Annotated in this window: 176 protein-coding genes, 2 tRNA genes, 1 other RNA gene, 1 pseudogene and 1 riboswitch; of the genes and pseudogenes, 112 read left to right on the top strand and 68 right to left on the bottom strand. The window is 65.1% G+C overall.

Going from position 1 to position 181,791, the window contains the following annotated elements; genetic code table 11:
- Positions 1-167: 167 nt before the first annotated feature.
- Positions 168-1,226: a polysaccharide deacetylase family protein gene (locus BM190_RS02600; protein ID WP_092251696.1), complete on the bottom strand. Its 1,059-nt coding sequence runs from the start codon at positions 1,224-1,226 to the stop codon at positions 168-170.
- Between the two features lie 164 nt (positions 1,227-1,390).
- On the opposite strand from BM190_RS02600, the gene BM190_RS02605 reads away from it, so the two are divergent.
- The 14 genes from BM190_RS02605 to phoB all read left to right on the top strand — a co-directional run bounded on the left by BM190_RS02605 (position 1,391) and on the right by phoB (position 13,676).
- Positions 1,391-2,785 carry an OmpA family protein gene (locus BM190_RS02605; protein ID WP_018316901.1) on the top strand — a complete coding sequence of 465 codons (1,395 nt, stop codon included), beginning with the start codon at positions 1,391-1,393 and terminating at the stop codon, positions 2,783-2,785.
- Positions 2,786-2,787: 2 nt separating this feature from the next.
- Positions 2,788-3,084 (top strand): hypothetical protein, encoded by a 297-nt coding sequence (locus BM190_RS02610; RefSeq protein WP_177236865.1) that lies wholly within the window; start codon positions 2,788-2,790, stop codon positions 3,082-3,084.
- Positions 3,085-3,183: 99 nt separating this feature from the next.
- Positions 3,184-3,774, top strand: coding sequence for a TetR/AcrR family transcriptional regulator (locus tag BM190_RS02615; RefSeq protein ID WP_092251698.1), 591 nt, complete (start codon positions 3,184-3,186; stop codon positions 3,772-3,774).
- Positions 3,771-4,676, top strand: a complete 906-nt coding sequence (locus BM190_RS02620) for a haloalkane dehalogenase (RefSeq protein ID WP_092251699.1) — start codon at positions 3,771-3,773, stop codon at positions 4,674-4,676. The genes BM190_RS02615 and BM190_RS02620 overlap by 4 nt, the downstream gene beginning before the upstream one ends.
- 11 nt (positions 4,677-4,687) lie before the next feature.
- Positions 4,688-4,915: a SelT/SelW/SelH family protein gene (locus BM190_RS02625; protein ID WP_018316904.1), complete on the top strand. Its 228-nt coding sequence runs from the start codon at positions 4,688-4,690 to the stop codon at positions 4,913-4,915.
- 18 nt (positions 4,916-4,933) lie between these two features.
- Complete coding sequence (locus BM190_RS02630) at positions 4,934-5,365, top strand: GNAT family N-acetyltransferase (RefSeq protein WP_092251700.1); 432 nt, start codon at positions 4,934-4,936, stop codon at positions 5,363-5,365.
- Between the two features lie 430 nt (positions 5,366-5,795).
- Positions 5,796-6,851 (top strand): putative bifunctional lysylphosphatidylglycerol flippase/synthetase, encoded by a 1,056-nt coding sequence (locus BM190_RS02635; protein ID WP_018316906.1) that lies wholly within the window; start codon positions 5,796-5,798, stop codon positions 6,849-6,851.
- A 57-nt stretch (positions 6,852-6,908) separates the two neighbouring features.
- Positions 6,909-8,201 carry an ATP-binding protein gene (locus tag BM190_RS02640; RefSeq protein ID WP_018316907.1) on the top strand — a complete coding sequence of 431 codons (1,293 nt, stop codon included), beginning with the start codon at positions 6,909-6,911 and terminating at the stop codon, positions 8,199-8,201.
- A 150-nt stretch (positions 8,202-8,351) separates the two neighbouring features.
- Complete coding sequence (pstS, locus tag BM190_RS02645; RefSeq protein WP_092251973.1) at positions 8,352-9,365, top strand: phosphate ABC transporter substrate-binding protein PstS; 1,014 nt, start codon at positions 8,352-8,354, stop codon at positions 9,363-9,365.
- A gap of 191 nt (positions 9,366-9,556) precedes the next feature.
- Positions 9,557-10,546 carry a phosphate ABC transporter permease subunit PstC gene (gene pstC, locus BM190_RS02650; RefSeq protein ID WP_177236888.1) on the top strand — a complete coding sequence of 330 codons (990 nt, stop codon included), beginning with the start codon at positions 9,557-9,559 and terminating at the stop codon, positions 10,544-10,546.
- A 4-nt stretch (positions 10,547-10,550) separates the two neighbouring features.
- Positions 10,551-11,402, top strand: a complete 852-nt coding sequence (gene pstA, locus BM190_RS02655; RefSeq protein WP_018316910.1) for a phosphate ABC transporter permease PstA — start codon at positions 10,551-10,553, stop codon at positions 11,400-11,402.
- Entirely contained in the window at positions 11,399-12,217 is an 819-nt protein-coding gene (gene pstB / locus BM190_RS02660; protein WP_018316911.1) for a phosphate ABC transporter ATP-binding protein PstB, read from the top strand. Before pstA ends, pstB begins: the two co-directional genes overlap by 4 nt.
- An 11-nt stretch (positions 12,218-12,228) precedes the next feature.
- Complete coding sequence (gene phoU / locus BM190_RS02665; protein ID WP_038946908.1) at positions 12,229-12,945, top strand: phosphate signaling complex protein PhoU; 717 nt, start codon at positions 12,229-12,231, stop codon at positions 12,943-12,945.
- A 23-nt stretch (positions 12,946-12,968) separates the two neighbouring features.
- Positions 12,969-13,676, top strand: a complete 708-nt coding sequence (phoB, locus tag BM190_RS02670) for a phosphate regulon transcriptional regulator PhoB (protein ID WP_018316913.1) — start codon at positions 12,969-12,971, stop codon at positions 13,674-13,676.
- Between the two features lie 228 nt (positions 13,677-13,904).
- Here phoB and BM190_RS02675 read toward each other — a convergent pair whose 3' ends face one another.
- Positions 13,905-14,417, bottom strand: coding sequence for a GcrA family cell cycle regulator (locus BM190_RS02675; protein ID WP_014491301.1), 513 nt, complete (start codon positions 14,415-14,417; stop codon positions 13,905-13,907).
- A 456-nt stretch (positions 14,418-14,873) separates the two neighbouring features.
- On the opposite strand from BM190_RS02675, the gene BM190_RS02680 reads away from it, so the two are divergent.
- From BM190_RS02680 to BM190_RS02690, 3 genes are all read left to right on the top strand, one after another.
- On the top strand, positions 14,874-16,082 hold the full coding sequence (locus tag BM190_RS02680) for an aspartate aminotransferase family protein (protein ID WP_092251702.1): 1,209 nt from the start codon (positions 14,874-14,876) through the stop codon (positions 16,080-16,082).
- Positions 16,082-17,005, top strand: coding sequence for an ornithine carbamoyltransferase (argF, locus tag BM190_RS02685; protein WP_091965841.1), 924 nt, complete (start codon positions 16,082-16,084; stop codon positions 17,003-17,005). The genes BM190_RS02680 and argF overlap by 1 nt, the downstream gene beginning before the upstream one ends.
- 267 nt (positions 17,006-17,272) lie before the next feature.
- Positions 17,273-18,280 carry an Hsp33 family molecular chaperone gene (locus BM190_RS02690; RefSeq protein WP_092251703.1) on the top strand — a complete coding sequence of 336 codons (1,008 nt, stop codon included), beginning with the start codon at positions 17,273-17,275 and terminating at the stop codon, positions 18,278-18,280.
- 1,007 nt (positions 18,281-19,287) lie between these two features.
- On the opposite strand, the gene apaG is transcribed toward BM190_RS02690, so the two are convergent.
- A complete protein-coding gene (gene apaG / locus BM190_RS02700; protein WP_026202434.1) occupies positions 19,288-19,680 on the bottom strand; it encodes a Co2+/Mg2+ efflux facilitator ApaG/CorD in 393 nt (130 codons plus the stop codon).
- Between the two features lie 179 nt (positions 19,681-19,859).
- Between apaG and BM190_RS02705 the strand changes: the two genes are divergently transcribed.
- Genes BM190_RS02705 through BM190_RS02715 form a run of 3 tightly spaced genes read left to right on the top strand, consistent with a single transcriptional unit; the run spans position 19,860 to position 22,954 of the window.
- On the top strand, positions 19,860-21,170 hold the full coding sequence (locus BM190_RS02705; protein WP_092251704.1) for an OpgC domain-containing protein: 1,311 nt from the start codon (positions 19,860-19,862) through the stop codon (positions 21,168-21,170).
- Positions 21,170-21,949: an SGNH/GDSL hydrolase family protein gene (locus BM190_RS02710; RefSeq protein WP_092251705.1), complete on the top strand. Its 780-nt coding sequence runs from the start codon at positions 21,170-21,172 to the stop codon at positions 21,947-21,949. The genes BM190_RS02705 and BM190_RS02710 overlap by 1 nt, the downstream gene beginning before the upstream one ends.
- A 12-nt stretch (positions 21,950-21,961) precedes the next feature.
- Positions 21,962-22,954 carry an SGNH/GDSL hydrolase family protein gene (locus tag BM190_RS02715; RefSeq protein WP_092251706.1) on the top strand — a complete coding sequence of 331 codons (993 nt, stop codon included), beginning with the start codon at positions 21,962-21,964 and terminating at the stop codon, positions 22,952-22,954.
- Between the two features lie 120 nt (positions 22,955-23,074).
- Here the strand turns inward: BM190_RS02715 and BM190_RS02720 are convergent, their stop codons facing one another.
- The gene (locus BM190_RS02720; RefSeq protein ID WP_143108999.1) at positions 23,075-24,262 is read right to left on the bottom strand and encodes an O-succinylhomoserine sulfhydrylase; all 1,188 of its coding nucleotides are present in this window, start codon (positions 24,260-24,262) and stop codon (positions 23,075-23,077) included.
- Between the two features lie 74 nt (positions 24,263-24,336).
- Positions 24,337-24,416: riboswitch (SAM riboswitch) on the bottom strand.
- A 108-nt stretch (positions 24,417-24,524) separates the two neighbouring features.
- On the opposite strand from BM190_RS02720, the gene BM190_RS02725 reads away from it, so the two are divergent.
- The 4 genes from BM190_RS02725 to BM190_RS02740 all read left to right on the top strand — a co-directional run bounded on the left by BM190_RS02725 (position 24,525) and on the right by BM190_RS02740 (position 28,998).
- The gene (locus BM190_RS02725; RefSeq protein ID WP_092251707.1) at positions 24,525-25,631 is read left to right on the top strand and encodes a 2'-deoxycytidine 5'-triphosphate deaminase; all 1,107 of its coding nucleotides are present in this window, start codon (positions 24,525-24,527) and stop codon (positions 25,629-25,631) included.
- A gap of 108 nt (positions 25,632-25,739) precedes the next feature.
- On the top strand, positions 25,740-26,159 hold the full coding sequence (locus BM190_RS02730; protein WP_092251708.1) for a PAS domain S-box protein: 420 nt from the start codon (positions 25,740-25,742) through the stop codon (positions 26,157-26,159).
- A gap of 107 nt (positions 26,160-26,266) precedes the next feature.
- Entirely contained in the window at positions 26,267-27,319 is a 1,053-nt protein-coding gene (locus tag BM190_RS02735) for a hypothetical protein (protein ID WP_092251709.1), read from the top strand.
- Positions 27,320-27,552: 233 nt separating this feature from the next.
- Complete coding sequence (locus BM190_RS02740) at positions 27,553-28,998, top strand: MATE family efflux transporter (RefSeq protein WP_092251710.1); 1,446 nt, start codon at positions 27,553-27,555, stop codon at positions 28,996-28,998.
- Here BM190_RS02740 and BM190_RS02745 read toward each other — a convergent pair.
- The 6 genes from BM190_RS02745 to BM190_RS02770 all read right to left on the bottom strand — a co-directional run bounded on the left by BM190_RS02745 (position 28,995) and on the right by BM190_RS02770 (position 32,753).
- Entirely contained in the window at positions 28,995-29,498 is a 504-nt protein-coding gene (locus BM190_RS02745) for a hypothetical protein (RefSeq protein ID WP_092251711.1), read from the bottom strand. The genes BM190_RS02740 and BM190_RS02745 overlap by 4 nt on opposite strands.
- 124 nt (positions 29,499-29,622) lie before the next feature.
- A complete protein-coding gene (locus tag BM190_RS02750) occupies positions 29,623-30,024 on the bottom strand; it encodes an SRPBCC family protein (RefSeq protein ID WP_092251712.1) in 402 nt (133 codons plus the stop codon).
- A gap of 165 nt (positions 30,025-30,189) precedes the next feature.
- On the bottom strand, positions 30,190-30,549 hold the full coding sequence (locus BM190_RS02755; RefSeq protein WP_026202432.1) for a VOC family protein: 360 nt from the start codon (positions 30,547-30,549) through the stop codon (positions 30,190-30,192).
- 204 nt (positions 30,550-30,753) lie between these two features.
- Positions 30,754-31,113 carry a hypothetical protein gene (locus BM190_RS02760; protein WP_018320847.1) on the bottom strand — a complete coding sequence of 120 codons (360 nt, stop codon included), beginning with the start codon at positions 31,111-31,113 and terminating at the stop codon, positions 30,754-30,756.
- 130 nt (positions 31,114-31,243) lie between these two features.
- Entirely contained in the window at positions 31,244-32,083 is an 840-nt protein-coding gene (locus BM190_RS02765) for a helix-turn-helix transcriptional regulator (RefSeq protein ID WP_092251713.1), read from the bottom strand.
- A 91-nt stretch (positions 32,084-32,174) separates the two neighbouring features.
- Positions 32,175-32,753, bottom strand: coding sequence for a methylated-DNA--[protein]-cysteine S-methyltransferase (locus BM190_RS02770; protein ID WP_092251977.1), 579 nt, complete (start codon positions 32,751-32,753; stop codon positions 32,175-32,177).
- Positions 32,754-32,928: 175 nt separating this feature from the next.
- Between BM190_RS02770 and BM190_RS02775 the strand changes: the two genes are divergently transcribed.
- The 10 genes from BM190_RS02775 to BM190_RS02820 all read left to right on the top strand — a co-directional run bounded on the left by BM190_RS02775 (position 32,929) and on the right by BM190_RS02820 (position 42,644).
- Positions 32,929-33,002: transfer RNA gene (locus tag BM190_RS02775), tRNA-Gly, on the top strand.
- 184 nt (positions 33,003-33,186) lie between these two features.
- Entirely contained in the window at positions 33,187-33,768 is a 582-nt protein-coding gene (locus BM190_RS02780; protein ID WP_092251714.1) for a helix-turn-helix domain-containing protein, read from the top strand.
- 146 nt (positions 33,769-33,914) lie between these two features.
- The gene (locus BM190_RS02785; protein ID WP_092251715.1) at positions 33,915-34,970 is read left to right on the top strand and encodes a LacI family DNA-binding transcriptional regulator; all 1,056 of its coding nucleotides are present in this window, start codon (positions 33,915-33,917) and stop codon (positions 34,968-34,970) included.
- 80 nt (positions 34,971-35,050) lie between these two features.
- Positions 35,051-36,505: a xylulokinase gene (gene xylB, locus BM190_RS02790; protein ID WP_092251716.1), complete on the top strand. Its 1,455-nt coding sequence runs from the start codon at positions 35,051-35,053 to the stop codon at positions 36,503-36,505.
- Positions 36,506-37,828 (top strand): xylose isomerase, encoded by a 1,323-nt coding sequence (gene xylA / locus BM190_RS02795; protein ID WP_092251717.1) that lies wholly within the window; start codon positions 36,506-36,508, stop codon positions 37,826-37,828.
- Positions 37,829-37,840: 12 nt separating this feature from the next.
- Positions 37,841-38,599: an ATP-binding cassette domain-containing protein gene (locus BM190_RS02800; protein ID WP_092251718.1), complete on the top strand. Its 759-nt coding sequence runs from the start codon at positions 37,841-37,843 to the stop codon at positions 38,597-38,599.
- Complete coding sequence (locus BM190_RS02805; protein ID WP_018320839.1) at positions 38,599-39,681, top strand: ABC transporter permease; 1,083 nt, start codon at positions 38,599-38,601, stop codon at positions 39,679-39,681. Before BM190_RS02800 ends, BM190_RS02805 begins: the two co-directional genes overlap by 1 nt.
- A 95-nt stretch (positions 39,682-39,776) precedes the next feature.
- Complete coding sequence (locus BM190_RS02810) at positions 39,777-40,709, top strand: sugar-binding protein (protein ID WP_038973213.1); 933 nt, start codon at positions 39,777-39,779, stop codon at positions 40,707-40,709.
- Between the two features lie 102 nt (positions 40,710-40,811).
- The gene (locus BM190_RS02815) at positions 40,812-41,789 is read left to right on the top strand and encodes an aldo/keto reductase (protein ID WP_092251719.1); all 978 of its coding nucleotides are present in this window, start codon (positions 40,812-40,814) and stop codon (positions 41,787-41,789) included.
- 3 nt (positions 41,790-41,792) lie between these two features.
- Positions 41,793-42,644 carry an amidohydrolase family protein gene (locus BM190_RS02820; protein ID WP_092251720.1) on the top strand — a complete coding sequence of 284 codons (852 nt, stop codon included), beginning with the start codon at positions 41,793-41,795 and terminating at the stop codon, positions 42,642-42,644.
- A gap of 73 nt (positions 42,645-42,717) precedes the next feature.
- Here BM190_RS02820 and BM190_RS02825 read toward each other — a convergent pair whose 3' ends face one another.
- Both BM190_RS02825 and BM190_RS02830 read right to left on the bottom strand, forming a co-directional pair.
- Positions 42,718-43,947: an ABC transporter substrate-binding protein gene (locus tag BM190_RS02825; protein WP_092251721.1), complete on the bottom strand. Its 1,230-nt coding sequence runs from the start codon at positions 43,945-43,947 to the stop codon at positions 42,718-42,720.
- Positions 43,948-44,062: 115 nt separating this feature from the next.
- Positions 44,063-44,989: a class I SAM-dependent DNA methyltransferase gene (locus BM190_RS02830; protein WP_092251722.1), complete on the bottom strand. Its 927-nt coding sequence runs from the start codon at positions 44,987-44,989 to the stop codon at positions 44,063-44,065.
- Positions 44,990-45,120: 131 nt separating this feature from the next.
- On the opposite strand from BM190_RS02830, the gene BM190_RS02835 reads away from it, so the two are divergent.
- From BM190_RS02835 to BM190_RS02855, 5 genes are all read left to right on the top strand, one after another.
- Positions 45,121-46,158: a ligase-associated DNA damage response exonuclease gene (locus BM190_RS02835; RefSeq protein ID WP_092251979.1), complete on the top strand. Its 1,038-nt coding sequence runs from the start codon at positions 45,121-45,123 to the stop codon at positions 46,156-46,158.
- A complete protein-coding gene (locus BM190_RS02840) occupies positions 46,155-48,029 on the top strand; it encodes an ATP-dependent DNA ligase (protein WP_092251723.1) in 1,875 nt (624 codons plus the stop codon). Before BM190_RS02835 ends, BM190_RS02840 begins: the two co-directional genes overlap by 4 nt.
- 306 nt (positions 48,030-48,335) lie before the next feature.
- Positions 48,336-48,641: a DUF6460 domain-containing protein gene (locus tag BM190_RS02845; RefSeq protein WP_018320831.1), complete on the top strand. Its 306-nt coding sequence runs from the start codon at positions 48,336-48,338 to the stop codon at positions 48,639-48,641.
- A 21-nt stretch (positions 48,642-48,662) separates the two neighbouring features.
- The gene (locus BM190_RS02850; protein ID WP_092251725.1) at positions 48,663-49,397 is read left to right on the top strand and encodes an MBL fold metallo-hydrolase; all 735 of its coding nucleotides are present in this window, start codon (positions 48,663-48,665) and stop codon (positions 49,395-49,397) included.
- Positions 49,398-49,400: 3 nt separating this feature from the next.
- Positions 49,401-50,726 (top strand): MATE family efflux transporter, encoded by a 1,326-nt coding sequence (locus BM190_RS02855; RefSeq protein ID WP_092251727.1) that lies wholly within the window; start codon positions 49,401-49,403, stop codon positions 50,724-50,726.
- Between the two features lie 47 nt (positions 50,727-50,773).
- Here BM190_RS02855 and BM190_RS02860 read toward each other — a convergent pair whose 3' ends face one another.
- Together BM190_RS02860 and BM190_RS02865 are read right to left on the bottom strand one after the other, a co-directional pair.
- Positions 50,774-51,871 (bottom strand): quinone-dependent dihydroorotate dehydrogenase, encoded by a 1,098-nt coding sequence (locus BM190_RS02860; RefSeq protein ID WP_092251729.1) that lies wholly within the window; start codon positions 51,869-51,871, stop codon positions 50,774-50,776.
- Complete coding sequence (locus BM190_RS02865) at positions 51,868-52,212, bottom strand: DUF952 domain-containing protein (RefSeq protein WP_018320827.1); 345 nt, start codon at positions 52,210-52,212, stop codon at positions 51,868-51,870. The genes BM190_RS02860 and BM190_RS02865 overlap by 4 nt, the downstream gene beginning before the upstream one ends.
- Before the next feature lie 319 nt (positions 52,213-52,531).
- Here BM190_RS02865 and BM190_RS02870 point away from each other — a divergent pair, with 319 nt between their 5' ends.
- Positions 52,532-53,182, top strand: coding sequence for a S24 family peptidase (locus tag BM190_RS02870; protein WP_018320826.1), 651 nt, complete (start codon positions 52,532-52,534; stop codon positions 53,180-53,182).
- A 51-nt stretch (positions 53,183-53,233) separates the two neighbouring features.
- Here the strand turns inward: BM190_RS02870 and BM190_RS02875 are convergent, their stop codons facing one another.
- On the bottom strand, positions 53,234-53,725 hold the full coding sequence (locus BM190_RS02875; RefSeq protein WP_092251731.1) for a DUF3237 domain-containing protein: 492 nt from the start codon (positions 53,723-53,725) through the stop codon (positions 53,234-53,236).
- A 29-nt stretch (positions 53,726-53,754) separates the two neighbouring features.
- The gene (locus tag BM190_RS02880) at positions 53,755-54,213 is read right to left on the bottom strand and encodes an ester cyclase (RefSeq protein WP_092251733.1); all 459 of its coding nucleotides are present in this window, start codon (positions 54,211-54,213) and stop codon (positions 53,755-53,757) included.
- Positions 54,214-54,312: 99 nt separating this feature from the next.
- Here BM190_RS02880 and BM190_RS02885 point away from each other — a divergent pair, with 99 nt between their 5' ends.
- Positions 54,313-54,924, top strand: coding sequence for a TetR/AcrR family transcriptional regulator (locus tag BM190_RS02885; protein WP_177236866.1), 612 nt, complete (start codon positions 54,313-54,315; stop codon positions 54,922-54,924).
- Positions 54,925-55,030: 106 nt separating this feature from the next.
- A complete protein-coding gene (locus BM190_RS02890) occupies positions 55,031-55,783 on the top strand; it encodes a carbonic anhydrase (RefSeq protein WP_092251737.1) in 753 nt (250 codons plus the stop codon).
- 111 nt (positions 55,784-55,894) lie between these two features.
- Here the strand turns inward: BM190_RS02890 and BM190_RS02895 are convergent, their stop codons facing one another.
- From BM190_RS02895 to BM190_RS02920, 5 genes are all read right to left on the bottom strand, one after another.
- On the bottom strand, positions 55,895-57,538 hold the full coding sequence (locus BM190_RS02895; protein ID WP_092251739.1) for a lysine--tRNA ligase: 1,644 nt from the start codon (positions 57,536-57,538) through the stop codon (positions 55,895-55,897).
- Between the two features lie 183 nt (positions 57,539-57,721).
- Entirely contained in the window at positions 57,722-58,657 is a 936-nt protein-coding gene (locus BM190_RS02900) for an ABC transporter substrate-binding protein (protein WP_092251981.1), read from the bottom strand.
- A 249-nt stretch (positions 58,658-58,906) separates the two neighbouring features.
- Positions 58,907-59,497 carry an SCO family protein gene (locus BM190_RS02910; protein ID WP_018320819.1) on the bottom strand — a complete coding sequence of 197 codons (591 nt, stop codon included), beginning with the start codon at positions 59,495-59,497 and terminating at the stop codon, positions 58,907-58,909.
- 24 nt (positions 59,498-59,521) lie between these two features.
- Entirely contained in the window at positions 59,522-59,716 is a 195-nt protein-coding gene (locus BM190_RS02915) for a hypothetical protein (RefSeq protein ID WP_026202427.1), read from the bottom strand.
- Positions 59,717-59,990: 274 nt separating this feature from the next.
- Positions 59,991-60,461: a hypothetical protein gene (locus BM190_RS02920; protein ID WP_177236867.1), complete on the bottom strand. Its 471-nt coding sequence runs from the start codon at positions 60,459-60,461 to the stop codon at positions 59,991-59,993.
- A 279-nt stretch (positions 60,462-60,740) separates the two neighbouring features.
- Here BM190_RS02920 and BM190_RS02925 point away from each other — a divergent pair, with 279 nt between their 5' ends.
- The 7 genes from BM190_RS02925 (at position 60,741) to BM190_RS02955 (ending at position 68,501) form a co-directional block, all read left to right on the top strand.
- Positions 60,741-62,399 (top strand): FAD-binding dehydrogenase, encoded by a 1,659-nt coding sequence (locus BM190_RS02925; RefSeq protein ID WP_092251743.1) that lies wholly within the window; start codon positions 60,741-60,743, stop codon positions 62,397-62,399.
- Positions 62,400-62,402: 3 nt separating this feature from the next.
- Entirely contained in the window at positions 62,403-63,323 is a 921-nt protein-coding gene (locus tag BM190_RS02930; protein ID WP_092251745.1) for a CE1 family esterase, read from the top strand.
- A 134-nt stretch (positions 63,324-63,457) separates the two neighbouring features.
- Positions 63,458-63,808: a RidA family protein gene (locus BM190_RS02935; protein ID WP_018320814.1), complete on the top strand. Its 351-nt coding sequence runs from the start codon at positions 63,458-63,460 to the stop codon at positions 63,806-63,808.
- Positions 63,809-64,024: 216 nt separating this feature from the next.
- A complete protein-coding gene (locus BM190_RS02940; protein ID WP_092251985.1) occupies positions 64,025-64,390 on the top strand; it encodes a nuclear transport factor 2 family protein in 366 nt (121 codons plus the stop codon).
- Positions 64,391-64,468: 78 nt separating this feature from the next.
- Positions 64,469-67,054, top strand: coding sequence for a ligase-associated DNA damage response DEXH box helicase (locus tag BM190_RS02945; protein WP_092251747.1), 2,586 nt, complete (start codon positions 64,469-64,471; stop codon positions 67,052-67,054).
- Between the two features lie 42 nt (positions 67,055-67,096).
- Positions 67,097-67,768, top strand: a complete 672-nt coding sequence (gene pdeM, locus BM190_RS02950) for a ligase-associated DNA damage response endonuclease PdeM (RefSeq protein WP_049815010.1) — start codon at positions 67,097-67,099, stop codon at positions 67,766-67,768.
- A gap of 301 nt (positions 67,769-68,069) precedes the next feature.
- Positions 68,070-68,501 (top strand): hypothetical protein, encoded by a 432-nt coding sequence (locus BM190_RS02955; RefSeq protein ID WP_092251749.1) that lies wholly within the window; start codon positions 68,070-68,072, stop codon positions 68,499-68,501.
- Between the two features lie 163 nt (positions 68,502-68,664).
- On the opposite strand, the gene BM190_RS02960 is transcribed toward BM190_RS02955, so the two are convergent.
- Complete coding sequence (locus BM190_RS02960) at positions 68,665-69,438, bottom strand: DUF2865 domain-containing protein (RefSeq protein ID WP_177236868.1); 774 nt, start codon at positions 69,436-69,438, stop codon at positions 68,665-68,667.
- Positions 69,439-69,688: 250 nt separating this feature from the next.
- Complete coding sequence (gene pyrE, locus BM190_RS02965; protein WP_018320808.1) at positions 69,689-70,252, bottom strand: orotate phosphoribosyltransferase; 564 nt, start codon at positions 70,250-70,252, stop codon at positions 69,689-69,691.
- Positions 70,253-70,423: 171 nt separating this feature from the next.
- Here pyrE and BM190_RS02970 point away from each other — a divergent pair, with 171 nt between their 5' ends.
- Positions 70,424-71,050 (top strand): glutathione S-transferase family protein, encoded by a 627-nt coding sequence (locus BM190_RS02970; RefSeq protein WP_092251751.1) that lies wholly within the window; start codon positions 70,424-70,426, stop codon positions 71,048-71,050.
- A gap of 180 nt (positions 71,051-71,230) precedes the next feature.
- Here BM190_RS02970 and BM190_RS02975 read toward each other — a convergent pair whose 3' ends face one another.
- From BM190_RS02975 to BM190_RS02985, 3 genes are all read right to left on the bottom strand, one after another.
- On the bottom strand, positions 71,231-71,866 hold the full coding sequence (locus BM190_RS02975) for a LysE family translocator (protein WP_092251753.1): 636 nt from the start codon (positions 71,864-71,866) through the stop codon (positions 71,231-71,233).
- A gap of 181 nt (positions 71,867-72,047) precedes the next feature.
- Positions 72,048-75,128 (bottom strand): DNA polymerase I, encoded by a 3,081-nt coding sequence (gene polA, locus BM190_RS02980; RefSeq protein WP_092251755.1) that lies wholly within the window; start codon positions 75,126-75,128, stop codon positions 72,048-72,050.
- Between the two features lie 195 nt (positions 75,129-75,323).
- The gene (locus BM190_RS02985) at positions 75,324-76,391 is read right to left on the bottom strand and encodes an acyltransferase family protein (protein ID WP_092251757.1); all 1,068 of its coding nucleotides are present in this window, start codon (positions 76,389-76,391) and stop codon (positions 75,324-75,326) included.
- Positions 76,392-76,585: 194 nt separating this feature from the next.
- On the opposite strand from BM190_RS02985, the gene BM190_RS02990 reads away from it, so the two are divergent.
- The 4 genes from BM190_RS02990 to BM190_RS03005 all read left to right on the top strand — a co-directional run bounded on the left by BM190_RS02990 (position 76,586) and on the right by BM190_RS03005 (position 82,829).
- Entirely contained in the window at positions 76,586-77,902 is a 1,317-nt protein-coding gene (locus BM190_RS02990) for a UDP-glucose dehydrogenase family protein (RefSeq protein WP_018320803.1), read from the top strand.
- Between the two features lie 130 nt (positions 77,903-78,032).
- Complete coding sequence (gene hrpB, locus BM190_RS02995) at positions 78,033-80,507, top strand: ATP-dependent helicase HrpB (RefSeq protein WP_177236869.1); 2,475 nt, start codon at positions 78,033-78,035, stop codon at positions 80,505-80,507.
- 119 nt (positions 80,508-80,626) lie between these two features.
- Complete coding sequence (locus BM190_RS03000) at positions 80,627-81,139, top strand: TIGR02281 family clan AA aspartic protease (protein WP_177236870.1); 513 nt, start codon at positions 80,627-80,629, stop codon at positions 81,137-81,139.
- 190 nt (positions 81,140-81,329) lie between these two features.
- The gene (locus BM190_RS03005; protein WP_092251761.1) at positions 81,330-82,829 is read left to right on the top strand and encodes a phosphomannomutase/phosphoglucomutase; all 1,500 of its coding nucleotides are present in this window, start codon (positions 81,330-81,332) and stop codon (positions 82,827-82,829) included.
- A 162-nt stretch (positions 82,830-82,991) separates the two neighbouring features.
- Here the strand turns inward: BM190_RS03005 and BM190_RS03010 are convergent, their stop codons facing one another.
- The 9 genes from BM190_RS03010 to BM190_RS03050 form a co-directional block, all read right to left on the bottom strand.
- Complete coding sequence (locus tag BM190_RS03010; protein WP_018320799.1) at positions 82,992-83,501, bottom strand: Lrp/AsnC family transcriptional regulator; 510 nt, start codon at positions 83,499-83,501, stop codon at positions 82,992-82,994.
- A gap of 97 nt (positions 83,502-83,598) precedes the next feature.
- Positions 83,599-84,522, bottom strand: a complete 924-nt coding sequence (locus BM190_RS03015; RefSeq protein ID WP_092251763.1) for a sugar kinase — start codon at positions 84,520-84,522, stop codon at positions 83,599-83,601.
- 6 nt (positions 84,523-84,528) lie between these two features.
- Entirely contained in the window at positions 84,529-85,467 is a 939-nt protein-coding gene (nudC, locus tag BM190_RS03020; RefSeq protein ID WP_092251765.1) for an NAD(+) diphosphatase, read from the bottom strand.
- A 10-nt stretch (positions 85,468-85,477) separates the two neighbouring features.
- Positions 85,478-85,897, bottom strand: a complete 420-nt coding sequence (locus BM190_RS03025) for an HIT domain-containing protein (RefSeq protein WP_177236871.1) — start codon at positions 85,895-85,897, stop codon at positions 85,478-85,480.
- Between the two features lie 220 nt (positions 85,898-86,117).
- Positions 86,118-87,245 (bottom strand): muconate cycloisomerase family protein, encoded by a 1,128-nt coding sequence (locus BM190_RS03030; protein WP_092251767.1) that lies wholly within the window; start codon positions 87,243-87,245, stop codon positions 86,118-86,120.
- Complete coding sequence (locus BM190_RS03035) at positions 87,242-87,997, bottom strand: SDR family NAD(P)-dependent oxidoreductase (protein ID WP_092251769.1); 756 nt, start codon at positions 87,995-87,997, stop codon at positions 87,242-87,244. Before BM190_RS03035 ends, BM190_RS03030 begins: the two co-directional genes overlap by 4 nt.
- The gene (locus tag BM190_RS03040) at positions 87,997-88,791 is read right to left on the bottom strand and encodes an amino acid ABC transporter ATP-binding protein (protein ID WP_092251771.1); all 795 of its coding nucleotides are present in this window, start codon (positions 88,789-88,791) and stop codon (positions 87,997-87,999) included. Before BM190_RS03040 ends, BM190_RS03035 begins: the two co-directional genes overlap by 1 nt.
- Positions 88,788-89,450: an amino acid ABC transporter permease gene (locus BM190_RS03045; protein WP_028140846.1), complete on the bottom strand. Its 663-nt coding sequence runs from the start codon at positions 89,448-89,450 to the stop codon at positions 88,788-88,790. The genes BM190_RS03040 and BM190_RS03045 overlap by 4 nt, the downstream gene beginning before the upstream one ends.
- A gap of 265 nt (positions 89,451-89,715) precedes the next feature.
- Entirely contained in the window at positions 89,716-90,561 is an 846-nt protein-coding gene (locus BM190_RS03050) for a transporter substrate-binding domain-containing protein (RefSeq protein WP_028140845.1), read from the bottom strand.
- Positions 90,562-90,743: 182 nt separating this feature from the next.
- Between BM190_RS03050 and ffs the strand changes: the two genes are divergently transcribed.
- The 5 genes from ffs to BM190_RS03075 all read left to right on the top strand — a co-directional run bounded on the left by ffs (position 90,744) and on the right by BM190_RS03075 (position 94,168).
- An RNA gene (gene ffs, locus BM190_RS03055) (signal recognition particle sRNA small type) lies at positions 90,744-90,840 on the top strand.
- A gap of 95 nt (positions 90,841-90,935) precedes the next feature.
- On the top strand, positions 90,936-92,750 hold the full coding sequence (locus BM190_RS03060) for a DNA polymerase III subunit gamma/tau (protein ID WP_092251773.1): 1,815 nt from the start codon (positions 90,936-90,938) through the stop codon (positions 92,748-92,750).
- A gap of 28 nt (positions 92,751-92,778) precedes the next feature.
- Positions 92,779-93,099, top strand: a complete 321-nt coding sequence (locus tag BM190_RS03065; RefSeq protein WP_018320789.1) for a YbaB/EbfC family nucleoid-associated protein — start codon at positions 92,779-92,781, stop codon at positions 93,097-93,099.
- A gap of 1 nt (position 93,100) precedes the next feature.
- Entirely contained in the window at positions 93,101-93,703 is a 603-nt protein-coding gene (recR, locus tag BM190_RS03070) for a recombination mediator RecR (protein ID WP_018320788.1), read from the top strand.
- 27 nt (positions 93,704-93,730) lie between these two features.
- Complete coding sequence (locus tag BM190_RS03075) at positions 93,731-94,168, top strand: hypothetical protein (RefSeq protein WP_018320787.1); 438 nt, start codon at positions 93,731-93,733, stop codon at positions 94,166-94,168.
- Positions 94,169-94,302: 134 nt separating this feature from the next.
- Here BM190_RS03075 and BM190_RS03080 read toward each other — a convergent pair whose 3' ends face one another.
- The 3 genes from BM190_RS03080 to BM190_RS03090 form a co-directional block, all read right to left on the bottom strand.
- Positions 94,303-95,667, bottom strand: coding sequence for an AmpG family muropeptide MFS transporter (locus BM190_RS03080; RefSeq protein ID WP_018320786.1), 1,365 nt, complete (start codon positions 95,665-95,667; stop codon positions 94,303-94,305).
- Positions 95,668-95,753: 86 nt separating this feature from the next.
- Positions 95,754-96,056 carry a GIY-YIG nuclease family protein gene (locus tag BM190_RS03085; protein ID WP_018320785.1) on the bottom strand — a complete coding sequence of 101 codons (303 nt, stop codon included), beginning with the start codon at positions 96,054-96,056 and terminating at the stop codon, positions 95,754-95,756.
- Positions 96,057-96,144: 88 nt separating this feature from the next.
- Positions 96,145-97,341 (bottom strand): DNA recombination protein RmuC, encoded by a 1,197-nt coding sequence (locus tag BM190_RS03090; RefSeq protein ID WP_092251775.1) that lies wholly within the window; start codon positions 97,339-97,341, stop codon positions 96,145-96,147.
- 170 nt (positions 97,342-97,511) lie between these two features.
- Here BM190_RS03090 and def point away from each other — a divergent pair, with 170 nt between their 5' ends.
- The 3 genes from def to truA all read left to right on the top strand — a co-directional run bounded on the left by def (position 97,512) and on the right by truA (position 99,917).
- A complete protein-coding gene (def, locus tag BM190_RS03095) occupies positions 97,512-98,036 on the top strand; it encodes a peptide deformylase (protein WP_092251777.1) in 525 nt (174 codons plus the stop codon).
- 201 nt (positions 98,037-98,237) lie between these two features.
- The gene (fmt, locus tag BM190_RS03100) at positions 98,238-99,173 is read left to right on the top strand and encodes a methionyl-tRNA formyltransferase (RefSeq protein ID WP_092251779.1); all 936 of its coding nucleotides are present in this window, start codon (positions 98,238-98,240) and stop codon (positions 99,171-99,173) included.
- Positions 99,174-99,179: 6 nt separating this feature from the next.
- Positions 99,180-99,917: a tRNA pseudouridine(38-40) synthase TruA gene (truA, locus tag BM190_RS03105; protein ID WP_092251780.1), complete on the top strand. Its 738-nt coding sequence runs from the start codon at positions 99,180-99,182 to the stop codon at positions 99,915-99,917.
- Between the two features lie 176 nt (positions 99,918-100,093).
- Here the strand turns inward: truA and dapE are convergent, their stop codons facing one another.
- From dapE to rpmH, 11 genes are all read right to left on the bottom strand, one after another.
- On the bottom strand, positions 100,094-101,260 hold the full coding sequence (gene dapE, locus BM190_RS03110; RefSeq protein ID WP_092251782.1) for a succinyl-diaminopimelate desuccinylase: 1,167 nt from the start codon (positions 101,258-101,260) through the stop codon (positions 100,094-100,096).
- The gene (locus tag BM190_RS03115) at positions 101,257-101,907 is read right to left on the bottom strand and encodes a DUF805 domain-containing protein (RefSeq protein WP_092251783.1); all 651 of its coding nucleotides are present in this window, start codon (positions 101,905-101,907) and stop codon (positions 101,257-101,259) included. The genes dapE and BM190_RS03115 overlap by 4 nt, the downstream gene beginning before the upstream one ends.
- 272 nt (positions 101,908-102,179) lie before the next feature.
- A complete protein-coding gene (gene dapD / locus BM190_RS03120) occupies positions 102,180-103,025 on the bottom strand; it encodes a 2,3,4,5-tetrahydropyridine-2,6-dicarboxylate N-succinyltransferase (protein ID WP_092251785.1) in 846 nt (281 codons plus the stop codon).
- 128 nt (positions 103,026-103,153) lie between these two features.
- Positions 103,154-103,846: a pyrimidine 5'-nucleotidase gene (locus BM190_RS03125; protein WP_092251787.1), complete on the bottom strand. Its 693-nt coding sequence runs from the start codon at positions 103,844-103,846 to the stop codon at positions 103,154-103,156.
- Positions 103,847-104,034: 188 nt separating this feature from the next.
- The gene (locus BM190_RS03130; protein WP_092251993.1) at positions 104,035-105,021 is read right to left on the bottom strand and encodes a DUF1036 domain-containing protein; all 987 of its coding nucleotides are present in this window, start codon (positions 105,019-105,021) and stop codon (positions 104,035-104,037) included.
- A gap of 155 nt (positions 105,022-105,176) precedes the next feature.
- Positions 105,177-106,064 carry an acetylglutamate kinase gene (gene argB, locus BM190_RS03135; protein ID WP_018320775.1) on the bottom strand — a complete coding sequence of 296 codons (888 nt, stop codon included), beginning with the start codon at positions 106,062-106,064 and terminating at the stop codon, positions 105,177-105,179.
- 243 nt (positions 106,065-106,307) lie between these two features.
- Positions 106,308-106,673 carry a DUF423 domain-containing protein gene (locus BM190_RS03140; RefSeq protein WP_177236889.1) on the bottom strand — a complete coding sequence of 122 codons (366 nt, stop codon included), beginning with the start codon at positions 106,671-106,673 and terminating at the stop codon, positions 106,308-106,310.
- Complete coding sequence (yihA, locus tag BM190_RS03145) at positions 106,673-107,326, bottom strand: ribosome biogenesis GTP-binding protein YihA/YsxC (protein WP_092251791.1); 654 nt, start codon at positions 107,324-107,326, stop codon at positions 106,673-106,675. Before yihA ends, BM190_RS03140 begins: the two co-directional genes overlap by 1 nt.
- Before the next feature lie 132 nt (positions 107,327-107,458).
- Positions 107,459-109,312, bottom strand: coding sequence for a membrane protein insertase YidC (yidC, locus tag BM190_RS03150; RefSeq protein WP_018321164.1), 1,854 nt, complete (start codon positions 109,310-109,312; stop codon positions 107,459-107,461).
- A gap of 16 nt (positions 109,313-109,328) precedes the next feature.
- Complete coding sequence (gene rnpA, locus BM190_RS03155; protein ID WP_092251793.1) at positions 109,329-109,742, bottom strand: ribonuclease P protein component; 414 nt, start codon at positions 109,740-109,742, stop codon at positions 109,329-109,331.
- A 28-nt stretch (positions 109,743-109,770) separates the two neighbouring features.
- A complete protein-coding gene (gene rpmH, locus BM190_RS03160) occupies positions 109,771-109,905 on the bottom strand; it encodes a 50S ribosomal protein L34 (RefSeq protein WP_008542748.1) in 135 nt (44 codons plus the stop codon).
- 364 nt (positions 109,906-110,269) lie between these two features.
- Between rpmH and BM190_RS03165 the strand changes: the two genes are divergently transcribed.
- From BM190_RS03165 to BM190_RS03180, 4 genes are all read left to right on the top strand, one after another.
- Positions 110,270-111,769 (top strand): sensor histidine kinase, encoded by a 1,500-nt coding sequence (locus BM190_RS03165; RefSeq protein WP_092251795.1) that lies wholly within the window; start codon positions 110,270-110,272, stop codon positions 111,767-111,769.
- Between the two features lie 260 nt (positions 111,770-112,029).
- Positions 112,030-112,106 (top strand) — tRNA-Arg (locus tag BM190_RS03170).
- Positions 112,107-112,190: 84 nt separating this feature from the next.
- Positions 112,191-112,547 carry a 6-carboxytetrahydropterin synthase QueD gene (gene queD / locus BM190_RS03175; protein ID WP_018321167.1) on the top strand — a complete coding sequence of 119 codons (357 nt, stop codon included), beginning with the start codon at positions 112,191-112,193 and terminating at the stop codon, positions 112,545-112,547.
- A gap of 124 nt (positions 112,548-112,671) precedes the next feature.
- Positions 112,672-113,574, top strand: coding sequence for a hypothetical protein (locus BM190_RS03180; RefSeq protein WP_092251797.1), 903 nt, complete (start codon positions 112,672-112,674; stop codon positions 113,572-113,574).
- Positions 113,575-113,653: 79 nt separating this feature from the next.
- Here the strand turns inward: BM190_RS03180 and BM190_RS03185 are convergent, their stop codons facing one another.
- Positions 113,654-114,085, bottom strand: a complete 432-nt coding sequence (locus tag BM190_RS03185; protein ID WP_092251995.1) for a DUF6841 family protein — start codon at positions 114,083-114,085, stop codon at positions 113,654-113,656.
- A 307-nt stretch (positions 114,086-114,392) separates the two neighbouring features.
- A complete protein-coding gene (locus BM190_RS03190) occupies positions 114,393-115,169 on the bottom strand; it encodes an IclR family transcriptional regulator (RefSeq protein ID WP_092251799.1) in 777 nt (258 codons plus the stop codon).
- 193 nt (positions 115,170-115,362) lie between these two features.
- On the opposite strand from BM190_RS03190, the gene BM190_RS03195 reads away from it, so the two are divergent.
- The 3 genes and pseudogenes from BM190_RS03195 to BM190_RS41830 form a co-directional block, all read left to right on the top strand.
- Positions 115,363-116,154, top strand: a complete 792-nt coding sequence (locus tag BM190_RS03195) for an enoyl-CoA hydratase/isomerase family protein (RefSeq protein ID WP_092251997.1) — start codon at positions 115,363-115,365, stop codon at positions 116,152-116,154.
- A 3-nt stretch (positions 116,155-116,157) separates the two neighbouring features.
- Positions 116,158-118,245, top strand: coding sequence for an acetate--CoA ligase family protein (locus BM190_RS03200; protein WP_092251801.1), 2,088 nt, complete (start codon positions 116,158-116,160; stop codon positions 118,243-118,245).
- 214 nt (positions 118,246-118,459) lie between these two features.
- A pseudogene (locus BM190_RS41830) lies at positions 118,460-119,119 on the top strand (tripartite tricarboxylate transporter substrate-binding protein); the annotation flags it as partial.
- Positions 119,120-119,388: 269 nt separating this feature from the next.
- Here the strand turns inward: BM190_RS41830 and rnk are convergent.
- From rnk to BM190_RS03220, 3 genes are all read right to left on the bottom strand, one after another.
- Positions 119,389-119,802 (bottom strand): nucleoside diphosphate kinase regulator, encoded by a 414-nt coding sequence (gene rnk, locus BM190_RS03210; protein ID WP_018321175.1) that lies wholly within the window; start codon positions 119,800-119,802, stop codon positions 119,389-119,391.
- Positions 119,803-119,812: 10 nt separating this feature from the next.
- A complete protein-coding gene (locus tag BM190_RS03215) occupies positions 119,813-120,295 on the bottom strand; it encodes a GreA/GreB family elongation factor (RefSeq protein WP_092251803.1) in 483 nt (160 codons plus the stop codon).
- 271 nt (positions 120,296-120,566) lie between these two features.
- The gene (locus tag BM190_RS03220; protein ID WP_092251804.1) at positions 120,567-120,893 is read right to left on the bottom strand and encodes a hypothetical protein; all 327 of its coding nucleotides are present in this window, start codon (positions 120,891-120,893) and stop codon (positions 120,567-120,569) included.
- A 236-nt stretch (positions 120,894-121,129) separates the two neighbouring features.
- On the opposite strand from BM190_RS03220, the gene BM190_RS03225 reads away from it, so the two are divergent.
- Together BM190_RS03225 and BM190_RS03230 are read left to right on the top strand one after the other, a co-directional pair.
- Positions 121,130-121,795, top strand: a complete 666-nt coding sequence (locus BM190_RS03225; RefSeq protein WP_177236872.1) for a class I SAM-dependent methyltransferase — start codon at positions 121,130-121,132, stop codon at positions 121,793-121,795.
- Positions 121,796-121,808: 13 nt separating this feature from the next.
- Complete coding sequence (locus BM190_RS03230; RefSeq protein ID WP_092251808.1) at positions 121,809-122,852, top strand: zinc-binding dehydrogenase; 1,044 nt, start codon at positions 121,809-121,811, stop codon at positions 122,850-122,852.
- On the opposite strand, the gene BM190_RS03235 is transcribed toward BM190_RS03230, so the two are convergent.
- Positions 122,849-124,075, bottom strand: coding sequence for an MFS transporter (locus BM190_RS03235; protein WP_092251810.1), 1,227 nt, complete (start codon positions 124,073-124,075; stop codon positions 122,849-122,851). The genes BM190_RS03230 and BM190_RS03235 overlap by 4 nt on opposite strands.
- A 142-nt stretch (positions 124,076-124,217) precedes the next feature.
- On the opposite strand from BM190_RS03235, the gene BM190_RS41580 reads away from it, so the two are divergent.
- The 7 genes from BM190_RS41580 to BM190_RS03270 all read left to right on the top strand — a co-directional run bounded on the left by BM190_RS41580 (position 124,218) and on the right by BM190_RS03270 (position 132,311).
- Positions 124,218-124,874 carry a LysR family transcriptional regulator gene (locus tag BM190_RS41580; protein ID WP_092251812.1) on the top strand — a complete coding sequence of 219 codons (657 nt, stop codon included), beginning with the start codon at positions 124,218-124,220 and terminating at the stop codon, positions 124,872-124,874.
- A 127-nt stretch (positions 124,875-125,001) separates the two neighbouring features.
- Positions 125,002-127,173: an exopolysaccharide transport family protein gene (locus BM190_RS03245; protein ID WP_092251814.1), complete on the top strand. Its 2,172-nt coding sequence runs from the start codon at positions 125,002-125,004 to the stop codon at positions 127,171-127,173.
- 38 nt (positions 127,174-127,211) lie between these two features.
- Positions 127,212-128,318, top strand: coding sequence for a glycoside hydrolase family 5 protein (locus tag BM190_RS03250; protein WP_092251999.1), 1,107 nt, complete (start codon positions 127,212-127,214; stop codon positions 128,316-128,318).
- A 98-nt stretch (positions 128,319-128,416) separates the two neighbouring features.
- Positions 128,417-129,961: a hypothetical protein gene (locus BM190_RS03255; RefSeq protein WP_244550572.1), complete on the top strand. Its 1,545-nt coding sequence runs from the start codon at positions 128,417-128,419 to the stop codon at positions 129,959-129,961.
- A gap of 146 nt (positions 129,962-130,107) precedes the next feature.
- Positions 130,108-130,278 carry a hypothetical protein gene (locus BM190_RS03260; RefSeq protein WP_409362465.1) on the top strand — a complete coding sequence of 57 codons (171 nt, stop codon included), beginning with the start codon at positions 130,108-130,110 and terminating at the stop codon, positions 130,276-130,278.
- A 10-nt stretch (positions 130,279-130,288) separates the two neighbouring features.
- A complete protein-coding gene (locus BM190_RS03265; RefSeq protein ID WP_092251816.1) occupies positions 130,289-130,747 on the top strand; it encodes a hypothetical protein in 459 nt (152 codons plus the stop codon).
- 244 nt (positions 130,748-130,991) lie between these two features.
- The gene (locus tag BM190_RS03270; RefSeq protein WP_092251818.1) at positions 130,992-132,311 is read left to right on the top strand and encodes an aminotransferase class V-fold PLP-dependent enzyme; all 1,320 of its coding nucleotides are present in this window, start codon (positions 130,992-130,994) and stop codon (positions 132,309-132,311) included.
- A 28-nt stretch (positions 132,312-132,339) separates the two neighbouring features.
- Here BM190_RS03270 and BM190_RS03275 read toward each other — a convergent pair whose 3' ends face one another.
- The gene (locus BM190_RS03275) at positions 132,340-132,738 is read right to left on the bottom strand and encodes a VOC family protein (RefSeq protein ID WP_092251820.1); all 399 of its coding nucleotides are present in this window, start codon (positions 132,736-132,738) and stop codon (positions 132,340-132,342) included.
- Between the two features lie 158 nt (positions 132,739-132,896).
- Here BM190_RS03275 and BM190_RS03280 point away from each other — a divergent pair, with 158 nt between their 5' ends.
- On the top strand, positions 132,897-134,660 hold the full coding sequence (locus tag BM190_RS03280; RefSeq protein ID WP_092251822.1) for a phospholipase D-like domain-containing protein: 1,764 nt from the start codon (positions 132,897-132,899) through the stop codon (positions 134,658-134,660).
- A 145-nt stretch (positions 134,661-134,805) separates the two neighbouring features.
- Here BM190_RS03280 and BM190_RS03285 read toward each other — a convergent pair whose 3' ends face one another.
- Positions 134,806-135,828, bottom strand: coding sequence for an LLM class flavin-dependent oxidoreductase (locus tag BM190_RS03285; RefSeq protein WP_092251824.1), 1,023 nt, complete (start codon positions 135,826-135,828; stop codon positions 134,806-134,808).
- 162 nt (positions 135,829-135,990) lie between these two features.
- Entirely contained in the window at positions 135,991-136,455 is a 465-nt protein-coding gene (locus tag BM190_RS03290) for a hypothetical protein (RefSeq protein WP_092251826.1), read from the bottom strand.
- Positions 136,456-137,111: 656 nt separating this feature from the next.
- Between BM190_RS03290 and BM190_RS03295 the strand changes: the two genes are divergently transcribed.
- Entirely contained in the window at positions 137,112-137,672 is a 561-nt protein-coding gene (locus BM190_RS03295; RefSeq protein WP_092251828.1) for a group I truncated hemoglobin, read from the top strand.
- A gap of 34 nt (positions 137,673-137,706) precedes the next feature.
- Here BM190_RS03295 and BM190_RS03300 read toward each other — a convergent pair whose 3' ends face one another.
- Both BM190_RS03300 and BM190_RS03305 read right to left on the bottom strand, forming a co-directional pair.
- Positions 137,707-138,390, bottom strand: a complete 684-nt coding sequence (locus BM190_RS03300; RefSeq protein ID WP_177236874.1) for a class I SAM-dependent methyltransferase — start codon at positions 138,388-138,390, stop codon at positions 137,707-137,709.
- Positions 138,391-138,416: 26 nt separating this feature from the next.
- A complete protein-coding gene (locus BM190_RS03305) occupies positions 138,417-138,875 on the bottom strand; it encodes an Rrf2 family transcriptional regulator (protein ID WP_018321192.1) in 459 nt (152 codons plus the stop codon).
- 142 nt (positions 138,876-139,017) lie between these two features.
- Here BM190_RS03305 and BM190_RS03310 point away from each other — a divergent pair, with 142 nt between their 5' ends.
- Together BM190_RS03310 and BM190_RS03315 are read left to right on the top strand one after the other, a co-directional pair.
- The gene (locus BM190_RS03310; protein ID WP_092252005.1) at positions 139,018-140,256 is read left to right on the top strand and encodes an MFS transporter; all 1,239 of its coding nucleotides are present in this window, start codon (positions 139,018-139,020) and stop codon (positions 140,254-140,256) included.
- Between the two features lie 362 nt (positions 140,257-140,618).
- Positions 140,619-140,912 (top strand): DUF718 domain-containing protein, encoded by a 294-nt coding sequence (locus BM190_RS03315; RefSeq protein WP_092251832.1) that lies wholly within the window; start codon positions 140,619-140,621, stop codon positions 140,910-140,912.
- A gap of 18 nt (positions 140,913-140,930) precedes the next feature.
- Here BM190_RS03315 and BM190_RS03320 read toward each other — a convergent pair whose 3' ends face one another.
- A complete protein-coding gene (locus BM190_RS03320; RefSeq protein WP_092251834.1) occupies positions 140,931-142,952 on the bottom strand; it encodes a YgiQ family radical SAM protein in 2,022 nt (673 codons plus the stop codon).
- Between the two features lie 129 nt (positions 142,953-143,081).
- Here BM190_RS03320 and BM190_RS03325 point away from each other — a divergent pair, with 129 nt between their 5' ends.
- Positions 143,082-144,026, top strand: a complete 945-nt coding sequence (locus BM190_RS03325; protein ID WP_092251837.1) for a DMT family transporter — start codon at positions 143,082-143,084, stop codon at positions 144,024-144,026.
- Between the two features lie 125 nt (positions 144,027-144,151).
- Positions 144,152-144,316 carry a hypothetical protein gene (locus tag BM190_RS40200; RefSeq protein WP_177236875.1) on the top strand — a complete coding sequence of 55 codons (165 nt, stop codon included), beginning with the start codon at positions 144,152-144,154 and terminating at the stop codon, positions 144,314-144,316.
- 6 nt (positions 144,317-144,322) lie between these two features.
- Here the strand turns inward: BM190_RS40200 and BM190_RS03335 are convergent, their stop codons facing one another.
- Positions 144,323-145,003, bottom strand: a complete 681-nt coding sequence (locus BM190_RS03335; protein ID WP_092251841.1) for a GntR family transcriptional regulator — start codon at positions 145,001-145,003, stop codon at positions 144,323-144,325.
- 9 nt (positions 145,004-145,012) lie between these two features.
- Positions 145,013-146,425, bottom strand: coding sequence for an FAD-binding oxidoreductase (locus tag BM190_RS03340; RefSeq protein WP_092251843.1), 1,413 nt, complete (start codon positions 146,423-146,425; stop codon positions 145,013-145,015).
- Positions 146,426-146,605: 180 nt separating this feature from the next.
- On the opposite strand from BM190_RS03340, the gene BM190_RS03345 reads away from it, so the two are divergent.
- The 8 genes from BM190_RS03345 to BM190_RS03380 all read left to right on the top strand — a co-directional run bounded on the left by BM190_RS03345 (position 146,606) and on the right by BM190_RS03380 (position 158,492).
- On the top strand, positions 146,606-147,490 hold the full coding sequence (locus BM190_RS03345) for a dihydrodipicolinate synthase family protein (protein ID WP_026202508.1): 885 nt from the start codon (positions 146,606-146,608) through the stop codon (positions 147,488-147,490).
- 208 nt (positions 147,491-147,698) lie between these two features.
- Complete coding sequence (locus tag BM190_RS03350; protein WP_092251845.1) at positions 147,699-150,023, top strand: TonB-dependent siderophore receptor; 2,325 nt, start codon at positions 147,699-147,701, stop codon at positions 150,021-150,023.
- A 2-nt stretch (positions 150,024-150,025) separates the two neighbouring features.
- Entirely contained in the window at positions 150,026-151,204 is a 1,179-nt protein-coding gene (locus BM190_RS03355; protein WP_092251847.1) for a PepSY-associated TM helix domain-containing protein, read from the top strand.
- 69 nt (positions 151,205-151,273) lie between these two features.
- The gene (locus BM190_RS03360) at positions 151,274-152,506 is read left to right on the top strand and encodes a rhodanese-like domain-containing protein (RefSeq protein WP_092251849.1); all 1,233 of its coding nucleotides are present in this window, start codon (positions 151,274-151,276) and stop codon (positions 152,504-152,506) included.
- Between the two features lie 283 nt (positions 152,507-152,789).
- Entirely contained in the window at positions 152,790-154,034 is a 1,245-nt protein-coding gene (gene serA, locus BM190_RS03365) for a phosphoglycerate dehydrogenase (protein WP_092251851.1), read from the top strand.
- Between the two features lie 223 nt (positions 154,035-154,257).
- Entirely contained in the window at positions 154,258-155,277 is a 1,020-nt protein-coding gene (locus BM190_RS03370; RefSeq protein WP_026202509.1) for a patatin-like phospholipase family protein, read from the top strand.
- Positions 155,278-155,280: 3 nt separating this feature from the next.
- Positions 155,281-156,735 (top strand): GntP family permease, encoded by a 1,455-nt coding sequence (locus BM190_RS03375; RefSeq protein ID WP_092251853.1) that lies wholly within the window; start codon positions 155,281-155,283, stop codon positions 156,733-156,735.
- Positions 156,736-156,830: 95 nt separating this feature from the next.
- Positions 156,831-158,492: a tannase/feruloyl esterase family alpha/beta hydrolase gene (locus BM190_RS03380; protein WP_177236876.1), complete on the top strand. Its 1,662-nt coding sequence runs from the start codon at positions 156,831-156,833 to the stop codon at positions 158,490-158,492.
- 31 nt (positions 158,493-158,523) lie between these two features.
- On the opposite strand, the gene BM190_RS03385 is transcribed toward BM190_RS03380, so the two are convergent.
- Positions 158,524-159,903, bottom strand: a complete 1,380-nt coding sequence (locus BM190_RS03385; protein ID WP_244550573.1) for an AAA family ATPase — start codon at positions 159,901-159,903, stop codon at positions 158,524-158,526.
- A gap of 110 nt (positions 159,904-160,013) precedes the next feature.
- On the opposite strand from BM190_RS03385, the gene BM190_RS03390 reads away from it, so the two are divergent.
- The 6 genes from BM190_RS03390 to BM190_RS03415 all read left to right on the top strand — a co-directional run bounded on the left by BM190_RS03390 (position 160,014) and on the right by BM190_RS03415 (position 167,012).
- Positions 160,014-160,493, top strand: coding sequence for a MarR family winged helix-turn-helix transcriptional regulator (locus BM190_RS03390; RefSeq protein WP_092251857.1), 480 nt, complete (start codon positions 160,014-160,016; stop codon positions 160,491-160,493).
- 12 nt (positions 160,494-160,505) lie between these two features.
- The gene (locus tag BM190_RS03395) at positions 160,506-161,276 is read left to right on the top strand and encodes an enoyl-CoA hydratase (protein WP_092251859.1); all 771 of its coding nucleotides are present in this window, start codon (positions 160,506-160,508) and stop codon (positions 161,274-161,276) included.
- A gap of 119 nt (positions 161,277-161,395) precedes the next feature.
- Positions 161,396-163,477, top strand: coding sequence for a methyl-accepting chemotaxis protein (locus tag BM190_RS03400; protein ID WP_092251861.1), 2,082 nt, complete (start codon positions 161,396-161,398; stop codon positions 163,475-163,477).
- Between the two features lie 129 nt (positions 163,478-163,606).
- Positions 163,607-164,545: a dihydrodipicolinate synthase family protein gene (locus BM190_RS03405; protein ID WP_092252009.1), complete on the top strand. Its 939-nt coding sequence runs from the start codon at positions 163,607-163,609 to the stop codon at positions 164,543-164,545.
- Positions 164,546-164,919: 374 nt separating this feature from the next.
- Positions 164,920-166,320, top strand: coding sequence for a selenium-binding protein SBP56-related protein (locus tag BM190_RS03410; protein WP_092251863.1), 1,401 nt, complete (start codon positions 164,920-164,922; stop codon positions 166,318-166,320).
- 83 nt (positions 166,321-166,403) lie between these two features.
- The gene (locus BM190_RS03415) at positions 166,404-167,012 is read left to right on the top strand and encodes a hypothetical protein (RefSeq protein ID WP_092251865.1); all 609 of its coding nucleotides are present in this window, start codon (positions 166,404-166,406) and stop codon (positions 167,010-167,012) included.
- Between the two features lie 3 nt (positions 167,013-167,015).
- Here the strand turns inward: BM190_RS03415 and BM190_RS03420 are convergent, their stop codons facing one another.
- From BM190_RS03420 to BM190_RS03430, 3 genes are read right to left on the bottom strand one after another with little or no spacing between them, the layout of a single operon-like run.
- Entirely contained in the window at positions 167,016-167,714 is a 699-nt protein-coding gene (locus BM190_RS03420) for a DUF1045 domain-containing protein (protein ID WP_092251866.1), read from the bottom strand.
- A gap of 18 nt (positions 167,715-167,732) precedes the next feature.
- A complete protein-coding gene (locus BM190_RS03425) occupies positions 167,733-168,926 on the bottom strand; it encodes an alpha-D-ribose 1-methylphosphonate 5-triphosphate diphosphatase (protein ID WP_092251868.1) in 1,194 nt (397 codons plus the stop codon).
- The gene (locus BM190_RS03430) at positions 168,923-169,594 is read right to left on the bottom strand and encodes a transferase hexapeptide repeat family protein (RefSeq protein ID WP_177236878.1); all 672 of its coding nucleotides are present in this window, start codon (positions 169,592-169,594) and stop codon (positions 168,923-168,925) included. The genes BM190_RS03425 and BM190_RS03430 overlap by 4 nt, the downstream gene beginning before the upstream one ends.
- Before the next feature lie 173 nt (positions 169,595-169,767).
- On the opposite strand from BM190_RS03430, the gene phnC reads away from it, so the two are divergent.
- The 4 genes from phnC (at position 169,768) to phnE (BM190_RS03450) (ending at position 173,377) form a co-directional block, all read left to right on the top strand.
- Complete coding sequence (gene phnC, locus BM190_RS03435) at positions 169,768-170,577, top strand: phosphonate ABC transporter ATP-binding protein (protein ID WP_018321219.1); 810 nt, start codon at positions 169,768-169,770, stop codon at positions 170,575-170,577.
- Positions 170,578-170,640: 63 nt separating this feature from the next.
- The gene (phnD, locus tag BM190_RS03440) at positions 170,641-171,576 is read left to right on the top strand and encodes a phosphonate ABC transporter substrate-binding protein (RefSeq protein WP_092251872.1); all 936 of its coding nucleotides are present in this window, start codon (positions 170,641-170,643) and stop codon (positions 171,574-171,576) included.
- A gap of 71 nt (positions 171,577-171,647) precedes the next feature.
- Positions 171,648-172,532 carry a phosphonate ABC transporter, permease protein PhnE gene (gene phnE, locus BM190_RS03445; protein WP_092251874.1) on the top strand — a complete coding sequence of 295 codons (885 nt, stop codon included), beginning with the start codon at positions 171,648-171,650 and terminating at the stop codon, positions 172,530-172,532.
- Positions 172,529-173,377, top strand: coding sequence for a phosphonate ABC transporter, permease protein PhnE (phnE, locus tag BM190_RS03450; RefSeq protein WP_092251876.1), 849 nt, complete (start codon positions 172,529-172,531; stop codon positions 173,375-173,377). The genes phnE (BM190_RS03445) and phnE (BM190_RS03450) overlap by 4 nt, the downstream gene beginning before the upstream one ends.
- A 127-nt stretch (positions 173,378-173,504) precedes the next feature.
- Here the strand turns inward: phnE (BM190_RS03450) and phnF are convergent, their stop codons facing one another.
- A complete protein-coding gene (gene phnF / locus BM190_RS03455) occupies positions 173,505-174,233 on the bottom strand; it encodes a phosphonate metabolism transcriptional regulator PhnF (protein ID WP_018321223.1) in 729 nt (242 codons plus the stop codon).
- A 119-nt stretch (positions 174,234-174,352) separates the two neighbouring features.
- On the opposite strand from phnF, the gene phnG reads away from it, so the two are divergent.
- The 10 genes from phnG to BM190_RS03505 form a co-directional block, all read left to right on the top strand.
- Entirely contained in the window at positions 174,353-174,817 is a 465-nt protein-coding gene (phnG, locus tag BM190_RS03460; RefSeq protein WP_177236891.1) for a phosphonate C-P lyase system protein PhnG, read from the top strand.
- Between the two features lie 4 nt (positions 174,818-174,821).
- On the top strand, positions 174,822-175,430 hold the full coding sequence (gene phnH, locus BM190_RS03465; RefSeq protein ID WP_177236879.1) for a phosphonate C-P lyase system protein PhnH: 609 nt from the start codon (positions 174,822-174,824) through the stop codon (positions 175,428-175,430).
- 4 nt (positions 175,431-175,434) lie between these two features.
- The gene (locus BM190_RS03470) at positions 175,435-176,538 is read left to right on the top strand and encodes a carbon-phosphorus lyase complex subunit (protein ID WP_092251882.1); all 1,104 of its coding nucleotides are present in this window, start codon (positions 175,435-175,437) and stop codon (positions 176,536-176,538) included.
- Positions 176,535-177,431 (top strand): alpha-D-ribose 1-methylphosphonate 5-phosphate C-P-lyase PhnJ, encoded by an 897-nt coding sequence (locus BM190_RS03475; RefSeq protein ID WP_018321227.1) that lies wholly within the window; start codon positions 176,535-176,537, stop codon positions 177,429-177,431. The genes BM190_RS03470 and BM190_RS03475 overlap by 4 nt, the downstream gene beginning before the upstream one ends.
- Positions 177,424-178,221, top strand: coding sequence for a phosphonate C-P lyase system protein PhnK (phnK, locus tag BM190_RS03480; RefSeq protein ID WP_092251884.1), 798 nt, complete (start codon positions 177,424-177,426; stop codon positions 178,219-178,221). Before BM190_RS03475 ends, phnK begins: the two co-directional genes overlap by 8 nt.
- A gap of 22 nt (positions 178,222-178,243) precedes the next feature.
- The gene (gene phnL / locus BM190_RS03485; protein ID WP_177236880.1) at positions 178,244-178,942 is read left to right on the top strand and encodes a phosphonate C-P lyase system protein PhnL; all 699 of its coding nucleotides are present in this window, start codon (positions 178,244-178,246) and stop codon (positions 178,940-178,942) included.
- Positions 178,943-178,953: 11 nt separating this feature from the next.
- Positions 178,954-180,111, top strand: coding sequence for an alpha-D-ribose 1-methylphosphonate 5-triphosphate diphosphatase (locus tag BM190_RS03490; protein ID WP_092252011.1), 1,158 nt, complete (start codon positions 178,954-178,956; stop codon positions 180,109-180,111).
- A complete protein-coding gene (phnN, locus tag BM190_RS03495; RefSeq protein WP_092251888.1) occupies positions 180,108-180,704 on the top strand; it encodes a phosphonate metabolism protein/1,5-bisphosphokinase (PRPP-forming) PhnN in 597 nt (198 codons plus the stop codon). The genes BM190_RS03490 and phnN overlap by 4 nt, the downstream gene beginning before the upstream one ends.
- 22 nt (positions 180,705-180,726) lie before the next feature.
- Positions 180,727-181,338 carry a pyridoxamine 5'-phosphate oxidase family protein gene (locus BM190_RS03500; RefSeq protein WP_092251890.1) on the top strand — a complete coding sequence of 204 codons (612 nt, stop codon included), beginning with the start codon at positions 180,727-180,729 and terminating at the stop codon, positions 181,336-181,338.
- Between the two features lie 208 nt (positions 181,339-181,546).
- The coding region (locus tag BM190_RS03505; RefSeq protein ID WP_143108996.1) for a transposase at positions 181,547-181,791 on the top strand (245 nt) is incomplete at its 3' end.

Consider the following 181,791-nt stretch of genomic DNA (forward strand, 5'->3'; position numbering starts at 1 on the left):
AGCGCTCCATCCAAGGCGGTGTCGTCCCCGCGAACGCGGGGACCCATACCCACAGGGAGTAGTTTGGCGAAGGCTGGTCGTTCGGTAGGTCTACCGATCGCAATCGATAGATCACGCGGTATGGGTCCCTGCTTTCGCAGGGACGACGGCGGAGATTGGAGCAGCAGCTACGCCGCCGCGATCCGGCGGAAGCCGTTCCACATCGCGGTCGCGGCGCCCGAGGTCAGAACGGGGAGGATTCTTGCGTCCTGGTAATTGCCGTTGAGCGAGACGCGCGGCAGCGCTGTCATGTGGGTGGCATTGTCGGCGAACAGCATGCCGGGCCGCGTCGTCACCGCGGTCTTGAAGCCCGCGGTTGCAGCAAGGCCGAATTCGCGCATCCCCGCGGCCTCGCGGTCGCCATAGGGATAGGCGAGATGCAGCACCGGGCGCTGCAGCGCCTGCTCGATCCGCGCGCGGCTCGTGGCGATCTCCCGCGCGACGACGTCTTCGGCCACCTTGGCGAGATTGCAATGGCTGACGCTATGCGCGCCGATCGTGACCAGCGGGTCGGCGGCAAAGCTCTTCACCTCGGCCCAGGACAGGCAGAGGCTGCGGCACAGCGCTGCCATGTCGACGTCGTATGTCGCGCAGAGCGCCTCGATTTCTCGCGCCAGATCGTGTTCGCCCGGTAGCGCGCGCAGCCAGTCGTGCAGGCGGTCGAAGGTTGCCTGCTTGGCGGCGGGGCTCGTCGCATCGAGCCGCAGCGCGGAATTGCCTATTCTGACGTCGACTTGCTCGGCCTTGGCGATCACGGCCTCCAGCGCCACCCACCACAACCGTCCAGTGCCCTCGGCAAAATCGCTCGCGACATAGACCGCCAGAGGCGCGTCAAATTCCCGCAGCACGGGCAGCGCGTAGTCCAGATTATCGCGATAGCCGTCATCGAAGGTGAAGGCGGCGAAGCGGCGGTCGAACCGGCCCTGCACCAGCCGCTCATGCAGATCGTCCATGCTGACGATGTCGATGTCGCGCGAGCGCAGATGGCACAGCGTGGCGCGCAGGAATTCGGGGGTGACTTCGAGATGCCGGTTCGGCTGGAACACGGCCTCGCGGGCCGGTCGCACGTGGTGCAGCATGAAAATGGCGCCGACGCCCGACAAAAGCGGGCGCAGCAGGTGGTGCGCCCCGCTGAAATAGAGTGCTCCCAGCCCGGCGCGGATGACGTTGTTACGCAGTTGTTTCATGACCCGCTGGCGGACTCTGGCATTCCGCTTTCAACTTACGGAAGAACCCTTGAAGAAAAAGTTATTCCGATTGTCCGGGTGAGGCCTTCGCAAGGGCAACATTTCCGGTTTGACAGCCTGCCAAGGGTTTGTTTTGTCTCCGGTTCCAGAGTTCGGGTCGTCGAATGAAGAAGCTTTTTAGGTGGGCCAGCAAATGGTGGCCGGGGCTGATCCCCTTGGCCGTCATGTGGGGATTTGCGGCTTGGAATAATACCTTACCGGTCGAAGCCGACCTGTCGGCGCGCAGCTCGGCTGCGCTGAAGGACACCGTCCTGGACAAGACCCGAATCGCGGTCGATGGCCGCGATGTCAGCCTGGCCGCGGACGCCTTCTCCGAGGAGGGGCGGCGGGATGCCGTGATGGCGGTGGAGACCGTCCCCGGCGTCCGCCTGGTCGACGACCGGACCCGCCTTGTTCCCGAGGCCAAACCCTTCGTCTGGAACGCCGAGCGCGACGTGGTGCGGGTGACGCTGTCAGGCTCCGCGCCCTTGCCATCGATGAAGGGCCGGCTGACCGAGGCGGCCCGCAAGGAGGTCGGCGGCGTCGAGGTGGCCGACCAGATGGGGCTGGCGCGCGGTGCGCCGCCGCGGTTCGAGGCCGCAGCGACGCTGTTGCTGGACCAGATCGGCAAGCTGAAGGACGGCAAGATCACGATCACGGACACCAAGGTCAATCTGTCGGGCATGGCGCGCGATCTCGGTGGCCGCGAGGCCATCGTGGCAGCTTTGAAGAACCTGCCCGAGGGCTTTTCGATCGCCGCCAACGACGTCAAGGCGCCGCCCTATATCTTCCAGGCCTACAAGGATCCGGTCGCCGCGACCGTGACGCTGACCGGCTACGTTCCCGACAACACCATCCACGCCGCGATCGCCACCAGCGCCGCGCGAAAATTCTTCACCGAGAAGGTCGTCGACAATCTCAAGGCCAGCATCGGCGCGCCCGGCTCCTTCAACACCGCCGTGATTGCCGCACTCGGCGCGCTGTCGCGGCTGTCGACCGGCACGCTCGTCGTCTCCGACCGCGAGGTGAAGCTGTCGGGCGATGCGCTCTACGAGGGCGCGGCCAACGACATCCGCGCAGGCCTCGGCAAGGACTTCCCGAAAAACTGGCAGTACAAGCCGGAGATCACCGTGAAGCCCGCGGCAGGCCCGGTCGATGGCACCGTGTGCCAGCAATTGTTCACGGACCTTCTGGCCAAGGGCAAGATCCGCTTCGCAGCCAAGCGCGCCGACATCGATCCGGATTCCGCCGCCATTCTCGACCATCTGATCGAGACGGCGCTGCGCTGCCCCACCACCAATGTCGAGGTCGCCGGGCATACCGATGCCGACGGCGAGGACGGCTTCAACCGCGCTCTCTCGGAGAAGCGCGCACAGGCGGTGATCGACTATCTGGTCAAGGCCGGCCTGCCCGCCAGCCGCTTCACCGCGGTCGGCCATGGCAGCACGCAGCCGCTCGCCGGCAACGACACCGACGAAGGCAAGGCGCAAAACCGCCGTATCGAATTCCTGGTGAGGTGACGATGCCCTATCTCGTCTCGTTCCATCTGGGCTGGCTGATCGGCTCGCTGCTGCTGGGCTTTTGCATGGGCTGGATCTCGGTGGTCCAGCGCGGCAACGGCACCTCGAAGGTGACGGCGCGCTGGCTCGCCGCGCTTGCCGCCGCCCTGGTCGCGGCCTCGTTCGCACACATTGTCCCCGGCCGCCTCGGCTACTGGCTCGATCTCGGCCTGATCATGTTCGCCTGCTACCTGGTCGGCTGCACCATCGGCGCCTGGCTGCGCGACCGCGTGGTCTCGCGCAGCATGCGGACCGGCTGAAGCTCCGCCGCCAACCCCCTTTTTCTGTTTGGACACGTCGTTGAGAGAGACGTCAAACGCTCCGCTTGACAATAATACGCACGTACGTATTATTCCTCCATGCCCAAGCCCTCGCTCAAAGACGCCATCCTCGACGCCGGTCTCAAGGTCATGTTCCGGACCGGCTATCACGGCACCAGTGTGCGCGATGTCACCACTGCGGCAGGCGCCCCGCAGGGGTCCTTCACCAATCATTTTCGCTCCAAGGAAGCGTTCGCCTCGGAGGTGCTCGATCGCTATTTCGAGATCACGAAGGGATTGGTCGCGGAGGCCCTTGAAGACGCCTCTCTGACCCCGCGGGCGCGGCTCAAACGCTATCTCGACATCATCACTGGCCGGCTCGAAGCCGACGGCTATGGACGCGGCTGCCTGATCGGCGATCTCAGCCTGGAAGCGGCCGGCAGCAGCGAGATGCTGCGCGCCCGCCTTGCCGAAATTTTCGCCGAATGGCGCATGCCCTTCGCCGCCTGCATCAGCGAGGCGCAGAGAAGCGGCGAGATCGATTCCGAATTCGAGCCCGAGGAGCTTGCCGATTTCCTGCTCGCGTCCTGGCAGGGCGCGATCCTGCGCATGAAGGTCGACCGCACGCCCAAGGCGCTCGAGCGCTTCAAGACCATCGCATTCAAGACCGTCTTCAAGGAGCCGACATGAGCCAGCATTCCGAGATCCAGATCCGCAGCGCCGCCGTGCTGGGAAGCACGATGGCCTATCGCGACACGGGCACGCAGGATGCGCCGGTCGCGCTCTTCCTTCACGGCAATCCGACGTCGTCGCATATCTGGCGGAACATCCTGCCGCTGGTGGCGCCTGTGGCGCGTTGCATCGCGCCCGATCTCATCGGTTTCGGCCGGTCCGGCAAGCCCGACATCGCCTACCGCTTCTTCGACCATGTCCGCTATCTCGACGCGTTGATCGACGAGCTCGGCCTCACCTCGGCCTATCTCGTTGCGCAGGATTGGGGCACGGCGCTCGCATTTCATCTCGCGGCGCGCCGGCCGGCCTTCGTGCGCGGGCTCGCCTTCATGGAGTTCATCCGGCCGATGCCGACGTGGCAGGATTTCCACCAGGCCGAACCCGCGCGCCAGGCTTTCCGCAAATTCAGGACGCAAGGCGAGGGAGAGGCCATGATCCTGGAGGCGAACGCCTTCGTCGAACGCGTGCTGCCCGGCGGCATCATGCGCACCCTGAGCGACGACGAGATGGAGCCGTATCGCGCGCCCTTTCCGACGCCGGACAGCCGCCGTCCCGTTCTTGCATTCCCTCGGGAATTGCCGATCGCCGGCGAACCCGCCGATGTCTATGAAGCGCTGCAATCGGCTCATGCGTCGCTCAAGGCGTCTGCATATCCGAAGCTGCTGTTCGCAGGGGAGCCGGGGGCCGTCGTCGCTCCCGAATTTGCCGAGACCTTCGCGGCCTCGCTGCAGCACTGCGCGCTCGTCCGCCTCGGGCCCGGTCTGCACTATCTCCAGGAGGATCACCCCGACGCGATCGGCCGTTCCGTTGCCGGCTGGATCGCCGGCATTGAAGCGGTGCGTCCCCAGCTTGCGGCCTGAAGGAGGACGAGATGTCCGAGGTAACCATCATCTATTGCCGGCCGTGCGGATACGAGAAGCGTGCCAAGGAGGCGGCCGCGGCTTTGCGCCGGCAGCTAGGGCTGGAAGCGGATCTCGTCCCCGGCAAGGGCGGCGTTTTCCAGGTCAAGCTCGGCGACCGGATCGTCGCCAGCCGCAGCAAAGGACATTTTCCGGACGGCGACGAAATCGTCGCTGCCGTCACCGCCGCGCGGCACTGAGCCGGGGAGGCCTTCGCGATGTCGATTGTCTGGGCCGACGATCTCGCCGGGATCGACTGGGATGAGCTATCCGAGCTCTATCGCATCGCGCCGCTCGGCAACAAGGCGCCGGCCGATCTCGCGCTGGTGTTCGGCAACAGCATGTTTCGCGCCTTCGCCAATGAGGATGGTCGCATCGTGGCTGCGGGACGCGTCCTGGCCGACGGCCGTGACTGCGCCTATCTCTGTGATATCGCCGTGCACCCGGACCGCCAGGGGCGAGGTCTCGGCCGCGACATTATCGAGCGTTTGCTTGTGCGTTGCCGCGGCCATCGCAAGATCATCCTCTACGCCGTCCCGGGCAAGGAAGGGTTTTATGAACGCCTGGGTTTCAGGCGGATGGCCACGGCCATGGCGATCTTCGAAGATCAGGCCGCAGCCTATGGCCGCGGCTATTTGACCGCGCCTTGAGGCTGCGCCCCGGGGCCCGCGACCTTCCGGCGCATCGAATAACCCGTCGGACGGACGCCGGGATTGCCCCCTCTTTCAACAGGCGGGCGCGGTCCATAGATTGACGTCGGCTTAAGGCGTGAAGGAACATTGTGCGGCCGAAATCATCAAAACTTCATGGCGCCTGCGCAGGATCGCCATGGAGATTCGCCTCAAGTCCTGCCGCCGAAGGCGTCAAACCGTGCATCAGGAGCCCGCAACCCTGCCTAAAATATTGAATGCACGTGTTTTTGTTCGAATTGGCGAATTCCACTCCGCGCCAAAACGCGCTAGTGGAGGGGCAGGGGGCATGCGCGATACCGGAGCCGGCGGCGAGGGTTCGTTGAGTGCCAGTGCGTCGTCCGCCTGTTCGCCGGCCACCCTGGCCGCTGAAGCGTTGTTCGAGGTCTAGATGCTGGAAGCCATACGCAGGGCGACGTCGTTTCTGCGCCAGAAGCAAGTCCTGCATAAGCTTGGCGTTGTGATCAGCGTCGCGGTCATCGGCATCGCTTGCTATGTGCTCTACCACATGTTGCGAGGCATCGATTTCAACGAAGTCCTCGAAGCGATCAAGAGCACCGAGCCGACCCAGATCGCGATGGCGGCGCTGTTCGTCACCGCGGGCTATTTCACCCTGACCTTCTACGACCTGTTCGCCGTGCGCGCGATCGGCCATGCCCATGTGCCCTATCGCATCAACGCGCTCGCGGCCTTCACCAGCTATTCGATCGGCCACAATGTCGGCGCATCCGTCTTCACCGGCGGCGCGGTGCGCTATCGCATCTATTCGGCCTACGGGCTGAACGCGATCGACGTCGCGAAGATTTGCTTCCTCGCCGGCCTGACCTTCTGGCTCGGCAATGCCGCCGTGCTCGGCCTCGGCATCTCCTATCATCCGGAGGCCGCCGCCTCGATCGACCAGCTGCCTCCATGGCTGAACCGGACGCTGGCGCTGATGATCATCGTCGGGCTGGTCGGCTACGTGGTCTGGGTCTGGACCCAGCCGCGCGTGGTCGGCCGCGGGCCCTGGACCGTGGTGCTGCCGGGCGGCCCGCTGACGCTGCTCCAGATCGCGATCGGCATCGTCGATCTCGGCTTCTGCGCGCTCGCGATGTACGTGCTGGTCCCGGACGAGCCCAATCTCGGCTTCGTGGTGGTCGCGGTGATCTTCGTCTCGGCCACCCTGCTCGGCTTCGCCAGCCACTCGCCCGGCGGGCTCGGGGTGTTCGACGCCGCCATGCTGGTCGGTCTCTGGCAGATGGATCGCGAGGAACTTCTGGGCGGCATGCTGCTGTTCCGCGTCCTCTATTATCTGTCGCCCTTCGTCATATCTGTAATCTTGCTGACGTTTCGCGAAGTTATCATCGGCGCACGATCGAAGCGCTTGCAGCAGGCGGCGCTCAAGCTCGACCCCGGCCCGGCGCGTGAAGCCGCTTATGTGAGAGAGCGCAGCGACAGCGGTGCCTGACGGCGCCAAGCCTTATTTGACAGGCCTTCAGACAAGCCCCAGGAGAAGTCCGCCCCGATGGCGATCGACGCCCCATCTTCTCCCTCCGCGCAGCCCTGGTCCGACCGGCTGCGGCATTCGACCGTGATCCTGATCGCCGCGGCGCTGGCGCTGTCCGTCGTCGTCTCGCTCGGCGACTTGTCGGCGCTGCACGCCGCCATCGTGTTCCTCTGTATCGCGGCGGCCGCGCTGATCCCGTGGCGGCTGCACGATCCCGCCGCCTCGCGCGACGACGTCAGGCGCATCAACCCGGTCGAGAGCGCGGCGGTGGCCGCCGTCGTCGCCGGCATGCCGGATCCGGCGGTGCTGCTCGACCGCGCCGGCCGCGTCATCCATCTCAATGCCGCCGCCGCCCAGCTCGCACCGGCGCTGCGCCGGAACGAGCTGGCCCAGTTCGCGCTGCGCTCGCCCGAGATCATCACCGCGCTGCGCGAGGCGATCGCGACCACCGAGCCGCGGCGCGCGACCTATCTCGACCACGTCCCGGTCGACCGCTGGCTGGAGCTCATGATCACGCCGGTGCCGGTGCCGACCAGCTTCGGCGGCGCCGACAAATGCATGCTGATGACCTTCCACGACCAGACGCCGCTGCGCCGGGTCGAGGAGATGCGGGCCGACTTCGTCGCCAATGCCAGCCACGAGCTGCGCACGCCGCTGGCCGCGCTGTCGGGCTTCATCGACACGCTGCAGGGCCAGGCCAAGGACGATCCCAAGGCGCGCGAGCGCTTCCTCGGCATCATGCACAACCAGGCCACCCGCATGGCGCGCCTGATCGACGATCTGTTGTCGCTGTCGCGGGTCGAGCTGTCGGCCCATGTCCGGCCCGACACCCTGGTCGACCTGCTGCCGATCATCCGCCAGGTCGCCGACGGGCTCGAGCCGCTGGCGCGCGAGCGTCAGGTCGAGGTCGAGATCCATCTACCCGAGGGACCGGTGATGATCGCGGGCGACCGCGAGGAGCTGCTCCGCCTGTTCGAGAATTTGATCGAGAACGCGCTCAAATACGGTGCCTCCGGCGGACGCGTCATCGTGTCGCTGACCTCAGCCGCAGCCACTGATGGAACTCAGGAAATCCGGATCATGGTCCGCGATTTCGGTCCCGGCATCGCGCCCGAGCACCTGCCGCGGCTGACCGAGCGGTTCTACCGCGTCGACGTCGGCGACAGTCGCTCGCAGGGCGGCACCGGGCTCGGATTATCGCTGGTGAAACATATTCTTAACCGCCATCGCGGCCGGCTTTTGATCGAAAGCGTGCCCCGTCAGGGGGCCACTTTCACCGCCTGTTTTCCCCAGGCTAAGACTTTAGTTTAAGCCTGAAACTCCAGCGATTTCAATCGCTTGAGTGTGTCATCCGACTGTCACGAAACCTTCGTAAAAGCACAGCCGACCGCTCCTAAAGGGGCGGCGCGGGGAGCGCGATCGGGCGCGGTTGGCGCTTCGCTCCCCTGTATGGAGACCAGCATGAATTTCATCAAAACCATGGTCGCTGCCGGCTTGCTCGCCGCATCGACGACAGTGGCCTTCGCTGCCGACATCACGGGTGCCGGTGCCACCTTCCCGTTCCCGATCTATTCCAAATGGGCTGACGCCTACAAGAAGGAGACCGGCAACGGTCTGAACTACCAGTCGATCGGCTCCGGCGGCGGCATCAAGCAGATCCAGGCCAAGACCGTGACCTTCGGCGCCAGCGACGCGCCGCTCAAGGCCGAGCAGCTCGAGAAGGACGGCCTCGTCCAGTGGCCGATGGTGATGGGCGCCATCGTCCCCGTCGTCAACCTCGAGGGCGTGAAGCCCGGCGAGATGGTGTTCGACGGCGAGACGCTCGCCAGCATCTATCTCGGCAAGATCACCAAGTGGGACGACGCCGCGATCAAGAAGCTCAATCCGAACGTGAAGCTGCCCTCGGACGCCATCACCGTGGTCCGCCGCTCGGACGGTTCGGGCACCACCTTCAACTTCACCAACTACCTCTCCAAGGCCAGCGCGGACTGGAAGAGCAAGGTCGGTGAGGGCACCGCGGTCGAGTGGCCGGTCGGCGTCGGCGCCAAGGGCAATGAAGGCGTGTCGGGCAACATCAGCCAGACCAAGAACTCGATCGGCTATGTCGAGTACGCCTATGCCAAGCAGAACAAGCTGACCTACACCGGTCTCGTCAACAAGGCCGGCAAGCCGGTGCAGCCGACCGTCGAAGCCTTCCAGGCGGCCGCCTCCAACGCCGACTGGGCCAAGGCGCCCGGCTACTACGTCATCCTGACCGACCAGCCCGGCGAGAAGTCCTGGCCGATCACCGCGGCGACCTTCATCCTCATGCACAAGGACGCCACCGACAAGGCGGCCTCGCAGGAAGCCATCAAGTTCTTCCGCTGGGCCTTCAAGAGCGGCGGCAAGGCGGCTGAACAGCTCGACTACATCCCGATGCCCGAAGGCGTCGTGACCCTGATCGAGAAGACCTGGGCTGCCGAGATCAAGAGCTAAGTAGGGCTCTCGCGTCCCGGACGCGGCGCGGCCCTGGCGATACGAAGCATCGTCCAGCGTGCCGCTCCGCGAGAGCCGGGACCCGCAAGACTTCCGCTCCGGATCGGTCACGCCGTGTCCGGAGCGCGAGACCGACAAAAAGACTGACAACAAGCGTATATTATCGGGCACAGGGGATCGGCGTGGCAGAAATGGCCGTTCAGAGCGATGTAATCGACGACGCCGGACCGTATGACCGCGCCAAGGCCTTGAGCGCGTTCAAGCTCGGCGACGTTGCCTTCTACTGGATCACGCGGCTGTCCGCGATCTCGGTGCTCCTCATTCTCGGTGGCATCATCGTCTCGCTGATCGTCGGCGCGTTCCCGGCGATGAAGGAATACGGCTTCTCCTTCCTGTGGACGCAGCGCTGGGCGCCGTCGGCCGATCCGCCCGTGCTCGGCGCGCTCGGGCCGATGTATGGCACGCTCGTCACCTCCTTCATCGCGATGCTGATCGCCATTCCCGTCGGTCTCGGCATCGCGATCTTCCTCACCGAGCTCTGCCCGCAATGGCTGCGTCGCCCGATCGGCATGGCGATCGAGCTGCTCGCCGGCATTCCCTCGATCATCTACGGCATGTGGGGCTTCTTCGTGCTGGGCCCGTTCCTGGCCAATACCTTCCAGCCCTTCATGATCAGGATCTTCGACGGCGTGCCCGTGCTGGGCGCGATCTTCGCAGGTCCGCCGTCCTATCTCAGCACGTTCAACGCCGCGCTGATCCTCGCCATCATGGTGCTGCCCTTCATCACCTCGATCTCGGTCGACGTGTTCAAGACGGTGCCGCCGGTGCTGAAGGAGGCCGCCTACGGCGTCGGCTGCACCACCTGGGAAGTCGTCCGCAGCGTGGTGATCCCCTACACCCGCGTCGGCATCATCGGCGGCGTCATGCTGGCGCTGGGCCGCGCGCTCGGCGAGACCATGGCGGTGACCTTCATCATCGGCAATTCGTTCCGCATCTCCTCATCGATCTTCGCGCCGGGCACCACGATCTCGGCGGCGATCGCATCCGAGTTCGCCGAGAGCGACGGCCTGCACCAGTCCGGCCTGATCCTGCTCGGCCTCTTGCTGTTCGTGCTGACGTTCTTCGTGCTGGCCGCAGCGCGGCTGATGCTGATGCGGCTGGACAAGAAGGCGGGGAAGTAACGTCATGGCGCTCAATCCGATCTATTCGCGTCGTCGCCGCAAGGATATCGTCATCCGCGGCCTCTGCTTCGCCGCGGCTGCCTTCGGCGTCACCTGGCTCGCGCTGATCCTGGTCACGCTGCTCTTCAACGGCCTGGCCGGCCTCAATCTTCAGATCTTCGTCGCGGATACGCCGCCGCCCGGTTCGACCGAAGGCGGCCTGCGCAACGCGATCGTCGGTTCGATCATCATGACGTTGATCGGCGTCGGCATCGGCGCGCCGCTCGGCCTGTTCGCCGGTACCTACCTTGCCGAATACGGCCGCAACGACAAGCTGACCTCGGTGATCCGCTTCATCAACGACATCCTGCTCTCGGCGCCCTCGATCATCATCGGCCTGTTCATCTATGGCGCGGTGGTGGTGCCGATGCGTGGCTTCTCCGCGATCGCGGGCGCGCTCGCGCTCGCCGTCATCGTGATCCCGGTCGTGCTGCGCACCACCGAGGACATGCTGCTGCTGGTGCCGAATCCCCTGCGCGAGGCGGCCTCGGCGCTCGGCCTGCCGCGCTCGCTGGTGATCAAGCGTATCGCCTATCGTGCGGCCCGGTCGGGCCTCATCACCGGCGTGCTGCTCGCCACCGCCCGCGTCGCCGGCGAGACCGCGCCGCTGCTCTTCACCGCGCTGTCGAACCAGTTCTTCAGCCTCGGCCTGAACAAGACGATGGCCAACCTGCCGGTTACCATCAACAACTTCGTCCAGAGCCCCTATGCCTATTGGAAGCAGCTCGCCTGGAGCGGCGCGCTGCTGATCACGCTCACCGTGCTTGCCCTGAACATTGGCGCGCGCATCCTCGGCGCCGAGAGGACTGCAAAATGACCGACCTGTCCGTATCCATGAGTTCCAACGCTCATCTGGCCTCGCAGCCGCTGCCGGAAGCTCCGGCCAAGGTGACGGTGCGCAATCTCAATTTCTATTACGGCGAGCACCACGCGCTGAAGAACATCAACCTGACGCTGGGCGCCAACCGCGTCACGGCGTTCATCGGCCCGTCGGGCTGCGGCAAGTCGACCCTGCTGCGCATCTTCAACCGGATGTACGATCTCTATCCGGGCCAGCGCGCCACCGGTCAGCTCATGCTGGACCAGACCAACGTCCTCGACCCCAGGCTCGACCTCAATCTGCTGCGCGCCCGGGTCGGCATGGTGTTCCAGAAGCCGACGCCGTTCCCGATGACGATCTACGAGAACATCGCCTTCGGCATCCGCCTCTACGAGAAGATCTCGAAGTCCGAGATGGACGACCGCGTCGAGAAGGCGCTGCGCGGCGGCGCGCTGTGGAACGAGGTCAAGGACAAGCTCAACGCCTCCGGCCTGTCGCTCTCCGGCGGCCAGCAGCAGCGCCTGTGCATCGCCCGCACCGTCGCGGTGCGCCCTGAAGTGATTTTGTTCGACGAGCCCTGCTCGGCGCTCGATCCGATCTCGACCGCCAAGGTCGAGGAGCTGATCCAGGAGCTGTCCGAGAACTACACGATCGCGATCGTCACCCACAACATGCAGCAGGCGGCGCGCGTCTCCGACAAGACCGCCTTCATGTATCTCGGCGAGCTGATCGAATTCGACGACACCAGCAAGATCTTCACGTCGCCGAGCGACCGGCGCACGCAGGATTACATCACCGGCCGGTTCGGCTGAGGAGACGCGACATGGGTACTGAACATACCGCAAAAGCTTTCGACACCGACCTCCAGGAGCTCACCCGCCTGGTCGCCGAGATGGGCGGCATCGCCGAGCGCATGATCGTCGATTCCGTCGGCGCGCTGATCCGCCGCGACGTCGCGCTCGGCCAGCGCGTCGTCACCATCGACGCCGAGCTCGACGCGCTGCAGAAGCGCATCGAGGAACGCGCGGTGCTCACCATCGCCCGCCGCCAGCCGATGGCGGTGGATTTGCGCGAGATCGTCGGCGCCATGCGCGTTGCGACCGACCTCGAGCGCATCGGCGACCTCGCCAAGAACATGGGCAAGCGCGTCGCCGCGCTGGAGACCGACTTCCATCCGCTGAAGCTGTTCCGCGGCCTGGAGCACATGACCGACCTCGTGCAGCAGCAGGTCAAGTCGGTGCTGGACGCCTATGCCGCGCATGATCTGCCGGCGGCGATGGCGGTGTGGAAGGGCGACGAGGAGGTCGACGCGATCTGCACCTCGCTGTTCCGCGAGCTCCTCACCTACATGATGGAGGATCCGCGCAACATCTCGTTCTGCATCCATCTGATGTTCTGCGCCAAGAACATCGAGCGGATCGGCGACCACGCCACCAACATCGCCGAGACCGTGTTCTACATGATCGAGGGCCAGGCGATCACCGACAAGCGGCCGAAGGGCGACATGACCACCTTCGCCACGACGGTCCCGAATACCTGAAGACTTGAAGGAGCGACGACCCGATGGGCGCACGCATTATGGTGGTTGAGGACGAGGAAGCTCTCACCGAGCTGCTTCGCTACAACCTCGAAGGCGACGGCTATGACGTCGAGACGGTCATGCGCGGCGACGACGCCGACACCCGCCTCAAGGAGCACATCCCGGACCTGATCGTGCTCGACTGGATGCTGCCGGGCCTGTCGGGCATCGAGCTGTGCCGGCGCCTGCGCACCCGGCCCGACACCAAGCAGCTGCCGATCATCATGCTCACCGCGCGCGGCGAGGAGAGCGAGCGGGTGCGGGGACTTGCGACCGGCGCCGACGACTACATCGTCAAGCCGTTCTCGGTGCCGGAGCTTTTGGCGCGCGTGAAGGGCCTGCTGCGGCGCGCCAGTCCTGAGCGGCTCGCGACAGTGCTGGCCTATGGCGACATCGAGCTCGACCGCGACAAGCGCCGCGTGGCGCGCTCGGGCCGGCCGATCGATCTCGGCCCGACCGAATATCGCCTGCTGGAGTTCTTCCTGGAGCATCCCGGCCGCGTGTTCTCGCGCGAGCAGCTGCTCGACAGCGTCTGGGGTCGCGACATCTACATCGATGAGCGCACCGTCGACGTCCATATCGGCCGCCTGCGCAAGCTGCTCAATCTCGGCCGCGAGCAGGACCCGATCCGCACCGTCCGCGGCGCCGGCTACGCGCTCGACGATCGCTTCGCGAAGGCGGAGCAGACGTAAGGTTTGCAGGCGTTGGGTTTGGTGGGCTGCCGCCGCGTTCTCCGGTGTCGTCCCTGCGAAAGCAGGAACCCATAACCACAGGCAGTGGTTTGGCGAAGACTCGGAGTGACCATCTCGCGCAACAACTGCGCCCTGTGGTTATGGATCCCCGCGTTCGCGGGGATGAGACCGAGTTGGTTGAGCCGTCATCGTATGACGGCTGCCGTCGTTGCGATCAGTTAGATCCGCTCAGCGCGGGCCCGGCTTTGCCGGGGCGCGACGGCGATCCGCCGCCGGCTGATACGCCACGCGCGAGTGCTGGGCGCAGTAGGGCAGGCCGGAGAGTGCCTTGCCGCCGCAGAAGAAGAAATCCGGGCTCGAGGGATCGCCGACCGGCCAGTGGCAGGTCGCCTCGTTCAGCTCGAGCAGCGACAGCCGCTGGCTCATCGGCACCACGTTGTCGTAGGTGACGGGTTCAGCCTCCACCTCGACCTCGAAGGCCTGCGCCAGCGCGGTGTTGCCGCGCGCGATGGGACGGGTCACCCGCATCATGTGCTGTGCGGGGCGCGCCTTGCGCGGCCGGGGCGCTGCCGATGAAGGGCTCTTGGCGCGGCCGGACAGACCGAGCCTGTGCACTTTGCCGATCACGGCATTGCGGGTCACATTGCCGAGCTCAGCTGCGATCTGGCTGGCCGAAAGTCCGGCCTCCCAGAGCTTTTTCAGCTGCTCGACGCGATCGTCGGACCAGGTCAAAACCGTCATTGCACCCTTTCCCTCGCTACGCGCCAGCCATCCTGGGGCCTCGCAGCGATTGCCTAAGCCTTCAAAAACCCGTGCCGTCAGAATCCCTTAAGGCTCGCCGGGCGCGTGACTGACGCCCGAACGTTTACGCCGGTACAAGAGGACTCTTGGGATCAGAACCGCTGCACGAGATGTCGTATCTGACAATCCAAACGCTACAATATGGCGTGACTCCCGCGCAAGAGTCCGCCGACTCGCTTCCACATGTTCCGTGGTGAAAACCCGCAAAATCGGCACCGCAAGACTACGGATTCAGCGTTTCCTGAGGCTTTCCGGGCGGCATTGACACCCGTCTTGCCAAGCATAAGATAGTCCCGCGTGCCGCCCTTAAAAGGCGGCACGTTTCGTTTTCCGGGCCGGTCGATGGTGCGTTGCGCAATGCACGCGTCACACCGTCCTCAACATTCAAGTGACATCATGACTAACAGCGCAGCGCCGCATTTGCTCCCCGTTTTCGCCAGAGCCGACCTCGGCTTCGAGCGCGGCGAAGGCTGCTGGCTGATCGCGACCAATGGCGATCGCTATCTCGATTTCACCTCGGGCGTGGCTGTGAATGCGCTCGGCCATTGCCACCCGCATCTGATCAAGGCGCTGCAGGAGCAGGCGACGAAGCTCTGGCACATGTCGAACCTGTTCCAGAGCCCGGACGGCGAGAAGCTCGCGGACCGGCTTTGCAACGAGAGCTTTGCCGACTTTGTGTTCTTCTGCAATTCGGGCGCCGAAGCGCTGGAGGGCGTGATCAAGCTGGTCCGCCATCATCACTTCTCCAAGGGCCATCCGGAACGTTATCGCATCGTCACCTTCGAAGGCGCCTTCCACGGCCGTACGCTGGCAACGCTCGCCGCGACCGGCTCTGCAAAATATCTCGAAGGCTTCGGTCCGCCCATGGAAGGCTTCGACCAGGTGCCGCATGGCGATATCGAGGCCGTCAAGAAGGCGATCGGCCCGCACACTGCCGGCATCCTGATCGAGCCGATCCAGGGCGAGGGCGGCGTGCGCTCGGCAACGCCGACCTTCCTCAAGGCGTTGCGCCAGCTTTGCGACGAGAAGGGCCTGCTGCTCGCCTTCGACGAAGTGCAGACCGGCATGGGCCGCGCCGGCGATCTGTTCGCTTATCGGCGCACCGGCGTCACCCCTGACGTGATGTCGCTGGCGAAGGCGCTCGGCGGCGGCTTCCCGATCGGCGCAGTGCTGGCGACTGCGGATGCGGCAGCCGGCATGGGACCCGGCTCGCACGGCTCGACCTTCGGCGGCAATCCGCTGGCGATCTCCGCGGCCAATGCGGTGCTCGACGTCATGCTCAAGCCCGGCTTCTTCGACCACGTGAAGAAGATGTCGCTGCTGCTGAAGCAGAAGCTTGCTTCCGTGATCGACCGTCATGGCGATGTCGTCAGCGAAGTGCGCGGCGAGGGCCTCCTGATCGGCATCAAGGCCGTGGTGCCCTCCGGCGATCTCGTCGCGGCACTGCGTAACGAAAAACTGCTCACGGTCGGGGCCGGCGACAATGTCGTGCGTTTCCTGCCGCCGCTGATCGTGACCGAAGCCGAGATCGAGGACAGCGTCGGGCGGCTCGAGCGCGCCTGCGTCGCAATCTCGTCCAGCCAGACCAAGCGGGCGGCAAGCTGATGAGCAAGTCCCCGAAGCACTTCCTCGATATCAACGAGCTGCCGCTGTCGGAGCTCAAGACCATGCTCGCGGCGTCCTCCGCCATGAAGGCGAAGCAGAAGGCGCAGCAGCCGGTCAGGCCGCTCGAAGGCAAGACGCTGGCGATGATTTTCGAGCGCCCGTCGACCCGGACACGCGTGTCGTTCGACGTCGCGATGCGTCAGCTCGGCGGCGAGCCCATCATGCTCACCGGTGCCGAGATGCAGCTCGGCCGCGGCGAGACCATCGCCGACACCGCGCGCGTGCTGTCGCGCTATGTCGATGCCATCATGATCCGTATTCTCAACCATGACGCGCTGCTGGAGCTTGCGGCCAACGCCACCGTGCCCGTCATCAACGGCCTGACACGGCGCTCGCATCCCTGCCAGGTGATGGCCGACCTCATGACCTATGAGGAGCATCGCGGCCCGATCGAGGGCAAGACGGTGGCCTGGACCGGCGACGACAACAACGTGCTGGCGTCCTGGGCTCACGCCGCCGAGCGCTTCAAGTTCCAGCTCAATGTCGCAACGCCGCCGGAGCTCGCGCCGAAAAAAGCGATGCGCGACTTCATCAAGGCGACCGGCGCGCCGATCATGCTCGGCACCGATCCGGAAGCCGCCGTGCGCGGCGCCGACTGTGTCGTCACCGACACCTGGGTGTCGATGGGCGACAAGGAAGGCGAGCACCGCCACAACGTGCTCAAGCCCTATCAGGTCAACGGCAAGCTGATGTCGCTGGCCAAGCCCGATGCGCTGTTCATGCACTGCCTGCCCGCCCATCGCGGCGAGGAGGTCACCGATGACGTGATCGACGGTCCGCAATCGGTCGTGTTCGACGAGGCCGAAAACCGCCTGCACGCGCAGAAGGGCATCCTGGCCTGGTGCTTCGATGCGGTGAAGTAAGGGCGCTGCAAGCCCGACGGCCGCCTCACACACAACTGTCGTCCCTGCGAACGCAGGGACCCATACCGCGGAATCTCTCTTGTGGCGGGCTGGCGGAGGCGAGCGGTCTTCGCCAAACCGCATCCTGTGGTTATGGGCCCCGGAGCTGCGCTTACGCTTGTCGGGGACGACATCGAATTTGCCGCAACGTTGTGCAACCTTATCGCCCCCGAACCCACCACCCCGCGCCCCTTCCATTTCCCACCCTCCGACCCCAGATAACGCCCCATGGTTTCCCAATCCCCTCAGATGAAAGCCGGCCCCGAAGGCCCGGTTCGCGCGCCATCAGCGGTTCCGATCGATGACGCGGTGTTGCCCTACGAGGTCGACGCGCTCGACGTGCGCGGGCGCCTGGTGCGGCTTGGCCCGGCGCTCGACGAGATCCTGACCAAGCACGATTACCCGGCGCCGGTCGGCAAGCTGCTTGGCGAGGCCATCGTGCTGACGACCCTGCTCGGCTCGGCGCTGAAATTCGAGGGGCGCTTCATCCTGCAGGCCCAGACCGACGGCCCGGTGTCGTTTTTGGTCGTCGACTACATGGCGCCGGATCGCCTGCGCGCCTATGCGCGCTTCGATGCCGCGCGTCTCGGCGATATCAGGGATTCCGGCACGCTGCTCGGCCGCGGTCATCTCGCCATGACCATCGACCAGGGCCCCGACATGAGCCGCTATCAGGGTCTGGTCGCGCTCGACGGTGGCAGCCTGGAAGATGCCGCCCACGAATATTTCCTGCGCTCCGAGCAGATCCCGACGCGCGTGCGCCTCGCGGTCGGCGAGGAGTGGCGCTCCAACGACGGCGGCAAGCATCGCTGGCGCGCCGGCGGCATGCTGATGCAGTTTCTGCCCAAGGCGGCGGAGCGCGCGCGGCAGGCCGATCTGCATCCCGGCGATGCCCCCGATGGCGTCGAGGTGCACAGCGTTGCCGAAGACGACGCCTGGGTCGAGGCGCGTTCGCTGATCGAGACCGTCGAGGACGTCGAGCTGATTGATCCCGAGCTCTCCGGCGAGCGGCTGCTGTTCCGCCTGTTTCACGAGCGCGGCGTGCGCGTGTTCAATCCGATGGTCCTCAAGGCGCAATGCTCCTGCTCGCGCGATGCGGTCGCCGCGATGCTGAAGAGCTTCTCGCCCGACGACCGCGCCGCCATGGTCAAGGACGACAAGGTCGTCGTCACCTGCGAGTTCTGCAGCTCGGTGTATGATTTCACGCCGGACGAGGCGGGCGTCGAAGGCGCGTAGCGAGCTCTCGTAGGGTGGGCAAAGGCCTACTTGCGCCGTGCCCACGAGCGCTCGACGGCGGCGAAAGACGTGGGCACGCTTCGCTTTGCCCACCCTACGGCGCCTGCCCTGTGTCGCGCTCTGTCAATCCGCTTCGCTAAAAATATTCCACTTTACCGAAATTCGGTTTCGGCGTATGTGTCGTCCATCCCGGCTCACCCAAGAGGGGCGACTATGTGGTCGTCACTGTCGCGAGCCGGGCTTGCGGTGGACGCGGCAGCGTCGGCACGAGAGGTGCGGGCAGGGCGGGTAGTCCCTGTGAGCCCGAGGCTTCGTGCGGATGAGCGGCGCTGTTAGCTTCGTCTCGTCTGTAAGTTTCCGGCTTCGTCGACAGGGCTGGAAAAACTGCGGCGAAATGGCGGGCCGCGCGTACGGCAAAACCGTGTGGTCCTGGCCGTCGTTGCTACGGTCAAGTCCTCGCGAAGGTGCGAGCGAGCCCAACCGGGCAGACTGCATCATCCAAATTCGCGGGGCGAGGGAGGGCCAGAAGGAATGGTCGGCTCCCGGGAGATCACGGCATAAGCCGTCCAGCCATCGCGCAGGGAAGGCCGAGTGATCGGCACCACCTGTATGCTGCTGTGCGGTTCTTCCTGCGTGTGCATTTCGCGCAGCGGACCGCGGGTGCGAGCCGGCACCCGGCCTTCCCTGCGCCCTCTTGGATTAGAGGGCAGCGAGACCAAGCAAAGCTCGGGCGAATGAAGCCGCGAGGCCGAAGAGGCATGTCCGTGAGCTGAGCTGCGTGCCACAAACTCGATATCGTAGGGTGGGCAAAGCGCAGCGTGCCCACGCCTTGTCGCTTATGAAGAGAGATCGTGGGCACGGCGCTATGCGCCTTTGCCCACCCTACGGCAGCGCCGCTGGGATCTGCATCGGAGCATCGCAATGCGTGCGCCCCTCCGATCTCGTGCCCCGGACGCTGCGCAGCGTCACTACGTGCCGCAGCGCGTCCGGGACACGAGAGCGAGGCCCTAATTCAACACCCTCTTATTGTCCGGGCTATCCAGCGAAAACGCCGGCACGTCGATCTCGAAGCGCTCGCCGCTTTCGGTGACCATCTGGTAGCGGCCGGTCATGAAGCCGGAGGCGGTCGAGAGCGGGACGCCGGAGGTGTATTCGAAGCGCTCGCCGGGGGCCAGGATCGGCTGCTCGCCGACCACGCCCTCGCCCTTCACCTCCTGCTGGCGCCCGGAGGCATCGGTGATGATCCAGTGCCGCGTCTTGAGCTGCACGGTCTCCTCGCCCGAATTGACGATGACGATGGTGTAGGACCAGAAGTAGCGGGAGCGGTCGGCCGACGACTGCTCCGGAACAAAGTTCGGCTCGACTGTCACTTCGATCTGGCGGGTCACGGCGCGGTACATGGTTGCTATCATACCGAAATCCGGCGCTGGAACCAAACGCCCGAGTCGGCTTTGGCGACATCGTCCCGCCAGAATTCGAGGGGAATGACACCTGGACGTGATCCGGCCGCTTTGCGAGATGACGACCGGACCGATACACTCCTCAACGTCGCGATTTGCGGAAGGGTTTCTAGGCCCCGATGACCATTGCCGACCATGTGACGGGATCGACGATCGCGGGAACCGCCAAGCCTGCAGATGCCAAGCCTGTAGACAGCAAGTCTGTAGACAGCACTCCTGGGGACAGCAAGCCCGCGGGGGCGAAGCCGCGCGCGACCGTGCCGGCCATCACGCTGCCTGCCATCGGCGAGCGCGAGCTCCGGCTCGACCTGTTTCGCGGGCTGGCGCTGTGGCTGATCTTCATCGACCATCTGCCGCCGAGCCTGCTGACCTGGTTCACGATCCGCAATTACGGCTTCAGCGACGCCACCGAGATCTTCATCTTCATCTCCGGCTACACCGCCGCCTTCGTCTACGGAAGGGCGATGCTGGAGAGCGGCGTCGTCATCGCCACCGCGCGCATTCTGCGCCGGGTCTGGCAGATCTACGTCGCCCACGTCTTCCTGTTCACGATCTTCCTCGCCGAAATCTCCTATGTCGCGACCAGGTTCGAGAACCCGCTCTACACCGAAGAGATGGGCATCATGGACTTCCTCAAGCAGCCCGACGTCACCATCGTGCAGGCGCTGCTGCTGCGTTTCCGCCCCGTCAATATGGACGTGCTGCCGCTCTACATCGTGCTGATGCTGGCGCTGCCGCTGATCCTGTGGTCGATGAAATGGCGCCCCGACGTCACGCTCGGCCTCTCGGTCGCGCTCTACGCGGTCACCTGGGAATACGATCTTTACCTGTCGGCCTATCCTAACGGCTTCTGGGCCTTCAATCCCTTCGCCTGGCAATTGCTGTTCGTCTTCGGTGCATGGTGCGCGCTCGGAGGTGCGCGACGGATGTCGCGTATCCTGGCTTCGCCCGTGACAATGTGGATCGCGATCGCATACCTCGCCGCGGCGTTCTACGTGACGCTGACCTGGTACGTGCCGCAGCTCTCCCAATTCATGCCGAAGCGGGTCGAGAAGTGGATGTATCCGATCGACAAGACCGATCTCGACGTGCTGCGCTTCACGCATTTCCTGGCGCTGGCCGCGCTCACCGTACGCTTCCTACCCCGGGATTGGCCGGGCTTGAAATCGCGCTGGCTACGACCATTGATTCTATGTGGCCAGCATTCTCTCGAGATCTTCTGCCTCGGCGTCTTCCTGGCCTTCGCCGGGCATTTCATTCTCGCCGAAGTCTCCGGCGGCGCGGCCATGCATGCGCTGATTAGTCTCTCCGGGGTCCTGATCATGTGGGGCGTGGCCTGGGTGATTTCGTGGTACAAGCGCGTGGCTGACAAGAGCGGTGCGAAAACCAAAAACGCCGTCGGCAACGCCGATCTGGCGGGAGGGGGCTGATGAAGGCGAAGGTTCTCCTGAGCCTGGTCCTGCTATGCGGTAGCCTCGCCGCGCCTGTGGCGCGCGCGGGCGATGCTGCGCCTGGCGCTGCCACCGCGCCCGCGGCGTGCGAATTGCCGTCTTATCTGCTTACCAGCGAAAGCCAGCTTCCCAAGGTCGCCGAGGCCGTCAAGGCCGGCAAGCCGCTCGAAATCCTGGTCGTCGGCAGCCGCTCGACCACGATTCCGTCCTCGGAGGGCAGCTCCTATCCGGCGCGTATGGAAGCGATTCTGAAGGAAAAGCTGCCGCCGTCGGAAGCGGTGCACGTCTCCGTAGAAATACAGAGCAAGCGAACGGCGGAGGAGGCCGCCTCGACCTTCGTTAAGTTGATGGAAGCAAAAACCCCTACTTTGGTCGTCTGGCAGACCGGGACCGTGGATGCCATCCGATCCATCGATCCCGACGAATTTCGCAGCGCCGTCACCGAGGGGGTTGTTGCGTTGCAAAAGGCAGGGGCCGACGTCGTCTTGATGAATTTGCAGTACAGCCCGCGTACCGAAACGATGATCTCGGCCCAACCGTTTCTCGATAATATGCGCGTCGTGGCGCAGGAGCATGATATTCCGCTGTTCGATCGTTTCACGATCATGCGGCAGTGGAATGATCAGGGTCAGTTCGACCTGTTCAGCCCGTCCCGCGGGCCCGAACTGGCGAAGCAGGTTCATGATTGCCTTGGCCGGGCGTTGGCACAGTTCGTGATCGACGCAGCCCATCTGGAGCCGGCCCAGCAGCAAAATTGAGGTCTAGCGTTAATGAGTTCTCTCCGCCCTTTTTGCCTGACGGCATGGCTGACCGCGCCTGCAGCAGCAGTGCTTTTGTTGCTGGCGCCGGCCCCGCAGTCCCATGCGCAGACCCAAGCCGCGCAGGCGACACAAGCACCGGCGCAGTCGGCTGATCCCGCTCCCGCTTCGCCGTCCCAGACCACCGTTGCCGTGACCTCGCCCGAGCAGCGCGGCATCACCGCGCGCGCCATCGACAAGGTGAAGCAGGTCGCCAAATCCGCCGGCGACGTCTTCAACCGCGTGCCCTGCCTGCCGCCGAAGGGCGGCTCGAAGGCGATGGGCTCGCTGCCACATGTCGCGGGCAAGCTCGTCGCCGGCCAGCCCGTCCTCATCGTCGCGTTCGGCTCGTCGTCGACCGCAGGATTCGGCGCGAGCTCGCCGGAGTTCAACTATCCGAACCGTCTCGCCGCCCAGCTGCGCCGACACTATCCGACCGCCGACATCACCGTCGTCAATGCCGGCGTCGGCGGCGAGGATGCGCCCGAGATGATGAAGCGCCTCCAGACCCAGGTGATCGACGTGCATCCGGATCTCGTGATCTGGCAGGTCGGCACCAACGCGGTGCTGCGCAATCTCGATCCCGGCGACACCGCCAAACTGGTCGAGGACGGCATCAGCCGCATCCAGGCCGCCGGCGGCGCCGACATCGTGCTGGTCGATCCGCAATATTCGCCGGCCGTCAACCAGCGCGGCGAAAGCGCCGGCAAGATGGTGAAGCTGCTCGGCAAGGTCGCCGAGCTCCGTCACGTCGGCATCTTCCCGCGCTTCGAGGTGATGCGCGACTGGCACGAGAACCAGTCGATTCCGGTCGAGAGCTTCGTCATCGCCGACGGCCTGCACATGAACGATTGGGGCTATGCCTGCTTCGCCCAGCTGCTCGGCGACGACATCATCCGCTCGGTGGGGCAGATCAAGCTGGGCGTGAACGTGCCCGCGGACGTAAGAACGTATCGGCCGATGTAGGCACGCTGCCGTAGGGTGGGCAAAGGCGCAAAGCGCCGTGCCCACCATCGTTCAGTGATACGAAGGAAGAAGACGTGGGCACGCTTTCGCTTTGCCCACCCTACGAGATCTCGCTTCGCCTCACGCCTTCTCCAGCGCCGCAGTCAGATCCTCGATCAGGTCGTCGGCATGCTCCAGCCCTGCCGAGAAGCGGATGAACCCTTCGCTGATGCCGAGCGCGGCGCGGTCCTCCGGCTTCAGACGCTGATGCGTCGTGGTCGCCGGATGCGTGACGAGGCTCTTGGCGTCGCCGAGATTGTTGGAGATCTTCGCCAGCTTCAATTCATTGAGCACGCGGAACGCCGCGGCCTTGCCGCCCTTCACCTCGAAGCCGACCAGCGTCGAGCCGCCGCGCATCTGCTTTTTCACCAATGCTGCCTGCGGATGATCGGCGCGGCCCGGGAAAACCAGTCGCGAGATCTTCGGATGGCTCGCCAGCACGTCGGCGATGCGCGCGGCGGTATCGGTCTGCGCGCGCACGCGCACGCCCAGCGTCTCCAGGCCCTTGAGCAGGACCCAGGCGTTGAACGGCGAGATCGACGGACCGGTCTGGCGCATGAAATTGTGGATGTGCTCGGCGATGAAGGCTTCCGACGACAGGATGATGCCGCCGAGGCAGCGCCCCTGGCCGTCGATATGCTTGGTCGCGGAATAGACCACGACGTCGGCCCCGAGCGCGAGCGGGCTCTGCCAGATCGGGGTCGCGAACACGTTGTCGACGACGAGTCGCGCGCCGCCCTTGTGCGCGATCTCGGCAATCCCGGGAATGTCGAGCACGTCCAGCGTCGGGTTGGTCGGGCTCTCCAGGAAGAACGTCTTGGTGTTGGGCTTCACCGCGCGTTGCCATTCATCGAGATTGGCTCCGTCGACCAGCGTGGTCTCGATGCCGTAGCGCGGCAGCAGGTCCTGGACGACGTAGAGGCACGAGCCGAACAGGGCGCGCGAGGCCACCACGTGGTCGCCGGCCTTGAGTGGCGCCAGGATCGCCGTCGTCACCGCGGCCATGCCGGTCGCCGCCGAGCGTGCGGCTTCGGCGCCTTCGAGCTCGATCATGCGGCGCTCGAACATCGCGATGGTGGGATTGGAGTAGCGCGAATAGATGAAGCCGGGATCCTCGCCCTTGAACCGCGCCTCGCACTCCTCGGCGCTGTCGTAGACGTAGCCCTGGGTCAGGAACAGCGCCTCCGACGTCTCGCCATATTGCGAGCGCAGGGTGCCGGAATGGACCAGGCGGGTTTCGGGACGGTAGTTGGTGGTCGACTTCGACATAGGTACCTCCGACATGACCGTCTCGTCGAAAACGGTCACAAAAAAACCGGCCTGGATATATCCACGGGCCGGGATCACAGAGGTCCCCGGCCTGTTTAGCGACTTATTTAACGTGGCTGCAAGCCGGCCGGCTCAAATCACCACGGGATAAGTGATGCTCATATTCCGCAATGCCCTTTCCGTCAAGGCGTCCATCGGATAGCCGTAAAAGACTTGTATTTCCGGCATGTCCGGATGCATCTGACCCCATGAGGACCCCCGGTTGACGTTCACGGTTGCGCCCGACGCCAATGGTATCCTGCCCGACCGCATGATCGCGGCGATGGCGGCGGCGGGGCTCATCCTGCCCGCCTATGACTTCGTCGAGAGCCAGATCCAGCCGGCGAGCCTTGATCTGCGTCTCGGCGACATTGCCTATCGCGTCCGCGCCAGCTTCCTGCCCGGTCCCGGCGCCACCGTCGCCGAGCGCATCGACGAATTGAAGCTGCACGAGTTCAGCCTCGCCGACGGCGCCGTGCTGGAGACCAACTGCGTCTACATCGTGCCGCTGCTGGAGAGCCTCGCGCTGCCGCCGGAGATCGTCGCGGCGGCGAACCCGAAGAGCTCGACCGGCCGGCTCGACGTCTTCACCCGCGTCATCGCCGACGGCACCCGCCGCTTCGACATGATCGGCGCCGGCTATCACGGCCCGCTCTATGCCGAGATCAGCCCGAAGACGTTTCCGGTGCTGGTCAGCGAGGGCTCGCGTCTGTCGCAGGTGCGCTTCCGCACCGGTGACGCCATCCTCAACGCCGACGAGCTCGATGGCCTGCATGCGACCGAGCGCCTCGTCGACATCGACGATGCTGATCTCTCGGGCGGCGTCGCCGTCTCCGTCGATCTCTCCGGCGAGAAGGCAAACGGCTTCGTCGGCTACCGCGCCAAGCGCCACACCGGCGTCGTCGACGTCGATCGTCGCTCCGGCTACGCGGTGGAAGATTTCTGGGAGCCGATCTCGGCCCGCCCCGACGGCAGCCTGATCCTCGATCCCGGCGAGTTCTACATCCTGGCGTCCAAGGAAGCCGTGCAGGTGCCGCCCGATTACGCCGCAGAGATGGTGCCGTTCGATCCGCTGGTCGGCGAATTCCGCGTGCACTATGCCGGATTCTTCGATCCCGGCTTCGGCTATGCCGGCGCGGGCGGGCAAGGCGCGCGCGCCGTGCTGGAAGTGCGCTCGCGCGAAGTGCCGTTCATCCTCGAGCACGGCCAGATCGTCGGCCGCCTCGTCTACGAGAAGATGCTGGCCCGTCCCGACGCGATGTACGGCCAGCGCATCGGCTCGAACTACCAGGCCCAGGGCCTGAAGCTGAGCAAGCATTTTCGGGTGTAATTCCGTAGCCCGGATGGAGCGAAGCGCAATCCGGGACACCCTCGCTTGTGGCACGATCCCGGATTACGCTTCGCTCCATCCGGGCTACAGTCCACACGAGGTGGTGACATGACCGATCAATCCGAGGTCGACGCAAACATCCTCAACGACGTCGCGGATGCGCTGATCTATTCGGATCGCTCCGGCACGATCATGCGGTGGAACCGTGCAGCGGCGGCGCTGTTCGGCTTCTCCGCGACGGAAGCGCTCGGCCAGAATCTCGACCTGATCATTCCCGAGCATCTGCGCGCCGCGCACTGGAAGGGCTTTGAAGCTGCGCTGGCCAGCGGCAGCATGAAGCTTGCGGGCAGGCCGACCCTGACCCGCGCGCTGCACAAGAGCGGGCGCAAGCTCTACATCGAGATGACGTTCGCACTGGTGCGGGATTTCGGCGGCACCGTCCTGGGATCGGTCGCGATGGCGCGCGATGTCACCGAACGGGTCGAGCGAGAGCGCGCGGCCAAGACGCCACCGCAGCAAACTTCGTGATGCGGAATTGACGGGTGGCCGCGCAGGGCGCTCTGCACGGGCGTCATGTTGCCTGCCGGAAGGCGCGGTGACACACTCGATCGCAACAACGATCGGGAGCGAAACGAATGACCGCCGCAGCTGACGCAGCGCAGGAAGCCCAATGGAAGCGCTGGCGGGCGGTCGCCGACCTCTACCACGCCTATTTCACCGGCCTCATCCTCACCGTCGTCACGCGGCGCGGCACTGCGGATGCAGCGGAGTTCGTCTTCCGCGTATTCCGCCGCCAGCAGCAGGAGCGCTTCCTGCCGGGGCTTAGGAAGCTCGGGATCGATCATCTGCCGCCGGCGGTGGCGGCCGCGCAATATCACTATCTCTCCAACTGGATCGGCGGCGTGCACGTCGAATACATGTATGAGAGCGACGCCAAGGCCTGGATCCGCTATCCGCCGCCGCGCTGGATCTGGAAAGGCACGGCGATCTGCGGCGTGCCGGGCGAGGTCTCCCGCGCGATGCTGCGGGGATGGCACGCCAATAATGGCGTTGCGCTCGGCGATCTCAGGCTCGGCTTCGTCTGCACCAAGCAGAGCGTCGACGGCCAGGATGGGCTGGAAGGCTATTATTGCCAATACGATCATCCGCTAGAACTTGATCAGCGCCTGGTGTTCGCGCGCCACCTCGAAGCGCCGCTGTTCGATGCGAAGACTGCGCCGGCTTTGCCGGTTGCGAGCTGGCCGAAACCGCGCCTCGAAAAAGCCTATCGCAATTACGCGATGGAATATGTGCGCACGGCGGCGCCCGTGATGGTGCAGCTGTTTGGCCCGGAAGACGCCGGCTATCTGCTGCACCTCACCGGCAAGCTGATCGGCATGCAATATTTCGACGAAGTCGCCGCCGCGCTGGCGATGAGCCGCGGCGGGGCAAACGAATTCGCGTCGTTCCTGAACGCGCTGTTCGCGGCGCAGGATGACACGGCCGAGACCTCGCAATCCGAAGGCACGTTCGAAATCCGCCAGCAGAGCTGGAAGCTGATGGACGACGTTGCCGACTATCACGGCGCCTGCGCCAAGGTCCTGGAGGGATTGTTCGAAGGCCTGGCTGCGGGATGCGGGCGGCACATCGGCGTCCACATGCGCACTGCTGCTGGCGGCCGTCCGCCGCTGGTCTGGACCGTGGAATAGGCGATGGCGCCGCCGCGCGCTTCGCCTCTCCCCGCGTGCGGGGAGAGGGAGAACAACAGGCGCAATTTCACGGGCTGAAATGCGCTGCCGCAGGGCACGCCTGCAGCTGGCGCAGGAGAAATCGCGGCGGGCCGTGCTAACAAGCCTCTCGCCGCGCCTTCTGCGCGAAGAAAATAATTGGCACAGCTACGCATTGCCGCGCCGCAAATGGCGCCCCGTGCCCCGGAGAGGACATGTCCGACATCGCCGAAATCCCGGTCGATGAGCAAGAGCGTCCGCTGCCGCCGCCCCCGCGGCCGGTGCGAAGCGCGCTTGTAGACGGGCCGATTCTGCGCACGCTGCTCTCCCTCGCATGGCCCAACGTGATCGCGCTCTCTGCCGGCACCTGTACGGTGATCGCGGAGACCTCCTATATCGGCCGGCTCGGCGTCGAGGCGCTGGCGGCGATGGCGCTGGTGTTTCCGACAATCATTCTGACCATGACGATGTCGGGCGGCGCCATGGGCGGTGCGGTCGCGTCCGCCATTGCACGCGCGCTCGGTGCCGGCGATCGCGAGCGTGCCGGCACGCTTGCCATGCATGCGATCCTGATCGGCATCAGCTTCGGTCTCGTCTTCATGCTGGGCATGCTGATCTTCGGGCCGCGGGTGCTGGAAATGCTTGGTGGCCGCGGCGATGTGCTGACTCATGCGGTCGCCTACACGCAGGTATTTTTCGGCGGCGCCGTGCTGCCCTGGCTGCTCAACACCATGGCGGGCGTGCTGCGTGGCACCGGCAACATGAAGCTGCCGTCGTTCCTGATCCTCAATTCGGCGGCCTGGCAGATCGTGCTCGGCGGCACGCTGGGCCTTGGGCTCGGGCCGGTGCCGCAGTTCGGCATGCGCGGCGTCGCGGCCGGCGCGCTGATCGCCTATTCCATGAATATCTGCATCATGGGCTGGTACCTGTTCTCCGGCCGCGCCCGGGTTACACCAAAGCTGCGTGGCCTGCGCATTCAGTGGGCGATGTTTTTCGACATCCTGAAGGTCGGCGCGATCGCCTGCTTCTCGCCGCTGCAATCGGTGCTGACGATCTCGATCTTCACCCACATGCTGGCGAAGTTCGGCACCACGATCCTCGCCGGCTACGGCATCGGCGCGCGGCTGGAATTCCTGCTGACCTCGATCGCGTTCTCGTTCGGCATCGCCTGCGTGCCGATGGTAGGCATGGCAATCGGCGCAGGCAACATCGCGCGCGCACGGCGCGTCGCCTGGATCGCCAGTGCTGCCGCCTTCGTGGCCGTCGGCGCGCCGGCATGCGTCGTTGCGATGTTCCCCGATCTCTGGATCAACATCTTCACCGATAGCGCGGCCGTGCGCGCGGCGAGCCATCAATATCTCTCGACGGTCGGACCGTTCTACGCCTTTTTCGGCATTGCCACGACGATGTATTTCTCATCGCAAGGCGCGGCCAAGGTGATCGGGCCGGTGCTGGCGCAGACGGCGCGGCTGATCTACATCTCGGCGGCCGGCTGGTGGCTGTCGACGCACGAAGCCACCGCACAGAGCTTTTTCTGGCTGGCCGCGAGCTCGATGGTCGTGCTCGGCCTGCTCTCATTCTCCAGCGTGGTGCTGACGCGTTGGGACCCGCGCGCGAGCAAGGCTGCGATCAGGCCGGCTCTCTCGGGCGCTGCCGACTAGCGATGTTTGTGGCGGCGATAGCCGCCACCGCCGACATTGGCGAGCCGCATCAATTGCGGGATCATCGCCATCATGTCGCCGCCTCCGGCACCACCGAGCATGCCCATGACGTCGCCGCCACCAACGCCGCCATAACCGGCCGGCATGGTGCCGCCAGCCATCGGGGTGTAGCCGCCGTAATTGGTTGCGCCGAAGCCGCCGCCGAGATTGCCGCCGCCGAGGCCACCGAGGCCGCCGCCGCCCATCATGCCACCAAGCCCTCCGCCGCCATTCTCCATCATGCGGCCCATCATTGGGCCCATGGTCTGCATCATCATGGCGAAGCGGCGCTTGCCCATCTTCGCCTTCATCATCTCCAGCATCGGGGCCATCTGGGTCATCATGTCCTCGCCGCCGGCACCTCCGCCGCCGAAGAACTGCGCCTTCGCCGGCGAGCTCGCGACTGAAAACAGCAGCAGCACGGCGGCCGCCTGGCAAATCACCTTGTCCGCACCTCGCATGGTATGCTCCTCGCGTCTCGCGGCGCCGCCGGGAGAGCGGAGCCAACCGGACGCACGCCGCGATGGTTACGGCTGACGAGGGCGGAGCTCTGTGAAAAAACTCACAGAGCCGCGTGGGCCGCCGCTAGGCTGCAGCGGGCGGGAACGCTTTATGTATCGCAACGACGGCGTCCTTGGTCTGGTCCTGGACGTAGGCTGCAAGCTCGTTCGGCAGCATGTCGATGATCCACAGCAGGCGGCTTCTCCGCTCGCCGTCGGCGATCACCTGCACCGAGGCGCTGTAATGCTTCAGCCGCTCGTTGTTGATGGCATAGACGAGGCGCCGCCGCGCGTCGTCGCAATCGACCAGCACTTCGCGCGCCACCGAACCGTTGGCGAAGGTGACGATACGCGCATCGCCGTCGAGCGTGCAGGCGGTGACGAAGCCGGGCGCCAGCCGTTCATGCAGCGCGCCGAAATCGCGCACCGCATCCCAGACGTCGCGCGCCGGGGCATTGATGGAGATGTCGTTGTGGATGGAGGCCATGGAGTTTCCTCAAAAGCAGTTTTGTAGGGCGGGCAAAGGCGCGTAGCGCAGTGCCCACCATTTGGATTGACGGGGACAGTTGGTGGGCACGCTTCCGCCTTCGCTCTTCGAACTACGTCGCACAAGTCGTTTTGCCCACCTACGAGTGCTCGTGCGCGGCGGCTTCTACACACAGACCGCCTCGACATTGTTGCCATCAGGGTCGATCAGGAACGCCGCGTAATAGGTCGGGCTGTAATCCTTGCGCGGCCCGGCGCCGCCATTGTCGCGGCCGCCGCTCTTCAGGCCTTCGCTGTGGAACGCCTTGACCGCGTCATGATTCCCGGCGCGGAACGCAATGTGTGCGCCGTCAGCCTTGCGGCCCTTGTTCAGGTGCAGCCACAGCGCCGGCTCGCCCTTCGGCCCGAAGCCGGCATAGCCGTCGCCGCTGGAGCACAGGACGTAACCGAGCGGCGCCAGCACCGCGGTATAGAAGCGCGTGGCGGCGTCGAGATCGGCAACGCGAAGTCCGATGTGGTCGTACATGATCGTCTCCATTTGCAAAGCGCGCCGAAAATGGCGCGCGCCGGAGACAACCCTAGTCGGGGTGAGGCGGGCGACTCTTGGAGAATCTTGCGCTCGGTAGCCGGCTAAAGCATGATCCGGAAAAGTGCGCAGCGGTTTCCGAAAAGATCATGCTCAAACAATAGACTAAAGCGCGATGACGATTCATCCTCATCGCATCGCGCTTTAGCTCGCCGGCACCTCCGACTGCCACCGGATCACCCGTTTCAGGTGATAGACGTGAACCCACATGTTCGTTCCGATCACGCTGACCGTTGCGACGATCAGGGCCGTGAGCTTCTGCGGGTCATGAAGGGCGAGGACGAGCAGGAACGCGGAGAGGGCGGCCGTGACGCCGAAGCTGAACCAGAGCCCGATGAGGCGTGGTGCAAACCAGGCCGGCTGACCGTCGGTGCCCCATTGCATCGGAATCCTGCGCGAGGTGATCTGGCGGCCATAATAGACGGCACAGCCGGCGATGAAAGCGAGGCCGACGGCAAGCGCGATCAGTGTGGCCGCAATCACGTCACTCGGGGCACTGTTCATCTGCCGGGTCGCCGCACTCAAAGAGCGTTGATTCGCTCTTTGGTTGTAATATCGCGCGGCGTGCCGTAAGCCCAGTACGACGCGCCCGTCTGGTCAACAGACTATTACCCCGCCATTCCGCCGACCTGTCTCAGTTGAGGACGAGGCGTTCAGCGAAGACGCTGCGCTCCCCGCGCGAGGCCTGGCGAAACTTGGTCGGCGATACGCCGGCAGCGCGGTGGAAGGTGCGGACGAAGTTGGAGAGATCGCCGAAGCCGACGTCATAGGCGACGTCGGTGACCGCGATGTCGTCATCGGTGAGCAGCCGCGCGGCGTGCCGCAGCCGCGAGCGCACCAGATATTGATGCGGGGTGACTCCGAGCACGCTCGAGAACAGCCGCAGGAAATGGAACGGGCTGAGGCCCGCCTGCTTGGCGGCCTGTTCGAGATCGACCTCGGCATGCGAGTTGTCGTCGATCCACAGCGCTGCCTCGACCGCGCGGCGGCGGTCGCGGGCGGTGGGGGTGGCCGGCTTGCGCGCCCTGCCCGAAACGACGTCGATAAAACGGCCGGCCAGGATCTGGCCGACTTCGTCGAGGCCGATATCGCTGTTGCCATCTGCCGCCGTCTGGGCGAGCTCGCCCAGCACCATCAATTCGGGCAGCGGCGGCGTGGCACCGACCTGCCAGATCTCGCGCCTCCCGCCGAGGGCATCGACCATGTCCGCGCTGAGGAAGAACGACAGGCAGACATCGCCGCTGACATGCTCATGCGTGCAGGTGTATTCCTCGCCGGGCGCGCCGACCAGCATCGAGCCCGCCACCAGATCGAAGAAGCCGGCGCGGCAATGGCAGCCGAAGCTGCCCGAGCGGACATAGGCAATGGAATGCCCGGTGCGGCATTCGGCAAATGGCGTGTCGTCCGGTCCCGCGTCGCAGCGAAACTCGGAAACGATCATCGATTGTGACGTCAGCAGTGTGGTCGCGTCCATCCCGCCTATCTAGGCATGATCCGGACAAGTGTGTAGCGGTTGTCCGACAAGATCATGCCCAAAAAAGCTAGGGTGCGACCATGATCGCGCCCTAGCTGGGCGCGCGCGGCGGAGCAACGGGGAGCAGCACCTCGAACAGCGTCTTGCTGGCGACCGGTTGGGCGCCCTCGAGCGCCAGCAGCCGCCGCTTGGAGATAACCCCGCCATACGGCGAGAGCCGGTCGGTGTAATTGCCGGCCTCCAGTACCCGGTGGCAGGGCACGATCAGCATGTAGGGATTTTTGGCGATGGCCTGTGCCACCGAATGTGCCGCGCCTGAAGCCCCCAGCGCCTTGGCGACCTCGTGATAGGTACGCGTCTCCCCGCGCGGAATGGAGCAGGCGAACTCATAGACGCGGCGGTTGAAGCCGGGCACCCCGCCGGCATCCAGGCTGACCTCGGAAAAATCGGGATCATTGCCCTGCAGCAGGCTCACGATGCCCTCGATCGCAAGCTCGGCATTGTTGGAAGGGCGCTGCTCGCGCGCCTCGGGATGGATCGCAAAAATGCGGCGGCGGGTGTCGATCTCCCGCGCCTCCGGCAACTGCACGGCCACCACGCCGGTGTCGCTCCAGATGATGCCGCAGCGTCCGATCGCCGTGTCGAATATCGCGTAGCCACGCCCCACCATGCACACGCCCCACTCAGTGCACGTCTCTCCCCAGACACGCGATCATAACACCGCCACAATCCGACGCACCCAAAATCTTGCCAAGACGTTAATAACCGGCCGGCTGGCTGCGCCAAACCGCTTGGCGGGAGGCGCCGTCTCGGCTAATCAGGATGGGCGCGCAAGCCGCGCATAAGCGGGCGTAGTTCAATGGTAGAACGGCAGCTTCCCAAGCTGCATACGAGGGTTCGATTCCCTTCGCCCGCTCCAAGTTTCCCCGATTGAAATGCCCGTTCGACAACCTGACAATGCGTGCATTCGCGGTGCATGAGATTCCAATATCTTAGCTCCTCGCTCCCGGCGTTGACTGCTTACTCGCCCTAAGCTGCTCTCGCCTGGCGGCTTGTGGTCCTTGTACCGGGCCATGTTCGGATGAGGGCCAAGACCGGAAAAAATGGACCAGCAGAAACTCGACCGCGCGATAGGTCGCCGCTTGAAGACGCTGAGGACGCAGGCCGGCATGACCTTGAACGAGCTCGCCGCGCGCTCCGGCGTCAGCCGCGCCATGATCGGGCGGGTGGAGCGGGCGCAGAGCAGCGCGACGGCTGCGCTGCTGGGACGACTCTGCGCGGCGCTCGACGTGTCGCTCAGCGATGTCGTCGCGCTCGCCGAGAAGCCGCCGGAGCGGCTGGTGCGGCTTGCCGACCAGCCGCACTGGCGCGATCCCGACAGCGGCTATCGAAGGCGGCACGCCTCGCCGACGGATGCGGCGAGCGGCATCGAGATCATCGTCGTCGATCTGCCGGCCGGCGCGCGGGTGCCGTACAGCCCCTGGGGCCGCAACGCCTTTACCCAGCAACTGCTGATGCTGGAGGGTGCGATCGCCGTGCACATCGATGCCAAGGCGGTGCGGCTGCGCGAAGGCGATTGCCTGGATTTCGACGTGATGCGCGCGGTGATCTTCGAGAACGAAACCAGGCAGGACGCGCGCTACGTCATCATCACGCGGCGCGGCGCCTCCTACGGGAAGATGTGAGATCAGAGCAGGCCTGTCAGGCCTGTCGACAGGTCCGTCAATGCTCAGGCCGGTTGCGGGAGCGCTTGGACCTGTTTGCCGACCCAGGAGCTCACGGCCCTCAAAATGAGTTGCGTACCTCAAAACACCTCTGCTAACCTTCAGCGATGGCCGAGACCCTCACCGCGACCGCGCTGACGCTGAAGGACATCGCCCGCGAGGCGGGCGTTAGCCTGGCGACGGTCGATCGCGTGCTGCACAACCGCCCGGGGGTGCGGCCGGACACGGTGCGGCGCGTCCAGGCGGCCATTGAGCGCAACGCGTTCCAGCCCCATGTCGCCGCCGCCGAGCTTGCCCGTGGCCGCGCCCGCCGCTTTGCCTTCATGATGCCCTCGGGGCCTAACCCATTCATGCAGCAGATCGAGGCCTATCTCGGCGAGATGTCCGCCTGGCTGTCGGCCCGCCGGCTCAGCGTCGAGATGGTCGCGACCGACGTGTTTGACCCCTCCGTGCTCGCGGCCTCATTGGAGACGCTGTCGGGCGATTACGACGGCGTCGCCGTGGTGGCGCTGGATCATCCGGGCGTCCGCGCCGCGATCAACGATCTCGTCGATGCCGGCACCAAGGTGGTGACGCTGGTTTCGGACGTGCCGTCGTCGCGCCGCCACCATTATGTCGGCATCGACAACATTGCCGCGGGCCGCACCGCCGGCGCGCTGGTCGGGCGGCTGGCCGGCCAAAGGTCCGGCAAGGTCGCGATCGTCGCGGGCTCGCAGGGCCTGCGCGACCATGCCGAGCGCATCTTCGGCTTCAACCAGGTGATGGCGTCGGAATTCCCTGCTCTCAGCGTGCTGCCGGTGCTGGAAGGGCGCGACGAGGACGATCGGTCGGAACAGGTGCTGGCGCGGCTGCTCGGCAAGCATACCGACATTGTCGGCCTCTATAACGTCGGCGCCGGCACCCAGGGCGTCGCCAAGGCCTTGAGTGACAAGGCGTTGAGCGATGCCGGCCGCGACAAGGTCGTGTTTGTCGGTCATGACGTCACCGTGCTGACCCGCCGGCTGCTGCTGCAGGGCGTGATGGATGCCGCGATCTCGCAAAACCCCGGACACGAAGCGCGCGCCGCCGTGCGCGTGCTGCTCGCACTCGCCCGCGGCGAGCCGATCTTGCGCGAGCAGGAGAAGATCAGGATCGACATCGTGATGCGGGACAATCTGCCTTAGCGGCAGGTGGATATCGAACGGCCGTGGCGGAGAGCGTGACGTCAAGATCGCGCCTCGCAAAAGGGTAAGAGGAGGACGATTTGTATCTCGGACTGGACATCGGCACGTCCGGCGTGAAAGCGGTGCTCGTGAGCGAAGCCGGCGCGATCCTCGCGACGGCGGCGCGCGAGCTCGCGCTGTCGCATCCGGCGCCGCTGTGGTCCGAGCAGGATCCCGATTCCTGGCTCGATGCTGCCATCGGTGCGGTCGACGATCTCGCCGCCCGCCATCAGCGCGAGGTGGCGCGGGTCCGCGGCATCGGCCTGTCGGGCCAGATGCATGGCGCGACGTTGCTCGACGAGGATGGACGGCCGCTGCGTCCGGCGATCCTCTGGAACGACGGCCGCTCGCAGGCCGAATGCGCCGTGCTAGAGCAGCGGTGCCCCTCGCTGCATGCGATTGCCGGCAATCTCGCTATGCCCGGTTTCACCGCCCCGAAGCTGTTGTGGGTCGCGCGGCATGAGCCAAAAATCTTCGCGCGCGTCGCAAAGGTGCTGCTGCCGAAGGCCTATGTACGCTATCGCCTGACCGGCGAGATGATCGAGGATATGTCGGATGCGGCCGGCACGCTGTGGCTCGATGTCGGTCTGCGCCGCTGGTCGCCGCTGTTGCTGCATGCCACGGGCCTCGATCTTCACCACATGCCGCGCCTCGTCGAGGGCAGCGCGGTCAGCGCGATGCTCGCGCCGGAATTCACGCAGCGCTGGGGCATGGCGAAAGACGTCGTTGTCGCCGGAGGCGCCGGCGACAATGCCGCGAGCGCGATCGGGCTCGGCGCGATCGCGCCGGGCGATGCATTCCTGTCGCTGGGAACGTCCGGCGTGGTGTTCCGCGTCACCGATCGCTTCGCGCCGGCGCCTGAAACGGCGGTGCATGCGTTCTGCCACGCGCTGCCCGGCCTCTGGCACCAGATGGGCGTGATGCTCTCGGCGGCGGCCTCGCTGGCCTGGCTCGCCGGTGTGATGGAGACCCCGGCCGCAGCGCTGCTGGCGCCGCTCGGCGAGCGCGTCGATGCGCCGAGCCCGATCAGATTCCTGCCCTATCTCGACGGCGAGCGCACGCCGCACAACGATGCCGCAGCCAGCGGCGCCTTCGTCGGCCTGCGCGGTGCGACCGGGCGAGCGCAGATCGTTCAGGCCGTGCTCGAAGGCGTCGCCTTCGCCGCGCGCGACAATCTGGCGGCGCTGAGCGCGGCGAGCGGACCTGTTGCCGCGCTCGATCTCGTCGGTGGCGGCTCGCGCTCCCCGCTGTGGGCGCAGATCTGTGCCGACGTGCTCGGCATTCCCGTGCACCGCGTCGAGGAAGGCGAGGTGGGGGCGGCCCTCGGTGCCTCCAGGCTGGGCCGGCTCGCTGTGACCGGCGAGAGACCCGCAGCGGTCTGCACCCGCCCGCGGCGGCTCGCGAGCTTCACGCCCCGCGCATCCGTCACGGAAGCCTATGACGAGGCTTATCGGCGATGGCGCGAGCTTTATCCCGCATTGAAGGAGTCTCCTTAAGTGAACGCGTCAGCCAAATTCTTCGATGCAAATGCTCCTGTCGCCTTCGCCGGCAAGGATGCGGGACAGGCGCCCGCGTTCCGCTGGTACGACAAGGATCGCCTCGTACACGGCCGCAGGCTTGAGGATCATTTGCGCTTTGCGGTCTGCTATTGGCATTCGTTCTGCTGGCCGGGCGGCGATCCCTTCGGCGGTGAGACGTTCCTGAGGCCGTGGCACCAGGGTGGTGACGCGATGGCGCAGGCGCGGGCCAAGGCCGATATCGCCTTCGAGCTGTTTCGCCTGCTCGACGTGCCCTACTTCACCTTCCACGACGTCGATGCAGCGCCGGAGGGCGCTTCGCTCGCCGAGTCCGTCGCCAATCTCAATGCGATTGCCGATCTGTTCGAAGCGAAGATGGCCGCGAGCAAGGTGCGCCTGCTCTGGGGCACCGCCAATCTGTTCACGCATCGCCGCTACATGGCGGGCGCGGCGACCAATCCGGACCCGGAGATATTCACCTATGCCGCCGGCCAGGTCCGCGCCGCGCTGGAGGTGACGCACCGGCTCGGCGGCCAGAACTACGTGCTGTGGGGCGGGCGTGAGGGCTATGAGACGCTGCTCAACACCGATCTCAAGCGCGAGCTCGACCAGCTCGGCCGCTTCATCTCGCTGGTGGTCGAGCACAAGCACAAGATCGGCTTCAAGGGGCCGATCCTGATCGAGCCGAAGCCCAAGGAGCCGACCAAGCATCAATATGATTTCGACGTCGCCACCTGCTACGGCTTCCTTGCGCGCTATGACCTCTTGAAGGACGTCAAGCTCAACATCGAGCAGAACCACGCCATCCTCGCCGGTCACTCCTTCCACCATGAGGTCGCGCTGGCCGAGGCGCTCGGCGTGTTCGGCTCGCTCGACGTCAACCGCGGCGACGATCTGCTCGGCTGGGATACCGACCAGTTCGCGATGAACGTCCCGGAGCTGGCGCTGGTGTTTCACGAGATCCTGAACCGCGGCGGCTTCACCACCGGCGGGCTCAATTTCGACGCCAAGATCCGGCGGCAGTCGATCGACCCGGACGATCTGATCCACGCCCATGTCGGCTCGATGGATGCCTGCGCGCGCGCGTTCCTCGCCGCCGCCGACATGCTCGATGCCGGCGCCCTCACGGCGCCGCTCACCGAGCGATACGAGGGATGGGCCGGCACTGAGGGCCGGGCCATTCTCGGCGGTCAGCGTTCGCTCGCCGATCTCGCCGATCGCGCGCTCCGTCCCGGCTTCGACCCGCAGCCGCGCTCGGGCCGGCAGGAATATCTGGAATCCCTGGTCAACCGCTATGTCTGAGCGAGGCTGCTGATGGCAAACGCTGACGCGACACCGGTCCTCGAGCTGACCGGCATCGGCAAGGAGTTCGGCGCGATCCGCGCGCTGCATGGCGTCGACATGCAGGTCATGCCGGGCGAGGTGGTCGGCCTGATGGGCGACAACGGTGCCGGCAAGTCGACGCTGGTCAAGATCATCGCCGGCAATTTCCGCCCCAGCCACGGCGAGATCCGCTTTGCCGGCAACGCGGTTCATTTCAACCGGCCGGTCGATGCCCGTGCCGTCGGCATCGAGGTCGTCTACCAGGACCTCGCGCTATCGGACAATCTCACGGCGGCGGCCAACGTGTTCCTCGGCCGCGAGCTGAAGCGCAGGTTCGGACCCATCGCATTGCTCGACCACAGGGCTATGGCGGCGCGCGCGCTGGAGCTGTTCGGCGAGCTGCGCTCGGAGACGCGCCCCGACGACCTCGTCAAGCAGATGTCGGGCGGCCAGCGCCAGGCGGTGGCGATCGCGCGGACGCGGCTCTCCAATGCGCGGCTGGTGATGATGGACGAGCCGACCGCCGCGATCTCGGTGCGCCAGGTCGAGCAGGTGCTCGGCCTGATCCACCGGCTCAAGGAGCAGGGTGTCGCCGTGATGCTGATCTCGCACCGCATGCCGGACGTGTTCGCGGTCTGCGACCGCGTCATCGTCATGCGCCGCGGCGAGAAGCGGGCCGACAAGCCGATCCACCAGACCTCGCCAGAGGAAGTCACCGCGCTCATCACCGGCGCGAAGGAGGCGGCGTGATGGCCATGCCCATGGAATCCCCGATCAGCTTCACCAATGTCGGCCGGATCAGATGGTGGCAGCGCGGCATCTTCGCCTCCCAGACCGGTTACGTGCTGCTCGCGCTCGCGGTGCTGCTGGTGATCATGCATTTCGCCAGCCCCTATTTCTTCACCGAAGGCAATATGCAGAACGTGGCGAAGAATTTTTCCTTCATCGCCATTGCGACGCTCGGCGTCACCTTCGTCATCATCACCGGCGGCATCGATCTGTCGGTGGGATCGATGATGTGCTTCTCGGCCATGATCACCTCGATGGTGATGACCGAGCTGTCGGCGCCCGGCTCGCCGGCGGGCGCGCTGTTCGTGCATCTGGCGGCCGACGGCAAGACCGTAATTGCCAACGTGCCGGGCCTGATCCTGCTGATCTCGATCCTCGCCGGCCTCGGCGTCGCGCTGATCGCCGGCCTCGTCAACGGCTTCTGCATCGCCGTGCTCGGCCTGTCGCCCTTCGTCACCACGCTCGGCATGCTCTCGATCGTGCGCGGGCTCGGCTATGTCGTCTCCAACGGCCGCGGCAGCTTTCCGGGCGGACCCGATGCCGATCGTTTCTACGCGCTCACCTCGGGCGACGTGCTCGGCGTGCCCGTGCCTTTCATTTATCTCGTGATCCTCGCACTGACGATGGCCGTGGTCCTGCATCACACCTCGTTCGGCCGCCACGTCTTCGCACTCGGCGGCAACGAGAAGGCCGCCGAATTGACCGGCATCCCGGTCGTGCGGGTGAAGATCGAGGTCTATGTGATCTGCGCCCTCGCCGCAGGCCTCCAGGGCATCATCATCTCCGGCTGGCTCGGATCGGCGCCCGCCAACATGGCGACGTCCTACGAACTCAACGTGATCGCGGCGGCCGTGATCGGCGGCGCGAACCTCGCCGGCGGCATCGGCGGTCCGCTCGGGGCCATCGTCGGCTGCGTGCTGCTGGAAGTGATCCGCAATGGCCTCGTGCTGGCGCAGGTCTCCTCCTACTGGCAGCAGACGCTGGTAGGCGTGATCATCATCCTGGCCGTGCTGGTCGACCGCATCCGCTCGCGGATGAGCTGAAGGTGACGTGGTTCCGGGAAAACAACGAAGATGCCGCCTGTCCGCTTCCCGGACGTTTCAAAGAGGATGGGCACCAGAGAAGGGTGGAGGAGACAATGAGGAAACTTCTTCTTGCCGGCATCGCCGTCGCAATGATGGCAACGCCGGCGTTGGCCGCGAACTACCGATTCGTCATCGTGCCCAAGGCGATGAACAATCCGTTCTTCGACTTCGCGCGTGACGGCTGCCTGAAACGCGCCAAGGAGCTCGGCAATATCGAGTGCATCTACAAGGGACCGGTCGAGCATGAGCCGGCGACGCAGGCCCAGATCATCCAGGACTTCGTCACGCAGAAGGTCGATGGTCTCGCCATCTCGGTCGCCGACGTCGCGGCCATGACCAAGTCGATCGAGGCGGCGACGGCCGCCGGCATCCCGGTCATCACCTTCGATGCCGATGCGCCGGGCTCCAAGCGCATCGCCTATATCGGGACCAACAACAAGGAGTTCGGCGTCGCGCTCGGCAAGCAGCTCGTGAAGATGCGGCCCGATGGCGGCAAATACGCCATGGTCTCGGGCGGCCCCGGCGCCAAGAACCTCGCCGAGCGTGTAGACGGCGTGCGCGAGGCGCTGAAGGGCTCGAAATGGACGGAGGTCGCGGGCTCTCCGACCTTCTGCAACGACGATCCGGCACTCGCGGTTCAGCAGATGACGGATATGCGCACCGCAACGCCGGATCTCGCCGCGATCGTTCCGATCGGCGGCTGGCCGATGTTCGCCCCTGAAGGCTTCAAGGCCTTCGCGTCGAGGAACAAGAAGGACATCGATTCCGGCAAGTTCACGCTTGTCGTCGCCGACACGCTGAAGATGCAGCTCGAGCTGCTGCGCGACGGCTATGCCAACGCGCTGGTCGGCCAGCGTCCGTTCGAGATGGGCGAGAAGGCGATGGACACGCTGCTCGCCATCAAGAAGGGCGAGAAGGTGCCGGAGATCGTCTACACCGGCCTCGACCTCGTCACCAAGGACAACGTCGCGCAGATGTTGAAGTAGGAGCGTCCGCCAGCCCCGCGCTCCTGCATGCCTCCCCCGCTTGCGATTTTTGCAAGCGGGGGAGATGATCTGGACTGTTGGAATGAAGACAAGGCAATGGGAATGAAACGGTCGCGGCTCGGCTCGCTCGACGTCACTTCAATCGGTCTCGGTTCCGCCCCGCTCGGCGGATTGTTCAGCCCGGTCAGCGATGCCGATGCGGAAGCGACGATCGCGCGCGCCTGGTCGCTTGGGGTGCGCTTCTTCGATACGGCGCCGCTCTACGGCTTCGGCCTCGCCGAGCGGCGATTAGGGGCCTTCCTGCGACAGCAGAAGCGCGAGTCTTACGCCATCTCGACCAAGGTCGGCCGCCTGCTGCGCGCGCCAGATGGCGGCGCCGCCGAGGACGAGCACTATAAGGGTACGCCGCGCGAGCGGCCCGTGTTCGATTTCAGTCATGACGGCGTGCTGCGATCGGTGGAGGAGAGCCTGGGTCGCCTTGGGCTCGACCGTGTCGACGTCCTCCTGGTGCACGATCCCGACGATCACTATGACGAGGCGGTCAATGGTGCCTTTCGCGCGCTCCAGCGCTTGCGCGAGGACGGCACCGTCAAGGCGATCGGCGCCGGCATGAACCAGTCGGAGATGCAGGTCCGTTTCGCCGAGGCCGTGCCGGTCGACTGCTTCCTGCTGGCCGGGCGCTACACGCTGCTCGACCAGGGGGCGCTGGACGCGTTGTTTCCGCTGTGCACCGCCAAGAACATCGGCATCCTGCTCGGCGGCATCTACAACAGCGGCATTTTGGCCAATCCGCACACCAGTGCGAAGTTCAATTATCAGGACGCCGACGCAACGCTGGTGGCGCGAGCGCTGGAGCTCGACGCGCTCTGCCGCAAGCATGGCACCGAGCTGAAAGCCGCCGCGCTCCAGTTCTGCATGGCGCATCCGGCCGTCACGGTCGCCGTGATGGGCGCGCGCAACGCGGCGGAAGTTTCCGACAACATCGCGATGTCGGAGAGTGCGGTGCCGGGCGCGTTCTGGCAGGAGCTGCGGGCACGGAACCTCGTCGATGCGCGCTCGCCGCTGCCGGGCGGGGCGTAAGGCATGATCATCGACGCCCATCAGCACTTCTGGGATCCGGCGCGCGCCGATTATCCCTGGATGGCAGCGGACGAGCTGGCGCCGATCCGCCGTGCCTTCGGTCCGGCCGATCTCGCCCCGCTGTTGAAAGCGAACGGCATCGGCGCCAGCATCGTGGTGCAATGCCGCTCCGCGCTGGAGGAGACCGAGGAATTCTTGCGCATTGCGCACGAAAATCCCTTCGTCGTTGGTGTGGTCGGCTGGGCTGATCTGACGGATGGTACGCTTGGCGAAACGCTTGATCGGCTTCGCGCTTCACCCGGCGGCGGCAAGCTGGTCGGCATTCGCCACCAGGTCCACGATGAAGCCGATCCCGATTGGCTGCTGCGCGAGGACGTCCAGCGCGGCCTCACCGCATTGTTCGCCCGCGACCTCACCTACGATTTCCTCGTCCGCGCCCGCGAGCTGCCGTCGGCGATCGCAACCGCTCAGGCCTTTCCGCAAGCGCGGTTCGTGCTCGACCACGCGGCCAAACCGCCGATCGCCGACGGCGGCAGCGCCGAGTGGGCCGATCGCATCGCCGCGCTTGGAGCTTGCGGCAATGTCTGGTGCAAGATCTCCGGGCTCGCGACCGAAGCGGTCTGGAACGACTGGGATGCGGAACGCCTGTTTCCGTTCGTCGCGCACGCCGCGAGGTGTTTTGGCGAAGACAGGCTGATCTTCGGCTCGGACTGGCCGGTGTGCCTGCTTGCGGGGAGCTATGGCGAGATCAAGAGCGCGCTGGAAGCCTGTCTGGCGCGGCTTGGCCCGCAGCTGCGGGACAAGGCTTTTGGTGCGAATGCGACGCGGGCGTATCGGCTGGCGATCGCGCCTTAGCGTCTGAGCGCGCTCTTGCTTCCTGCCTCTCCTGGCAAAGCAGGAGAGGGGAAGCAGCGGCGTGCGCCCCAGCTTACTCCGACATTGGCTTGTCGGAGATGTCCCAGTCCTTGCCGGTGAAGGTGGAGATGAAGAGCGTCTTCATCGGCGTGTAGTCCCCGGGCGTGTAGCTGTAGGTAACGCCGTCGAGGAAGTAGGGCGAGTGGAAGCCCGCCAGCGTCGAGGCTTGCTTCAGCACGTTGGCGCGGGTGAGGTCGTCGCCGCAGCGACGCAGGATCTCGCCCATGGTCACGGCTTGTCCATAGCCGGCGAAGGCGATGGTGTTGTCGGGGTCGATGGCCGGCGTGTATTTCTTGCGCAATTCCTCGAACGCCATCACGTCGGGGTCCTTCTCCCATTTGGGCAGGCCGACCTCCTTGTTGTAGCGGATGGCGACGATGCCGGTGGCATTCTCGAGGCCCGCGGCATTGAGGATCGAGCGGCCGGTCGAGCCGGCGGAAAGAAGCTGCAGCGGCTTCCAGCCGAGCTCGGCGACCTTGCGGATCGACTGCGACGACGCCTTGCCGGTCGAGATGTTGTAGAAGACGTCGGCGCCCGACTTCGAGAGGTTGATGAGCTGGGAATCGACGGTCGGCTCGGTGAGATCGTAGGTCTGCTCCATGATCACCTTTGCGGTGCCGCCGGCGTCCTCCAAAACTTTCTTGAAGGGACCGAGGAAGTCGCGGCCAAAGTCGTCGTTCTGGTAGAGGATGCCGATCTTGGCATTCGGCTTCACGCTGACGACGTGCCGCGCCAGGATGCGCGCCTCGGTCGGATAGAGTGGCAGGCCCGCCATCGTCCATTTGAACTCTTTCGGGTTATTCCACTTCGACGCGCCGGTGTTGAGCAGCAGCTGCGGCACGCCCTTGGAGTTCAGGTATTTGTGCACGGCGGTCTGCGGCGCGGTGCCGAGCGAGCCGTACAGCGCGAGCACTTCCTCCTGCTCGACCAGGCGCCGCGTCGCCTCGACGCATTTCGGGGCGCTATAGGCATCGTCCATGGTGAGAAACTTGACCTTGCGCCCGTTGATGCCGCCCTTCTCGTTCAGCATCTGGAAATAGGCCTCGCCGATGCGCCCGAGCACGCCGTAGAGCGAGCCGGGGCCGGAATGCGGCACGGTCTGGCCGATCTTGATCTCGGTGTCGCTGGCGCCGGCATCGTATTTCTTCTCCGCAGCCCAGACGTAAGGCGCGGGCAAGGTCGATGCGGCGATGGTGGCGAGCGCGGCGGCGCTGAAATCGCGCCGCGATGGATTTTTGGTCATTGTTGTTTTCTCCCTAATGCCCGCATTGTGCTGGCAGGGCCGCGCGGCTCGCAAGTGGGAAGTCACGGCTTTGCGACGCAATGACGCTCAAATCACGGGGCGTTAGCGCCTAAACTCAAGTTTTTTCGGCAACGATCACAAGGCCGCGCACCGGCTCGTTGTTCTCGATCCGAGGCGAGGCCGGCTCCAGCGTCAGCAGCTTGAGCCCGGCCTTGGCGATCGCGCCGCGCACATATTCCGCCGAATGGGCATAACGCAGGCCTTCGCCGAGAACGATGCCGCTGCCGTCATGCGTCTCCAGCGTGAAGGCGAGCACGCCGCCGCATACGAGCACGCGCCTGGCTTCGCTCAGCACCGGCGCGAGATCGGAGAGATAGACGAACGCATCCGCAGCGACGACGAGGTTCGCGCATCCGTCGTCCTTGCTGCGCAGGCCGTCGATCATGTCGGCGACTTCGAGCTCGGCATAGAGGTTGATGGCGCGCGCCTCCTTGATCATGCCGGGCGACAGATCAATGCCGATGAAATGGTCGACCTGTTTGGCGAAGGCGGCGGCCGCGAGGCCGGTGCCGCAGCCGAGATCGATGGTGCGCTTGAAGAAGGCTGGCTTCTTCGCCGCGACGCGCGCGGCCAGCACCGCCTTGAAGATCAATGCGGGGGCGCGGTAGCCGAGATCGTTGATCAGCGCATGCTCGAAGCGTGGCGCGTATTGATCGAACAGCGCCTGCACGTAAGCCTTGGGCATCTCCGACATCTCGGCGTCGCCGAGCCGCATCAGATGCAGGCCGGCGCCGTGCTGGTCATCAGGATCGGAATCGCGCGCCTTGCGGAAAGCCTCGATCGCCTTGTCGCGCTCGCCGAGCTGCTGACGGATCTCGCCGAGCGTGAACCAGGCCGAGGTGAAGTTCGGCGCAAGCTCGATCGCCTGCTCTATGAGGTCAGCGGCGGCGGGCAGGTCGCCCTTGAGCTGGAGGTCGCGCGCGAACTCGAAGCGGCGGTCGGCCATGAGATCGCCGGAGGTCTGGAACAGGCGGAGGGGCATTGGGAACCAACACTCGTCGTGCCGGCTCGCCGGCAATCCATCAAAAAAGCAACTGTTTAAGTGGATGGAGGCGCGGGTCAAGTCCGCGCATGACGGGTGAATTGGAGGCGCTCGCTTCCTATATGACCACCATGCGCCCCCAAGACATCCTGCTGCCAGTTGCTGCCGGCCTGTGCTGCAAGCCCGGCGGCTTCCATATCGACCCCGTCCGCCCGGTCGAGCGGGCCGTGATCACCCACGGCCATTCCGACCATGCCCGCGCCGGCCATGGTGCGGTGCTGGCGACGCAGGAAACGCTGGACATGATGCGGCTGCGCTACGGCGAGAATTTTGCCGGATCGACGCAAGCCATCAACTATGGCGAGGAGATCCGGCTCGGCGACGTCTGCGTGAAATTCCACCCGGCCGGCCACGTGCTGGGATCGGCGCAGATCGCGGTGACCTGCAAGGACACCTGCATCGTCGCTTCCGGCGACTACAAGGACGCGCCCGATCCGACCTGCACGCCGTTCGAGCTGGTGCCCTGCGACGTCTTCATCACCGAGGCGACGTTCGGGTTGCCGGTATTCCGGCATGGCGATGCGAGCGACGAGGTGAATAAGCTGCTCGCCTCGGTCACGCTGTTTCCGGAGCGCGCGCATCTCGTCGGCGCCTATTCGCTCGGCAAGGCCCAGCGCGTGATCGCGCTGCTGCGCGCGGCCGGCTATGACGCCCCGATCTATCTGCATGGCGCGATGGAGAAGATCACCGAGTACTACCAGAGCCGGGGCATCGATCTCGGCGAGCTCAGGCCAGTGAAGGGCGTGAAGAAGGCGGCGCTCGCCGGCACCATCACGCTGGCGCCGCCCTCGGCCACTTCCGATCTCTGGACGCGGCGGTTTCCCGATCCCGTCACCGCGTTCGCATCGGGCTGGATGCGCGTGCGCGCCCGGGCGCGGCAGCGTGGCATCGAGCTGCCGCTGGTGATCTCCGATCATGCTGACTGGGACGGCCTCACCGCCACCATCGCCGCGACCGGCGCCGGCGAGATCTGGGTCACGCACGGCCAGGAAGATGCGCTGGTGCATTGGTGCCAGAGCAGGGGCCTGCGCGCGCAGCCGCTCGATCTCGTCGGCTATGGCGACGAGGAGGAGAGCGAGACACCGGCCACAGACGAGGCCGAAGCATGAACCGCTTCGCCGAACTCCTGGACCGTCTCGCCTACGAGCCCGGCCGCAACAACAAGCTGCGGCTGCTCACCGGCTATTTCCGCGAGGTTGGAGACCCCGACCGCGGCTACGCGCTGGCCGCGCTCACCGGCGCGCTCAGCTTCAAGCACGCCAAGCCCGCCCTGATCCGCGATCTCATCGCCGCGCGCACCGATCCGGTGCTGTTCGGTTTGAGCTACGACTATGTCGGCGATCTCTCGGAGACGGTGGCGCTGATGTGGCCGAAGGCGCAAAACAATTCGCAGTCTTTTCCGGGCCACCCCTCTCCCCCGCCCTCCCCCACAAGGGGGGAGGGAGCGCAGCGCAGTGCGGCGTTGTCAGCGAGCACAACATCTCTCAGCGATTTCCAAAGTGAGGGACGCACGAGCCTCTCCGTTCCCTCCCCACTTGTGGGGGAGGGTCAGGGAGGGGGGTCCCGCGGGCGAGATGCTGATGAGTCCCCTCACGCCCGCAACCACAACAACCCGCCGCCGCCGACTCTGACCGAGGTCGTCACCACGTTGCGCACGCTCGGCAAGACCGAGCTGCCGAAGCAGCTCGAGCGCTGGCTCGACGAGCTTGATGAGACCGGCCGCTGGGCGCTGCTGAAACTCGTCACGGGCGCGCTTCGGATTGGTATCTCCGCGCGACTGGCGAAAACGGCGGCGGCCGCGCTCGGCGACAAGGATCCGCATGAGGTCGAGCTGATCTGGCCTGGCCTTGCGCCACCCTATCTCGACCTGTTCGCATGGCTGGAAGGCCGTGCCGAAAAGCCGGTCAACCGCGATCCCGCGCCGTTCCGGCCCGTGATGCTGGCGCATGCGATCGAGGACAGCGATTTCCAAAGCCTCGATCCCGCCGACTACATCGCCGAATGGAAATGGGACGGCATCCGCGTGCAGGCGGTGGCAGGCCGCGATGATCGCGGCCACATCACGGCGCGGCTCTATTCACGCACCAGCGAGGACATCACGGGGAGCTTTCCCGATCTCGTGCCGTCGCTGCGCCTGCCCGGCGCGATCGACGGAGAGCTCTTAATCCTGCGCGAGGGCCGTGTGCAGAGCTTCAACGTCCTGCAGCAGCGGCTGAATCGCAAGGTTGTCTCGCCAAAGCTGATCAAGGAATTTCCGATTCACCTGCGCGCTTACGATCTGCTCGGCGACGACGAGAACGATTTGCGCGAGCTGCCGTTCGCGGAACGGCGCGAGCGGTTGGAGACGTTCGTGAGGAAGCTCGACGATCCCCGCATCGATCTGTCGCCCACCGTTGCCTTCTCAAGCTGGGACGCGCTCACCGCCGCACGCGCCGATCCCGCAAGCGCCGGTGCCGGCGAAGACGCGGACGCCGTCGAAGGCGTGATGCTGAAGCGACGCGATGCGCCGTATTTGCCGGGCCGGCCGAAGGGCCAGTGGTGGAAGTGGAAACGCGATCCGCACATCATCGATGCCGTGCTGATGTATGCGCAGCGCGGCCACGGCAAGCGCTCGTCCTATTATTCCGACTACACCTTCGGCGTCTGGACCGCGGGCGAGGGCGGCGACGAGCTGGTGCCGGTCGGCAAGGCCTATTTTGGCTTCACCGACGAGGAGCTCTTGCAGATCGACCGCTTCGTCCGCCGTAATACCACGGAAAAGTTCGGCCCCGTCCGCCACGTCGTGCATGAGGGCGACAAGGGCTTGGTTCTGGAGGTGGCGTTCGAGGGCCTGCAGCGGTCGCCGCGCCATAAATCCGGCGTCGCCATGCGCTTCCCCCGCATCAGCCGCCTGCGCTGGGACAAGCCGCCGCGCGAGGCCGATCGGCTGGAGACGCTGGAGAGGATGCTGAAGGCGGAGGCGGCGGAGATTGAGATGTGAGTGCGTTTTATGAGAGCGCTCGATTGTCGCCGAGGCGGAGATGCGCTCCCTCTCCCGCCTGCGGGAGAGGGTTGGGGAGAGGGCTGTCTCCGCGATGGGACAATCCCCTAGAGGAGAAAGCCCTCACCCGCGCCTTCGGCGCGACCTCTCCCGCAAGCGGGAGAGGTTGGCGCCCGCGGCCGGCAGCGCTCCCAAACCGAGGCTACCCGAATTAAACTCCCGTAACCCGATTGACGGTCCGTCACGGGTTCCCCATGTGCCTCGCCGTGCCCTGTAATGGGTCGAATCCGCCTACAGGAGTTTGAGATGGTCCAAGACGTCAGAGATTTGCCGGCCGGCCGCAACGACGGGCTGAACCGCTTTCTCGGCGGCTCGCCGCTGGCGGTCGCGTTTCGCCTGGTCCTGCTCTCGATCCTGGTCGGCGTCGTGCTCGCCGCGATCGGCTTCGATCCCTGGAACATCCTCACCAGCATTCGCCTCTTGTTCCAGCGTCTCTGGGATCTCGGCTTCGACACCATCAACTGGCTGTGGCGCTACTTCCTGCTCGGCGCAGTCATCGTGATCCCGATCTGGCTGCTCTCGCGCGTGTTCGGCACGCCGCGCGGCCGGTGAGATTTTGAAGGTCCGCAGCCGATGCAATTGCGTTTTGTCGGCTGCGGCGATGCTTTCGGCTCCGGCGGCAGGCTCAATACCTGCTTCCATGTCTCGGGGCGCGAGGCCAACTTCCTGATCGACTGCGGTGCGTCGGCTCTGCCGGCGCTGAAGCGGCTCGAGATCGCGTGCGAGGACATCGATCTCATCCTGATCACGCATTTCCACGGTGATCATTTTGCCGGGCTGCCGTTTGTCCTGCTCGACGCGCAATTCTCGCGGCGGACGCGGCCGCTGACGATCGCGGGCCCGCAAGGCATCGAGACGCGGCTCGGCGAGGTGATGGATGTGTTGTTCGAGCATTCCTCAAAGACGAAGCAGCGCTTCGAGCTCTCCGTCGTCGAGCTCTCGCCCGAGCAAAACCGGACTTTCGGTGCCGTGACGGTGACGCCCTATCCGGTCGTGCACGGCGAATCCGGCGGCCCCTTCCTCGCCTACCGCGTCGAGGCCGAGGGCCGCACACTCGCCTATAGCGCCGATACCGAATGGACGGAGACGCTCATTCCGCTGGCGCATGGCGCGGATCTTTTCATTGCCGAGGCCTATATGTACGAGAAGGTGGTGAAGAACCATCTCAGCCTGAAGACCTTGGAACAGCATCTGCCCGACATCGGCGCCAAGCGGCTCGTCCTCACCCATATGAGCGACGACATGCTGTCGCGCCTCGACACGCTGCCCCATATGGCGGCCGAGGACGGCATGGTCGTCGTGTTCTGAACCATGCACGCGCCCGTCCATCCCAAAGTCAGCACACGTGAAGTGTTCGCCATCGCCGGGCCGGCGATGGTCGCGAACCTGACCACGCCACTGATCGGCATTGTCTCGACCACGGCGATCGGCCGCCTCGACGATGCCGCGCTGCTTGGCGGCGTCGCGATGGCCTCGGTGATCTTCGACTGCCTGTTCTGGCTGTTCGGCTTCCTGCGGATGAGCACGCTCGCCTTCACCGCGCAATCGCTGGGCGCGGGCGACACGCGCGAGCCGACCGCGATCCTGGCGCGCGGCTTCATCGTTGCCGGCCTGATCGGCGCCGCGCTGATCGTGCTGCAACTGCCGCTGGCCGCCGCGCTGTTCGACCTCATGGGCGGCAGCGAAGGTGTGACGCAGGCCGCGAAGACCTACTTCAAGGTCCGGATCTGGTCGTCGCCGTTCGCGCTCGCCAATTACGTCATCCTCGGCTGGCTGATCGGCCAGGCGCGCGCCAGTTCGGCCTTGATGCTTCAGGTCGTCATCAACCTCGTCAACATGGCGGCGACGATCCTGCTGGTGCTGGTCTACGACTCCGGCATCGCCGGTGCCGCGATCGCCGCGCTGTTGTCGGAAGCGGTCGGGTTCGCCCTCGGCGTGATCGTCTGCCGCCATTATGCCGATGGCGGCTTCGCCGTGCCGTACGCGACCCTGCTCGACCGCGACAAGCTGTTGCGGATGCTGGCGGTGAACACCGACATCCTGATCCGCACTGCGGCGCTGATCGCCGTATTCCTGTTCTTCACCGCCAAGGGCGCGCAGGCCGGCGACGTCACGCTGGCCGCCAACTCCGTGCTCAACAATTTCCTGCTGGTCAGCGCTTTCTTCCTTGACGGTCTCGCCAACGCAGCGCAGCAGCTCTGCGGCCGCGCCGTTGGCGCGCGCGATGCAAAGGGCTTTGCGGATTCGACCCGGCTGGTGCTGCTATGGGGGCTCGGCTTCGCGCTGGTGGTGTCGGGACTGTTCGCGCTGTTCGGGCCCGCCTTGATCGATTTCATGACGGCGAGTGACGACGTCCGCCGTGCCGCGCGCGAATTCCTGCCGTTCGTCGTGCTCGTGCCCATCCCCGGCGTGTTCGCCTTCGGCTTCGACGGCATCTATATCGGCGCGACCTGGGCGCGCGAGATGCGCAATCTGATGCTGGCTTCGCTGCTGATCTTCCTCGCCGCCTGGTGGGCGCTGCAATCGCTCGGCAATGCCGGGCTGTGGTCGGCGCTGATGGCCTCCTACCTCTCGCGCGGCGGCTTGCAGGCCGCACGCTATCCCGCGCAGTTCAGGGCGACGTTTTCGAAATCGTAGAAGAACCGTAGCCCGGACGATGACTGCGTTCGGGGCACGAGACTTTCCTACATCCCCGGCCAGTCTTCCGCTGTGAGCGTCGCCGCATCGGCGCCAACGATCTCGGACAGCGAATCCCGGCCGGTGCGGAGCAGCGTCGAGGTGAGGTCGCGCTTGATCTCGTCGACGAGGCCGAGGCCCTTGTAGATCAGCGACGAATAGAGCTGGATCAGGCTCGCGCCGGCACGGATCTTGGTCAGCGCGGCACCGCCCGAATCCACGCCGCCGACGCCGATCAGCGGGAACGCTCCTTCGACGCGCACATAGGTCTCCGCGACCATGCGCGTCGACAGGCGGAACAGCGGCCGGCCGGACAGGCCGCCTTGCTCCTTGGCGCGCATCCCCTCCCGCAGCGTGCTCGGCCGCGCGATCGTCGTGTTCGACACGATCATGCCGTCGACCCGGCGCGAGCGCGCCACCTGCACGACGTCGTCGAGCTGGGCGAGGCTCAGATCCGGCGCGATCTTGAGCAGCACCGGCGTGTCGCCGGCCTTCTGACGCACACGCTCGCGCGCGTCGATCACCCTGGCCAGGAGATCGTCGAGCAGGGCGCCTTCCTGCAAATTGCGCAGGCCCGGCGTGTTCGGCGAGGAGACGTTGACGGTGAAATAGCTCGCGACCGGCGCAAAGGTCTCGATCAGCTTGACGTAATCGGCGACGCGGTCCGGCGAATCCTTGTTGGCGCCGACATTGACGCCGACGATGCCGCCATGCTGCGCGCGCGCGGCGAGCCGGCGCAAGGCGACGTCCGCCCCGTCATTATTGAAACCCATGCGGTTGATGACGGCCTCATCGCGCTCCAAACGAAACAGCCGCGGCCGCGGATTGCCGCTCTGCGGCCTCGGCGTCACCGAGCCGATCTCGACGAAGCCGAAGCCGAGCCGCAGCAACGCGTCCGGCACCTCGGCGCTCTTGTCGAAGCCCGCGGCCATGCCGATCGGATTGGGAAAGTTGAGCCCGAAAGCGCGCATCGCAAGCTTGGGATCGTCAGCGCGCGGCTTGACCGGCGGCAGGAAGCGCAGGCCCTGGATCGCGAGGCGATGGGCGTCTTCCGGATCGAGCCAGCGCAGCACCGGCAGCGAAAAGGCGTCGAAAGCGCGGATCACGGCAGCAGCTCCGGAGTGTCGTGGCCGCCGTCCGAGCGGATGTTGAGGTTCATCACCGACAGCACCGCGCCGAGGTCGAGCTCGCCATAGAGATGTGGAAACAGCTCGTCATTGCGCGAGCGCTCCCAGCGCAATTCGCTGCCGAGCGCGTCGCCGTCGACCTCGACCAGGAACAGCGCGCGCTGTCCGACATAGTGCTTGCGCAAGGTCTCGGGAACCTGAGCAGCGGTCGAGAAATGGATGAAGCCGTCGCGCGCATCGTCCGCGCTGCCCCGGTAGACACCCTGCCGTTCCGCCTCACGCCAGGCCGAGGCCGGACAGATTTTGTAGATCTTGACCACCGCTTGCGCAGCCCTGTTTGCTCTTTGAGTCAGCTCTTTGAGTTTCTTGGGTTTTTTCGCCGCGTGCGGGCCCCCGAAACCCGGGCGCGACCGTAAAGGCCGCCCCTTCCGAACTCAAGGCTTAGAGCCTATTCCGCTCCGATGAAATCGGAACGGGTCTCTAAATTCCTGTTTTGGCGCGTTTTCTTGCGGCGTTTTCCTGGGGCCAGCCGGTATCCATTTCGCTTGAGGGCGGCTGCCCCGCTGCCTCTTGCGCGAAAAACGGAAAACCGGTTGATTTGAGGATAGTTTTCCTGAGTTGCGACGGGCTGGACCTTGCATGGTCAGGCAGGCCAAAGCGCAGAGGATACTGACGCACGACCAGATCTGGGTCGCCCTGGATCGGTTGGCGGCGCGCGCCGGTCTGTCGCCGTCCGGTCTTGCCAAGCGCGCCGGGCTCGATCCCACCACCTTCAACAGGTCCAAGCGCGTCACCTCCGACGGCCGCGAGCGCTGGCCCTCGACCGAATCGATCGCAAAGGCGCTGGCCGCGGCCGAGTCCTCGATCGAGAGCTTTGCGCGGCTGATCGACGATGACGCCGGCGACGGCCGCTCGGTACCGCTGCTCGGCTTCGCGCTGGCCGGCGCGAGCGGCGCTTTCGATGAGGCCGGCTTTCCATCCGGCAAGGGCTGGACCGAAATCGCGCTTCCCACCGAGGACAGCCACACCTTTGCGCTGGAGATTTCCGGCGATGCGCTGCTACCCGCCTATCGCGACGGCGACCTCATCCTGGTCTCACCCGGCGCACCGATCCGCAAAGGCGATCGCGTGGTGGTGAAGACCAGGGCGGGCGAGGTGATGGTCGCGACGCTGGGGCGCCGCACCGCGAAGGCGCTGGAGCTTCAATCGCTCGATGCGTCGCAGGCCGGGCGCACCATGGCGGCGAGCGATGTGGCGTGGATGGCGCGCATCATGTGGGCGAGCCAGTGAAGGCGAGGGGACTGCTCACGTGCAACGTACTCAACGGATCCACGGAAGCTCTCACAGCACCTCGAAGACCTTGTAGGCGACGGCGCCCTCGACGAGATAACCCTTGCCGACACAGACGATGTCATTGACCCAGGCGTAGGTCTGCGAGCCGGTCTCGAACAGCGGATTGGTACGGAAGTAATATCCGGCGGGATCGACCTTGGTGCGTCGCGCGGGATCCGCCATCTCAGCGCGCAAAGCCTGCGGCGTCACCCAGCGGCCGCCATAGGTCATGTAGATCAGCTCGCCATCATGCGTCCGCAGCGACAGGCGGACATCGAGCGTCATGGTGCCATCGGCGCGGAACAAGGCCCAGTCGCCGCCGCCCCGCAGCACCTCGCCGCGCAGGCGCGGGCCTTCGAACGAGCCCTTGGCCGCCCCGAACAGCACGCGCTGCCCGACCGGCCCGGCGCCGAAATTAAGGCGCGGATCGAGGTCGACAACGATGTCGAAGAGAAGTCTGGTCGCGAGGTCACCGACGGGCTTGATGCGGGGATCGGCCATGATCTGACGCTCCTGTTGCGTGGATGGAGTTACGCCGCCTGCGTCGCTTCGCCGAACAGCTTGCGCCTGACCGCGTCGGTCGAGACGCCGGATTGGGCGCAGAGCTCGGAGAGATCGAAGACGAAGCGCTCATACGCGATCTTGTCGTCGCGAAAGGCGAAGGCGATGAACACCGGCAGCTCGGCGCGACGGCCGTTCGGCACGGCCCCGAAGCGATCCCCCGTCATCGTCATCCGCGCGGTGCCCCAGCAGACCAGCGTGCCGGCGGAATTGGCGTGGCCGTCGAGGGTGACGTGATAGTCCGGGAAGGACTTGAAAAAGCTTGTCAGGATGCGCTTGTTTTCGGCAAGACCCTGCGCCCTCGTGCCGAAGGCCGGCGTCTCCAGCACCATGTCGGGATGCAGAACCTCCAGCGCCGCAGCGACATCCTGCCGGCTCTTCGCGATCGCCAGCCCTTCCGCCAGCTCGAACATGCGTTTGCCGTCCATGGCTACCTCGACAATTTTTACATTCTGTTCGTCTAATACATACATCATGTATATTATATGCGGTTTGATACCGACGCGTCAAGCGTTAGGTTGCGCGCGATGCGGGCGAAGGATCCTCCGAGAAGTCGTCGGGAAGAGTACAGCGAGGCCACCAGGCAGGCGCTGCTCGATGCCGGCCGCGAAGCGTTTGCAGCCCACGGATTTCAGGCCGCCGGCATGGAGGCGATCTCGCGGGCGGCGCGGGTCACGCGCGGCGCGTTCTACCATCACTTCGAGGACAAGAAGGCGCTGTTCGACGCCGTCGTCGTCGCCATGCAGCGCGAGGCGGCCGGCAGAATCGAGATCGCGGCGCGCAATGAGCGCAAGATCTGGGATCGACTCAGCGCCGGCATCGACGCCTATCTCGACGCCTGCGAAGAGCCGGACTACGCGCGCATCGTCATCCAGGAAGCGCAGGCCGTGCTCGGCGAGCCGCGCTATCGCGAGATCGAGGAGACCTACCCGACCGCGCTCCTGATCGCGACGCTGCGGGCGCTGAAGCGCGATGGCGAGTTGCACGTGGACGATGTCGATCTGCTCAGCCGGATGATCGACGCCATGATCTGCAAGATCGGACTGCTGCTGCCCCACGCCGAGGATTCCAGGAAGCTGCGCAGAAACGGGCAGAAGATCGTCGCGGCCATGCTGGAGACCTTTCGCCAGAAGGTCTGAATCGCTTCCGGCTCGCGTCACTCTTGCATCGCCATTGCGACTCACCGCCGCTCTCGCATAGGTTGCGGCCGATATTGCCAGTCAAATTCATCTCTGGGGGAATACGATGAATCGCCGTCGCGCATTGAAGGCTCTCGCGGGTCTTGCGCTTTGTCCGCTCTGCAAGCCGGCCTTCGCAGCCGAAGGCGCGCATTGGAGCTATGAGGGCGTCGGCGGTCCGGCCAAATGGGGCGATCTCGATGCGGCCAACAAGGCCTGCGCGGTCGGCCTGCAGCAGTCGCCGATCGACATCGAGGGGACGATCAAGTCGCAATTGCCGGTTCTGAAGCTGAACTGGGGCAAGAGCGCCGACACGATCGTCAACAACGGACACACGATCCAGCTCAACTTCGCCGAGGGCAGCACGTTGATGCTCGGCGACGTCAAGTACAAGCTGCTTCAGGTGCACTTCCACCGGCCGAGCGAGCACATGATCGGCGGCAAGAATTTTCCGATGGAGGCGCATTTCGTCCATCGCAACGAAGCCGGCGGCCTCGCCGTGGTCGGCGTGCTGATGGCCGAGGGCAGGCCGAACCCGGCGTTCGGCAAGATCGTCAAGACCATGCCGGCGGCGGAAGGCCCGGCGGTGAAGGCGGATGCGAGCATCGATCCGCACGCCATGCTGCCGCAAAAGCTGAGCTACTTCCGCTATCCCGGCTCGCTGACGACTCCGCCCTGTTCGGAAGTGGTCGAATGGCTGCTGTTGACCACGCCGATTCAGGTGTCCGCCGCTGACGTCGCCGCGTTCGCAAAACTCTATCCGATGAACGCGCGCCCAGTGCAGAAGGACAACCGGCGCTACGTGCTGAAATCGATTTGAGCTGAAGCAAACGGTCCGTAGCCCGGATGGAGCGCAGCGTGATCCGGGACCAGGCGTGCAATTTGCGAGAACCCCGGATTGCGCTTCGCTCCATCCGGGCTACCTCTTGCCTCACGCGCTCCGCGCCAGCGCGCCGTCGATCATGTTGACCGCGTTCTGCACCCCGTACACCGCGACGAAGGAGCCGAAGCGCGGGCCCTTCTCCTGGCCGAGCAGGACCTGATAGAGCATGTTGAACCAGTCCAGCGTGACGCCGGGACGGCCGTCCTTGCCCTTCTTGACCTGATCGAGGAACGGCTCGCGGCGGCCGATCTCGTAGACGACGTTCTGGATGTCCTCGGCCGATGCGTCCTGCGCAAGCTGTGACAGCGCATCGCGCAGGTCCTGCAGCGCGCTGCGCTCGGTGTCCGAGGGCACGCGGAACTGCTTCGTCGGCGCGACGAAGTCGCGGTAGTAATTGATGGCGTAGCCGACCATCGCATCGAGCTTGGGATGCGTCTGCGGCGAGACGCCCGGACGATAACGGCCGATGAAACCCCACAGCGTCTCGGCATTCTCCGCGTTCGACGACGACACCAGCGTCAGCAGGAGCTGGAAGGTGACGGGCATGTCGCCCTGCGGCGGCTTGCCGTTGTGGATGTGCCAAACCGGATTGCCGAGCTGCTGCTTGCCATCCTGCCTGGCGAAGCCGTCGATGAACTGCTGATAATCGTCGACGTTGCGCGGGATGACGTCGAAATACAGCCGCTTGGCCGCCTTGGGCTCGCGATACATGAACAGCGACAGCGATTCCGGCGAGGCGTAGCGCAGCCACTCGTCGATGGTGAGGCCGTTGCCCTTCGACTTCGAGATCTTCTGGCCCTGCTCGTCGAGGAAGAGCTCGTAGTTGAAACCTTCGGGCGGCGTGCCGCCGAGCGCCCTGGCGATCGCGCCCGAGAGCTTCACCGAATCGATCAAATCCTTGCCGGCCATCTCGTAGTCGACGCCGAGCGCGACCCAGCGCATCGCCCAGTCGGCCTTCCACTGACACTTGACGTTGCCGCCGGTGACGGGCGTCTCCACTTCCTGGTTCGTGTCGGGGTCGACATAGGTCACGGTGCCGGCGGCGACATCGCGGCGGATCATCGGCACTTGCAGCACGACACCATTGGTCTTGCTGATCGGCAGGAACGGCGAATAGGTCGCGCGGCGATCGGGTCCCAGCGTCGGCAGAATGATCGCCATCACCTTGTCGTAGGCAGCCAACATCTTGAGCAGCGTCGCGTCGAAGCGGCCGGACGTATAATAGTCGGTCGAGCTCGCGAACTCATAGTCGAAGCCGAAATGATCCAGAAACGCGCGCAGGCGCGCGTTGTTGTGCGCACCGAACGAGGGGTACTCGTTGGAGAACGGATCCGGCACCCGCGTCAGCGGCTTGCCGAGATGCGCGGCCAGCATCTCCTTGTTGGGGACGTTGTCCGGCACTTTGCGAAACCCGTCCATGTCGTCGGAGAATGCGAGGAGGCGCGTCTTGACCTTGTCCTCGGTCAGCACGCGGAAGGCATGCCGCACCATCGAAGTGCGCGCGACCTCGCCGAACGTGCCGATATGCGGCAGGCCGGATGGTCCGTAGCCGGTCTCGAACAGCACCTCGTTCTTCGGGCTTTTCTTCAGCCGCGCGACGATGGCCTTCGCCTGTTCGAACGGCCAGGCGTTGGATTGTTCGGCGAGCGCGCGCAAATCGCTCGGGCTCATGTTGGGATCGATAACGGACATCAAGGGGGCCTCCGGGCCGCGGAAAATAGCGATTTCCGGGCAGAATGCAAAAGTTGCGGAGCAACTATCGCGGGGATCGTAGGGTGGGCAAAGCGAAGCGTGCCCACCACCTCAAAGACGTGGGACACGGCGCTGACGCGCCTTTGCCCACCCAACGGCAGTTTGCTCGTCGCGAGCGCAGGGCTAAAACGGGCTCACCGAGAAATACCGCAGCCACAGATCGGTGTAGCGGCCTTTTTCCCAGACGCGGAACAGGGCCCAGTTCAGGGCCTGGCGCAGCACGTCGTTGCCCTTGCGCACGGCGATGCCGATGCCTTCGCCGAAGAAACGGCTCTCGACGAAGGGGCCGCCGGAGAAGGCGCAGCAATCGCCGGAATCGGTGCCGTTGATCCAGAACGCCAGCGAGATGGCGTCGCCGAAGATGAAATCGACCTCACCCTTGCGAAGGGCGGCGCGCATTGCGTCGTCGTTGGGATACGGGTGCAGCTCGGCGTCGGTGAACATCGCCTTGAGATAGGCCTCGTGCGCGGAGCCGGCGATGACGCCGACTTTCTTGCCCTCGAGATATTCCGGGCGGATCTCCGGCATCACCGCGTCCTTGCGCGAGGCGAAGCGCGCCGGCACGCGGTAATAGGGGTCGGTGAAGTCGACGCGGGCGCGCAGCTGCGGGCTGACCGCCATCGAGGCGATGATGGCATCGCCGCGGTTGGAGGAGAGCGCGTCGACCAGCGTCTCGAAGCGGCGCATCTGCACGGTGCAGGTGACCTTGATCTCCTCGCACAGCGCGCGGGCCAGATCGACGTTGAAGCCGGCCGGGTTGCCGTCGGCGCCGGTGAAATTGAACGGCGGATAGTCGGTCTCGGTCAGGAAGCGGATCACGGTCAGGCGCGACAGGTCCGGCCGCTCCGGTCGCCGCCGCGGGTCCCAGAACCCGGGCACGGCCTGCGGGGCGGCCTGGGGCGCGACCTGCGGCGTGGCCTGAGGCGCCGCCGGGGGCCGCTTGGCGGGCGCCTGGGCCTGGGCGTCGGGCAAGCCCATGAGCAGGCAGGCGCCGACGGCCAGCCCCGCCAGCAAGCTACGGGCAGATTTGGGCGATTTCGCCTGTTGCGATGGAGCCATCGGCCGGAAATGAACGAATTTCATTGGGATCGGAGGGCGTTATAGACCATCCCGACGGGAACGCGAGCATGGAATGCAGCCAAGTCGAGGTGCGCTCCCTCTCCCGCTTGCGGGGGAGGGCCGGGGTGGGGGTATCTCCGCGGGCGAGCCCCAATGTGGAGAGAGCCCCACCCGGCGCGCTGTGCGCGCCGACCTCCCCCGCAAGCGGGAGAGGTTGCACCGAGAATGCCGCTCGATCCTGCGCTCTTCTCAGAGATACTTCTTCAAATCCGCCGCCGCCTCGTCCGGCGTCCGCTTCAAATTGAACGGCGAGACGAACCGGCCGTCGCGGTCCATCAGATAGATCAGCGCGGTGTGGTCCATGGTGTAGTCGCCGTCCTTGGTCGGGACCTTCTTGGCGTAGACCCGGTAGGAGGTGATGACCTTGGCGGTCTCGGCGGGATCGCCGGACAGGCCCTCGAGGTGCGGATCAAAGCTCGACAGATATTCCTTCATGGTCGCCGGGGTATCGCGCTCGGGATCGACCGAGATGAAGACGGCATTGACCTTGTCGGCATCCTTGCCCATCGCGCGCAGCACTTCCGAGATCTCGAACAGCGAGGTCGGGCAGACATCTGGGCAATGGGTGTAGCCGAAGAAGATCAGGGTCGGCTTGCCCTTCAGGCTCTTGTCGGTGACGGCCTTGCCGTTCTGGTCGGTCAGCTGGAACGGGCCGCCGATCGCGGCCGGCTGCGCCACCTTGCTGACCCCGCCCATGGCCCAGAACATGATCAGGAGGCCGACAACGAGGCTTGCGGCGAAGGCGGTCGCAATCACCAGCGGACGGGCGGCGGAACTCATGAGCGAAAAACTTCCTGTGGCGGATCAGAAGCAGGCGGCGAAACCGGTCCTGATCATTTCGAAGAACATCTGCGTGCCGTAGTGGAACCACAGCGCCAGCGCGCCGAGCACGAGCAATCCGCCGAGCCCCGCGCCCGCCAACAGCAGCACGAACGGCGTGCGGCCGGCAGTGGGCGAATTGTCCTGTAGCGGATGCGAGGGGTGCAGCGGTTGAGCCATGACAACGATCGGGGCGAAGGTCGGGGTTCCCTGCCTTTCAAATAGGCGCTGGGGCGTGGCCCGGCAAGCGCGGCGGCCGGGAGGGGGATCACGGGGTGCGGAAGTACGTCCCATTCTCGTCATGCCCGGGCTTGTCCCGCCTGCGCGTCCGAAGCCGCTTCGGCGCGGCGAAGGGCCGGGCATCCATGCGCTTTTCACCGAGCCCAAAAACGTCGATGGCCGGGACAAGCCCGGCCATGACGAAAGAGCAGCGCTGGAAGGGACGAATGTGCGCCTACCGCGACGACGGCTTGTTGGCCGAGGCTTGCGCGTCCAGGTAGCAGGGCTTGTACATGGCCTGGAGCTGCTTGCCCTTCAGGAACAGCATGTGCGGGGTGAGGCCGCCGCGCTGACTGATCCAGCGTTTCACCTGCGACGGATACATCGCGTAGAGCATCTGGGTGGCTTCGGCGTTGGTGACGGCGCGGCCGTTGGTGCCGAAATCCCACGCGGCGTGGAAGCCGAGCGTCGCGTGCGAGGTCACGCAGATGCGGTCGTGCGGGATGGCGCCGAGGACAATGGTGCAGGCCGAGGCGCAGAGGCCGTCGATGATGACGGTGTCACCTGACTGCCGCAGGTCCTGGTATTTGTCGACATAGGTTCCGATCCGGCCACCGCGGTCATCCGCGATCCGAACCACCGCGTGAGAAGCCCCCATGCAAGCGATCAGGAGAATCGCCGCAAGCAACCCCGTCAGAAACTTCATTGTCCCCCGCCCCAGTCGAATTCGAATCTGCGTGTTCGGTGGTGATGCGCGACTAGCGTCTGTCGTAACCGCGGTTTTGTCTAGGCAGGCCGGCTCGCTCAAAACAAATTCAAATCCAGTGTTGCGTCCGCGCTGCACCCGATGGGTCTCTATCCCAAAGTGGAACAAGTTAATGATGTCTTATGCGCCACACCCTTGATCTCAGTTACAACCGCTGGCTTCAATCCGGGCGACTACAGGGAGGAACCTGTGGCGGGGGAATCATGGAGGGGGAAACACATGGCTGAAGAGACTGACGTCATCGTTGTCGGCGCGGGCCTATCGGGACTGGTTGCCGCAACCGAGATCGCGGATGCGGGCAAGCGCGTGATCGTGGTCGACCAGGAAGGCGAGCAGTCGATCGGCGGCCAGGCGTTCTGGTCGTTCGGCGGATTGTTCCTGGTCGATTCGCCGGAGCAGCGCCGGCTCGGCATCAAGGATTCCTTCGACCTGGCCATGCAGGACTGGATCGGGGCCGCCGGCTTCGACCGCGACGAGGACTTCTGGCCGCGGCAATGGGCCGAGGCCTATGTGGCATTCGCGGCCGGCGAGAAGCGCGCCTGGCTGCGGGCGATGGGCCATCGCATCTTCCCGGTGGTCGGCTGGGCCGAACGCGGCGGCTATGACGCGATGGGCCACGGCAATTCGGTGCCGCGCTTTCACGTCACCTGGGGCACCGGGCCCGGGCTCGTAGAGCCGTTCGAGCGCCGTGCGCGCGAGGCGATGAAAAGCGGCCGGCTGAGCTTCAGGTTCCGCCACCGCGTCGATGCGCTCTCGATCACCAACGGCACGGTGGATGGCGTCAGCGGCGCTGTCCTCGCCCCCGACACGATCGAGCGCGGCAAGAGCTCCTCGCGCAACGTCGTCGGCGAGTTTGCGCTGAAGGCGCAGGCCGTGATCGTGGCGTCCGGCGGCATCGGCGGCAATCACGAGCTGGTGCGGCAGAACTGGCCGAAGCGGCTCGGTGATCCCCCGAAGTTCATGATCTCCGGCGTGCCCGAACATGTCGACGGCCGCATGATCGGTATCACCGAGAAATCAGGCGCGCGGCTGATCAATCGCGACCGCATGTGGCATTATGTCGAGGGTATCCAGAACTGGAATCCCATCTGGCCGCGCCACGGCATCCGCATCCTGCCTGGCCCGTCCTCAATGTGGTTCGACGCCACAGGCACGCGGCTGCCGGCGCCGCTGTTCCCGGGCTCCGACACGCTCGGCCAGCTCAAATACATCATGTCGACCGGCTATGATTATTCCTGGTTCATCCTGACCCAGAGCATCATCAAGAAGGAGTTTGCGCTGTCGGGCTCGGAGCAGAATCCCGACATCACCGGCAAGAGCTGGCGCATGACCTTGCGCCGCGCTACCAACAAGGGCGCCCCCGCGCCGGTCGAAGCATTCAAAAGCCATGGTGTCGACTTCATCGTGCGCGACAAGATCGAGGACCTTGTTGCGGAGATGAACAAGCTTGCCGGCAGCGACCTTCTCAAGCTCGAGCACATCAGGATGCAGATCGAGGCGCGCGACCGCGAGATCGCCAACGCTTACGTCAAGGACGCGCAGGTGATGAACATCCACAATGCGCGCCGCTATATCGGCGACAGGCTGATCCGCACCGCCTCCCCGCACAGGATCCTGGATCCCGCGCAAGGGCCGCTGATCGCGGTCAAGCTCAACATCCTCACCCGCAAGACGCTGGGCGGCTTCGAGACCGATCTCGACTCGCGTGTGTTCGGCGGCGAGGGCGCCGTCATTCCCGGCCTCTATGCGGTCGGCGAGGCCGCCGGCTTCGGCGGCGGCGGCGTGCATGGTTATCGCTCGCTGGAAGGCACCTTCCTCGGCGGCTGCCTGTTCTCGGGCCGCAATGCCGGCCGGGCCGCGGCGAAAGCGGTGGGGTAGGTCATGCGGCGGTGGATGCTGCGCATCGGCGCGCTGGTCGCGGCATTGGCCGCCGCGTCAGTCGCATCCGCCGAGACGGTCGACGTCAACGGCGTGAAGCGGTCCTACACCGCGCAGCTTCCCGCGAAGAAGCCGGCACCGCTCGTGATCGTGCTGCACGGCAAGACCCAGCGCGGCGCCGACATGGTCACACGGACGGCCTGGCCGCAGGTCGCAAAGCGCGAGGGCCTGGCCGTGATTTTTCCGGACGGGCTCAACAATGCCTGGGCGGACGCGCGAACCAAGGCGGGGCCTGCGCTGCGCGGACCGCCCGCGGGCACCGACGACGTCGCCTTCCTCGCAAAGCTCGTCGAGAAGCTGGTGGCCGACGGCACGGCCGATGCAAAGCGCGTCTTCGTCGCGGGCGTCTCCAATGGCGGCGCCATGGCGATGACCATGGTCTGCGCCCGCGCCGATCTGTTTGCGGCCGGCGCGAGCGTGATCATGAATCTCACCGACGAGGCCGCCGTCACCTGCCATCCGTCAAGGCCTCTGCCGATGCTGCTCATGAACGGAACGGCCGACCAGCTGGTCCCGTATGAGGGCGGTCGCGGATCGAGCTATTTTGCCGCGGACGGGTTCTGGTCGACCGAGGAGACGCTGGCGTTCTGGCGCAAGCTCAATGGTTGTGAGACCGACGATGCCAGCGTGACCGACTTGCCCGACAAGGCGCCTGCAGACCAATCGACAGTGACCCGGATCTCATCGCGCTGCCCGAGGGGACACGACGTCGTGCTCTATCGCATCAACCATGGCGGCCACCGCATGCCTGGATTTTCTCCGGATGCCCGCTTCCCGAGGGTCGCAGCCGGCCTGCTCGGGCCGCAGAACGGCGACATCGATGGCGCCGAGACGATCTGGGCTTTTTTCAGTCAGTTTCCATGAGGCGCACATGCTCGGCGTTGACGGCATGCGTGCCCGGCAACGCATGCGCCGCAGGCAACGCATGCGTGCCCGGGGTGGCACGGCGCGAGGTGCTGGGCTAGACAGGGCCGCCATTCCAGTGAGGAGATCCGTAAATGAGCATTCAGCGTTTCGAAACCGGCCCGCGCATGAGCCAGGTCGTCGTGCATGGCAACACCGTCTATCTCGCCGGCGTCGTCGCCAACAAGGCCGCCGGCGAAAGCGTGACGAAGCAGACCCAGGACATCCTGGCGACCATCGACGGCCATCTCGCCAAGGCCGGCACCGACAAGTCGAAGCTGCTCTCGGCCACGATCTACATCACCGACATGAAGACGTTCGGCGAGATGAACGCAGTGTGGGACGCCTGGGTCTCGGCCGGCAATACCCCCGCCCGCGCCACCGTCGAAGCCAAGCTGGCGGCGCCGCAATACACCGTCGAGATCATGGTCACGGCCGCGAAGTAATCTTCACGATCAATTCGCATGCGAATGGAGCGCGATGACAACATCATCGCGCTCCATTTTTTTCGCGCGACTCAGTTCTTTTTGCGCATGATTTGGCCGGAAAACCGCTCTACACTTTTCCGGATCATGCGCATGACCTACGAGGTAATCGATCGGCGCGCGCGATCCTTCGATAGTCAGGGACAGCCAACCACGGCGTCATTGAAGGAGAGCACCATGACCGACCCCATCACCATCGCCCGCCGCTACATCGAGCTCTGGAACGAGCGCGCCGCCGGCCGGCGCCGCGAGCTGCTCAGCGAAAACTGGACGAGCGATGCGAGCTATGTCGATCCCCTGATGAAGGGCGACGGCCGCGACGGCATCGAGGCGCTGATCGCAGGCGTGCAGCAGCGCTTTCCCGATTTCAGGTTCAAGCTGATCGGCGAGCCCAACGGCTACGGCGATCACATCCGCTTTTCATGGGGACTTGGTCCCGATGGCACCGACAGCCCGATCAAGGGCACGGATTTCGTCGTGCTGAAGGACGGCCGCATCAGAAGCGTGACCGGATTTCTGGATCAGGTGCCGGCCGGGGCGTGAGACCGCTGGCCCTCCTCGCGCAGGCGGGGAGGGCGGCACCCCTCGACGAAGCGATCTTCACGGCTTACCTGTCATGCCGTGCCGCCCCGTATCCTCCAAACATCGGCCGAGCCGGCCACGCTGCTGCCGAGCCGCTTCCAGCAATGGTTCGCAGCCCGCGGCTGGTCGCCGCGCGCGCATCAATTGGCGCTGCTGGAGAAGGCGCGCGAGGACGCTAGCGCGCTGCTGATCGCACCGACCGGCGCCGGCAAGACGCTGGCGGGATTCCTGCCGACGCTGGTGGAGCTTTCGACCGAGGCGGCCGAACGGAAGGCGGGTGAGAAACAGAGCCTCGTCTCCACCGGCCGCAGCGTGCAGCGCACCGGCGGCCTGCATACGCTCTATATCTCACCGCTGAAGGCGCTTGCCGTCGACATCGCGCGCAATCTGGAGCGGCCGATCGCGGAGATGGCGCTGCCGATCAAGGTCGAGACCCGCACCGGCGACACGCCGGTGTCGCGGCGGCAGCGGCAGCGGCGCTATCCGCCTGATGTGTTGCTGACGACGCCCGAGCAGCTTGCCTTGCTGCTGTCCTCGGATGACGCGCCGTTCCTGTTCTCCTCGCTGAAGCGCATTGTGCTCGACGAGCTGCATGCGCTGGTGACGTCCAAGCGCGGCGATCTGCTCTCGCTCGGGCTGGCGCGGCTGTGGCGGCTGGCCCCGCAGATGCGCGCGATCGGCCTGTCGGCGACGGTCGCCGAGCCGGATCAGCTCGCGCGCTTCCTGGTGCCGCAGCCCGACGGCGAGGAGCGAGCAGCCGACATCGTTATCGCCGGCGGCGCGGCGCCACCGCTGGTCGAGATGCTGGATACGCGCGAGCGCCTGCCCTGGGCCGGCCACAGCGCGCGCCACGCGCTCCCTGAGATCTACGAGCTGATCAAGGCGAACAAGACCACGCTGGTCTTCGTCAACACCCGCAGCCAGGCCGAGATGCTGTTCCAGAATCTCTGGAGCATGAACGACGACGGCCTCGCGATTGCGCTGCATCACGGCTCGCTCGACGTCGCCCAGCGCCGCAAGGTCGAGGACGCGATGTCGGCGGGGCGCCTGCGCGGCGTGGTCTGCACCTCCTCGCTCGACCTCGGCGTCGACTGGGGGGATGTCGATCTCGTCGTCAATATCGGCGCGCCAAAGGGCTCCTCGCGCCTGATGCAGCGGATCGGCCGCGCCAATCACCGTCTCGACGAAGCTTCGCGCGCGGTGCTGGTGCCGGCCAATCGTTTCGAAGTGCTGGAGTGCCGCGTCGCTATCGATGCCATTGCCGAGAACGCGCAGGACACGCCGCCCCTGCGCACCGGTGCGCTCGACGTGCTGGCCCAGCACGTGCTCGGCTGTGCCTGCGGCGAGCCGTTCCTCTCCGATGAACTCTATGCCGAAGTGCGCACCGCAGCGCCATACGCCGACTTGTCGCGGCCGGATTTCGACGACGTCGTCGATTTCGTCGCCTCCGGCGGCTACGCGCTGAAGACCTATGAACGCTTTGCCCGCATCAAGCAGGACAAGGAGGGGCGCTGGCGCGTCGCCAATCCCAAGGTGCGGCAGAGCTACCGGATGAATGTCGGCACCATCGTCGAGGATGACATGCTGAAGGTGCGCCTGGTGCGCTCGCGCGGCGGCGGAGCGGGCTCGACCGGCGTCATCGCGCGCGGGGGGCGGTTGCTCGGCGAGATCGAGGAGGCCTTCATCGAGGGCTTGAGCCCCGGCGACACCTTCGTGTTCTCAGGCGAGGTGGTGCGCTATGAAACGCTGGTCGAGGACCAGGTCTATGTCTCCCGCGCCAACGACAAGGACCCGAAAGTGCCGTCCTATATGGGCGGCAAGTTTCCGCTCTCGACCTATCTCGCCGAGCGCGTGCGCCGGCTGCTCGATGACGGCCGCGCCTGGGGCGGCTTGCCGGAGCAGGTGCGCGACTGGCTGTCGCTGCAAAAGGACGTCTCGCGCGTGCCGGCGGTGCGCGAGCTGCTGGTCGAGAGTTTTCCGCGCGCCAACAAGCACTACATCGTTTGCTATCCGTTCGAGGGCCGTCTCGCGCATCAGACCCTCGGCATGCTGCTGACGCGCCGGCTGGAGCGCGCCCGCGCCCGGCCGCTCGGCTTCGTCGCCAACGAATATGCGGTCGCGATCTGGGCGCTCGGTGATCTCTCCTTCATGATCCGTGATGGCCGGATCGATCTCAACGCGCTGTTCGATCCTGATATGCTCGGCGACGATCTCGAGGCCTGGCTTGCCGAGTCCGCCCTGATGAAGCGCACGTTCCGCAACTGCGCGATCATCTCCGGGCTGATCGCGCGCCGGCATACCGGCGAGGAGAAGAGCCGCCGCCAGGTGCTGTTCTCGACCGATCTGGTCTACGATGTCTTGCGAAAACACCAGGCCGATCACGTGCTGCTGCGCGCCGCCCGCGCCGATGCCGCCACCGGCCTGCTCGATCTGCGCCGCCTCAGCGACATGCTGATGCGCATCCACGGTCGCATCACCCACCGGGAACTCGACCGCGTCTCTCCGCTCGCCGTGCCCGTGATGCTGGAAATCGGCCGCGAGTCAGTTTATGGCGAAGCTGCAGACGAGCTCTTGGCCGAAGCCGCCGATGAGCTCGTCAAAGAGGCGATGGATAGAAGCGGGTAAGACGTGACGATTGGCGCGCAGGTTTCAGGAGATGTCGACGACATGCGCGTGTCCACAGTCACCATCAGCGATGTAACCTTCGCCGCCGATCTCTCCGGCGCGCTGTTCTGGGACGAGCAGCGTCTGCTCGTGGTCTCCGACCTGCATCTGGAAAAAGGCTCCAGCTTCGCCACCCGCGGCGTGCTGCTGCCGCCTTACGATACGCTCGCGACCCTGAGCCGTCTCGCTGCTGTCATCTCCCGCCATGATCCGCGCACCGTCATCGCACTCGGCGACAGCTTTCACGACCGCACGGCGCATGAGCGGTTGTCGGCCGACGATCGCGATGCCGTCGCCGCGCTCCAGACCGGCCGCGACTGGATCTGGATTTCCGGCAATCACGATCCCATGCTGCCGCGCGATCTCGGCGGCACCGTCGCGGACGAGGTCGCGATCGGCCCGATCACCTTCCGTCACGAGCCGACCGGTGCGTGCGGCGAGATCGCCGGCCATCTCCATCCCAAGGCGCGCGTCTCCGCGCGCGGCCGCTCGTTGGAGCGCCGCTGCTTCGCCTCCGATGGGATGCGTGCGGTGATGCCGGCGTTCGGCGCCTATGCCGGCGGCCTCAGCATCCGCGACGTTGCCTTCGCAAAGATCTTTCCGGCCAATGGTTTTGTCGCCCATTTGCTGGGCGACCGCCGCGTCCACGCCATCGCGGCCTCACGCTGCTTCTGACGCCAAAAATTGGGACAGCACTACGTTCAGTAGTTTTCCGGAATCGCCCAAGCCCGTTGCCGGTTCTAACGTTACGCTTGCCGGGGCTGGAATTTCTCATCCCGAACAAGAATTGTAACCGGCGAGGGGCCGCTGCGAAGCGGCCCCTTTCGATTCTGGCAGCCCGTAGCCGGCTTCGGGGCTGTCTCCCGCTCCGCCATAGAACGAATTAAGAACACTTTAGCAAGTCTTTGATATATCATTGTGATTCGGCGCGTCGCCGACACAATATCTAGCGTCTGTCAGACTTTGCGAGGACTACATGTCCACCATCGCCTTCGATCAATTTGCCCTCACCCGGATCGCCGATTTCGCGCGCTCGCTGTCGCGCCTGCATCAGGCGGCACGACGCCAGAGGGTCGACGACGACCAGTTCGACCGCGAGTTCAACGCGGTGTGCCAGTCGATCTGGGGCTACACCATCGACGACGTCAGCGACGATCTGTTCTCGGCCGAGGATCATCTGTTTCTGGACACGCTGGATGAAGCGCAGGCGCGCATCTTCGCGGCCGAGCAGGGCTACGACCTCGTCGGCGATCAGGGCATGCTGACGGATTGGTGGGGCTTCTGCTGGATGATCCTGGCCGAGAAGCGCGGCCTCTTGACGCCGGAAAACCGCGCCGCCGCGCGCGCGGCGATCGAGGAGAAATATCTGGCGGCGCCGAACGTGATCGGGGTGATCATCGGACGATAGTCTCGTGCCCCGGACGCAGCGCAGCGCTCTCCCGGCGATGCGAAGCATCGTCCGGTTCAGCGGTGCGCTGCAGAGCCGGGCCCATGCTCGCGGCATTCTGGGTCCCGGCTCTGCGCAGCAACGTCATTGAGCGTTGCAGCGCGTCCGGGACACGAAAGCGACTTTAATCCAGCCCCGCCCGCTTCGCCGGCTTCTGCGCCGCCGTCTTCGGCACCGTCACATCGGGCAGTGTCTCCCGCACGATCTCCGCAGTCGGCGCATCTGCCGACACCGTCTCTGCCCGCACCGGGGCCACCTTCATCTCGCCGAGGCGGGCGCGGACTTGCGCGGTGAGGCCGGGATAGGAGGCGACCGGGGTGAAGTCCGCAGCCTGGTCGTTGCCGACGCGGATGCCGGTATAGGCGACGAGGCCGTCGGTGGTGGCGATCACGTCGCCGGCCTTCAGGGAGGAGTCCAGCGCGAGATCGACCGGGGCAAGGCCGACCGGCTCGCGGCCGTTGCAGGTGCAGTCGGCGCGCAGCGCCTTGCGATAGGCGAACGCGTTCTCGCTGTCGGCGTAGCGCTCGCCGGTTTGCGAGGCGGCACCGTCGATCGAGGAGCCGAAATAGACCTTGGTCGCGCTGGCAGGACAGAACGCCTGACACATCTGGGCCGGCGAGGCGAGGCCGCGCATCAGCGGAAAATATTTGCCGTCGCAGCTGCGTACGCAGAAGGCCGGACCGGAGCCGCCGGCCGCCGCCGCGCGGGTCGGCGGCACATATTGCGGAGTTGCGGCATTCTGTTGCCCGGTGAAGGGATCGGCGTAGGGGCTCGCCTGCTGCGGCACCTCGCGCTGCGGCCGCTGCTGCTGCATGCCGCCGAAGAAGAAATCGAACAGGCCCTCGGCCGAAACCGGGGCCGGAGCCGCAAGTGCTCCAAGGGTGGCGGCCACAAGCATCGCGCGACGCCGCCGGCGCGCATGGGACAGGACTGTACGCAAACGCTTACTCCACCCGACGCTTCCGAACCGGCTGGGACCTCAAGGGGTCTCAGCACATGATTCACCATAAGGCGCGATGGTAAATGAGCAGTTGAGCGGAGGCGGTTTCAAGACGAGGCGGTGGCCTCTTTAGGGCCGGGCGCAGCTTTGGACGGATGGTTGCTTCCGGGGCACACTGAGGCATGACGGCAAGGGATGTTTCGCCGCGTCAGGCCTTCAAGAATTCCGAGGCCTTGTACAGCGAGCGGAACGGCAGGCCGGCCGCACCGAACGTGTCGGTGGCGCCTTCCTCGCGGTCGACCATGGTCAGCACCAGCACCACCTCGGCGCCGGTCTCGCGCACCGATTCCACCGCCTTCATCGCCGAGCCGCCTGTCGTGGTGACGTCCTCGACGATCACGACACGTTTGCCGGCGAGCGTCTCGCCCTTGGGCAGGCCCTCGATCGCGAGTTTCGCGCCATGCTCCTTCGGCTTCTTGCGCACGAAGAACGCCGCGATCGGATGGCCCTTGATCCAGGAGATCTGCGCCAGCGCGCCGGCGAGCGGCACCGCGCCCATCTCGAGGCCACCGATGAAATCGAGATTGTCGTCCTTCAGTGCCTCATAGGTCAGCTCGGCGAGCAAGGTCGCCCCCTCGGGGTCGAGCATGGTCGGCTTGAGGTTGAAGTAGAAATCGCTCTTGCGGCCCGACGCGAGCGTCACCTCGCCGCGACCGAATGAGCGCCGGCGGATGATTTCGAACAGGCGGGCGCGGGAGGCTGATTTCGACACGGCGGTCCCTCGGGAGCGTTTTTGGAGGAGGCGGAATTTATCCGCGACGGCCGCGACATTCCAGAGGGGGCGTCCCTAGTCAACAGGGATCGGCCATCCCGGACCGCCGGTTGTGGGGGCGCGACCTTCTGGAGTAGGTGGAATGCCAATCTGTTGGGGAAGGACATGGGAATGACCATTGAGCTGCACACCTGGAACACGCCGAACGGCCGCAAGATCTCAGTCGCGCTGGAGGAGATGGGGCTGCCCTACAAGGTGATCCCGGTGAACATCACCAAGGGCGAGCAGATGGCACCGGGGTTCCTCAAGCTCTCCCCGAACAACAAGATCCCGGCGATCGTCGATCCTGAAGGCCCGGACGGCAAGCCCGTCAGCATCTTCGAATCAGGCGCGATCCTGCTCTATCTCGGTGAAAAGACCGGCAAATTCCTGCCGAAATCGCTGGGCGCCCGCATCCCGGTCTATGAATGGCTGATGTGGCAGATGGGCGGCTTCGGCCCGATGCCGGGCCAGGTGCACCATTTCATCGCACTCGAGAACGAGCAGGACCGTGCCTACGGCCTGAAGCGCTACATGGCGGAGACGCGCCGGCTCTACGGCGTGCTCGACCGCCAGCTGGACGGCCGCGACTTCGTCGCCGGCGAGCTCTCGATTGCCGATTTTGCCATCCTGGGCTGGACCTGGCGCCACCCTCGCCACAAGGTTGAGCTGACCGACTTCCCCAACGTCAAGCGCTGGTACGAGACCCTGATGGCCCGCCCGGCGGTGAAGCGGGGCATGGACGCGAAGCTGGATTGATCTTCGCTTCCCCTCCCCTGGAGGGGGAGGGTCGATCGCGCGCAGCGCGAGCGGGGTGGGGTGGTCTCTCCGCTCGGGCACCGTTGGATGGGAAGAGACCGTCACCCCACCCCGTCTCACGTTTCGCTCCGCTCCACGTGAGCCGACCCTCCCCCTCCAGGGGAGGGTGAAGAAAGAACATCACACTTTCTTCGCTTCGACCGCCATCCGCACCGCGAGGCCGGCCAGCACCGTGCCCATCAGCCAGCGCTGCACCAGCATCCAGCTTGGCCGGTTCGCCAGGAATAGCGCGATCGATCCCGCCGCGAGCGCGATCATCGCGTTGACGCTGACGCTGATCGCAATCTGGATTGCGCCGAGCACGACCGACTGCGTCAGCACGCTGCCGGCGGTGGGATCGATGAACTGCGGCAGCAGCGCGAGATACAGCATCGCGATCTTCGGGTTGAGCAGGTTGGTGACAAAACCCATCGCGAACAACTTGCGCGGGCTGTCGACCGCGAGCTGCTTCACCTGGAATGGCGAACGTCCGCCCGGCTTCACCGCCTGCCAGGCAAGCCAGAACAGATAGCCCGCGCCGGCAAAGCGCAGCGCGTCATAGGCGAAGGGAATGGCGAGCAGCAGCGCCGTGATGCCGAACGCCGCGCACAGCATGTAGAACACGAAGCCGAGCGCGACGCCGCCGAGCGAGACGATGCCCGCCGCCGGCCCCTGCGTGATCGAGCGCGAGATCAGGTAGATCATGTTCGGCCCCGGCGTGAGCACGAGGCCAAGGCAGACGAGGGCGAAGCCGAGCAGGGCAGAGGTGTGGGGCATGGGTGAACCGGTGCGGGAGATGCGACGGTTCTAATATGCGAGGCGAGGTGGGGCCATCGCGCAATTGCTCGGAGGACAATTCAGGTTCTCGCATGTCACTCCAACGTCGTCCCCGCGAACGCGGGGACGACACCGACTGTGTGGCGTCAGCGAGCGCAAGCGGGGAGAAGTAAAAGAAGAACTAATGCGCCTCGTCCCAATTATTCGCGGCGCGCGCATCGACATGCAGCGGCACCGACAGCAGCACCGCCGGGAACGGCGCGTCCTGCATCACGTGCTGCACGACCGGCAGCGTCGCCTCGACCTCGGCGTCGGGGACCTCGAAGATCAATTCGTCATGCACCTGCAGCAGCATTTGCGCCGACAGCTTCTTCTCGGCGAGGGCATCCTCCACCCGCGTCATGGCGCGGCGGATGATGTCGGCCGCGGTGCCCTGCAGCCGCGCGTTGATCGCGGCGCGCTCGTTGAAGGCGCGCACCGAGGCGGTTGAGGCCTTGATGTCGGGATAGTGGCATTTGCGGCCGAACAGCGTGGTGACGTAGCCATTCTGCCGGCAGAAATCGCGCGTCTCGTCCATATAGGCGCGGATGCCGGGGAAGCGCTCGAAATATTTCTTGATGTAGGCCGAGGCCTCCTCGCGGGCGATGCCGAGCTGGTTGGCGAGGCCAAAGGCCGAGATGCCGTAGATGATACCGAAATTGATCGCCTTGGCGCGGCGGCGGATCTCGCTCGGCATGCCCTTGATCGGCGCGCCGAACATTTCCGACGCCGTCATGGCGTGAATGTCGAGACCGTCGCGGAACGCCTGCTTCAGCACGGGAATGTCAGCGATCTCCGCCAGCAGCCGCAGCTCGATCTGCGAATAATCGGCGGACACCAGCTTGTGTCCCGGTGTCGCAATGAAGGCGCGGCGGATTTTTCTGCCATCCTCGGTGCGCACCGGAATGTTCTGCAAATTCGGCTCGTTCGACGACAACCGGCCCGTCGTCGTCGCAGCCAGCGCGTAAGTCGTGTGCACGCGATGGGTCTGCGGATTGACGTAGGTCGGCAGCGCGTCGGTGTAGGTCGATTTCAGCTTCGAGACCTGGCGCCACTCCAGGATCTTCTTCGGGAAGTCGTGGCCCTGCTCGGCGAGCTCGTCGAGCACCTGCGCGGTGGTCGACCAGGCCCCGGTCTTGGTCTTGGTGCCGCCTGACAGTCCCATCTTGCCGAACAGGATGTCGCCGATCTGCTTCGGGCTGCCGACATTGACCGGCTCGCCCGCGATCTCCTGGATCTCGGCCTCGACGCGCGCTGCGGTCTGGGCAAAGTCGCCGGACAGGCGCGACAGCACCTGGCGGTCGATCGAGATGCCGCGCCGCTCCATGCGCGCAAGCACCGCGACCAGCGGCCGCTCCAGCGTCTCGTAGACCGCGGTCATGTGCTCGGCGACGAGGCGCGGCTTCAGCACGCGCCAGACGCGCAAGGCGACGTCGGCGCTTTCGGCCGACAGCGCCGCGGCCTTGTCGATCGGCACCTGGTCGAAGGTGATCTTGCCCTTGCCGCTGCCGAGCAGCTCGCTCTCCTTCAGCATGGCGTGTCCGAACCAGCGCTCGGACAGCGATTCGATCGCATGCGAGCCGCGGCCGGCATCGAGCACGTAGGAGATCAGCTGCGCATCGTCGGTGTTGCGCAAGGTGATGCCGTGCTGCGCCAGCATGACGGCGGTGAATTTGAGGTCGAAGCCGATCTTGATAATGCCCGCCGATTCCAGCACCGGCCGCAGCGCTTCGATCGCATCCGTGTGCTTGATCTGATCCGGCGCAAGGCCGGCGTCGAACAGGCCGGCGCCGCCGCCGGACTGCTTGTGCGCCAGCGGCAGATAGCAGGCCTCGTTCGGCGCCAGCGCCAGCGCGATGCCGCAGAAATCGGCCTGCATCGGATCGATCGAGTTTCCGCGGATTTCGACCGCGACATGACCGGTATCGTGGATGCGCGCGATGAAGGCGTTGAGCTCCTTGAGCGACTTGATCGTTTGATATTTGGCGCGATCGACCGGAAGCTTGCGCAGCGCCTCTTCGCGCGCGGCGGCCAGCGAGATCGGGGCGCCCTTCGCGCTCGCAGCCTTGTCCTCCTTGCCCGCTGACTTGTTGGGCTCTTTCGCCCGGGCTTGCGCCGACGTATCGCCGCCCGGCGCAGGCACGACATCCGAGGGCGGCAGCGTCGTGAACACGCTGGCGCCGCTGGCATAGCCAGGGTCGGCATCGACATTGGCGGGATCGATTTGCGAATATTCGGCGACGCGCCGCGTCAGCGTCGTGAATTCCATGGCTTTCAGGAAGGCGACCAGCTTGCGTGCGTCGGGCTCGTGGACCACGAGGTCGTCCAGCGGCACCTCGAGGTCGACCTTGTCGTCGAGTAGCACGAGCTGCCGCGAGATCCGCGCTTTCTCGGCATTCTCGAGCAGCGCCTCGCGCCGCTTGGGCTGCTTGATCTCGCCGGCGCGGAACAACAGTTGATCGAGGTCGCCATATTCGGTGATCAGCTGCGCCGCCGTCTTGATGCCGATGCCGGGCACGCCGGGCACGTTGTCGGTGGAATCGCCGGCCAAAGCCTGCACCTCGACGACCTTGTTCGGCGGCACGCCGAATTTCTCGATCACCTCGGGGATGCCGATGCGGCGATCCTTCATGGTGTCGTACATGGTGACGCAATCGGTGACGAGCTGCATCAAATCCTTGTCGGAGGACACGATGGTCGCGCTGGCGCCGCGCTCGCAGGCCTGTCGCACATAGGTTGCGATCAGGTCGTCGGCCTCGAAGCCCACTTGTTCCAGGCAGGGCAGGTCGAAGGCGCGGACCGCCTCGCGGATCAGCGCAAATTGCGGGATGAGATCGTCAGGCGCCGGCGCCCGGTGGGCCTTGTACTCGGGGTAGATCTTGTTGCGGAACGTGACCTCCGACTTGTCGAAGATGATCGCGAGGTGCGTCGGCCGGTTGTCTTCCGGCATGTCGCGCAGCAGCTTCCACAGCATGTTGCAGAAACCGAGTACGGCGTTGACCTGCAGGCCGTCGGACTTGCGGTTCAGCGGCGGCAGCGCGTGATAGGCGCGGAAGATGTAGCCGGAACCGTCGACCAGGAAGACGTGGTCGCCCTTGCCGGCCGCCTTTGCTGCAACCGGTTTGGCAGCAGCTGGCGCGGCGGGCTTGGTGTCGGCGCCGGCCTTGGGCGCGGCAGCCTTGGTGTCAGCTTTGGCGGTCGTCTTCGGGGATGTTTTGGGCATGGCCGCAATGTATGAATTTTTGCGGGCTTTGACAGCCTTGGGAGGGGGATTTTTGGCTTGCTGGTGCCACTATCCCCCGCTGTCATTCCCCGCGGAAGCGGGGAATCCAGTACGCCGCGGCCTATCGGTCGACAACGACTGCTTCTGGAATACTGGGTCGCCCGGTCAAGCCGGGCGACGACTGCGAGAGCGTGACTACTCCGCCGCCTGCAATCGCACGCCAGCCTTCTTTGGCGCGATCCAGAAGGCGTCCGGCCGTTCGAACAGGAAGCGGGCATTGAACAGCAAGGCGCCCCGCCAGATCGCGAGCGCTCCGACCACGCCGACAATGGTGACGATTAGCGACACCGTGCCGATATCGGGAATGATGCCGGTGCGCAGCAGCAGCGTCCGCGTCGCCGCCATCGGCAGGAAGAAAGCGAGATAGATCACGATCGAATGCTCGCCGCAGAAGCGGAAAAAGTTTAGCCATTGCGCGCGCGCGAGCAGCGTGCCCATCGTGATGATGGCGCAGGCACCGGCAAAGCCGAGCACGAGCGAGACGATCTTCCATTCGCTGGCCCCCGACCCGACCAGGCCGGCATTGACCAGCACCCAGGTCGCGAGCGCTGCGAGCGCAAGGGCGGGATGTTTCCGCGCGCGATCGGACAGCGCGAACACGTAAGGTGCGAACAGATAGCCCGAATAGAAATAGACGAAGCGTGAGCAGAACTCGTCGATCGCGGTCCAGCCGGTCGAGATCCGGGCCGTCTCCAGGGCGGCGGCGACCAGCCAGATCGCGAGCGGCGGGAATTTGCGTGTCAGTTTTGTGACGATGAAGAAGACCGGCAGCAGATAAATGAACCACAGCGTGCCGAACGGCTCGATGAAGGATTCAAGATACAGGAGGCCAACGTGATGCCAGCTGGACTCCGCCGCGAAAGCCGGCGCCTTGAAGCCGAACTGGATCGTCACCCAGACGACATAGAAATAGGCGAAATGCACCACCTTGCGGTCGAGATAGGTTCGCCAGTCCCGATCGATCACCAGCGGCAGGAACAGGCCCGAGATCAGGAAGAAATCCGGCATCCGGAACGGCTTTGCGAAGGCCACGGCGACATGCATGAAACCGGTCTCGCCGGCGGCGAGCTCGACCCCCAGCACCGAATGCATCATCACGACCATGATGATGCAAATGCCTTTAGCGTAGTCGATCCAGTCGACACGCGCGGCAGAAGGGGCTTGGCTGCCTCCGCTCCCTGCGATTGTGCCAGATGGTGCCATGGTGTCTCTTTTCGAGGCGCGTTCCGCCCGTCCTGTTCGGGGGCGGGGCAGTGTGGGGCCTGCACGGTTTCCGACTTCTTTACCGGTTCAATTCCCATGCCGCTTTTTTGCCTGCGGACTGTTCCCTCCCCTCGGGAAAATGCTAAACCGCCCCGTGTCGGGGTTTCGTTAACCAATCTAAAACAGGGATTTTCATGCGCATCGCGATGATCGGCACGGGTTACGTGGGACTGGTGTCCGGAGCCTGCTTTGCTGATTTCGGTCACGACGTCACCTGCGTCGACAAGGACGAGAAGAAGATCGCGGCGCTCCATCGCGGCGAGATCCCGATCTACGAGCCCGGGCTCGACGAGCTGGTTGCGACCAACGTCAAGGCCAAGCGGCTCGACTTCACCACCGATTTGTCCAAGCCGGTCGCCGATGCCGATGCCGTGTTCATCGCGGTCGGCACGCCGTCGCGCCGCGGTGATGGCCACGCCGACCTCTCCTATGTCTACGCCGCAGCGAAAGAGATCGCGCGGTCGCTCACCGGTTTCACCGTCGTGGTGACGAAGTCGACCGTGCCGGTCGGCACCGGCGACGAGGTCGAGCGCATCATCCGCGAGGCCAATCCCAACGCCGACGTCGTGGTCGCCTCGAACCCCGAGTTCCTGCGCGAAGGCGCGGCGATCCGCGACTTCAAGTTTCCCGATCGCGTCGTGGTCGGCACCTCCGACGAGCGCGGCCGCAAGGTGATGGGCGATATCTACCGTCCGCTGTCGCTGAACCAGGCGCCGCTGATGTTCACGGAGCGTCGCACCGCCGAAATGATCAAATATGCCGCGAACGCATTCCTCGCGACCAAGATCACCTTCATCAACGAGATCGCCGATCTCTCCGAGAAGGCCGGCGCCAACGTCCAGGAGGTCGCGCGCGGCATTGGCCTCGACAACCGCATCGGCACCAAATTCCTGCATGCCGGTCCCGGGTTCGGCGGCTCGTGCTTCCCGAAGGACACCAAGGCCCTGATCAAGATCGCTCAGGATTACGACGTCTCCTTGCGCATCGTCGAATCCGTGCTGGCCGTGAACGAAAATCGCAAGCGCGCGATGGCGCGCAAGGTGAGCCAGGCGCTCGGCGGCTCGCTGCGCGGCAAGACCATTGCGGTGCTCGGCCTCACCTTCAAGCCAGACACCGACGACATGCGCGATGCGCCGTCGATCCCGCTGGTGACGGGCCTGATCGACATGGGCGCGAAGGTCAAAGCCTTCGATCCCGTCGGCATGGAGCAGGCCAAGGGCGAGCTGCCCGATATCACCTATTGCGAGGACGCCTATTCCTGCGCGCAAGGCGCTGATGCGCTCGTCATCGTCACCGAATGGGTGCAGTTCCGTGCGCTCGATCTCGACCGGCTGAAGAGCGTCATGGCGCAGCCCGTGGTCGTCGACCTGCGCAACATCTACCGCCCCGAGGACATGGAAGCCGCCGGCTTCACCTATGACAGCATCGGCCGGCCGCCTGTGCAGGGCTGATCGCCACACACGATTGTCATACCCCGCGAAGGCGGGGTATCCAGTAATCCCGATCTTCGTGATGATCGGGATCTGAGTTGACTGGATCACCCGCCCGGCGCGCAAGGCGGGTGATGACGGATGCGAGATCTTGCCCCGCAGTTTCGACACGCCCCTCCCGATCGATGCCGTGCTCGACGATTTGTCGCGCACGCTGGAGTCCAACAATGCCGCCGTGCTGGTGGCGCCGCCCGGGGCCGGCAAGACCACGCGCGTGCCGCTGGCGCTGCTCGATGCGCCCTGGGCGAAGGACAAGAAGATCATCGTGCTGGAGCCGCGGCGCATCGCGGCGCGCGCCAGCGCCGACCGCATGGCCAAATCGCTGGGCGAGCGCGCCGGCGAGACCGTCGGCTACCGCGTCCGGTTCGGCTCGAAGATCTCGCGCACCACGCGCATCGAGGTGGTGACCGAAGGCATCTTCACCCGCCAGATCCTCGACGATCCCGAGCTGTCAGGCGTTGCCGCCGTCCTGTTCGACGAATTCCACGAGCGCTCGCTCGATGCCGACATGGGCCTGGCGCTCGCCCGTGACGCCCAAACCGGCCTGCGCGAAGATTTGCGCATCCTCGTGATGTCGGCCACGCTCAATGGCGCGCGCGTTGCAAAGCTGCTTGGCGATGCGCCCGTCGTCGAGAGCGAGGGTCGGGCCTTCCCCGTCGAGACGCGCTATCTCGGCCGCAAGGCGGATGTGCCGATCGAGCGGCAGATGGCGGATGCGATTGCATCCGCGCTGCGTGCCGACAGCGGCTCCGTGCTGGCGTTCCTGCCCGGCGCCGCCGAAATCCGTCGCACCCAGAATTTCCTCAGCGAGCGCGTGCAGGACGCCAGCATCGAGATCGTGCCGCTGTTCGGCGCGCTCGATGCCGCCGTGCAGGATCGCGCCATCGCGCCCGCGCCCAAGGGCACGCGCAAGGTGGTGCTGGCGACGTCGATCGCGGAGACCTCGTTGACGATCGAAGGCGTGCGCATCGTGGTCGATTCCGGGCTTGCCCGCGTGCCGCGCTATGAGCCTGACATCGGGTTGACGCGGCTCGAGACCGTGCGCGCCGCGCGCGCGGCAGTGGATCAGCGCCGCGGTCGCGCCGGCCGTACCGAGCCAGGTATCTGCTACCGGCTCTGGGACGAGCCGCAGACGGCTTCACTCGCGCCGTACACGCAACCGGAAATTCTCAGCGCGGATCTCTCCTCGCTGGTGCTCGATCTCGCGCAATGGGGCGTCAGCGATCCTGCCGCGCTGTCGTTCCTCGATCCGCCGCCGGCGCCCGCTTGGAAGGAGGCAAAAAGCCTGCTCTCCGAGCTCAACGCACTCGATGGCGATGGCCGCATCACCGCAGAGGGAAAAAGCCTGCGTGCACTGGCGCTGCCGCCGCGGCTGGCGCGCATGATCGTGGATTCGCATCGCGCAGGCGAGGGCGAAGCCGCCGCCGAGATCGCGGCCATCATCACCGAGCGCGGGCTTGGCGGTGACAGCGTCGATCTCGAGCACCGGCGCGATCAATTCCGCCGCGACCGCTCGCCGCGCGCCGGCAGCGCCCGCGATCTGGCACGGCGCTGGGCCTCGCAAGTGGCGGCTTCGGAGAAGGCGGGACCGCAGGATGATCTTTCGACGGGTTTGATGCTCGCCTATGCGTTCCCGGACCGCGTCGCGCGCAATCGCGGCAATGGCAGTTTCGTGCTTGCCAACGGTCGTGGCGCTGCCGTCGAGCAGACCTCCTCGCTCGCCCGCGCGCCCTATATCGCGATTGGCGAGATGACGGGAACGGCGGCGAGCGGGCGCATCCTGCTCGCTGCGCAGATCACTGAGAGCGAGATCGAGCGGCATTTCGCCGAGCATATCGAGAGCGCCGACGAGATCTCGTTCGATCGCGGGGCGATGGCGCTGCGCGCGCGGCGCAAGCGCGTGCTGCACGCGATCACGCTGTCCGAGGCGACACTGGCCGTGTCGCCCTCCGAGGACACCGCGCGCATTTTCGCGGATGGATTGATCGCCGCCGGCCTTGATCGGTTGCCCTGGTCGAAGGCTGCAAAGCAATGGCGCGACCGGGTGATGTTCCTGCGCAAGGCCGAGGGCGACAGCTGGCCAGACCTGTCCAACGAGGGATTGATCGCGCGCCGCGACGACTGGCTGGTGCCGGCGCTCTACGACAAGATCGCACTCAAGGACGTCTCGCCCGGCGATCTCTCCGACGCGCTGATGGCGCTGCTGCCGTGGGAGATGCGCGCGCGGCTCGAGCGCGAGGCGCCGACGCATTTCGAGGCGCCGACAGGAAGCGTGCTCGCGATCGACTACGAGGCCGAGCAGGGGCCGACCATCGCGGTGCGGCTGCAGGAATTGTTCGGCCTCAACAGCCATCCCTCGATCGCGGCCGGCAAGGTGCCGCTGGTGCTGGAATTGCTGTCGCCGGCGCAGCGCCCGGTGCAGGTGACGCGCGACCTTCCCGGTTTCTGGCGCGGCAGCTATGCCGCGGTCCGTTCCGACCTGCGCGGCCGCTATCCCCGTCATCCCTGGCCGGACGATCCGGCCAGCGCAGTGCCGACCCGACGCGCCAAGCCGCGCGGAACGTGAGGGCGCGTTAACCGTCCGCTCATCCTTTTCGTCAAAATAGCATCGCTCTGGCCGCAGCAATGCTCGCGGCCTGGCGTGTCGCGTGTTGAAATCGGGCTTTCCGGCACGGAAGTGGTGTGATGCGTAACATTATGATCATCGCAGCCGTCATGATCGGCCTCGGCACCTTCATGGCGCAGATGGCGGACAAGATGAGCTCCGCCTCCGCAAGCTCGGTGCCGCGCACCACAGTCGCCGTCGCGGCGACTGCACCCGCCGGGGGCCGCAGCCTTGCCATTTCCCGCGATGGCCGCGGTCATTTCCAGACCGAGGGCCGGATCGACGGCCAGCGCATCGGCTTTATGCTCGACACCGGCGCCTCCGTGGTTGCGCTGAATGAGACCTCGGCCGCCCGCTTCGGCCTGCGTCCCTCGCGCGGCGATTACAACGCCACCGTCTCCACCGCGAACGGCACCATCAGGGCCGCGCGCACCCGTATCGCGATGCTCGAGGTCGGCGGTCTGGTCGTGCGCGACGTCGATGCCATGGTGCTGCCCGACGAGGCGCTGTCGGAGAACCTGCTCGGCCTCTCCTTCCTCTCCCGCCTGAAGCGCTTCGAATATTCCAACGGCCAGATGGTGCTGGAGCAATAGGCGGAGCCTTTCGCGATCAAGCGCGTTCCATTTCAAGATAGCTATTTGCCTCGACCGCCCTCGCGGTAACGTTTCTTCGTTACCAAACTGCCGCAATTATCGGCCATAAGCCTTCATTCCCGCCTTCCGCTGCGGCCTGGCATTCGCTAAGGCTGCATCAATTCCTGCCCTTTTTCACGAGACCGTCTCAATGTTCCCCAAGCCGAAATCCGTATTGCTGCCCAACACCTACGCCTTCGAATCCGAGCCGATGGTGAAGCCCACGGGCTTTCGCGAATACGACGCGCGCTGGTTGTTCCAGAAGGAAATCAACCTGATGGGTGTGCAGGCGCTCGGCATGGGGCTGGGCGCGCTGATCGCCGAACTCGGCATCAAGCAGGAGATCGTCACTGGCCACGACTTCCGTGGCTATTCGGCCTCGATCAAATACGCGCTGATCTCCGGCCTGATGGCGGCCGGCTGCAAGGTGCACGACATCGGCCTCGCTGTGACGCCGATGGCCTATTTCGCGCAGTTCGATCTCGACGTGCCCGCTGTTGCGATGGTGACCGCCTCGCACAATGACAATGGCTGGACCGGTGTGAAGATGGGCGCCAACCGTCCGCTGACCTTTGGCCCCGACGAGATGACGCGGCTGAAGGAGATCGTGCTGGGCGCCGAATTCAAGAACAAGGCCGGCGGCTCCTACCAATTCCACGAGAACTATCCGGCGCGCTACATCGCCGATCTCACCTCTCGTTCGAAGCTGAAGCGCAAGCTCAAGGTCGTTGCGGCCTGCGGCAACGGCACCGCCGGCGCCTTCGCGCCGCAGGTGCTGGAGGCGATCGGCTGCGAGGTGATCCCGCTCGACACCGAGCTCGACCACACCTTCCCGAAATACAATCCAAATCCCGAAGACATGGAGATGTTGCACGCGATCCGCGATGCGGTGCTGCATCACAAGGCCGATGTCGGCCTCGGCTTCGACGGCGACGGCGACCGCTGCGGCGTCGTCGACAATACCGGCGAGGAGATCTTTGCCGACAAGGTCGGCGTGATGCTGGCGCGCGACATGTCGGCGATCCACAAGGACGCGCAGTTCATCGTCGACGTGAAATCGACCGGCCTGTTCGTCACCGATCCGGTGCTGCAGAAGCAGGGCGCGAAGGTCGCCTATTGGAAGACCGGCCATTCCTACATGAAGCGCCGCACCAACGAGACCGGCGCGCTGGCAGGCTTCGAGAAGTCCGGCCACTTCTTCTTCAACAAGCCGTATGGACGCGGCTATGACGACGGCCTGGTGTCGGCGATCGCGATCTGCGACATGCTCGACCGCGCGCCGGGCAAGTCGATGGCGGACCTGAAGAACGCGCTGCCGAAGACATGGTCGTCGCCGACCATGTCGCCGCATTGTGCCGACGAGACCAAATACGGCGTCATCGACCAGGTGGTGAAGCACTTCGAAGGCTTGCAGGCCAAGGGCGCCAAGATCGGCGGGCAGGCAATCCGCGATCTCGTCACCGTCAATGGCGTGCGCGTCACGGTCGAGGACGGCAGCTGGGGCCTGGTGCGCGCCTCCTCCAACAAGCCCGAGCTCGTCGTCGTGGTCGAGAGCCCGGTCTCCGAGCAGCGCATGCACGACATGTTCGAGATGGTGAACAGCGTGCTGCGCACGCATCCCGAGGTCGGCGAGTACAATCAGAAGATTTGAGGTTGCTCGAGTGAGGCACGATCCGTGCCTGTCTCTCCGCTGTCATTCCCCGCGAAAGCGGGGAATCCAGTACGCCGCAGCTTCTCCGTATCCAATCGCTGTCTCTGAAATACTGGATCGCCCGGTCTTCGCCGGGCGATGACAGCGTCTGTGTGGCGCGACCTACGCCGCCACCACCGCCGGGATCGGTAGCGCGGTGACCGACTTGATCTTCTCCATCGCGAAGCGCGAGGTGACGTTCTTCAGCGGCACGGCGCTGATCAGCTTCTTGTAGAACACGTCATAGGCCTGCATGTCCGCGACCACGACGCGCAGCATGTAGTCGACGTCGCCGGCCATGCGATAGAACTCCATCACCTCGGGCATGGCGCTGACCGCTTCGGCGAATTTCTTCAGCCAGGCGTCGGAATGATCGGAGCTTTCCACCGAGACAAACACGGAGATGCCGAGCCCGATCTTGTTCTGGTCGACCAGGGCCACCCGCTTCAGGATCACGCCGTCAGCCTCCAGGCGCTGGATGCGCTTCCAGCAGGGGGTCGAGGACAGCCCGACGCGGTCGCCGATCTCGGCGACGGACAGAGAGGCATCCTCCTGCAGAACCATCAGGATCTTGCGGTCGATGGCATCGAGGCGGCGGCTGGTCTCGGGGATCTGGACGGCGACGTCGGTCATTTGAAGAACTTTGTTCCATTTAAGAGGCTGATTTCCCTGATATAGAGAAAATCTTTCCCCAGCAAGCCCATAATCTCGGCTCATCAATGGAATTGCTCTAGGGCCTTCCTCGCAAAAACTCTTCAACTTCAATGCGTTGGGGTGCAACCATGCCACCGCCATGGCGAGTGCATTTCAGTGCTGCCGCGGCCGCGGCGAATCGCAGCGCCTGCCGCACGTCGCCGCTCTCAGCGAGGCCAAGCGTGAAGGCGCCATGAAAGACGTCGCCGGCCCCGAGCGTATCGACCGCCTGGACCGGGAAGGCCGCGGTCTCTTCCAGCTCGCCTGTCTCGTTCAGCCAGATGGTACCGAGCGGGCCGCGGGTTGCGGCAAGTAAGGCCGGCGTCAGCCTGGCCAGGCGTTGCAACGCTTCGGCGTCGTCGGCGATGCCGGCGGTCTCCTGCACCTGCTCGCTGGCGAACAGCAGATGCGAGCCGGCGGTCAGCAGGCCGTCCTGCAACGACATCGCGCGATCGACGCCGACGATGACTGGAATGCCGCGTCGCCTCGCCTCGGCGCAGAGATCAACGCAGAATGAGGCACAACGGCTTTCGACGAGGACGGCGCGGCAGTCGGTCAGCAATTCGTCGGCATTGGGCAACTTCACGCTCCACAGGCCGGGATCGCGATAGATCGTGAGCGTCCGTTCGCCCGAGGGCTCGATCATGATCGCCGAGACCGGCGTGGCCACATCAGGCATGCGCACGATGTGCGTGGTGTCGATGCCCTCCTGCGCCATTTGGTCGAGGATGAAGCCGCTCGACGTCTCTCGCGCATCGCCCATGGGGCCAGCGAAAAAGACGCGGCCACCAAGTCGCGCAATCGCAATCGCGGCATTGAGCGCGTTGCCGCCGCAGATCTCGGCGAGATGGCTGGCGTTGGCCTTGCTGCCGCGCGCCGGCACGGCCTCGACCCGAAAGGTGAGGTCGCGCACGGGAATGCCGATGCAGAGGATGCGCGGCGCGATTCCGGATGCGGCCATCGGCGGTCAGCTCTTGTCGTGCACCCAGCGGCCGAGCAAATGATGGGCGATGGCGAAGGGATGCGGGCCGGCGAGCCCGTCCGGATGCGTCCGCGTCAGCATCAGGGCGGCCTCCTCGCGCGTGAACCAGCGCGCATCCTCCAGCTCCGAGTGATCGACGACGATGTCCTCGCTCACAGCCCGCGCGCTGCATCCGATCATCAGCGACGACGGATAGGGCCAGGGCTGCGTCATGTAATATTGCACGTCGGTGCAGCGGATCCCGGATTCTTCCAGGATCTCGCGGCGCACCGCGTCCTCGATGGTCTCGGCGGCCTCGACGAAGCCGGCGAGGCACGAATACATCCCTGCCGGAAACTGCTTCTGGCGGCCGAGCAGGCACTTGTCGCCGGAGGCGACGTGCATGATCACGACAGGGTCGGTCCGGGGAAAATGCTCGGCCTTGCAAGCCGGGCACTCGCGCTTCCAGCCGCCTTCCTTCATCGCGCTGCGAGAGCCGCAATTGGCGCAATAGCCATGGCGCTGGTGCCAACCGACCATCGACTTCGCCATCGCGATCGCCGACAGCTCCTCGGGCGGAATCGCGCCCTGCATCGCCATGCCGCGCAGCTCGGTCACGGTGTAGTCCTCGCGTCCGACCAGCTTCTCGGCCGCGGCCTGCGACAGGCCCATGCCGAACATCGCGGCGCCGTCCCGCAGCCCCAGGAAGATCGTGCCGGGATTGGCGCCGCACTTCAGCGCCTCGTCGATCGAGAGCAGCGCGCGAATCTTGTCGCCCTCGCGCTTGATCAGGAGCGAGTCACGGTAAACGACATAAGCGCGCGAGGAGGGCTTCTGCTCCATCGCGAACAGCTTTTGGTCGTCGCGGCGCAGATGCGCGGCGCGATCGAGGATGTTGGTGACGAAGGCCGGCTGTCCCAGCGGAAATGCGTTGAATGCTGACATTATCGTTCTTTCAACCCAACCAGATCTTGCGGCGAAGCGCGCTGATGAAATTCTGAACCTCTGCGGCGTCATGCGCCAATGGCGGCATCACGCCCCAGACCGGCCGCGGCCAGGCCGCATCGCTGGTGCGCCGCGCGATGATGTGGACGTGAAGCTGCGGCACGAGGTTGCCGAGCGCCGCGACATTGAGCTTGTCGCACCTGGTGATCTCCTTCAGCGCGCGCGAGACGCGGGAGATCTCCGTCATCAGCTGCGCCTGCTGTACCTCGTCGAGATCGATGATCTCGACCGCGTCGGGCCGCCGCGGCACCAGCAGCAGCCAGGGATAATGCGCGTCCTTGATGACCAGCACCTTCGACAGCGGCAGATCGCCGATGTCGATGGTGTCCTCTTTCAGGCGGGAGTGCAGCGTCCAGGCGGGTTCGGGCATGAAGGTTTCCGGATGGCCCGATGGGGTCGGGCGTGTTTGGCCCGACCATACGATAGGGAGTTGGCAAGGGGAAGGATGGCGCCCCGCTCTTGCTGCATACACGGTCGTCGTTTGAAGCGTCGTTCCGCGGTACAACGACCTATGTTCATCGTTAGATCACGCGGTACGGGTCCCGGCGTTCGCCGGGACGACAGCGGAGTTTGTAGCTGCGACCGCAGGCTCACGCCTCCGCCAGCACCCTTGCATTGGCGCGGATCGAGGCCTCGCTGACGCGAATGCCGAGGCCGGGACCGTCGGGCACCACGACATGGCCGGCGCGGTTGGCGACGCGCTCCTCCAGCACGTCCTCGGTCAGCACATGATGGGGCATGTAGAATTCGCAGCCGAGCGAAATGCCCGGCGTTGCCGCGATCAGCTGCGTGCCGGCGGCTAGGCCAATGCCGCCTTCCCACAGCGTGCCGCCATAGCCGGGCAGGCCGGCGATGTCGGCGATGGCCATGATCGCCTGCGCCTCGAACAGGCCGCCGGCCTTCATCAGCTTGATCGAAACGGCGTCGGCCGCCTCGCGGCGCACCACTTCCATCATGTCGCGGCGGTCGAAGCAGCTTTCGTCGGCAAGCACGGGCGTTTCCAGCGCCGCGGTGAGCTGGGCCATCACGTCGAGATATTTGCGCGGCACCGGCTGCTCGATGAAGGTCGGCGCGAACTCTTCGACGTCGCGCAAAATCTTGATGGCGCCGAATGGCGCGAGAGCCTGGTTGTAGTCGACGCGCAGATCGACCTTGTCGCCGAACTCCTTTCGGATCGCTTCGAGATGATCGAGATCCTCACGATGCGGCTTCACGCCGGTCTTGACCTTGTAGATGACATTGCCGTCCGGAACCATCTTTCGCATGCGCTCGAGATCGGCGGCGAAATCCGGATCGGCGATGGAGAAGGAGAGGGGAATGGTGTCGCGCACGCGGCCGCCGAGGAGGTCGGCGACCGAGAGCCCCGACGATTTGCCGACGATGTCGAGCAGCGCCATCTCGATGGCGACCTTGGCTTCGGCATGGCCGACCAGCGCGCGGTCGAGCTCGGCCATCAGTGCGCGGATGCGGCGCACCGGCGTGCCGAGGACGATGGGACGCAAGTAGATATCGAGCGCGGCGAACGCGGCTTCCGGCGTTCCCGTGAACACTTCCCACGGCGCCGCCTCGCCCCAGCCGACCACGCCGTCGCTCGCGGTGAGCTCGATCAGCACGCGCTTCACCGTGCCCTTGACGTTGCCGACGCCCTGCAGGCGCGCCATCTTGATCGGGCTCTCGATCAGGAACAGCCTGAGACGTTCGACGGTTGCTTCGCTCATGTCAGGCCTCCATTGACGTGCCAGACCTGGCCGGTGACGTAGGATGCTTTTGGGGATGCCAGGAAGGCGATGATCTCGGCGACCTCTTCCGGTCGCCCGCGGCGGCGCATCGGGATCAGCGCTTCGGTCGCGGCGATCTGCTCGGGCGACAGCCGGCTCTCGCTCGGCTTGTCCTTGACGATGAGGCCGGGCGACACCGCGTTGACGGTGATGCCGTCGCTGGCGAGCTCGATCGCGGTCAGTCGCACCAAGGCTTCCAGCGCGGAACGGCTTGCGGCCGTTGCCGCGAACGGCGCGAATTCGGGCCGGATCGCGTGCGCAACGAAGGAGGACACGGCGACGATCCGTGCATCTTCCCCTGCGCGCAGCAGTGGGAGCGCCGCTTCGACCATTCGCGTGAAGGCCAGCGCTGACTCATCCATCGCCTGCCGGAATTGATCGGCCGGCGTGCCGATCGCGCTGCCGCGGCGGGCATGGCCGCCGACCAGGATCAATCCGTCGAGCCGGCCGAAGGCGGCTTTCGCAGCGGCGATGGCGTCGGTGGCCGCGCTCTCCTCGGCGAGATCGCCAAGGCAACTTGCCGCCACGGCGCCCTTCGCTTCAATGTCCGCCGCGGTGGCTTGAAGACCTTCTGCGTTCGATCGCGTCTGGAGCAGAAGCCCTACGCCCGGCGCGGCGAGCAGTTTGGCGGTGGCGCGGCCGATGCCGCTGGCGGCACCGGTGACGAGATAGACGCGGTTGATATCGGACATCACGATGCCGTTGTGGCTGGCGGCAGCGCGCCGGTGCGGTGGAAATGGCTGAGGAAAGCGCGGGTGGCGGCTTCCCTGGGATTGTCGATCACCTGCCGCGCGGGGCCTTCTTCGACCACGACGCCATCGCGCATGAAGATGAGGCGGTCGGCGACCTCGCGAGCAAAAGCGATCTCGTGGGTTACGATCACCATGGTCATGCCTTCGGAGGCCAGTTGCTGGATCACATTCAGCACCTCACCGACCAGTTCGGGATCGAGCGCCGAGGTCGCCTCGTCGAACAGCATCACGTCAGGCTCCATCGCGAGCGCGCGCGCAATCGCGACGCGCTGCTTCTGTCCGCCGGACAGCGTCGCCGGATATTGGTCGGCCTTCTCCGCAAGCCCCACCTTGGCGAGTTGCGTCCGCGCAAGCTTTTCGGCGTCGGCCTTGGCCATGCGCCGCACCGTGACCGGTCCCTCCATCACGTTCTCAAGCGTCGTCATGTGCGGGAACAGATTGAAATGCTGGAACACCATGCCGGTGGTGGCGCGGAATTTTGCCAGCGTCTTCACGTCGGGCGGCTTCGCACCGTCACCGAACGCAAAGTGGGTGTCGCCGACACGAACGCTGCCGCCATCGGGCACGACCAGCAGATTGATGCAGCGGAGCAGAGTCGACTTGCCCGAGCCTGATGGCCCGATCAGCGCGACGACACCGCCCTTGGCGACGCCGAGATTGATGTTCTTCAAGACCTCGTTGCTGCCGAAGCTCTTGCGCAGGCTCCGGATCTCGATCTTTTGCGTCTCGCTCATTCGCTGACCGCCAATCGCTTCTCGCCGCGGCGGACGAGGATGGTGAGCGGGATCAGGATCGCCGCATAGGCGACCGCGACCGCGGTGTAGGTCTCCAGAGGCCGGTAGCTGTCATGGGCGGCGACCTGGCTCTGATAGACGAGGTCAGGCACCGCCAGCACCGAGACCAGCGAGGTGTTCTTGAACTGGATGATCGACTGGTTCATCAGCGCCGGGATCATGCGCTTGATGGCCTGCGGCAGCACGATGCGCCGCATGGTCTGGATCGGCGTCATGCCCAGCGCGGCGCCGGCTTCGGACTGCCCGCGGTCGATCGAGATGATGCCGCCGCGGATGATTTCCGAATAGAACGAGCCGCCATAGAGCGAGAGCGCCAGCGCCGAGGCCGTGATCGGTGTCATCTCGACGCCGGCGAGGATCGGCAGCGCGTAATAGAACCAGATCAGCTGCACCAGGATCGGCGTGCAGCGAAACGCCTCGATGAAGGTGAGGGCGAGCAGGCGCAGCGCCTTGAAACGCGACAGGGTGCCGAACGCCCCAAACAGGCCGAACAGCAGCCCGCACACGACGATGACCACGGTGAAGCCGACGGTGACGCCAAGCCCGTTGAGAAAGAGCCAGCGATAGCTCCAGAGGATGCCGAAGTCCCACTGATACATGTGTGTCTTTACTCAGCCGGCGAAAAGCTTGGAACGGTGTCGCGTCGTTCTGGGTGCACCTCTCCCGCTTGCGGGGGAGGTCGACGCGCTCGGCAGCGCACTTGCGCGCCAGAGCGCGGCGGGTGGGGGCTCTCTCCTCTGGGGGAGTCTCTTTGTGGAGAGACCCCCACCCCACCCCACCCCACCCCACCCCAACCCTCCCCCGCAAGCGGGAGAGGGGGCAGAGCGGAGTGCGCGGAGATAGCCAGCCTAACCTTACCGGTTGTTACAGCGAAACGCCCGGCGGAATGTCCGCTTCGGTCACGCCCACTAGCTCCATGTTTGTGATGATCGCGTTGCGGATGAAGCCGAGGCCCTTGTTGAAGTCGATCCAGGTGTTGACGTAGTCGCGCCAGGTCTTGTCGGTCTCGCGGCGGAAGCCGGCATTCGACGTCGTCGCGAAGATCGGCGTCGGCAACACGAGCTGGCCGAGCGAGGGGTTCTTCTTCAGCACGGTCAAGGACAGCATGGTGATCAGGCACTGCGCGTCGACGCGGCCGGTCTGCAGCGCGGCGGTGGCATCGTCCGCGGTCTTCAGCCGCGTGATCTGCGCCTTCGGTGTCAGGCGGCTGACGACCTGATCGTGCGAGGAGCCCTGGTCGACCGCGATCTTGATGTCGGGCGAGTTCAGCTCGGCCCAGCTCTTCGGCTTGAAGTCCTTCTTGCAGAGGATGGCGAAGGCGTTGTTGAACACCGGCACCGAGAAGTCGACGACCAGCGCGCGCTTCGGGGTCGGGTTGAGGCCGAAGAAGATGTCGATCTTGTTGGCCTGTAGATCGAGCACCGAATTGCCCCAGGTGGTCTCGGTGATCTCGAGCTCGGCCTCCATGTCGTCGGCGAGCCCCTTGGCGATGTCGATGTAGAAGCCCTTCCACTGACCGCTGGAGAGATCCTTCATGTAATAGGGCGCGCCGCCGCCGACCGCGCCGATCCGCATCTTCTTGGTCCGGCGGATCCGGGCGAAGGTCGATTCGTTCGGATCGGCGGTCTGGGCCACGGCGGGCGAAGCCAGCGCGGCCGCGGTCATCGCGCCAAGTCCGACAATCGATGCAACATCACGACGTGTAACCATTGGGATCAATCGCTTTTCTGGTTGGGGCAGGTTCCGGCAGGTTCATACCAAGGTCGCACTTTCAGTGAAAGCACAGCCTATCGGCTGGGCAGATCGGCAATTGCCCGGATGCTGGGCAGGCGTCGTCGATCAAGGGCGATCGCCGCTTGCTTTCCGCCCCTTTTGGCCCCAAATAGGGACCGGGAGATTGGCGGTGGACGAGCCACTCGCCAACCGGGTCAGGTCCGGAAGGAAGCAGCCCTAACGAGGTCCGGATCGGGTCGCTCGTCAGTCTCCTACCTGTTTTTCGAGCGAACCAGCGCCGGCGGCACCGGCCGCCAGCGCGCTCCTTTCCGCAAAAGCCGGCCAAGAGACATTTCATTGCGGATCGACCGATGACCGACGCTGGCGCCCCTCCCAACCCCGACAGCGCCGGCTCGGGCAACGCGCCCTACCGGGTGCTGGCGCGCAAATACCGTCCCTCCAGTTTCGACGATCTGATCGGCCAGGAAGCGGTGGTCCGCACCGTCTCCAATGCGTTTGAGACCGGGCGAATTCCGCAGGCCTGGATCCTCACCGGCGTCCGCGGCGTCGGCAAGACCACCACTGCGCGCATCCTGGCCCGTGCACTCAACTACGAGATGCCGGATGGTTCGGTGAAGGGCCCGACCATCCACATGCCGACCCTGGGCGTGCATTGCCAGGCGATCATGGAAAGCCGGCACATGGACGTGCTGGAGATGGACGCGGCCTCGCACACAGGCGTTGACGACGTCCGCCAGATCAATGACAGCGTGCGCTACGCGCCGGCCAGCGCGCGCTACAAGGTCTACATCATCGACGAAGTCCACATGCTGTCGACGGCGGCGTTCAACGCCTTCCTGAAGACGCTGGAGGAACCGCCGGAGCACGCCAAATTCGTGTTCGCGACGACCGAGATCCGCAAGGTTCCCGTCACCGTGCTGTCGCGCTGCCAGCGTTTCGACCTGCGCCGCGTCGAGGCCGACGTGCTGATGAAGCACCTCGCCAATATCGCCGCGAAGGAAAGCGTCGAGATCGAGCCGGAGGCGCTCGGCATCATCGCGCGCGCCGCCGAAGGCTCGGTGCGTGATTCGCTGTCGCTGCTCGATCAAGCCATTGCCCATGCGGCAGGCACGGTGAAGGCCGACGCGGTCAGGCAGATGCTGGGGCTCGCCGACCGCACCCGCGTCATCGACCTCTTCAATTCGCTGGCGCGCGGCGATATCGCCGCCGCCTTCAAGGAGTTCCGCGACCAGTACGACGTCGGCGCCGATCCCATCGTCGTGCTCTCGGACCTTGCCGAATTCGTCAATTTCGTCACCCGCGTGAAGGTCATTCCGGCGATTGCCGACAACGTCGCCTATGGCGAGACCGAGCGGGTTCGCGCCAAGGAGTTCGCCTCGAAAATCTCGATGCGCGTGCTGTCGCGGATGTGGCAGATGCTGCTCAAGGGCATCACCGAGGTGCAGGCCGCAACGCGCCCGGCTGCGGCCGCCGAGATGGTGTTGGTGCGCATCGCCTATGTCGCCGACCTGCCGACGCCGGACGAAGCGATCAGGATGCTGGAGCAGAACGGCGGCGGCTCGCCGGCCGCGAGCGGCGGCGGCGCTGCACGCAGCGTACCGGCCGCGCCGACGGCCTCCGCAGCGCCTGTTCGCATGCCGACCTCGTCGCCTTCATTTGGCGGTGGTGGTGCGCGGCCGCAGATGGCCGCACCTGCGCCGGATCCGCAAGGCGCGGCGCCGGCGTTGCGCATCACGAGCTTCACCCAGCTCGTCGCGCTGGCCGGGCAGAAGCGCGACATCATGACCAAGAGCGCGCTCGAAGGCGACATGCGCCTCGTCCGTTTCGAGGAGGGCCGGCTGGAGGTCGCGCTCGAGCCGAACGCCTCCAAGACCATGATCTCCGAGCTCGCGAGGAAATTCGAGCTGTGGACCGGCCGCCGCTGGACAGTGATTGTCTCCAACGAGCAGGGCCAGCCGACGCTGCGCTCGGTGAACCAGGCGGCGAAGCAGGAGCATGCCCGTACCGCGGAGGCCGATCCGCGCGTGCGGGAGGTGCTGTCGCGATTCCCCGGTGCCAAGGTTGTCGAGGTCCGCAGGCTTGCCCCCGAGACGCCGGAAGCCAATATAAACGCTGACTATGGCAGTGACGATCCGCCCGACGGTTCCGACGGCGACGATCTCTGAGCCCATCTTTTTCCAAGGACGAGCACCGATGGCTGATTTTCTCGGCATGATGAAGCAGGCGGCGCAGCTGCAATCCAAGATGCAGGAGATGCAGGAGCAGCTGGGCAATGTGGAAGTCGAGGGCATCTCCGGCGGCGGCCTCGTCGCCGTGCGCATGACCGCGAAGATGGACGTGAAGGGCATCAAGATCGACCCCTCGCTGATGAAGCCGGAAGAGCGCGAAGTGCTCGAAGATCTGCTCGTCACCGCGCTCAGTGATGCCCGCCGCAAGGCGGAGACCGCGATGCAGGAGAAGATGCAGTCGCTGACCGGCGGTCTCGGCCTGCCGCCGGGGTTGTTCGGCCAGTAAGATGGGCGCGGTTGCAGGTCCCGAAATCGAGCGGCTGGTGCAGCTTCTCGCGCGACTGCCGGGCCTCGGTCCGCGCTCGGCGCGGCGCGCGGCGCTGCATCTGATCAAGAAGCGCGAAGCGCTGATGATGCCGCTGGCCTCGGCCATGCAGGTCGCGCTCGACAAGGTCCAGGTCTGCAAGACCTGCGGCAACATCGATACGCAAAATCCCTGCACCGTCTGCACCGATCCCAAGCGCGATGACGCCATCATCGTCGTCGTCGCCGACGTCGCCGATCTCTGGGCGCTGGAGCGCGCCAATGCGACCCAGGGTCGCTATCATGTGCTGGGCGCGACATTGTCGCCGCTCGACGGCGTCGGCCCGCAGGATCTGACCATCGACGCGCTGGTCGCGCGCGCACATGATTCTCGGGTGCATGAAATCATCCTGGCGCTGAATGCGACGGTAGACGGCCAGACCACGGCGCACTACATCACCGACCTGCTTCAGGACGCCAACGTAAAAGTAACCCGGCTGGCCCATGGTGTGCCTGTCGGTGGCGAGCTTGATTATCTCGATGAAGGTACGCTATCGGCCGCGATGCGGCAGCGTACCCTGTTCTAGCCATCCAGACTTTACGGAACGGACGACATGACGAAACTTTTCGCCACACGCTTGGCTTTGGTCGCGACGATGATGCTGCTGGCGAGCCCGGCCATCTCCGCGCAGCAGGACGACGGGGCGCCGCCGCCGTCCAAGCCCGGCAAGCCGATCAACGCCGGCGAGGTGTTGTCCGGCGAGTTGAACGCCTTGAAAGTGCGCGACGTCAAGAATGCCGGCAAGCGGGTTGCGACCTACCAGATCACGTCCGAGCCGCGCCGCCTGCCGCCGCCGAACGGATTGTGCAATCTCGAGACCGGGCCCGAGACCTTCCAGCTCGTTCCGAGCGGCGATGCGCAAGCGGCGCAGCTGAAGACGTTCGTCGGCAAGGAAATCTCGGTCAAGGTCGACGAAGTCGCCTGCGCCAGCGACCCCGGCCAAATGAGCGAAGCCGTGATCACGAAGTGGAGCCTGATCAAGAAGCAGTAGGGGCGGCGAGGCGAGATGCCGTAGGGTGGGCAAAGCGAAGCGTGCCCACCACCTCTTTCGAATTCCTGGCGCGATGGTGGGCACGGCGCGTCGCGCCCTTGCCCACCCTACGAGACCTTCAAACTACGAGACCATCACACCCTGACTGGCCCCAGCGCCTCAAAATGCCCGCGCTTCTGCAACCAGGCGAGCAGCAGCAGGCTCGGGATCGCCACCAGCACGCAGATCACGAAGAACAGCGGCCAGCCCGTCGTCTCCGCGACATAGCCCGCACTCGACGACAGATAGGTCCGCCCCACCGCCGCGAGCGCGGTGAGCAGCGCATATTGCGTCGCCGTGTGCAGCGGGTTCTGGCAGAGCGCCGACAGGTAGGCCACGAAGATCACGGTGCCGATCGCGCTGGTGAAGTTCTCGGCGCAGATCGCGAGCGCCAGCGCCCATTGATTGGTGCCGACCATTGCGAGCCAGGCAAAGGACAAATTGGCCAGCGCCTGCACCACGCCGCCGATCCAGAGGCTGGTCGCGAGCGAATAACGCCGCGCGACGAAGCCGCCGGCAAACCCGCCGATCAGGGTGGCGGCGAGGCCGACGCCCTTCACGATCGCCGCATAATCGTTGCGGGTGAAGCCGAGGTCGATCACGAACGGCGCCGTCATCGTGCCCGAGAAGGCATCGGTGAACTTGAACAGCACGACGAAGGCGAGCGCGGCGAGTGCGTCCTTGCGCGACAGGAATTCGGAGAACGCGCCGATCGCCGCGCTCAACACACGCGCAAATGCGGTCTCGGTTTGTGTCGCAGCTTCCGCCTGTGCGGATTGCGCCGGCTCGGTCGCGGCCAACGCGGTGATCGTGCCGATCAGCACCATCGCGGCCATCACCACATAGCCCCACATCCAGGCAGACGTGCGGGCTATGCCGGTGCCTTCGAAGCCCGAGACGATGAACAGCGCGCCCGCGGTCGAGACCAGCATTCCGATGCGGTAGGCCGCAACGTAAGCCGCCATGCCGGCGGCCTGCTCGCTCTCCGGCAGGCTCTCGACGCGGAAGGCGTCGACCACGATGTCCTGCGTCGACGACGTCGTCGCCACCAGCAGCGCGCCCAGCGCGACGTAGAACGGCGAGCTGGCCGGGTCGGTCATCGCCAGCAGCAGGATCGCGACGATCAGCAGTAGTTGCGAAAACACCAGCCAGCCGCGCCGCCGCCCGAACGCCCGGGTGAACAGCGGCACGTGCAGCGCATCCACCAGCGGCGCCCACAAGAATTTCAGCGTGTAGGGCGTGCCGACCAGCGCGAACAGCCCGATCGTCTTCAGGTCAACCCCAGCCTCGCGCATCCACACCAGCAGCGTCGAGCCCGACAACGCCAGCGGCAGGCCGGAGGAGAAGCCGAGAAACAGCACGATCAGCACCCGCGGCTGCAGGTAAACGGCAAGGCTGTCGCGCCAGGAGGCGGCGGGAGCGGAGGTCGCGGCGGGGGAGGTCGCGTCGGGAGCGGTCATGGGACGGTGTTAGCAGATTCTGGGGGCCACAAGTGAGGTGTCGTCGCCCGGCTCGACCGGGCGACCCAGTATTCCAGAGGCCGGAGTTATGGAGGACCTGCAATCTCCGGATAGAGATCGTTCCAGTCCGGATTGTCCTTCTCGATCAGCGCGATCTTCCAATCACGCTTCCACTTCTTCAGGCGCTTTTCCCGCTTGATCGCATTCTCGGGGTCATCGAACTGCTCGAAGTAGACCAGCCTCACGACGCCGTAGTCTTTCGTGAAGCTCTCGATGAGCTTCAGCTTGTGTTGTGCGACCCGGCGGATGAGGTCGTTGGTGATGCCAATGTAGAGTGTTCCGCCAATCTTGCTGGCGAGAATGTACACGTAGTAGCAGCGAGGGCTCATCTGCCGTCTCTGGGATACTGGGTCGCCCGGTCAAGCCGGGCGACGACAGTGAAATTGGGCCGGCAGCGTACCTGATCTCAGAAGAGAATCACTCCCCCGCCTGGAGCTTCCGCGGGAACAGCTCACTTGCGCCCGTCGCCACCAGCCGCGGCCCTTCCGCATCGCTCTTGCTGAAATCGAGCTCCTCAATCCTTCCGGCACGCTTCTCGATCTTGTCGGCGGAGATCAGGATCTGGCGGACGTCCTCGTTCGCATCGGAAAAGTGTTTCTGCAATTTGACCACGCGGTCGCGAAGACGGCCCAGATCGTCGCCGAGCTTGATCACTTCAGTCTGAATCTGGTCGGCGGCATCGCGCATGCGCGCGTCCTTCATGATCTGCTGCATCACCTGGATCGCGAGCATCAAGAGCGAGGGCGACACCAGCACGACGCGGGCGCGATAGGCCTTCTGGATCACGTCGTCGAAACCGTCATGGATCTCGGCGTAGACCGATTCCGACGGCACGAACATCAGCGCCATCTCCTGGGTCTCGCCGGTGACGAGATATTTTTCCGCGATGTCGCTGACATGCTTCATCACGTCGCCGCGCAGCCGCTGCGTGGCGACGCGCCGCTCCTCGTCGGTGCGGGCGTCGTGCAGCGCCGTCATCGCCTCCAGCGGAAATTTCGCGTCGATGCAGAGCGGGCGCTGGTCGGGCAGGAACACGACGCAGTCCGGCCGCTTTCCCGTCGAGAGCGTGAACTGGAACTCGTAGGCGCCCTTTGGAAGACCGTCCTGGACGATCGCCTCCATCCGCGCCTGGCCGAAGGCGCCGCGCGACTGCTTGTTGGCGAGCACGTCGCGCAGGGTCGTGACCTGGGTGGTGAGATCGGTGAGGTTCTTGTGGGCGCTGTCGATGATGCCGAGCCGCTCGTGCAGTGCGCGCAGGCTCTCCATGGTGTTGCGGGTCGAATGTTCCATCGACTGGCCGACGCGATGGGTCACCGAATCCAGCCGCTCGTTGACCGCGCGCGCCATCTCGGCCTGGCGTCCCGCCAGCGCCTGGGTCATGGCGTCGACCCGCCCTGAGGATTCGCTCTGGGCGCGCAGCACCTCGCTGAGGCGCTCCTCGAGCTCGTCGGCCCGGATCGCATGCGCCATCGCGAGTTCCGCGCCGCGTCGGCCCGAGCGGGCGATCACGACGGCGATGACCACCAGGAGGATGAGGACGAGGGCGCCGAAGCCGATCAGCGCATCGATCGTGCGCACCGGCCAGTCGCCCAACATGAAAATGATCTCATTCATGCCGCCCTTCTAGCCGATTCGCTGGCTCCCGCGAACGAAGAGGGAACGTTGACGGTTAATGGTCCCCTAATTTTCATGGTTAATGAAAAGCGAAGTTTTATGGTTAGCGGAGAGTTAACGGGGTTCCCGGCCGCATTGACCGCACCCGGCGCGGGGCTTAAATCGCGGCCATGGCCCTCAGAGAAATCATCATCCTGCCCGACAGGCAGCTGCGTCTGGTCTCCAAGCCGATCGAGAAGGTCACCTCGGAGATCCGCAAGCTTGCCGACGACATGTTCGAGACCATGTACGACGCGCCCGGCATTGGCCTCGCCGCGATCCAGATCGCGCAGCCGCTGCGGCTGATCACCATGGACCTCGCCAAGCGCGACGAGAACGGCGAGACCACGCCGCTTCCGCGCGTCTTCATCAACCCCGAGATCATCGCCTCGTCCGAGGAACTCTCGGTCTACGAGGAAGGCTGCCTCTCGATCCCCGAATACTACGAGGAGGTCGAGCGCCCTGCGAAGGTGCGCGTCCGCTTCACCGATCTCGACGGCAAGGTGCACGAGGAGGACGCAGAAGGCCTCTATGCCACCTGCATCCAGCACGAGATCGACCACCTCAACGGCGTCCTGTTCGTCGACTATCTGTCGAAGCTCAAGCGCGACCGCGTCATGAAGAAGTTCGAGAAAGCCGCCAAGCGCGCGGAGTGAGTTTTGGTGCTGCCCGCATTCCCCTGCGCTCCCTCCCCCCTTGTGGGGGAGGGCGGGGGAGAGGGGTAGCCCAGGCGGAAGTCTATCCGTCATCTGAATCGAGTGCGTGCCGCGAACGCTCGTGCCGAAAGAGCGCGTCGTGTGGCACCCCTCTCCCTAGCCCTCCCCCACAAGGGGGAGGGAACGCATCGAGTCCTTGTCATGCCCCTCCGCCTGATCTTCATGGGCACGCCCGATTTCTCCGTGCCGACGCTGCTCGAGCTGGTCGCGCACGGCCATGAGATCGTCGCCGTCTATACCCGCGCGCCGAAGCCCGGCGGGCGGCGCGGGCTGCAATTGCAGCCGACGCCGGTCGAGGAGGCCGCGCGAAAGCTCGGCATTCCCGTGCTGACGCCGAAGACGCTGAAGACCCAGGAAGCGCTCGACGAGTTCAGCGCGTTCGATGCCGATGCCGCCGTGGTCGTCGCCTACGGCATGATCCTGCCGCAGGCGATCCTCGATGCGCCAAAACTCGGCTGCTACAATCTGCACGCCTCGCTGCTGCCGCGCTGGCGCGGCGCAGCGCCGATCAACCGTGCGATCATGGCTGATGATGCCGAGAGCGGCGTGATGGTGATGAGGATGGATGTCGGCCTCGACACCGGCGATGTCGCCATGGCCGAGCGCCTCGCCATCACCGACAACATGACTGCACTCGATTTACACGATCGTCTCTCCCGCCTCGGCGCCGATCTCATGGTGCGCGCGATGGCCGCACTCGCCCGCGATGGGCTCCAGCTCAAGAAGCAGAGCGAGGACGGCGTCACCTACGCCGCCAAGATCGACAAGGCCGAGGCGCGAATCGACTGGACGGGGCCGGCGCGCGCCGTGCTGCGCCACATCCACGGCCTGTCGCCGTTTCCCGGCGCATGGGCCGAGCTTGGCGGCGTCAGCGAGAATGCGCGCGTCAAGATCCTGCGGTGTGAATTGGTAAAGGGGTCGGGCGCGCCGGGCGAAGTGCTCGATGACAAGCTCACCATCGCCTGCGGCGAGGGCGCCATCCGCATCATCGAGCTCCAGCGCGAGGGCAAGGGCCGGATGCAGGCCGCGGACTTCCTGCGCGGCGTGCCGTTGAAGGCGGGAGCGAGGTTCAACTAATCAGCGATGCCCCGCTACAAGCTCACCATCGAATATGACGGCGCGCCGTTTTTCGGCTGGCAGGTGCAGGACACGCTGCCCTCGGTGCAGGGCGCGCTGGAGGCGGCCGTGAAGGCGATGACCGGCGCGGATTTGCGCGTGCATGGCGCCGGCCGCACCGATGCCGGCGTGCACGCGCGCGGCCAGGTCGCGCATGTCGACATCGACAAGCAGTTTCCGCCGGGCCGGTTTCGCGACGGGCTCAACGCGCATCTGCGCCCGCATCCGATCGCGGTGCTGGAGGCGGAGATCGTGCCTGACACCTTCGAAGCGCGCTTCTCGGCGGTGAAGCGCCACTACCGCTACCGCATCGTCAACACCCGCGCCAATCTCGCGCTCGACATCGGCCACGCGTGGCGCGTGCCGCGCCGGCTCGATGCCGATGCGATGCATGCGGCGGCACAGCGCCTGCTCGGCAAGCACGATTTCACCACGTTCCGCGACACCGAGTGCCAGGCCAAGTCGCCGGAGAAGACGCTCGACCAGCTCGACGTGCTGCGTGACGGCCGCGACATCACCATTGTCACCTCGGCGCGCTCGTTCCTGCACAGCCAGGTGCGCTCGATGGTGGGCTCGCTGGTCTGGGTCGGCGAGGGCCGCTGGACCGCTGACGATCTCTCCGCAGCGCTGGAGGCGCGCAACCGCGCCGCCTGCGGCATCGTCGCCCCGCCGGATGGGCTGTATCTGATGAAGGTGGATTATTAGAGGTGTGAGAGCGCAAAGGCTGCGCGCTCTCTCCACACCCTCGCTGTCATGCCCCGGCTTGACCGGGGCATCCAGTACGCCGCGGCCTTTCGGTTCGATCACTATCGTCTCTGGAATACTGGATCGCCCGGTCCTAGTGCGCAATTGCGCACTGGCCGGGCGATGACAGCGGAGTATTAAGCAAAATACCGCGTCAAAATCCCGCGATAGACCTGCGTCAGCTTCTCCAGATCCTTAACCGGCACCCGCTCATCGACCTGATGCATGGTCTGGCCGACCAGCCCGAACTCGATCACCGGGCAATAGCTCGAGATGAAGCGCGCGTCCGACGTGCCGCCTGACGTCGACAGCTCGGGCTTCCGCCCCGTCACCTCCTCGATCGCGGACACCGCGAGATCGGTGAACGGGCCGGGCTTGGTGACGAACACGTTGGAGTTCGAGGGCTCCCAGACAATGCGGGCCTTGATGCGGTTGCCGCAGGCCTTTGTCAGCCGCGTCTCGACCAGCTCGCGCAAAGAGGCCTGGGTGTGGTTGTCGTTGTAGCGGATATTGAACTTGGCGCGAGCCTCGCCGGGGATGACGTTGTTAGCTTTGTTCCCGACGTCGACCGAGGTGAACTCGAGATTGGAGGCCTGGAATTGTGCGCTGCCATGGTCGAGCGGCTCGCCGGAGATCGCCACGATCAGCCTGGCGATGTCAGGCACCGGATTGGAGGCGCGGTGCGGATAGGCGACATGGCCCTGCACGCCATCCACATACAGCGTGCCGGATTGCGAGCCGCGGCGGCCGACCTTGATGGTGTCGCCGAGCGTCTCGACATTGGAGGGCTCGCCCAGCACGCAATGGTCGAATTTTTCGCCGCGCTCGGCCGTCCATTTCAACAGCTTGATGGTGCCGTTGATGGAGACGTCTTCCTCGTCGCCCGTAATCAGGAACGAGATCGAGCCCTTTCCGTCGCTGCGCGGCTGGCCGCCGTTGGCGGCGAGATGCTCCAGCACCGCGGCCACCGAGCAGGCGATACCGCCCTTCATGTCGACCGCGCCGCGGCCGTGCAGGACGCCGTCCCTTACCTCACCGGAGAACGCGCCGACGCTCCAGGCGCTCTCGTCACCTGCTGGTACCACGTCGGTGTGGCCGGCAAAGGTGATGTGCGGGCCTTCAGTGCCGATCCGCGCATAGAGATTGTCGACGTCGGCAGTGCCTTCCTCGCTGAAGGTCACGCGGTGGCAAGTGAAGCCGGCGGCGGTGAGGGCTTTTTCGAGCACCCCGAGCGCACCGGCATCTTCAGGGGTTACCGAGGGGCAGCGGATCAGATCGCGGGCAATGGACAGAGCATCGGTCATGCGCCCCGCTTAACATGCATGCCGCCGGGTGGGCTAGCGCGGGGCGGGACAATTTCGATCTCGCGGCTCTGGTCCCAGCTTTTCGCAGGGGGAGCGGCGGATGCGGAGCCATCGTCGAAGTCGGCGAGCGGATCGGGGCCGAACCGGTTGTGGCCCGCAGTGCCGGGCACGATGAACAGCTCGATGATTCCCCACAGCCACAGAGCGGACGCGGCGAGGCTGAAGGGAAGCACCCAACTGGCGTCGGGCAGCAGGTCCGAGAACTGGCTGAACAGCCCGGGCACGAAGAAGAACAGAACGATCCACCAGCCGCTCCTGTCGCGATCGTGCAGCCGCTTGATGGCCGTCGCCAGGAAAATCCATAAGAACAGCGAAAGGCCGGACGACTTCAGGATCAGATCCGTGCGGTCAAAGGAGGCCAGCGACCGATAGGTCCGGGGATCGACCAGCTTGAAGAGGTCGTCGAGCCCGAAGTCGAAATCGAGCTTGATGGATAGCTTCAACGATCCGTCGGCATTGAGGAGGTGGATCTCCTGACCGATCACGCCGAGCAAGCCCGCCAGCAGCGCGACGATCAGCAGCGCCTGCCACAGCAGGGCGCGGTTGATGCGACCGTCGAAGCGGAACAGATACCAGGTCCAGTCCATGCGAACGGCTCCGGGCGGGAGGAGCCGCCCGAAGATTGGTCGCGATGGAAGAAGGGTGGGTTCGATAGGGCTCTAAGACCCGTCATCCCCGCGCAACGGCGAAGCCGTTGTCGCTGGAGGTGCGAAGCATGGGACGCGACGCGTCCCATGGTGAGCCTCGAAGGATGAACGGCCCGCGATGTCGCCGCCAGCCGGGCCGTCGCCCTTCGAGGGCCGCTGAAGGAGCGGCCACCTCAGGGTGACGGGGATGGGTCTGGGATCGTCGCTCTAACTCAATCCCGCAGCAGCTCGTTGATGCTGGTCTTGGAGCGCGTGCGCTCGTCGACGCGCTTGACGATGACGGCGCATGCGGTGCTCGGGCCAATCTGGCCGTTCTTCATCGGCTTGCCGGGCAGCGCGCCGGGCACCACCACCGAATATTCGGGCACTTCGCCGATGAAGACCTCGCCGGTCTCGCGGTCCACGATCTTGGTCGAGGCGCCCAGGAACACGCCCATCGCCAGCACCGCGCCCTTGCGCACGATCACGCCCTCGGCGACCTCGGAGCGCGCGCCGATGAAGCAATCGTCCTCGATGATCACGGGCTCGGCCTGGAGAGGCTCGAGCACGCCGCCGATGCCGGCGCCGCCGGAGATGTGCACGCGCTTGCCGATCTGGGCGCAGGAGCCGACCGTGGCCCAGGTGTCGACCATGGTGCTCTCATCGACATGGGCGCCGAGATTGACGAAGGACGGCATCAGCACGACGTTCTTGGCGATGAAGGCCGAGCGGCGGACGACGGCGCCAGGCACCGCACGAAAACCGGCGTCGCGAAAGCGGTTCGGGCCCCAACCTTCGAACTTCGAGGGCACCTTGTCCCACCAACTCGCCTGGCCGGGGCCGCCGGGAATGACGTCCATGTCGTTGAGGCGGAACGACAGCAGCACCGCCTTCTTCAGCCATTGATTGACCTTCCACTTGCCGTCGGCCCCGCGCTCGGCAACGCGTGCCTCACCCCTGTCCAGGGTCTCCAGCGCCTGGTCCACGGCTTCGCGCACCTCACCCTTGGTCGACGTCGAGATGCCGTCACGCGCGTCGAAGGCACTGTTGATGGTGGATTCGAGGGCTGCAAGAGACATCGGGATTTCCTCTGGGGGAAGGCGTGGTTTCGTGTGAATTGGAGCGCTTTTTCGGGATTTGGCGGGGGAGAGTCAAGGCATACTCCGCTGTCGTCCCGGGGCGCGAAGCGAGCCCGGGACGACAGTGGCTATTTGGGCGACAACCCCGCCAAAAACCCCGTCAGATCATCCGTGACGTGGTCGACATGGGCAGCATCCCGGCCTTCCAGTTCCCAGTCCTCCCGCACCACCTCCTTCGTTCCGTCCGGCACCACCAGCACGGTGGTCATGCCGAGCTGGTGCGGGACGGTGAGGTTGCGGGCGAGGTCCTCGAACATGGCGGCGCGGGTCGGATCGACCGCGTGGTCGGCGAGGAATTTCTGATAGGTCTGCGCCGCCGGCTTCGGCTCGAACTGGGCGGCGATGATGTCGAACACGCCGTCGAAATGCGTTGCCAGGCCGAGACGCGCCAGCACGGCATCGACATGGTCGACCGAGCCATTGGTCAGGATCAGCTTGCGCCCCGTTAATTTTGCGATGGCCTCGCCGAGCGCAGGGTTCGGCTCCAGTGGCGAATGGTCGATCTTGTGGACGTAGGCGAGATAGTCGTCGGCGGACACGCCATGCAGGGTCATCATGCCGCGCATCGTGGTGCCGAAACGTAGGTAATAATCCTTCTGCAGTTTTCGCGCTTCCGTCGGCGTCACCTGCAGCCAGCTCGACACGAACTCGGTGATCCGCACATCGACCTGCTGCCACAGATTGACGTGATGCGGATACAGCGTGTTGTCGAGGTCGAATACCCAGGTGTCGACATGGGCAAAGGTGCGGGGTTGGTTCATATCAACATTCTCAGCTCGTCGTCCCGGACAAGCGAAGCGCGATCCGGGACCCATCACCACAGGGAGTGGTTTGGCGAAGATTCGGGGTGACCAGCTTCGCGCCACAACCACTCCCTGTGGTTATGGGTCCCTGCATTCGCAGGGACGACAGCGGAGTTTGTGGCGCCGCCACCATCACAGCAACACCATCACGGCACCGCAAAGCGGAGCGTCTTGCCGCCGCTCGACATGTCCACCGCGCCAAATCCCGTCGCCCCGAAACCGCGCGCGCCGCAATCGGTCTGCTCAACGGTCTCGAACTTGGTCTCGCGTGTGCAGAGCTGCCTGTCGCCGCCCCAGTTCAGTGGCCGGTCCTTCAGCTTGACGGCGCGGTTGTCGGCGTCAACGGCCTCCGCGAAGCTGAAGATCTGCTTCGGCTGGCCGGTCACGTCAGGATGCAGGCACGTCTTGGGATCGATGCGATACCAGCCGCGGCTGGTCACGGACTTGCCGTCGTCGGTCGCGATCGCCGCCATCACCTTGTGCGGCGTATCGTTGCACCAGGTGAGGCCGGTCGCGGACGGCGTCTGCACCGCATCGACCATGGTCTTGAAGAAGTTTTGCGAGCCCACGATGTCCGAGGACAATCCGCGGCTCTTCAGGAACGCGGCCAGGGCTGCCTGCGTCTTCGGCCCGTCGACGCCGTCGATCGGCGCGGCGTCGTAGCCCGCGATGACCAAAAGCCGCTGGATGCCGGCGAGGCGGGCCTGCTCGTCGTCATATTCGGAATCCTCGGCGAGATAGGCAATGAGGTTGCCGTCCGCGCTTTGCGTCGGGGTGACTTGCGTAAACGCGGCCTGGGTCTGGCCGCTGCGGCATTGCCGGGCCGCAGCAATGACGAAATTGTCCTGCGCGACACAGAGCATGTCGCTGCCGTTCTGCGGAATCGGCGAGGCGCCATAGACACCGAGCGCGCGGGCATTGAGCAGGATGCGGTCGGCGGTCAGCGTGCCCTGCACGACCACGCGGCAGGTGGCGGGATCGACCCTGAACCAGCCGCGCGTCGCGGTCGCCGCCTTGTCGTCGATGCCGATCGCTGCCTCGACGACGTAGGACATGCGGTTGCAGATCTTCAGATCGGCGAAGGCCGGCACCGAGGAGAACAGGAACGAGACGGCCGCCGCCGGCAACGCCATCAGGAAGCGGGTCACGGGCGAGCGGCGATTTCTCCGCTCTCTCCGCTCGTCATGGCCGGGCTTGTCCCGGCCATCCACGTTCTTGGCGCGGATCGAAAGATCGTGGATGGCCGGAACAAGCCCGGCCATGACGGTTTTCTTTGTCCGCTCGTCTCTCACTTGTGGATCAGTGTTCCCGTGCCCTGGTTGGTGAAGAGCTCGAGCAGCACGGCGTGCTGCATCTTGCCGTCGATGATGACGACGCCCTCGACGCCCTGCTCGAGCGCATAGATGCAGGTCTCGACCTTCGGGATCATGCCGCCGGAAATGGTGCCGTCGGCGATCAGCTTGCGGGCATCCTTCACCGACAATTGCGGGATCAGCTTCTTCGACTTGTCGAGCACGCCGGGCACGTCGGTGAGCAGCAACAGCCGCTTGGCCTTCAGCGCGCCGGCAACCGCACCGGCAAAAGTGTCGGCGTTGATGTTCAGCGTCTGGCCTTCCTTCGAGGTTGCGAGCGGCGCCAGCACCGGGATCAGCTCGTAGCCGATCAGCTGGTTGAGCAGCGTGAGGTCGACCTTCTCGGGGTCGCCGACGAAGCCGAGATCGATTGCCTTCTCGATGTTCGAACCAGGATCGATGATGGTGCGCGTCGTCTTCGACGCCTTCACCATGTTGCCGTCCTTGCCGGACAGCCCCACGGCCTTGCCGCCGGCCTCGTTGATGTAGCCGACGATCTGCTTGTTGACGGAGCCGGCGAGCACCATCTCGACGATCTCGATGGTCGCCGCATCGGTGATGCGCAGGCCGGCGGCGAATTCCGAGACGATGCCGAGGCGCTTGAGCATGGTCGCGATCTGCGGCCCGCCGCCATGCACCACCACCGGATTGATCGCGGTCTGCTCCAGCAGCACGATGTCGCGGGCAAAATTCTTCGCGGTCTCCTCGTCGCCCATGGCATGGCCGCCATATTTGATGACGATGGTTTCCTCGTCATACTGCTGCATATGCGGCAGCGCTTCCGACAGGATGCGGGCCTGGTCGAGCGGGGAGATGTCGGTCATGTCGCGGATCTCGCTGGCGGGACTGGAGCGGCCTGCGTTCTATCCGATTGGCGGGCGTGGCGCAAAGTGGTCTTACCCTCCCCTGGAGGGGGAGGGTCGATCGCGCGTAGCGCGAGCGGGGTGGGGTGATCTCTCCACACGGGCATTACTTCTATGGAGAGACTGTCACCTCACCCCGCTACGCATTTCGCTTCGCTGCATGCCTAGCGACCCTCCCCCTCCAGGGGAGGGTAAGAAGGCGTATCACTTCCTCGCCGCCACCGCCGCCGCACTCACCGCCAGCCAGCCCAAAATCATCACCGTCCCGCCCGTCGGCGCCGCCATCGGAAACAGCGAGTGTCCGGCAAATTGCCGCAAGGTGAGGTCGCCCGCGAACAGCATGGCGCCGATCACGAAGCCGAATGCGCCGATCAGGCCAATTCCGCCGTGCAGAAGGCCGCGCGCGAGCAAGGCGACAGCTGCAAGTATGGCAGTTGCATGAAACAGCAGCATCGCGCTGGCCGAGGCCAGCCGGCTCGCATCGCCGCCATGCGCCGAGGCGGCGGCCAGCGCGACGCCGGCGGCGCCCATCAAGCCGGCAAGCCCGATCAGCAGGCGCTGCGCCACCATCACGAGGCCCGCTCTTCCAGCAGCTTGGCCATCGCGGCGCGCAAGCTCTCCATGCCGGTCGAGCTGCGTGACGAGGTCGCGAGCACGTTCGGGAACGCGGCCGGATGCTTGGCCAGCGCCGCCTTGGTCTCGGCGATGCGCGATTGCAGCTCGGAGGCCTTCACCTGGTCGGCCTTGGTCAGCACGATCTGGTAGCTGACCGCCGAGCGGTCGAGCGTCTTGAGGACCTCGAGGTCGACCTCCTTGAGGCCATGCCGCGCGTCGATCAGCACGTAGACGCGCGCAAGCGATGCGCGTCCCAGCAGGAATTTGTGGATCAGCTCGGTCCAGGACGCGACCTGGCTCTTGGGCGCTTTGGCATAGCCGTAGCCGGGCATGTCGACCAGGCGCAGGTCGGTCTTGCCGGGGACCTCGAAGAAGATCAGCTCCTGGGTGCGTCCCGGCGTATGCGAGGTGCGCGCCAGCGCGTTGCGCCCTGTCAGCGCGTTGATCAGGCTCGACTTGCCGACATTGGAGCGCCCGGCAAAGGCGACCTCAAGCCCCGCCATCGGCGGCAGCGTCTGGATCGAGGGCGAGGCCCAGATGAACTGCCAGTCGCGCGCGAACAGCTTCCGCCCGGCCTCGATCAGCTTCGCATCTTTGTCGTCGGTCATGCGAAGCTCTTTGCTTCCTGTCATTCCGGGGCGATGCGAAGCATCGAGCTCTGGTGCGCTATTGCGCACTTGAGAATCTCGAGATTCCGGGTCTGGTGCTTCGCACCATCCCGGAATGACAGAGTGTGAGACTTACGTCGCCTTCTTCGCGAACGTCGCCTTGAGATTGTCGAACAGCTCCACCTTCACCCCGTTGCGGCGCATGATGTAGCTCTGCTGGATCACCGAGAGCAGGTTGTTCCAGGCCCAGTAGATCACGAGGCCCGCCGGGAAGCCCGCCAGCATGAAGGTGAAGATCAGCGGCATCCAGTTGAAGATGATCTGCTGCGTCGGGTCCGGCGGCGTCGGGTTCAGCTTCATCTGGAACCACATCGTGATGCCCATGATGATCGGCCAGATGCCGAGCGCGAGGTAGTGGCCGAACACCGGGATCGTGGTCGGATCGAACGGGATCAGCCCGAACAGGTTGAAGAGGTTGGTCGGATCCGGCGCCGAGAGGTCCTTGATCCAGCCGTAGAACGGCGCGTGCCGCATCTCGATGGTGACGAACAGCACCTTGTAGAGCGAGAAGAACACGGGGATCTGGATCAGCACGGGAAGACAGCCGGCGACTGGATTGATCTTCTCCTTGCGGTAGATCTCCATCATCTCCTGCTGCTGCTTCACCTTGTCGTCGGGGTAGCGCTCCTTGAGCGCCTGCAGCTGCGGCTGAACCGACTTCATCTTCGCCATCGAGGCGTAGGACTTGTTCGCCAGCGGGAAGAACAGCAGCTTCACGATCACGGTCACGAGCAGGATCGAGATGCCGAAATTGCCGAAGAAGCGGTAGAAGAAGTCGAGGCCGAGGAACATCGGCTTGGTGATGAAGTAGAACCAGCCCCAGTCGATCAAGAGATCGAAATGGTTCAGCCCCAGCTCCTTGTTGTAGCCGCCGAGGCCGGCGAACGGAAATACGCCGACCACGCCGGCTTCCTTGGCGCCGGCGAACAGCCGCGCGTTCGCGGTCGCAGTGCCGCCGATCGCGACGGTGACGGGGTCGAGCAGGTAATCGGTCTGGTAGGTGTGGACGTTGCCGGATGGGTTCGACGAGAAGCGCGCCTGCAGCTGGGCATTGGTATCGGGCAGCAGCGCCGAGGCCCAGTACTTGTCAGTGATGCCGAGCCAGCCGTTGGTGACCTTGAAGTCCACCTTCTTGCTTTCGTCGATCTTCTTGTAGGCATATTCCTGCAGGCCCTGGTCGCCGAGATAGCCGATCAGACCTTCATGCAGGATGTAGTAGCCGGAGACCTGCGGCGCACCGTGGCGCGAGATCAGCGCGAACGGATAGAGCGTAACCGGCGCATTGCCGACATTGCTCACCTCGTCCTTGATGGTGAAGAGATAATGGTCGTCGACTGCGATGGTGCGGCGGAAGGTGAGGCCATCGCCATTCTCCCATTTCAGCACCACCGGCGTCGTCGGCGTCAGGCTGCCGCTGCCGTCCTGCTGCCAGACGGTCTGGGCATCAGGCATCTTCGCCGTCACGCCTGTCGCCGCCACCCAGCCGAATTCGGCGTAATAGGGCTCCGCGGTGCCCGAGGGCGAATAGAGGATGATCGGCGGCGACTTCGGATCGACCGTTTCGCGGAATTGCACCAGCGCGATGTCGTCGATGCGGCCGCCCTTCAGCGCGATGCTGCCGGCAATCCGCGGCGTGTCGATCTTCACGCGCGGGCTGGCTGCAATGGCGGCCTCGCGCGCCACCACGGGCTGGGCCTGCTGGTTCGCGCCCGGCGTTGCCGGCTGAGCGGCGTTGCCCGGCTGCTGCGGCGCCGCGCCCGGCGTCGCGGAGGCCGACGGCTGCGGCGTGGTCTTCTGGAGCTCGGCCTGCGTCTGCTGCTGGGCGCGCTGCTTCTCCATCTGCGGAACATTGTAGAAATATTGCCAGGCGATCAGGACGAGGCCCGACAGAATGACGGCGAGGATGGTATTGCGATTGTCGGTCATCTCTGGGGTCTCGTCATCAATCCGGTTTGCGGCTGGCAGCAGGAGCGGGGCGGGGCCCGGTACGGTCAGTCCTCGGGCCGCGTCCCTTCGCAGGTCCCTTGGCCGTATGCCGCGCCGGCTTCGTGAACGCCATGCGCAGATCGTCGAGCATGGTGGCGAAGTCGCGCGAGAGCGCGCCGCTTCGTCCGACCAGGACATAATCATGATGGGGCTGCATCGACACCGGATCGAGCCGCTTCACCAATTCGCGAAGCCGGCGCCGGATACGATTGCGCGCGGGGGCGTTGCCGTTCTTTTTGGTAACGGTGAAGCCAATCCGGATCGGGCCGCCGTCATCGCGGGGGCGGCTTTGCAGGACGAACGCGGGACTGTTAACCCGCGCGCCATTGGCAACGGCGAGGAAATCCGCCCGCTGCCTCAGCCGATCCATGATGAAATCCCGGAAAAGGGGGTCCGGCTCAGGCGCTCAGACGCTTGCGGCCGCGGGCGCGGCGGGCGGCGAGAACCTTGCGGCCGCCGGCAGTGGCGAGACGAGCACGGAAGCCGTGACGGCGCTTGCGCACCAGTTTGCTGGGTTGATAAGTCCGCTTCACGGGTTTTTCTCCGCTGACCGGGCAATTTGCCTGTAGAATTGATGGTAAAGTCCGGAAGATGCGGCCCAAAACGAGCCGTTTCCGGCCCCAAGAGAGCCGCTCCCGGTGTCGCACCGGGTCATCGCGGACAATTTGCGCGGCTTATAAGGGAGTGCCTTCTTTTCGTCAACGCCGCACAAGCGCACGATTCCGGTGAATATCGCTGTTTGTGCGGGGTTTTTAACCCTTGAGGTGGCGACTCGCGATATCAGCGCTTACATCCCACCTCGGCAGATTAGCGATCCGTAATTTGACCGGACCGGGGTCGGGTCGCATCTTCATACCGCCAATCCTTTACCGGCCAAAGGCAGCGAGGGCGACTTTCGTGGCAGCGACAGACCTCCAGCCGATCCAGGATCAGGATCAGCCGGACCAGCCGGCGATGCGCCCCCGCGGGACGCGCGGCCTCGGGCTGTCAGGCAAGCTGTTGTTGCTCACCGTTCCCCTGGTGATGATCGCGGCCAGCCTGCTCTATGTGCCCGCCATCGCCAACTTCTGGGTCAATCGGCTGAACGACCGCGTCGCCGCCGCCAACACCGCGGCGCTGGTGCTCGATGCGGCGCCGCTCGGCATGGTTCCTGATTCGCTGTCGCGGCAGATCCTGAAGAGCATCAATGCTCGCGCCGTCGCCATCAAGATGGGCCAGCAGCGCCGGCTGCTCGCCAGCGACAACATTCCGGCTGCCATCGAGCATGACATCGACCTGCGCGACATGACGGCATGGGAGGCGATCACCGGCTCGTTCCGGATGATGCTGGAGACCGGCAATCAGGCCATCCGCATCGTCGGGCCCGGCGTCGGCAATGCCCAGTTCATCGAGATCGTCACCGACGAGCTGCCGCTGCGGCAGCAGATGTACCGGTTCTCCCGCAACGTCGTGGTGGTCGCGCTGATCATCGCGGCGCTGACCGCGGGCCTCGTCTACCTCGCGCTTCATTATCTCTTCGTGCGCCCGATGCGGCGGCTGACCGCGAGCCTGGTCGGCTTCCACGAGAACCCCGAAAGCTCAGCGGGGATCATCGTGCCGAGCCAGCGCAGCGACGAGATCGGGGTCGCCGAGCGCGAATTGTCGGACATGCAGCGCGATTTGATGTCGATGCTGCATCAGAAGAGCCGGCTCGCCGCCCTTGGCCTCGCCGTGTCCAAGATCAACCACGATCTGCGCAATCTTCTGGCCTCGGCCCAGCTGCTGTCTGACCAACTCGCCAGCGTGCCGGACCCGCGGGTGCAGCGCTTCGCGCCAAAGCTGGTGCGCTCGCTCGAGCGCGCCATCGCCTTCTGCCAGTCGACGCTGTCTTACGGCCGCGCCCAGGAGGCCGCACCGGACCGTCGCATGATCCTGATCGAGCCTGTCGTGCTGGAGGTGCGCGAGACCGCGGGCCTCGCCTCCGACGCCTCGATCGCCTGGGTCGCCGCGATCGATCGCGGTCTTGCGGTCGATGCCGATCCCGATCAGCTGTTCCGGGTGCTGCTCAACCTCGTCCGCAATGCCGCCCAGGCGCTGGAAAGTCACGCCTCCGGCGAGGGCGGGGTGCAGCAGATCCGGATCACGGGAAAACGCGAGGGCGCGGTCGCAATTCTCGAGGTTTCCGACACCGGCCCCGGTGTCCCCCCGAAGACCCGGGAGCACCTGTTCGAGGCGTTCCAGACCTCCGGCCGCCCCGGCGGCAGCGGCCTTGGCCTCGCCATCGCCGCCGAGCTGGTCCGCGCCCATGGCGGCGATATCCACCTGGTCGAAGGCACCATCGGCGCCACCTTCCGCATCGTCATTCCCGACCGCCCCGTCGAGCTCCTCTCCATCCGCAACGAGCGGCAGAGGGCGTAGTCGGCCAGAGGCCTATAATCTCCCTTCATTCCGGGGCTCGCGTAGCGAGAACCCGGAATCCCGAGCATTGGCGCGAGATTCCGGGTTCGGCGCTGCGCATCGCCCCGGAATGACATCCAAACCGTCATTTCCCTGCAAAATCTCCCCATCCCGGACCTTGCCAATCGGGGCAAGAGCGGTTAGTCAGAGCGCTCTTTCGCACCCCCTCCGGCTTTGCCGGGGGCTGCCTGCGGGCCAAGCCCGCGCTGTTTGCGAAAAACGCGCCCGTAGCTCAGCTGGATAGAGCATCAGACTACGAATCTGAGGGTCGGACGTTCGAATCGTTCCGGGCGCGCCATTCTTCGCCGAAAGGTCAGGACCTAGCAGCATCTGGTCGCCAGACGGGCCCGAGACCGGATGGTGACGCCGTGTGAGGAGCGGAATGAAGATATCGCAAGCGTTCAAGTTCGAGGCGGCGCATCGGCTGCCGAACGTGCCCGAGACCCATCGATGCCGCCGGCTGCACGGTCATTCCTACCGGGTCGAGGTCCAGTTGGACGGGCCGGTCGACCCGCATACCGGCTTCGTCGCGGATTTCTTCGACATCGAAAAAAGCTTCGCCGACATCCTGGGCGCGCTGGATCACCACTGCCTGAACGAGGTCAAAGGCCTCGAGAACCCGACCGCCGAGAATATCGCGATCTGGATCTGGGACCGGTTGAAGCCGAGCCTTCGACAGCTGTCGGCGGTCCGTGTCTATGAAACGGCGGACTGCTGGGCCGAATATAACGGGCAGTAGCGATGGCCCTGCGCTGATCCGGCGCGGGCCGTCCTTGGCTCGGCTGGATAGAGCATCAAAGGACGGATCTGAGGGGGGCGTTCGAATTGTTCCGGGCGCACCGTTTCGGTAGTAAGTACGTCCCATGCGTACCATCGATCGCCTGCTCTCCTGCCTCGTTCTGTTCCTTGCAATCGCAGCCATCCCCGCGCTTCCCGCGCGCGCGGCTGAAACCTGCCCGTTCATCAGCGCCAAGGATCTCGCCGCCGCGATGCCGGCGCTCAAATGGTCGCTGATTTCAAATCAGGACGGCCGTGGCTGCATCTACCAGGCCGGGCGCGGCGACACGATGATGCTCTCCGTGTTCCGCAACCCGGACAAGGACCGCGCCAGGGAATTGTACGCGACCTTCGTCAAGACGCTTGGCGAGCGCATGCCGCTTAACGCAGTCGCCGGGATCGGCGACGAAGGCCAGGGCGGAACGAGCGCGGCCGGCGCAGAGCGCCAGGAGGCCTCGGTCGTCGCCTTGTCCGGCGATTACATTCTGCAGATCACCGTCTATCCGGTCGGCCGGCGTGCCGACGACGCGCTGCTCGGGCCGGTCACCGAAGCCGCGCGCGTGGCCATCGCCAGCGTGAGCAAGAGCAGCGAGCGGTTCGGCAATTGCGAGTGGCTCACGGCCGCGGATGCCGACGGCTTTCTCGACAAGAGCACGCTGACGGTCCAGCGCACCGGCGCGGGCAGCTGCATGATGTTCGATCGCGACGCCAACACCATGATCGTCGCGGTGATCGCGACCTCGCGGGACACCGCCATCGGCATGATGAAGCGCGCAGGTCCCTGCAAGCACGTGGCGATACAAGAGCTCGGTGGTGAAGCGTTCGGTGAGCATTCCTGCACCAAGGGCAACGGCAACGCCGTCACCATCTATGTCTGGAAGAACGGCAGGCAGGCTTCGATCGTGTTTGCCCCGGTCAAGCCGCATCCGGAATCCGGCTCGGTCGAGCGCCTGAAGGCGGTCGCCGGGCGGGTCTATGGGAAATTGTAGCGGCGGCGTACGACATTGCCGGCGAGAGATGCGCCTTTGGCTCACCGTCCTAGATTAGCCCGTAGGACGCTGGCCAGCGTCAAATGACGCCGCGCTCCCTCAGAAGGGTCTGCTCGTCCCCCGACACCCATCCGAAGACCTTGGGCTCTGCGCCCAAATGCTGGACGAGGTAGTGGACGTCGAAATCAATCACGACGTCGGATTGGTTCTTGCGGACATACATCGCTCTCCAGGAGACGTGGGCGACGCAATGGTGTTCGTCCAATGGCGCGATGCGGAGCCCCCGCATCTCCATCGCCTTTGTTCCGATAGCGCGGTAGTGGGCATAGCCCTTAGCAAGGACCTGCTTGAGATGCTCGTCGTTCTTCCCAGTCATCACGCCGGCGGGTGTGGCCGCGATGAACTCCGAGGCGTAGAGCGCGGCGACTTCATCCATGTTCACGTCGCCGCGCAGAGACGCCTTGGAGATACTCTCATATCGCTCGAACAGCTTCCTGACGTTCGTCTCCATCGTCTTCATAGTCGCCTCCAACGCGTGTCGGGATCGGAAGTCTCCGCTGACGTCACTTTCGCAGGACCAGCTCGCCGTGCGTGGGTTCGTCAAGGTTACGTTGTCGAGCGCCTTGATCAGCCATTTGCCGTCCCGGCGAGTCAGCACTCACCGACGGCGATCGCAGCTAGAGGTCCCCGATCTTGACGTTGCCGCCGTCTTCTCCGGATCGTGTTGAAGCTCAACGCATCTTGAAACGGAAAGTTGCCGCGAGCTTAAGCCAAGGGCGCGTAGGGCCAGTCGGTAGCGAAGCGGCGGCCAATCGGCTTCACTGGCCCGCCAGCACCTCCTTGCACTTTGCCGCAAACGCGTTGAGGTACGCGCCAAGTTCGCCGGCCAGCGCATCGGACCGCTCGACATTTTGCAGGCTCATGTTGAGGGCGTAGACCGGAAGCCCGGCCAGCACGATGGGTGTGGCAACGGCGAGAACGCCGGGTTGCCACGACACTGCGCAATAACCGTTGCGTTCGACTGAGCGTATCGATGCCCTGACGTCCGCAAGCAGCGCCTTCGTGGCCGCCGCGCTACGCCGCTTGAACTGCCTCAGCAATCGCTCGCGCTCGGCCTCGGCAATGCCGGCCAGATAAGCGCGCCCGAGCGACGTCAACTCCATCGGGACCTGCTGACCCGCGACGACGTTCCGCAGTGCCGCTCGGGGGCTGTAGCGGATCGACTCCAGGTAAACCATCATGGCTCGATCCGCCGTCGCGAGGCCCACGTTGAGCCGGCGCTTGGCCGATTCGGCCCGCATCATCGGTCCGATCGCGTTGAGCACCGGTGATCCCGTCCGCATGGCGTGACCGATGCTGATGACGGACGCGGCAAGCCGGTAGGTCCGCATCGCGCGGACTTCGTCGAGCATCCCGGAATTGACCAGCGTTCGCGTCAGCCGGCTGACCGTCGATCGCGGCAGTCCTGTTCGCTCCGCAATCTCGCCGTTGCCCAGCGTGTCGACGCCGGGCCGGAACGCCCGGAGGATTTCGATGCCCCGTTCGAGCGACCGGTTGCCGTCAACCCCGCCCGCATATGTGCGCAGCTGCGCCACATCAGCCTCCGTCCGGCGTTTCCACTAAGTGGAATTAGGGGGATGTTCCGGCGGGCGCAAGCCGCTATCAGCACCGGGAAGAAGAATGCCCGGCCGTGCTGGGGCTCAACGAGGAAACGGCACCGCCGAAATCGGCATTCGACATCCGCAATGCGTCGCGGTGATCGATCCGACTCGAACCAAGGAGCTTGCCATGTCCTATCAGCTCATCGAATTTTCAGTCGCGGCGGGTGTCGCGACGATTGCATTCAACCGGCCGGACCGACGCAACGCCATGAGCGACGACATGCGCTCGGAGTTGGTCGCTGCGCTCGAAACCGTGGCCCGGGACAAAGCGATCAAGGCTCTGGTGCTGACGGGGCGCGGCAGTGCGTTCTGCGCCGGCGGCGACATCAGCGGAATGAAGCGCCGGCTCGAGGCGCCGCAGGGCGACGTCGCATTCAACGGATGGAGCCGTCAGCAGGGCGTGCATCACGTGCAGTCGCTGCTGCTGGGCCTGCCGAAACCGACGATCGCCGCCGTCAACGGCGCCGCGGCGGGTCTCGGCGCGGACACTGCGCTGGCCTGCGACTTCGTCATGGCAACGGAGCGATCGAAATTCACCTGGTCCTACATCAAGCGCGGTTTGATCCCCGACGGCGGCGGCCTGTATTTCCTGCCGCGCCGGGTCGGGCTTCCCAAGGCCAAGGAGCTGATCTTCACCGGACGCGTCGTCGAGGCTGACGAAGCGCTCGCGCTCGGCATCGTCGATCGCAAGGTGGCCTCGAGCGAGCTCCTGCCGGCCGCGCAGGCCTGGGCGGCCGAACTGGCTCAAGGCTCTCCCACCGCGCTGGCGCTGGGCAAGAAGATCCTGAACGAGACGTTCGAGCATTCCGCCAACGACATCTTCAGTCTCGGCAGCCAGGCGCAGGCCATCTGCTACACCAGCGCGGAGCATCGCGACGCGGTGACCGCGTTCCTTGCGCAATCCGCGTCGAAGGATTGAGCCATGGATGCGATCGAACGCCTGATCCGGCCCCGCAGCGTCGCCATCATCGGCGCTTCAGCGGACCCGAGCAAGACGTCGGGGCGGCCGGTGTCCTATCTCCGGCAGCATGGCTTTGCGGGCGCGATCTATCCCGTCAATCCGAGAGTCGCGAGCATCGGCGGTCTGACTTGCTACCCCGACATCGCCTCGCTGCCCGATGTGCCTGACGTCGGCCTTGTCCTGCTCGGTGCCGAGCGCGCGCACGTCGCGGTGCGCGAATTGTCCGAGCGGGGCGCCGCCGCGGCGATCGTCCTTGCCAGTGGCTTCACTGAAACAGGGGCGGAAGGCGCCGAGCGGCAGAAGCAGCTCATGCAGGCCGCCGGCTCCATGCGGATCCTCGGGCCGAACACGATCGGCCTCGTCAATCTCACCGACAATATCGTGCTGTCGGCGTCGGGCGCGCTGGCGATGGATGACTTCCCGGCGGGATCCATCGGATTGATCTCGCAAAGCGGGGGCATTCTCGGCGCCTTGCTGTCGCGCGCCGCGGCGCGCGGGGTCGGTCTGTCGAAGCTGGTGTCGACCAGCAACGAGGCCGATCTCGACCTCGCTGATTTCATCGATTTTCTCGCCGACGACAGCGCAACCAAGGTCATCGCGCTCTATGTCGAGGCGATCCGCAATCCGGCTCGCTTTCGCGAGTCGGTTTTGAAAGCGCGCCGCGCCGGCAAACCAATTGTCGCCTTCAAGATCGGTCGATCGGAAGCGGGCGCACAGGCGGCGGTCTCGCACACCGGCGCGCTGGCCGGCTCCGATCGCATGTATGACGCCTTGTTCAGGCAAGTCGGCGTGATCCGCGCCAAAACGTTCGAAGACCTGCTCGATATTCCCGCAGCCCTTGGTGCGGGACGGAAGCTGTCCGGCCGGCGTGTTGCGATCCTCACCTCGACCGGCGGCGCCGGCACGATCGTATCAGACAGTCTCGGCGTCGCCGGCTTTGTGACACCCGCCCCCGATGCTGAGACGGCCGCGCAATTGCGCGCGCTGCAGTCGGGACCGCAAGCCAACCTCGATCGCAACCCGATCGATGTGACCCTCGCCGGCCTGCAGCCGGATCTGCTGCGCGCCGCCATCCGCATTCTGCTCGCAAGTCCCTCCTACGATGCGCTGGTCGTCATTGCCGGCTCGTCGGCTGTGGGATCGCCGAGCCTGATGGCCGATGCCATCCACGACTGCCTGCCGCTGAGCGACAAGCCCGTCATTGCCTATGTGAGCCCCTACGCGCCCGAGGTGGTTTCCGTCCTCACCCGCCGAGGCGTCCCGGCCTACACGTCCGCCGAAAGCTGCGCCGCTGCGCTCGACGGGCTCTTGCGGGCCGGAGTGCCGGAGCAGGTCCAGAGACCCACCTTGCCCCTGACGGCGGCCGATGTCAGCGACTTCCCGGCGGGATCGCTGGATGAGGCTCAAGCCAAGGCGTTGTTCGCCCGCTTTGGTGTTCCGGTCGTGGCGGAGAAAATGGTCGCAACGGCGAGCGAAGCGGAACAGGCCGCACGAGACTTCGGCGGCCAGGTCGTGCTCAAGATTCTCTCTCGCGAGATCGCGCACAAGAGCGATGTCGGTGGCGTCGCGGTCAACCTGACTGCCGAGACGATCAGTGGCCGCCTGACGGCGATGGCAGACGAGGTCGAGGCCAGGGTCGGGACGCGGCCCGACCAATTCCTGGTTCAGGAGATGGTTTCCGATGGCGTCGAGATCATTCTCGGAATGCATCGCGATCCCTTGGGAACGGCCATCCTCCTCGGAATGGGCGGCGTCGCGGCCGAACTGTTCAAGGACACGACGATGCGCCTGCTGCCACCGGACGGCAGCCTCGGCCAGGCCGAGGCCTTCGCGATGGTGCGTGATCTCGTCACCTGGCCGTTGCTGGACGGTTTTCGGGACCGGCCGAAATGCGATGTCGAAGCGCTCACAGAAGCGGTCGTCGCTTTCTCGCGCATGGTTGCGCAGCTCGGTGATCGCCTCGTCGAGGCCGAAATCAATCCGGTCTTCGTGCTGCCGGCGGGCCGGGGCGTGAAGGCGGCAGACGGATTGGTTGTTCTCAATGTCTGAACAAAATCGGATGGAGCTTCTTATGGCCAGTGGCGAAATCATCAATCATGATCGCGCGCGCGGAAAGGGTGTCGTCGTGCGGCGCCGGCGAGGTCTCGTCGTGCTCGCCTGTGCTGTCGTCTCGGGGCTCGGACTGACGCCGGCGCGCGCCGAATATCCCGACAAGATCATCAAGATCGTGGTGCCCTTCGCAGCCGGCGGCGGGACCGACATCATGGCGCGAACGACGGCGCAGGAGATCCAGACGGATCTCGGCAAGTCCGTCATCATCGAGAACAAGCCCGGCGCCGGAACCATCATCGGGACCCAGACGGTGGCGACCAGCGAGCCCGACGGCTATTCGCTCCTGATGGCGACCTTCGCGCACGCGGTCAATCCGAGCCTGTACAAAAAGCTGCCGTTCGATCCGCACAAGGATTTCGCGGCGGTATCGCTGATCGCGCGATCCTTCAATATTGTCGTCGTCAACCCGGCCTCCAAGATCAACTCGATCTCCGATTTGATCGCAGAAGCCAAGGCCAATCCGGGCAAGCTCAATTTCGGGACATTCGGCACCGGCACCTCGGCCCATCTCGCCGGCGAGCTGTTCAATGCGATGGCCAAGGTCAAGATGACGGCGGTGCCCTACAAGGGTGCGGCGCCCGCGATCAGCGATCTCTTGGGCGGCCAGATCGACGTGATGTTCACCACCGTGGCAAGCGCGGCCTCGCTGGTGGCTGCGGGCCAGCTCCGGGCGCTGGCTGTCACGTCCGCCGAACGTTCGGCGGCATTTCCGCAATTGCCTGCTGTCGCCGAGGCCGGGGTGCCCGGCTATGCCGCCGAATCCTGGTACGGATTGTACGCTCCGGCCAAGACGCCCGCGCCGGTGATTGCGCGTCTCAATCAGGCAATCGCAAAGGCGGTTCAGTCCGGCGCGTTCAAGAAGCTGGAGGCCAAAAGGCCTCATCATGGTCGGCGGCGCTCCGGAACAGCTCGATCGCTATGTCGGGCAGGAGGAGGAACGCTGGCGCAAGCTGGTCAAGGACGCCAACATCGAGGTGCAATAGGACAGCAGGAGGGCGCCTGCGCATTGCCGGAACATTGCGCAAGCACGCTCCGCTATCTGTCCTCGCTAGAGTGTTTTGCTCGGTCGGATGACAGCCCTCATTCGGAGACGGCGAGAACGGTCAGCCCCCTGGTGCGCTTGTCCGGCGTCTCGAACTCGATCCGCTGCCCCACCGAGAGGCCAATCAGGGCCGCTCCAACAGGCGTCAGAATCGAGACCCGGTTGAGTTCGATGTTCGCCTCGTGCGGATAGACCAGCACGATCTCCCGGCTGGCACCTGTCCCGTCATCACGATAGGTTACTTTGGAGCCCATCCTGACCACGCCGCGCAAATCGTTCTCTGCGGCGACCGACGCCCGTTCCAGTTCGCGCGCCAGAAACTGGGCGACACGAGGGAACAGATCCATGGTCGAATTCGCCAGCGAGCTGAGACGCCGCGATTCGTCTTCAGTGATCTTGATCGGCGGCAACGCCGGCTGGTCTCGCCGAATCTCGGTTTCGAAGTTGTGCATTTGATGTCTCCTATGCTGCGGTTGGTCCGGGATCGTCATCGAGCGGCTTGCGCCGATGAGCCCGGAAGAGCGGGACGACGTTGGGGCTTGATTGGGTCACGTTCTGAACCCTGACGACGTTCAGGCAGCCGGCGAGGATGTATGGCATTTGGTCGCCGACCTGCAGGCCGATCAAGGCTGCCCCCAAAGGTGTCAGAACCGAAATGCGGGCGGGATCCGACCCACACTCCTCGGGCCAGACCAATTGCACGACGCGACGCGGAACGCCCCAATTCGTGCAATAGGTGACCCATGATCCAACGGTCACCCGCGAACGGAGATCGTCCCAATCGTTCGGTACGATGTCAGCGCGGTTGATCTCACTGATGAGAAATATCCCGTCCAAATCGCCTTTTTGGGCGGCAAGGCGGGCAAGCTGTTCGAGTCGCGGATAGTCCGATGCGGTGAGCGCGATTTTTGGAAGAGGCAGCACGGCACACTCCTTCTGCTTCAAGACGACCTCTCAGGGCGAGGTCACGAAAGCTGGAAAAGAGCCCGGACGGTGCAAGCACCGTCCGGCTAACCGCCTGCTTGGAGGCGGCCGGCGTGAAGACCGAAGCGCGCGGTGCGCGCATCTATGTCGACGACATATGCCATGACATTCTGACTATAGTGATTCATTTCGCCAGCAACATTGCGGCTAAACCGCACAGTCGCGAGCGATCGAATCGCTGCAACGGCCATAATTCGACGGTGATATGAGCTTCAGTTTTGGCACTGGCCTTTCACCGCAGCCCCTGCTCGTCGATCAGGATGCGGTGGATCTCGATGCGCTCCGGCAGCTCGATCAGGAATTCCGCGTCGCGCGCGAGATGATGGACCTTGGTCGGCTCGCCCTTGGTGAAGGCCGTCATGTCCTTGATGTCCGCCCAATAGGAAATGGTCGTGAACCACGTCTCCTCATCGCGGTCTTCGCGCAATTGCTGCACACCGAGCGCGGTCTTGAGCAGCGGCGGAATGCCCTCGGACTGCAGATAGGCTTGGTAGGCATCGGCAAGATCGCGGCGGGTGCGACCGCGCCAGATGCGAGCTATGGTCGGCTTGGTCGGCATGGTGGACTCCTTCCGGGCGAAACGCCGTGCTTCGCAGTCCCGTTCCATGCGCCTCCCTGTCGCTGCCGGCAGCGGAACCTGTGCCGGCTGCTGACGGTCCCGTCTCGGAATTCCCCATCATTGATCTGAAGCAATGATGATCCCGACCACCAATGCTAGAACGACTCGCAAGTTGCGACTCAGGGCTTCCCAGCCGGTCGCGACAATCGCAGCGCGTGCTGGAATCTGAGGGCTCAATGGGACGACTACTGAATATCGTGACGCCGCTGCATACGGCGACCAAGCGCGACTACATGGGCCGCATGAACGACGACAAGATCGGCTGCTCGCTGAAAGCGCGGGAATACGAGGCCGACTATTGGGATGGCGACCGCCGCTTCGGCTATGGCGGCTATCGCTTCATCGAGGGGCGCTGGGCGCCGGTCGCCAAGGCGCTGATCGAGACCTATGGCCTGAAGGATGGCTCGAGCGTGCTCGACGTCGGCTGCGGCAAGGGCTTCCTGCTGTACGAGATGCAGAAGATCCTGCCGGGCTTGAAGGTCGTCGGCTTCGATATTTCCAAGCACGGCCTCGAAAATGCGCACGAGCAGGTGAAGCCGTACCTCTTCAATTACCGTGCCCAGGACATCTATCCCTATGGCGACGACAGTTTCGATCTCGTCATCTCGCTCGGCACGCTGCACAATCTCCGGCTCTATGAGCTCGAAGCGGCGCTCAAGGAGGTCGAGCGGGTCGGCAAGAACAAATACGTCATGGTCGAGGGCTACCGGAACGTCGCCGAGTTGCACAACCTCGAATGCTGGGCGCTGACGGCGGAGTCCATCCTGCACACGTCAGAATGGATCTGGCTCTACGGCAAGCTCGGTTACACCGGCGATTACGAATTCATCTATTTCGAGTGATCGGGCGCGCCTCATGGATATCAAGACCGCCAAGGCGGCCATTCTCGTCGAATCCGGCAAGCCGCTGATCGTCGACGAGTTCACCTTGCCCGATAGGCTCGAACACGGCCAGGTGCTCGCGCATGTGCACACGTCGAGCATCTGTGGTGCGCAGATCAACGAGATCGACGCCGTCAAGGGCGTCGACAAGTTCCTGCCGCATCTTCTGGGGCACGAAGCGCTGGCAACGATCATCGAAACCGGACCCGGCGTCGTCTCCTGCAAGCAGGGCGACACCGTCGTCATGCATTGGCGGCCCGGCAAGGGCATTCAGGCCAATACGCCGGCCTATTCCTGGCGCGGCAAGCGCCTCAATGCCGGCTGGGTCACCACCTTCAATGAATATGCCGTGGTCTCGGAGAACCGCGTCACGCCCGTTCCCGCTTCGATCGATCGTACAAGCGCGCCGCTGCTCGGCTGCGCGGTGACGACCGCGCTCGGCGTCGTCAACAACGACGCGCAAATCGCCATCGGCGAGGCGGTCGTCGTGTTCGGCGTCGGCGGCGTCGGGTTGAACATCGTGCAATTCGCCGCGATGGTCGGCGCCTATCCTGTCATTGCGATCGACCGCCTCGACAACAAGCTGGCGATGGCGAAGGATTTCGGCGCCACCCACATTATCAATTCCGAAGCGGTCAAGGATGTCGCTGCCGAGGTTCGCTCCATCACCGGCACTGAGGGACCCGACAAGGTCGTCGAGACCACCGGCGTCAAGAATCTGATCGAGCTCGCCTACGAGATCACGGCGAAGAAAGGCCGTTGCATCCTCGTCGGCGTTCCCCGCGAGAAGGCCGAGATCTACACGCTGCCGCTGCACTTCGAGAAAGTGCTGAAGGGCTCGGAAGGCGGGCAATGCCAGCCGGCGCGCGATATCCCACGTCTCGTTCGCCTGAGCGACGCCGGCAAGGTGAGCTACCGCGGGATCGTGACCCACGAGTTCGCGCTCGACGACGTCAACGACGCACTGGATTTGATGCGCAGCGGCACATCGGGGCGGATCCTGCTGAACATCAGCTAGGCCGCGGCGAAGGCGCCGACGGCACATCGACGCTGGCGCTGCAGCAGCCAGGCTGTGATCGCCATGTTCACGATATTCCAGGCGATGCCATTGACCAGCGCCGAAGCGTAGGAGCCGGTCCAGTCGTAGATCGCGCCGGCCATCCAGGCCCCCAGCGCCATGCCGGCGAGCGTGACCGAGATGGCGAGGCTGACGCGAAAGCCGGCCTCCCTTGCCGGGAACAGCTCACGGATGATCACCGCATAACTCGGCACGATGCCGCCCTGCGCCAGGCCGAAAATGGCGGACACGACGTAGAGCGAGACCAGCCCGTTGAACGGCAGATAGAGCGCGAGTGCCATGGCCTGCATCGCCGAGCCCAGCAGCAAGGTCGGCAGGCCGCCGATGAGGTTCAACACCCAGCCGAAGATCAGACGGCTCGCCACACCAAAGCCGAGCATCACCGCCAGCATTTCGGCGCCGCGCGCGGAGCCGTAGCCGAGGTCGCCGCAATAGGCGACCAAATGGACCTGCGGCATCGACATGGCGACGCAGCAGCACATGCCGGCCAGGGCCAGCAGGCCCTGGGTGACGCCCGGAGACAGGCCGATGGCCTGCATTGTGTTGCCGCAGCTCGCCGCTTGGTGCGCAACCTTGTGGAATACCGGTCGCCGCCGCAGAACCAGACAGAGCGGCAGCATCGTTGCGAGGCAGAACAGGCCGATGCCGATATGGGTCTGCCGCCAACCGTGCGCGGCGATGGCATGCTGGACGATGGGTGGCCAGATCATGCCGGCAAGAGAGCCGCCGGCCGTGGCCAGGGAAATCGCAAGGCCCCGGTGCCTGTCGAACCACAGCGATGCGTCGGCCACCAGGGGCGCGAAGCTCGCCGCGCCGCCGAGCCCGATCGTGACGCCTGAGATCGTCGCGAACACGGACAGGTTAGGGGCAAAGGCGGTCAGGACATAGCCGAGGCTCATCAGGATCGTGCCGCCGGTCAGTGGCGGCAGGATGCCGAAGCGATCCGCCAAGCGGCCGACGATGATGCCACCGATCATGAAGCCGATGATGGCGAGCGTGTAGGGCAGGGTCGCCTCCGCGCGAGGCGCATTGAAATCGGCCTGCAACGCCGGCAATGCCACGATCAGCGACCACATGCCAACGCAGCCCAATGCGCTGAGGGCGATGGAGGCGGTGAGGCGAATCCAGGAATACGATTTTTCGATCGACGGCATGTCAGGCACTGCGGCGGGTTTCCTGGGGCTGCATGGAGATCGGCCCTGGGGTATCGCTCGCCGTCAGCGGCGACAAAGCAGGATTTCTCTTTTGTCGAGCGAGCGAAACTCATGCATCCTCCCGGCCTTCCCGCATCGCCCGGAGCCGGCCATGACGTATCTGCTGCCGCCACTCAATGCCCTGCGCGCCTTCGAGGCCGCCGCCCGCCATCTCAGCTTCAAGCAGGCCGCTCACGAGCTGCACGTCACGGCCGGTGCGGTCAGCCAGCAAGTCCGCCTGCTGGAGGAACGGCTGGGGGTGCAGCTGTTCGAGCGACGGACACGGCAGATCATTCTGACCTCCGCCGGCGAAACCTATCTGGCGCGGGTCCGTGACGCCTTTCGTTGCCTTGCCGAGGCCACCGCCGAGCTCAAGCCCGAGGGCGTCACGAGCCTGCTGCATATCGGGCTCCACGCCAGTTTTGCCGTCGATGCGTTGCGGGCGCGCCTGGCGCAGTTCCGCCGGGCCCAGCCCCAGCTCGCCATTCGCATCAGTCAGCCGGCAGGGCTGCACGAGCTGCTCGAAGGCAAGGTCGACGTCGTGATCGCGGACAGGGTGCAACGCTGTCCCGGCTACAAATGCGAGCCCCTGGAGAGCGGCTTCCTGATCGGGCCGCTGGGCACTGCCGATTGTCCGGAGATCGAAACCGTGCGGTCCTGCCTGCTTGGCGATGTCGAGCGCGCGCGGCCGGCCACGCCGAGGGCGCCGCTGGCTGCCAGTCCGGCAGGGCCGGCACGCAGACCATCCAAGCCGTTCTTTTCCGCCTGAACGGGCCTGTTCTCAGGTTTTGCCATGACCGGCTTCGCGCGCCGGCCGTAACCGGCGGTTAACCATGGATATTTACGGTGTCGAAAGCCTCTGAACTGTGACTGTCAGTTGATTTCGAGTCGAGCCCATGGCGTTCGGTAGCCGCGCAACTCCGCGAAGTATCGCCCCGACGGAGCCTGCGGCTTCGTGGGAAGCGCCGCGGGCTGCGCGGACCAAACCTGACGGCGCCGCGCCGGCGCTGATCAAGGGATCGCTGACCGTCACCGGAGTGCTGTCTTTCCTGCGCGAGAACGGCCGGCGCATTCTGACGCTGGCGCTGGCGTTGTTCGCTCTCGGCGTCGTCGTTCTGATGATTCTGCCGGTCCGGTACGCCGCGACGGCCCTGGTCGTGCTCGATCCCCGGGAGCTGCGCGTGACCTCGGATCAGGAGGTGCTGCCGGGCATCGGCCAGGACGCCGCGGCGCTTCAGAGCCAGATCGAGATCGCCAAATCGGACGGCTTTCTCCGCCCCTTGATCGAGCAGCTCAAGATCGCCGATGACGATGATATCGCGGGCGGTCATACCGACATGACGCGCCTGCTCGAAAAATTCCGCAACCGCCTCGAGATCACACGCCGCGGGCTCACCTACGTCATTGCGATTTCCTTCACTTCGAACCGCCCCGAGCGGGCCGCTTACTACGCCAACGCCATCGCCGAGGCGTTCGTTGCCAGCCAGGGCCGCGTCCGCACCGAGGCCACGGACGAGGCGGCCGACTGGCTCAAGAACCGGCTGAACACGTTGAACGAGCGGCTGCGCGCATCGGAAGACGCCGTCGCCGCCTTCAGGCTCGAGCACAAGATCCTCAATGCCGGCAAGGATTCGACCACGCAGCAATTGCGGGTGACCGATCTCAATCAGCAGGTCTCCGCCGCTCGTCTTCGCACCGAGGAAGCCAAGGCGCGCTACGAGCAGGTGCAGCGCGATCTCAAGGCCAATGTCGAAGGTCCCGTGAAGCAGGACCTGTTGAGCATGCTGCGTGCGCAGCGCTCGACCCTGAACGACCAGATTGCGCAAAAGAAGGCGGTGTACGGCGACCGCCATCCCGACCTCGCGATCTCCTACAGCCAGCTGGCCGATATCAACCGGCAGATCGAGGTCGAGCGGAAAAAGAACATCGACACGGCGAAGTCCGAATATGAGGCCCAGCTGGAGCAGCAGAACGCGCTGGAGAAGCAGCTCAAGGCGGTCGAGACGCAGATGCTGGTCGACGGCCAGGCGCTGGTGAAGCTGCAGGAGCTGCAACGGGACGCCGATGCCAACAGGAACATTTACGAGCAGTTCCTGTCGCGGTTCAAGACGACCAATGAGCAGCGTCAGCTGCAGAACTCCCAGACCAAGATCGCTTCGCCCGCCATTCCGCCGCTGCGCTCGACCCGTCCGCCGCTCGCTCTGCTGCTGGCGGCGCTGGCGATCGGATCGCTGCTGACATCGACCGCCGCCACTGCGGCGATGACGAGCATGTCCGGCGGGCCTGCGCCGGCCGAGGCTGCCGTGCACGCAGCGGCGCAGGATACGCAAGACGGGCAAGTCCAGCAGCAGCTCCAGCCGCAAGTCCAGCAGCCCGCCGCTGCCGCGCCCCGGCCCGAGGCGGTGCCGCGCCTTCCTGTCTGGGCCCGCATCCCCGATCTTTCGTCCGGAGCCGGGACCAACACCAACACCGTCTGGCAAAGACCGATCGCTGCCTCAGTGGAGCTCGATCTCGGCGCCTATCTGCGGCCTCTGCTCGAGCGGATCGATCGCGTGCCGGTGCGCGGTTGCAAGGTCGCCCTCGTGCTGTCGGTCGGCAAGAGCGCCGGCGGCAACACCGTTGCGCGTTCGCTCAATCGCGCCGCCGTGAACAGCGGCATGATGAGCGTATTGATCCGGCTGCAGGGCGAATTCGCAGGTCACCAGCCGCCGGTGACCGAATGGAACGACGGCTCGACCACGGCAGGACTCCAGTCGATCGACGAGCTCCTCAGTGCCGGCCGAAAGGCCGATGCGAGGCCCGAGGACGATATTCGTTCGGAGTTCGATCTGATCATCGTCCATGCCGGCAATCTCGCCTTGCAGCCCGACGCCATCGCGCTGGCGGCGCATGCGGACCTGATCGTCCTGGTGACGCGCGCCGGCGAGCTCGGTTCGGCGGCGATGCGCCGGGTGACCGCCGCGCTGTCGAGGTATGAGACCGTGCCGACGGGTTTGGTCGTCAATCACGCGCCTGCGGGCTCGACGGCGCCGCACCCCGAGGGCGGCGCATTGGGCCTTGCGGTTTGACGGTGAAAGCGGCGCGCCGTCGTCTGCTGACTGCTGCGATGCTGCTGTCGATCTCGTTCGGAGCGCCGGCCTTCGCCGACACTTGCGTGCCCGTGCCGCAGACGGTGGCGCCGGCGAGGCTCGCCGCACTGTCGCGCGGCTTCAATGCCGACGGCTGGATCAACGGCGAGGTGCCAAGCCGCGAGTTGCTGCAGCAACTGCGCAGCGCTGGAATGACTCACGTCCGGCTGCCGGTGCCGGCCGAGCGCGTGATGCCCCGGTTCGCTGAGAAGGCCGAACGCGACGAGACGCTGCGCGCGCTCGAGAAGGCGCTGAAGCAGCTCACCGCGCTCGGCTATGCCACGTCCGTCGATCTTCATCCCGGCGAGCGCTTCAATCGCCTGCACAAGGAAGATCAGGACGCGGCGCTGCGTGAGATGCAGGACGCCTGGGGCAGCCTCGCGGGAGTCATTCGCTCCTATCCGGCCGATCGCGTCTTCGCCGAGCTGCTCAACGAGCCCGATATCGACGCTGACACATGGCAAAGGCAGGTCGATACGCTCGCCGGCTTCGTCCGCAAATTGCTTCCCGCCACCACTCTCATTGTCGGCCCCGTCAACTGGCAGCGCGCGGACTCGCTGCCGCGGTTTCGTCCGCTGGACGATCCCGACATCGTCTATGCCATCCACTTCTATGATCCCATGGTGTTCACCCATCAGGGTCACTGGGATGCGCAGGATCCGCTGCACGACATCATGGATCTGCCTTATCCGATCAACGCCGGCGATCCCAAAGTGCAGGCGCTGCGCCAGGATCTGCAGGCGAGGGGCGCGACCAAGGCGCTCGGCATGCTCGACACTGCAATTGCCGCCGCCAAGGACAAGCCAGGCGCCGATCGCTGGCTCGCGCCCGCGCTCGCATGGCAGCAGCAGTTCAAGCGGCCGATCATCGTCAACGAGTTCGGCGTGCTGAAAGCCGGTGCGCCCAGACAAAGCCGGTTGCGCTGGCTGGCGGACGTCACCGCTTATGCCAGGGAGCATTGCTGGGGCTGGACGCATTGGGAGCTGGCGCAAGGCTTTGGCCTCGTCGATCGCAGCACGGGCAAGCCCGATCCCGACGTGATGCGGGCGCTGCTTGGCGGCGCGCCCCGGCGCGCCCGGCGCTGACATCGCACGGGTTCGCTATCGTTAACGAATCCTTACACATCGCCCCGCTATCGTGCTCGACGCGCGCTGCCAAAGGACGATTGATGGGTGCCGGGGACTTGACCCAGGTTCAGACCGTGCCGGCCGAGCCATCGCCGCCGGCCTGGCGCGAGCTGGTTCCGACCCTCTGCATCGCCGTGGCAGCGATCGGCTTTGCTCCGGTCCTGCATTTGGCCTATCCGGCCCTGGCCATCGTGGTCGAGGTCCTCATCGGCATCGCTATCGTGCTGGCGGTCCCGACCTATGCGCCGGCCATCGCGATCTTCGTCCTGTTCTTCCAGAACCTGTTCGTCTCGATCCTGTCGCCGCTGGTCCCGCTGCCGTCCGATCTCGATTTCATCAAGGGCTACAATTTCCTCGTCTGCTCAGTGATGTGGCTGGCGACGTTCGGCCTTTACGCGCTGGGCCAGAGGAAACAATCGGCCGAGGTGAACCAGATCATGCGCTGGGGTGTCGTCACCCTCGCCGTGGTGTCGCTGTATTTCGCGATCGGCTTCATCCAGGACGGACAGCCGGCGGCGGTCTATCTGCGCAATATCGTGCTGCCGCTGTTCCTGTTCCAGCTCTCGCTTCTGACGGCCGCGACCTATGAGGTGCGCATCACGCCGTTCCTGGTGATGCTCGCGGTCATCCTTCTGCTGTGTGGCTATGTCGAGCTCGTCTTCCGCGATCTCTGGCTGGCCATCACCAACAGCTATACGTTCTGGGGTTTCGACGAGCTCAAGGCGACCCATTCGGGTGTCTGGGAAGCCCAGATGCGGGCCACCGGTAACGTGCCCGTCGACCTCAAGGACCGCTTCAGCTTCGATTTTCTGAACACGCCCTTGCTCGAAGGGTTCGGCCTGTCGAAGATGCTGCGCATCAATGGTCCGAACATGCATCCGATCAGCTTCGCTTACGGCGTCGGCTTTCTCGCCCTGTTCCTGTTCTCGGTGGGACGACCGCTGCTGGCCCTCGCAGCATTGCCGCTGCTGATCTTTTGTAGCGTGAAGGGCGCGCTCATCGTGGTGATCTTCGTGGTCGCGGCCTGGATCGCGACCCGTCTGATCGGCGCCGTGGTGACGTTGTTGCTCGGCTTCCTCGGCATGGCCGCCTTCGCGGTTCTGGCGATCCGCCTCGGGCTGCAGATCGGCGACTATCACGTCATTGGACTGATGGGTGGTTTGGACGGCTTCGTGCAGAGACCTTTCGGCCGGGGCCTCGGCATTGGTGGCAATTTGTCGGAGAGCTATTTCTCCATCGACTGGAGTGCCGCACAGGCGGCCGGGACGATCGACGGCGCCGTCGAGAGCGCGATCGGCGTGCTCTTGTACCAGATGGGCGTTGGCGCCTTCGTGCTGCTGGCCTTCTATTTCGCGATGGCGCTTAGGGCATGGCGCCTCTACGCCTCATCGGGCTATCTGACGCAGGGTCTCGCCGGCTTCGGCGTCATGGTCGTGCTGCTCAACGGATTGTTCCAGGAAGAGGCCTTGTTCGCGCCACTCGCGCTCGGGCTCATGCTCTCGCTCACGGGCCTCGTCATCGGCAGTCATGTGAGAATGCAGAGTGCCGCCAGCGAGCAGGCGGAGTTGAGGCACCTCACGCGCTACCAGCCCGTGGCGTAGCTCAGCGCCAGGCGCCCACACCTGAACGCTCTGACGCAGGAACTTCCGATTTTTCCCGGCGTTGGTCCCGTGTGTCGCATGAGCGGCCGGTCCGCACGATGAAGAATTTCTCCAACGCTGAATTTTCACCCGGGGTGATCGCGATCATGACGAGCGCCCTGGAAGCCGCGGTTGCGAGCCTGCCGGAGCCGGTGCAAGCGTCGCACGTCAACATGCTCGCCGAATCCATCCTGCGCACGGCCGGCGCGGGCGAGCGCAACGTCGCCGACCTGCAAAGGATCGCCTTGATGGAGCTGCAACTGATGCCGCGCGAGTGATGAGGCGGACATGAGGACGACCTCTGTTGCGATTGTCGCGATGCTTGCCACTCTGTCTGCCGCCCAAGCAGACAGCTGGACGACTTACCGCATCGCCGAGACCGGGACCTCGGTGGACATTCCCGCTTCGCTCTTCAAGGAGATGGCCGGCAAGCCCGATGGCTACGGCCAGCAATTTCGCACCTCCGACGGCAGGGCCGATCTCACCGTACAGGCCGTTTCCAACGGCCAAGGTCTTTCGCCGGCTGCATTCCTGGCCAGGAAGAGTCCGCCGTCCGGCATCATCTACAAGCGTGTTGCCGCGAAGTTCTTCGTGGTCTCCAGCATCAAGCGCGACAAGATTTGGTACGACCGCTGCAACTTTGCGCGCGGCTATGTGCACTGCGTGCTTATCAATTATCCCGCGGCCGAAAAACGGCAATGGGACCGCGTCGTCACACGGATCAGCCACAGCCTGAGCGCCGACTAGACGGGGCGCCATAAAAACCTGCCCGAACTCACTCAGGCACCAGATTGCGAGCCTGGCGCTAGGTGATTGACGTTTGTGCAGGCGACCATGGCCGGGCTTCGCGCCATGGGCTGTGCCGAACGTGCAGGTGAATCGGTCACGCCAGGAGCACGATTGCCTCGCCCGGCATCATCGAACTGTCATCGCCTTGTCATTCGCGCTCTACTGATCGCTGCTCCTTTCGCCGCGCATCGTGGAGACTGACATGCATCTGACCAAATCCATTTCGTCCGACCGCCGGTCGATCCTCAAGGGCCTCGCGGCCGCAGCCATGGCGCCGATTGCTGCGCCGGCGATGGCGGCCGAGGGCCTTCCGGCGCAGCCGGCTGGTTCGGCCGCCGCGATCGCCGCCGACAAGGCCTATTGGGCGGCAGTGAAGGGGCTCTACGCCGTGACGCCCGATGTCGTCAATTTCGAGAACGGCTATTGGGGCATCATGGCCGAGCCGGTGCGGCGCGAGTTCATCCGCCAGTCCGACATGATCAACTTTCAGAACACCTATTACGCGCGGCAGCGCGCGGGTGCGGATTTCGAGGCGGTGCGCGCCAAGGTGGCGGAGGCGGTCGGCGCGGCGACCGAGGAGATCGCACTCACCCGCGGTGCGACCGAAGCGCTGCAGCTCCTGATCGGCGGCTACAACAGGCTGAAGCCAGGTGATGCCGTGCTCTATGCCGATCTCGACTATGATTCGATGCAGTATGCGATGAACGCGCTGAAGGGGCGCCGCGGCGTCGACGTGGTCAAGTTCGACGTGCCGGAGCCCGCCACCCGCCAGGCGGTGCTCGACGCCTATGCCCGCGCCATCGAGGCGAACCCGAAGACGCGACTTCTGCTCCTGACCCATGTCAGCCACCGCACCGGCTTCGTCATGCCGATCGCCGAGATCGCCCGCATGGCGAAGGCCAAGGGCATCGACACCATCGTCGACGCCGCGCATTCCTGGGGGCAGATCGACTTCCGGGTCGGTGAACTCGAGGCCGATTTCGTCGGCTTCAATCTGCACAAATGGATCGGCGCGCCGCTCGGCGTGGGCTTCCTCTACATCAGGAAGGACCGCCTCGCCGCCATCGACCGCGACATGGGTGACGAGGATTTTGCGGAGGCCGATATCCGCTCGCGGGTTCACACCGGCACAGTCAATTTCGCCACGGTGCTGACGGTGCCGACGGCCGTGGCGTTGCATCAGCAGATCGGCGCCGCGGCAAAGCAGGCCCGCTTGCGCCATTTGCGCGACTATTGGGTGAGCCGCGCCCGCGGATTCAAGGACATCGAGATCCTGACGCCGGACGAAGTCGGCTCATACGGCGCGATCACGTCGTTCCGTCTCACCGGCAAGACCAGCAAGGCCGACAACGAGGCCATCGTGGTGAAGCTGCGGGACAGCCACAAGGTCATGACGGTGCGCCGGGCCGGCGTCGCCAGGGGCCAATGCATCCGCGTGACGCCGTCGCTCTTTACCGATGAGGCCGATCTCGATCGCCTCGTCGAGGCACTGGCGGTGATCACGGGGACGAAGACGGGGTAAGGCCGGGCGGGGCGCGGTCGCTCGTGTGTCAGCTGCGCTTGGCTGATTGGATCAGGTCCCAGCGGTTGCCATAGAGATCCTCGAAAACCGCCACCACGCCATGGGCCTCATGCCGTGGCGCCTCGACGAAGCGCACGCCGGCGGCGATCATGCGCGCATGATCGCGCTCGAAATCATCCGTCTCCAGGAACAGGAAGACGCGTCCGCCGGTCTGGTCGCCGATGCGTGCCATCTGCGCCGGACCGTCCGCCCGCGCCAGGAGCAAGCTGGAGCCAAAATTGCCCCGCGGCCGCACCACCACCCAGCGCTTGCCGCCACCGAGCGGCGTGTCCTCGCAAAGCTCGTAATTCAGCGCGCGCGTGAAGAAGGCAATCGCTTCATCATAGTCAGCGACCACGAGAGTGACGAGGGACAGATGCTGATTCATCACGCAACCTGGTGGATGGCGGGAAGCTCGCTGTCAGGAAGACAAGGGTAGCATCGCATTGGCCCGGCCGGTGTAGCCCTCATGCGCCAAGCATCACGCACTTGCAATCAAAAATTGTGTTGATAGGATTTGCGCCAAACTTCAGGGCGGGGGGCAGAATGAAGAATTCCTATCAGGTCACGGGCACCAATGCGAACGCGCCATTCACCCTGAAGATTCATCGCGGCGACGGGATGTTGCTGCTCGCGATGAATTGGCGGCAGGGCAAGCCACCGCGCGATTTCGTCGGCTTTGCAATCGAGTACAAGGAGCCGAAGCAAGATCGGTTTTGGCCGGTGCCCAACCGCATCGGCTTTCCGGGTCAGCGCAAGAAGCCGAGCGACCCGATGCTCCCGAGTACGATTGCGCCGATTCAAAAATTCCGCTGGGTGCATTTCCCCTGGCACGCCGACAAGGACGGACAATTTCTCTATCGCGTGACACCCATGTTCATGGACAAGTTGGGAACGCTCAGTCGAGGCGAACCGCAGGAAGCCTCGATCGCCCTGATGCGCGAGACATTACCGGGCAAGCTGAATGTTGCTTTCACGCGCGGTTATGTGTCCTCGCAATCCTTTGTTGAGAAGTTCGCGCCCGACCGCAAGCTCGGCAGCCTCATTCCAGATGATGCAAAGGATGGTTTGACCTTCAAGCCCACGAACAAGAAGGCCGAGGAAGCCTATAAGTGGATGGGCTTCGAAGCGCGTGCGTCGATCCTCGACGTGCTGGATGAGGCGATCGCCGCCAAGGCCAATGTTCGCGTCATCGCTTATGACTTCAACATGCCCGAAATCCTGACCCGTCTCGAAAAGCTCGGAAAAAGGCTGAAGGTCATCATCGACGATTCGACGGCCAAGGGCGGCGGGCACAAAGCCAAGGATTCGCCCGAGAGCGTCGCTGAGAAGCGCTTACGCAAATCGGCCGGGGCTGACAACGTCAAGCGCCAGCATATGGCGAACCTGCAGCACCATAAATCCATCGCGGTTTCCGGCAAGGGAGTGCATAAGGTCGTGTACGGCTCCACGAACATGAGCTGGCGCGGGTTCTATGTGCAGTCGAACAATGCGGTTATTGTCAACAGCAAGAATGCTGTCGACGATTACTTCAAGGTTTTCGATAGCTATTTTTCGGCGGAAGCCGCCGGCGACTTTCGCGACTCCGAGGTGGCGACGGGTTGGCGCGATCTGGGAGTGAGCGGACTCGGCGGAAAGGTCGCTTTTTCGCCGCATACCGAGGAGAACGGGCTCCTGGCCGTGGTGGGCAAGGACATAGCCAAGGCGAAATCCAGTGTTCTTTTTTCTTTGGCGTTCCTGGGTCAGATGAAAAATGGACCGATCGGTCCTGCCCTAGGTCGCGCCATCAAGAGCAAGACGGTGTTCGCGCTTGGCATCGCCGATGCGCGCGTGAAGGAAGGGAATTTGGGCGTCACCGTATTGACGGCCGACAACAAGAAGCGCGTCGTTCGTTCGTCGGCGCTGACCGGCAATGTGCCGGCTCCGTTCAGTACGGAACCGTCAGGACTTGCCGGCAGCGACGGTCAGCACCGGGGTACTCGGATGCATCACAAATTCGTCGTGCTCGATTTCGATACCGACGATGCACGCGTTTATCTGGGCTCATACAATTTCTCTGAGTCCGCCGATACTGACAATGGCGAGAACCTGTTGCTGATCAAGGATCGCACGGTCGCGACCAGCTACATGATTGAAGCATTGCGCATCTACGATCACTATCGTTTCCGCTCCGCCCGCGAGGACGCAAAGGGCAAGAGCAAAAAGGTGCTCGAGCTTCAGTTGCCGCCCAAAAAGGCTTCAGAGAAGGCGTGGTGGCAGAAGGATTGGGACGATCCGATCAGCAGGAGAGACCGGGAGCTATTTGCCTAAAGCATGATCCGGGAAAGTACGCAGCGGCCTTCCGAAAAGATCATGCTTAAACAGCAACCTAAAGCGCGATGACGCTTCATCCTGATGGCATCGCGCTTTAGCGCTCGGAATCCAGGCCAATGTGGCGCCAAGGTGGACCACTCGCTCACCGCCACCCCAGCGCCGGTGCGACGTGCTTCAGGATCGCCTCGATCGCATGCGCGCAGTAATCGACCCCTAACTGGTTCGGGATCGTCAACAGCAGCGTGTCCGCCTCCGCGATCGCCTCGTCCTGGCGTAGCTGCTCGATCAGCGCATCGGGCTCGGCGGCATAACTCCGGCCGAAGATCGCCCGTGTCTGCGGGTCGATGAAGCCGATCTGGTCCTCGCCTTCGCCGCCCCGGCCGAAATAGGCGCGATCGCGATCGTCGATCAGCGCAAAGATGCTGCGGCTGACGGACACGCGGGGCTCGCGGGCGTGGCCGGCCTCTTTCCACGCCGCGCGATAGGCGCGGATCTGCGCGGCCTGCTGCACGTGGAAGGCTTCGCCGGTCTCGTCGTTCTTCAGCGTCGAGCTCTGCAGATTCATGCCGAGCTTTGCCGCCCACACCGCGGTGGCGTTGGAGCCGGCGCCCCACCAGATCCGCTCGCGCAGGCCTTGCGCGTGCGGCTCGATGCGCAAGAGGCCCGGCGGATTGGGAAACATCGGCTGCGGATTGGGCTCGGCAAAGCCTTCGCCCCGGAGCAGGTCGAGAAACACCTCCGCATGGCGCCGGCCCATGTCCGCATCGCTCTGGCCCTCGGCCGGGCGATAACCAAAATAGCGCCAGCCGTCGATCACCTGCTCGGGCGAGCCGCGGCTGATGCCGAGCTGCAGCCGGCCGCCGGCGATGAGATCGGCGCTTCCGGCGTCCTCCACCATGTAGAGGGGGTTCTCGTAGCGCATGTCGATCACGGCCGTGCCGATCTCGATTGTGCTGGTTCTGGCGCCGACCGCCGCGAGCAGCGGAAACGGCGAGGCGAGCTGGCGCGCGAAATGATGCACGCGGAAATAGGCGCCGTCGGCCCCTAACTGCTCGGCCGCGACCGCAAGCTCGATCGATTGCAGCAGCGTGTCCGCCGCCGAGCGGGTCTGCGATTGCGGTGAGGGGGTCCAGTGTCCGAAGGAGAGGAAGCCGATCTTTTTCATGAGGGCTAGGTATGCATGACCGGAAGAATTTGCGAGACGTTGGCCGAGGGAAAAGTGGCGGCAAGGCGTGTGCCCGTAAGTGCCTCCAGGAGGAAGCAGGCCCGGGTTCGCACCACGACGTCAGGTCGTTCGACTTTGATCCGTCGTGCCCGGAAAGCGGCCTCAGATTTCGCAACCGGTCAAATTCAATGCCTTGAGCAGGCCGCCGAACGCCTTGAGTCGACAGGGCTCGGTCTCGCTGGCGGCCTTTGCACGCTGAGCATTGGCAGTTCGCTTGGCAACAATTGCCTTTGGTTTCGGCCTGGGACGTTCAGCGGTCGCGATCTTCTTCGTATCGCGCCGATGACGGACGATTGGTTCCGGTACGGTCGAACCGACTTGGATGTCTTGCGGAGCAACAGGGTTCTCGACCGGAGCGTCCTGTGTCGGCATCGCGCTGCTCACAGCGGCAACCTCGAGGCGATCGGCCTTCGGCAACGCGTCATGTGACGCAGAGACGCTAGCGCTCTGCTCGGCAAGCGGCTGAGCGATCGCGACGGCGCGACGCGGTGGAGCGCTCAGCTCCATTGCCGAAAGCACGCCTGCGCTCAACAGGATGAGGAGGCCCAACAACGCCATTTTCAGCATAAAGCGCCTCTAACCTAAGTTAGTGCCGCTGAAAATTCTCCGCGCCAATAAGGCAACTTGTCGGCGATTGCCGACCTACGGCGAATCATTTGCCGACAGGGTTAACGTCGGTGCTGCTTCTGCGGCCGCTGAGAATAGACCGTACAGCTGGGCACCGCCTGACCGATTGGGCGACCGCTGCTTTTGACCCAATGCAGACAAGCTCCCCTTCGACGGCAGCGAAGCCTCGCCAAGTCCCTCTCGTCGCGGAGCTTAGTTGACCGCAGGGCACGAGGTCAGATCGATCGTTGGCTGGTAAACCCTTCTACCAGAGTCTCCGGCGAGATTTTGATCCGCCGTGTTGCATCGGCGGTCAGCCAGTTCATCGCAGAGGGTCCAACCCACGGGCCTGGCCCTTTTCGTCCGCGTTCGACGCTTGGCTCGACGCCAGCTCTCAGGGCATGGCGGACTAGATTTTCTCATACCAAGTTTCTTCGCAGTTCGGCGGGCATGGGTCGACGTCCAGCTCAAAAATTTCCAGGAACCATTTCCGTTCCGAACCATCCAAGGGGTGCGCGGCAATCACCGACAGGCCTCCGGACGGCAACGCGCACGGCGGCCGTTGCACGGGATATGCTGGCTGCAATGCCTCAGGAAACCGATGTAAGGAGGTGCCCATGGCAAGGCCTCGTTCGACTTCCATCAGCAGACGAAGTGTGGTCGCAGGACTGGCGCTGACCGCCGCCCCCGTGGCTTTGGCCGGAGCCAATCAAGCGCGTGCGCAGGCCCAGCAAACCACTCCGGATCAAAGCCTGTATGAACGACTTGGCGGCGTCTTCGCCATTGCAGCGGTCGTGGATCACTTCAGCGACGCTGTCGTAAAGAACGCCGTCGTCGGTCAGAAGTCAAAAAATCCGCAGTTGAGGGAATGGCACACCAAAAATCTGAAACGCTTGCCTGGTCTCAAGTTCATGCGAACACTTTGGGTCTGTGACGTTTCGGGTGGGCCGTTCCAGTTCAAAGCCACCAGGCCGGGGACGACGCCCCTTGGCCTTGAGGAGGCGCACCGGACATTGCGGATCTCTCCGGCGGAATTCGACGAGGTCGCCGCTGAACTCGGACGGACACTTGACTTCGCCAAGGTCCCGAAGCGCGAGAAGACCGAAGTACTAGCTGCGTTCGCCAGCCACAAAGATGAGGTGACCGCCGGTTACGTATCGAGAGCCAAGCGCGGTTGAAGCATCCCGTGATGCCGAACGACGAATTGCGACCTCACGCATAGGCGACCCAGCCGCGGAAGGCGAAGCCGGTATAGAACAGGGTTGGGTCGGAGAAGCCGGCCTCGCGCAAGATCACCTCATCCTGCGCGGGCGCCAGAATCTCCAGATGGTTGGTGACGGCATTCCGCGCGGCTGCCGCCTGCTCGGGCTCGACGCCGGAGGCGGCCAGGAACGCCGAGTACCGCGACAGCCACAGCGGGCGCTCCTGCTCGCCATTGGGCGCGCTCAAATGCGCGACCACGAACGGCGCGCGCGGCTTGAGGCGGCGACGGACCTCCGAGGCGATGCGGCGCCGCTCCTCGACGCCGACGAAGTGCAGGGTCAAGAGGCAGGTGGCACCGTCGAACGGTCCCTCCGGGGCATCATCGATATAGCCTTGATGAAGGCGTGCACGGGATGCGAGCGATCCCAGGGTTTGCCCGGCCAGCGCCAGCATCGCCGCGGACGGATCGACGCCGTCGAAGCGCCAGCCGGGATGCGCTTGCGCAAACGCTTTGAGCTCCAGGCCGCCACCCGCGCCGAGGACGAGCACCTGCCCATCGTTTGGGACGCTTTCGGCGAGCAGAATCGCCGTCATGGACTGCATGGCGTCATAGCCCGGCACGAAGCGCCGCGGCCCCTCGGTGTATCTCGCCACGAATTGCGGATCGGAAAATGCGGCTTGCATGTCGGTCATGATGTTGTCCCCGTGAATGGAGCCGTTCACGCGCGATGCGCGCTGATGTCGTGGATCTTTCGGGACCCGAGCCGCTTGCGCAGGTCCTCGCCCAGCATCGCCAGCGTCACCTCGCCGAGCCGCGCCAGCAGCAGCGCCTCCGCATCGTCAAAGGCCTGATCGAGGGCGGCATTGACGGCCTGCTCGACCAGACAGCCGGGCGCCTCGGTCCGGTTGCCCATGGCCAGAAGCGGGGGATTGCCGAGCGCGGCATAGACGTCGCGCAGCGTCACCTTCGACAGGTCGCAGGCGATGGTCCAGCCGCCGCCGTGCCCCTTCTCGGAGCGCACGTAACCGATCTCCCGCAGGCCCGCCATGATGCGGCGGATCACCACCGGGTTGGTGTCCATGGCCTTGGCCAGCGTCTCGGACGTGAACGGCCCAGGCTGCTGCGCCATGTGCAACAGCACGTGCAGAACGCCGGAGAGTCGGGAATCTCGTTTCATGTAACTTTATATGTTACATGATGGCGGCGGCGTCAAGCGGGCCCCACGCAGGTCTTTCCGATCCCATAATTCGACCGCGAGCGAAGGACCCGCCGTCAGGCTTGTGCACAATCGCGCCGCGGGGCGCAGGCTGTCGACAAAGATGCAGAACGGCACGTTTTATGGTTGGCGAGTCGTCGCGGCGAGCTTTGGTCTCGCCGTTCTCGGCCTTGGTTTCGGCTTCTATGGTCCGCCGATCTTCCTGAACGCGGTTTGTGAAGCCAGGGGTTGGCCGCTGGCGTTGGTCTCGATGGCCGTCACCGTGCACTTCCTGATTGGATCGACCGTGACCGCCAATCTGCCGGCGCTTTATCGGCGCTTCGGCATTGCAGCCGTGACGAAGGCCGGCGCCCTCGCGCTGGCCGTCGGCATCTTGGGATGGGCGAGTGCAACAACGCCGTGGCAGCTGTTCGGCGCGACGTTGCTGAGCGGCGCGGGCTGGGTGACGATGGGCGTCGCCGCCGTCAACGCCATCGTGTCGCCCTGGTTCGTCCGCCACCGCCCTGCGGCGCTCGCCGTCGCGTATAACGGCGCGAACGTCGGAGGGATCATCTTTCCGCCGCTCTGGGCCGCGGCCATTGCAATGTACGGCTTCGCCATCGCAGCGGCCGTCCTCGGCGTGATCATGGTTATCCTGGTGTGGATGCTCGCAAGCACCGTGCTGTCACGCACGCCTGCGCAGATCGGATCGCTGCCGGACGGAGCGGAGCCAGCCGCGGCGACCGGGCCTGCGGACGCTGCGCGGCGGCTCCCGGGATCGCTGATCTGGCGAGACCGAAAATTCCTGACGCTCGCGGCCGGCATGAGCCTCGGGCTGTTTGCGCAGATCGGCCTGACCGCGCACCTGTTCTCGCTGCTGCTGCCCGCGCTCGGCACGCAATGGGCCGGACTGGTGGTCGGGTTGATCGGCGCTATGGCGATCATGGGTCGAACGCTGCTGGGCTGGCTCATGCCGGAGCGCACCGACCGGCGGCTGATTGCCTGCGCCAGCTACACGGTTCAAATCATGGGCTCGATGATCTTCATCGCCGCGGCTGGAACGAACGTTCCGCTGTTGATTCTTGGCGTCGTCCTGTTCGGTGTCGGATTCGGCAACGGCACGTTCCTGCCGCCGTTGATCGCCCAGGTCGAATTTGCACCAGAGGACGTACCGCGTGTCGTCGCGCTGATCGTTGCGATGTCGCAAGGCGCCTATTCATTCGCGCCGGCGGTCTTTGGCTTGATCCGCGAATGGTTTTCGGCCGCCGCCTCTGGTGCCGCGCCAGGCTTCTATGTCGCCACGGCGTTGGTGCAGGGATTGGCGATCTACGCTTTCTGGGCGGGGCGCCGTGCGCCGCGCTGAAGCCGTCAGGTCCGACACGCAACACCGGGCGCGCCGATGATGTCATCCTGTTCCTGTTTTGCCCGACGGATCAATGATCGTCTCGTAAAATCAGGAATTCTCGCCGCGAATTCCGAAAGGATCATGCTCTCTTGCCGCGTCCTATGCTGTTGATTTTGCTGTCCCCGGCTACTGTGCATGGGGTTGTTTTCGCACAATTCTGTCCTGCGATCAGGAAGGCCGGGATAGACCATGCTGATTTGTCACGGTGACGCCGCCGCGCGCGGGGACAACAATCAGCCAGGGCGACCGTAAGGACAGACTTTTCGTCCTCACCTCGCGCGGCGCCCGTTTTTCATCAGTCCATTTTTCGGAGGCGCATCATGCAGGTTTATAATGTGGTCAGGTTCAAGGTGAAGTCGGGCGAGGAAGCTGCCTTCCTCGACGCGCATCGGAACGGCAAGGCCAAATGGCCGGGGCTGGAGCACGGCGTCATCATCAAGACCGGCGAGCAGACCTTTTGCCTCATCGGCACATGGGCCAGCCAGGACGCGATGGTCGCGGCGCGACCCGCGATGCTCAAGACCCTCGACAGTTTCCGGTCGGTGCTCGAGGACCAGGGCAATGGACGCGGGGTGACCGACGCCGTTTCAGGGGCGGTGGTGCTCGATCTCTAGCAACGCTGCGGCGCGCGCTCACTTCATCACCCGCAGCCCCTTGGTCGTGAACCGCTGGGTCTTCTCGCCCGGCCGCACCGGTCGCCGCGTGCCGGCGGCCTTACCGGTGCCGGGGGGCTGGTGGGCGGGAACGAGCTGGTGCGGCTGCGAGCCGATCAGGTCGCGGCGGCCCATCTCGATCAGGGCCTCGCGCAGCACCGGCCAATTGTCGGGATCGTGATAGCGCAGGAAGGCCTTGTGCAGGCGGCGCTGGCGCAGGCCCTTGATCGCCTCGACCTTGTCGCTGCCGCCATGGCGCACGCCGCGCAGCGGATTGACGCCGGTGTGGTACATCGCAGTGGCCGTCGCCATCGGCGAGGGCAGGAAGGTCTGCACCTGATCGGCGCGATAGCGGTTCTTCTTGAGCCACAGCGCGAGGTTCATCATGTCCTCGTCGGTCGTGCCCGGATGCGCCGCGATGAAATAGGGGATCAGGTAATATTTCTTGCCGGCCCGTTCGGCCGCTTCGTCGAACATCCGCTTGAACTTGTTGTAGGCGCCGATGCCCGGCTTCATCATCTTGTCGAGCGGGCCGCGCTCGGTGTGTTCGGGCGCAATCTTGAGATAGCCGCCGACGTGATGGGTGACCAGCTCCTTGATGTATTCCGGGCTCTCCACCGCAAGGTCATAGCGCACGCCGGAAGCCACCATCACCTTCTTGATCCCCTTGGTCTCGCGCACCTTGCGATAGAGCCTGATGAGGTCGTCATGCGAGGTGTTGAGGTTCGGGCAGATCTCGGGGAAGACGCAGGACGGCCGCCGGCATGCCGCCTCGACCTTCGGGTCCTTGCACGCCATCCGGTACATGTTGGCGGTAGGGCCGCCGATGTCGGAGATCACGCCGGTGAAGCCCGGCGTCTTGTCGCGGATCTTTTCGATCTCGCGCAGGATCGAGCCTTCCGAGCGGTTCTGGATGATGCGGCCTTCGTGCTCGGTGATCGAGCAGAAGGTGCAGCCGCCAAAGCAGCCGCGCATGATCGTCACCGAAAACTTGATCATGTCCCAGGCCGGGATCTTTGCTTCGCCGTAGGACGGATGCGGCGCGCGCGCGTAGGGCAGGTCGTAGACCGCGTCCATCTCGTCGCTGGTCAGCGGGATCGGCGGCGGGTTGAGCCAGAGATCGCGGTCGCCATGACGCTGCACCAGCGGCCGCGCATTGCCGGGATTGCTCTCCCGGTGCAGCACGCGCGATGCGCGGGCATAAGCTTCCTTGTCCTGCTCGACCTGCTCCAGCGCCGGCAGGCGGATGACGGTCGCACCCTTCTGGCGGGTCGCGCCTTCGTCGGCGGAATCGAGATCGTCGGCGTGCAGCTCGGTGTAATCCTCGGGGACCTTGCGGAACAGCGCGACGCCCCTGATGTCGTCCAGCGCGCGCGGCGCTTCGCCGGCGGCGAGCCGCTGCGCCACCTCGACGACGGCGCGCTCGGCATTGCCGTAGAGCAGCAGGTCGGCCTTGGCGTCGGCCAGCACCGAGCGGCGCACCTTGTCCGACCAGTAATCGTAATGCGCGATCCGGCGCAGCGAGGCCTCGATGCCGCCGAGCACGATCGGCACGTCCTTGAACGCCTCGCGGCAGCGTTGCGCATAGACGACCGTGCAGCGGTCCGGCCGCTTGCCGCCTTCGCCGCCGGCCGTATAGGCATCGTCGCTGCGGATGCGCCGGTCCGCGGTGTAGCGGTTCACCATGGAGTCCATGTTGCCGCCGGTGACGCCGAAGAACACTTTTGGCTTGCCTAATGCCTTGAACGGCTCGGCCGAATGCCAGTCCGGCTGCGAGATGATGCCGACCCGAAAGCCCTGCGCCTCCAGTAGCCGGCCGATGATGGCCATGCCAAAACTCGGATGGTCGACATAGGCGTCCCCGGTCACCAGCACGATGTCGCAGGCGTCCCAGCCGAGCGCGTCCATCTCGGCGCGGCTCATCGGGAGGAAAGGTGCCGGCTTGTGCGGCTGCGCCCGGGCCATCAGCGGCTTTGCGGCGGTGATCATCTGGGTGTCCATGGCGCCAAGGGATAAGTCCCCACGCCTCCGAATTCAACCGACGGGCGCGTGAAAGTTGAGGTTCCCGGGCCGCAGCCGGGGCGTCGTCAGGGTTCTCACCGCGGCCGACATCGGATATCCGGTTGCTCCATGGGCAAGGAAACCTCCGACGGCGGTCATGACGCAGTGGGCAGCGTATCGCCGTCCGCGAATGCCTGGCTTGGCGTGATTGCGCTGGTCGGCTTCATCCTGGTGGCGACCGCGCAGGCCTCCAATCAGATTCTGGCGCGCGGGCTCGCAGGCTCCGTCCCGCCCTTCGCGCTCGCCTTCTTCCGCTGGAGCATCGTCGCAATCGGGCTCGCGCCGATCGCGCTCAAGGAGATCCAGGGCGGCCGCGTGCCGCTCGGCCGAAACGTCTGGCCGATCCTCGCCGCCGGCTTCATGGGCATGTTCCTGTGCGGCGGTCCGGTCTATGCCGCGGGCGTCTCGACGACGGCGATCCACATCGCGCTGATCATGGCGCTGTCGCCGATCACGGTGCTGCTGATCTCCGCCCTGCGCGGCATGGAGCATGTCGGCCCGCTGCAATGGCTCGGCACGGCCCTGGCGCTCGCAGGCGCGCTGCTCATCATCTCCGGCGGCCATCCGCAGACACTGATCGAACTTCAGACTGCGGCCGGCGACGGCCTCGTCGTGATCGCGATGCTCGGCTGGTCCGGCTACACGCTGCTGCAATCGCGCGCCGCGCCGAAGGCGTCGCTGCTGGCACGCATCAGCCTGTTCTCGGGCGCCGGCGCCCTGTTCTCGCTGCCGCTCGCGGCCATGGAGATGTGGGCGACGCCGGGACAGGTCTTCAGCACCAAGGCGCTGTCGGCCTATGTCTTCGCCGGGATCGTTCCCGGTCTGCTCGCCTATGCCGGCTTTGCCTGGCTCGGCGGCAAGTTCGGCTCGGTGCGGACCTCGCTCGTGCTCTATCTCGGGCCGATCGCCAGCGCGCTGCTGTCTTTCGCCATCCTCGGCGAACCGCCGCAGCTGATCCATCTTTTCGGTGGTTTGCTGATTTTGAGCGGCGTCTGGGCCAGTTTGCGCCGCTAGTTCCATCCGCATGGGTCCGGGTTCACCCGCAGGAACCATCGGCCTTCGCGGACATTCTGATGAGGGGTTGCCGCGAGCCCGGCTCGCGCGCACTCGCGATGTTCGCCTCTGGCGATGGGGGAGCTGTGAGTACAGTCATAGAGAACCTGCTGTTGCGAAAGCAGAAGCTCGTGGAGCAGCTCGAAGAGGCGCCATCGGTCGAGGACCGCGACAGGATCGAGCACCAGCTCGAGCAGATCAATACCGCGCTGGATTTTCTGGACAGGCCGGGACCGAGGGAAGGGCGCTAGAGGCGCTCATTCCACCTTCAGCGCCTCCACCTTCAAGGCCTTGGCATAGACCACGCCTGAATTGGTGATATGCGTGGTCATCAATTCTTCGAAGGCGGCGAACGCGCCGCGCGCGAACAAATCGAGCAGCCTGCGATGCTCGTCGAACGAGGTGCGGGTGCGCACGTCGATCGGCGAGGTCAGATTGGTGCGGAGCGCGGCGACGCGGCCGGAGACCAGCTGATAGGATTCGGCGAGGTAGCGGTTGCCGCAATGGGTGAACAGCGCCTCGTGAAACGCGGCATCGGCGCGGCCATAGGCGATGTTGTCCTTTGCCGCAACCGCCGGCTCCATCGCCGCGATGGCCTCGCTCATTGTGGCGATTGCACCGTCACGATCGTGACGATAGGCGAGCTCGGCAGCCTTGGGTTCGAGCGCGATGCGGAAGGTGCAGAGCGCGTTGATGTCGTCCGCGCTCGGCGTGAAGACAAAGCTGCCAACCTGCGGCCGGATCACCACGAGGCCTTGCGCCTGCAGCTGGCCCATCGCCTCGCGCACCGGCGTGCGGCTGACGCCGAAGGAATTGGCCACCATCTCCTCGGAGATGGCGGCGCCGAGCACGAACTCGCCGTCGATGATCGCCTGCCGCAGCCGCTGCATCACCCGCTGCGACAGCGATTTCGGCGTATCGAGCTTGAGCGAGCGCATTGGCGTTTCTCAGACCACCTTGCCGGGATTGAGCAGATGGTCGGGATCGAGCGCCGCTTTCAGCGTCCGCATCAGCGCGATCTCGGCGTCGCTCCTGGCGTGGCCCAGCCACTTCTTCTTGAGCGTGCCGATGCCGTGCTCGGCCGAGATGCTGCCGCCGAGCTCGCGGACCAGGCCGTAGATGATCGTGTCCATCTCTTCCTTCGGCTGCTGCTCGACGGAAAGGCCGGTGACCCAGGAGACCAGATGCAGATTGCCGTCGCCGATATGGCCGTAATAGACGCTCTCGCAGCCCGCGATGCCGGAAGCAAGCGCCGCCTTGCAGCGCGTGACGAACTCGTCCATCCGCGCAACCGCAAGGCCGATATCGTGGGAGATGTGCGGGCCCAGCACCTGGCCGAACTCGGCGCAGATGTCGCGCACCCGCCAGAAGCTTTGCGTCTGCGCCAGCGATTGCGCCACGGCGGCATCCGCCAGCAGCCCGCGCTCCATCAGCTCTTCGAGCCAGGCCTGGAAGCGCGGCGCGTCCAGGCTCTCGTCGGTGCCTTGCGCCTCGACCAGCACATAGAGGCCGTGACCTGCGGCGACCGGCGGCTTCACGCCGGCGCGAGTCGTGATCACGTCCCAATAGTCCGGCCACATCACCTCGAACGCCGACAGCAGCGGCCCGAGCCCGCTGCGCGCCGCATCGAGCAGCGCGATCACCGCGGCGTAATCCTTCAGCGCGCAGAGCGCCGCCATGGTCGAGCGCGGCTTCGGGAACAGTCTCAGCACCACGCGGGTGATGATGCCGAGCGTGCCTTCCGAGCCGATGAACAGATGCTTCAGATCGTAGCCGGCATTGTTCTTCATCAGCTTGTTGAGGCTGGTGATGATGGTGCCGTCGGGCAGCACGACTTCGAGACCGAGCACCAGCTCGCGCGTCATGCCGTAGCGGATCACGCGGTTGCCGCCGGCATTGGTCGAGAGGTTGCCGCCGATGGCGCAGGAGCCGCGCGAGCCAAGATCGAGCGGAAAGAAGAAGCCGGCTTCGTCCGCGGCCTTCTGGATCGTCTCCAGCGGCGTGCCTGCTTTCACCGTCATCGTCGCGGAAGCGCGGTCGATCTCCTCGATGCCGCTCATGCGCTCGAGCGAGATCGCGACCCAGCCGGCTTCGGGCGAAGCGCCGCGGCACAGCCCGGTCAGTCCGCCCTGCGGCACGAACGGCAGCTGCGCCTGCCGGCAGGTCGCAATCGCATCGGCCACGCCCTGCGCATGGACGGGACGGATCACCGCAAGCGGCGTCTGCGGCAGGCTCGCGCTCCAGTCGTTGCAATTGCGCGCCGGCACGTCGGTGCCGATCAGGACGGCGGCTGCGCCGAGCTTGTCGCGCAGGGCGCCGAGCAATTGGTCGGGACGCTTCACCGGGGTCACCATGATCATGCGAGACCTTCCTGAATCTGGCTGCGCCCATGCGCGCCGTGACGGTGGAAAGGATTTGCCTCTTTCTTGTATGTAAGGTACAAGGCGGAAAGTAAAGCAAAAACAAGGCTCGGAAGCCTCCTTAAAGACCATTGGGAGATCAGGGGCTTGGTCCGAGATCGCAGCTTAGAGGGCGGTGTGATGACAGAGGCAATTCGCGGGTTCTGGGTGGCATCGGCGACGCCGCTGGCGGCCGACGGCAGCGTGGACTCCGCCAAGCTGGCGGCTCACGCCAAGCAGCTCTTCGGCAAAGGTGTCGACGGCGTCGTGCTGTTCGGCACCACCGGCGAAGGCACCTCCTTCAATGTCGCCGAGCGCATCGCGACCATCGAAGCCGTGCTCAAGGCCGGTGTCGCGCCGGAACGCATCGGCATCGGCGGCGGCTTCCCCGCCATCACCGACGGCATCGCGCTGACGCGCGCCGCGCTCGGCCTCGGCCTGCGCCACGTGCTGGTGCTGCCGCCTTACTTCGACCGCAGCGTCGCGCCCGAAGGCATCGAGGATGCCTTTGCCGCGATCATCGACGGCGTCGCCGACGATCGGCTGCGCGCCTATCTCTATCACATCCCGCAGACGTCGGGCGTTGCGATCCCAACCGCCGTCGCCGCGAACTTGCGCAAGCGTTACGGCAAGGTGATTGCCGGCCTGAAGGACTCCAGCGGCGACTTCAAGCAGTTCCAGGCGTTCCGTGCCGCGGCTCCCGAGCTCGCCATCACCGTCGGCAATGAAGCCGATATCACCCGAGCGATCGCCGCCGGCGGTGCCGGCACCATCTGCGGCATGGCCAATGTCGTGCCCGAGCTGGTCAAAGGCATGGTCGAGGGCAAGGATGTCGAAGCGCGCATGCAGGCTGCGATCGACGTCGTGCTGAAGACGCCCTCGTTCACTGCGACGCTGAAAGCAATCCTGGCGGCACAGACCGGCGATGCGGCCTGGCAGCGCGTGCGCCCGCCGCTCCGCGCCTCGTCCGACGGCTCCGCGTTCAAGCGGAAGCTCGACGAGTTGACGGCTCCTGCCATCGCCTGAGACCGCACAGAATCGTGACACGCCGCGAATTCGCGTGTTGCGTGTTGCGACCGGCACGACGGCAATTGGAGATTGCCGTTCGATGTCGCTCCTTCTTAGAACGATTCAACACTAGAGCGATTCAACTCTGCCTGCGGTTCTCTTCGGGCACCGCGGCTGTTAGACGCGCCAGCTTCAATGCTGCGTCTGACCTGGAAGTGAATCGAACGTGCGTGCCCATCTGGATGGCCAGCGTGTCTGCGGCCATCGAACTCATGCCGGCAAGAGCCGTGCAGGTCTTCTCATCGGAGCGGCCGTGCTGCTCGCCGAATGCCCCTCCATCATGACGACCGCGCAGGCGCAATCGGCCCTGCCCCCGGTGACGGTGGAGGCGCCGGCGCAGCGGCCGAAGCCGGCGCGCGCGTCGGATCAGGCGTCACGCCGCACGCAGACCGCCGCGCGCCAGCGCAATCGTAACCCTGCGCCCGCCGTACCGACACTCTCGGAGCGCGCGGCCGCGGAAGCCGCCGCGCAGCAGGCCGCAAAGCTCGGCTACCGCGCGATGCCGAGCGCGACGACGCTGCGCAGCGGCGCCTCGCCACTCGACACCTCGCAGTCCGTCAACGTCGTGCCCGAGCAGGTGTTGAAGGACCAATTGCCGCGCAACATCGACGACGCGCTGATTAATATCAGCGGCATCACCCAGACCAACACGCTTGCCGGCACCCAGGATGCCGTGATCCGCCGTGGCTTCGGCGACAATCGCGACGGCTCGATCATGCGCAACGGCATGCCGCTGGTGCAGGGGCGCAGCCTCAATGCCGCCGTCGAAAGCGTCGAGGTGCTGAAGGGACCGGCCTCGCTGCTCTATGGCATCATGGACCCCGGCGGCATCGTCAACACCATCAGCAAGCGTCCGGAGCTCTATCAGCACGGTTCGATCACGCTGCTCGGCTCGGCCTACAGCTCGTCCAAGACAGGCGCCGACGGCACGCTCGACATCACGGGCCCGATCGGCGACGGCGGTCTCGCTTATCGCTTCATCGGCTACGGCGTCAGCGAGGACTATTGGCGCAATTTCGGCCGCCACAGGGAAATGCTGGTGAACCCGTCGCTGGCCTGGTACGGCGACACCACGACGGTTCAGCTCACCTATGAGCACCGTGAGTTCATCACTCCGTTCGACCGCGGCACGTCCTTCGTCAAGGGGGCGCCGCTGGCGATCCCGGCTACGCGCCGGCTCGACGAGCCCTTCAACAATATGTGGGGCACCTCCGACCTGATGCAGGCTTCGGTCGAGCAGAAACTCGACGACAATTGGAAGGTCACCGCGGCTTACAGCTACAATACCGAGACCTTCAGCGCCAATCAGCTCCGCATCACCAACGTCAACGCCACGACCGGCGTCGAGACGCGCAGCAACGACGGCACCCGTAACTCGCTGAGCAACGCCAGCTACGGCACCGCCTATTTGCAGGGCGACGTCTGGATGGGCGGCTTCCGCCACGAGATCCTGTTCGGAGGCGAAGCGCTGTATCGCACGATCGATCGCCACGACTTGATTCGGCAGGCGACGCCGAGCTTCAATTTCTACAACCCGGTCTACGGACTGATCGTGCCGGGAACGACCGTTTCGGCAACCGACAGCGAGCAGACCGACAAGCTCGGCACCCGCGGCTTCTTTGCTCAGGACACCTTCCATCTGACCAACTGGCTGTCCGTGGTTGGGGGCGTGCGCTGGATGGAATACGAGCAGCTCGCAGGAAAGGGCCGGCCTGTCTTCGTCACGAACACCAATCTCGCAGGCGACAAGGTGCTGCCGCTCGGCGGCGTCATCGTCAAGCTGAACGAGCAGCTCTCCTATTACGTGAGCTATACGCAGTCGTTGAAGCCGACCTCGACCATCGCGGCTTTCACCACCGGATTCGTCGTCGACTCCACCATTGCGCCCGAAGAGGGAACACAGTGGGAGACCGGGCTGAAGTTCGATGTCAACAAGCGGCTGTCAGGCACCCTGGCGGTCTACGACATCGAGAAGAAGAACGTGCTGGTGCTCGATGACATCGGCAACGGCAAGTCGGCGGCGCGCACCTCCGGCGCGGCCCGGTCGCGCGGCGTCGAATTGGACGTGACCGGCAAGCTGACCGACCAGTGGAGCATGATCGGAAGTTACGGCTATACGGATGCGCGCCTGATCAATGATCCCGTCGTCGGCAACGCAAAATTGCTGAATGTCGCGATGAACACGGCCTCACTCTATCTCGTCTACGATTTCGGCGACGCGCTCGCTGGACGTCTGCGACTCGGCGGCGGCGCGCGCTATGTCGGTGACCGGCCGGGCGACGCCGCCAACACGTTCTTCATGCCGGCCTATACCGTCGCAGACATCTTTGCGACTTACGACACGAAGGTCGATAATCTGCCGGTGACCTATCAGTTCAACGTCAAGAACCTGTTCGACAAGGTCTACTATACATCCACCACCGGAAACGCCCTGAACGTCGCGATCGGCGATGCGCGGCGCGTCTCGCTGTCTGCCACGGTGAAGTTCTAGCCATGGCAGCGCGGCTCGGACACACCATCAAGGCGGTCCTGTTCCAGGTCCATTCCATCGCGGGTCTGGTCCTTGCTCTGCTGGTGTCCCTGATCGCGCTGACCGGCGCGATCATGAGTTTCGAGGACGAGATCGTCGATCATCTCAACGCCGGCATCATGCAGGTCGCGCCGCGTCAGGCGCCGGTGCTGATGCCTGATGAGCTGGTTGCGCGGCTGAAGGCTTCGCAGGATCTCGGCAAGGTCGCCGCCGTCACACTGTCGAGCGATCCGTCTGCGGCGGTTCATGTCCGCTTTGCGCGTGACGGCCGGGGCGACCGGCCGACTTCGCTCTATGTCGATCCCTATGACGCTAGCGTGCTCGGCTCGCCGCGCGGCGAAGCGTTTTTCGCGACTGTGCGCCGGCTGCATCGCTGGCTGCTCATTCCCGGCGATGGCAAGGGCTGGGGACGTCCGATCACCGGCACGGTCGCGCTCGGCCTGATCGTCATGCTGGTCTCGGGCCTCGTGCTGCGCTGGCCGCGCCGTGCAGGCAGCGTGAAGATGTGGCTGAAGCCGAATCTTGGGCTCGGTGGCCGCGCTCTGCACCGGTCGTTGCACACCGTGATCGGCACCTGGGTCCTTCCGGTCTATCTGACGATGACGCTCACCGGTCTGTATTTCTCCTTCGAATGGTACAAGGACGGCGTGACCTGGCTGCTCGCGCGTCCGCACGTCACAGCAGCGAAAATGCCCGCAAAGCTGCCGCGTGCGGCCAACTCCGAACCGGCGGCGCCAATTGGATTCGATCAGGCCTGGATGACGTTCCAGCGTGAGGAGGGCGATCGGTTCTCCAGGGCTTTGCTGACGCTGCCGGCGCAGGGTACGACGTTGCGGATCCGGTCGTGGGGGAAAGCCTCGTTGCTGGAGACCACGCGCGACGAATTCCGCATCGACGCCGTGACCGGGCAGCTGGTCTCTGCGGAGCGCTTTGCTGACAAGACGTTCGGCGAAAAGATCATCGCGGCCATCTACGACATCCATCGCGGCGAGATCCTGGGCTGGCCGGGCAAGCTCGCGTTCATGATTGCCGCGATGTCGATGCCGTTGTTCGCGATCACCGGCATCCTGCTCTACCTGTCGCGCCGCAAACTGCGCCGTCCGGCACAGCAGCCGCTCGGGCGGCTCGTTCCTGGCGAGTGAGCGGACGAGGCTAGCCAACGCGCTTCTAATCGGTCAAAAGCTTCTGGCCCTCTTCTCAAGGTCCGTGCCATGAAGCTTCCGACCGTCACCCCCGCCGATATCCGCCGCACACTGCTGCTGCGCGAAGAAATCGCGCTGCTCGATCTCCGATACGAGGCAGGTTTTGCGACCGGACATCCGCTGTTCGCAGCCAACATGGCCGTGGATCGGATCGAGGTCGAAGCCGAGGTGCGGCTGCCGCGCAAGGACGTGGCGATCGTGCTTTACGATGACGGCGAGGGGCTGGTCGAGGCCGGCGCCGAACGTCTCGCCGCGCTCGGCTACACCCATATCAGCGCGCTCGATGGCGGCCTGAAGGCCTGGCGCGAGGCGGGCTATCAGGTGTTCGAAGACGTCAACTCCTATTCGAAGGCGTTCGGCGAGCTGGTCGAAGCGCGGCGGCACACGCCGTCGTTCAGCGCCGACGAGGTGGCAAAGCTCATCGCGGACAAGGCCAACATCGCCATCCTCGACGTCCGCCGTTTCGACGAATATGCCACCATGAACATTCCGGGCTCGATCAGCGTGCCCGGCGCGGAGCTGGTGCTGCGGGCGGGGCAGGCCGCGCCCGACCCTGAAACCACCATCATCGTCAATTGCGCCGGCCGCACCCGCTCGATCATCGGCACGCAGTCGCTGATCAATGCCGGCGTGCCCAACAAGGTGCGGGCGCTGCGCAACGGCACCATCGGCTGGACGCTGGCGCGGCACACGCTCGACCACGGCGCCGACAGGCGTGGCGCGATCGGCTCGTTCGAGAGCGGCCCGGCCAATGCGCGCGACGTCGCCTATCGCGCCGGTGTTCGCCATATCGGCGCAAGCGAGATGGCCGCGCTCGTCGCGCGGACCGATCGCACGCTCTACCGTTTCGACGTGCGCGATGCCGAGGAATATGCGGGAGGCCATCTCCCGGGTTTTCGCCATTATCCCGGCGGCCAGCTCGTCCAGGAGACCGACATGGCCGCGCCCGTGCGTGGTGCGCGCATTCTCCTGAGCGATGACAAGGGTGTCCGTGCCGACATGACCGCATCATGGCTCGCCCAATTGGGCTGGGAGGTCTATGTGCTGAAAGGGGGCTATGACGCCGCGCTCGAAATCGGCCCGCCGCGCGTGCTGCCCAAGCCCGATCCGGCCCACCGTTACCGCCGCCCCTATGAAGGCACTGACGTTGCCGAGCGCGCGATGCAGGCCTATCTCGATTGGGAATATGGGCTGGTCGAGCAACTCCGCCGCGACGGCACGCACGGGTTTTTTGTGATTTGACCTTGAACGGGTGGATTATCCGTCACCCTGAGGTGGCCGCTTCTTAGCGGCCCTCGAAGGGCGACGGCCCAACCTCTCCGCGCGGCTGCATCGGGGCCGTGCATTCTTCGAGGCTCGCCCAGCGGTGCATTCGCACCGCAGGGCTCACGCCTCAGGATGACGGAGTGGCTGATGCGAGCATGATGGGCCACCCGCCATTTTCTCCCCGTATCCGACCCCTATTGTGCCGCGCACCGTCCGCGGTCTATGAGCTGCGACAAAGCTCATCATCTATGGAGATACCATGCCAGCCCCAGGCCAAAGCCCTGAGCGGAGTGCCAAGGCGCTGCTGCTCGAAGGCGTCAATGACAGCGCTGTCGACCTTTTCAAGAGCGCGGGCTTCACCAATGTCGAGCGGCTGACCAAGGCGCTGGACGGCGAGGATCTGCGGCGCGCGCTCAAAGGCGTGTCGCTGCTCGGCATCCGCTCGCGCACCCAGATCACCGATGACGTGCTCGCGGCCGCCGACCAGCTTCTCGCGGTCGGCTGCTTCAGCGTCGGCACCAACCAAGTGGATCTCATGGCGGCGCGCAAGCGCGGCATTCCCGTCTTCAACGCGCCGTTCTCCAACACGCGCAGCGTCGCCGAGCTCGTGATAGGCGAGATCGTGATGCTGCTGAGGCGCATCTTCCCGCGCTCGGTGTCGGCCCATGACGGCGGCTGGGACAAGTCCGCGACCGGCAGCCGCGAGGTGCGCGGTCGCACGCTCGGCATCGTCGGCTACGGCAATATCGGCTCGCAGCTGTCGACGCTCGCCGAAGCCATCGGCATGCGCGTGATCTATTTCGATCGCACCGACAAGCTCCGCCACGGCAACACCGAGCCGGTCGAGAGGCTCGAAGAGCTGCTCGCGCAGAGCGACGTCGTCAGCCTGCACGTGCCGGAGACGCCGGAGACCGCGGGCATGATCGGCGAGAAGGAGCTGCGGGCGATGAAGCCTGGCTCGTTCCTGATCAACAACAGCCGCGGCACCGTGGTCGATCTCGACGCGCTCGCGCGCTCTTTGCGCGACGGCCATCTTGCCGGCGCGGCCGTCGACGTGTTTCCGGTCGAGCCGTCGTCGAATTCCGATCGCTTCAAGAGCCCCATTCAGGGCCTCGAGAACGTCATCCTCACCCCCCATATCGGCGGCTCGACCGAGGAGGCGCAGGAGCGCATCGGCGGCGAGGTCGCGCGCAAGCTGGTCGACTATTTCATCACGGGCTCGACCATGGGCGCGGTGAATTTCCCGGAAGTGCAGCTGCATTTGCGCCCCTCCGGCGCGCGCTTCAGCCATGTCCATCGCAACGTCCCCGGCATGTTGCGCCGGCTCAACGAGGTCTTCCTCCAGCGCGACATCAACATCGCCGCGCAATATCTGGAGACATCAGGCGATCTCGGTTACGTCGTGCTCGATGCCGATCTCGGCGGGCAGGATTCCGCGGCGTTGCTCCAGCAGATCCGCGCCCTCGACGGCACGGTCGGCGCGCGGCTGGTGTTCGAGCACTAAAGCGTGATCCGGAGAAGCGCGCAGCGGTTTTCCGAAAAGATCATGCTTAAACAACGACCTAAAGCGCGATGACGATTCATCCTCATCGCATCGCGCTCTAGACGGCGCGGGGCCCACGTTCCGGTTGCATTTCTTCGCCAAGGCTCTCTACACTACGCCATCGACTTCGACGCGCACGTGACAAATCGCGTCGGATTTGAGCTTCAGTTGCGTGAGTGCCGCGATGGAACCGGACACCGTACTGATTGATCTCGCGCTTCAAGGCGGCGGTTCGCATGGCGCCTTCACCTGGGGCGTGCTCGATCGCCTGCTGGAAGAGAAGCGGCTTACGATCGCCGCGATCTCCGGGACGTCCGCGGGCGCGATGAACGCAGCGGTGCTGGCGGATGGGTGGACGGCCGGTGGCGCCGAGGGTGCGCGTGACGCGCTCGAACGATACTGGCGCCGCGTTTCCAAAGCGGCGGCCTTCAGCCCGCTCCAGCGCTCGCCGCTCGACCGGCTGATGGGGCGCTGGACGCTTGATACCTCGCCGGCCTACATCCTGACCGACCTGATGTCGCGGGTGCTCTCTCCCTACGACCTCAATCCGACCGGCTACAATCCGCTGCATGCGGTGCTGGCTGAGAGCATCGATTTCGAGCGCCTCGCGCGCTCGCCGATCAAGCTGTTCATCACTGCGACGCGGGTGCGCACCGGGCGAGGACGCATCTTCCGCAACGCGGAGATCACGGCTGACGTGTTGCTCGCGTCGGCCTGCCTGCCAACCATGTTCCGCGCGATCGAGATCGATGGCGAACCGTATTGGGATGGCGGCTATGCCGGCAACCCGACCATCACACCGCTCATTCGCGAAAGCGACGCGCACGACACCATCCTGGTGCAGATCAATCCGACTGAAAAGCCGGAAGAGCCGCGGACGGCTGCGGAGATACTCAATCGGCTGAACGAGATTTCGTTCAACTCGCCGTTGATGAAGGAGTTGCGTATGATCGCGTTGCTGCGTCAGGCGGCCGACCCGGGAAGCGGCGAGGGCGCGCGCTGGGCGAAGATGCGGACCCACCGCGTCAAGAGCGACATGCTGGCGAAGTTCGGCGCCTCGTCCAAGCTCAACGCCGAATGGGAGTTCGTCTCGATGCTGCACGGCGAAGGACGTCGGGCGGCCGAAACGTTCCTCGACGAGCACGGCCCGGATATCGGTCGGCGCTCGACCGCCGATCTCGACATCCTGCTGTCGGAGTGCTGAGAGGTGGGGCTTCTCGGCATTCTCGTCGGGCTTGGCCTTCTCGTCCTATTCGCCTTTCGCGGCTGGAGCGTCCTCCTGCTGGCGCCGTTCGCCGCGCTCGTCGCGGCGCTGTTCGGCGGCGAGCCGCTGCTTGCGAACCTGACGCAGATCTTCATGGTGAATGCTGCTGCATTCCTGGCGCAGTTCTTCCCGATCTTTCTGCTTGGCGCCGTATTCGGGAAACTGATGGACGACAGCGGGGCGGTCACCTCGGTTGCCGCCTTCATGGCGAGACGTCTCGGCCAGCGCCGCGTGATCCTGGCGGTCGTGCTCGCCGGTGCGATGGTCACCTATGGCGGCGTCAGCCTGTTCGTTGCGTTCTTCGTGATCGTCCCCATGGCCCGCTCGCTGTTTCGTGCCGCCGCGATTCCGCGGCGATTGATTCCGGCCGCGATCGTGCTGGGCACATCCACCTTCACGATGTCGGCCTTGCCGGGCACGCCATCGATCCAGAACGCGATCCCGATGCCGTTCTTCGGCACGACGCCTTTTGCCGCGCCCGGACTCGGCATCATCGCCTCCCTGATCATGGTTGGCGCGGGATTGTGGTGGTTGCGCCGCGCCGAAGCCGCGGCTCGACGAGCGGGGGAAGGCTATGGCGAGGACATGGAGGGTGCGGCCGAACGTGCCGTCGACGACGAACTGGTCCGCGAATACGCGACCACCGCACGGGAATTCGATCCGGCCGAGATCCGGCATGGACGGCGCGGTGAAATGTCTGCTCCGGTGGTGAGTGCCCTCCTGCCGCTGGCCGTCGTCGTTGCTGTCAATCTCGTGATGTCGCTGCTGGTGCTGCCGCGGCTCGATGTCTCGTATCTGAGCGAGCAGCGCTTCGGCGGTACATCGTTGGCGGCGGTCGCTGGTGTGTGGTCGGTCAGCACCGCGCTGGGTGCCGCCATCGTCACGACCATCTTCCTCAATTGGGCCCGGCTTCCCTCTCTGCGGCAGACCATGGACGCCGGTGCCAATGCATCGGTTCTGCCGGCGCTCAGCGTCGCCAGCCTCGTCGGATTCGGCGCGGTCATCGCGGCGCTACCGGCTTTCGAAACGGTGCGCGACTGGGTGCTTGCGATCGAAGGTGGCCCGTTGGTCTCGCTCGCGGTTGCGACCAATATTCTGGCCGCGCTGACCGGCTCGGCATCCGGCGGCTTGACGATCGCGCTCGACGCGCTCGGCCAGACCTATGTCGAGATCGCCGCGCGCAACGGCATCGACCTTGCGCTGATGCATCGCGTCGCGGTGATCGGTTCGGGGACGCTGGACATCCTGCCGCACAACGGTGCGGTGGTCAGCCTGCTCGCGATCTGCGGCCTGACCCATCGCGACAGCTATCTCGACATTGTGATGGTGGGCATCGTGACGTCGCTATTGGCGCTGGTGGCCGTGATCGCCTTAGGGAGTGCGCTCGGATCATTCTGATGGCGGCTCGGCGTGAGCGATTGACGGGAGGACGAAGGTTGCATTGAATGCGGCCAGCCGTCGACGCAACAAATCGAGAAAGCCGGGTGGAAACGATGACGCGAAAGAGAGCGAAGCTGTGTGCGTTGCTTGTAAGCGCGGTGGCGACACTGGGGACGGGCACGGCGTCGGCGGCAACGCTGGCGGAAGACGCCGATGCGGTCTGCAAGGGTCTCGTCGGCGGGGCCGATGCCGTGAAGATCGACTCTGCAACCTTGCAGGCGCCCTCGCCGATCGCCGTTGCCGAACGCGGACCGACGCCGTCAGGGCGCGTCACGCCGGCCAATCCGGCCTTCTGCAAGGTGCTCGGCCATATCGACCCTGTCGATCCCAAGGCGCCGCCGATCAGATTCCAGGTTAACCTTCCCGTCGAATGGAACGGCCGCTCGCTGCAATATGGCGGCGGCGGTTTCAATGGTGTGCTGATCACCGGCCTTGCGCTGCCGCCGGCCTATCCCTTCGACAAGCCGTCGCCGCTGGCGCGCGGCTTCGTCACCTATGGCACCGACTCGGGTCACGAGACCAAGCAAGGCGAGCCGCCACAGGTCTTCGCGCTCAACGACGAAGCCTTCGAGAATTTTGCTCACCGCGCCTACAAGAAGGTGCGCGATGTGGCCGTTGGGCTGATGGAGCGCGCCTACGGCAAGAGACCTGAGAAGCTGTACTTTATGGGTTCGTCCGAGGGCGGCCGTGAAGGCCTGACCATGGCGCAGCGCTACCCGGATGACTTCGATGGGATCTTCGCACGCGTGCCCGTGATCAACTGGGTCGGCCTGCAGCATGCCGGCACGCGTTCGGGCCTCGTCACCATGGGCGCGGGCTGGATCAATCCGGCGCAGGTGAAGCTCGTCGGCGATGCCGTGCGGGCGGCTTGCGACAAGGCCGATGGCTCCGACGATGCGCTGGTGCAGGATCCCGTCGCCTGCAAGGCGGCCTTCAAGGTCGAGACGCTGCGCTGTGAGGCCGGAAAGAGCGGCGATCAGTGCCTGACCGATGCACAGATCAAGGCGATCGATACCCTGCACGGGACCTACAAATTCCCGTTCGCGCTCGCCAACGGTCTCGACGATTATCCCGGCTGGGGCGTGTCGGGTGAGGATACGCCGGCGATCGGCCCGACCGGCGGCTGGGTGGCGTGGTGGCTCGGCACCGCGCCGCCGGCGCAGCCGCCTGCGCCCAACAACGGCATCGCCTGGATCTATGGCGCCGGCGGCATTCAATATGTCTTTGCGCGCGATCCCAAGCTCGATGTCACCAGCTACAAGGTTGAGGAGCACAAGGCGCGGCTGCTCGAGGTTTCGAAGCTGATGGATTCGACCGATCCCGATCTCAGCCGCTTCCACGCCCGCGGCGGCCGTCTGATCATGCTCGAGCACATGGCCGACTACGCGCAGAGCCCCTATGCCGGCATCCGTTATTTCGAGAGCGTCGAGCGCAAGCTCGGCAAGACCGAGACGGCGGAGTTCGCGCGGCTCTACACCGCACCCGGCGTTGACCACGTCGGCTCCGGTGCGCCGGCCAATGTCGACATGCTGAGCGTGCTGGTCGACTGGGTCGAGAAAGGCAAGGCGCCCGGCGATCTCGAAGTCAGCGAGCCGAAGATCGAGGCGCCCTCATTCGCGACGCTGCGCGCGCTGCCGCTGTGCCGCTGGCCGGCCTGGCCGCACTACAAAGCGGGACCGGTAACGGAGGCGGCAAGCTTCACCTGCGCGCCGTAAGGCGGCACAGGCCGGATGGATGACCGCGAAGTCACTCCGCTGCCATCGCCTGCGCCCCGCCGAGCAGACGCGCATTGAGCCGGCCGCCAGAGAACAGCATGTCGTCGAGGGCTTCGTCGATATCGGCCGAGACGATCGACTTGCCGCCGTCGCGCGCCAAGCTGGCTTGCGCCAGCCGCCGCATCAGTTCCTTGATGAAGGCGCAACTCGTCCCCTCGCTGCGGCGGGCAGCCTCGATGACGATCGCGTCGTCGAGCGGCAATCCCTTGCCATAGAGGCGCACCAGCTTGCTGCGGCCATTTTCATCCGGGAGCGGCACTTCGATGGCCTGGTCGACGCGACCGGGGCGACCGGCCAGGGCAGCTTCCAGGTCCTGTGGCCGATTGGTGGTGAGAACGAAAAGGATGTCGGCATCCGGCTTCAATCCGTCCATCTCGTTGAGCAGCCTGTTGAGCATGGTTTCTTCGCACGGCCCCATGTTGCGGCGGTCGCGCGCGATCAGGTCGACGTCCTCGATCACCACCATCGCGGGCTGCAGCAGCCGTGCCAGGCCCATATAGGCGCTGAGAAGGCCGATCTGCCCGGCCGTGATGATCAGGGTCGTATGTCCAGGCAGATGCGTTGCGAGATAGCGGATCGTATGGGTCTTGCTTGTGCCGGGCGGTCCGTAAAGCAGGATGCCTTTGCGCGTCGATTGTCCGAGCCGCCGCAGTTGCTCGCGCGTCCCAACGAAATTCAGCACGTTGCGATCGAGCAGCCGCAGAGTCCGCTCCGGCAGGATCACCTCGTCGCGTCGAACGGTCGGTAGCCGGTGCACATTGATGCCGCGGGATTGGCCGCGGTAGTCGGAAGATTCCTCGAGCGACAGGATCTTGCCGCGATAGGTGCGCGCGGCCTGCACGGCGTCTTCGAGCGCGCCGAAGCAATGCTGCACCACGGCCGCCCCCGTGCTTCCCGCGGACACCATGATTTCGATCCGGATGCCGGGCTCGCGACGGGGGTCGCGGTCGGCGCAGAGCAGGACGGCATGGCGCACGCCGTCGTGCTCGCAGAGCCACAAGCCGTTGTCGAGGCACCGCGACGGACTGCTCTCGCCGACATCGACGTCGGAATATTGCAGCGGGGCGATCGCCACGGCGCTCCGATCGTCGCGGAGCAGGCGCGCAAACGACAGCGTTTCGTAGTGTTCCTCGGCAAGTCCGAACAAGTCGACGTGCGCTGCAAGCAGCTTGTCGAGGGCGGCTTGGACGTCCACTCGCATGTGGCCGGGAAACTGCCGGGTGGTCGTGACGAGCTTGCTGAGCGGAACGCCATGGAAGTACGCGTCCAGAACCCCGAACGCATAGGCGAGTTCGCCTTCCGTTTCGTGTTCTTGGTCTTGCTCTTCCGCTTGCTCCAGCTTCTGCGCCACGGCTCACCTTTCTGTTGCAACTAGAACGAGTTTGGAACAAATAAGGAACATGAACGCGCGAGAACGTCAAGCGCTTTGACAAAGAGACCGACAGGCGCTATTTGCTTCGCATGCGAAATAAACCGGCCGACGCGCGGCATCATCGGCTGATCTACCTGCTGAGCGTCGCGCAGCGCCGGCTGCAGCGCTGGATGGCGGCGCGGCCGGAGAACGCGGTGACGCCGGCGCAGGCAGGGCTGCTGTTCATCCTCGGCAAGCAGGATGGCGTGCTGATGGGCGAGGCGGGCGCGGCGCTCGACATGGGGCCGGCGGGCATTTCCGGCCTCGTCGACCGCACCGAGGCGGCGAAATTGATCGAGCGGCGGGCCGATCGCGAGGACGGGCGCGCCTGGCGCATCTTTCTGACGCCGAAGGGGCGCACCGCCCTGGCGCAGGCGAAAGCCGGGGCGGCCGAGGTCAACGCCGCCCTGACGGATGGATTCACGGCGGCGGAGATCGACATCGTCGCGCGCTGGCTGACGAGCATTCAGGACAAGTTTCCAAGGCCTTCAGATACAAGATCTTCAGAAACAAGACATTCAGACGAATAAAAGGAGAGAGCGATGACCGAGCACGTCCGGATCGAGAACAATGGCGGAATTCTCACCCTCACGCTGGCGCGTCCCGACAAGAAGAACGCGCTGACCGATGCGATGTACGGCAAGCTTGCTGACAGCATCGAATCCGCCGAGTTCGATCCGTCGACCCGCGTGATCCTGATCCGTGGCGAGGGCGACATGTTCACCGCCGGCAACGACGTCGGCGAATTCGCCGCGGTCGCGGCCGGCAAGTCCGAAGGCAGCCGCAACGTCGTGCGCTTCATCCAGTCGCTGGCGCGCTGCACCCGGCCGCTGGTCGCCGCCGTGCAGGGCCGCGCCGTCGGCGTCGGCACCACGATGCTGCTGCATTGCGATCTCGTCGTGCTCGCCGACAACGCGCAATTGTCGACGCCTTTCGTCAGCCTCGCATTGGTGCCGGAGGCCGCATCGAGCCTGCTGATGCCGGCGCGTATCGGCCATGCCCGCGCCTACGAGATGTTCGCGCTGGGCGAGACCGTACCGGCGAAGGCCGCGCTGGAATGGGGCCTCGCCAACCGCGTGGTGCCGCTCGACAAGCTCGATGCCGAGGCGCTCGCGCTGGCGCAGCGCCTTGCCCGCCAGCCGGCCGGTGCGCTCACGGCGACCAAGAAGCTGATGCGCAACGGCGAAGCACTGGTCGCGCAGATGCAGGCCGAAGGCGAGCAGTTCGCGCAGCGCCTGCGCACCGCCGAGGCGCGCGAGGCGTTTACGGCTTTTGCCGAGCGCCGTCCGCCGGATTTCACCAAGGTCGCGTGAGGGGACGCGGCCCGCTAGGAGGCGCGGTGCACAACCGCAGGCACTTGATTAAAGTCTTAACCAAACCTTGGCATGTCGCGATGCAAGGTGGCCGCTCGTGAAGAGTAGGCCCCCGACCCATGGCAATGTTTAAGAAATCGGTAAGCTCGCTTCTCCTGACGCTGATGGCCCTCCTTGCTGCCGGCGCGCTGGCCTCGACGGCGTTCCAGATGGCCGGGGCTTTTGGCCGCTACAGCGAAAGTCTCGAGACCGAGCGGCTTGCCGCTGCCGATAAGGCGATCTTCCAGGGCGTGCTGTCGCTGCGGACCAATCGCGGCGATGCCCAGAGTGCGTTGCTCGGCGAGGACGATCCGCGCGCCAAGCTCGAAGCGGCGGAGAAGGCCGAGCAGGTCGGCTATGAGGCCGTCGGCGCTGCGCTTTCGACCGTCGACTTCGCCCGCCGCGACGAGCTCGCCGGCACGCTGAAGCAGCGCTGGAGCGAGACCGCGCCGCAATTCCAGCTGTTCTACGACGAGGCCAAGCGTCCGCGCGCCGAGCGCAAGCTTGAGCGAACCAACTCCTGGTACGATTCCGTCACCAAGGTCATCGACACCGCGAACCTCGCCTCCACGGCGGTGTCGAACCGCGCCTGGATGAACGATCCCTATATCGCACGCATGATCCAGGTCCGCCGCTTCGCCTGGCAGGTGCGCGACCGCTATGGCATCCATTGTTCGTCGCTGCGCTCGAACGTCAACAGCAGCAAGCCGCTCGACGACGCCCAGAAGCGGTCGGTGGCGCAATGGGACGGCATCATCACCTCCGCATGGGCCGGCATGGCCGAGCTGCTGGCTGCGCCCGGTGTGTCGGCGGAGCTGGTCACGGCAGCGACGGACGCGAAGGCCAAGACCGATGGCGTCCTCAAGCAGATCAACGAGCTCACCAAAAATTTTGACGGCAGCGGCAAACCGGCGCTCCCTGCGGCAGAATGGAATACGCTCTGCCAGTCACCGTTCGCGCTCATTGTCGGCGTCGCGACCAAGGCGCTGGATCAGTCGATCGCGCGTGCCGAGGCCGTTCAGGCCAAGGCTCTCACCAACCTCATGGTACAGTCGCTCGCCTTCCTGCTCGCGCTCGCCGTGACCCTGACCGGCGTATACGTGGTGCGCAATCGCCTGATGCGCCCGGTGCGCGCCATTCTCGACGCCATCGCCCGCGTCAGCGCGCGCGACTATGCGACGCCGGTGCCGCAATCCCGGCATCCCGACGAATTCGGCACCATGGCCGCGGCGCTCGAAAGCCTGCGCGAGAGCGCGGCGACCGCCGAGCGCCTGGGCCGGGAGCGTGAATCGCAGCAGGCCTTGCAGCTGGCCCGCTCCAGTACCGTCGACGAGGCCTGCCGCAGTTTTGATGACACCGTGCAGGCGGTGATCCACAGCGTTGTGGCCTCGACGCGGGAGCTCGATGCCACCGCAACCGGCGTGCGCTCGCTGGTGTCGGAATCGAGCAGCCAGACCGCGGCGGTCTCCTCCGCCGCCGAGCAGGCCACCAACAATCTGGAGACCATCGCGGCGGCGACCGAGGAGCTCTCCGCATCGGTCGGCGAGATCTCCGCGCAGGTGCAGTCGAGCGCCCGCGAGGCTCGCGAAGCCGTGTCGCAGGCCGAGCAGACCAACGCGACGGTCGAGATCCTCGACCAGACTGCAAGCCGCATCGGCGAAGTCGTCAAGATGATCAACGCCATCGCCGGCCAGACCAACCTTCTGGCCTTGAACGCCACCATCGAAGCCGCGCGCGCCGGCGAAGCGGGCCGGGGCTTTGCCGTGGTCGCGGGCGAGGTCAAGAACCTCGCCGCACAGACGGCGACGGCGACGGAAGAGATCTCGCGTCAGGTCGAGGAGATCCAGGGCGCAACTGGCCAGGCCGTGACCGCGATCCGCGCCATCGGCGGCGCCATCAGCGGCATCGACGAGAAGATGACGGCGATTGCCGCCGCCGTCGAGCAGCAGCGCGCGGCCACCACCGAGATCTCGCGCAATTTCCAGCAGGCCGCGCAGGGTACGCGCGAAGTCACCGATACCATCGGCAGCGTCGCCAGGCTCAACCAGGAGACCGGCAACGCCGGCACGGTGTTGTCGGAATCCGTCAAGAAGATGTCAGCCGACGCCGACCGCCTCCGCGTCGCGGTCGAGGGCTTTTTGGGCGCGGTCAAGACCGCGTAGTTTCGCCTTATTCTTCCAACCTGACGTCGTGGGTTCGGCATTGCCGCCGGTCCGCGCGGCGGCTACATCTGTGCCGCCGCATCAACTATGCGGCGCCAGACGTAAGACAGATCAGGGATGGAGAGTTCGATGCCGGTCACCCCACACAAGGCCCAGCGCCCGTATCGCGGCGTGTTCCCGGTCGCGCCCACCATCTTCGACGAGCGTGGTGAGCTCGACCTCGAGGGACAGCGCCGCTGCATCGATTTCATGATCGATGCCGGCTCGAACGGCCTCTGCATCCTCGCCAATTTCTCCGAGCAGTTCGTGCTCACCGATGCCGAGCGCGAGACCGTGATGCATGCGGTGCTGGAGCATGTCGCGGGCCGGGTTCCCGTGATCGTCACCACCACGCATTTCAGCTCGGCCGTCTGCGCCGCGCGCAGCCAGCAAGCCGAAGCCGCCGGCGCCGCCATGGTGATGGTGATGCCGCCCTATCATGGCGCGACCTTCCGGGTCCCTGAGAAGGGCATCGTCGAATTCTTCAAGGTGCTCTCGGGCGCCATCACCATTCCGATCATGATCCAGGATGCGCCGGTCGCGGGCACGCCGCTGTCGGTCGACCTGCTGGCGCGGCTGGCGCGCGACTTCGCCAACATCCGTTATTTCAAGATCGAGGTGCCGGGCGCGGCCTCAAAGCTCCGCAGCCTGATCGAGGCGGGCGGCAAGGACATCGAGGGACCCTGGGACGGCGAGGAGGCGATCACGCTGCTCGCCGATCTCGATGCCGGTGCCACCGGTGCGATGACTGGCGGCGGCTATCCCGACGGTATCCGCCAGATCATCGATCCCTATTTCGCCGGCAAGCGCGAGGAAGCGAAGGCCGCCTATGAGCGTTGGTTGCCGCTGATCAATTACGAGAACCGCCAATGCGGCCTGATCGCCTGCAAGGCGATGATGCAGGCCGGCGGCGTGATCAAGTCGGACGCGGTGCGCCATCCGCTCCAGCCGCTGCATCCGGCCACGCGCGCGGGCCTGCTGGAACTCGCCAAGGAACGCGACGCGCTGGCGCTGCGGTGGGGGAAGTAACGGTACCAAACGCGTCGCTGTCGTAGGGTGGGCAAAGGCGCGGAGCGCCGTGCCCACCATCTTTACCGACGGCGACAGGTGGTGGGCACGCTCCCCTTTGCCCACCCTACGAAGTGAATATTTCAGCTGTCGTCCCGGCCTTTGCCGGAACGACCCCGAAGGGGAGTTGCGCGCTCGCCTCATCTCATCCGCCCCTTTCGCCTGACGGCGTCGAATTTGCGCGATTCGAGCCGTTTCCCGCGGCCCGGCGATGAAGTAATATACGTCGCCAACCAGGCCCCGCGGAGCATCTCGAGCCATCGTGTAACACCTCTTCATAATGCCGTTATCCCGAGCCAGGTTGGCGCGAACCGACAGATCAGGGAGGCAGTGCCATGACGATGAGGCCGGACCCCACCTTTCACGCATCGCCCAGGCTTGCGATGGAAGCACCTGCGGAGAACTTTGCCTACACGTTGCTGCTCAGTCCGGATTTTTCGAAGCCGGATGCTCTCGCGGTCATCGACGTCAAGCCGGGATCGCCGACCTACAGCCAGATCGTCCACACCGTGACGATGCCCAACAAGGGCGACGAATTTCATCACTTCGGCTGGAATGCCTGCTCCTCCGCCCTGTCGCCGCTCGCCGGACACGCCTTCATCGAGCGGCGCTATCTCATCATCCCCGGAATCCGTTCGTCGCGGATCTACATCATCGATACCAAGCCAGATCCGACCCAAGCCAAGATCCACAAGATCATCGAGCCCGAGGAAATCTTCAAGAAGACCGGCTACTCGCGTCCGCACACCATCCATTGCGGGCCGGACGGCATTTACGTGAGCACGCTGGGGGGCGGCGGGAAGGACGGCACCAACGGGCCTCCAGGCGTCTTCATCATGGATTGCGAGACGTTCGAGGTCCTCGGACGATGGGAGATCGACCGTGGCCCGCAGACGCTGCATTATGACTTCTGGTGGAATCTGCCGCGAGATTACATGGTGACGAGCGAATGGGCGCTGCCGCCGCAGTTCGAGAACGGGATCGTCCCGGAGGATCTGCTGGCGAATAAATATGGCCATCGTCTCCACTTCTGGGATCTCCGCGCCCGCCGCAATGTGCAGACCATCGACCTTGGCGCCAATCATCAGATGGCGCTGGAGGTGCGGCCTGCTCACGATCCGGTTCGCGAATACGGTTTCGTGGGCGTCGTGGTCGACACCACCAATCTCGAAGCATCGATCTGGACCTGGTGGCGCGAAGGCGGGAAATTCCATGCCGAGAAGACGGCAACGATCCCGCCCGAACCCGCACCAAAGGAGAAGCTCCCGCCGCTGCTGCAGGGATTTGGCGCCGTGCCACCGCTGGTCACCGACATCGACCTGTCGATGGATGACCGGTTTCTCTACGTCTCGTGCTGGGGCACCGGTGAAATGCGCCAGTACGACGTCAGCGATCCCAGAAAGCCGAAGCTTGCGGGCTCGGTCCACATCGGAGGCATCGCACGCCGTACAGCGCATCCGAATGGCAAGGCCTTTGCGGCCGGCCCGCAAATGGTCGAGATCAGCCGCGACGGCAGGCGCGTGTACTGGACCAATTCGCTCTATTCCACCTGGGACGACCAGTTCTATCCGGATGGGGTTCCGGGCGTGGAGGTCATGGCCAATGTCGGTCGCAACGGCGGCCTCGAGCTCGACAAGGACTATTTCGTGAGCTTCCCGGACGGCTATCGTGCGCACCAGATCAGGCTGGAGGGCGGCGATTGTTCGACGGACTCCTTTTGCTACCCGTCGGTCTAGATTGGGGGCACGCGAGCCCGGCGCTTGGCTGGCTGTGGCTCGCTCTTGTTGCGAGCGGCCTCTATCACGGAGTCAATCCTGGGATGGGATGGCCGCTCGCCGTTTCGGCCGGGCTCATGGACAAGAGCCCATCCGCACTCTTCCGGGCGTTGTGGGCCCTGTCGGCCGGGCATCTCCTGGCAACATTTCTCGTGCTGCTGCCGTTCGCGTTCCTGCTCGTGCTGGTCGAGTGGCAGCGTTCGATCCAGATTGGCGCAAGCCTCCTCGTCATCTGCTTCGGCGTCTATCGGCTGATCGCGCGGCGTCATCCCCGCGCGCTGGCCCGAATTCCGCCGACGCAATTGGCGCTCTGGTCATTTGCCGTCGCCATTGCTCACGGCGCCGCCTTGATGCTCGTGCCGATCTATCTCGGGCTCTGCCAGGCTTTCGAATTCGATGCCGGCCATGAGGCGGCCGGCGCGCTGATGAAGACGAGTCTTTTTAAGACAAGTCTCGGGATGGCGCTGCTGGTGTCCCTGGTGCACGTTGCCGCCATGGTCGGCGCCGGCGGATGTCTGGCGTGGCTGGTCTACCGCCATCTGGGATTGAAGTTCGTCTCGCGAAGCTGGTTCAATCTGGATGCAGTCTGGGCGGCCAGCCTCGTTCTGGTTGGCGCGGTGGCGCTCGGCTTGAATCTTGCGAGCTGGCGCTGAGGTCTATCGCGCCAGCGGCCACTCGTCGACGATGTGGAATCTTGCCGATGCATCATCCTGCCGAAACAGCGCGATGCGGTCGATCGCCAGCGTCTCGATCCCCAGCGCTGCAAACCGCGTCCGCAGCATATCCAGGATCGGCCCGCGGCGCTCGGCATCCAGCCGTCCCGTCAGCGTCATGTGGAAGCGGAATTCTTCCATCACGTAAGGGTAGCCCCAGCGGTCGAGATAGTCGCGCTGCCGTTCGCTCAGCTTCTCGGGTTTGCGTCGCGCGCGGTCGTCCGCCGACAGCGCGGCGCGGAAGGAATCGAAATCGCGGGCGCAATCGGCGGCGAGTTGCTGCAGCGCCTCGACCGGCTCGGCTGGAATGACGGCGATGAAGCCGCTGATGGAATCGACCACCGGCCGGATCACGGGAAGCGGCCGCGGCCTGCCGGCGAATGCGGCGCAGGCGGCCATCATCTCCGCTTCGGTCCTGCCTGATACGAGCGCCATCGGCGCCTTCAGCGTGGCGTGAAAGCCGTATTTGCGGGGATCGGCGCTGACGTCACGCCAGTCCGGCGCGACGCGCAATGCGTCGGCGGGAAAGGCCAGTTCGTTGCCGGAGTAGGCATCGTAGCCGAGCAGTTCGGCGCCGAAGCGGGAGAGGGCGCTATCACTGCCGGCGGCAAAATAGATCGCGTAGCGGGGGAAACCTGTCATCGCCTCAGCATAACCAATTTAGGCCGCGACGACAGTCTCGCGCGGCGTCGCCATAGCAGTGAGCATCCGCGTCGCATCGGTGAGATGGACAAGCTTTCCGCCCGCGATCACCGCAATCAGCCGTGGCCGCAGCGGCACGGTGTCGTCGACCAGCAGAATATCGGCGCGGCGTCCTTCCGCGAGCACGCCGCGATCGGCAAGACCGGTGGCGCGCGCCGGGCCGGCGGAGACCAGATTCCAGGCGTCCGTCAGCGGCAGCACGCCGTCGGCGGCGAGGCGGAACGCTGCGAGCAGCTGCGCAGGATAATAATAGTCCGAGGCCAGCACGGAACAGAGCCCCTTGGCGATCATGTCGGAGGCCTTGGTCCAGCCGGTGTGGCTGCCGCCGCGCACGACGTTGGGCGCGCCGTAGACGATGGCGTCGCCGTGGCTTGCCGCCGCCCGCGCCGTCTCCTCGTTGATCGGAAACTCCGCGATGTCAGCGCCGAGATCGCGAAACTCCTGGCGCATCGCCGGCGTCGCATCATCGTGCGAGAGCATCCGCACCTCGGCCGCGCGCGCCGCGGCGGCCAGACGCGCAACCGAAGCCGGCACCTCGTCGGCGCGCGAGACCACGCGTTCGACCAGCCGGTCGAATTCCTCAGCTGAAAGCCCCGTGCGCTCGACCATACGGTTGCGCTTGCGCGGCTTGGCCATGTCGGCGACGGTGCCATCCATGTGGTCGTTGAAAGCGAACAGATCGACGCGGCCCTCGGTGAGCCATTGGCTGATCTCGGCCTCGGCGTCGAGATTGTAGGTTTCGTGCCGCAGGTGGAAGCGGGTGTCGGCGGCGAATTGCGGACGCTGCCGCTCGATGGCCTCCATCAGGCCGCGCGCGTTGCCGGCGCTGCGCAGGCCCGGCTCCCACGAACAGGTTGTGGCGTGAAACACCGTGGTGATGCCGTTGCTGATCGCCTGGCGGTCACTGTCGGCGAGCGCGACGTCGATCGGGAAGTCGACGCCGGCGCGCGGCATCATCTGCCGCTCGAAGGCATCGCCATGCAGATCAACGATGCCGGGGAGCACCAGCAGGTTGCGCGCATCGATCGCCAGCCGCGCCCGGCCCCGTGAAGCATCGATCTGGGCGATGTCCTGTCCGGAGACCGCCAATGACGATTCGACGACCTCAGTGCCGATCAGGGCCCGGCCGCCTTCAAGGAAAATGTCTGTCACGCGACCGCGTTTCGTTTGCTGGTAAGGGATCTGGTCTGGGGAGTCGCCCGTGCTTCGTATGTCGCGAGAAAATCTTCAATCCCGAGCTTGCGGAAATCGGGCAGCGCTTCGCGCAATTTGTCGTGATCCCAGTCCCACCAGGCGAGCTTCGCGAGCCGTCCGGCGATCTCCTCGGAGAATCGCCGCCGCACGATGCGGGCGGGATTGCCGGCGACGATGGTGTAGGCCGGCACGTCCTTGGTGACGATGGCGCCGGCCGCGATCACCGCGCCGGTGCCGATGTTGCGGCCCGGCAGCACGATCGCGCCGTGGCCGATCCAGACGTCGTGGCCGATATGGACGTGGTGCTGCCGCCGCCAGTCGAAGAACTCGGCATCGTCGCTCTCGCCTTCGAAGTAGGCGCTGGAGCGATAGGTGAAATGCGCCTGCGTCGCGCGGTGCATCGGGTGATTGCCGGGATTGACGCGCGTCATCGCCGCGATCGAGCAGAATTTTCCGACGGTGGTGTAGGTGATCTGGGAATCGTTCACGACATAAGAGTAATCGCCCATCGCGACGTCGTGCAGGATGGTGCGCGCGCCGACCTCGGTATAGGCGCCGAGCCTGGTCTCGTGCAGCTTGGCCGAGGGGTCGACGGTCGGCTGGACCGAGAGAATCTTGGCGGCCATGTTGCATCCGATGCGCGAGGGCGGGCGTTCCTCTTCGAGCGGCTTGATGACGATGTCATGACATGGCGATGACAGGGGATGAGCTGTGTAGGATCGCCGCACCGCAACGCCCGTGTCACACAAGTGTCAAGCGCGGGCGTTAGCGGTTGGCTCCAGCTAATCTGGAGTCCCGCATGCTGGTGGTGGAAGGTCTGACGTGTCGCTTCGGCGCGAAAGCCGCGGTGGACGACGCTTCGTTTCAAATCTCCCCCGGCGGCTTCGTCGGTGTGATCGGACGGTCCGGCGCCGGCAAGTCGACGCTGCTGCGAACCATCAATCGTCTCGCGACGCCGACGCAGGGCCGCATCCTGTTTGACGGCATCGACGTCACCGCGCTGCGCGGCAAGGAGCTGCGGCAGTGGCGGGCGCGGTCGGCCATGATCTTCCAGCAGTTCAACCTGGTTGGCCGGCTCGATGTCCTCACCAACGTCCTGATGGGACGCCTTGCGACGATGCCGGCCTGGCGCTCACTGTCGCAAGTGTGGCCCGAGCAGGACAAGGCGCTGGCGATGTCGGCGCTCGAACAGTTCGACATCGCATCGCTCGCCGCCCAGCGTGCCGACCAGCTCTCCGGCGGCCAGCAGCAGCGCGTCGCGATCGCGCGTGCGCTGGTGCAGCAGCCCGACATCATCCTTGCCGACGAGCCGATCGCATCGCTCGATCCGCGCAACACCAAGATCGTGATGGATGCGCTGCTGCGCATCAACAAGCATTTCGGCATCACCGTGCTCTGCAATTTGCATTCGCTGGATCTCGCCCGCAGCTATTGCGACCGCCTGATCGGCATGGCGGCGGGCCGTGTGGTGTTCGACGGCGCGCCGTCCGCGCTGACCGAGCACGTTGCGCGTGAGCTCTACGATCTCGAAGCCGCCGACGTCATGGGCACCGTGCCCGTCCCGGCGCCCGAGGGCGTCCCGGCGCTCGGAACCGCCGCGGCCGCCTGAGCCGCGCCACCTGTTTTGTTGCCAGTTTTGCGTCCACCGACCCCAACGGATGAAGAGGGTATCATGATCACTCGCAGATTAATTCTTGCCGGCGCCGCCGCGCTCGCGTTCACCGCCTCCGCCTCCGCCGACGATTGGAAGGCGAAATATCCCGAGCTGACCTTTGCGGTCGTCCCGGCCGAGAACGCCTCCGGCGTCACCGAGCGCTGGGCGCCGTTCGTGAACTATCTCTCCAAGGAACTGGGCGTGAAGGTCACGCTGCGCATCGCCAACGACTACGCCGCCGTCATCGAGGGCCAGCGCGCCGGCAACATCCACATCGCCAGCTACGGCTCGGCCTCGTTCGCCCGCGCCCGTCTGACCGGCGTCAAGTCCGACGCCTTCGCCAACGACATCAATGCCGACGGCTCGACCGGCTATTACTCGGTGTTCTTCGTCAAGGCGAGCAGCGCCTACAAGAGTGTCGACCAGCTCAAGGGCAAGAATCTCGGCCTCGTCGATCCGAACTCGACCTCCGGCAACAACGTGCCGCGCTTCGAGCTGGACAAGATGGGCATCCCCGATGCCGACGGCTATTTTGGCAAGGTCGTCTTCACCGGCAGCCACGAGAACGCAATGCTGGCGCTGTCGCAGGGCACGGTCGACGTTGCCGCCAACCAGTGGACCAGCGACGACGATTCCACGCTGGCGCAGATGCTGACCAAGGGCATGCTGAAGAATGCCGACGGTTCGGCGATGAAGAAGGACGACTTCCGCATCATCCACAAGTCGGCGCCGATCATCAACGGCCCCTATGCCTACAATTCCGACCTGCCGGAAGACGCCAAGGCCGCCATCGCGAAGGCGTTCGTCGACGCCCCGGCCAAGGACAAGGCCGCGTTCGACCGCCTCTCCGACGGCCAGAAGAAGGGCTTTCATCCCGCCACCACCAAGGACTGGGATGGCACGATCGAGCTGATCAAGTTCGTCGATGCGTTGCGTAAGAAGAAGGCGTCCTGATCTCAGGGCGATGCAACTGGAGCCGGGTCCCTGGACCCGGCTCTTTCTTTGACGGAGCTCGTCTCAGGCCGATGACAACAGCGGTTTCGATCCTCCCCGAGCAGCAGCTTGCCGTGCTCAACGCCGCTTATCGCCAGGCGGTCGGGCGCAGGCGGCTCCGCCTGCTGTTAGGGATCGCGGTCTTCGCCGCCGCGCTGGCTCTCGCGGGAATCGGCGCGGAAGTGAATCTGCGCACGCTCTTCACCTATTTCGGCAATTTCATCAGCTATTTCGACCGCATCCTCACGCTCGACAACGGCCAGCGGGTCTGGACCGATGTCGGCGAATGGCTCTGGGGCTGGCGCAAATGGCTGAAGATGCTCGGCGAGACGCTGCTGATCTCCTATGTCGGCACGCTGATCGGCGCGACCTTGGCATTTTGTCTGAACTTCTTCGCGGCTGAAAACACCTCGCCCGCACCCTGGCTGCGCTTCGTCGTCAGGCGCCTGCTCGAGTTCGCCCGCACCGTTCCGGGCATCGTCTTCGCGCTGATCTTCGTGATCGCCTTCGGGCTCGGACCGATGGCGGGTGTGCTCGCGATCGCGATCCACTCCACCGGCGCACTCGGAAAGCTGTTTTCGGAAATCGTCGAGAACGCCGACATGAAGCCGGTCGAAGGCATCCGCTCGACCGGCGCGAGCTGGCTGTCCTGCATGCGGTTCGCCGTCGTGCCGCAGGTGACCGCGGGTTATGCGAGCTACGCGCTGCTGCGCTTCGAGATCAATGTCCGTGAAGCCTCCGTGATGGGTTTCGTCGGTGCCGGCGGCATCGGCCAGGAGCTCGTCGTCGCGATCCGCAAATTCTACTATTCGGACGTCAGCGCGATCCTGCTCACCATCATCGTCACCGTCTTCATCATCGACATCAGCACCGGCTGGCTGCGCGGCCGCCTGTTCGGCAAGGAGGCGCGGACGTGACGAGGCGGCAAGCGGTCGACACGCGAGAGCTTCGCGCGCGCTATCCGGATGTGTTCGACCGACCCGCCTCGGCGCGGCTTGCCACGCCGGCGATGATCGTCGCGGCGTTCGCGATCCTCATTTACGGCCTGGTCGATCTCGACTTCTCGCCGTCGCGCTTCTTCGCAGGTCTCAGCCAGCTCGGCTGGATCACCTTGATGATGATCCCGCCCGATCCCGGCTCGTCGCTGCCGATCTATCTGAAGGCGCTCGGCGAGACGCTGTCGATCGCGCTGCTCGGCACGACGCTGGCCGCTGTCTTCGCGCTTCCCGTCAGCCTGCTCGCGGCGCGCAACGTGGTGCCGTCGAACATCCTGCGCTTCCCGGTTCGCCGTGTCCTGGATTCGATCCGCGGTGTCGACACGCTGATCTGGGCGCTGGTGTGGATCAACGTCGTCGGGCTCGGCCCGTTCGCCGGCGTGCTCGCCATTGCGGTGTCGGATTTCGGCGCCTTCGGAAAGCTGTTCTCGGAGGCGATCGAGGGCGCCGACCAGAAGCAGGTCGAGGGCATCCGCGCCTCCGGCGGCAGCCCGCTGCACGAGATCCGCTTCGGGCTGTTGCCGCAGGTGCTGCCCGTGATCGCCGGCCAGGTGCTCTATTTCATCGAATCCAACACCCGCTCGGCCACCATCATCGGCATCGTCGGCGCCGGCGGCATCGGCCTGCAGCTCGCCGAGCAGATCCGCGTGCTGGAATGGCAGAAGGTGTCGTTCCTGATCCTGATGATCCTGGTCGCGGTCGCCGCGATCGATTTCATCTCGGGCAAGCTGCGCTTTGCGATCATTGGGCGCAGGGCCGTGGCCTGATCAAAAGTGCCGTAGGGTGGGCAAAGCGCAGCGTGCCCACGATTTTTAACGATCGAGAAGGATCGTGGGCACGGCGCGAAGTGCGCCTTTGCCCACCCTACGGCTCCGGTTTTCTTGGAGAGAGCCCCTACGACTCCACCAGAAACTCCACGCGCTCCGCGGCGAAGCGCGAATGCTTGGTCATCAGCGGCTTGCCGTCAAGATCGTGGTCGGTGGCATCGACCACCAGGATCGGCCGTCCGAGCGCGAGATCGAGCCGGGCCGCATCGGTGGCGTCGACGATGCCGGCGGTGATCCGGGTCGCGCCGCGGCGATAGTCGCGCACCCCGTAATGCTCCAGCAGCTTCGTCATCGAGCGCGTCGCCGCGAACACGGCACCGGCGCCGGGAAACAATTCCGCCGACAGCCATGTGGTGGAGACGCAGATCGGCGTGCGGTCGGCAAGGCGAATCGCCTCGATCCGCACCAAGGGCGCGCCGGCCTTCAATCCGAGCTCACGCGCCAACTCGCGGGTCGCGACATCGTCGGTCGCCTCGATCAACTGACCGCGCGGCTCGCGGCCACCGGCGCCGACGATCTCGGAGAAGCGCGTGCGCGAGCGCAGGGGATAAGCGAGCTTCTGCGCTTCGACATAAGTTCCGCTGCCGCGCTCGGCGCGCACCAAGCCGCGCTCGGCAAGCGCTGCCAGCGCGCGCCGCACGGTGTGGCGGTTCACCCGATAGGTTTCGGCGATCTCCATCTCGCCCGGCAACTTGTCGCCGGCCGCAAAGCGGCCGTCGGCGATGCCGCGCTCGATGCCGTCGGCAACGAGGCGCCATAGCGCGACGCCGGACGACGCAGTGTCTTGCATGCTCATATCGCCGGCCAGCCTAGCCCAGAAATCACAGCTTTGTCACGAAACAGTCATGGCGTCCTCGTATGAAGTTGTCTATTATAATAGACAACTTCGATGCGGCAAGTTCTGTCAAAGGTTCGGTGGATCAGGTGACCCTGCACAACAACCAGCAAGCCCAGCGCCAGGCCGCCATGGCCGTGCTGGCGCACGCGGAGGCGGGCGAGATCGCCGCCCGCCTCCGCAACTTGGCGCTCCCGGCCCATCAGGATCTGCGCGCGCCCGAAAACGGTCTCGTCATGCTGCGCGGCCGGGTCGGCGGTGACGGCGCGCCGTTCAATCTCGGCGAAGCCACGGTGTCGCGCGCCGCGGTGCGGCTGGCGAGCGGCGAGGTCGGGTTCGGCTACACGCTCGGGCGCGACGGCGAGAAAGCGCGGCTGATCGCTTTGTGCGACGCCCTGGTGCAGTCGAGGGATTTTGGCGGAGCGGTGGAGCGGGACGTTATCGCCCCGTTGCGTGAGCAGCTTATGGCTGGCCGCGCGCAGGCGGCGGCCGAGACCGCTGCGACGAAGGTTGATTTCTACACCATGGTGCGCGGTGAGGGGTGAGATCATGACCACGATTGCGGAACTGCCGCCGGGCTTCGCCGACAAGGTGCTGTCGGCGCAATCGACATTTCGCTCGGTCATGGACGCGATGGCGCGGCCGGGCTCGGTCCAGCGCATCGTCCCGATGGCTGGAACGGCAGGCTCGATGATGCGCGGCACGGCCGCGATCGCGCTGACGCTGTTCGACCACGACACGCCGCTCTGGCTCGACGCGCGGCTGGCGGAGAGCCCGAACGTGGTGAAATGGCTGAAGTTTCACACCGGCGCGCCCGTGGTGCAGGATTCCTCGATCGCGAGTTTTGCGCTGATCAGCGACGGCGGTGCGCTGCCGCCGCTCGAACGCTTCGCGCTCGGAACCAGCGAATATCCGGATCGGTCCACCACGGTGATCCTGCAGGTCGATAGCCTCGACTCCGGACGGAGCTTCGAGCTGCGCGGTCCCGGCATCGACGGCGCCGCCATGCTCAATGCGTCAATCAAGCCGTTCGATCTGTTCGAGCGTATGCACATCAACGAGGCACTGTTTCCGCGCGGCATCGATGTGGTGCTGGTGGCCGATGACGCCGTGGTCGCGATCCCCCGCACCACGCGAATCGTGAGCAAGGGAAGCTAGAAGCATGTATGTCGCAGTCAAAGGCGGCGAACGCGCCATCGAGAACGCCCACCGCCTGCTTGCAGACAAGCGGCGCGGCGACCAAGGCGTTCCGGAGGTCACGCTCGACCAGATCTCGGAGCAGCTTGGCCTCGCCGTGGACCGCGTCATGAGCGAAGGCTCGCTCTATGATCGCGAGCTCGCGGCCCTCGCGATCAAGCAAGCGCGCGGCGATTTGATCGAGGCGATCTTCCTGGTTCGCGCCTTCCGCGCCACGATGCCGCGTTTCGGCGCGAGCGAGCCGGTCGACACCGGTGCGATGCGCGTGCAGCGGCGGGTGTCCTCGACCTTCAAGGATATTCCCGGCGGCCAGATCCTCGGGCCGACCTTCGACTACACCCATCGCCTGCTCGATCCCGCGCTCGCGCAAGGCTTCGTGCCGGAGGCGCCGGCAACGGCGGAGGCATCGACGGCGCCGACGCCGCGCGTGACCGACATCCTCGGCCGCGACGGGCTGATCGAATCCTCGCCGCAGGCCGAGGAGGGCGCGAGCGTCGGCGACCTCACCCGCGAGCCGCTGAATTTTCCTGCGGACCGTGATTTGCGCCTGCAGAATCTCGCGCGCGGTGACGAAGGATTCTTGCTGGCGATGGGCTATTCCACCCAGCGCGGCTATGGCCGCAACCATCCCTTCGCCGGCGAGATCCGCTTCGGCGAGGTCGAGGTGGAATTTTCGGCGGAAGACGTCGGCTTCGCCGTGCCGCTCGGCTCGATCGAGCTCACCGAGTGCCAGATGGTCAACCAGTTCAAGGGCTCCGCGACGGAAGCGCCGTGCTTCACCCGCGGCTATGGCCTCGCCTTCGGCCAGAGCGAGCGCAAGACCATGTCGATGGCCCTGGTCGACCGCGCGCTGCGTGCCCGCGAGCTCGGCGAGGAGGCACTCGCCCCCGCGCAAGATGAAGAATTCGTGATGTCGCATTCGGACAACGTCCAGGCGACCGGCTTCGTCGAGCATTTGAAGCTGCCGCACTATGTCGACTTTCAGTCCGAGCTCGGCCTGCTCCGCAAGCTGCGCAAAGAGTTCGCCGATGCCCAGACGCCTGATGCCATGAAGGAGGCCGCGGAATGAACGCGCCCGCCTACAACTTCGCCTATCTCGACGAGCAGACCAAGCGGATGATCCGCCGCGCGATCCTGAAAGCGATCGCGATCCCCGGTTATCAGGTGCCGTTCGCCAGCCGAGAGATGCCGATGCCCTATGGCTGGGGCACCGGCGGCGTGCAGGTCACCGCCGCGATCCTCGGTCCCGCCGACGTGCTGAAGGTGATCGACCAGGGCTCCGACGACACCACCAACGCGATCTCGATCCGGAAATTCTTCGCCAAGACCGCGGGCGTTGCCACGACGACCGCAACTGACGAAGCGACGGTGATCCAGACCCGCCACCGCATCCCCGAGGCGACGCTGCACGCAAACCAGGTGCTGGTCTATCAGGTGCCGATCCCGGAGCCGTTGCGCTTCCTCGAGCCGCGCGAGACCGAGACGCGGCGGATGCATGCGCTGGCCGAATACGGCCTGATGCATGTGAAGCTCTATGAGGACATCGCCCGCTTCGGCCACATCGCCACCGCCTACGCCTATCCGGTCAAGGTCAATGCGCGCTACGTGATGGATCCGTCGCCGACGCCGAAATTCGACAATCCCAAGATGGACAATTGCCCGGCGTTGCAATTGTTCGGCGCCGGCCGCGAGAAGCGCATCTATGCGATCCCGCCTTACACGAAGGTGGTGTCGCTCGATTTCGAGGACCATCCGTTCGAGCCCTATCGCTTCAACGCGCCCTGCGCGCTGTGCGGCGCGGAGAATTCCTATCTCGACGAGATCGTCACCGACGACAAGGGCGGACGGATGTTCGTGTGCTCGGACACCGACTATTGCGAGAGCCGCCAGGCCGCCGGCCATCACGGCAGCCTCAGCGCCGCGCCGTACAAGGAGAAGGCGCAAGGAGGCACCAATGGTTGATCACGCCGCGCTCGAAAACGATCAGCCGCTGCTGGTCGCGACCTCCCTCAGCAAATCCTTCGGCCGTATCGCCGCGTGCCGTGACGTCTCCTTCGCGCTGTATCCCGGCGAGGTGGTGGCGATCGTCGGCGAATCCGGTTCGGGCAAGTCGACGCTGCTGCAACTCCTGTCGGGCCAGCTCGCGGCCAGCGGCGGCCACGTGTCCTATCGGATGCGCGACGGTGTCGCCCGTGATCTCGCCACGCTCGGCGAAGCCGAGCGGCGCTTCCTGTACCGCACCGATTGGGGTTTTGTGCATCAGGATCCCGCCCAGGGCCTGCGCATGGCGGTCTCGGCCGGCGCCAATGTCGGCGAGCGGCTGATGGCGGTGGGTTGGAATCACTATGGCCGCATCCGCGAGACCGCGTCCGACTGGCTCACCCGCGTCGAGATCGACACCGCCCGCATCGACGATGCACCGCGGACCTATTCCGGCGGCATGCGCCAGCGTCTCCAGATCGCGCGCAACCTCGTCACCGAGCCGCGGTTGGTGTTCATGGACGAGCCGACCGGCGGGCTCGACGTGTCCGTGCAGGCGCGCCTGCTCGACCTCCTGCGCAGCCTCGTCGCCGAACTGCACCTCGCGGTCATCATCGTCACCCACGACCTCGCGGTGGCGCGGCTGCTCTCGCACCGCGTGATGGTGATGAAGGGCGGCCGCGTCATCGAGACCGGTCTCACCGACCAGGTTCTCGACGATCCCCGCGAGCCCTATACGCAGCTTCTCGTCTCCTCGATCCTGCCGCCATGAACCTTTCAATATGAGCTTTCCAATGACCGCCATGATCGACGTCACCGATGCCAACAAGACCTTCACCATGCACCTGCAGGGCGGCATCGAGTTGCCTGTCGTCAGCGGCGTGAGCTTCCAGGTCAACGCGAGCGAATGCGTCGTGCTGTCGGGGCCGTCAGGCGCCGGCAAGTCCTCGATCCTGAAAATGATCTTCGGCAACTACCGCTGCGATAGCGGCCGCATCGGCATCCGCCACCGCGGCGCGCTGATCGATCTCGCCAGCGCCGAGCCGCGCCAGGTGCTGAACGTCCGTCGCGCCACCATCGGCTATGTCAGCCAGTTCCTGCGCGCGGTGCCGCGGGTGGCCACCATCGACGTCGTCGCCGAGCCGCTGATTGTGAACGGCATGCCACGCGCCGACGCGCAAGCCCGCGCCGGCGATTTGCTGCACCGCCTCAACATCCCCGAGCGTCTGTGGCAGCTTCCGCCCGCGACCTTCTCCGGCGGCGAGCAGCAGCGCGTCAACATCGCGCGCGGCTTCATCTCGGACCTGCCGATACTGCTGCTGGACGAGCCGACCGCCTCGCTGGATGCCGCCAACCGCGCGGTCGTGGTCGAGCTGGTCGCCGAGAAGAAGCGCCAGGGCGTCGCCATGGTTGCCATTGTCCATGACGACGAAATCCGTCATCTGATTGCCGACCGCATCGTCGACGTCACCAGCTTTGCCGCCGCGGCCTGAAGGAAATGGAAATGAACGCCAAGCCGAAGGACATTGTGATCGCCAACGCCCGGATCGTGCTGGCTGACCGGGTGATCGAGCAGGGCTGGCTCGCTCTTGCCGACGGGCGCATCGCCGAGATCGGCGATGGGACTGCGCCTGCGGGCGCCGAGGATGCCGGCGGCGATTTGATCATGCCGGGCCTGATCGAGCTGCACACCGACCATCTCGAAGCCCATTACGTGCCGCGGCCAAAGGTGTTCTGGAATCCGGTTGCGGCCGTGATCTCCTATGACGGCCAGCTTGCGACTTCGGGCATCACCACCGTGTTCGATTCGCTCCGGGTCTGGCGCGAGGACGGCGCCGAGGAGGTCGACGGCCGCGCCGGCGTGCTCGCCGCCGCGATCACGACCGCGCGCGACGCCAGCCTGTTGCGCGCCGACCACTTCCTGCATCTGCGCTGCGAGATCCCGATGCCGAGCGTGGTCGAGGAGGCCAGGGAGCTGATCGACCGTCCCGACGTCAAGCTGATGTCGCTGATGGACCACACGCCCGGCCAGCGTCAGTTCCGTGACGAGGTCAAGCTGCGCGACTATTATCGCGGCAAGGGCGGCGGCAAGACCGATGCCGAGCTCGACGAGCTGTTCGCCAAGCGCTTCGAATATCAGAAGCTCTATGCCGCGAGCAACATGCGCGAGATCGTGGCGCTGGCGCATCAGTACAAGATCCCGCTCGCAAGCCACGACGACACCACCGAGGAGAACGTCGCGGATGCCGTGCGCGATCGCGTCTCGGTGGCGGAATTCCCGACCACGCTCGAAGCCGCGCGCAGCTTGCATGAGGCCGGCATCGACATCCTGATGGGCGCGCCGAACGTCGTGCGCGGCGGCTCGCATTCCGGCAACATCGCCGCGGTCGATCTTGCCCGTGAGGGCCTGCTCGACATTCTGTCGTCGGACTACATCCCGTCGAGCCTCCTGATGGGGGCGCTGCAATTGCCCGAGCACGTGCCCGCGATCGGCCTTGCCGCGGCGATCCGCACCGTGACCAAGGCGCCGGCGGAGGCGGTTGGCCTCACCGACCGCGGCGAGGTCGCGATCGGCAAGCGTGCCGACCTCATTCGCGTGCATGTCGCGGGCCACGTTCCCGTCGTCCGCAGTGTCTGGCGCGAAGGACACCGTGTCGCATGAGCGAGAGCGCAACCATGGCGGGCGGGCGGACCGGCGCGATCGGACCTGGACGGCTCGTGCTGGTGGTCGGTCCCAGCGGCGCCGGCAAGGACACGCTGCTGCGGCTGGCGCAAGCGGCCTGCGCTGATGATCACGACATTGTCTTCCCGCGCCGAATCGTGACGCGTGAATCCTCCGCCGACGAAGACAATGTCGCGCTTGGCCCCGACGAATTCCGCCGCGCGTGCGAGCATGGCGATTTCGCCGTGCATTGGGATGCGCACGGGCATTCCTATGCGCTGCCGCTCGACATCAACGACGATATCCGCGCCGGCCGCACGGTCGTCGCCAACGTCTCGCGCACCGTGATCGGCGCGCTGCGCCAGGCCTATGCTGACATCGTGGTGGTTGCGATCACGGCGCCGCCGGATGTGCTGGCCGCACGGCTGGCTGCCCGCGCGCGACAAAGCGACGGCAACATCGCCGAACGTCTCACCCGCAGCGTCGACGACAGGTCGGCGCAGGCTGATGTCACCATCCTCAATGCCGGCGGCGCGGACTATCATGCGCGCCAGCTCGTGCGCGTGATCAGGAATGAAGGCCGGCACGATTAGCCAGTACAGCAAGGAGAATGGAATGTCGGTGATTGAAACGATCGAACAGCTGGAGGCCATCTACGGCGCCACCAACGACGCCTCGACCGTGAAAGTCGCCGACCACGTCACCCCGCTCTACCGCGTCTTCATCGAGAAGGCGCCGTTCGCCGCGCTTGCCACCATCGGCCCCGAGGGCATCGACTGCTCGCCGCGTGGTGACTTGCCCGGCTTCGTCCGTATCCATGATCCCAAGACGCTGATGCTGCCGGATCGTCGCGGTAACAACCGGGTCGATTCCTTGCGCAACATCGTGCGCGACCCGCGCGTGTCGTTGATGTTCCTGATCCCCGGCTCCGGTAATGCGGTTCGCGCCAACGGCCGCGCCCATCTCTCGGTCGATCCCGAGCTGCTGGCCTCGTTCAAGGTCGAGGGCAAGGCGCCGCGCAGCGTGATGGTGATGAAGGTGGCCGAGATTTACTTCCAGTGCGCTCGCGCCATCGTCCGCTCCGACCTCTGGAATCCCGACAAGCGTATCGATCCCAAGACGCTGCCGACGCCCGGTCAGATCCTCGCTGAGATGAGCGACAACAAGGTCGGCGGCGCGGAGTACGATCGCATCTGGCCCGAGCGCGCCGCCGCGACGATGTGGTGAGACTTTCTTCCCATCTCCCCTTGTGGGAGAGGGTGGCTCGCCGCATAGCGGCGAGACGGGTGAGGGGTTCTCTCCGCGCGCTAGTCTCTCTCATTTGAACCTGCGGAACGAACCCCTCATCCGGCGCTTCGCGCCACCTTCTCCCACAAGGGGCCTGTTGCGTAATCCGCCAGTTGTGATTCCCTAGGGCAAAGCCTTGGAGGTAACGATGGCGGTGAAGCGGACAGGACAGCCGAGCTTTGTAGAAGCGCTGATGCCGAAGGGCGCCGGCGCCAATGCGGCGCTGGATCGGTTGGCTGGCCTGGTCAAGTGGTACCGGTTCGAGAAGCTGATCGGCCATTTGCGGGATGAAGGGAGTCCCGGTCGTCCAGGCTATCCGGTGCTTGTGCTGTTTCGCGCGGTGCTGCTGCAGTCGCTCTACGGTCTTTCGGAGCGCGAACTGGAGGAGGCGCT

It is taken from the genome of Bradyrhizobium sp. Rc3b (assembly GCF_900114915.1).
Taxonomy (GTDB): domain Bacteria; phylum Pseudomonadota; class Alphaproteobacteria; order Rhizobiales; family Xanthobacteraceae; genus Bradyrhizobium.

Bases quoted from the DNA above. Each gene is read 5' to 3' on its own strand.
- BM190_RS02600 (WP_092251696.1), bottom strand. From the start codon at position 1,226: ATGAAACAACTGCGTAACAACGTCATCCGCGCCGGGCTGGGAGCACTC.
- BM190_RS02605 (WP_018316901.1), top strand. From the start codon at position 1,391: ATGAAGAAGCTTTTTAGGTGGGCCAGCAAATGGTGGCCGGGGCTGATC.
- BM190_RS02610 (WP_177236865.1), top strand. From the start codon at position 2,788: ATGCCCTATCTCGTCTCGTTCCATCTGGGCTGGCTGATCGGCTCGCTG.
- BM190_RS02615 (WP_092251698.1), top strand. From the start codon at position 3,184: ATGCCCAAGCCCTCGCTCAAAGACGCCATCCTCGACGCCGGTCTCAAG.
- BM190_RS02620 (WP_092251699.1), top strand. From the start codon at position 3,771: ATGAGCCAGCATTCCGAGATCCAGATCCGCAGCGCCGCCGTGCTGGGA.
- BM190_RS02625 (WP_018316904.1), top strand. From the start codon at position 4,688: ATGTCCGAGGTAACCATCATCTATTGCCGGCCGTGCGGATACGAGAAG.
- BM190_RS02630 (WP_092251700.1), top strand. From the start codon at position 4,934: ATGTCGATTGTCTGGGCCGACGATCTCGCCGGGATCGACTGGGATGAG.
- BM190_RS02635 (WP_018316906.1), top strand. From the start codon at position 5,796: ATGCTGGAAGCCATACGCAGGGCGACGTCGTTTCTGCGCCAGAAGCAA.
- BM190_RS02640 (WP_018316907.1), top strand. From the start codon at position 6,909: ATGGCGATCGACGCCCCATCTTCTCCCTCCGCGCAGCCCTGGTCCGAC.
- pstS (WP_092251973.1), top strand. From the start codon at position 8,352: ATGAATTTCATCAAAACCATGGTCGCTGCCGGCTTGCTCGCCGCATCG.
- pstC (WP_177236888.1), top strand. From the start codon at position 9,557: ATGGCCGTTCAGAGCGATGTAATCGACGACGCCGGACCGTATGACCGC.
- pstA (WP_018316910.1), top strand. From the start codon at position 10,551: ATGGCGCTCAATCCGATCTATTCGCGTCGTCGCCGCAAGGATATCGTC.
- pstB (WP_018316911.1), top strand. From the start codon at position 11,399: ATGACCGACCTGTCCGTATCCATGAGTTCCAACGCTCATCTGGCCTCG.
- phoU (WP_038946908.1), top strand. From the start codon at position 12,229: ATGGGTACTGAACATACCGCAAAAGCTTTCGACACCGACCTCCAGGAG.
- phoB (WP_018316913.1), top strand. From the start codon at position 12,969: ATGGGCGCACGCATTATGGTGGTTGAGGACGAGGAAGCTCTCACCGAG.
- BM190_RS02675 (WP_014491301.1), bottom strand. From the start codon at position 14,417: ATGACGGTTTTGACCTGGTCCGACGATCGCGTCGAGCAGCTGAAAAAG.
- BM190_RS02680 (WP_092251702.1), top strand. From the start codon at position 14,874: ATGACTAACAGCGCAGCGCCGCATTTGCTCCCCGTTTTCGCCAGAGCC.
- argF (WP_091965841.1), top strand. From the start codon at position 16,082: ATGAGCAAGTCCCCGAAGCACTTCCTCGATATCAACGAGCTGCCGCTG.
- BM190_RS02690 (WP_092251703.1), top strand. From the start codon at position 17,273: ATGGTTTCCCAATCCCCTCAGATGAAAGCCGGCCCCGAAGGCCCGGTT.
- apaG (WP_026202434.1), bottom strand. From the start codon at position 19,680: ATGTACCGCGCCGTGACCCGCCAGATCGAAGTGACAGTCGAGCCGAAC.
- BM190_RS02705 (WP_092251704.1), top strand. From the start codon at position 19,860: ATGACCATTGCCGACCATGTGACGGGATCGACGATCGCGGGAACCGCC.
- BM190_RS02710 (WP_092251705.1), top strand. From the start codon at position 21,170: ATGAAGGCGAAGGTTCTCCTGAGCCTGGTCCTGCTATGCGGTAGCCTC.
- BM190_RS02715 (WP_092251706.1), top strand. From the start codon at position 21,962: ATGAGTTCTCTCCGCCCTTTTTGCCTGACGGCATGGCTGACCGCGCCT.
- BM190_RS02720 (WP_143108999.1), bottom strand. From the start codon at position 24,262: ATGTCGAAGTCGACCACCAACTACCGTCCCGAAACCCGCCTGGTCCAT.
- BM190_RS02730 (WP_092251708.1), top strand. From the start codon at position 25,740: ATGACCGATCAATCCGAGGTCGACGCAAACATCCTCAACGACGTCGCG.
- BM190_RS02735 (WP_092251709.1), top strand. From the start codon at position 26,267: ATGACCGCCGCAGCTGACGCAGCGCAGGAAGCCCAATGGAAGCGCTGG.
- BM190_RS02740 (WP_092251710.1), top strand. From the start codon at position 27,553: ATGTCCGACATCGCCGAAATCCCGGTCGATGAGCAAGAGCGTCCGCTG.
- BM190_RS02745 (WP_092251711.1), bottom strand. From the start codon at position 29,498: ATGCGAGGTGCGGACAAGGTGATTTGCCAGGCGGCCGCCGTGCTGCTG.
- BM190_RS02750 (WP_092251712.1), bottom strand. From the start codon at position 30,024: ATGGCCTCCATCCACAACGACATCTCCATCAATGCCCCGGCGCGCGAC.
- BM190_RS02755 (WP_026202432.1), bottom strand. From the start codon at position 30,549: ATGTACGACCACATCGGACTTCGCGTTGCCGATCTCGACGCCGCCACG.
- BM190_RS02760 (WP_018320847.1), bottom strand. From the start codon at position 31,113: ATGAACAGTGCCCCGAGTGACGTGATTGCGGCCACACTGATCGCGCTT.
- BM190_RS02765 (WP_092251713.1), bottom strand. From the start codon at position 32,083: ATGGACGCGACCACACTGCTGACGTCACAATCGATGATCGTTTCCGAG.
- BM190_RS02770 (WP_092251977.1), bottom strand. From the start codon at position 32,753: ATGGTGGGGCGTGGCTACGCGATATTCGACACGGCGATCGGACGCTGC.
- BM190_RS02780 (WP_092251714.1), top strand. From the start codon at position 33,187: ATGGACCAGCAGAAACTCGACCGCGCGATAGGTCGCCGCTTGAAGACG.
- BM190_RS02785 (WP_092251715.1), top strand. From the start codon at position 33,915: ATGGCCGAGACCCTCACCGCGACCGCGCTGACGCTGAAGGACATCGCC.
- BM190_RS02800 (WP_092251718.1), top strand. From the start codon at position 37,841: ATGGCAAACGCTGACGCGACACCGGTCCTCGAGCTGACCGGCATCGGC.
- BM190_RS02805 (WP_018320839.1), top strand. From the start codon at position 38,599: ATGGCCATGCCCATGGAATCCCCGATCAGCTTCACCAATGTCGGCCGG.
- BM190_RS02810 (WP_038973213.1), top strand. From the start codon at position 39,777: ATGAGGAAACTTCTTCTTGCCGGCATCGCCGTCGCAATGATGGCAACG.
- BM190_RS02815 (WP_092251719.1), top strand. From the start codon at position 40,812: ATGAAACGGTCGCGGCTCGGCTCGCTCGACGTCACTTCAATCGGTCTC.
- BM190_RS02820 (WP_092251720.1), top strand. From the start codon at position 41,793: ATGATCATCGACGCCCATCAGCACTTCTGGGATCCGGCGCGCGCCGAT.
- BM190_RS02825 (WP_092251721.1), bottom strand. From the start codon at position 43,947: ATGACCAAAAATCCATCGCGGCGCGATTTCAGCGCCGCCGCGCTCGCC.
- BM190_RS02830 (WP_092251722.1), bottom strand. From the start codon at position 44,989: ATGCCCCTCCGCCTGTTCCAGACCTCCGGCGATCTCATGGCCGACCGC.
- BM190_RS02835 (WP_092251979.1), top strand. From the start codon at position 45,121: ATGCGCCCCCAAGACATCCTGCTGCCAGTTGCTGCCGGCCTGTGCTGC.
- BM190_RS02840 (WP_092251723.1), top strand. From the start codon at position 46,155: ATGAACCGCTTCGCCGAACTCCTGGACCGTCTCGCCTACGAGCCCGGC.
- BM190_RS02845 (WP_018320831.1), top strand. From the start codon at position 48,336: ATGGTCCAAGACGTCAGAGATTTGCCGGCCGGCCGCAACGACGGGCTG.
- BM190_RS02850 (WP_092251725.1), top strand. From the start codon at position 48,663: ATGCAATTGCGTTTTGTCGGCTGCGGCGATGCTTTCGGCTCCGGCGGC.
- BM190_RS02855 (WP_092251727.1), top strand. From the start codon at position 49,401: ATGCACGCGCCCGTCCATCCCAAAGTCAGCACACGTGAAGTGTTCGCC.
- BM190_RS02870 (WP_018320826.1), top strand. From the start codon at position 52,532: ATGGTCAGGCAGGCCAAAGCGCAGAGGATACTGACGCACGACCAGATC.
- BM190_RS02875 (WP_092251731.1), bottom strand. From the start codon at position 53,725: ATGGCCGATCCCCGCATCAAGCCCGTCGGTGACCTCGCGACCAGACTT.
- BM190_RS02880 (WP_092251733.1), bottom strand. From the start codon at position 54,213: ATGGACGGCAAACGCATGTTCGAGCTGGCGGAAGGGCTGGCGATCGCG.
- BM190_RS02885 (WP_177236866.1), top strand. From the start codon at position 54,313: ATGCGGGCGAAGGATCCTCCGAGAAGTCGTCGGGAAGAGTACAGCGAG.
- BM190_RS02890 (WP_092251737.1), top strand. From the start codon at position 55,031: ATGAATCGCCGTCGCGCATTGAAGGCTCTCGCGGGTCTTGCGCTTTGT.
- BM190_RS02895 (WP_092251739.1), bottom strand. From the start codon at position 57,538: ATGTCCGTTATCGATCCCAACATGAGCCCGAGCGATTTGCGCGCGCTC.
- BM190_RS02900 (WP_092251981.1), bottom strand. From the start codon at position 58,657: ATGGCTCCATCGCAACAGGCGAAATCGCCCAAATCTGCCCGTAGCTTG.
- BM190_RS02910 (WP_018320819.1), bottom strand. From the start codon at position 59,497: ATGAGTTCCGCCGCCCGTCCGCTGGTGATTGCGACCGCCTTCGCCGCA.
- BM190_RS02915 (WP_026202427.1), bottom strand. From the start codon at position 59,716: ATGGCTCAACCGCTGCACCCCTCGCATCCGCTACAGGACAATTCGCCC.
- BM190_RS02920 (WP_177236867.1), bottom strand. From the start codon at position 60,461: ATGAAGTTTCTGACGGGGTTGCTTGCGGCGATTCTCCTGATCGCTTGC.
- BM190_RS02925 (WP_092251743.1), top strand. From the start codon at position 60,741: ATGGCTGAAGAGACTGACGTCATCGTTGTCGGCGCGGGCCTATCGGGA.
- BM190_RS02930 (WP_092251745.1), top strand. From the start codon at position 62,403: ATGCGGCGGTGGATGCTGCGCATCGGCGCGCTGGTCGCGGCATTGGCC.
- BM190_RS02935 (WP_018320814.1), top strand. From the start codon at position 63,458: ATGAGCATTCAGCGTTTCGAAACCGGCCCGCGCATGAGCCAGGTCGTC.
- BM190_RS02940 (WP_092251985.1), top strand. From the start codon at position 64,025: ATGACCGACCCCATCACCATCGCCCGCCGCTACATCGAGCTCTGGAAC.
- pdeM (WP_049815010.1), top strand. From the start codon at position 67,097: ATGCGCGTGTCCACAGTCACCATCAGCGATGTAACCTTCGCCGCCGAT.
- BM190_RS02955 (WP_092251749.1), top strand. From the start codon at position 68,070: ATGTCCACCATCGCCTTCGATCAATTTGCCCTCACCCGGATCGCCGAT.
- BM190_RS02960 (WP_177236868.1), bottom strand. From the start codon at position 69,438: ATGCTTGTGGCCGCCACCCTTGGAGCACTTGCGGCTCCGGCCCCGGTT.
- BM190_RS02970 (WP_092251751.1), top strand. From the start codon at position 70,424: ATGACCATTGAGCTGCACACCTGGAACACGCCGAACGGCCGCAAGATC.
- BM190_RS02975 (WP_092251753.1), bottom strand. From the start codon at position 71,866: ATGCCCCACACCTCTGCCCTGCTCGGCTTCGCCCTCGTCTGCCTTGGC.
- polA (WP_092251755.1), bottom strand. From the start codon at position 75,128: ATGCCCAAAACATCCCCGAAGACGACCGCCAAAGCTGACACCAAGGCT.
- BM190_RS02985 (WP_092251757.1), bottom strand. From the start codon at position 76,391: ATGGCACCATCTGGCACAATCGCAGGGAGCGGAGGCAGCCAAGCCCCT.
- BM190_RS02990 (WP_018320803.1), top strand. From the start codon at position 76,586: ATGCGCATCGCGATGATCGGCACGGGTTACGTGGGACTGGTGTCCGGA.
- BM190_RS03000 (WP_177236870.1), top strand. From the start codon at position 80,627: ATGCGTAACATTATGATCATCGCAGCCGTCATGATCGGCCTCGGCACC.
- BM190_RS03005 (WP_092251761.1), top strand. From the start codon at position 81,330: ATGTTCCCCAAGCCGAAATCCGTATTGCTGCCCAACACCTACGCCTTC.
- BM190_RS03010 (WP_018320799.1), bottom strand. From the start codon at position 83,501: ATGACCGACGTCGCCGTCCAGATCCCCGAGACCAGCCGCCGCCTCGAT.
- BM190_RS03015 (WP_092251763.1), bottom strand. From the start codon at position 84,522: ATGGCCGCATCCGGAATCGCGCCGCGCATCCTCTGCATCGGCATTCCC.
- nudC (WP_092251765.1), bottom strand. From the start codon at position 85,467: ATGTCAGCATTCAACGCATTTCCGCTGGGACAGCCGGCCTTCGTCACC.
- BM190_RS03025 (WP_177236871.1), bottom strand. From the start codon at position 85,897: ATGCCCGAACCCGCCTGGACGCTGCACTCCCGCCTGAAAGAGGACACC.
- BM190_RS03030 (WP_092251767.1), bottom strand. From the start codon at position 87,245: ATGAGCGAAGCAACCGTCGAACGTCTCAGGCTGTTCCTGATCGAGAGC.
- BM190_RS03035 (WP_092251769.1), bottom strand. From the start codon at position 87,997: ATGTCCGATATCAACCGCGTCTATCTCGTCACCGGTGCCGCCAGCGGC.
- BM190_RS03040 (WP_092251771.1), bottom strand. From the start codon at position 88,791: ATGAGCGAGACGCAAAAGATCGAGATCCGGAGCCTGCGCAAGAGCTTC.
- BM190_RS03045 (WP_028140846.1), bottom strand. From the start codon at position 89,450: ATGTATCAGTGGGACTTCGGCATCCTCTGGAGCTATCGCTGGCTCTTT.
- BM190_RS03050 (WP_028140845.1), bottom strand. From the start codon at position 90,561: ATGGTTACACGTCGTGATGTTGCATCGATTGTCGGACTTGGCGCGATG.
- BM190_RS03060 (WP_092251773.1), top strand. From the start codon at position 90,936: ATGACCGACGCTGGCGCCCCTCCCAACCCCGACAGCGCCGGCTCGGGC.
- BM190_RS03065 (WP_018320789.1), top strand. From the start codon at position 92,779: ATGGCTGATTTTCTCGGCATGATGAAGCAGGCGGCGCAGCTGCAATCC.
- recR (WP_018320788.1), top strand. From the start codon at position 93,101: ATGGGCGCGGTTGCAGGTCCCGAAATCGAGCGGCTGGTGCAGCTTCTC.
- BM190_RS03075 (WP_018320787.1), top strand. From the start codon at position 93,731: ATGACGAAACTTTTCGCCACACGCTTGGCTTTGGTCGCGACGATGATG.
- BM190_RS03080 (WP_018320786.1), bottom strand. From the start codon at position 95,667: ATGACCGCTCCCGACGCGACCTCCCCCGCCGCGACCTCCGCTCCCGCC.
- BM190_RS03085 (WP_018320785.1), bottom strand. From the start codon at position 96,056: ATGAGCCCTCGCTGCTACTACGTGTACATTCTCGCCAGCAAGATTGGC.
- BM190_RS03090 (WP_092251775.1), bottom strand. From the start codon at position 97,341: ATGAATGAGATCATTTTCATGTTGGGCGACTGGCCGGTGCGCACGATC.
- def (WP_092251777.1), top strand. From the start codon at position 97,512: ATGGCCCTCAGAGAAATCATCATCCTGCCCGACAGGCAGCTGCGTCTG.
- fmt (WP_092251779.1), top strand. From the start codon at position 98,238: ATGCCCCTCCGCCTGATCTTCATGGGCACGCCCGATTTCTCCGTGCCG.
- truA (WP_092251780.1), top strand. From the start codon at position 99,180: ATGCCCCGCTACAAGCTCACCATCGAATATGACGGCGCGCCGTTTTTC.
- dapE (WP_092251782.1), bottom strand. From the start codon at position 101,260: ATGACCGATGCTCTGTCCATTGCCCGCGATCTGATCCGCTGCCCCTCG.
- BM190_RS03115 (WP_092251783.1), bottom strand. From the start codon at position 101,907: ATGGACTGGACCTGGTATCTGTTCCGCTTCGACGGTCGCATCAACCGC.
- dapD (WP_092251785.1), bottom strand. From the start codon at position 103,025: ATGTCTCTTGCAGCCCTCGAATCCACCATCAACAGTGCCTTCGACGCG.
- BM190_RS03125 (WP_092251787.1), bottom strand. From the start codon at position 103,846: ATGAACCAACCCCGCACCTTTGCCCATGTCGACACCTGGGTATTCGAC.
- BM190_RS03130 (WP_092251993.1), bottom strand. From the start codon at position 105,021: ATGGCGTTGCCGGCGGCGGCCGTCTCGTTCCTGTTCTCCTCGGTGCCG.
- argB (WP_018320775.1), bottom strand. From the start codon at position 106,064: ATGACCGACATCTCCCCGCTCGACCAGGCCCGCATCCTGTCGGAAGCG.
- BM190_RS03140 (WP_177236889.1), bottom strand. From the start codon at position 106,673: ATGGTGGCGCAGCGCCTGCTGATCGGGCTTGCCGGCTTGATGGGCGCC.
- yihA (WP_092251791.1), bottom strand. From the start codon at position 107,326: ATGACCGACGACAAAGATGCGAAGCTGATCGAGGCCGGGCGGAAGCTG.
- yidC (WP_018321164.1), bottom strand. From the start codon at position 109,312: ATGACCGACAATCGCAATACCATCCTCGCCGTCATTCTGTCGGGCCTC.
- rnpA (WP_092251793.1), bottom strand. From the start codon at position 109,742: ATGGATCGGCTGAGGCAGCGGGCGGATTTCCTCGCCGTTGCCAATGGC.
- queD (WP_018321167.1), top strand. From the start codon at position 112,191: ATGAAGATATCGCAAGCGTTCAAGTTCGAGGCGGCGCATCGGCTGCCG.
- BM190_RS03180 (WP_092251797.1), top strand. From the start codon at position 112,672: ATGCGTACCATCGATCGCCTGCTCTCCTGCCTCGTTCTGTTCCTTGCA.
- BM190_RS03185 (WP_092251995.1), bottom strand. From the start codon at position 114,085: ATGGAGACGAACGTCAGGAAGCTGTTCGAGCGATATGAGAGTATCTCC.
- BM190_RS03195 (WP_092251997.1), top strand. From the start codon at position 115,363: ATGTCCTATCAGCTCATCGAATTTTCAGTCGCGGCGGGTGTCGCGACG.
- BM190_RS03200 (WP_092251801.1), top strand. From the start codon at position 116,158: ATGGATGCGATCGAACGCCTGATCCGGCCCCGCAGCGTCGCCATCATC.
- rnk (WP_018321175.1), bottom strand. From the start codon at position 119,802: ATGCACAACTTCGAAACCGAGATTCGGCGAGACCAGCCGGCGTTGCCG.
- BM190_RS03220 (WP_092251804.1), bottom strand. From the start codon at position 120,893: ATGCCGACCAAGCCGACCATAGCTCGCATCTGGCGCGGTCGCACCCGC.
- BM190_RS03225 (WP_177236872.1), top strand. From the start codon at position 121,130: ATGGGACGACTACTGAATATCGTGACGCCGCTGCATACGGCGACCAAG.
- BM190_RS03230 (WP_092251808.1), top strand. From the start codon at position 121,809: ATGGATATCAAGACCGCCAAGGCGGCCATTCTCGTCGAATCCGGCAAG.
- BM190_RS41580 (WP_092251812.1), top strand. From the start codon at position 124,218: ATGACGTATCTGCTGCCGCCACTCAATGCCCTGCGCGCCTTCGAGGCC.
- BM190_RS03245 (WP_092251814.1), top strand. From the start codon at position 125,002: ATGGCGTTCGGTAGCCGCGCAACTCCGCGAAGTATCGCCCCGACGGAG.
- BM190_RS03250 (WP_092251999.1), top strand. From the start codon at position 127,212: ATGCTGCTGTCGATCTCGTTCGGAGCGCCGGCCTTCGCCGACACTTGC.
- BM190_RS03260 (WP_409362465.1), top strand. From the start codon at position 130,108: ATGACGAGCGCCCTGGAAGCCGCGGTTGCGAGCCTGCCGGAGCCGGTG.
- BM190_RS03265 (WP_092251816.1), top strand. From the start codon at position 130,289: ATGAGGACGACCTCTGTTGCGATTGTCGCGATGCTTGCCACTCTGTCT.
- BM190_RS03270 (WP_092251818.1), top strand. From the start codon at position 130,992: ATGCATCTGACCAAATCCATTTCGTCCGACCGCCGGTCGATCCTCAAG.
- BM190_RS03275 (WP_092251820.1), bottom strand. From the start codon at position 132,738: ATGAATCAGCATCTGTCCCTCGTCACTCTCGTGGTCGCTGACTATGAT.
- BM190_RS03280 (WP_092251822.1), top strand. From the start codon at position 132,897: ATGAAGAATTCCTATCAGGTCACGGGCACCAATGCGAACGCGCCATTC.
- BM190_RS03285 (WP_092251824.1), bottom strand. From the start codon at position 135,828: ATGAAAAAGATCGGCTTCCTCTCCTTCGGACACTGGACCCCCTCACCG.
- BM190_RS03290 (WP_092251826.1), bottom strand. From the start codon at position 136,455: ATGCTGAAAATGGCGTTGTTGGGCCTCCTCATCCTGTTGAGCGCAGGC.
- BM190_RS03295 (WP_092251828.1), top strand. From the start codon at position 137,112: ATGGCAAGGCCTCGTTCGACTTCCATCAGCAGACGAAGTGTGGTCGCA.
- BM190_RS03300 (WP_177236874.1), bottom strand. From the start codon at position 138,390: ATGACCGACATGCAAGCCGCATTTTCCGATCCGCAATTCGTGGCGAGA.
- BM190_RS03305 (WP_018321192.1), bottom strand. From the start codon at position 138,875: ATGAAACGAGATTCCCGACTCTCCGGCGTTCTGCACGTGCTGTTGCAC.
- BM190_RS03310 (WP_092252005.1), top strand. From the start codon at position 139,018: ATGCAGAACGGCACGTTTTATGGTTGGCGAGTCGTCGCGGCGAGCTTT.
- BM190_RS03315 (WP_092251832.1), top strand. From the start codon at position 140,619: ATGCAGGTTTATAATGTGGTCAGGTTCAAGGTGAAGTCGGGCGAGGAA.
- BM190_RS03320 (WP_092251834.1), bottom strand. From the start codon at position 142,952: ATGGACACCCAGATGATCACCGCCGCAAAGCCGCTGATGGCCCGGGCG.
- BM190_RS03325 (WP_092251837.1), top strand. From the start codon at position 143,082: ATGGGCAAGGAAACCTCCGACGGCGGTCATGACGCAGTGGGCAGCGTA.
- BM190_RS03335 (WP_092251841.1), bottom strand. From the start codon at position 145,003: ATGCGCTCGCTCAAGCTCGATACGCCGAAATCGCTGTCGCAGCGGGTG.
- BM190_RS03340 (WP_092251843.1), bottom strand. From the start codon at position 146,425: ATGATCATGGTGACCCCGGTGAAGCGTCCCGACCAATTGCTCGGCGCC.
- BM190_RS03345 (WP_026202508.1), top strand. From the start codon at position 146,606: ATGACAGAGGCAATTCGCGGGTTCTGGGTGGCATCGGCGACGCCGCTG.
- BM190_RS03355 (WP_092251847.1), top strand. From the start codon at position 150,026: ATGGCAGCGCGGCTCGGACACACCATCAAGGCGGTCCTGTTCCAGGTC.
- BM190_RS03360 (WP_092251849.1), top strand. From the start codon at position 151,274: ATGAAGCTTCCGACCGTCACCCCCGCCGATATCCGCCGCACACTGCTG.
- serA (WP_092251851.1), top strand. From the start codon at position 152,790: ATGCCAGCCCCAGGCCAAAGCCCTGAGCGGAGTGCCAAGGCGCTGCTG.
- BM190_RS03370 (WP_026202509.1), top strand. From the start codon at position 154,258: ATGGAACCGGACACCGTACTGATTGATCTCGCGCTTCAAGGCGGCGGT.
- BM190_RS03380 (WP_177236876.1), top strand. From the start codon at position 156,831: ATGACGCGAAAGAGAGCGAAGCTGTGTGCGTTGCTTGTAAGCGCGGTG.
- BM190_RS03390 (WP_092251857.1), top strand. From the start codon at position 160,014: ATGCGAAATAAACCGGCCGACGCGCGGCATCATCGGCTGATCTACCTG.
- BM190_RS03395 (WP_092251859.1), top strand. From the start codon at position 160,506: ATGACCGAGCACGTCCGGATCGAGAACAATGGCGGAATTCTCACCCTC.
- BM190_RS03400 (WP_092251861.1), top strand. From the start codon at position 161,396: ATGGCAATGTTTAAGAAATCGGTAAGCTCGCTTCTCCTGACGCTGATG.
- BM190_RS03405 (WP_092252009.1), top strand. From the start codon at position 163,607: ATGCCGGTCACCCCACACAAGGCCCAGCGCCCGTATCGCGGCGTGTTC.
- BM190_RS03410 (WP_092251863.1), top strand. From the start codon at position 164,920: ATGACGATGAGGCCGGACCCCACCTTTCACGCATCGCCCAGGCTTGCG.
- BM190_RS03415 (WP_092251865.1), top strand. From the start codon at position 166,404: ATGGGATGGCCGCTCGCCGTTTCGGCCGGGCTCATGGACAAGAGCCCA.
- BM190_RS03420 (WP_092251866.1), bottom strand. From the start codon at position 167,714: ATGACAGGTTTCCCCCGCTACGCGATCTATTTTGCCGCCGGCAGTGAT.
- BM190_RS03430 (WP_177236878.1), bottom strand. From the start codon at position 169,594: ATGGCCGCCAAGATTCTCTCGGTCCAGCCGACCGTCGACCCCTCGGCC.
- phnC (WP_018321219.1), top strand. From the start codon at position 169,768: ATGCTGGTGGTGGAAGGTCTGACGTGTCGCTTCGGCGCGAAAGCCGCG.
- phnD (WP_092251872.1), top strand. From the start codon at position 170,641: ATGATCACTCGCAGATTAATTCTTGCCGGCGCCGCCGCGCTCGCGTTC.
- phnE (WP_092251874.1), top strand. From the start codon at position 171,648: ATGACAACAGCGGTTTCGATCCTCCCCGAGCAGCAGCTTGCCGTGCTC.
- phnF (WP_018321223.1), bottom strand. From the start codon at position 174,233: ATGAGCATGCAAGACACTGCGTCGTCCGGCGTCGCGCTATGGCGCCTC.
- phnH (WP_177236879.1), top strand. From the start codon at position 174,822: ATGACCACGATTGCGGAACTGCCGCCGGGCTTCGCCGACAAGGTGCTG.
- BM190_RS03470 (WP_092251882.1), top strand. From the start codon at position 175,435: ATGTATGTCGCAGTCAAAGGCGGCGAACGCGCCATCGAGAACGCCCAC.
- BM190_RS03475 (WP_018321227.1), top strand. From the start codon at position 176,535: ATGAACGCGCCCGCCTACAACTTCGCCTATCTCGACGAGCAGACCAAG.
- phnK (WP_092251884.1), top strand. From the start codon at position 177,424: ATGGTTGATCACGCCGCGCTCGAAAACGATCAGCCGCTGCTGGTCGCG.
- phnL (WP_177236880.1), top strand. From the start codon at position 178,244: ATGACCGCCATGATCGACGTCACCGATGCCAACAAGACCTTCACCATG.
- BM190_RS03490 (WP_092252011.1), top strand. From the start codon at position 178,954: ATGAACGCCAAGCCGAAGGACATTGTGATCGCCAACGCCCGGATCGTG.
- phnN (WP_092251888.1), top strand. From the start codon at position 180,108: ATGAGCGAGAGCGCAACCATGGCGGGCGGGCGGACCGGCGCGATCGGA.
- BM190_RS03500 (WP_092251890.1), top strand. From the start codon at position 180,727: ATGTCGGTGATTGAAACGATCGAACAGCTGGAGGCCATCTACGGCGCC.